Annotated in this window: 177 protein-coding genes and 12 pseudogenes (1 of these 189 cut by a window edge); 112 read left to right on the top strand and 77 right to left on the bottom strand. The window is 71.4% G+C overall.

Going from position 1 to position 230,686, the window contains the following annotated elements:
- The 8 genes from OG946_RS00940 to OG946_RS00905 all read left to right on the top strand — a co-directional run.
- On the top strand, nt 1–85 hold the end of the coding sequence (locus tag OG946_RS00940; RefSeq protein ID WP_326794239.1) for an ABC transporter substrate-binding protein. The gene continues 1,889 nt to the left of window position 1, outside the view; 85 of the gene's 1,974 nt are visible here — the last part of the coding sequence; the start codon falls outside the window, past its left edge; its stop codon occupies nt 83–85.
- Nucleotides 86–115: 30 nt separating this feature from the next.
- Nucleotides 116–1,108 (top strand): ABC transporter permease, encoded by a 993-nt coding sequence (locus OG946_RS00935; RefSeq protein WP_326794238.1) that lies wholly within the window; start codon nt 116–118, stop codon nt 1,106–1,108.
- A gap of 9 nt (nt 1,109–1,117) precedes the next feature.
- Entirely contained in the window at nt 1,118–2,221 is a 1,104-nt protein-coding gene (locus OG946_RS00930) for an ABC transporter permease (RefSeq protein ID WP_326794237.1), read from the top strand.
- Between the two features lie 12 nt (nt 2,222–2,233).
- Nucleotides 2,234–3,370 (top strand): ABC transporter ATP-binding protein, encoded by a 1,137-nt coding sequence (locus OG946_RS00925; RefSeq protein ID WP_326794236.1) that lies wholly within the window; start codon nt 2,234–2,236, stop codon nt 3,368–3,370.
- Nucleotides 3,367–4,464 carry an ABC transporter ATP-binding protein gene (locus OG946_RS00920; protein WP_326794235.1) on the top strand — a complete coding sequence of 366 codons (1,098 nt, stop codon included), beginning with the start codon at nt 3,367–3,369 and terminating at the stop codon, nt 4,462–4,464. Before OG946_RS00925 ends, OG946_RS00920 begins: the two co-directional genes overlap by 4 nt.
- Nucleotides 4,461–6,920: a beta-glucosidase family protein gene (locus OG946_RS00915; protein WP_326794234.1), complete on the top strand. Its 2,460-nt coding sequence runs from the start codon at nt 4,461–4,463 to the stop codon at nt 6,918–6,920. Before OG946_RS00920 ends, OG946_RS00915 begins: the two co-directional genes overlap by 4 nt.
- A 79-nt stretch (nt 6,921–6,999) precedes the next feature.
- Nucleotides 7,000–8,076 (top strand): glycoside hydrolase family 5 protein, encoded by a 1,077-nt coding sequence (locus OG946_RS00910; RefSeq protein ID WP_326794233.1) that lies wholly within the window; start codon nt 7,000–7,002, stop codon nt 8,074–8,076.
- Nucleotides 8,077–8,715: 639 nt separating this feature from the next.
- Nucleotides 8,716–10,308: a TROVE domain-containing protein gene (locus tag OG946_RS00905; protein ID WP_326794232.1), complete on the top strand. Its 1,593-nt coding sequence runs from the start codon at nt 8,716–8,718 to the stop codon at nt 10,306–10,308.
- A 165-nt stretch (nt 10,309–10,473) separates the two neighbouring features.
- Here OG946_RS00905 and OG946_RS00900 read toward each other — a convergent pair whose 3' ends face one another.
- On the bottom strand, nt 10,474–11,109 hold the full coding sequence (locus OG946_RS00900) for a TetR/AcrR family transcriptional regulator (RefSeq protein WP_326800105.1): 636 nt from the start codon (nt 11,107–11,109) through the stop codon (nt 10,474–10,476).
- A gap of 66 nt (nt 11,110–11,175) precedes the next feature.
- Here OG946_RS00900 and OG946_RS00895 point away from each other — a divergent pair, with 66 nt between their 5' ends.
- Nucleotides 11,176–11,922 carry an SDR family NAD(P)-dependent oxidoreductase gene (locus OG946_RS00895; RefSeq protein ID WP_326794231.1) on the top strand — a complete coding sequence of 249 codons (747 nt, stop codon included), beginning with the start codon at nt 11,176–11,178 and terminating at the stop codon, nt 11,920–11,922.
- A 204-nt stretch (nt 11,923–12,126) separates the two neighbouring features.
- Here the strand turns inward: OG946_RS00895 and OG946_RS00890 are convergent.
- The 8 genes and pseudogenes from OG946_RS00890 to OG946_RS00855 form a co-directional block, all read right to left on the bottom strand.
- Nucleotides 12,127–13,059: pseudogene (locus tag OG946_RS00890) on the bottom strand (family 78 glycoside hydrolase catalytic domain); the annotation flags it as partial.
- 89 nt (nt 13,060–13,148) lie between these two features.
- Nucleotides 13,149–14,723 (bottom strand): annotated as a pseudogene (locus OG946_RS35995) (glycoside hydrolase family 78 protein); the annotation flags it as partial.
- 120 nt (nt 14,724–14,843) lie between these two features.
- Complete coding sequence (locus OG946_RS00880) at nt 14,844–16,250, bottom strand: sulfatase family protein (RefSeq protein ID WP_326794230.1); 1,407 nt, start codon at nt 16,248–16,250, stop codon at nt 14,844–14,846.
- Nucleotides 16,247–17,458 carry a sulfatase-like hydrolase/transferase gene (locus OG946_RS00875; RefSeq protein WP_326794229.1) on the bottom strand — a complete coding sequence of 404 codons (1,212 nt, stop codon included), beginning with the start codon at nt 17,456–17,458 and terminating at the stop codon, nt 16,247–16,249. Before OG946_RS00875 ends, OG946_RS00880 begins: the two co-directional genes overlap by 4 nt.
- Before the next feature lie 542 nt (nt 17,459–18,000).
- Nucleotides 18,001–19,134: a glycoside hydrolase family 43 protein gene (locus OG946_RS00870; RefSeq protein WP_326794228.1), complete on the bottom strand. Its 1,134-nt coding sequence runs from the start codon at nt 19,132–19,134 to the stop codon at nt 18,001–18,003.
- A 199-nt stretch (nt 19,135–19,333) separates the two neighbouring features.
- Nucleotides 19,334–22,258, bottom strand: coding sequence for a polysaccharide lyase family 8 super-sandwich domain-containing protein (locus OG946_RS00865; protein WP_326794227.1), 2,925 nt, complete (start codon nt 22,256–22,258; stop codon nt 19,334–19,336).
- A gap of 39 nt (nt 22,259–22,297) precedes the next feature.
- Nucleotides 22,298–23,377, bottom strand: coding sequence for a glycoside hydrolase family 130 protein (locus tag OG946_RS00860; RefSeq protein WP_326794226.1), 1,080 nt, complete (start codon nt 23,375–23,377; stop codon nt 22,298–22,300).
- A 2-nt stretch (nt 23,378–23,379) separates the two neighbouring features.
- Nucleotides 23,380–24,213, bottom strand: a complete 834-nt coding sequence (locus tag OG946_RS00855; RefSeq protein ID WP_326794225.1) for a carbohydrate ABC transporter permease — start codon at nt 24,211–24,213, stop codon at nt 23,380–23,382.
- Between the two features lie 89 nt (nt 24,214–24,302).
- On the opposite strand from OG946_RS00855, the gene OG946_RS00850 reads away from it, so the two are divergent.
- Nucleotides 24,303–24,464 carry a toxin-antitoxin system HicB family antitoxin gene (locus OG946_RS00850; RefSeq protein ID WP_326794224.1) on the top strand — a complete coding sequence of 54 codons (162 nt, stop codon included), beginning with the start codon at nt 24,303–24,305 and terminating at the stop codon, nt 24,462–24,464.
- Nucleotides 24,461–25,672, top strand: a complete 1,212-nt coding sequence (locus OG946_RS00845; protein WP_326794223.1) for an RNA-guided endonuclease InsQ/TnpB family protein — start codon at nt 24,461–24,463, stop codon at nt 25,670–25,672. The genes OG946_RS00850 and OG946_RS00845 overlap by 4 nt, the downstream gene beginning before the upstream one ends.
- Before the next feature lie 46 nt (nt 25,673–25,718).
- On the opposite strand, the gene OG946_RS00840 is transcribed toward OG946_RS00845, so the two are convergent.
- Nucleotides 25,719–26,735: a carbohydrate ABC transporter permease gene (locus OG946_RS00840; protein ID WP_326794222.1), complete on the bottom strand. Its 1,017-nt coding sequence runs from the start codon at nt 26,733–26,735 to the stop codon at nt 25,719–25,721.
- A 14-nt stretch (nt 26,736–26,749) separates the two neighbouring features.
- Complete coding sequence (locus OG946_RS00835) at nt 26,750–28,042, bottom strand: sugar ABC transporter substrate-binding protein (protein WP_326794221.1); 1,293 nt, start codon at nt 28,040–28,042, stop codon at nt 26,750–26,752.
- 235 nt (nt 28,043–28,277) lie between these two features.
- Between OG946_RS00835 and OG946_RS00830 the strand changes: the two genes are divergently transcribed.
- The 5 genes from OG946_RS00830 to OG946_RS00810 all read left to right on the top strand — a co-directional run bounded on the left by OG946_RS00830 (nt 28,278) and on the right by OG946_RS00810 (nt 33,793).
- On the top strand, nt 28,278–29,369 hold the full coding sequence (locus tag OG946_RS00830) for a LacI family DNA-binding transcriptional regulator (protein ID WP_326794220.1): 1,092 nt from the start codon (nt 28,278–28,280) through the stop codon (nt 29,367–29,369).
- 507 nt (nt 29,370–29,876) lie between these two features.
- Nucleotides 29,877–32,066 carry a polysaccharide lyase family 8 super-sandwich domain-containing protein gene (locus OG946_RS00825; protein WP_326794219.1) on the top strand — a complete coding sequence of 730 codons (2,190 nt, stop codon included), beginning with the start codon at nt 29,877–29,879 and terminating at the stop codon, nt 32,064–32,066.
- Nucleotides 32,067–32,076: 10 nt separating this feature from the next.
- On the top strand, nt 32,077–32,745 hold the full coding sequence (locus OG946_RS00820; protein WP_326794218.1) for a hypothetical protein: 669 nt from the start codon (nt 32,077–32,079) through the stop codon (nt 32,743–32,745).
- Nucleotides 32,746–32,958: 213 nt separating this feature from the next.
- Nucleotides 32,959–33,147, top strand: coding sequence for a hypothetical protein (locus OG946_RS00815; protein WP_326800104.1), 189 nt, complete (start codon nt 32,959–32,961; stop codon nt 33,145–33,147).
- An 88-nt stretch (nt 33,148–33,235) separates the two neighbouring features.
- Entirely contained in the window at nt 33,236–33,793 is a 558-nt protein-coding gene (locus tag OG946_RS00810) for a DapH/DapD/GlmU-related protein (RefSeq protein ID WP_326794217.1), read from the top strand.
- Between the two features lie 76 nt (nt 33,794–33,869).
- Here OG946_RS00810 and OG946_RS00805 read toward each other — a convergent pair.
- A pseudogene (locus OG946_RS00805) lies at nt 33,870–34,966 on the bottom strand (M23 family peptidase).
- Nucleotides 34,967–35,217: 251 nt separating this feature from the next.
- On the opposite strand from OG946_RS00805, the gene OG946_RS00800 reads away from it, so the two are divergent.
- Complete coding sequence (locus OG946_RS00800) at nt 35,218–35,385, top strand: hypothetical protein (protein WP_326794216.1); 168 nt, start codon at nt 35,218–35,220, stop codon at nt 35,383–35,385.
- 286 nt (nt 35,386–35,671) lie between these two features.
- On the opposite strand, the gene OG946_RS00795 is transcribed toward OG946_RS00800, so the two are convergent.
- From OG946_RS00795 to kdgD, 4 genes are read right to left on the bottom strand one after another with little or no spacing between them, the layout of a single operon-like run.
- Nucleotides 35,672–36,646: a 2-hydroxyacid dehydrogenase gene (locus tag OG946_RS00795; protein ID WP_326794215.1), complete on the bottom strand. Its 975-nt coding sequence runs from the start codon at nt 36,644–36,646 to the stop codon at nt 35,672–35,674.
- Entirely contained in the window at nt 36,643–38,055 is a 1,413-nt protein-coding gene (locus OG946_RS00790; protein ID WP_326794214.1) for an enolase C-terminal domain-like protein, read from the bottom strand. The genes OG946_RS00795 and OG946_RS00790 overlap by 4 nt, the downstream gene beginning before the upstream one ends.
- Nucleotides 38,033–39,655, bottom strand: a complete 1,623-nt coding sequence (locus OG946_RS00785; RefSeq protein ID WP_326794213.1) for an aldehyde dehydrogenase (NADP(+)) — start codon at nt 39,653–39,655, stop codon at nt 38,033–38,035. Before OG946_RS00785 ends, OG946_RS00790 begins: the two co-directional genes overlap by 23 nt.
- A gap of 1 nt (nt 39,656) precedes the next feature.
- Nucleotides 39,657–40,571 carry a 5-dehydro-4-deoxyglucarate dehydratase gene (kdgD, locus tag OG946_RS00780; RefSeq protein WP_326794212.1) on the bottom strand — a complete coding sequence of 305 codons (915 nt, stop codon included), beginning with the start codon at nt 40,569–40,571 and terminating at the stop codon, nt 39,657–39,659.
- Between the two features lie 209 nt (nt 40,572–40,780).
- Between kdgD and OG946_RS00775 the strand changes: the two genes are divergently transcribed.
- The 6 genes from OG946_RS00775 (at nt 40,781) to OG946_RS00750 (ending at nt 47,118) form a co-directional block, all read left to right on the top strand.
- Nucleotides 40,781–42,352, top strand: a complete 1,572-nt coding sequence (locus OG946_RS00775) for an ABC transporter substrate-binding protein (RefSeq protein ID WP_326794211.1) — start codon at nt 40,781–40,783, stop codon at nt 42,350–42,352.
- A 91-nt stretch (nt 42,353–42,443) separates the two neighbouring features.
- A complete protein-coding gene (locus OG946_RS00770) occupies nt 42,444–43,349 on the top strand; it encodes an ABC transporter permease (RefSeq protein WP_326794210.1) in 906 nt (301 codons plus the stop codon).
- Nucleotides 43,350–43,359: 10 nt separating this feature from the next.
- Nucleotides 43,360–44,373: an ABC transporter permease gene (locus tag OG946_RS00765; RefSeq protein ID WP_326794209.1), complete on the top strand. Its 1,014-nt coding sequence runs from the start codon at nt 43,360–43,362 to the stop codon at nt 44,371–44,373.
- Nucleotides 44,370–45,344, top strand: a complete 975-nt coding sequence (locus OG946_RS00760) for an ABC transporter ATP-binding protein (RefSeq protein WP_326794208.1) — start codon at nt 44,370–44,372, stop codon at nt 45,342–45,344. Before OG946_RS00765 ends, OG946_RS00760 begins: the two co-directional genes overlap by 4 nt.
- The gene (locus OG946_RS00755; RefSeq protein ID WP_326794207.1) at nt 45,344–46,405 is read left to right on the top strand and encodes an ABC transporter ATP-binding protein; all 1,062 of its coding nucleotides are present in this window, start codon (nt 45,344–45,346) and stop codon (nt 46,403–46,405) included. The genes OG946_RS00760 and OG946_RS00755 overlap by 1 nt, the downstream gene beginning before the upstream one ends.
- The gene (locus OG946_RS00750; RefSeq protein ID WP_326794206.1) at nt 46,402–47,118 is read left to right on the top strand and encodes a sulfite exporter TauE/SafE family protein; all 717 of its coding nucleotides are present in this window, start codon (nt 46,402–46,404) and stop codon (nt 47,116–47,118) included. The genes OG946_RS00755 and OG946_RS00750 overlap by 4 nt, the downstream gene beginning before the upstream one ends.
- A 60-nt stretch (nt 47,119–47,178) precedes the next feature.
- Here the strand turns inward: OG946_RS00750 and OG946_RS00745 are convergent, their stop codons facing one another.
- Nucleotides 47,179–48,171 carry a 2-hydroxyacid dehydrogenase gene (locus OG946_RS00745; protein WP_326794205.1) on the bottom strand — a complete coding sequence of 331 codons (993 nt, stop codon included), beginning with the start codon at nt 48,169–48,171 and terminating at the stop codon, nt 47,179–47,181.
- Nucleotides 48,168–49,484 carry a glucarate dehydratase family protein gene (locus tag OG946_RS00740; protein ID WP_326794204.1) on the bottom strand — a complete coding sequence of 439 codons (1,317 nt, stop codon included), beginning with the start codon at nt 49,482–49,484 and terminating at the stop codon, nt 48,168–48,170. The genes OG946_RS00745 and OG946_RS00740 overlap by 4 nt, the downstream gene beginning before the upstream one ends.
- Before the next feature lie 161 nt (nt 49,485–49,645).
- On the opposite strand from OG946_RS00740, the gene OG946_RS00735 reads away from it, so the two are divergent.
- Nucleotides 49,646–50,455, top strand: a complete 810-nt coding sequence (locus OG946_RS00735; RefSeq protein ID WP_326794203.1) for an IclR family transcriptional regulator — start codon at nt 49,646–49,648, stop codon at nt 50,453–50,455.
- 299 nt (nt 50,456–50,754) lie between these two features.
- Here the strand turns inward: OG946_RS00735 and OG946_RS00730 are convergent, their stop codons facing one another.
- The 9 genes from OG946_RS00730 to OG946_RS00690 form a co-directional block, all read right to left on the bottom strand.
- Entirely contained in the window at nt 50,755–51,678 is a 924-nt protein-coding gene (locus tag OG946_RS00730) for an ABC transporter permease (protein WP_326794202.1), read from the bottom strand.
- Complete coding sequence (locus OG946_RS00725) at nt 51,678–52,577, bottom strand: ABC transporter permease (RefSeq protein ID WP_326794201.1); 900 nt, start codon at nt 52,575–52,577, stop codon at nt 51,678–51,680. The genes OG946_RS00730 and OG946_RS00725 overlap by 1 nt, the downstream gene beginning before the upstream one ends.
- Complete coding sequence (locus OG946_RS00720) at nt 52,574–53,752, bottom strand: ABC transporter ATP-binding protein (RefSeq protein WP_326794200.1); 1,179 nt, start codon at nt 53,750–53,752, stop codon at nt 52,574–52,576. Before OG946_RS00720 ends, OG946_RS00725 begins: the two co-directional genes overlap by 4 nt.
- A gap of 13 nt (nt 53,753–53,765) precedes the next feature.
- Complete coding sequence (locus OG946_RS00715; RefSeq protein WP_326794199.1) at nt 53,766–54,962, bottom strand: ABC transporter substrate-binding protein; 1,197 nt, start codon at nt 54,960–54,962, stop codon at nt 53,766–53,768.
- A gap of 346 nt (nt 54,963–55,308) precedes the next feature.
- On the bottom strand, nt 55,309–56,472 hold the full coding sequence (dgoD, locus tag OG946_RS00710) for a galactonate dehydratase (protein WP_326794198.1): 1,164 nt from the start codon (nt 56,470–56,472) through the stop codon (nt 55,309–55,311).
- A 28-nt stretch (nt 56,473–56,500) separates the two neighbouring features.
- The gene (locus OG946_RS00705; RefSeq protein WP_326794197.1) at nt 56,501–59,530 is read right to left on the bottom strand and encodes a glycosyl hydrolase; all 3,030 of its coding nucleotides are present in this window, start codon (nt 59,528–59,530) and stop codon (nt 56,501–56,503) included.
- Between the two features lie 20 nt (nt 59,531–59,550).
- Nucleotides 59,551–60,408, bottom strand: coding sequence for an amidohydrolase family protein (locus OG946_RS00700; RefSeq protein ID WP_326794196.1), 858 nt, complete (start codon nt 60,406–60,408; stop codon nt 59,551–59,553).
- On the bottom strand, nt 60,405–61,610 hold the full coding sequence (locus tag OG946_RS00695; RefSeq protein ID WP_326794195.1) for a Gfo/Idh/MocA family protein: 1,206 nt from the start codon (nt 61,608–61,610) through the stop codon (nt 60,405–60,407). The genes OG946_RS00700 and OG946_RS00695 overlap by 4 nt, the downstream gene beginning before the upstream one ends.
- Before the next feature lie 2 nt (nt 61,611–61,612).
- Nucleotides 61,613–62,551 (bottom strand): dihydrodipicolinate synthase family protein, encoded by a 939-nt coding sequence (locus tag OG946_RS00690; RefSeq protein WP_442814248.1) that lies wholly within the window; start codon nt 62,549–62,551, stop codon nt 61,613–61,615.
- A 121-nt stretch (nt 62,552–62,672) separates the two neighbouring features.
- On the opposite strand from OG946_RS00690, the gene OG946_RS00685 reads away from it, so the two are divergent.
- Nucleotides 62,673–64,139: a pectinesterase family protein gene (locus tag OG946_RS00685; protein WP_326794193.1), complete on the top strand. Its 1,467-nt coding sequence runs from the start codon at nt 62,673–62,675 to the stop codon at nt 64,137–64,139.
- A gap of 88 nt (nt 64,140–64,227) precedes the next feature.
- Nucleotides 64,228–65,463 carry a hypothetical protein gene (locus OG946_RS00680; protein WP_326794192.1) on the top strand — a complete coding sequence of 412 codons (1,236 nt, stop codon included), beginning with the start codon at nt 64,228–64,230 and terminating at the stop codon, nt 65,461–65,463.
- Between the two features lie 15 nt (nt 65,464–65,478).
- Here the strand turns inward: OG946_RS00680 and OG946_RS00675 are convergent, their stop codons facing one another.
- The 3 genes from OG946_RS00675 to OG946_RS00665 form a co-directional block, all read right to left on the bottom strand.
- Complete coding sequence (locus tag OG946_RS00675; RefSeq protein ID WP_326794191.1) at nt 65,479–66,840, bottom strand: Gfo/Idh/MocA family protein; 1,362 nt, start codon at nt 66,838–66,840, stop codon at nt 65,479–65,481.
- Entirely contained in the window at nt 66,837–68,252 is a 1,416-nt protein-coding gene (locus OG946_RS00670) for a glycoside hydrolase family 28 protein (protein ID WP_326794190.1), read from the bottom strand. Before OG946_RS00670 ends, OG946_RS00675 begins: the two co-directional genes overlap by 4 nt.
- Nucleotides 68,253–68,323: 71 nt before the next feature.
- Nucleotides 68,324–69,382, bottom strand: a complete 1,059-nt coding sequence (locus tag OG946_RS00665; protein ID WP_326794189.1) for a GntR family transcriptional regulator — start codon at nt 69,380–69,382, stop codon at nt 68,324–68,326.
- A gap of 277 nt (nt 69,383–69,659) precedes the next feature.
- Here OG946_RS00665 and OG946_RS00660 point away from each other — a divergent pair, with 277 nt between their 5' ends.
- The 13 genes from OG946_RS00660 to OG946_RS00600 all read left to right on the top strand — a co-directional run bounded on the left by OG946_RS00660 (nt 69,660) and on the right by OG946_RS00600 (nt 87,452).
- Complete coding sequence (locus tag OG946_RS00660) at nt 69,660–70,940, top strand: ABC transporter substrate-binding protein (RefSeq protein WP_326794188.1); 1,281 nt, start codon at nt 69,660–69,662, stop codon at nt 70,938–70,940.
- A 14-nt stretch (nt 70,941–70,954) separates the two neighbouring features.
- Nucleotides 70,955–71,851 (top strand): carbohydrate ABC transporter permease, encoded by an 897-nt coding sequence (locus OG946_RS00655; RefSeq protein ID WP_326794187.1) that lies wholly within the window; start codon nt 70,955–70,957, stop codon nt 71,849–71,851.
- Nucleotides 71,848–72,807 carry a carbohydrate ABC transporter permease gene (locus OG946_RS00650; protein ID WP_326794186.1) on the top strand — a complete coding sequence of 320 codons (960 nt, stop codon included), beginning with the start codon at nt 71,848–71,850 and terminating at the stop codon, nt 72,805–72,807. Before OG946_RS00655 ends, OG946_RS00650 begins: the two co-directional genes overlap by 4 nt.
- A gap of 3 nt (nt 72,808–72,810) precedes the next feature.
- Complete coding sequence (locus tag OG946_RS00645) at nt 72,811–74,754, top strand: hypothetical protein (protein ID WP_326794185.1); 1,944 nt, start codon at nt 72,811–72,813, stop codon at nt 74,752–74,754.
- Between the two features lie 20 nt (nt 74,755–74,774).
- Nucleotides 74,775–75,542: a ribonuclease activity regulator RraA gene (locus OG946_RS00640; protein WP_326794184.1), complete on the top strand. Its 768-nt coding sequence runs from the start codon at nt 74,775–74,777 to the stop codon at nt 75,540–75,542.
- Between the two features lie 74 nt (nt 75,543–75,616).
- Nucleotides 75,617–77,494, top strand: a complete 1,878-nt coding sequence (locus OG946_RS00635) for a right-handed parallel beta-helix repeat-containing protein (RefSeq protein WP_326794183.1) — start codon at nt 75,617–75,619, stop codon at nt 77,492–77,494.
- 7 nt (nt 77,495–77,501) lie between these two features.
- Entirely contained in the window at nt 77,502–78,281 is a 780-nt protein-coding gene (locus OG946_RS00630; protein ID WP_326794182.1) for an enoyl-CoA hydratase/isomerase family protein, read from the top strand.
- Nucleotides 78,282–78,351: 70 nt separating this feature from the next.
- Nucleotides 78,352–79,548 (top strand): CaiB/BaiF CoA transferase family protein, encoded by a 1,197-nt coding sequence (locus OG946_RS00625; RefSeq protein ID WP_326794181.1) that lies wholly within the window; start codon nt 78,352–78,354, stop codon nt 79,546–79,548.
- The gene (locus tag OG946_RS00620) at nt 79,545–80,756 is read left to right on the top strand and encodes a carbohydrate ABC transporter substrate-binding protein (protein ID WP_326794180.1); all 1,212 of its coding nucleotides are present in this window, start codon (nt 79,545–79,547) and stop codon (nt 80,754–80,756) included. Before OG946_RS00625 ends, OG946_RS00620 begins: the two co-directional genes overlap by 4 nt.
- Complete coding sequence (locus tag OG946_RS00615; protein WP_326794179.1) at nt 80,753–81,511, top strand: SDR family NAD(P)-dependent oxidoreductase; 759 nt, start codon at nt 80,753–80,755, stop codon at nt 81,509–81,511. Before OG946_RS00620 ends, OG946_RS00615 begins: the two co-directional genes overlap by 4 nt.
- 2 nt (nt 81,512–81,513) lie before the next feature.
- Nucleotides 81,514–82,629, top strand: coding sequence for an aldose 1-epimerase family protein (locus tag OG946_RS00610; protein ID WP_326800103.1), 1,116 nt, complete (start codon nt 81,514–81,516; stop codon nt 82,627–82,629).
- Entirely contained in the window at nt 82,622–85,123 is a 2,502-nt protein-coding gene (locus OG946_RS00605) for a glycoside hydrolase family 95 protein (RefSeq protein WP_326794178.1), read from the top strand. Before OG946_RS00610 ends, OG946_RS00605 begins: the two co-directional genes overlap by 8 nt.
- 34 nt (nt 85,124–85,157) lie before the next feature.
- Nucleotides 85,158–87,452 carry an Ig-like domain-containing protein gene (locus OG946_RS00600; protein WP_326794177.1) on the top strand — a complete coding sequence of 765 codons (2,295 nt, stop codon included), beginning with the start codon at nt 85,158–85,160 and terminating at the stop codon, nt 87,450–87,452.
- A gap of 112 nt (nt 87,453–87,564) precedes the next feature.
- Here the strand turns inward: OG946_RS00600 and OG946_RS00595 are convergent, their stop codons facing one another.
- Both OG946_RS00595 and OG946_RS00590 read right to left on the bottom strand, forming a co-directional pair.
- Nucleotides 87,565–89,499 (bottom strand): glycoside hydrolase family 127 protein, encoded by a 1,935-nt coding sequence (locus tag OG946_RS00595; RefSeq protein ID WP_326794176.1) that lies wholly within the window; start codon nt 89,497–89,499, stop codon nt 87,565–87,567.
- Nucleotides 89,500–89,534: 35 nt separating this feature from the next.
- Nucleotides 89,535–90,266, bottom strand: a complete 732-nt coding sequence (locus OG946_RS00590; RefSeq protein ID WP_326794175.1) for a GntR family transcriptional regulator — start codon at nt 90,264–90,266, stop codon at nt 89,535–89,537.
- A gap of 198 nt (nt 90,267–90,464) precedes the next feature.
- Between OG946_RS00590 and OG946_RS00585 the strand changes: the two genes are divergently transcribed.
- The 9 genes from OG946_RS00585 to OG946_RS00545 are packed head-to-tail and all read left to right on the top strand — an operon-like array spanning nt 90,465 to nt 101,594.
- The gene (locus OG946_RS00585) at nt 90,465–91,427 is read left to right on the top strand and encodes a dihydrodipicolinate synthase family protein (RefSeq protein WP_326794174.1); all 963 of its coding nucleotides are present in this window, start codon (nt 90,465–90,467) and stop codon (nt 91,425–91,427) included.
- Nucleotides 91,417–93,414: an ABC transporter substrate-binding protein gene (locus OG946_RS00580; protein ID WP_326794173.1), complete on the top strand. Its 1,998-nt coding sequence runs from the start codon at nt 91,417–91,419 to the stop codon at nt 93,412–93,414. Before OG946_RS00585 ends, OG946_RS00580 begins: the two co-directional genes overlap by 11 nt.
- A gap of 12 nt (nt 93,415–93,426) precedes the next feature.
- The gene (locus OG946_RS00575) at nt 93,427–94,428 is read left to right on the top strand and encodes an ABC transporter permease (RefSeq protein WP_326794172.1); all 1,002 of its coding nucleotides are present in this window, start codon (nt 93,427–93,429) and stop codon (nt 94,426–94,428) included.
- A 7-nt stretch (nt 94,429–94,435) separates the two neighbouring features.
- Nucleotides 94,436–95,611, top strand: a complete 1,176-nt coding sequence (locus OG946_RS00570) for an ABC transporter permease (RefSeq protein WP_326794171.1) — start codon at nt 94,436–94,438, stop codon at nt 95,609–95,611.
- Nucleotides 95,612–95,628: 17 nt separating this feature from the next.
- Nucleotides 95,629–96,774: an ABC transporter ATP-binding protein gene (locus tag OG946_RS00565; RefSeq protein WP_326794170.1), complete on the top strand. Its 1,146-nt coding sequence runs from the start codon at nt 95,629–95,631 to the stop codon at nt 96,772–96,774.
- A complete protein-coding gene (locus tag OG946_RS00560; protein WP_326794169.1) occupies nt 96,771–97,832 on the top strand; it encodes an ABC transporter ATP-binding protein in 1,062 nt (353 codons plus the stop codon). Before OG946_RS00565 ends, OG946_RS00560 begins: the two co-directional genes overlap by 4 nt.
- Nucleotides 97,829–98,920, top strand: a complete 1,092-nt coding sequence (locus OG946_RS00555; protein WP_326794168.1) for a sialidase family protein — start codon at nt 97,829–97,831, stop codon at nt 98,918–98,920. The genes OG946_RS00560 and OG946_RS00555 overlap by 4 nt, the downstream gene beginning before the upstream one ends.
- On the top strand, nt 98,917–100,338 hold the full coding sequence (locus tag OG946_RS00550) for a DUF5060 domain-containing protein (protein WP_326794167.1): 1,422 nt from the start codon (nt 98,917–98,919) through the stop codon (nt 100,336–100,338). Before OG946_RS00555 ends, OG946_RS00550 begins: the two co-directional genes overlap by 4 nt.
- On the top strand, nt 100,335–101,594 hold the full coding sequence (locus tag OG946_RS00545) for a DUF5605 domain-containing protein (RefSeq protein WP_326794166.1): 1,260 nt from the start codon (nt 100,335–100,337) through the stop codon (nt 101,592–101,594). The genes OG946_RS00550 and OG946_RS00545 overlap by 4 nt, the downstream gene beginning before the upstream one ends.
- A 28-nt stretch (nt 101,595–101,622) precedes the next feature.
- On the opposite strand, the gene OG946_RS00540 is transcribed toward OG946_RS00545, so the two are convergent.
- Entirely contained in the window at nt 101,623–103,110 is a 1,488-nt protein-coding gene (locus tag OG946_RS00540) for an ABC transporter substrate-binding protein (RefSeq protein ID WP_326794165.1), read from the bottom strand.
- 337 nt (nt 103,111–103,447) lie between these two features.
- Between OG946_RS00540 and OG946_RS00535 the strand changes: the two genes are divergently transcribed.
- A complete protein-coding gene (locus tag OG946_RS00535; protein WP_326794164.1) occupies nt 103,448–105,541 on the top strand; it encodes a hypothetical protein in 2,094 nt (697 codons plus the stop codon).
- Between the two features lie 97 nt (nt 105,542–105,638).
- Here OG946_RS00535 and OG946_RS00530 read toward each other — a convergent pair whose 3' ends face one another.
- From OG946_RS00530 to OG946_RS00515, 4 genes are read right to left on the bottom strand one after another with little or no spacing between them, the layout of a single operon-like run.
- Nucleotides 105,639–107,495, bottom strand: coding sequence for an acyltransferase (locus tag OG946_RS00530; RefSeq protein ID WP_326794163.1), 1,857 nt, complete (start codon nt 107,493–107,495; stop codon nt 105,639–105,641).
- A complete protein-coding gene (locus OG946_RS00525; protein ID WP_326794162.1) occupies nt 107,492–108,832 on the bottom strand; it encodes a glycoside hydrolase family 28 protein in 1,341 nt (446 codons plus the stop codon). Before OG946_RS00525 ends, OG946_RS00530 begins: the two co-directional genes overlap by 4 nt.
- Nucleotides 108,829–110,304 carry a glycoside hydrolase family 28 protein gene (locus OG946_RS00520; RefSeq protein WP_326794161.1) on the bottom strand — a complete coding sequence of 492 codons (1,476 nt, stop codon included), beginning with the start codon at nt 110,302–110,304 and terminating at the stop codon, nt 108,829–108,831. The genes OG946_RS00525 and OG946_RS00520 overlap by 4 nt, the downstream gene beginning before the upstream one ends.
- Nucleotides 110,301–112,022 (bottom strand): hypothetical protein, encoded by a 1,722-nt coding sequence (locus OG946_RS00515; RefSeq protein WP_326794160.1) that lies wholly within the window; start codon nt 112,020–112,022, stop codon nt 110,301–110,303. The genes OG946_RS00520 and OG946_RS00515 overlap by 4 nt, the downstream gene beginning before the upstream one ends.
- Before the next feature lie 260 nt (nt 112,023–112,282).
- On the opposite strand from OG946_RS00515, the gene OG946_RS00510 reads away from it, so the two are divergent.
- On the top strand, nt 112,283–114,967 hold the full coding sequence (locus tag OG946_RS00510) for a family 78 glycoside hydrolase catalytic domain (protein ID WP_326794159.1): 2,685 nt from the start codon (nt 112,283–112,285) through the stop codon (nt 114,965–114,967).
- On the opposite strand, the gene OG946_RS00505 is transcribed toward OG946_RS00510, so the two are convergent.
- On the bottom strand, nt 114,951–116,834 hold the full coding sequence (locus OG946_RS00505) for a beta-L-arabinofuranosidase domain-containing protein (protein ID WP_326794158.1): 1,884 nt from the start codon (nt 116,832–116,834) through the stop codon (nt 114,951–114,953). The two genes, OG946_RS00510 and OG946_RS00505, sit on opposite strands and share 17 nt — an antisense overlap.
- 38 nt (nt 116,835–116,872) lie before the next feature.
- Here OG946_RS00505 and OG946_RS00500 point away from each other — a divergent pair, with 38 nt between their 5' ends.
- On the top strand, nt 116,873–119,842 hold the full coding sequence (locus OG946_RS00500; protein ID WP_326794157.1) for a glycoside hydrolase family 2 TIM barrel-domain containing protein: 2,970 nt from the start codon (nt 116,873–116,875) through the stop codon (nt 119,840–119,842).
- Between the two features lie 65 nt (nt 119,843–119,907).
- On the opposite strand, the gene OG946_RS00495 is transcribed toward OG946_RS00500, so the two are convergent.
- Nucleotides 119,908–122,592: a glycoside hydrolase family 78 protein gene (locus tag OG946_RS00495; protein ID WP_326794156.1), complete on the bottom strand. Its 2,685-nt coding sequence runs from the start codon at nt 122,590–122,592 to the stop codon at nt 119,908–119,910.
- Nucleotides 122,593–122,637: 45 nt separating this feature from the next.
- Nucleotides 122,638–124,827 carry a beta-galactosidase gene (locus OG946_RS00490; protein WP_326794155.1) on the bottom strand — a complete coding sequence of 730 codons (2,190 nt, stop codon included), beginning with the start codon at nt 124,825–124,827 and terminating at the stop codon, nt 122,638–122,640.
- 80 nt (nt 124,828–124,907) lie between these two features.
- Between OG946_RS00490 and OG946_RS00485 the strand changes: the two genes are divergently transcribed.
- The gene (locus tag OG946_RS00485) at nt 124,908–126,422 is read left to right on the top strand and encodes an alpha-L-fucosidase (RefSeq protein WP_326794154.1); all 1,515 of its coding nucleotides are present in this window, start codon (nt 124,908–124,910) and stop codon (nt 126,420–126,422) included.
- A 32-nt stretch (nt 126,423–126,454) separates the two neighbouring features.
- Nucleotides 126,455–127,423, top strand: coding sequence for an aldo/keto reductase (locus tag OG946_RS00480; protein ID WP_326794153.1), 969 nt, complete (start codon nt 126,455–126,457; stop codon nt 127,421–127,423).
- A 102-nt stretch (nt 127,424–127,525) separates the two neighbouring features.
- Here OG946_RS00480 and OG946_RS00475 read toward each other — a convergent pair whose 3' ends face one another.
- Nucleotides 127,526–129,451: a right-handed parallel beta-helix repeat-containing protein gene (locus tag OG946_RS00475; protein WP_326794152.1), complete on the bottom strand. Its 1,926-nt coding sequence runs from the start codon at nt 129,449–129,451 to the stop codon at nt 127,526–127,528.
- A 287-nt stretch (nt 129,452–129,738) separates the two neighbouring features.
- The gene (locus OG946_RS00470) at nt 129,739–130,518 is read right to left on the bottom strand and encodes a FadR/GntR family transcriptional regulator (protein WP_326794151.1); all 780 of its coding nucleotides are present in this window, start codon (nt 130,516–130,518) and stop codon (nt 129,739–129,741) included.
- Nucleotides 130,519–130,757: 239 nt separating this feature from the next.
- Here OG946_RS00470 and OG946_RS00465 point away from each other — a divergent pair, with 239 nt between their 5' ends.
- From OG946_RS00465 to OG946_RS00440, 6 genes are all read left to right on the top strand, one after another.
- Complete coding sequence (locus OG946_RS00465; protein WP_326794150.1) at nt 130,758–131,978, top strand: IS110 family transposase; 1,221 nt, start codon at nt 130,758–130,760, stop codon at nt 131,976–131,978.
- A 159-nt stretch (nt 131,979–132,137) separates the two neighbouring features.
- Complete coding sequence (locus tag OG946_RS00460) at nt 132,138–133,439, top strand: ABC transporter substrate-binding protein (RefSeq protein ID WP_326794149.1); 1,302 nt, start codon at nt 132,138–132,140, stop codon at nt 133,437–133,439.
- Nucleotides 133,436–134,380: a carbohydrate ABC transporter permease gene (locus OG946_RS00455; protein WP_442814247.1), complete on the top strand. Its 945-nt coding sequence runs from the start codon at nt 133,436–133,438 to the stop codon at nt 134,378–134,380. Before OG946_RS00460 ends, OG946_RS00455 begins: the two co-directional genes overlap by 4 nt.
- A 1-nt stretch (nt 134,381) precedes the next feature.
- Nucleotides 134,382–135,209, top strand: coding sequence for a carbohydrate ABC transporter permease (locus OG946_RS00450; RefSeq protein ID WP_326794148.1), 828 nt, complete (start codon nt 134,382–134,384; stop codon nt 135,207–135,209).
- 2 nt (nt 135,210–135,211) lie between these two features.
- On the top strand, nt 135,212–136,384 hold the full coding sequence (locus OG946_RS00445) for a mandelate racemase/muconate lactonizing enzyme family protein (RefSeq protein WP_326794147.1): 1,173 nt from the start codon (nt 135,212–135,214) through the stop codon (nt 136,382–136,384).
- Nucleotides 136,385–136,628: 244 nt separating this feature from the next.
- A complete protein-coding gene (locus OG946_RS00440; RefSeq protein WP_326794146.1) occupies nt 136,629–137,108 on the top strand; it encodes an alpha/beta hydrolase in 480 nt (159 codons plus the stop codon).
- Between the two features lie 390 nt (nt 137,109–137,498).
- On the opposite strand, the gene OG946_RS00435 is transcribed toward OG946_RS00440, so the two are convergent.
- The 4 genes from OG946_RS00435 to OG946_RS00420 all read right to left on the bottom strand — a co-directional run bounded on the left by OG946_RS00435 (nt 137,499) and on the right by OG946_RS00420 (nt 142,026).
- Nucleotides 137,499–138,380 (bottom strand): carbohydrate ABC transporter permease, encoded by an 882-nt coding sequence (locus OG946_RS00435; RefSeq protein WP_326794145.1) that lies wholly within the window; start codon nt 138,378–138,380, stop codon nt 137,499–137,501.
- Entirely contained in the window at nt 138,377–139,342 is a 966-nt protein-coding gene (locus OG946_RS00430) for a carbohydrate ABC transporter permease (protein WP_326794144.1), read from the bottom strand. Before OG946_RS00430 ends, OG946_RS00435 begins: the two co-directional genes overlap by 4 nt.
- On the bottom strand, nt 139,332–140,657 hold the full coding sequence (locus OG946_RS00425) for an ABC transporter substrate-binding protein (protein ID WP_326794143.1): 1,326 nt from the start codon (nt 140,655–140,657) through the stop codon (nt 139,332–139,334). Before OG946_RS00425 ends, OG946_RS00430 begins: the two co-directional genes overlap by 11 nt.
- Before the next feature lie 103 nt (nt 140,658–140,760).
- The gene (locus tag OG946_RS00420; protein WP_326794142.1) at nt 140,761–142,026 is read right to left on the bottom strand and encodes an ROK family transcriptional regulator; all 1,266 of its coding nucleotides are present in this window, start codon (nt 142,024–142,026) and stop codon (nt 140,761–140,763) included.
- A gap of 102 nt (nt 142,027–142,128) precedes the next feature.
- Between OG946_RS00420 and OG946_RS00415 the strand changes: the two genes are divergently transcribed.
- From OG946_RS00415 to OG946_RS00405, 3 genes are read left to right on the top strand one after another with little or no spacing between them, the layout of a single operon-like run.
- A complete protein-coding gene (locus OG946_RS00415; protein ID WP_326794141.1) occupies nt 142,129–144,357 on the top strand; it encodes an alpha-N-acetylglucosaminidase in 2,229 nt (742 codons plus the stop codon).
- Nucleotides 144,354–145,256, top strand: coding sequence for an N-acetylmuramic acid 6-phosphate etherase (locus tag OG946_RS00410; RefSeq protein ID WP_326794140.1), 903 nt, complete (start codon nt 144,354–144,356; stop codon nt 145,254–145,256). Before OG946_RS00415 ends, OG946_RS00410 begins: the two co-directional genes overlap by 4 nt.
- Nucleotides 145,253–146,227 (top strand): N-acetylglucosamine kinase, encoded by a 975-nt coding sequence (locus tag OG946_RS00405; RefSeq protein WP_326794139.1) that lies wholly within the window; start codon nt 145,253–145,255, stop codon nt 146,225–146,227. The genes OG946_RS00410 and OG946_RS00405 overlap by 4 nt, the downstream gene beginning before the upstream one ends.
- A gap of 87 nt (nt 146,228–146,314) precedes the next feature.
- Here OG946_RS00405 and OG946_RS00400 read toward each other — a convergent pair whose 3' ends face one another.
- Together OG946_RS00400 and OG946_RS00395 are read right to left on the bottom strand one after the other, a co-directional pair.
- Nucleotides 146,315–148,684: an alkaline phosphatase D family protein gene (locus tag OG946_RS00400; protein WP_326794138.1), complete on the bottom strand. Its 2,370-nt coding sequence runs from the start codon at nt 148,682–148,684 to the stop codon at nt 146,315–146,317.
- Between the two features lie 28 nt (nt 148,685–148,712).
- Nucleotides 148,713–150,611, bottom strand: a complete 1,899-nt coding sequence (locus tag OG946_RS00395; protein ID WP_326794137.1) for a sulfatase-like hydrolase/transferase — start codon at nt 150,609–150,611, stop codon at nt 148,713–148,715.
- Between the two features lie 397 nt (nt 150,612–151,008).
- Here OG946_RS00395 and OG946_RS00390 point away from each other — a divergent pair, with 397 nt between their 5' ends.
- The 3 genes and pseudogenes from OG946_RS00390 (at nt 151,009) to OG946_RS00380 (ending at nt 153,047) form a co-directional block, all read left to right on the top strand.
- The gene (locus tag OG946_RS00390; RefSeq protein WP_326794136.1) at nt 151,009–152,415 is read left to right on the top strand and encodes an arylsulfatase; all 1,407 of its coding nucleotides are present in this window, start codon (nt 151,009–151,011) and stop codon (nt 152,413–152,415) included.
- A 1-nt stretch (nt 152,416) separates the two neighbouring features.
- Nucleotides 152,417–152,785, top strand: a pseudogene (locus tag OG946_RS35990) (SUMF1/EgtB/PvdO family nonheme iron enzyme); the annotation flags it as partial.
- 22 nt (nt 152,786–152,807) lie between these two features.
- On the top strand, nt 152,808–153,047 hold the full coding sequence (locus OG946_RS00380) for a hypothetical protein (RefSeq protein WP_326794135.1): 240 nt from the start codon (nt 152,808–152,810) through the stop codon (nt 153,045–153,047).
- On the opposite strand, the gene OG946_RS00375 is transcribed toward OG946_RS00380, so the two are convergent.
- Entirely contained in the window at nt 153,044–153,166 is a 123-nt protein-coding gene (locus tag OG946_RS00375) for a hypothetical protein (RefSeq protein ID WP_326794134.1), read from the bottom strand. The two genes, OG946_RS00380 and OG946_RS00375, sit on opposite strands and share 4 nt — an antisense overlap.
- A 582-nt stretch (nt 153,167–153,748) precedes the next feature.
- Between OG946_RS00375 and OG946_RS00370 the strand changes: the two genes are divergently transcribed.
- On the top strand, nt 153,749–154,885 hold the full coding sequence (locus tag OG946_RS00370) for an SMI1/KNR4 family protein (RefSeq protein ID WP_326800101.1): 1,137 nt from the start codon (nt 153,749–153,751) through the stop codon (nt 154,883–154,885).
- A gap of 183 nt (nt 154,886–155,068) precedes the next feature.
- On the opposite strand, the gene OG946_RS00365 is transcribed toward OG946_RS00370, so the two are convergent.
- Nucleotides 155,069–155,911 (bottom strand): alpha/beta fold hydrolase, encoded by an 843-nt coding sequence (locus OG946_RS00365; RefSeq protein WP_326794133.1) that lies wholly within the window; start codon nt 155,909–155,911, stop codon nt 155,069–155,071.
- 496 nt (nt 155,912–156,407) lie between these two features.
- On the opposite strand from OG946_RS00365, the gene OG946_RS00360 reads away from it, so the two are divergent.
- Nucleotides 156,408–157,043 carry a dienelactone hydrolase family protein gene (locus tag OG946_RS00360; RefSeq protein WP_326794132.1) on the top strand — a complete coding sequence of 212 codons (636 nt, stop codon included), beginning with the start codon at nt 156,408–156,410 and terminating at the stop codon, nt 157,041–157,043.
- A 140-nt stretch (nt 157,044–157,183) separates the two neighbouring features.
- Here the strand turns inward: OG946_RS00360 and OG946_RS00355 are convergent, their stop codons facing one another.
- Entirely contained in the window at nt 157,184–157,990 is an 807-nt protein-coding gene (locus tag OG946_RS00355; protein WP_326794131.1) for an alpha/beta hydrolase family protein, read from the bottom strand.
- Nucleotides 157,991–158,624: 634 nt separating this feature from the next.
- A complete protein-coding gene (locus OG946_RS00350) occupies nt 158,625–159,017 on the bottom strand; it encodes a hypothetical protein (RefSeq protein ID WP_326794130.1) in 393 nt (130 codons plus the stop codon).
- A gap of 460 nt (nt 159,018–159,477) precedes the next feature.
- Between OG946_RS00350 and OG946_RS00345 the strand changes: the two genes are divergently transcribed.
- From OG946_RS00345 to OG946_RS00330, 4 genes are all read left to right on the top strand, one after another.
- Nucleotides 159,478–160,233 (top strand): (5-formylfuran-3-yl)methyl phosphate synthase, encoded by a 756-nt coding sequence (locus OG946_RS00345; protein ID WP_326794129.1) that lies wholly within the window; start codon nt 159,478–159,480, stop codon nt 160,231–160,233.
- An 8-nt stretch (nt 160,234–160,241) separates the two neighbouring features.
- Complete coding sequence (locus OG946_RS00340) at nt 160,242–161,645, top strand: aldehyde dehydrogenase family protein (protein ID WP_326794128.1); 1,404 nt, start codon at nt 160,242–160,244, stop codon at nt 161,643–161,645.
- Between the two features lie 2 nt (nt 161,646–161,647).
- Nucleotides 161,648–162,751, top strand: coding sequence for an NAD(P)-dependent alcohol dehydrogenase (locus OG946_RS00335; protein WP_326794127.1), 1,104 nt, complete (start codon nt 161,648–161,650; stop codon nt 162,749–162,751).
- A gap of 83 nt (nt 162,752–162,834) precedes the next feature.
- Nucleotides 162,835–163,740, top strand: a complete 906-nt coding sequence (locus OG946_RS00330; RefSeq protein WP_326794126.1) for a class I SAM-dependent methyltransferase — start codon at nt 162,835–162,837, stop codon at nt 163,738–163,740.
- Between the two features lie 153 nt (nt 163,741–163,893).
- On the opposite strand, the gene OG946_RS00325 is transcribed toward OG946_RS00330, so the two are convergent.
- Nucleotides 163,894–164,427 (bottom strand): EF-hand domain-containing protein, encoded by a 534-nt coding sequence (locus tag OG946_RS00325; protein WP_326794125.1) that lies wholly within the window; start codon nt 164,425–164,427, stop codon nt 163,894–163,896.
- 422 nt (nt 164,428–164,849) lie between these two features.
- Here OG946_RS00325 and OG946_RS00320 point away from each other — a divergent pair, with 422 nt between their 5' ends.
- On the top strand, nt 164,850–165,095 hold the full coding sequence (locus tag OG946_RS00320; RefSeq protein ID WP_326794124.1) for a hypothetical protein: 246 nt from the start codon (nt 164,850–164,852) through the stop codon (nt 165,093–165,095).
- Between the two features lie 219 nt (nt 165,096–165,314).
- Here the strand turns inward: OG946_RS00320 and OG946_RS00315 are convergent, their stop codons facing one another.
- Complete coding sequence (locus tag OG946_RS00315) at nt 165,315–166,643, bottom strand: NAD(P)/FAD-dependent oxidoreductase (RefSeq protein ID WP_326794123.1); 1,329 nt, start codon at nt 166,641–166,643, stop codon at nt 165,315–165,317.
- 124 nt (nt 166,644–166,767) lie between these two features.
- On the opposite strand from OG946_RS00315, the gene OG946_RS00310 reads away from it, so the two are divergent.
- The 3 genes from OG946_RS00310 (at nt 166,768) to OG946_RS00300 (ending at nt 169,916) form a co-directional block, all read left to right on the top strand.
- Nucleotides 166,768–167,283 carry an HIT family protein gene (locus OG946_RS00310; protein WP_326794122.1) on the top strand — a complete coding sequence of 172 codons (516 nt, stop codon included), beginning with the start codon at nt 166,768–166,770 and terminating at the stop codon, nt 167,281–167,283.
- Nucleotides 167,284–167,907: 624 nt separating this feature from the next.
- A complete protein-coding gene (locus tag OG946_RS00305; RefSeq protein WP_326794121.1) occupies nt 167,908–168,708 on the top strand; it encodes a MerR family transcriptional regulator in 801 nt (266 codons plus the stop codon).
- Entirely contained in the window at nt 168,705–169,916 is a 1,212-nt protein-coding gene (locus tag OG946_RS00300) for a glycosyltransferase (protein WP_326794120.1), read from the top strand. The genes OG946_RS00305 and OG946_RS00300 overlap by 4 nt, the downstream gene beginning before the upstream one ends.
- A gap of 49 nt (nt 169,917–169,965) precedes the next feature.
- Here OG946_RS00300 and OG946_RS00295 read toward each other — a convergent pair whose 3' ends face one another.
- Together OG946_RS00295 and OG946_RS00290 are read right to left on the bottom strand one after the other, a co-directional pair.
- Nucleotides 169,966–170,250: a hypothetical protein gene (locus tag OG946_RS00295; protein ID WP_326794119.1), complete on the bottom strand. Its 285-nt coding sequence runs from the start codon at nt 170,248–170,250 to the stop codon at nt 169,966–169,968.
- A gap of 410 nt (nt 170,251–170,660) precedes the next feature.
- Nucleotides 170,661–171,905 carry a PP2C family protein-serine/threonine phosphatase gene (locus OG946_RS00290; protein WP_326794118.1) on the bottom strand — a complete coding sequence of 415 codons (1,245 nt, stop codon included), beginning with the start codon at nt 171,903–171,905 and terminating at the stop codon, nt 170,661–170,663.
- A gap of 496 nt (nt 171,906–172,401) precedes the next feature.
- Here OG946_RS00290 and OG946_RS00285 point away from each other — a divergent pair, with 496 nt between their 5' ends.
- From OG946_RS00285 to OG946_RS35985, 5 genes are all read left to right on the top strand, one after another.
- Nucleotides 172,402–172,866 (top strand): hypothetical protein, encoded by a 465-nt coding sequence (locus OG946_RS00285; RefSeq protein ID WP_326794117.1) that lies wholly within the window; start codon nt 172,402–172,404, stop codon nt 172,864–172,866.
- A 25-nt stretch (nt 172,867–172,891) separates the two neighbouring features.
- Nucleotides 172,892–174,394 carry a sulfatase family protein gene (locus OG946_RS00280; protein ID WP_326794116.1) on the top strand — a complete coding sequence of 501 codons (1,503 nt, stop codon included), beginning with the start codon at nt 172,892–172,894 and terminating at the stop codon, nt 174,392–174,394.
- Between the two features lie 108 nt (nt 174,395–174,502).
- Nucleotides 174,503–175,297 (top strand): sulfatase-like hydrolase/transferase, encoded by a 795-nt coding sequence (locus OG946_RS00275; protein ID WP_326800100.1) that lies wholly within the window; start codon nt 174,503–174,505, stop codon nt 175,295–175,297.
- Nucleotides 175,298–175,520: 223 nt separating this feature from the next.
- Complete coding sequence (locus OG946_RS00270) at nt 175,521–175,682, top strand: hypothetical protein (RefSeq protein ID WP_326794115.1); 162 nt, start codon at nt 175,521–175,523, stop codon at nt 175,680–175,682.
- Nucleotides 175,683–175,789: 107 nt separating this feature from the next.
- Nucleotides 175,790–175,918: a hypothetical protein gene (locus tag OG946_RS35985; protein ID WP_442814580.1), complete on the top strand. Its 129-nt coding sequence runs from the start codon at nt 175,790–175,792 to the stop codon at nt 175,916–175,918.
- On the opposite strand, the gene OG946_RS00265 is transcribed toward OG946_RS35985, so the two are convergent.
- On the bottom strand, nt 175,915–176,496 hold the full coding sequence (locus OG946_RS00265) for a hypothetical protein (protein WP_326794114.1): 582 nt from the start codon (nt 176,494–176,496) through the stop codon (nt 175,915–175,917). The genes OG946_RS35985 and OG946_RS00265 overlap by 4 nt on opposite strands.
- A 110-nt stretch (nt 176,497–176,606) precedes the next feature.
- Complete coding sequence (locus OG946_RS00260; RefSeq protein ID WP_326794113.1) at nt 176,607–176,966, bottom strand: hypothetical protein; 360 nt, start codon at nt 176,964–176,966, stop codon at nt 176,607–176,609.
- Between the two features lie 167 nt (nt 176,967–177,133).
- Between OG946_RS00260 and OG946_RS00255 the strand changes: the two genes are divergently transcribed.
- Nucleotides 177,134–177,445: a hypothetical protein gene (locus OG946_RS00255; protein WP_326794112.1), complete on the top strand. Its 312-nt coding sequence runs from the start codon at nt 177,134–177,136 to the stop codon at nt 177,443–177,445.
- Here the strand turns inward: OG946_RS00255 and OG946_RS00250 are convergent.
- The 4 genes and pseudogenes from OG946_RS00250 to OG946_RS00235 all read right to left on the bottom strand — a co-directional run bounded on the left by OG946_RS00250 (nt 177,409) and on the right by OG946_RS00235 (nt 179,670).
- A complete protein-coding gene (locus OG946_RS00250; RefSeq protein ID WP_326794111.1) occupies nt 177,409–178,095 on the bottom strand; it encodes a hypothetical protein in 687 nt (228 codons plus the stop codon). The two genes, OG946_RS00255 and OG946_RS00250, sit on opposite strands and share 37 nt — an antisense overlap.
- A 337-nt stretch (nt 178,096–178,432) precedes the next feature.
- Nucleotides 178,433–178,879, bottom strand: a complete 447-nt coding sequence (locus OG946_RS00245) for an SMI1/KNR4 family protein (RefSeq protein WP_326794110.1) — start codon at nt 178,877–178,879, stop codon at nt 178,433–178,435.
- 195 nt (nt 178,880–179,074) lie between these two features.
- Nucleotides 179,075–179,236: pseudogene (locus OG946_RS00240) on the bottom strand (DUF6233 domain-containing protein); the annotation flags it as partial.
- 59 nt (nt 179,237–179,295) lie between these two features.
- Entirely contained in the window at nt 179,296–179,670 is a 375-nt protein-coding gene (locus OG946_RS00235; protein ID WP_326794109.1) for a hypothetical protein, read from the bottom strand.
- 491 nt (nt 179,671–180,161) lie between these two features.
- On the opposite strand from OG946_RS00235, the gene OG946_RS00230 reads away from it, so the two are divergent.
- Nucleotides 180,162–180,305 (top strand): hypothetical protein, encoded by a 144-nt coding sequence (locus OG946_RS00230; protein ID WP_326794108.1) that lies wholly within the window; start codon nt 180,162–180,164, stop codon nt 180,303–180,305.
- Between the two features lie 308 nt (nt 180,306–180,613).
- Nucleotides 180,614–180,880 (top strand): hypothetical protein, encoded by a 267-nt coding sequence (locus tag OG946_RS00225; protein WP_326794107.1) that lies wholly within the window; start codon nt 180,614–180,616, stop codon nt 180,878–180,880.
- Between the two features lie 618 nt (nt 180,881–181,498).
- Here OG946_RS00225 and OG946_RS00220 read toward each other — a convergent pair.
- Nucleotides 181,499–181,654 (bottom strand): hypothetical protein, encoded by a 156-nt coding sequence (locus OG946_RS00220; protein WP_326794106.1) that lies wholly within the window; start codon nt 181,652–181,654, stop codon nt 181,499–181,501.
- Nucleotides 181,655–182,133: 479 nt separating this feature from the next.
- Between OG946_RS00220 and OG946_RS00215 the strand changes: the two genes are divergently transcribed.
- The 13 genes and pseudogenes from OG946_RS00215 (at nt 182,134) to OG946_RS00155 (ending at nt 198,278) form a co-directional block, all read left to right on the top strand.
- Nucleotides 182,134–182,565, top strand: a complete 432-nt coding sequence (locus tag OG946_RS00215; protein ID WP_326794105.1) for a hypothetical protein — start codon at nt 182,134–182,136, stop codon at nt 182,563–182,565.
- A 392-nt stretch (nt 182,566–182,957) separates the two neighbouring features.
- A pseudogene (locus tag OG946_RS00210) lies at nt 182,958–183,504 on the top strand (IS5 family transposase); the annotation flags it as partial.
- A 529-nt stretch (nt 183,505–184,033) separates the two neighbouring features.
- Entirely contained in the window at nt 184,034–185,158 is a 1,125-nt protein-coding gene (locus OG946_RS00205; RefSeq protein WP_326794104.1) for an ABC transporter ATP-binding protein, read from the top strand.
- A gap of 114 nt (nt 185,159–185,272) precedes the next feature.
- Complete coding sequence (locus OG946_RS00200) at nt 185,273–186,352, top strand: ABC transporter substrate-binding protein (RefSeq protein WP_326794103.1); 1,080 nt, start codon at nt 185,273–185,275, stop codon at nt 186,350–186,352.
- A gap of 47 nt (nt 186,353–186,399) precedes the next feature.
- Nucleotides 186,400–188,193 carry an ABC transporter permease gene (locus OG946_RS00195; RefSeq protein WP_326794102.1) on the top strand — a complete coding sequence of 598 codons (1,794 nt, stop codon included), beginning with the start codon at nt 186,400–186,402 and terminating at the stop codon, nt 188,191–188,193.
- Nucleotides 188,194–188,305: 112 nt separating this feature from the next.
- A complete protein-coding gene (locus tag OG946_RS00190) occupies nt 188,306–189,895 on the top strand; it encodes a DUF885 family protein (protein WP_326794101.1) in 1,590 nt (529 codons plus the stop codon).
- Nucleotides 189,892–191,541 carry a gamma-glutamyltransferase family protein gene (locus tag OG946_RS00185; RefSeq protein WP_326794100.1) on the top strand — a complete coding sequence of 550 codons (1,650 nt, stop codon included), beginning with the start codon at nt 189,892–189,894 and terminating at the stop codon, nt 191,539–191,541. The genes OG946_RS00190 and OG946_RS00185 overlap by 4 nt, the downstream gene beginning before the upstream one ends.
- 62 nt (nt 191,542–191,603) lie before the next feature.
- The gene (locus OG946_RS00180) at nt 191,604–192,383 is read left to right on the top strand and encodes an IclR family transcriptional regulator (protein ID WP_326794099.1); all 780 of its coding nucleotides are present in this window, start codon (nt 191,604–191,606) and stop codon (nt 192,381–192,383) included.
- 100 nt (nt 192,384–192,483) lie between these two features.
- On the top strand, nt 192,484–193,470 hold the full coding sequence (locus OG946_RS00175) for a succinylglutamate desuccinylase/aspartoacylase family protein (RefSeq protein WP_326794098.1): 987 nt from the start codon (nt 192,484–192,486) through the stop codon (nt 193,468–193,470).
- A gap of 70 nt (nt 193,471–193,540) precedes the next feature.
- Nucleotides 193,541–194,755, top strand: coding sequence for a metal-dependent hydrolase family protein (locus tag OG946_RS00170; protein WP_326794097.1), 1,215 nt, complete (start codon nt 193,541–193,543; stop codon nt 194,753–194,755).
- Nucleotides 194,756–194,876: 121 nt separating this feature from the next.
- A complete protein-coding gene (locus OG946_RS00165; RefSeq protein ID WP_326794096.1) occupies nt 194,877–195,782 on the top strand; it encodes an aldo/keto reductase in 906 nt (301 codons plus the stop codon).
- Between the two features lie 123 nt (nt 195,783–195,905).
- Nucleotides 195,906–196,532 carry an NmrA family NAD(P)-binding protein gene (locus OG946_RS00160; RefSeq protein WP_326794095.1) on the top strand — a complete coding sequence of 209 codons (627 nt, stop codon included), beginning with the start codon at nt 195,906–195,908 and terminating at the stop codon, nt 196,530–196,532.
- Between the two features lie 726 nt (nt 196,533–197,258).
- Nucleotides 197,259–198,278: a DUF4331 family protein gene (locus OG946_RS00155; RefSeq protein ID WP_326794094.1), complete on the top strand. Its 1,020-nt coding sequence runs from the start codon at nt 197,259–197,261 to the stop codon at nt 198,276–198,278.
- A 391-nt stretch (nt 198,279–198,669) separates the two neighbouring features.
- Here OG946_RS00155 and OG946_RS00150 read toward each other — a convergent pair whose 3' ends face one another.
- The gene (locus OG946_RS00150; protein WP_326794093.1) at nt 198,670–199,956 is read right to left on the bottom strand and encodes an alkaline phosphatase PhoX; all 1,287 of its coding nucleotides are present in this window, start codon (nt 199,954–199,956) and stop codon (nt 198,670–198,672) included.
- Nucleotides 199,957–200,117: 161 nt separating this feature from the next.
- Between OG946_RS00150 and OG946_RS00145 the strand changes: the two genes are divergently transcribed.
- Complete coding sequence (locus OG946_RS00145; protein WP_326794092.1) at nt 200,118–200,627, top strand: GNAT family N-acetyltransferase; 510 nt, start codon at nt 200,118–200,120, stop codon at nt 200,625–200,627.
- A 23-nt stretch (nt 200,628–200,650) separates the two neighbouring features.
- Here the strand turns inward: OG946_RS00145 and OG946_RS00140 are convergent, their stop codons facing one another.
- Both OG946_RS00140 and OG946_RS00135 read right to left on the bottom strand, forming a co-directional pair.
- Entirely contained in the window at nt 200,651–201,172 is a 522-nt protein-coding gene (locus OG946_RS00140) for an MmyB family transcriptional regulator (RefSeq protein WP_326800099.1), read from the bottom strand.
- A gap of 125 nt (nt 201,173–201,297) precedes the next feature.
- Nucleotides 201,298–201,396: pseudogene (locus tag OG946_RS00135) on the bottom strand (helix-turn-helix domain-containing protein); the annotation flags it as partial.
- Between the two features lie 44 nt (nt 201,397–201,440).
- On the opposite strand from OG946_RS00135, the pseudogene OG946_RS00130 reads away from it, so the two are divergent.
- The 3 genes and pseudogenes from OG946_RS00130 to OG946_RS00120 all read left to right on the top strand — a co-directional run.
- Nucleotides 201,441–201,788 (top strand): annotated as a pseudogene (locus OG946_RS00130) (SDR family oxidoreductase); the annotation flags it as partial.
- Nucleotides 201,789–201,976: 188 nt separating this feature from the next.
- Complete coding sequence (locus tag OG946_RS00125; protein WP_326794091.1) at nt 201,977–202,387, top strand: hypothetical protein; 411 nt, start codon at nt 201,977–201,979, stop codon at nt 202,385–202,387.
- A gap of 125 nt (nt 202,388–202,512) precedes the next feature.
- The gene (locus OG946_RS00120) at nt 202,513–202,761 is read left to right on the top strand and encodes a hypothetical protein (protein WP_326794090.1); all 249 of its coding nucleotides are present in this window, start codon (nt 202,513–202,515) and stop codon (nt 202,759–202,761) included.
- Nucleotides 202,762–203,156: 395 nt separating this feature from the next.
- Here OG946_RS00120 and OG946_RS00115 read toward each other — a convergent pair whose 3' ends face one another.
- Entirely contained in the window at nt 203,157–204,317 is a 1,161-nt protein-coding gene (locus OG946_RS00115) for a carboxylesterase family protein (protein ID WP_326794089.1), read from the bottom strand.
- A gap of 487 nt (nt 204,318–204,804) precedes the next feature.
- Here OG946_RS00115 and OG946_RS00110 point away from each other — a divergent pair, with 487 nt between their 5' ends.
- From OG946_RS00110 to OG946_RS00100, 3 genes are read left to right on the top strand one after another with little or no spacing between them, the layout of a single operon-like run.
- The gene (locus OG946_RS00110) at nt 204,805–205,365 is read left to right on the top strand and encodes a hypothetical protein (RefSeq protein ID WP_326794088.1); all 561 of its coding nucleotides are present in this window, start codon (nt 204,805–204,807) and stop codon (nt 205,363–205,365) included.
- A gap of 29 nt (nt 205,366–205,394) precedes the next feature.
- Nucleotides 205,395–205,688: an ArsR/SmtB family transcription factor gene (locus OG946_RS00105; RefSeq protein ID WP_326800098.1), complete on the top strand. Its 294-nt coding sequence runs from the start codon at nt 205,395–205,397 to the stop codon at nt 205,686–205,688.
- Nucleotides 205,685–206,068 carry a VOC family protein gene (locus OG946_RS00100; RefSeq protein ID WP_326794087.1) on the top strand — a complete coding sequence of 128 codons (384 nt, stop codon included), beginning with the start codon at nt 205,685–205,687 and terminating at the stop codon, nt 206,066–206,068. Before OG946_RS00105 ends, OG946_RS00100 begins: the two co-directional genes overlap by 4 nt.
- Before the next feature lie 53 nt (nt 206,069–206,121).
- Here the strand turns inward: OG946_RS00100 and OG946_RS00095 are convergent, their stop codons facing one another.
- A complete protein-coding gene (locus OG946_RS00095) occupies nt 206,122–206,928 on the bottom strand; it encodes a TrmH family RNA methyltransferase (RefSeq protein WP_326794086.1) in 807 nt (268 codons plus the stop codon).
- Between the two features lie 250 nt (nt 206,929–207,178).
- Here OG946_RS00095 and OG946_RS00090 point away from each other — a divergent pair, with 250 nt between their 5' ends.
- The 4 genes from OG946_RS00090 to OG946_RS00075 all read left to right on the top strand — a co-directional run bounded on the left by OG946_RS00090 (nt 207,179) and on the right by OG946_RS00075 (nt 210,088).
- Nucleotides 207,179–207,463, top strand: a complete 285-nt coding sequence (locus OG946_RS00090) for a hypothetical protein (RefSeq protein ID WP_326794085.1) — start codon at nt 207,179–207,181, stop codon at nt 207,461–207,463.
- 156 nt (nt 207,464–207,619) lie between these two features.
- The gene (locus tag OG946_RS00085; RefSeq protein ID WP_326794084.1) at nt 207,620–208,282 is read left to right on the top strand and encodes a hypothetical protein; all 663 of its coding nucleotides are present in this window, start codon (nt 207,620–207,622) and stop codon (nt 208,280–208,282) included.
- 129 nt (nt 208,283–208,411) lie between these two features.
- The gene (locus tag OG946_RS00080) at nt 208,412–208,759 is read left to right on the top strand and encodes a hypothetical protein (protein WP_326800473.1); all 348 of its coding nucleotides are present in this window, start codon (nt 208,412–208,414) and stop codon (nt 208,757–208,759) included.
- A 33-nt stretch (nt 208,760–208,792) separates the two neighbouring features.
- Entirely contained in the window at nt 208,793–210,088 is a 1,296-nt protein-coding gene (locus OG946_RS00075) for a BNR-4 repeat-containing protein (RefSeq protein ID WP_326794083.1), read from the top strand.
- Between the two features lie 674 nt (nt 210,089–210,762).
- Here OG946_RS00075 and OG946_RS00070 read toward each other — a convergent pair.
- The 3 genes and pseudogenes from OG946_RS00070 to OG946_RS00060 form a co-directional block, all read right to left on the bottom strand.
- Nucleotides 210,763–211,347 (bottom strand): VanZ family protein, encoded by a 585-nt coding sequence (locus OG946_RS00070; RefSeq protein WP_326794082.1) that lies wholly within the window; start codon nt 211,345–211,347, stop codon nt 210,763–210,765.
- A gap of 563 nt (nt 211,348–211,910) precedes the next feature.
- Nucleotides 211,911–212,982 (bottom strand): annotated as a pseudogene (locus OG946_RS00065) (transposase); the annotation flags it as partial.
- Between the two features lie 158 nt (nt 212,983–213,140).
- Nucleotides 213,141–214,331 carry an IS110 family transposase gene (locus tag OG946_RS00060; RefSeq protein ID WP_442814245.1) on the bottom strand — a complete coding sequence of 397 codons (1,191 nt, stop codon included), beginning with the start codon at nt 214,329–214,331 and terminating at the stop codon, nt 213,141–213,143.
- 768 nt (nt 214,332–215,099) lie between these two features.
- On the opposite strand from OG946_RS00060, the gene OG946_RS00055 reads away from it, so the two are divergent.
- Together OG946_RS00055 and OG946_RS00050 are read left to right on the top strand one after the other, a co-directional pair.
- On the top strand, nt 215,100–215,549 hold the full coding sequence (locus tag OG946_RS00055) for a hypothetical protein (RefSeq protein ID WP_326794080.1): 450 nt from the start codon (nt 215,100–215,102) through the stop codon (nt 215,547–215,549).
- Nucleotides 215,546–219,412, top strand: coding sequence for a WD40 repeat domain-containing protein (locus tag OG946_RS00050; RefSeq protein WP_326794079.1), 3,867 nt, complete (start codon nt 215,546–215,548; stop codon nt 219,410–219,412). Before OG946_RS00055 ends, OG946_RS00050 begins: the two co-directional genes overlap by 4 nt.
- Before the next feature lie 292 nt (nt 219,413–219,704).
- Here OG946_RS00050 and OG946_RS00045 read toward each other — a convergent pair whose 3' ends face one another.
- The 5 genes and pseudogenes from OG946_RS00045 to OG946_RS00025 form a co-directional block, all read right to left on the bottom strand.
- Nucleotides 219,705–220,553 (bottom strand): hypothetical protein, encoded by an 849-nt coding sequence (locus OG946_RS00045; protein WP_326794078.1) that lies wholly within the window; start codon nt 220,551–220,553, stop codon nt 219,705–219,707.
- Between the two features lie 105 nt (nt 220,554–220,658).
- Nucleotides 220,659–221,646, bottom strand: a pseudogene (locus OG946_RS00040) (TniB family NTP-binding protein).
- A gap of 116 nt (nt 221,647–221,762) precedes the next feature.
- Nucleotides 221,763–223,852, bottom strand: a pseudogene (locus tag OG946_RS00035) (transposase).
- 13 nt (nt 223,853–223,865) lie between these two features.
- Entirely contained in the window at nt 223,866–224,471 is a 606-nt protein-coding gene (locus tag OG946_RS00030) for a TnsA-like heteromeric transposase endonuclease subunit (protein WP_326794077.1), read from the bottom strand.
- A gap of 60 nt (nt 224,472–224,531) precedes the next feature.
- Nucleotides 224,532–224,918 carry a hypothetical protein gene (locus tag OG946_RS00025; protein WP_326794076.1) on the bottom strand — a complete coding sequence of 129 codons (387 nt, stop codon included), beginning with the start codon at nt 224,916–224,918 and terminating at the stop codon, nt 224,532–224,534.
- Nucleotides 224,919–225,146: 228 nt separating this feature from the next.
- Here OG946_RS00025 and OG946_RS00020 point away from each other — a divergent pair, with 228 nt between their 5' ends.
- Nucleotides 225,147–226,427 carry an IS701 family transposase gene (locus OG946_RS00020; RefSeq protein WP_442814244.1) on the top strand — a complete coding sequence of 427 codons (1,281 nt, stop codon included), beginning with the start codon at nt 225,147–225,149 and terminating at the stop codon, nt 226,425–226,427.
- A 133-nt stretch (nt 226,428–226,560) separates the two neighbouring features.
- Here the strand turns inward: OG946_RS00020 and OG946_RS00015 are convergent.
- A pseudogene (locus OG946_RS00015) lies at nt 226,561–227,564 on the bottom strand (IS5 family transposase).
- A gap of 559 nt (nt 227,565–228,123) precedes the next feature.
- Between OG946_RS00015 and OG946_RS00010 the strand changes: the two are divergent.
- Both OG946_RS00010 and OG946_RS00005 read left to right on the top strand, forming a co-directional pair.
- A complete protein-coding gene (locus tag OG946_RS00010; RefSeq protein ID WP_326794075.1) occupies nt 228,124–229,452 on the top strand; it encodes an acyltransferase in 1,329 nt (442 codons plus the stop codon).
- A complete protein-coding gene (locus OG946_RS00005; protein ID WP_326794074.1) occupies nt 229,453–230,070 on the top strand; it encodes a hypothetical protein in 618 nt (205 codons plus the stop codon).
- The last annotated feature ends 616 nt before the right edge of the window (nt 230,071–230,686 follow it).

The raw sequence follows: 230,686 nt of genomic DNA, 5'->3' as shown, positions 1-230,686 counted from the left end.
CAACGTGCCCGAGAAGAGCTTCTTCGCCGCCAAGTACCCCATGCCGGGCGCCATGAACCCCGAGCAGTTCGCCATCGGCGCGTAACGGGCACACGGCTGACGGGACGGTCGAGCAGTGTTGAGCTACCTGGCACGTCGGTGCCTCTACATGATCCCCACGCTCTTCGGGATCTCCGTGGTGGCCTTCGCCATCATCCAGTTGCCCCCGGGTGACTTCCTGACCACCCTCGCCGCCCGGCTGGAGAACCAGGGCGAGCGGATGGACGAGGCGCAGATGTCCGCGCTGCGCGAGCGCTACGGGCTGGGCGAGCCGGTGTACGAACAGTACTGGAAGTGGGTCTCCGCGATCGTGCTGCACGGCGACTTCGGGGAGTCCTTCGAGTACGGGAAGTCCGTGTCCAGCCTGGTCATGGACCGGCTGCCGCTCACCGTCGTCCTCGCGGTCTCGACCCTCCTGGCGACCTGGCTGCTGGCGTTCCCCGTCGGCCTGTACTCGGCGGTGCGGCAGTACTCGGTCGGCGACTACGTGGCCACCACGGTCGGGTTCCTGGGCCTCGCCATCCCCAACTTCATGATCGCGCTGGTCCTGATGTACCTGGGCCACAGCGTCTTCGGGATGAGCGTCGGGGGGCTCTACTCGCCCGAGTACGAGGACGCGGCCTGGAACCTGGGCAAGTTCCTCGACCTCCTCAGCCACCTGTGGGTGCCCGTGCTGGTGCTGGGAGCGGCGGGCACCGCCGGCCTGGTGCGGGTGCTGCGCGCCAACCTGCTGGACGAGCTGCGCAAGCCGTACGTCGTCGCCGCCCGGGCGCGCGGCATGCCGGAGCGCAGGCTGGTCCTGAAGTATCCGCTGCGGGTCGCGCTCAACCCGTTCGTCTCCAACGTCGGCTACGTGCTACCGGCGCTGGTGTCGGGCGAGGTCATCGTCTCCCAGGTGCTGTCGCTGCCCACCACCGGGCCGCTGCTGCTGGGCGCGCTGCGCAGCCAGGACATGTACCTGGCCAGCTCCATCATTCTCATCGTCAGCCTGCTGACCGTGATCGGCACCCTGCTCTCCGACGTACTGCTGGCCTGGCTGGACCCACGGGTCCGGCTGGCCCAGGGATGAGGGACGACCATGCGCATACGCACCCGGCCCGCGCCGTCCGCAGAACCGGCCAGGCACGGCGCCTCCCAGTGGCGGCTCATCTGGCGCCGGTTCCGCAGGCACAAGCTCGCCATGGCCGGCCTGATCGTCACCCTCGCCTTCTACTTCGTCGCGCTGTTCGCGGAGTTCCTGGCGCCCTACGGCACGGACTACCTCAACGACGACTACCCGTACGCCCCGCCGCAGACGGTCCAGTTCAGCGGCGGCCTGCACGTCGACGGCTACACGACGACCGTGGACGACGAGACGTACGAGCAGACCTTCACCACCGACCCGTCGGCGGAAGTCCCCATCGGCTTCTTCGTCAAGGGCGACGAATACCACCTCTTCGGCCTCATCCCCTGGGACCGCCACCTCATCGGCCCCAAGGAGCCCGGCGCCGCGATGTTCCTGCTGGGCGCCGACCGCAACGGGCACGACCTGCTCTCCGAACTCATCCACGGCACCCGGGTGTCGATGACCATCGGACTGGTGGGCGTCGTGGTGGCGTTCCTCCTCGGCGTGACGCTCGGCGGGATCTCCGGCTACCTGGGCGGCAGAGCCGACACCGCGATCCAGCGGCTCGTCGAGTTCTTCATGTCCCTGCCCCATCTGCCCCTGTGGCTGGGTCTGGCGGCGGCCCTGCCGCCCGACTGGGGGCCGCTGCGGCGGTACTTCGCCATCACGGTGGTGCTGGCCATGATCGGGTGGACCCATCTGGCCCGGGAGGTACGCGGCCGCTTCCTCGCCCTGCGCCAGGAGGAGTTCGTCACCGCGGCCCGCCTGGACGGCTGCACCCGCCGCCGGGTGATCTTCCGGCACCTGCTGCCGTCCACCAGCAGCCACCTCATCGCCCAGCTCTCGCTGTCCATCCCGGCGATGATCCTGGCCGAGACCGCGCTGAGCTTCCTCGGCCTGGGCCTCCAGGCGCCCGTCGTGAGCTGGGGCGTGCTGCTGCAGGACGCGCAGAACATCCGCGTGCTCTCCTCCGCCCCGTGGCTGATGCTCCCCGGCCTCGCCGTCGTCACCGCGGTACTGGCCCTCAACTTCGCCGGCGACGGGTTGCGCGACGCCGCGGACCCCTACAGGAAGTGACGGAACGAGACGATGGCCCCTGAACCGGACCCCCCGTTGCTCGACATCAGCGACCTGAAGACGCACTTCGACACCCAGGAGGGCACCGTCCGCGCCGTGGACGGGGTGAGCTTCACCGTTCCGCGCGGCAGGATCGTCTGCGTCGTGGGGGAGTCGGGCTGCGGCAAGAGCGTGACCGCGCGCTCCGTACTCGGCCTGGTCGAGGAGCCGGGCCGGATCGTCGGCGGCTCGATCCGCTTCTACGCCGATGGGGCCGCGGACTCCGAAGCCGCCGCAGACGGCGAAGGCCCCGCGGACGGCGCTGCGGCCGAGGGCGCCGCGGACACCGCGCAGGCCCGGTCCGTCGACCTGGCCGCGCTCGACCCGCGGGGCGAGGAGATCCGCGCCGTCCGCGGCGGCCGGATCGCGATGGTCTTCCAGGAACCGATGGCCGCCCTGTCGCCCATGTACACCGTCGGTGACCAGCTCGTCGAGGCCATCCGGCTGCACCTGCCGCTGAGCCGGGAGGCGGCCCGCGCGCGGGCCGTGCAACTGCTGGAGCGGGTGGGCATCCCCGGCGCCGAGCGGCGCATGGACGCGTACTCCTTCCAGCTCTCCGGCGGCATGTGCCAGCGCGTGATGATCGCCATCGCGCTCTCCTGCGACCCCGAGTTGCTCATCGCCGACGAGCCGACCACCGCGCTGGACGTCACCACCCAGGCCCGGATCCTGGACCTGCTGACCGAGATACAGTCGGACTCCGGCATGTCGGTCCTCTTCATCACCCACGACCTCGGTGTGGTCGCCGAGATCGCGGACGAGGTGGTGGTGATGTACCTCGGCACGGTGGTCGAGCAGGGCCCCGTGGACGCCATCTTCCACGACCCCGCACACCCCTACACCCGGGCCCTCCTCGGCTCCGTACCCCGCATGGGCGCCGGTGCCCGGCAGCGGCTGGCCTCCATCCGCGGCAACGTGCCGCACCCCTCGGAGCGCCCCGCCGGCTGCCCGTTCCACCCGCGCTGCGCGAGCGCGGTCGCCGGGGTCTGCGACACGGCGGAGCCGCCCGAGACGGCGCTGTCCGAGGACCGCAGGGTCCGCTGCGTGCTGCACGGCGACCCGCCGCCGGCCGTCCCCGCGGCGGCCACGGCCGAAGGAGCCCGGGCATGACCGACACCGTGCTCCCGGACACCGCCGCGGCCGCACGCACGGCCCCGGTCCTCGAAGTCCGCGGCCTGCGTACGCATTTCCCCGTCAAGCGCGGCTTCCTCGGCCGCACCGTCGGCCACGTCCGCGCCGTCGACGGCGTCGACCTCTCCGTCCGGCCCGGTGAAACCCTCGGCCTGGTGGGGGAGTCGGGCTGCGGGAAGACCACCCTGGGCCGCAGCGTCGCCCGTATCCTCCAGCCCACCTCGGGCCGGATCTCCTACCGGCCGGAGGCGGCGGCGGAGCCGGTGGACGTCGCCGCCCTGTCCGGCCGCGGGCTGCGTGCGTACCAGCGGCAGGTCCGGGTCGTCTTCCAGGACCCGTTCTCCTCGCTCAACCCCCGGATGACGCTGCTGCAGATCGTCGGTGAGCCGCTGCGCTCGTACGGCATCGCCACCGGGGCCGAGCTGGAGGACCGGGTGGCGGCCATGCTCACCCGCGTCGGGCTGTCGCCCAAGTACCTGCACCGCTACCCGCACGCCTTCTCCGGCGGCGAGCGGCAGCGCGTCAGCATCGCCCGCGCGCTGATCGTGGACCCGAAGCTGGTCGTCGCCGACGAGCCGGTCTCCGCGCTCGACGTGTCCGTCCGCGCCCAGATCCTGAACCTGCTGCGCGACCTCCAGGACGAGTTCGCGCTGACCTACCTGTTCATCTCCCACGACCTGTCGGTGGTGGAGAGCGTGTGCGACCGGGTCGCCGTGATGTACCTCGGCAGGATCGTCGAACTGGCCGAGACGGACGAGCTGTACGCCCGCCCCCGTCACCCCTACACCGAGGCGCTGCTGTCCGCGGTGCCCCGCCCGGACCCGCGGCTGCGCGGCAGCGCCCGCCGTATCCGGCTCTCCGACGACCTGCCCGACCCGGCGCACCCGCCGGCGGGCTGCTCGTTCCACACCCGCTGCCGCTTCGCCCGCCCCGGCCTCTGCGACGTCCCGGAAAAGCCGCCCGGGCCGGTCCCTGCCACCGGCGGCGCCGACACGGGACACCGGGTCGCCTGCCACCTCGCCGGCGAACTCACGCTGACCGGAGTCCACGAAACCCCTGGAGCGACCGCATGACCGACAGGACCGCCACGGAGCCCACCACCGCAGCACTGCGGGGCCTCGTCGGCAAGCTCACCCTGGAGCAGAAGGTACGGCTGCTCACCGGCGCCGACAACTGGGCCCTGCACGCCGAGCCCGCCGTCGGCCTGCGCCGGATCGTCCTGTCCGACGGACCCAGCGGGGTGCGCGGCGAGAGCTGGGACGGCCGTTTCACGGCGCTCAACCTGCCCTCCGCCACCGCCCTGGCCGCCTCCTGGGACCCCCGGATCGCCTACCGCTACGGCGCCATCATCGCCTGCGAGGCCCGCCGCATGGGCGTCGACGTCGTCCTCGGCCCCACCATCAACCTGCACCGCAGCCCCCTGGGCGGCCGGCACTTCGAGGCGTACTCCGAGGACCCGCTGCTCACCTCCCAGCTCGCCGCCGCGTTCGTCCGCGGGGTCCAGGACGGCGGCGTCGGCGCCACACCCAAGCACTACGTCGCCAACGACGCGGAGACCGACCGCCTCACCGTCGACAACCGCATCGGCGAACGCGCCCTGCGCGAGCTGTACCTCGCCGCCTTCGAGGACACCGTGGCCGGCGAGCGGCCCTGGATGGTGATGTCCGCCTACAACTCCGTCAACGGCACCAGGATGAGCGAGCACACGCTGCTCGCCGAGCCGCTGTGCGGCGAGTGGGGCTTCGACGGCGTCGTGGTCTCCGACTGGTGGGCCGTCCGCAGCACCGAGCCCGCGGCGCTGGCGCGCCAGGACCTGGTGATGCCAGGACCCGAAGGACCGTGGGGCGGCAAGCTGACCGCGGCCGTGCGGGACGGCCGGGTGCCGGAGGAGGCAGTCGACGAGAAGGTGCTGCGGATCCTACGTCTCGCGGTCCGGGTGGGTGCGCTGGAGGGCTTCGCGCCGGCCGTCGCCGTGCCGCCGGCCGGGGAGGACGGGCCCGCGCTCGCGCGGGAGGTGGCCGCCGCCGGCACCGTGCTCGTACGTAACAGCGGTGAGCTGCCCTGGTCGGCGAGCGGCCTGCGCTCCGTGGCCGTCATCGGGCACCTCGGCTTCCTGCCCCGCACCCAGGGCGGCGGCAGCGCCACCGTCGAGCCCGACCGGGCCGTCTCGCCGCTGGAGGACCTACGGGCCGCGCTGCCCGGCACCCGCGTCGACTGGCACCTCGGCGCCCTCGCCCAGCGCGGCATCGCCCCCTTCGCGGGCAGTGACCTCACCGATCCGGTCAGCGGCCGGCCGGGCGTGCGCCTGGTGTGCCGAGGCGCCGACGGCACCGTGGTCCTCGACGAGCACCGGCGCGACGCCAACCTGGCCCGCCTGGGCTCGGCCCGGCTCGCCCACACCGCGACCGTCGAGGTCACCACGCGCTATCTGCCGGTGCGCTCCGGCCCGGTACGGATCGGGGTCGCGGGCGCCGGAGCCCTCCGGCTACTGGTCGACGGCACCGAACTCCTGCGGGAAGAACTCGTCCACACCGGCGAGGAGTTCGGCGGCGGTCTCGTCTCACCGCCGCACGCGAGCGTGCCCGTCGAACTCGCCGCCGGCGAGCCGGTGGACATCGCCGTCCGCCTCGACCTGCCGCCGCGGCAGGGCCCGGACTCCGGCGTCACCCTCCTTGCCGGGCTCGACCTCGACACCGGCGCACCCGACGCCGAGATCGCCGCGGCGGCCACGGCGGCACGCGACGCCGACGCCGCCCTCGTCGTCGTCGGCACCGGACCCGAGGTGGAGAGCGAGGGCTTCGACCGCACCACCCTGGCCCTCCCCGGCCGGCAGGACGACCTGGTCCGCGCGGTCGCGGCGGCCAACCCCCGCACCGTGGTCGCCGTGAACGCGGGCGCGCCGGTGCTGCTGCCGTGGCGGGACGACGTCGCCGCCGTGCTGCTCACCTGGTTCGGCGGCCAGGAGTTCGGGCACGCGCTCGCCGACGTGCTGATCGGCGCGGTGGAGCCCGGCGGGCGGCTGCCCACGACCTGGCCGGCGGACGAGGCGGACGTGCCCGTGCTGTCCACCACGCCGGCGGCGGGGCGGCTCCCGTACGACGAGGGCATCCGGATCGGCTACCGCGCCTGGCTGGAGTCCGGCGCCGAGCCCGCGTACCCCTTCGGACACGGCCTCGGATACACCACCTGGGCCCCGCCGACGGCCGAGATCCCCGGCGAACTCGCCGCCGGGGAGGATCTGCTGCTCACCGTCGGCCTGCGCAACACCGGAGAGCGCCGCGGCAAGCAAGTGGTCCAGGCGTACCTGTCCCGCCCCGCCGGCGCCGTCGACCGGCCGGTGCGCTGGCTCGCCGGGTACGCGACCGTGACGGCCGGCCCGCGGCAGACCGCCACCGCCGACCTGCGGATCCCGGCCCGTGCGTTCCAGCACTGGGACGGCGCCTGGCACACCGAACCGGGCGGCTACCAGGTGCACCTCGGCTTCAGCTCGGCGGATCTCGCGGTCACCCAGACCGTACGGATCCACTGAGACCACCCCGCACCGGAGAGGAGGACCGCAACCGCATCGGCACCACCCCCCACCGAATCTTCGTTCCCAGGAGAGCCGCATGCACAGAAAAGCACGAAAGCTCCTGCTCGCCCTGCTCGCCGCGGTGGCGGTGCTCGTCACCGTCATCGCCCCGGGACAGGCCACCGCCGGGCCGGCACCCGAAGGCGCCGCACCCGAGGCGGCCGTGCCGTGGCTGAAGACCGAGGGCAACCGCATCAAGGACGCGGCGGGCAACCCCGTCACGCTGCGCGGCGTGTCGATGATCGGGCCGCGCCACAACAACGAGTGCAGCGCCTGCAACCCCAAGCCGATGGCGGAGCTCATCAACCGGGCCACCGACCCCGCCCTGGGCTGGCACTCCAAGGTGATCCGGCTGCCCGTCACCGAATGGGCACCCAACGACTCACTCAGCCTGGAGGAGAACTTCCGCCAGCACATCGACCCGTACGTCCAGCAGGCCGTCGCCCGCGGTGTCTACATCATCGTGGACCTGCACAAGGTGCAGGACTACGGCGGCACGAGCGGCATGCCGCAACAGCGCGTCCTGGACTTCTGGTCGTACGTCGCACCGAAGTACAAGGACATCCCGAACGTCATCTTCGAGGTCTACAACGAGCCCATCAACCCCGACTCCTGGGCGACCTGGAAGAGCTACATCCAGCCCGTCGTGAACAAGGTCCGCGCCGCCGCCCCGAAGAACCTCATCCTCATGGGCGGCCCGCAGTGGAGCACCCGCGTCAACCAGGCCGCCGCCGATCCCATCAGCGGCGGGAACATCGCGTACGTCTACCACCTCTACCCCAACCAGGGCGCGGCGACCGCCGCCAACCTCGACGCGAAGTTCGGCAACGCCGCGAAGAAGATCCCGGTGATCCTCACCGAGTTCGGCTGGAACCCGGAGGGCCCCTGGTCCGACCCGGTCACCAAGGGCACCACCTCGGGCTGGGGCACGCCGCTGCGCCAGTACCTGGACGCACGCCCGGAGATCAGTTGGGTCGCGTGGGCCTACAGCAACTACTGGAAGCCCATGATGTACGACCACGACTGGAACCTGCTCGGCGGTGAGCACCAGGGCCAGTTCATCAAGCAGTGGCTGGCCGACAAGAAGACCGCCGACCAGCCCGCGCACGGCTGACCCGGCACACAGGCTCCGCCGCCCTCGACGGCGGCGGAGCCCGCCCGCGGAAGGCCCCGCGGCCGGGCCGTCCGCCGGGAAGCGACCGCCGAAAAAACCCAGGGCCCTTTCCGCCGCCCGCTGTTACGGTTGAGTCCGCCGCGAAGCGAAGCCCGGGGCTACTTCCCTTTCACCGGAGAACGAATTCCCCGGGCGACTGGTACTCGCAGCACCCTTCGGGGATTTAGACAACTGGATACGGGTGACCGGCGAAGCGCAGTGCGGAGATACTTCGTTTCGAGAACGAGGAGGTTGCAGGTTCGAATCCTGTCGCCCGCCTGACCGCGGGTGTAGCTCAACGGCAGAGCACCTGTGCTTCGCACGTCCGGTACTCGCCGGTCTCCCGTGTCCAGTTGCCGCCCCCGACTGCCGGTCGCTTTGCGGCCGGGCCGACAACTGCAAAAAGGCACCGCGAAGCGCAGTGTGGGCCTACTTCCACTTTTAATGGAGAGGTCGCGGGTTCGAATCCCGTCGTCGGCTTCGGGCCGGCGTAGCTCAGCGGCCAGAGCGCCACGTAGCTCACGCGACTGGTACTCGCGGTGCCTTTTTGCAGTTCTGTCCGTCGGCCCGGAACCCTTTCTCCAGCCTTGGGGGACCGCTATGGGCAAGTTCACCTCCGCGCGCGCCGGCCCCGGCTCGCCGGTGACCACGACCGGCACGACCGACACCTTCGAAGGCGGCGCCGGCTTCACCCGGGACGCCAAGAGCGACCTCTTCCTTTTCGCCGCGGTCAACATAGTCGGTGAGGGCGCCTTCTACGAGGGCGCGGGGGAGCGCGACCGGCGGTTCCGCGACCTCGTGCATGCCGCGACGAAGCAGGACCCGGACTGGGTCGCCGCCTTCGTGCCGTACCTGCGAGGTCAGATGAACATGCGCTCGGCGGCGATCGTGATGGCCGCGGAGTCCGCGCTCGCCCGCCGCGGCGGCACCGACCGCGAACCGACCGTCCCGGTGCGGAAGATGGTCGCCTCCGCGATGCTCCGCGCCGACGAGCCGGCCGAGTTCACCGCCTACTGGAAGCAGCGCACCGGCAAGGCGACGCTGCCCGGCGGCGTGCAGCGCGGTATCGGCGACGCCGCCGCGCGGCTGTTCACCGAGCGGGCCGCCCTGAAGTACGACGGGGCGAACGCGCAGTGGCGCATGGCCGACGTCGTGACCCTGGCCAAGCCCACTCCGGCGGCGCCGTGGCAGGCCGACCTGTTCGACTACCTCGCCGACCGCCGCTGGAAGCGGGACACGGTGCGCGTCACCGAGCGCCTGCCCGTGCTCACTGCGCACCGGGCCGCGACGGCCAGGCCGCGGGCCGAGCGCCGGGCGTGGTTCCTCGCGGACCCCGACCGGCTGAGGGCGGCGGGCATGACCTGGGAGGAGCTGTCGTCTCTCGGGCCGATGGACGCTGCGGCGTGGACGGCGATCATCCCGCACATGGGTCTGATGGCGCTCTGCCGCAACCTGCGGAACTTCGACGAGGCCGGCGTGCCCGACGAGGTCGCCGCGCAGGTGACCGCGCGGCTGTCGGACCCGGAGCAGGTGCGCCGCTCGCGGCAGTTCCCGTACCGGTTCCTGTCCGCGTACCGGGCGGCGCCGTCGCTGCGCTGGGGCCACGCCCTGGAGCAGGCGCTGTCGGCGTCGACGGCGAACATCCCGGCCCTGCCGGGACGCACCCTCGTCCTCGTCGACACCTCCGCGTCCATGCTGTACCGGGTGTCGGCGAAGAGCCAGGTGCGGCACGTCGACATCGGCGCGCTGTTCGGCACCGCGCTCGCCGCCCGGGGCTGCGACGTCGACCTGGTGGGCTTCGCCGACGGCGTGTTCCGGCACCCGCTGACAAGGGGCGGCAGCGTGCTGCGGCAGGCGGAGGAGTTCTGCAAGCGCATCGGCGAGGTCGGGCACGGCACGGAGACCGTCGCCGCGCTGCGCAGGACGTACGACGGCCACGACCGCGTCGTGATCGTCTCGGACATGCAGGCGTTCGCGTACCCGGGCCGGGGCCTGGGCCGGGGGACGTCGGTGTCGGACGCGATCCCGGCCGGGGTGCCGATGTTCGGCGTCAACACCACCGGCTACGGCAAGGCGTCGATCGACACCGCCCGGCCGCACCGGTACGAGATCGGTGGCTTCAGCGACGCCCTGTTCCGCATGATCAGCCTCCTCAGCCGGAACCGCACCACCGACTGGCCCTGGGAGAACTGACCGCACCCGCCGAGTTCCCCGCCGCCTCCGGGCGGCGGGGGCTCGGTGCTATGCCGCGCAGGTGGGGGGCCATGGACAGCGTGAACTCGTCGGTGGCGCCCACGCCGCCGAGGTGCCCAGTTGGGACGTGTGGATCTGGTCAGTCGCCCGTCCACGACTGTCGGTTCAGTCGCCGGAGTGGTCCGGCAGGAGTTGAGCCGCGAGCGATCGTGCCGTGGCAGTGAGCGTGGCCGTGTCCATCCCGGTCCGGCTCATGAACACGATCCCTTGTTGCGCGGCCAGGAGGGCCCGCGCGAGTGCGATCGGATCCGCTCCGGCCGGCAGGTCGCCCTCGCGTTGGGCGCGGGCGACGCAGTCGCCGATCAGCGCGGTGGACGTCTCGTACGTGCGGTGGGCGTGGTCGAGGACTTCCGGATCGGCGTTGCCGAGTTCGCAGGTGCTGTTGGCCATCAGGCAGCCACGCCGTGTGCCGGCGCCGGTCGGGTCGTCGATCGGTGCCTCTAGGAGCATGCGCAGGGCGTCCAGGGCCCGTGGAGTCTCGGCGAGGGCCTTCCGCAGATGGCCATGGTTTTCGTCGGTGTAGCTGTGCAGCGCCCGGAGGAAGAGCTGACGCTTGTCGCCGAACGCGGCATACAGGCTGCCTTTGCCCAGGCCGCTGACCCGCATCAGGTCTTCCAGTGAGGTCGCGGCGTAACCGGCGTCCCAGAACTGATCACGGACGGCGTTCAGCACCTGCTTCTCGTCGAACGATCGCGGACGTGCCATGTGAACAGCATACGGGTTCTTGACCGTGCGGTCCATCATGCTTATGGTGGACCGCACGGTCAAGAACCCGTGGCACGTTGCACCTAGAGAAGTGGGAAGCGCATGGGAAAGCTGGACGACAAGGTGGCGATCGTGACCGGCGGGTCGCGGGGGATCGGGGCGGCGTCGGCGCTGGCGCTGGCTGACGAGGGTGCCGATGTCGCGATCAGCTACTCGTCCTCGGCGGATCAGGCCAAGGCCGTGGTCGCCGACCTGGAGGCAAAGGGGGTGCGCGCGGCAGCCTTCCAGGCCGACCAGGCGGACGCGGCGCAGGCGGCGGGCCTGATCCGGCGCGTGGTCGAGCAGTTCGGGAAGCTGGACATTCTGGTCAACAACGCGGGCGTCACCGTCGCCGGCCCGATCGACAGCGAGCTCGCCGACGAGTCTGCCTTCGACCGCCAGCTCGCCGTCAACTACACCAGCGTGGTGGCCGCGATCCGGGCGGCGTTCCCGCTGCTGCCCGATGGCGGGCGGATCGTCAGTATCAGCTCGGGTGTGGGAACACGGGTGGGCTTCCCCGGGATGACCGACTACGCCGGCACCAAGTCGGCCCTTGAGGGATACAGCCGGGGCGCAGCCCGCGATCTGGCCCACCGGGGCATCACGGTCAACGTCATCCAGTCCGGGTTCGTCGACACCGAGATGAACCCCGCCGACAGCCCGGCCGCGCCTGTGTTCCTTCCGACCACCGCGATGGGGCGGTACGGCAGGCCGGAGGAGATCGCCGCAGGCGTCGTCTTCCTCGCCAGCCCGCAGGCCTCCTACGTCACCGGCGCAGTACTGAGGATCGATGGCGGATACGGCGCATAGCCCCACCGCGCGAAGTCTTCGTCGAATTCGGAAACTCGCTGTGACCGGCTCGCAAGCGCCAGGGTCACCCGAGTCCGACGCCTCGGCGCCGGAGTACGCACCGAGCGCGGCCCGGAAGCGGTAGTTGCTTTCCGGCGTGAACAGCGTCTCGTAGTACGTCAGCAGCGCGTCCTGGTGCTCGTACAGCTCGCTGTACAGGGAGCGGTTGCCGTAGTACGTGTGCAGCTCGCGCGGCATGACGAAGTAGGCGGAGTCCCAGGCGGGGACGGCCTTCCAGGTGAGGTTCCAGCCGGGCGTGTGGTCGTAGCCGTAGCCGCCCTTGACCGCCGGCAGGATCATGGGGAGCTGGCCGGTGGAGATCTGGCCGTCGGGGAAGCCGCGCAGGTACTTGGTGAAGGCGGCGTTGACGTCCCAGGTGAGTGACTCCGACTCGGAGCTGGCCATGGTGTCGCCGGTCCAGCCGTTCTTCTCCCGCGAGGGCGTGTCGGTGGGTTTCTGGACGAGGTTGTTCTGCTCGGCCCACTCCAGGTTGCGCTGGATGCGGTTGAGCAGGGCGTTGTCCGTGGTGAAGGTGCCGGTGCGGGCGAAGCCGGAGCGGGCGACGTGCACGTGGAACAGCCGGGAGTCGCGGCGCGGGTCGACCGCGCGGCCCAGGGCCGCGTCGAGGTTGCGTACCTCCAGGTAGCGAAACCCCCGGTGGCTGAACTGCGGCTCCCAGGTCTGGTGTGCCGCCGGGCCGAGCGTGTAGTAGTTCGTCTGCAGGTTGGCGTCGTGGAAGTAGTTCTCCTCGACCGGCGTGAGCGGGCGTCCGGCGTGCCGTCGCCGGAGACCTGATTGGCGCCGGACATGCGCAGCGTGACGCCCGCGGACGCGCGCGGCACGCCGGTCAGCGACAGCACCGGGAAGCCGGTGACGATCTGCCCGAAGTCGAGGATCCAGGCGTCGGAACCGGGCGCGCTGCGCCGCATCGAGACCGGGCGGAGGGTCTGGCCGACGACGACCGGCTCGGCCTCGTGGACCCTTATCCGCGCCGGGGAGAAGCCGTCCGGGACGGTGGCGGCGGGCAGCGGTCCGTGGTGCTCCGGGGCGGGGTCCTGGCAACTGCCCGGCTCGACGAGCACCGTGGCCGGCGCCCACCGGCCGCCCGTGCGCAGGCCGGATCCACGCCGCCAGTCGCCGAGCCCGGCGGCGAGTCGGGCGTCGTACTTCTCGCCGGAGTAGACGGAGTCGAAGGTCGTCGGGCCGTCGGCGGTCTTCCACGACCCGTCGGTGACCACCGTCGTGGTGGCGCCGTTCGCGTATGTCACCACCAGCGCGGCCCGCATCCGCGGTGCTCCCGCGTACGGCGCCATGTGCCAGTACCACTCCTGCGGGGTGGTCACGCCGTACCAGCCGCGGCCCAGCTCGGCGGCCAGCACATTCTCAACACCCGGGCGGACGAGGCGGGTGACGTCGAAGGTGTCGTAGAGCACGGTCCTGTCGTAGGTGCTGTGGTCGGTCAGCAGGCGGGGCACGTTGGACAGGTCCGCGGCGGGCTGCCGGCCGTCGGTGGTGAGCGGCTCGCCGTTGACGGTGAAGACGACGTTCCCCGCGGCGCTGAGGTACAGCCGGGCCCGGGCGACCTCGCCGTGCGGCAGCGGCTGCGCCGTGCGGAGCAGGGGGGCCGGGTTGGCGATCGGCAGCATGGCGTTCTTGGCCACGAAGGTCAGCCCGGCGGACGTGCCGACGCCGCTCTCGAAGGGGTTCGCCCCCGTGGTGAGGTCCACGTCGAAGCGGGGCGCGCCGGTCCCCTCGACGCGTACGGTGCGTACGACGGCGGAGCTGCCGGAGCCGAAGCCGATCGAGCCGTGCCTGCGGATCTGGTCTCCGTGGAGGGTGCGGGAGTCGACGCGGACACCGTTCACCGACGTGGTCACGGTGGTGCCGTGCGCGGTGAGGACCACGGTGTGGTCCCGATCCGCCCAACTGCCGGGCGTCAGACCCGTGCTCTCCGGGACGTCGACGGTGGCGACGGGCACCGAGCGCACGCCGGTCGCGGTGGGGTTGGTCTCGCTCTGCGGATCGTAGTGGTCCACGCCCCAGTCCGGCTCCGACGTGCCGTCGTCGACCCAGGTGTTGCCCGCGTAGTGCAGGGTGGTCATCTGGAGCCGGATGCGGCCGTTCTGCTGCCGGAGCACCCAGCTCAGCGCCTCACCCCAGGTCTTGCCCACCGGCTCGGCGCGGAACAGCAGCGCCAGCCCCGCCGCGGGGTCGTCACCGCCGCGGAACACGATGGTCTCCGTCAGATCCCGCCAGTCGTGGTCCTGCGGCTCGCGACCGCCGATCCACCGCGCCCCCGCCCAGCCCCGCTCGCCGTCCAGGAGACCGGTCTCCCAACGCGCCGGTTCGCTCCAGCCGGTTGCCCTGCCCCGTTCGTCCCATGCGCGGACCCGCCAGAAGTACGGACGTCCAGAGGCCAGTTCACCGCCCTCGTAGGGCACAGCGGTGCTCTGCGGGCCCGAAACCCTGCCGCTGCGCCACATGTCGGCGCGGCCCGGCGCGGTGCCGGCCTCGATCTCGTACGCGGACTGCCTGCCCACCTGCGGAACCCAGCTGAACACCGGCGCGCTTTCGATGCCCAGCGGCTCTGTCACCGAGTTGACCTGCAGGCCGGCCACCGCCCGCGAGCCTCGCGCGGTGGAGTCCCGGCCCGCGGCACCGGCACCGGCGGCCTGCGCGGGGAGCGCGAGCCCCGCGGCACCGGCTCCGACCGCCCCGACGGCATGGCGGCGGCTGAGGAAGCTGCGCGGATCCGCCGGCATCAGAACCTCCGTTGATACGATTCAAGTATCGCGCCGGAGGCTAGCGGTGGAAGGAACTGGAGACAATCGTCGGCACAGGGGAATCCGAGAGACGCGTGTCCGACCGCAGAATTGAACGATTCAAAGAGGGCGAGGGGCGCCGTAGCGTTCGGCGTGGTCCGCCCGTAGGGCGGCGTCGAACTCCTCGATGCGGGCTGTGAGCGTCGTGACGAGTTCGGGGTAGTGCCGGGAGAGGTCGTAGCACTCCCCGGGATCGCGGGCGAGGTTGAAGAGCTGCGGCAGTTCCTCGGTGGGGGAGAAGGCGCGGCCTGTGAAGTACGGTCCGGGCACGCGGCCCACGTGCAGCTTCCAGTCGCCGCGCCGCACGGCGTTGCAGTTGCCGACGGACGGTGTCCGCTGGTCGTCGTAGTAGAAGAGGTCGCCGCGGTCCACCCCGCGGCCGGTGGTCAGGGCATGCAGGATGCTGCGGCCGTCGATGGTGCGCTCCGGGTCGGGCTCCACGCCCGCTGCCTCGAGGAGGGTCGGGAGAATGTCCACGAGGGAGGTGGGCCGGCGGTAGGTGACCCCGGCCGGCACCACGGCGGGCCACTCGACCACGAACGGCACGCGCTGGCCGCCCTCGTACGTCTCGGCCTTGCGGCCGTACAGGTCCCCGGCGCTGCCGACGTACCACGGCCCGTTGTCGCTGGTGAAGATCACGCAGGTGTTCTCGCGGACGCCGAGGGCGTCGAGCTCATCCAGCAGCACGCCCACGTAGTGGTCGATCTCCTCCACCGAGTCGCCGTGCGGGCCCGCCGCCGAGCGGCCCGCGAACTCCGAGGCGAGGGGCTCGTGCGGCTGCGTGATGGCGAGGTAGACGAAGAACGGCCGGTCGGCATGGGCGCGGATGAAGGAGACCGTCTCCTCCGTGTAACGCCGTGTCAGGCTCGCCTGGTCCGGCGGCTGTTCGACGATTTCGCGGTCGTCGTAGAGCGGCAGCGGCGCCATGTCGTTGGAGTACGGCAGACCGAAGTAGCGGTCGAAGCCGTGCTCCATGGGGTGCAGTGCGGGGTCGACGGCGGGGTTGCCGAGGTGCCACTTGCCGATGTGCGCTGTCGCGTAGCCCGCGCCCTTGAGATACGTGGCGAGTGTCGTCTCCCGCGACGACAGCCCGTTGGTGTGGTCGGGGAAGAGCACGTTCGCGAGGTTCACGCGCGGCGCGTAGCAGCCGGTCAGCAGCGAGGCGCGGGACGGGGTGCAGGTGGGAGCGCCGGCGTAGAAGTCGGTGAAACGCATACCGCGGCGCGCCATGCCGTCGATGACGGGCGTGTCCACGAGCGGCGAGCCGTAGCAACCGGGGTCGCCGTAGCCGAGGTCGTCGCAGTAGACGATCACGACGTTCGGCGCGGCGGCCCCCTCGCCGCGGGCGGGGACGGCGGTGGTGACGCCGGCGACGGCGGCCAGGCCCATGGCGCCGGAGCCTTTGAGGACCGTCCGTCGGGAGGCGGATGCCGTAGGAGAAGTGGCTTCGCCGGGTTGGACGCTCATACGGTCGTCGTCTCCTTCCGCGCCGCAGCCTCGGCGGCGACGTCGTCGCGCAGTTCCTCCAACGGCCCGCGCAGCCGCTCCACGACACCGGGGTGGAGCGCGGCCAGGTTGTACGCCTCGCGGACGTCGGCCGTGACATCGAACAACTGCGGCATGTACGCGGTCCTGTTGGCGCCGAACGCGACGTGCAGCTTCCAGCGGTCGCTGCGCACGGCGTTCAGCCACTCGTTGAAGAAGAGGTAGACCGGTCCCCGGCCGGGGGAGGGACGGCCGGACAGCAGCGCGGACATGTCCTCGCCGTCGAGGCCGTCCGGCGGGTCCACCTCGGCGAGCGCGCACAGCGACGGCGTCAGGTCCAGCAACGAGCGCGGCGTCCGGTCGCGGGTGCGGCTGGTGACGGATGGCCAGGAGGCGAGGAACGGGACGCGGACGCCGCCGTCGAAGACCTCGGGTTTGCGGCCGCGCCGCTGCTGGTTGTGCCCCTCGTAACGCGGGCCGTTGTCGCTGGTGACTATCACCAGCGTGCGGCGGGTCAGGCTCCTGCGGTCGAGGTGACGCAGGAGTACGCCGAGGTAGTGGTCGAGTTGCTCGACCAGGTCGCCGTAGGCACCGGCGGCCGACGCGCCGTGGAAGCGGGGCTCGACCCGGTAGGGGGCGTGCGGCCCGAGGTGGGAGAGGACGGCGAGGAACGGGCCGTCGCGGTGGTCGTCGATGAAGTCGAGGGCGGCGTCGGTGAGTCGGCGCGCGGCGAGCGCCGGGTCCGCGTCGTCGACGACGGCCTTCCGCCCCTCGTGCCAGGCCAGCGGCATGACATCGGTGCCGTACAGGGTGCCGTCGAAGCGGTCGAAGCCATGATCGAGCGGGTGCCGGCCGGGCTGTGCGCCGAGCCGCCACTGACCGAACAGCCCGGTGGCGTAGCCCGCGCTCCCGAGCAGCTTCGCGACGGTGACCGCGTCCGGCGGCAGGCCGGCGTCGGTGCCGGGGATGGTGGAGGCGGGCAGGCCGTAGCGTGCCCCGTAGCGCCCGGTGAGCAAGCCGGCGCGCGACGGCGTGTCGGTCGAGGCGGCGGCGTACATCGCCTCGCAGGCAACGCCGTTGGCCGCGAGCCGGGTCATCGCGGGCGTACGGATGAGGCCCGAGCCGTAAGGGCCGAGATCACCGATGCCCAGGTCGTCCGCCAGAACCACGACAACGTTCGGTGGCGCCATGACCCCGCCTCCCTCCTGTGACAGGAACATGCCGACCATAGAATAGTTTCATCAGGCAGCCAACACCTTTGGTGGCAGGAGAGCGAACTTTCTCCACTGTGAGGCGAAAGTAGCGAGACCTCGCTTTCCCCGTCCCCGGTGGCCGGTCCCTTCCGGTCACCGGGCGCCGTATCCGCCGCCGTCGCGCCGTGGCCACCGCCGGCGGCGCGCTGGCGGTGGTCGGCCTTGCCGTCAGCCTCGCGGCCGGCCTGCCCGGTCTGGGCGCCGAGGACCGTTCCAGGCCCGCCACCCCGCCGCCCAGTAGCCCACCGGCGTCGCCCACGCCGTCCGCACCTCCGTCGGAGGTCCCCAGCGGTGTTCCCACACCGACGCGGAACGACGACCGCGCCGAGACCCCGGGAGCGCCGTCCACCGGCGGCTCCCCGTCCACCGAATCCTGGTAGCAAGGCCGTGCACCGGGGCCACGGCACGAGGCTCTGCCCCGCATCCCCGCCACGCGCGCGGTCGCGCACCGGGGCAGCGAGGCAGAGCCGCCGTCCTGCCTACTCGAAGAACTTCAGGCTGTAGCCCACGTTGGTCGTACTTCCGGGGACGTTGGCGCGCCGGTACGTGGTGTTGCTCCACCAGACCGCCGTCCCGGAGTACCAGAAGCGGTTGGCCCACGTGTAAGGGGTGCCCTTGGCCACCGCATGGAACATCGTGGGGAAACGATTGCCGGATGGCGGGCCGGCGTTGACGTCGCCCTGCGGAAGGATGAACGTGTGGTGGCCGGGGCCGTTGACGTTCACCGTCGTTGTCCAGCCGGACATCATGGACGGCGCGTGCGAGCCGAACAGGCAGCCGTTGCTCTTGTACCAGTCCCAGACGTAGGTGGGATCGCCGCCGGCCCTCAGCCGCAGGTCGGCGATGCAGTACTTGTCGCTCCAACTGCCGTTCGCGGAGTAGACGACATGCAACTGGCCACTGGGGTCGACGATCGGCTGGGGCGCTTCGTTGATGTACGGGTTGCCGACGACGCGCTCCCACGGCTCACGCGGCTGCGAGATGATGTAGCGGCCGCCGGTGGAGGCGGTGGGGCTGCTCATCCGGGCGACGTAGAGGTTCTGTTCGACGTTGGTGTCGCCGGACCAGCCCGACCACACGAACCAGCGCTGCCCGCCGAAGGTGAAGGGCACTCCGTCAATGGCCCACTTGTCGCCGGGCAGGGCCACCTTCACGGCCGCGGAGTATCCGGATGTCGGGTTCGGGGAGCCGATGTGGTACATCCGGTGGGCCGCACCGCGGCCGGCGGCGAAGTAGATGCGGTACTGGCCGTCGTGATGGACGATCTCCGGCGCCCAGACCTCGCCCAGATTCGCGGTGTCCTGCCACACCTGATGCTTGGGGGCGGTGGCCACGGCCTCCGGCGTGGACGCCGTCCGCACCGCGATCCCGCCGTCCACCGATTTGGCGGAGACGTAGAGGCTGCCCACCTTGATGACGCTGGGGTCGGCGCCGCCGACCAGAGCACTGCCGAGCGTGGAAGGCGGATCCGCCGTCGCTGCCGTCGCTGCCTCCTGAGCTGATGGGCCGGTGGGTCCGTCGCCGGGCCTGGCGGCGGTGGCGGCTTGTCCGAGAGCGAGTACGCCGATCAGCCCTAACGGGACGGCACCGGCGAGCCAACGGGAAGGGCGCATCAGGTCCTCCTGGCGTGTACATGACTCACATGGAGAGCGCTCTCAACTGTCACAGCGGCGGGGGAAACCTGTCAAGGAACGGAGCCGTGGCACCGCGGGCAGGCTGCGGTGCGCAAGGGCTGAACGGCGCCACCCCGCCGCGGCGTGTCCGCGCAGGGTGGCGCTCGTTCCCCTTCGGAGCCGGCGCGGGGATGTCGGGTTAACGTCCGTGCACCTCGAACGAGAACAGCGAGTACCCGTACTGGGTGTTGCGCTGCGTCCCGTACATGCGGACGTATCGTGCGTCGGTGGAGACGGGGATCGTCTCCACCCCGCCCGGTCCGCTGGTCGTGGAGTGGACGTCGGTCCAGTCGCCGCCGTCGTCCGAGACCTGGAGCCGGTAGCTCTTGGCGCTGGCCGTCTCCCAGTGGAGTTTCACGGTGCCGATGGCCGTCGTGGCCCCCAGGTCGATGCTCAGCCACTGCGGGTCCGAGTAGTCGGATCCCCAGCGGGTGGTGTCCTGCCCGTCCGTGGCGTTGGCCGGGGCCAGTTCGGCGACCCGAGTGGAGGAGGCGGTGGCGGGCTTGCCGCGTGCCAGGTCCGGAGCCGCGTGCACCTCCAGGCCCCGTAGCGAGAAGCCACGCCCGGTGTACCGCTTGGTGAGGTTCAGGCGGACGAACCGCACCGGCTGGGGGGTGATGGCCAGGGTCCGGGTGCCGCCCGTTCCGGCGGTGGTCGAGTGGACGGTCCGCCAGGTCTCCCCGTCGGGGGAGACCTCGACGGCGTACGCCTGCGCATAGGCCGTGTCCCAGTGCAGCGTCACCGCGTCGGCGAACTGCGGCGTCAGCAGGTCGACCATCGCCCATTCGTCGTCCGAAGGCGCCGAACCCCAGCGGGTACGGGGATTGCCGTCGGTCAGGAAGTGGGCCCCGACGGAGGTGTCCTCTTCGGAGGAGGTGAGCACCGGGCGGCGCAGGGCCACGTTGTTCGCCGTTGCGCCGAGGGTGACTCCCGCTCCCTGGCGGTCGCCGTCGGGGAGGGTGGCGGTCCGGCGGGTGACCTTTCCGAACCGGGTGAGGGTGACGGCGACGGTGACGCCGGGTGCCTGCGGGGCGGAGACGGTGATGACGGGCGCGCCGGGCCCCGACTCGTCGAGGATGACCGTGCAGGGCTCGTCGACGGCGAGGGTCACCCCCTTGCGGACTTCGGCGGTGCCGGGGGAGTAGAAGAGGAGCTGGGAGATGCCCAGGCCGTCGTGGCGTACGCCTTGCAGGGACGGGGTGTTGGCGAGCACCCGCACGGGCAGGTGCTGCGCGTACGCCACGGCCTGGCCCTGATTGACCCCGGGCCGGACGACGTAGGCGTAGGTCGCGTCGCTCGGCTCCACGCCGTGGTCGAGCCAGAGGCCGAACACGTCCTCGGTGACGGGGGTGGGGTCCTGGCCGGTGGCGATGTCGGCCCAGGCCCCGGTGACGGTCTCGTTCTTGACGGTCATGGCGACCGGCTCGAAGAAGGCGTATCCGGTGCCGTCGTGGTAGGCCCACGTTCCGGTACGGGTACGGGTGGCGCCCGGCTCGACGGTGCTTCCGGCGGCGACGACGCTGCCCACCCGGCGTGTCTGGTTGAGCGTGGTCACGACGGGGTTCGGGTCGGTGGAGGTGATGCCTGCGCCGAGTGCGACGAACTCGTCGTCGAAGCAGAAGTAGCCCTTGCGGGCGGTGGTGCCGTACTTGTCCATGTCCAGGGCCGCGGCGCCGTAGAGCCCGTTGTCCACGCCGCCGACGAAGGTGGTCGACTGCCGGTAGGGGTTGCTCGCGTCCAGGGGGACCACGACCGCGGGGTTGGTGCATCCGGGCAGGCGGGACCAGTCCCACACGGGGAACAGGTTGCGGTACTCGTCTCCCCTGCGGGCGATGAACGTGGTGCCGAAGGGGACCCAGTACAGGTAGTTCAGCTTTCGCGGGTTGGAGGAGCGCCACTCGGAGCCGATGGTGCGCGCGGAGACCATCTTGACGGTCACGCCCCAGCCGGGGCGCTTGTGGGCAGCGAAGTCCGAGCGCCAGAAGTACTTGTGGCCCCTCAGCCCCGTGTCGCTGCTCTGGAGGGCGATGTTGCGCCGCAGCCGGTCGAAGTGGCCGGCCTGGCCGGGCAGTACGTCGTCCATCCGCCGGAGGGATTCGAGGGTGCGCTCGGCGTTGCTGCGGTACCGCGGGGCGGGGTTGAGGAAGACGTTGAACTCGGCGTGGTCCCCGTTGATCATCCAGCGGGTCCCGTCCAGGACCCAGCTCGTGTAGTCGTAGACCGACGCGGGCGAGAAGGCGTAGGAGGTGCGTCGCAGGACGTACAGCCACTGCGCGACGTCGGTGAGCATGCTGCGGCCGTACCCGGCCGAGTAGAGCTGGTCTCCGTGCTGGTGGTAGCTGAGGTCGCTCTGGATGCCGTCGCCCGTGTTGAGGAGGATCGCGCGGGCCATGGCGTCGCGTCCGGAGGCGACGAGGGCGGGGTCAGGCGTCAGCAGGCCGCGGAAGATGACGTTCTGCGCGTACCAGACGGCGTTCTGGCCCGTGCCCGACGAACTGCTCTGGAGGACGCCGACGATGTCCGCGGTGCGGGCGGCGTCGAGCTGTCCGTGCAGGAGCAGGCCGATACGCCCCAGACGGAGCTGGATGCCGATGCCTCGCTCCCACCAGTTGACGTTGGTCGGCTTGGCCTGGAACCAGTGCTCGACGCCCTTCTGCACGCCGGCCAGCAGTGCGGGGTCGCGGTGGTGCGGTCCGGCCGGATTGGCGTACGCGGCGGCCATGGCCTGCATGCGGTCCAGCGCCCGGTACGGCGACCACGCCGCCCCGTTGGCGGCGCTGTTGGTGGCGGAGTAGTCCACGTCGCTCCACGAGCCGTCGGCCCGCTGGGCGGACAGGTAGCTCGTGGCCTGGCTCTGGTACGTCCATTCCACCCGGGCGGTGGTGCCGTCGTCGAGCCAGTCGTGTTCGAGGTAGATCCCGAGCAGGGTCGAGCGGATGTCCGCGAGGTCGCCGGTGGTGTCGGCGAACGCCGACGGTACGCGGCCCAGCGGACCGCCGGTCGTGATCAGCGCGGCGAGTGCCGCGCTTGAGGAACCCAGAAAGACTCGGCGTGAAACGGTCACGACGAGACTCCTCTCTGCGAGGTGGGGGCGGGACGGGGATTACGGGACCGTGCGCTCGAGTGCTGCGACGCCGATGGAGCTGTCGGCCATCCCGTAGAAGACGTACGGGATGCCTTCGATCTCCTCGATGGCGGTGGGGAAGACGACGTTGCTGAGGGTGCCCTCGGTCTCCTCCCGGGTCTGCGGGGACAGCCACGGCTGCGGGCTGCGTGCCAGCACCCGGGACGGATCGAGGGCGTCGAGCAGGATGCCGCCGGCCCGGTAGACGGAGCCGTGGCTCAGTTCGAAGCCCTTGGCGACCGGCCCGGTGACGCCGTGGTGGATGAGCAGCCAGCCCTCGGGCACGCGCAGCGGCGGCGGCCCGGCTCCGATCTTGGCCTCCTCGAACGGCATCTGGGGGCCCACGACCGGCGCGGCATGGGTCAGCGAGGTCAGCGCGGACAGGTCGGCGCGGACCGCGTCGGCGTCCGCGTAGGCGATCCAGATGGACGGCCGGGGGTCGGTGACCCCGGCCGGGACTGGGGCGCCTTCGCCGGGCCGCAGCCAGTCCAGTTCCCACATCGGCCGGTGCAGCATGGCGAAGCAGGGCCGCCCGTTCGGTCCGGGCAGCACCTCGGGGAAGAACACCAGGTCCTTGTTGGGGAAGAAGTTCAGGTCGGTGGACAGGCCCGGCCGGTACGCGAAGTGCAGCGGACCCAGGCGCCGCCAGTGGACGGTGTCGTCGGAGACGGCCAGGGCCGGACGGGGGCCGAGGGGCCCGTAGGCGACGTAGGTCATCACGTGCACGCCGAGGTCCGGGAGGAAGGTGATGCGCGGGTCCTCCACGCCGGCGTTGTGCGCGCCGCGCTCGAAGCCCTCGTCCGGGGCCAGGACCACGCCCTGGCGTTCGACGCCGACCGGGACGCCGTCTTCGATCACCACCCGGGCCCGGGCGATGCGGGAGACGTTGCCGGCCGAGACGATCCGCGGAAACAGGTAGAGGTGGCCGTCGGGCCCCCAGGCGGTGGCGGGGTTGAGGACGCCTTCGGCCTCCAGCGGGTCGGCCGGGTCGGCGGTCATGAGTACGCCGACGCGCTTCAGGGCGTAGGGGAGTGCGGTTTCGGCGTTGAGCTGGGTCATACCTACCCTTTGATCGCGGAGCCGAGGTTGGCGGAGGTGAAGTGGCGCTGAAAGAGCAGGAACAGCACCACGGCCGGGACCGCCAGGACGCACGCGCCGGCCAGCACGGCGCCCATGGGGTTGGCCTGGAAGGTGGAGTTGGCCTGGGAGAAGTTCGCCAGACTCACCGCGAGGGGCTGCATGTCCGGGTTCTTGGTGATCAGGAAAGGCCACAGGAACTCGTTCCACGGGCCGATGAAGGTCACCAGCATCGCGGTGAGGATCGCCGGCCGTACGAGCGGCACCGCGACCGAGCGCAGGATGCGCAGTTCGCCGGCGCCGTCCATGCGGGCCGCGTCGAATATCTCCCGCGGTATCTGCAGGAAGTACTGGCGGAAGATGAGCACGGCGACGGAGTTGATGGCGAACGGAAGGATCATCCCGGCGTAGCTGTCGGCCAGGTGGAAGTAGCGCACCACCATCACGTAGAGCGGGATCATCAGCAACTGGAACGGGATCGCCTGCACCAGCAGCACCAGGGCGAAGACCAGGCCGCGACCGCGGAAGTGCAGGATCGCCAGCGCGTATCCGGCGAGGAGCCCGAAGACCAGGGTGCAGGCCACGACCCCGGCGGTCATGATGAGGGAGTTGAGCAGGGCGGTGGTGAGGCTGAAGGAGTCGTCGATTCCGGAGAGGTTGGCCAGGGTCAGGTTGGACGGGTCGGGCACCAGCCCGCCCAGGCTGGTGTCGCGCTTCTTCTGCAGCGCGCCGATGAGCATGTAGTAGAACGGCAGCAGCGCGGCGACGGCGCCCAGACCGAGCGCGCCGTAACGCAGCAGGCGCAGCGAACGGGCCATCAGATTTGCACGGAGGGGACCCTCGCCTTCAGGTGAGGGGGAATCCGCGCTTCCTCCCTTCAGGGTTGTGAAGTGGTAGCATTTTGGTTGTGGCGAGAGGTGATCGTCGGGAGTCGCTGAACCTGCGCGTGCCGCCCGATTTGAAGCGGCAGATCGAGGCCCACGCGCAGCGCATGGGCATCTCGATCAACGCAGCCGCGTGCGTTCTCCTCGCCGAAGGCTTGCGTGTGGAGAAGCGGCGTGAGCGGTGAAGCGGGCGTACAAGTTCCTGCTGCGCCCCACCACCGGGCAGGAAGCCTTGCTGCGGGCGATGCTTGCTGACCACTGCTCCCTCTACAACGGCGCGCTTCAGGAACGCCGGGATGCCTACCGGCACACCTCCAAGACCACAGTCCGCTACGGGCAGCAGTCGGCGCAGCTCAAGGAGATCCGCGCCTTTGACCCCCAGCGGCAGGGCCGCTGGTCGTTCTCCTCTCAGCAGGCCACCCTGCGGCGGCTGGACAAGGCGTTCGCCGCGTTCTTCCGCCGTATCAAGGCCGGGCAGAAGGCCGGCTACCCGCGTTTCAAGGGCATCGGTCACTTCGACACCGTCACCTTCCCGAAAGACGGTGACGGATGCCGCTGGAACAGCACGCCGCACGACCCGCAGACCCGTGTGCGTCTCCAGGGCATCGGACACATCCGCGTGCACCAGCACCGGCCCCTTGAAGGCCGGGTCAAGACGGTCTCGGTCAAGCGTGAAGGCAAGCGCTGGTTCGTCGTCCTGGCCTGCGATGACGTGCCCGCCAAGCCCATCCTGGCCACAGGCGCGGTGGTCGGGATCGACATGGGCATCGCCTCGTTCCTGACCACCAGCGACGGCGAGCACATCGCCAACCCCCGCCACGGCCGCAATGCCAACGCCAAGCTGGCCGACGCACAGCGCGCACTCGACGGCTTCCCCACGCGGCGCAAGGCGAAGGACCGCACGAAGAAGCACCGCGCTGCCACCGCGAAGGTCGCCAAGCTGTACGCGAAGGCGCGGCGCCAGCGCCTCGACCATGCCCACAAGGCCGCGCTGGCCCTCGTGCGTGACTACGACGTCATCGCACACGAACGGCTGGACATCGCGAACATGGTCACCAGCCCGGCCCCCCGGCCTGACCCCCGGCGGCCAGGTCGGTTCCTGCCCAACGGGTCGAGCGCGAAGGCCGGACTCAACCGATCGATAGCGGATGCGGGTTGGGGGGTGTTCCTCGCGATCCTGCACGCCAAGGCTGAAAGCGCCGGACGGAGCGTGATCCCGGTGGCCCCCCGCAACACCTCCCGCCGCTGCCCCGAGTGCGGGCACACGGCCAAGGAGAACCGCACCACACAGGAGAAGTTCGAGTGCGTCAGATGCGGGCATGCCGCGCACGCCGACGTCGTCGGCGCACTCAACGTCCTCAGGGCCGGGCTGGCCCTCTGTGTCGCTGCCTAGCCAGCGGCACAGGAAGCCCGCGGCTTCAGCCATGGGTGGAGTCACGTCAGTTCCTCTCCATGACGCGCCGGGAAATGGTGGCGAGGATGAGCACCGCGGTGACGAGGATCAGCCCGATCGCGGCGGCCGCGTCCGGTTCGCCCTGTTCCAGGCCGCGCTGGTAGATCAGCAGGGCGGGGGTCAGCGAGGCGCCGTTCGGGCCGCCGCCGGTGAGCAGGAACGGCTCGGTGAAGATCTGCCCGGAGGTGATCAGGGACAGGAGGACGACCAGGGACGTCACAGGACGGACGGCCGGCAGCGTGACCGCGCGGAAGGCCTGCCAGCGCCCCGCGCCGTCGGTGAGCGCCGCCTCGTGCAGTTCGCGCGGCACGTTCTGCAGCGCGGCCAGATACAGCAGGACGTAGAACCCGAGCTGTTTCCACGTCACGTACAGAGCGATGAGCGGCATCACCAGGTGCTTGTTCGCGAGCCACGACGGATCCGGGGCCCAGGCGCCGAGCGCGTGGTTGACCGCGCCGGAGCCGTTGAAGAGGAACAGCCACACGGCGAGGGTGGCCACCGACGCGGTGACGTACGGCACGTAGTAGGAGACGCGGAAGAACACCCGCCAGCGAGTGGCCGCGTTCAGCGCCGCCGCCAGCGACAGGGCCAGCACGACGGTCAGCGGAATGTTGATCGCCATGAAGATGCCCAGGTTGCGGAAGGCGCGCCGGGTGTCCCCGTCTCCCAGCACCGCGGTGAAGTTGTCGAACCCGACGAACGGGTGCGGGACCGACACTCCCGGGGCGGTGAAGAAGTAGTCGTGGAAGGCCATCCAGACGCCGAAGCCGAACGGGATCGCGAAGACGACCAGGACGAAGACCGTGTACGGAGCTGTGAGCGCGAGCCCGAACGGGTGCCGGCCCAGCCAGCGCTCAACGCGGTGTGCCCGCCTTGGCCGTGGCTGCCGGCCGGACCTGGCGCTCGCGCGCCGAACGGGGGGCGAGGAGCCCTGGAGCTTCGGTCCGGAGGGCGAGCCGCCGGCGGCTCGCGCCTCCTGCCGGTGGAGATGCGGTGCGGTCATGGTGGTGCGCCTCGTCAGCCTTTGGCCTGGTCGTCGATGGTCTGGGCGGCCTCGCCGAAGGCGTCCTTCACGTCGCCCTTGCCGGACAGCACGGTGTCGTCCCACGACTTGCGGAAGGTGGTCCACACCTCGCTGGAGCCGGGGATGTTCGGCACGTCGACGGCGCGCGGGACGGCGTCGGCGAAGGGCTCGTAGAACGGGTTCTTCTTCAGGAAGTCGGCGGCGACGGTCGTCACGTCGGTGCGGGTGGGGAACTGGCCGGTCTCCTCCAGCAGGGCCGCGTCGTTCTCCTTGCTCATGGAGAACTTGGCGAAGTCCCAGGCGGTCTGCTGGTTCGGGCAGGAGGTGAACATCCCGACGTTCTTCGAATCGGCGAACGTCGACGTCTCCTCCGCGCCGGCGGCGGTGGGCAGGGGCACCACGCCGTACTTCACCTTGCCGTCGAACTGCCCCTTTCCCCACGGCCCGGCGATGCCCATGGCGGCCACCCCGTCGGCGAACGGGCCCGCCCACATGTCGCCGCTGTACGCCTCCGGGGAGGAGTAGCCCTCGGCATACATCTGCTGCCAGAAGCCGAGGGTCTGCAGGCCGGCCTCGCCGGTGAAGGTGGCCTTGTCGTCCTCGACCAGCTGGGTGCCGCCGGAGTTCGCCAGATACAGCGGGTAGAAGTCGAAGAGCGAGTTGGTGTAGTCGCTGGTCGCCGGCGGATACAGCGCGAAGTCCGCCGCCTTGGCGCTCTTGATCGCCTCGGCCGCCGCCAGTACGTCGTCGTAGGTGCGCAGCTTGGGATGCTCGGCGTCCAGCCCGGCCTTGGCGAAGGCTTCCTTGTTGTAATAGAGCATGAACGGGTTGGTCTTCCAGGGCATTTGATACAGCGAGCCGTCCGGGGACCGGAAGCCGTCCACCGCCTCGCCCGAGCGCTGCTCGATGAACGACTCGGCGTCCTTGAAGGTCTTCGAGAGGTTCACCAGCCCGCCCTGTTTCTCGAACGCGGAGACCGCGGCGGGTGCGGTGTTGTAGACCAGGCAGGGCGTGTTGCCGGCGGTGATCGCCGCGCCTATGACGTCCTCGGTGGACTTGCCCGCGGGCACCGCCCGGGCGGTAACCTTCTCCTTGGGGTGCTCGGCGTTCCAGGCGTCGACGGCCGCCTCGGCCCACGCCTGCTCCTGCTCGTTGGTCGAGTACCAGATGTCGATCGGCCCCGCTGTCGGCTTGCCGCCGCCGGAGTCGTCCGATCCGCAGGCGGACAGTGGCAGGACCACCGCCGTGGCCGTCACCAGCACCGCAATGCGCGTATGACGCTTCATAGGGCCTGACCCCTTCATGGTGTGAGGGTGGAGAGATGCCGGACGTAACGGCGGCTGCCCGTCCCACGCCGTCGTCGACCGGTCCCGGCCAGATGATCGAGCCGGGGTGACGGGCGCCATTCAAACCGGTTTAAAATCTGAGCGTCAAGGGACCGCACGAAACGTTCCGGTAATCGGCCGGGCCTCCGCACCCCGGAGCTCACCGGCGCCGGACTGCGGCAAGGAGGGGAACAGCATGACCCACCAGCACCCTGAGCTGGGCACGGCGCAGACCGGCGCGGAGCCCGCGGCGCCGCCGCCCCCGCGCCGGCGCAGCCGACCCACCATCGGGGACGTCGCGGCGCTGGCCCGGGTGTCCAAGGCGACCGTGTCCTTCGTCGTCAACGGGCGGGCCGGCGTCAGCCCTCACGCGCGGCAACGGGTCCTGGAAGCGGCCGCCGAGCTGGGCTGGCAGCCCAGCGCCGGTGCCCGGGCACTGTCCACCCGGCGCGCCCAGGCCCTCGGCCTGGTGATCCGCCGGCCCCCCGAACTACTCAGCACCGACCCGTTCTTCCCGCAGTTCGTCGCGGGCGTCGAAAGCGGTCTGTCCCCCCTCGACTACGCCCTGGTCCTCCAGGTCGTCGAGACCGAGGAGGCCGAGCACAACGCGTACGAGCGCTTGAGTCACGACGGCCGGGCCGACGGCGTGTTCCTCACCGATCTGCAACTCGGCGACCGGCGCCCGGCGCTCACCGACCGGCTGGGCCTGGCCGCGTTGATCATCGGCCCGGATCGGCCGGACAGCCCGGTGCCGGCGATCGGGGTGGACGACGCCGAAGGGGTGCGCCGCGCCGTCGAGCACCTGCATGCGCTCGGCCACCGCCGTATCGGGCACGTCAGCGGCGCCGAGGGCTACGTGCACGCCGAGGCCCGCCGGCGCGCCTGGATGACCGCCCTGGCCGACGCCGGACTGCCCGAAGGGCCGCTCGAAGCCGGGGACTTCACCGGCGCCGGCGGCGCCCGCGCCACCCACGACCTGCTCGACCTGCCCGAGCCGCCGACCGCCATCCTCTACGCCAACGACTTGATGGCCATCGCCGGGATCGCCGCCGCGACCAGTCGCGGACTGAGTGTCCCGGAGGATCTGTCGGTGGTGGGATTCGATGACATCCCTCTGGCCGAATACATCGCCCCGCCGCTGAGCACCGTCCGCCAGGACGTGATCGCATGGGGCCGTGCCGCGGCGCAGCAACTGGTCTCGCTCACCCAGGGACATCCCTTCCAGGCGCCTGCCCTGCCGCCGGTGGAGTTCGTGGCCCGCGCCAGCACGGCGCCGCCGGCGCGCTGAATCGGCGGACTCACCGACCTCGCCTCGGGGGCGGGCCGCGGCGGCGCAGCGCTGCGACTGCGGTTGCAGGCCGGGACGTCACGAACGCCGACTCAGGTCTCCTGCGTGCTGGGGCGGTTCGTCCAGTGCGGCTGCTGGTCCGCGGAGCGCCGGCCGGTCGCGTAGGTGCGCTCGCCGGGCTCAGCGGGTGGGCTCAAGGCCCGCTTGCAGCGGGTGGGTTCCCGGGCGAGCAGGAGACCGGCCGCAGGAAGTCGGCGCGTCAACGCGGGCCTTGGCGACATCGCAGACCCCCGCAACATCGCCTCCACCCCAACTCTCATCGTGCCGCGACTGTTGACGTCCGCGGGGCGGAGCCGGTAACTGTTTACGGGTCGCTTCAAACCGGTTTAGAAACGTGGGCGAACATACCCCAGCCGTGACCGAATCAGCACCCGGAAGCGCTCGTCAGCGGACGGGCGCACACCTCCCGGCAGCGTTGTCACCACCGGGTGCGCGTAAGGAGTCCGCATGCCTGAAAATGGAGCCGCACCCCTTCTCGACCGACGCCGAGTCCTGCTCGGCGGACTCGGACTTGCCGCGGGCGTGGCCGGTCTGACGCTGTCAGCTCCGGCTCTCGCGCGCGCCGCCGAAGCCGGCGAAAACCGCGCAGCGGCGGACGACATTCAGCTCATCATCGAACGCATCCAACAGCGCTTCCTCGCCCAGGGCGACCAGATCAAGCTCGCCAACTTCATCTTCCTCGCCCGTACGTCGGAGGCCCTGACGTATGTCGAGTCGCTGCGCGCCGACGGCTCGTGGCCGAATGTGGACTACGCCGACACCACGAGTTCCGCGAACGGCCGGGTCTGGTCACCGTATCACGCGCTCTACCGCATGATGGCGATGGCGCACGCCTACCGCGACCCGGACGCCCCGGGCTACGGGAAGCCGGAGATTATCGAGGCCCTGAACCGTGCACTTCTGTACTGGGACGGCGTCAAACCCACCAGCACGAATTGGTGGGAGGTCGAGATCGGCAAGTCCATGGCCATGGGCCGCGTGTCGATCTTCGTCGGCGATGAACTCAGCGCCGAGGCACGCGAGGTGACGTACGCGCACAACACCGGCCGGCTCGACCCGGTCGGGGCGAACGGCTCCTGGAGGACGGAGAACTACCTCTACGAGGCTGTCGCCAAGCGCTCGACCGCCGACATCGAGCAGGGCTACGACACCATGGCGCAGACGATCGCGGTCGACGGCAGCGGCGGCATCAAGGAGGCCGTACAGGTCGACTCGAGCTTCTGGGCGCACGGAGCGCAGCTCTACAGCGAGGGCTACGGCATGGCGCTGTTCACCATCGTCGCGGCGTGGGCCGACGTCTCGCGCGGCACCAGCTTCGCCCTCTCCGACAAAGAAGTCGACGCCATCGCCTTCTACATCCTCGACGGGACGCGCTGGCTGATCCGCGGGGAGATCGGGATGATGTACCTCGGGTACCGCCCCGCCAACACCATCGACGGCGTCACGAGTTATGCGGCGGACTTCCTGGAGCCGCTCGACCGGATGGTGCGGGCCGACGAGGGCAACTCGGCGGCATACAAGAAGCTCGCTGACAACATCCGGGGGAAGACCCGCGAAAACGGCGTCACCGGGCACAAGTACTTCTGGCGCTCGGAGTTCTCCTCGCATCTGCGCGCGGGGTACGGAATCTTCACCAGGATCAACTCCCCGCGCATGGTCGGCAGCGAGTACCGCTCCACCTTCCGGCCGGAGGTCGGCAACGAGATCGACTGGAACGCGCAGGGCGCCACCTCGATCCAGGTCACGAACCGGGAATACGACGACCTCGTACCCGCCTTCGACTGGTTCCACTACCCGGGTGTCACCGCGCCGTACGCCAAGGTGATGTCGACGTCCGGAAAGCGCAACGCCGGCAGCTTCACCGGCGGTGTCTCCGACGGGCGCTACGGAGCCGACGTCTTCACGCTCGACCGGTCCTCGACCACCGGACGCAAGAGCTACTTCTACTTCGACGACGAGATGGTCGCTCTCGGCGCGGGAATCAGCTCCACTTCCGAACACGCCGTCCACACGACCGTCAACCAGGGCGCTGCCCGTGCCAATGCCACCGTCGGCGGCAAGGCCGTGCGCCCGGGGACCGATTCCGCGGCCACCGGCGCCTCATGGGCGTACAACGACGAGATCGGTTACGTATTCCCCGAGGGGGGACCACTCAAGGTCTCGAACAAGGAGCAGAGTGGGAGCTGGATCGACCGCGATCCGGTGACGCGGAATGCCTTCACGCTCTATTTCGATCACGGCCAAGCCCCGGAGGGAGCGGAGTACGCCTACATCGTCCTGCCCGGCGCATCACCGGCGAAGGTGCGGTCGTACGCGGCCGGGCCGGCGGTCAGAATCCTGCGCAACGACGAGCAGGTTCAGGCGGTCCGCCACCCGTGGCTGGGTCTGACGATCGCCACCTTCCATGCCGCGGGCTCCCTCGACCTGGGTTCGCGCCGTACGCTGCGGGTCGATCAGCCCGCCATCGTCCTGCTCAAGGAATCCGGCAGTTCGGCCGTGGTGAGCGTCGCCAACCCCGACCAGCCCGGCCTGACCGTCTCGGTCACCCTCGCCGCCCCCGGCCGCACCCGCGGGGCCGGCTTCGAGCTGGGCTCCGGCGCGAACCTCGGCAAGACGGTGACACAGCCTCTCCGTTGACCCTGCCGGAGTGCTGCCGCTCGGCCTGCCGCACCGTCAGGCCGAGCTGCGGTCGTTGCCGTACCGACCTCAATTACGCCGTGGCCGTGGAAGGTTTGGCGTCGCCGGAACTGCCGCACCGTTGCTCAGTGGCCTCAACGCCGCGGCGGACCTTGCCCGGGCTCTCGGCCACGACGATCGCGCGGCGACATGGGCAGAGGCCGCGGGCAGGCTGTCGGACGCCATCGCCAAGCGCTTCGCCCCCCTCGGCTACCAGCGCACCGTGGACGGCTTGCACGGCCGCGACAGCGCGGCCGCCTTCATGGCACCGCCCTTCAACACCGCGCCCTCCGACCTGCCGGATGCGCTCGACTCCACCTATGACGCTCTGCTGCGCCCGAACGGTGGTGTCGTCCCCGGCGACGACCCGGGCCACAACTGGGGGACGTCGACCTGGACACCCAGTACGTCGTTCTTCGGACTGGCATGGGCGGGTCTCGGCGAGCAGGAAAAGGCCGGCCGCGTGCTCGACTGGGTGCTCTCCAAGCGCAACGTCCTCGGCGAGTTGCCCGAGAAGGTCGACAACGACGGCAACCCGGCCTCGGTCGTTCCGCTCGGCTGGACGGATTCCCTGTTCGTCCTGACCCTGCTCCAGCTCGACCGCGACGAGGCCCTCCCCGTGCCACCCCAGGCACGCTAGCGCCCGCCCTACGCCGGACCTGCCCCTGCCCCTGCCTCGGCTCGGGCAGGGGCAGGCTCGGTGATGCGGCTGGAAGGTACGCCAGCACCCGCCTGACGCGCACCCCGGCAGAGCAATTGCTTCCGAGGCAGAGCGGTCAGCCGTCTCGGTGACCGCCTCCACCTGAGATGATCGGCAGGACCGAAGGACTGAACGCAGAGGTAGAGGGCCTTGATCATCGCAATACTGCTTGTCGTCCTGGCGCTCGTGCTCGGGGGGTGCGTATGTGTGGTGTGGGCGGCACGTGGGGGAGGGCCCCGATGGGTCCGTGCCGTGGCAACCTTGACCCTCGCCGCGGGGAACGTGGTGCGCAGCTCCGCGGGCGGCCGGCGTCGCGGTGGCAACGGCAGCGGCGACGACTAATTGATGGATTCCAGGTCAGTGGCCCTGGGCGGTCCGTTGTCGCCTGATGAGGTTTGTCCAGCCACTGGTACGCAGAAAGGATCGTGGCGTGTCGAGCGACCGTCTTATGCGCATCCACAGTGCCGAGTTCCAGGCCATGGCTGAGAGGGTCCTGCGGGTCACCGAGCTCACTTCCCGCCTGAACGTCCTGCCTTTCGAAGACGAAGCGGGCAAGGCGGAACTGTTTGAACGGATCCTCGGAAAGCCTCTGCCGCCGAGAGTCACCATATATCCGCCCTTCTACACGGACCACGGCCTGAACCTCGACCTCGCCGAACGCGTCTTCATCAACCAGAACTGCACGTTCCTGGACTATGCCGGCATCCGCCTCGGCGGGCGCGTGATGATCGGACCGAAGGTCACGTTCATCACCAGCGGCCACCCGGTCGATCCTGAGGAGCGGCGGTTGTACCTCACCGGCGCACCCATCAACGTGGCAGAGAATGTGTGGATCGGTGCCGGTGCCACCATCCTCCCCGGTGTCACCATCGGCCGTGACGCCGTGGTCGCAGCCGGCGCGGTCGTGGCCGATGACGTTCCGCCGGCAAGCCTGGTGACCGGGAGCAAGGCAACTGTGCGCCGAAAGTGGATCGCGAACGATGAATGACGCTACGCCAGGGTCCGCGCCCCTTGGAGCCCCACCGCATGGTGGGGGGCTCCAGGGGTGAGTTGCTGACCGGCCGTCAGCTGGTGCGGTTGTAGATCGCCGTGCCGGGGCAGCCGGAGTAGCCGAGGCGGGTGCCGCACCCGGTGTACTGGCTGGAGCCGTTCCACCAGGTCCAGCCGCCGATGGTGCGGCCGTTCAACAGGTGTACTGGCCGACGAGGTTCGCGTCGTACGTGCGCAGGCTCCAGTGCACGTGGGCGCCGGTCGCCGAACCGCCGGCGCAGACGTCGGTGCCAATGGTGCCGAGCAGAGCGCTGCTGCCGATCGATGTCCCGTTGTAGTAGGTCGTGTTCCACATGTGGTAGTAGTCCGTCGAGAAGCCGCCAGGGTGGATCACCCTGGTCCAGCCACCGCCTGCACCGCACATCGAGGTCGCGGTGCCTTCCCGGGACGATCGGACCCGCCCGCTGGCGTTGCCGCCGGCGAAGTCGAGGCTGCTCCAGTAGCCGGTCCCGCCGGTGTGGGAGTGGGGACCGCCGGTCACGGTCATGTAGTAGTCGGGCATCCACGGCAGGAGCAGCCCGCCGGTGTTGGCCGCGGCTCTCGTCGGTGACGCCTTCTTGTCCGGGGTCGCCTTGCGCTGGGCGTAGTCCGTCATGGCTTTCCGCTCCGTCTTGCCGACCAGCGGTGACGTTGCCACGTGGTCGGCGAATTCGCGGTCGCCTTCGAGGCCGGAGACCCAGCGGCCGTTCTCGCGGTGGGCGAGGTAGAGCCAGCCCTCGGGCTGGCCGTGGGCCTTGCGCGAGGCTTCGACGTACGCCACACCGCGGGCCCATCCGGGCGAGACGGTGCGGACGTCGACGACCACCTTGCGGCCCTCGGCGGCGAGTTTGCTGACAGCCTTCGCCGGGGCGAGGCCCTTGGCGTCGTGGGACCGGGAGAGGACGTCGGCGGAGACGGCGTCGATCAGTGCTTTGCGACCGCCGCCAAGGCGGTCGGCAACCTTGTCCGGCATCTTCACGGTGACACCGGCGGACGGCGACGTGGCGGACGCCGGTGCCGCGGCGGGCTTTACCGTGTCCGGGGAGGTGGCCACCGCCGAGGGCGCGGTGGCGACCAGCCCGGTGATGGCGAGAGCGGCGAGGGTGGTTCTCACGGACAGCCTGGAGAGCATGGGTGGTACCCCATTTCCGTACGCGAGGCCCTGTCGGGTGAACAGGTCAGCGGATTTTGACACAGTGCGGTCACGCTCTGCGAGGCGTTGAAGTCGGGGAATTTGCAGATTGGGCGACCAATGTCTCTCTTGCGTCTCAACTGCGGTTATCTTGCGTGAGTTTTTACCTCCGGCTGCTGTGAAGCGCAGAAGTCTTCGACAGCCGGGCCGGGGGAGTCAGTGCTGCCCCATGGTCTTCCGCCATGGAGAGTATGGGGAAGAAGAAGCCTCGGCCTCGCCGTTCATTCACGCCCGAGTTCAAGGCCGAGATCGTCAAGCTCTGCCGCCGCATCGCCCGGCTGATGCGCAACGCCGGGCTGCAAGGTCGGCATCGCAGGCGACGGCAATGGACGACGATCCCCGATCCGGGGGCCGCCTGATGGCCCGATCTCATCGTCCGGGACTTCGCTCCCGACCCGGACGGCCAGCAAGTCGCCGCCCTGGCAACGGAGGTCGGTGCCCGCCTCTCGGTCTGACCACCACACCGCTGGCGTCCGTCAAAGCGGAACAACCCCAAGTTTCGGCTGCGGCGTCACGGAGGACATGGTGCTAAACGCCGCGCACTTCACGCCCCCCGTCCCGCACGCGATGTAGCCCGCCCTCGTCGACCAGGGCCTCTTGCCCTCCTGCCCGCCGCTCGGTCGGCCTCCTCCCAGGGCCCGCCGCTCAGGCCGTCTCAGGGACGGGCGTCACGAGTGTGCCGTGGTTGAGGAAGCCGGCGAGGTTGTCCAGGGTCAGGCGTTCCATCTCCGTGCGGGTCTGGACGGTGGCGCTGCCGACGTGGGGCAGCAGCACCACGTTGTCCAGGGCGAAGAGGGTCTCGGGGACGTGCGGTTCGGCGGCGTAGACGTCGAGGCCGGCGCCGCCGAGGGCGCCCGTGGTGAGCATCTCGACCAGGGCGTGCTCGTCGACGACGCTGCCGCGGGAGACGTTGATCAGGTAGCCGTCGGGGCCGAGTGCGCGCAGCACGGCGCGGCTGACGAGCCCTCGGGTGCCGGCGCCGCCGGACGTGGCGACGATCAGTACGTCCGACGCGGCGGCCAGCGCGTCGGGGGAGTCGGCGTACGCGTAGGCGGTGCCGGGTGCTCTCTTCCGGCTGTGGTAGCTGACGGTGCAGCCGAGCGCGGCGAACCGGGTGGCGATGGCGCGGCCGATGCGGCCGAGGCCCAGGATGCCCACCCGGGCGCCGCTGACCTTGCGCATCAGCGGGAAGCCGCCGTCGTGCGGCCACCGCCCCGCGCGTACGAAGCGGTCGGCCGCGGAGAGCCCGCGGAGCAGGTCGAGGGTGAGCCCGAGGGCTGTGTCGGCCACGCAGTCGGTGAGCACGTCGGGGGTGTTGCTCACCAGTACGCCGCGCCGGCGGGCGAGTGCGGTGTCCGTGGTGTCGTAGCCGACCCCGAAGTTGATGACGGCGCCGAGGCGGGGCAGCGCGGTCATCAGGTCGGTGCCGACGCCGAAGCGGCCCGAGGTCACGGCGGCGACGATGTCCCCGCCGTGCGCGGCGAGGAATGCCGCGCGCTCGGGGTCCTCGTTCGGCAGTTGCAGGGCGCCGTACGAGGTGCGCAGGGTCGCGGCGAGCGAGGGTGCCAGCGGGCCGGCCTGCAGGACGCGGCCGGCCGCGGCCGTTGTGGGACGGGTCATGCGTCGGTTCCTTTCCCTGCCGCGCCGGGGACCGTGGCTGCGGCCGGCTCCCGGTCGAGCGCCGGGCGCTTGGGGTCGAAGCGCCAGCCGGGCACGAGGTATTGCATGGCGGCGGTGTCGTCGCGAGCGCCGAGGCCCTCGCGGAGATACAGCTCGTGCGCGGCCTCCAGCCGGTCGTGGTCGACGGTGACGCCGAGGCCCGGGGCGGTCGGGACGTCGATCCCCCCGCTCTCGATGACCGGCGGGTCGACGGTCAGCCGCTGGCCGTCCTGCCAGATCCAGTGCGTGTCGATTGCCGTGATGTCTCCGGGGGCGGCAGCGGCGGCATGGGTGAACATCGCCAGGGAGACGTCGAAGTGGCTGTTGGAGTGCGAGCCCCAGGTGAGCCCCCACGCCTCGCACACCTGGGCGACGCGGACCGACCCCGCCAGGGTCCAGAAGTGTGGGTCGGCCAGAGGTATGTCGACGGCACCGGCGCGTACCGCGTGCCCGAGCTGCCGCCAGTCGGTGGCGACCATGTTGGTGGCGGTGGTCAGACCGGTCGCCCGCTTGAACTCCGCCATCACCTCCCGGCCGGAGTAGCCGTCCTCGGCGCCGCAAGGGTCCTCGGCGTAGGCGATGACGTCGCGCAGGGCGCGGCCGTGGCGGACGGCGTCGGCGAGCGGCCAGCAGCCGTTGGGGTCGAGGGTGATCCGGGAGTCCGGGAACCGCGCGGCGATCGCGTGGACGGTCTCGACCTCCTGTGCGCCGGGCAGCACGCCGCCTTTGAGCTTGAAGTCGGTGAAGCCGTAGCGCTCCTGGGCCGCTTCGGCGAGGGCGACGAGGGCCTCGGGCGTCAGAGCCTCCTCGTGCCGCCGCCGGCCCCAGGAGTCCAGGGCGTCCGGCTCGGCGCGGTAGGGCAGGTCGGTGCGGTGGCGATCGCCGATGAAGAAGAGGTAGCCGAGGACCGGTACGCGGGTGCGCTGAGGCCCGTCGCCGAGGAGCTCAGCGACGGGTACGCCGAGGAACTGGCCGTGCAGGTCCAGCAGGGCCGCTTCCAGGGCGGCCTGCACGTGCACGGTGGTGCGCAGATCGTAGGTCTGCGCGCCGCGGCCCCCGCGGTCGCGGTCCCGGAACTCCGCGCCGACCGCGCGCACGACGGACCGGTGCCGCGCGGGAGACCGGCCGGTGACCAACGGGGCAGCGTCCTGAAGGGTGCGGCGGATCGCCTCGCCGCCCGGCACCTCACCGACACCGACCCGGCCGTCCGAGTCGGTCAGCAAGACGACATTGCGCGTGAAGTAGGGGCCGTGCGCGCCGCTGAGATTCAGCAGCATGCTGTCGTGGCCCGCCACCGGAACCACCCGCAGCGCCGTGACGACGGGGGTGCCGGGTGCGGCGGCGCCGTCAGTCCCGGGTGAGCTCGCCATTGATCTGCCTCCACAATCCGAGGGAGTTCGGCTCGTCCACCGGCGCGGGCAGCAGCTCGGCGGGGACGTTCTGGTACGCGACCGGCCGCAGGAACCGGTCGATCGCGAGGGTGCCGACCGAAGTGCTGCGGCCGTCGGAGGTGGCGGGGTACGGGCCGCCGTGCACCATCGCGTGGCCGACATCGACGCCGGTGGGCCAGCCGTTGAAAACGATCCGCCCCACCTTGTCCTCGAGCAGCTCCAGCAGCGGCGCGGCGAGTGCGCCGTCGTCGTCGGCGGCGTGCACGGTCGCGGTGAGCTGGCCTTCGAGGGCGCCGAGTACGGCGTCGAGCTGCCCGGCGTGCTCCAGGCGCACCAGCAGGGAGGCGGCGCCGAAGACCTCCTGCTGCATGGCCGGCTCGGCCGCAAAGGCGTCGCCGGTCGTGGTGAAGAGGCAGGCCCGCCCCGGCGTCGCGAGGGTGTCGAGGACGGGACCCGCCGCCAACTGCGTCACGTGGTCGAGGCCGCCGAGGCGGGCGACGCCCTCGGTGTACGAGGTATGGATGCCGGCTCCGAGCATCGGCAGGGTCTGGCCGGCGGCGATCGCGGTGGCGGCCGAATCGGCGAAGGCGTCGAGGTCGGCGCCGGCGACGCCGAAGACGAGGCCGGGGCAGGTGCACAGTTGGCCGGCCCCGGCGGTGAGGGACTCGGCGAACTGGCGGCCGAGTTCCACGGCACGGTCGCGCAGCGCGCCGGGGAGCAGCACGACGGGGTTGATGCTCGACATCTCCGCGTAGACGGGGATGGGCACGGGGCGGGCCGCGGCGGCGCGCATCAGCGCGGTGCCGCCGGTGCGGGAGCCGGTGAAGCCGACGGCACGGATGTGCGGGTCGGTGACCAGGGCGACGCCGACGTCGCTGCCGGAGCCGAAGACCATCGAGAACACGCCCTCGGGCAGGCCGTGCCGGGCCACCGTTCGCTGGATCGCGGTACCGACGAGTTCCGAGGTGCCGGGGTGGGCGCTGTGCGCCTTCACGACAACGGGGCAGCCGGCTGCGAGGGCGGAGGCGGTGTCGCCGCCGGCGACGGAGAAGGCGAGCGGGAAGTTGGATGCCCCGAAGACCGCCACCGGGCCGAGCGGGACCCGGCGCTGGCGGATGTCGGGGCGGGGCACCGGCGTGCGGTCGGGGAGCGCCGGGTCGATGCGGGCGCCGGCCCAGTGCCCCGCCCGGACCAGGTCGGCGAAGAGCCGGAGCTGGCCGGTGGTGCGGGCGAGTTCGCCCTGCACCCGGGCGCGCACGATGCCGGTCTCGCGGACGACCCGCTCGACCAGTTCGGCGGAGATCGCCTCGATCCCGGCGGCGACGTCTTCGAGGAAGGCGGCCCGGGCGTTCGGCGCGGTGGCCCGGAACGCGGGGAACGCGTCGGCGGCGAGGGCCGCGGCCCGGGCGGCCTCCGCCGCGCCGCCGAGGCCGAACGCGGGGGAGAGGCGCTCCCCGGTGCGGGGGTCGACGCCGTGCACGGCGCCGTGGGTGCCGTGCACGCGCTGGGCGCCGATCACCATGGCGCCGGTCAGCGCGCCGCTGCCGCCGGTGTCGCCTCCGGTGTCGTCGTGGGTCATGTCAGACCACCTTCTTCACGAGCTCGGCGAGTTCGGCGTGCTCGGCCTCGGTGAGATCGGTCAGCGGGGGACGCACCGGGCCCGCCGGGTGGCCGGAGGCGGTGAGCCCTGCCTTGACGATCGAGACGGCGTAGCCGGGGGCGCGGTCGCGGATCGCCAGGTACGGCAGGACGAACTCGCGCAGCCGGGCGTAGACCTGGTCCTTGTCGTGGGCGCGAACCGCGGCGTAGAAATCGACGGCCCACCGGGGAGCGAAGTTGAAGATCGCCGAGGAGTACGTGGTGGCGCCGAGTTCGAGGTAGGGCAGAGCGTAGGTCTCGGCAGTGGGGAGGCCGCCGATGAGGACGAGGCGGTCGCCGTGCCGGGCGTGCAGCGTGGCCATCAGGTCGATGTCGCAGACGCCGTCCTTGAACCCGACGAAGTTCGGGAACTCCGCCACCAGACGGGCGACGGTCCCGGCGGTGAAGCGGGCGTTGGCACGGTGGTAGACGACCACGCCGAGGGAGGTGGCCGCGCACACCCGCGCGACGTGGGCGTGGAGGCCCTCCTGTCCGACCTCGGTCAGGTACGGGGGCAGCAGCAGGATCCCGTCGGCACCGCTCTCCTCGGCCTGCCGGGCCATCGCGGTGGCCGTCGCCGTGCCGTAGCCGGCGGCGCCGACCACGGGCAGGCCCTCCGGGGCCTCGGCGACCGTGGCCCGCAGCACTGTCTCCACCTCGGTGTGGGTGAGCGAGAAGAACTCGCCGGTACCGCCGGGGGCGAAGAGGCCCGCCACGTCGTAGCCGGTGAGCCGCTGCAGATGGGTGCGGTAGGCCGGCTCGTCGAAGGCGTAGTCCGCGGTGGTGTGGGTGACCGGGAAGGACAGCAGACCGGAGCCCAGGACGCGGCGTAGGTCGTCAGGCGAGAAACGGGCCATGGGGGTTCTCCAGGATCGGATGGTGAGTGCAGCGGATCGTCAAGCTAACAGATGGGGCACATACATGAAAACGTTGTCTGCATATGCGTACGACAGGCAAGGTGTGCGCACTCCCTTGACGCCCCTCCGGGCGCCCCTCTACCGTGCGTTCACCAATCGAGACGGCATCTACATCTGTGGACGCGGATGTGGATGCGGCGGAGGAATCCATGTCCCCTGTTACCGACCCCCGCCCGGCCCGTGCCGGTGGGCGCCGGCGGCGTGCGGCCGTATCCCTGGTGCTGTCCACGGCGCTGGCGGCCGGCGCCTGCACCGTGGCCAACAGCGACTCGGTGACGGCGGAAGGCGGCGCGCTGCGCGTCGTGCTGCCGGAGGAGCCGCCCACGCTGGAGCCGTGCGAGGCTTCCCTGACCTCGACCGGGGTGGTGGTGCGGTCCAACATCACCGAGCCGCTGACCGAGCGCAACCCCAGCACCGGCGAGTTGGAGCCGAAACTGGCGACGTCCTGGAAACGCACCTCCAGCACGGAGTGGACGTACCGGATCCGCAAGGGGGTGAAGTTCAGCGACGGCTCGCGCTTCGACGCCGAGGACGCCGCCTACTCCATCGACCGGGCCGTCAACTCCGAACTCGGCTGCAACGTGGAGGGGTACGTCTTCGGAGACGCGGACCTGAAGGTGGCGGCGCCGGACGCGCAGACGCTCACGGTGGCCACCCAGGAGACTGATCCCATCCTCCCGCTGCGGCTCTCCTTCATCGAGATGGTGCCCACGTCCACCGACTCCGAGAAGAAGGTCCGCGAGCCGATCGGCACCGGCCCCTACCGGATCGCCAACTGGGAGCCGGGGCTGCGGCTCGCCCTGACCACCAACAAGCAGTACTGGGGCCGGGCTCCCGCCTACGGCAACGTGGACTACCAGTGGCGCACCGAGGGCAGCGTCCGTGCCGCCATGATCGCCAACGACGAGGTCGACGTGGCCACCGCGCTCAGCCCCGAGGACGGCGCCGGCGACGCCGCTGAGCAGTACCCCAACAACGAGACCACCGCCCTGCGCATGCAGGTCACCGAGCCACCGCTGGACGACAAGCGCGTGCGTCAGGCGATCAACTACGCGATCGACCGCAAGGGCATCGTCGGCTCGCTGTTCCAGGGGAAGGCGAAGCCCGCCGCCCAACTCGTGCCCCGGGGAGTCGTCGGATACAACGAGAGCCTGCGGCCCTGGCCGACCGACCTCGCGGAAGCCAGGAAGCTGCTGGCCGAGGCGAAGGCCGACGGGGTCGACGTGGACGAGCCGATCCGGTTGATCAGCCGGACCGCGCTGTTCCCGAAGGTCGACGAGACCGTGCAGGTCATCCAGAACCAGTTGGACGACCTCGGCCTCGACGTCGAGATCGAGATGAAGGACACCGCGGGCAGCACCCAGTTCCAGGAACGCCCCTTCCCCGAGGACGCGGGCCCCTACCTGATTCTGATCCAGCACGGCAACCAGGCGGGCGACGCCGCCTTCAGCATGGACCAGTACCTGCTCAGCAAGGGCTACCAGAGCTCCGGAGGCACCGCCGCGTTCGACCGGAAGATCGGGGCCGCCGAGGCGAAGACCGGGGCCGAGCGCCAGGACGCGCTCGCCGAGGTCTTCAGCGACGAGCCGGACGAGATCTCCCAGTACGCCTACGTCGCCCACATGTACGGCGTCATCGCTCTCGCTCCGGATGTGCGCTACCGACCGAACTCCGCAACCGGTGACGAGATGCGGCTCGCCGAGTTCACACCCGCCGACTGACCACGCCCTGCGGCCGGTGCCCGCCCGGCGCCGGCCGCAGGCGACCGACTCCCACCTGGGGACAGCGATGTTCCATTTCCTCGGCCGTCGCATGCTGACCAGCATCCTGCCGCTGGTCGCCGTGCTTCTCGGTGTCTTCGTGCTAGCGAGGCTCACCGGCGATCCCGCGTCCTTGTACTTGCCCGAATCCGCAACCCCCGCCCAGCGCGCGGCCTTCACCGAGCGCAACGGCTTCGACGACTCGATCTGGCAGCAGATCGCCGACTACTTCGGCGGCGTGTTCCACCTCGACTTCGGCGAGTCGCTGCGCACCGGTGAGTCGGCGGCGACGATGGCGCTGCGGGCTTTCCCCGCAACCCTCCAACTCGCCGGCGCCACCATGCTGATCGCCGTGGCCGGCGCCGTGGTCATCGGCAGCTGGGCGGCCTTCCGTCCCAACTCCCTGGCCGACCGCATCGCCTCGTTCCTGTCCATGACCGCCGCCAGCGTGCCGGACTTCTGGTTCGCGATCACCGGCGTGTGGATCTTCGCCGTCGGCCTCGGGGCGCTGCCCACCTCGGGCGTCAGCGACGGCATGCTGTCCTGGGTGCTGCCGGTCGCCACCCTGGCGATCCGCCCGCTGGGCGTCCTCACCCAGGTCGTGCGCGGCGCCATGGTCTCCGCGCTGTCCGCCCCGTACGTGCGGCTGGCCCGCAGCAAGGGCGCGGGCAGCGTTCGGGTGGTCAGCCACCACGCCCTGCGCAACGCCGCGGCGCCCGCGCTGACCGTCGCCGGCGACCTCACCGTCTCGCTCGTCAACGGGGCGGTGGTGGTGGAGACGATCTTCGGCTGGCCGGGCATCGGGAAGCTGATGATCGACTCGATCACCGGCCGGGACTTCGCGGTGCTGCAAGCCGCGGTGCTGCTCACCGCGGTGACCATCTTCGTGCTCAACATCATCATCGACGTCTGCTACGCGCTGCTCGACGCGCGCGTCCGCGAGACGGCAACGGTCTGAGGAGGACGCCGTGAGTACCCTGTTCGACAAGGCCGCGGACGGCCGTCCCGCACCCGGCTCCGACGCTCCCGCCCCCAGTACCGAGCCCTCCGCCTCGGCCCGCGACAGCCGGGTCAGCCTGTGGCGGATGCTCCTGCGCGACCGGGTCGCGACCGTCGCGGCCGCGGTGCTGTCGCTGGTCGTGCTCACCGCGGTGTTCGGCCCGCTGCTAGTCGGATCCGCCGCCACCGAGCAGCATCTCGACAACACCAACCAGCCCCCGTTCACCTTCGACGACGGGTGGCTGGGAGTCCTCGGCACCGACCCGCTCGGCCAGAGCGTGCTGGCGCGGCTCGTCGTCGCCGCCCGCACCACCTTCAGCGTGGCGGTCCCCGCGGTGGCACTCGCGCTGGCGATCGGCGCGCTGATCGGCATGTGGGCCGGCTACCACCGCGGCCTGCGGGAGACGCTCGCGATGCGCGTCGCCGACATCATCATGAGCTTCCCATCGCTGCTGATGGCGGTCGTCGTGCTGTACGTCTTCTCGCCCAGCGTGGCCAACCTCGTCGTGGTGCTGGCCATCACCCGTATCCCGGTCTACCTGCGCACCGCCCGGGCGGAGTCCACCGAACTGCAGAGCCGCCTCTTCGTCGACGCGGCCAGGACCTTCGGCACCTCCAGCAGCACCATCATCCGGCGGCACGTGTTCCCCATCGTGCTGCCGACCCTGCTGACCCTGGCCACCCTGGAGTTCTGTTACGTCATGCTCGCGGAGTCCTCGCTGAGCTTCCTCGGCATCGGCATCCAGCCGCCCGACGTCAGCTGGGGCCTGATGGTCTCCCAGGGACGCAGCTACCTGCAGACCGCATGGTGGCTGACGTTCTTCCCCGGCCTGGCCATCATCGTCACGACGGTGTCGGCGACCGTGCTGGCCGCCTGGGCGCGACTGGCCACGGACCCCGCCCAGCGCTGGCGGCTGACGTTGCCGCGCCGGACCCGCCAACGCGCCCGTACCGCACCGGCACACCAGGAGGCACAGTCGTGACCGGCACCGTCCTCGAGGTCGACGGCCTGAGCGTCGACATCCGCACCCCGCACGGCACCGTACGCGCCGTCGACAAGGTGAGCTTCAGCGCCCGGCGCGGCCGGACGCTTGCGCTGCTCGGCGAGTCCGGCTGCGGGAAGTCGATGACCGCCCAGGCCATCGTCTCGCTCCTGGACCCCACCGCCGAGGTCGCCGAGGGCCGGGTCCTCCTGGACGGCACCGACCTGGTCGCGGCCGACGAGCAGACCCGCCGCGCCATGGCGGGGCCCGAACTGGCGATCGTCTTCCAGGACGCGCTGACCGCGCTCAATCCCGTCTACACGGTGGGCACCCAGCTCGCCGAGCCGTTCCGGATCCACCGCGGGCTCTCCCGCAGGCGGGCCCGCCGGGAGGCCGTCGACCTGATGGCCAGGGTCGGCATCCCCGAGCCGGAAACGCGTATCGACACCTACCCGCACCAGTTCTCCGGCGGCATGCGCCAGCGGCTCCTCATCGCCATCGCCGTCGCGCTCTCGCCGTCCGTGCTGCTGGCCGACGAGCCGACCACCGCGCTCGACGTGACCGTGCAGGCGCAGATCATGCAGCTCCTGCGGGAGTTGCGCACCGAGCGGGAGATGAGCGTCGTGCTCATCACCCACGACCTCGCGCTCGTCGCGGAGCAGGCGGACGAGGTCGTGGTGATGTATGCGGGCAACGTGGTCGAGTCCGGGCCCGTGCGGGAGGTCTTCGAGCGACCCCGGCACCCGTACACCAGAGGCATGCTGGACTCGGTGCCGGCGCACGCCGCCCGGGGTGAGGACCTGAAGTCCATCGGCGGCGCTCCCCCGGACCTGCACTCCATCCCGTCCGGCTGCGTCTACCAGGACCGCTGTCCGCTGGTGCGGGACCTGTGCCGGACCCGCCGACCGGAGCCCGCCGAGGTCGCGCCCGGGCGCACAGCCGCCTGCCATTTCTCTGCCGAGGTGAAGTGATGACTCACATAGCCGACACCACCGGCACAGTCGGTCCGGCCGACCCGGCCGGCGAGCCCCTGCTCCAAGTCCGCGACCTGACCAAGACGTTCCCCGTCCGCAGCGGTGGCCGGACGCGGCGGCTGCGCGCGCTGGGCGGCATCTCCTTCGACCTGCGGCGCGGTGAGACCCTCGGCCTCGTCGGAGAGTCGGGCTGCGGCAAGTCCACCCTGGCCCGCACGCTGCTCATGCTGGAACGGCCCGACAGCGGCACGGTCCGCTTCGACGGGGTGGACCCGTTCACGCTCAGGGGAGCCCGACTGCTCCAGTGGCGGCGCAGGGTGCAGATGGTCTTCCAGGACCCGTTCGCCTCCCTCAACGCCCGGATGACGGCGGGCGACATCGTGAGCGAGCCGTGGCGCACCCACAAGGACCTGTTCCCCTCCGCCAAGGAGCGCGGCGCGCGGGTGCGGCAGTTGCTCGGCCTGGTCGGGCTGCGTGCCGGCGACGAGAACCGCTACCCGCAGGAGTTCTCCGGCGGCCAGCGGCAGCGGATCGGGATCGCCCGCGCGCTCGCGCTCGACCCGGACGTGATCGTCTGCGACGAACCCGTATCCGCGCTCGATCTGTCCGTACAGGCCCAGGTGCTCAACCTCCTGAACGACCTGCAGCGACAGCTCGGCGTCTCCTACGTCTTCATCTCCCACGACCTGTCCGTGGTGCGGCACGTCGCGGACCGGGTGATGGTGATGTACCTCGGCGGGATCGTGGAACAAGGCGGCACCGAGGCCGTCTTCGGCCGCGCTCTGCACCCGTACAGCGCCGCACTCATGTCCGCCGCCCCCTCGCTCGACGGCGAGGGGCGCGGCAAGCAGATCATCCTGGAGGGCGAGCTTCCGTCCCCGCTCTCCCCGCCGTCCGGCTGCCGCTTCCGCACCCGGTGCTGGAAGGCGACCGACGAGTGCGCTGCGACATCGCCGGAGCTGACCCCCGCCCCGGATGACGGTGGGCATACCGCCGCGTGCTTCCACCCGATGGGGGAGGGGGCGGAGCCGGTGCCGGCGGGCAGGGGAGCGCGGTGACGCTCACCGGCTACCTCGTGATCGCGGTCGCGGTGGTGATCGCGTCCTGCTTGCAGGCGTCCATCGGCTTCGGTATGGGGATGTTCGCCGCGCCGGTGGTGGCGCTGGTCGATCCCGCCCTCATCCCGGGCACGCTCATCATGCTGGCGGCCATGGTGACGGTGCTGGTGACCATGGCCGAGCGGGAGCACATCGACCTGCGCGGCACCGGCTGGGCTCTCGTGGGCCGGGTGCCGGGCACCGTGGCGGGGGCGCTGCTGGTGGCGGCGCTGCCGGCGCGCGGCCTCGCGCTGCTGCTCGCCGGCGTGGTGCTGTTCGGCGTGGTACTCGCCTCGTTCGGCTGGGCGCCGAGTCCGCGCCGGCAGAACCTCGTGCTGGCCGGCTCGGCGTCCGGGCTGCTGGGCACGGCGACGTCGATCGGCGGACCACCGATGGCCCTGGTGTGGCAGGGCAAGGACGGCCCGATGCTGCGCGGCACGATGAGCGGCTTCTTCCTCATCGGCTCAGTGCTGTCGGTGGGGATGCTCGCGCTCACCGGTTCCCTAGGCACGGACACGGTGGTGATGGCCGCCCTGCTGACGCCCGGGCCCTTGCTGGGGTACGCGCTGTCACGCCACGTCAACCGGCTCCTCGACAAGCGGCGGCTGCGCTGGTCCGCCCTCGTGATGTCGGCGCTGGGGGCCGTGCTGCTGATCGGCAGCCAGGTGATCTGAGGGTCCCGGGTGCCCCGGTGCCCCCCGGTGACCCCGGGCAGGCCGGTACCACCGGGCAGTTCAGAGGGGGACGACGTTGCGCAGCGACCGCCCCTCGGCGAGCGCGTCGACGTTGCCCCGGATGTCGCGGGCCCGGCCGCGGAACGTCTCCTCGGTGTGGCCGGACTGGTGCGGGGTGAGCACGACGTTGTCGAACCCGGTGAAGTCCAGGTGGGACGGCGGCGGCGCCCCGGGCTCGCGCGGGTTGCGCCACCACACGTCGACGGCGGCGCCGGCGATGGTCCGTTCCGACAGGGCGGCGTGCAGCGCCTTCTCGTCCACCACCGGCCCGCGGGCGACGTTGACGAGGACGGCGGACGGCTTCATCGCGGCCAGCGCCGCCGCGTCCACCAGGCCGCGGGTCTCCTCGGTCAGGGGCACCGTCACCACGACCACGTCGCAGCCGCCGAGCAGCTCGTGCAGCCGGTCCGGGCCGCCCACCCAGTCGACGTCCACCCCGGCGGGCAGCGACGCGGCCGGGTCGCGCCGCACCGTACGCACCCGCATCCCGAGCGCGGCGGCGGTACGGGCCACCGCGGTGCCGATCTCGCCGAGGCCGAGGACGCCGAGGACCCGGCCGGCGAGGATGCCGCCGAACGGATAGGAATCGTCGACGATCGCGTTGCGCCAGACGCCGGCCCGCATGTTCCGCTCGGCGCGCGCGACATCGCGAAGGAGCATCATCGACACCATCATCACGTGCTCGGCGATCGAGCGGCCGTGGTGGAAGGTGTTGGCGACCTGGACGCCGGGGGCGAGCGCAGCCAGGGGGATCTTGTCGTAGCCGGCGCCGGTGACGTGCAGCAGCCTGAGCCGCGGCATGCCCGCCAGCAGCTCGACGGGTGCCGCCGAGCACACCAGGACGTCCGCCGTCGCCGCCGCTGCGCACACCGCCGGATCGTCGCCGTACGCGAAGGTCCAGCGGTGCGCGGGCCCGGCGTCCTCCGCGGTGAGCACGTCCCGGAACCGGCCCATCACGGGCTCGGTGACCAGGACGTGCAGCGGCGCGCTCACCACCGCGGGCTCGACGGGTCGAAGCCGGGCTCGAACCGGCGCATGTATCCGGTGTCGTCACGCTCCCGGATGCCGCAGTCGACGTACTGGCGGTGCAGACGGGCGAGCGCGTCCCGGTCGAGCTCGACGCCCAGGCCGGGGCCGGAGGGCACGGCGACGGCGCCCTCCCGGAACGTGAGCGCGCCCGGCACGATCACGTCGTCCGCCGGGTCCTTCCACGGCCAGTGGGTGTCGCAGGCATAGTCGAGGTTCGGGGTGGCGGCGGCCAGGTGGGTCATGGCCGCGAGGCTGATGCCGAGGTGCGAGTTGGAGTGCATGGACAGGCCCATGCCGAAGGTCCGGCAGATGCCGCCGAGCAGTTGGGAGCGGCGCAGGCCGCCCCAGAAGTGGTGGTCGGAGAGCACGACCTGGACGGCCTCCTCGCGCACGGCCGGCGGGAGGTGGTCGAAGGCGACGACGCACATGTTGGTGGCCAGCGGCATGGGCACCTCGCGCGCTACCCGGGCCATGCCGTCGATGCCGGGGGTGGGATCCTCCAGGTACTCCAGCACGCCGTCGAGCGCTCGGCCGACCTCGATGGAGGTGGCCACCGTCCAGGCGGTGTTCGGGTCCAGGCGCAGCGGGTGGTGAGGGAAGGCGGCGCGCAGGGCACGTATCGCCTCGATCTCCTCCTCGGGGGCGAACACGCCGCCCTTGAGCTTGATCGCGGTGAATCCGTACGCGTCGACGATGCGGCGGGCCTGGCGGACGAGGCCGTCGGGGTCGAGCGCGGCGCCCCACTCGTCCTCGGCCTGACCGGGGTGGCCGGCCCACTTGTAGAAGAGGTACGCGCTGTACGCCACGCGGTCGCGGACGGCGCCCCCGAGCAGGTCGCTCACCGGCCGTCCGACGATCTTGCCCTGGAGGTCGAGCGCGGCCACCTCGAAAGGGGAGACCACGCGATCTGCGACGGCGGAGGTCATCACCATTCCGCCCATGCCGTGGCCGCCCTCGCCGCTGTCGTCGGCAAGCGACGCGGTGACCGCGCGCAGCAGCCCGTTCGCGTCGAAGACATCGAGGCCGACGAGCCGGCGGCCGGCCCGTTCCAGCCGGCGCAGGTGGGGAATGTCGCCGTAGGACTCGCCGAGGCCGTGCGCCCCTCCGTCGGTCACCACCTCGACGACCGTGCGCAGGGCGAAGGGTTCGTGCACCCCGACGGTGTTGAGCAGGGGGAGGTCGCGGAAGGCCACCGGGGTCACCCGTACGTCGGCGATCCGGTGCTTCTCGGCGGGCGCCGGCGGGGCACCCGGGGCACCTGAAGCAGAAGGGGGCATGGCGGCATCCTGTCATGAGTCTACGAATGAAGACAATGCCTGCGTATGGGGATCCCTCTGTCATCGGTTTCGTATGCGGATGCAAGCTGTATCCGTGGAGGGCAGCCACCATTAGATGTCCGTCCCGTATGATGGAGCGCACTTTCTCAAGGGGTGACAGAGTGGTGGAAAGCGACACCGCGACAGGGGTGCCCGAGTCGAAGTCCGGCCGCGGCCCTGTCAAGTCGGCCGAGCGCACGGCCCGGATCATGGAGGTGCTGGCCGAGTCCCCGGATGCGTTGAGCCTGAGTCAGCTCCAGGAGCGCACCGGCTACCCGCGCTCCAGCCTCTACGCGCTGCTGCGCACGCTGACGTCCCTGAAGTGGATCGAGACCGCGGACGGCGAGCAGACCTACGGCGTCGGGCCGCGCGCGCTGCTCGCCGGCACCGCCTATCTCGACCACGACCCCGCGCTTCCCTTCGCCGTCCAGCAACTCGAGAGCCTGCGCGCCGCCACCGGCTACACCGCGCACTACGCGCGCCTGGACGCACCTCACATCATCTACCTGGCCACCAGGGACGTCACCGAGCCCAAGCGCCTGGTCTCCCGGGTCGGGCGGCAACTGCCCGCACATGCCACTGCGCTGGGCAAGGCGCTGCTGGCCGAACGCACCCCGGAGGAGGTGGACGCGATCCTCCCCGACGAGCCGCTCATCCAGCTCACGGAGCACACGGTCACCACCCGCTCCGCGCTCCACGCCGAACTGGAGGCGAGCCAGGCCCGCGGTTGGGCGCTGGAGCGGGAGCAGAACACCCCGGGGCTCTGCTGCGTCGCGACCTCGGTCGGCTACCGCATCCCGGCCACGGACGCGATCAGCTGCTCGATGCCGGCGAACCGTGCGTCCGATCGCGAGGTCGCCCACGTCGCCGAGACGATGCTGCAGCACGCCAATGAGCTGGCCCAGACGCTGCGCCGCAAGGGAATCAGATAGCGGAGAGCCGCCCGGGAAGGCGCCGTGCGGCTCCCGGGCCGGCCGGGAAGGGGCTCGGTGTCACAAGCGGAGGTGCGCGGACGCCTTGTCGGCGTGACAGACGTGGAATGGGCTTCGGTGTTGAATGACCGGAGGCAACAAGGGACTCGTGATTGAGGCCTCCTGGCGGCCATTCCTGCCCGACGACGCGGCGGGCGACACGTCGTTGAGCGGCAGGGTCCTGCGCGTACGACCCGACGGGACGATCCCCGACCACGACCCCTCCGGCACGGCGGTCCCGGCAGTGTGCGCCGGGCGGCTCACTGCTCCGTGCGTTCCTCCTTCACCCTGGTCACCAGCTGCGTCGGGTTGACGAAGCGCAACGCAATGACGAGCAGCACCAGCATCGAGAACATGTACATCACGGCCATCGCGTCGATCGACTGCTGGGTGCGGATGCCGGCGGAGAACATCGCGTAGTACAGCGCTACGACGAGCGTCTGGCTCTCCGGTCCCGCGGTGAGGAAGGTCAGCTCGAACATGCCGACCGTACGCACAAGCACGAGCACGGACGCGGCGAGGACACCGGGCACGAGCAGCGGTGCCAGGATCCGCAGGAAGATCGCCGTGGTCTTCGCACCGCACATCCTGGCCGCCGCCTCGATCCGCGGGTCGATCTGCTCGATGAACGGGGTCATGGTGAGTACCACGAACGGCACCGACGGCACCAGGTTCGCGAGCACGACGCCGGTGAAGCTGCCCGCGAGATGGAACTTGTACAGCACCGTGGCCAGCGGGATTCCGTACGTCATCGGCGGCGCCAGGATGGGCAGCAGGAAGAGCAGCAGCACGAGCTTCTTGCCGGGGAAGCTCCGCCGGGCCAGGGCGTAGGCCGCGGGCACGCCGATGGCCACGGACAGCAGCACCACCAGCAGCGACAGCAGCGCCGTGACCCAGAAGACCTGGCCGAGGTCGAACTCGTCCCAGGCTTCGCTGTACCACTTGGTCGTCCAGCCCTCCGGCAGCCAGGTGGTGAACCAGCGGCTGCCGAACGAGTTGACGAGCGGCACGCCGATGACGCCGGCGAGGTTGATGAAGAACAGCCCGAAGACGGCGACCGTCACCCACGTCGCGGGCCGCCCGAACCGCCGCCTGCGCGGCGGCTCCTCGCCGCCGTGCGGCCCGGCGGGGCCGTCCGCTTCCAGCCGGTCACGGGTCTCGGTGTTCCCGGTGATTCCGGCCATCAGCCTTTGCCTCCGGTCGCTCCGCGGTACAGCAGTGAGCGCCACGCCAGCACCAGGGCGACGACCACCAGCATCACCGCGGCCATGATCACGGCGATTGCCGAGCCCATCGGGTAGTCGAACTGCTGGAAGGCGGCCTCGTACGCCTCGATGGAGATGACGTGCGTGCTGCCGCGCGGATCGCCGACCAACTGGGCGGAGGGGAACACCGCGAACGCCAGCACGAAGGAGAGGCAGAAGGTGATCGCCAGACCGGGTGCGAGCAGCGGCAGCAGCACGTGCCGGAACCGCTGGCGGCGGCCCGCGCCGAGGGTGGCGGCGGCCTGCTCCAGGCTGGGATCGATGCCCGTCAGATAGGAGAGCGTCAGCAGGTACGAGAACGGGAAGCCGCTGATCACCAGGGAGGCGAGCACGCCCCAGTAGTTGTGCACCAGGCCGAGCGGCTGGTCGGCGATCCCGATACCGGTCAGTATCTTGTTGAACCAGCCGCTGGGGCCGAGGTAGCCGAGCAACCCTTGGGCGGTGAGCACGGTGCCCAGCGTGATCGGCATCACCAGCAGCGTCATGACGAGCCGCCGGCCGCGGAAGACGCCGCGGGTGCGGAACGCGACGGGGACCGCCGCCAGACAGTTGATCAGGGCGGCGGGGACGGCGAGCCGCAGGGTGAGCCAGATCGTCTCGCGGAGATACGGTTCCGCGAAGAACTTCCGGTAGTTGGCGAACGGGCCGCCGCCCTCCGCCGACTGGAAGGACAGCTGCAGTCCGTAGAGGAACGGGTAGCAGAAGAGCACCAGCAGGAAGGCCACACCGGGCAGCACGAGCATCGTCGTACGGTCGACGCCGCGCTCCGCCAGGCGGTGGCGCAGCGCCGGGCGGCCCTCCGGGGTGTCGGCGCTCACGGCGCCACCGCCTCGGGCGCCTTCGGATCCGCGGTCTCTCCGGCTTCTGACCGCCGCGGCTGCGGGTCCGGCGATCCGGCCTCCTCCCGGGCGAAGACGAGCACCCGCTCCGGCAGCGCGGTCAGCTCGACCACGTCGTCGGGTGCGAGTCGCGTACGGGTTCTGAAGTGCACCTGCTGACCGTCGGACAGTCGGCCCTGCACGGCGAGTTCGCGGCCGTGGTACTCGACCACCTCGACGGTGGCCGGCAGCCTCGGACCGGTCGTCCCGGACTCCGCGGTGCCCGCCGCGGCGGCGGCCACGTCCAGGTCCTCCGGGCGCACCGCGGCGACGGCGTCACCGGCGCGCGGGGCGCCGTCGCGGCCGGTGCCGGCGAGGCGGCCGTCCGCGACGTCCACCCGTACCCGCCCACCGTCGCCGCCTGTGCCTTCCCCCACTGTCACGTCGAGCATGTTGCGGTAGCCCATGAAGCCGGCGACGTAGCGGTTGGCGGGGGAGCCGTACACCTCCTCCGGTGTGCCGACCTGCTGGGTCATGCCGTCGCGCAGCACCACCAGACGGTCGGCGAGCGACAGCGCCTCCTCCTGGTCGTGCGTGACGTACACCGTGGTCAGGCCGAGGCGCTGGTGCAGCCGCCGGATCTCGGTGCGCATCTCCAGCCGGAGCGCGGCGTCGAGGTTGGACAGCGGCTCGTCCATGAGCACCAGCCGGGGTTCGAGCACGACCGCCCGTGCAATGGCGACGCGCTGCTGCTGGCCACCGGAGAGCTGGCCGGGGCGCTTGCGCGCGTGATCGGCGAGCTGGACGAGGTCCAGCGCCTGCGTCACCCGGAGGTCGCGCTCCGCCTTGGCAACCCGGGCCATCTTCAGGCCGAAGGCGACGTTGTCGCGCACGGACAGATGCGGGAAGAGGGCGTAGTTCTGGAAGACCATGCCGAAGCCGCGGCGCTCCGGCGGCACGTTGTCGATGCGCTCGCCGTCGACCGTGATGGCGCCGCCGGTCAGCGGCAGCAGCCCGGCGAGGCAGTTGAGTGCGGTGGACTTGCCGCATCCCGACGGCCCGAGAAGGGCGATGAACTCGCCCCCCTCGATCTGCAGGTCGAGCTCCCTGAGCGCCCGGAAGCGGCCGAAGCTGCGGGACACCTTCTCCATGCGGAGCGAGCCGAAGTGGGTCATCGACAGCCCTCGCTCACTGGCCCGCAACTTCGCGGTTCCACAGGTCGAACGCGGTGACCTGCTGTTCGGCGGGGAGCGAGGGCTCCTTGGGGAACTCCTCGATCCACCGGTCGAACTCCGGCTCGCCATACTCCTCGATCACCTGCTGCGATTCCTCCGGGGCCATGGACAGCGGCACGTCCTGCACGGCGGGGCCCGGGTAGAAGTAGCCCTCGTCGTACGCCTTGGCCTGCTGCTCGGGGGTGAGCATCCACTTGATCAGCTGCAGGACGGCGGACATGGTGTCGGCGCTGACGCCCTTGGGTACGACTGCGTACTGGGCGTCCGTCACCCAGGTCATGTCGTCGAAGCGGCCCGCCTCGATCTCCTTCGGGACGGTGCCGAGCGCGCGCGGGTTGATGTACCAGCCGGTCGTCGTCATGATCATGTCAATCTGGCCTTTGGCCAGATTCTGCATGGTCTCGGTGGTGCCCGAGGCGTAGTTGCCGACGTACTTGTCGAGTTCCTTGAGATACGCCCAGGTCTTGTCCCAGCCGTTCTCCGGGTCGGTGGGGTCCTCGTCGCCGAGCAGGTACGGCAGGCCCATCAGCCAGGTGCGGCCGGGCCCGGAGTTGGGCGGCTGGGCGTACTGGAACCGCTTCGGGTTGGCTTTCGCCCAGTCCAGCAGCTCCTGGGGGGTGGTCGGCGGGTCGTCGACCGCGTCGGGGTTGTACTGGATCAGCGGCCCGGACGGGTAGTAGACGAGCGCGACGCCCTTGCCCTGCGCCAACTCGGCCATGTCGGCGGCCGGTTCCAGGTAGTCGGGATTGCCGATCGTGTCCTCGTGCTCCGACATGTCGGCCCACAGACCCTGGTCGAGCCCGGCCGCGAGACCGTCGGTGCCGGTCAGCACCAGTTCGATCTGGACCCGGCCGGCGTCCTGCTGGGCCTTGACCTTCCCGGCGAGGTCGGGGGCCGGGGCCTGGTCGTACGTCACCTTGCTGACGATGTCCGGGTGTTCGTCCACGAACTCGTCGATCATGCCCTGTGTCAGCTGGAGGTTTCCGGCGACGTCCAGGATGTCGAGCGCCACGGGTTTCGCGGGCTTGTCGGGTATCTGCTCCGGTGTGCCGCTCTCGGACGAGGAGTCGCCGTCGTCCGGTGCCCCGCAGCCGAAGGCCGCAGCCGCCAGGACGAGACCGGCGAAGGTGTACGTGAGCGAAGAACGCAAGCGGAGGCATCGGGGCATGGAAGTGCTCCCTCAAAGTCGGTGCGGTGGCACGCGATTCGCCGAATAACGTCCCCCAGACGCCGCCTGGCGTCAAGAGAGTGAACTTCCTTCAAGGGGCTGAACGGCAGTCTCGCGACCACACACGTGCGCCGTTTCGCCGGCCCGGTCTCGTCGTGCGGGCGCGGGTGGCGTCGTAGATCGCGGACGAGGCGCCGACGCATCCGCGCCGCGAATCCCTGCTGGGCGTCGCCGAACCAGCGCTGGGCGGCACGCAACCTGCTGAGCGACTGACCGTCGTCACCGGTTACGGAGAGGCCACCGGGGGCGGCGGATCCGCCGTCCGGCGTCACCACTCGGCGATCCGGCCGTCGGGGTGGCGCCAGTCGGCTTCGGGATGGTGCCAGTCGGTGTCCGCGGCACGTATGGCGGCCTCGTCGACCGTGATGCCGATGCCCGGTTCCGCCGGGACCGCCAGCGTGCCCGCGGTGGGGGTGAGCGGGGCCGGGTCGGGGACGTAGTCGGCCATCTCGCCACGGGGCAGACCCGCGTAGCCGGTGTTGTAGTGGATGCCCAGGCTCTGCTCGTGCAGCGGCACGTTCAGACAGGCGCTCGCCACCTGGAGCGACGCCGCCAGCGACACCGGCCCGTTCGGCGAGTGCGGGACCACGGCCACGTCGAACGCCTCGGCCATCCGGCAGATCTTCGCCAGCTCGCCGAGGCCGGTGAGCGATACGTCCGGCTGCAGGATGTCCACGCCGCCCCGCTGCAGCAGCCCGCGGAACTCCCAGCGGGACGCCAGCCGTTCGCCCGTGGCGATCCGGGTCGCGCCCGCCGCGGCCGCCACCTCCGGCAGCATGTCCTCCAGCCCCGGCGCGAGCGGCTCCTCCACCCACAGCAGCCGGAACTGCTCCAGCTCGCGCAGCAGCGGACGCACCATCGCCCGGTGCACCCGGCCGTGGAAGTCCAGCGCGATGCCGAGCGACGTGCCGAACTCCTCGCGCAGCGCCGCGACCCGGGCGACGACCGCGTCCACCTCGTCCGCGCCCGCGATGTGGTCCAACTCGGCCGTGGCGTTCATCTTCAGCGCGGTGAAACCCTGTGCGCGCCGGACCCGGGCGTCGGCCACCACGTCGTCCGGGCGGTCGCCCGCGATCCAGGCGTACACCGGGATCCGTTCCCGCACCGGGCCGCCCAGCAGCTCGTACACCGGCACGCCCAGGCCGCGCGCCTTGATGTCCCACAGCGCCTGGTCGATCGCCGCCGCCGCGGTGGCGAGCACCGGACCGCCGCGGAAGAACGCGCCGCGGCGCATGCGGTGCCACAACTCCTCGCCCCGGCCCGCGGGCGCCCCCCGCAGGCCGGCCGTCAGGTCCCGCAGGGCGCCCAGCACGGCGTGCCGTCGCTTGGAGACGATGGCCTCGCCCCATCCGGCCGCCCCCTCGTCCGTCGTCACCCGGACCAGGATCCAGCGCGGCGGCACGCTGTACGCGGTGATGTCGCTGATCTGCACGGCAGTTGCTCCCTCGGTTGACAGTTCGCTACGGCCGGAACACCGCCCTGCCGTAGGGGACGAGACGGACCGGACCCACCAGCCCGCAGGACTGGGGCCGCGCCGCCCCGAACACCTCGGGCCGGGCCACCCGCAGCCGGTTCAGCAGCGTCGTGGCCACCTCGACCTCGATGCTGTTGACGCCGCGGCGCAGCCGGTCGCCGACGTCGACCGTGCCCGTCACCTGGTCGGCGGGCGGCAGCTCCCAGCCGTTGACGGTGACGCGGAAGGTGTCGGAGACCTGTCCCAGTTCGAGCAGCGCGCCGTGCCCGCCGGTCCACGGCGAACCCAGCCGCACCGTGGCGCGGTAGCGCCCGACGCCGGAGGAGTCGGCCAGCTCCGGTAGCTCCGGCCAGGGTGCGAGGCCGTCGAGCCGCAGCGTGCGCCGTTCCCTGACCGTGTCGGTGGACGTGGCGCCCGGACGCCAGTCCTCCGCCCGCAGCTCCCAGCGGGTGAGCGGCACGGGCTCCGGCATCGGCCCGATGACCGCGGCGACCGTGCGCCCGTCCGCCAACTCCGTCGCGTACGAACCGGGCCGGCGCTCCCGCACCTCCAGCCTGCCGTCGCCGGTCCACCGCACGTCGGCGGCCTCCGTGCGCACCACGTGCCGCCCCGCCGCGGCGCGCGTGCCCCAGCTGCCGGGGCGGGCGAGCGCGACGATCGTGGTGGCGCCCGGGGCCAGGGCGATGCGCAGCCGGATCCGGTCGCCCTCGCGCCGGTGGACGGCGACGGGCTCGATCGTGCCGGTCCACGCGTCCAGCCGGTACGGGACCGCGTCCGGCCGCCGGGCGGCGAGCACCACGTCGTGGTCGACCGGCGTGCCGTCGGAGTCCTTCCGGCTCACCGCGTCGTTGGCGAAGAAGAAGTAGTCGGCGTCTTCGTCCGCGCGGTGCGCGTGCAGCAGCATGGACGCCTCGGCGTACTCCACGTCGCGCCGCACCCCGAGCGCGGCGAGGGCCTGCGGCACGTCCGGCCGGTCGGGAACGCCGGCCACGGACGGCTGGGCCAGCAGCTCCGCGAGCAGCCGGCGCAGGCGCTCGTTCGCGCCCGGCCGCGGCAGCCCCGGCACATGTCCGTCCGACCAGTCGCCTATGACGACGACCGGCAGTCCGGCCTTGGCGTAGCCGAGGAGCTTCTCGGCGACGTGCAGCTCCATCGTGCGCTCGCGCCCGTTCATCACGTCGCCCTCGACGACCAGGGCCTTGAACGCGGGCCCTTCGGGTGCCAGCCGGCCGCCCAGGACGTCGGCGCCCGGCAGGGTGAGCAACCGCGGGCTGAGGAACAGGTGGGTCCAGCCGACGGGCACGCCCTCGGCGCTGAACCAGGGCGCGCCGAGTCCGGTGCCGGCGTAGCCCTTCTGCCGCAGCACGCCCACGTCGGCCCGGTTGACCCCGGTCTGGAGCACGTGCTGCATACGGGCGAGAGCGCGCGCGACCTCGGGGACGTGGGGCCAGCCTGGCTGGCGCGGCCCCCACGCCTCCCCGTAGCCGGGGGCGCCGTGGTAGGGGGAGAAGGCGGCGAAGCCCGGCCAGCCCGCGCCGGGGGCCCGGGCGTAGGCGAAGCCGTGGAAGACGGCCTGGTTGACGCCCGCCGCGTACTGGGTGACGAGCCTCTTCAGCGCGTCGTCCCAGGTGGTGGCGTAGGCACCGCCGGCCCTGGCGCCCGCCTCGTTCGAGAGCACCCGCCGGCCGCCCATGTCCCGGCCGCCGGCCAGACAGCGGAAGTCGTCGAGGTTCTTGAAGCCGAGCGATTCGCCCTCCGGCACGTCCAGGAGCGCGGCGGCGTACATGGCGTCGGTCTCCAGTCCGTACGGCTGCACGCGCAGCGCCAGGCCGAGCGCGTGCGCCCAGGCGCGCAGCGGCTTCAGGTGATGTTCGACGTACAACTCGGTGACGACGTCCATGTAGTCGCGCCGCACCGCCGTGTCGACGTCCTTGCCGAAGCTGAAGACCGGGTCCTCGTCGTACTCGACGACCGCGGCCAGATACGGCGGCAGGGCGTAGCCGGTGTGCCGCTCGAACGCGGCGGGAATGCCCGGCGTCCACAGCGTCGCGTCGGTCTCCAGCTCCAGCGAGTCCTCGAACAGCGCGCCCCCCGTCGCGCGCAGCAGCACGCGCACCGACGGTGTGAGGATGTACTCCTCCCAGAACCCGACGACCGCCCGCGTGCCCGCCGCGCCGAGGTGGTCCACGACGTACGACAACGGGGCGGTGTGCGGGGGCCCTTCCGGGCGCTGCCCGGAGCCGCGCTCCCAGAAGGCGATGACGAGCCAGACGCCGCCGACGGGCGCGGTCCAGGTGAGCCGGCCGTCCTCGACGCGGTCGGCGAGGTCGGCGACCGTGTCCGGGTCGAGCACCACGGGGGAGTCGGCGGGGGAGCCGCCCGCGGCGACGCGCGCGGCCTGTACGTACCGTGCCTGCTGCGCCGTCACCCCCTCGGCCGGCGGGGCGAGCGCGGCGGGCAGTGGGCCCGCGAAGGTCTGCCCGCCCTCGACGACCGCCACGCCGTGGGCGAGTTCCCTGGCCGCGGCGGGGTCGTCCGGTGCGACCGTGGGCACGGCGGCGGGCCACGCGGGGCCGACGGTGAGGTCCACGACCAGCCGGCGGCGCGCCGCGTGGCGCAGCGCCGCTTCGAGGGCGGCGACCCAGGCGGGCGTTCCCCAGCCGTGCCGCTCGACGTCGATCTGTTCGGTCATGCTGTGGGTGACGGCGGCGATCTCCACCCCGCCGAACCCGGCGTCGGCGATCTGGTCGACCTCACGCTCGACCTCGCGGCGGTCGACCAGCCCGTCGGGCCACCACCAGCGGAACCTGGGGCGTACGGCATGCGGCGGCTCGGCGAAGGCGCGTGCGAAGCCGGCGCCCCCCGCGTCCGGCGCCGCCGCGCGCGCCGTGCCCGCCCCGCTGAAGGGCACGGCGAGGGTCGCGCCTGCGGCCGCACCCATCGCCAGCAGCGCCCGCCGCCGCAGGCCGTCCGTGTCGTGAGCCGCCGCCGTGGGCGGCTCGGTGTCGTCGCGCATGGAACCACTCCGGTCCGGGATCAGAAGCTGAGCCGGTAGGCCCGGCGGGCCGTACCGCGGAACACCTCGGTTCGCTCCCCGTACGACAGGCCCTCGCACAGCCGGTCCGCCACCTCGGCGACCTCCGCGTACGAGGCGGCGAGCAGGCACACGGGCCAGTCGGAGCCGAACATCACCCGCGCCGCGCCGAACGCCTCCCACGCCGTCTCTGCGTACGGCCGCAGTCCCGCGACGGTGCCCGCGCCCCGGCCGGCCCCGGTGACCAGGCCCGACAGCTTGCAGAACACCCGCTCCCCGGCGGCGAGCCGCCCGAGATGGCGCGCCCACGCGGTGAACTCGCCGTCCGCCGCCGGCGGCTGGCCCAGGTGGTCGAGCACGAAGGTGACCTCCGGGCAGGCACGTACGGCTTCGAGGGCCGCGGGCAACTGCCGGGGCCGGACGAGGAGGTCGTACGCCAGGCCCGCGGCGCCCACCGCCCGCAGGCCGCGCAGCACGTCGGGCCGGGTCAGCCAGCCCGGGTCCGCTTCCGACTGCACCGGGTGGCGGATGCCCACCAGCCGGTCGCCGCCGGGCAGCCGGCGCAGCTCCGCCAGCCGGGCGGGCACGTCGGGCGCGGTCAGGTCGACCCAGCCGACGACGCCCGTCACCGGACCCGGTGCGGCGGCGAGCGCGAGCAGTTCCGCCGTCTCGTCCGGCTCCGGCAGGCTCTGCACGACCACCGTGCGGTCCACGCCCGCCGCGAGGGTGGCCGGCGCGAGGTCGGCGAGCCCGAAGTCGCGCCGGATCGGGGCCAGCGCGGGGGAGTCGAGCCAGTCGTGCCGGCGTGCCGAGAGATCCCATACATGGTGGTGGGCGTCGACACGCCACGGCTCGCTCACCGCGCCGCCCAGGGGGCGCCCAGCTCGGAGAAGAGGGCGAGCCGGGCGGCGCTGGCGTCGAGCAGCGTCCGGATACCGGGGATGACGCGCCGCGCCGCCGCGCCGTGGTGGTCCGAGTGCCAGGCGTCCGGCGGCAGTCGCACCGGATCCGGCGCCGTGCGCACCGCCTCGACGACGCGCGTGAACGCGCCCGCGCGCGCCAGCGGGCTCAGCAGCGGGGTGCCGTCGCGCAGGTGCGCGAGGAGGTTCTCCAGCAGGTCGGTCCGCGGATGCAGCTGCTCCTGCTGCGGACGGCCCGAGCGGACCAGGAGCAGCCGGTCGGTCGTGTACTGCAGGGTGATCCGGCCCTGTTCGCCGTGCACCACCACGTACGGCGGGGCGTTCCGCTCGGCGCACAGCGTGGCGGCGAGGGTGAGCGTCGTGCCGCGCGCGGTCCCGAGCCGTACGCAGGAGGTGTCGTCCGCCTCGATGTCGTGGGCCCGGAACAGCTCCAGCTCCACCGACGCGACGTCCTCGGCGCGGTCGCTGCCGTCGATCCGCAGGGCGGTGGCCAGCGCGTGCGCGAGGGGGTTGGTGAGCACACCGTCGACCACGTCCACGCCGCCCGGGCCGTCCGGCCCGCCGGTCTCGTCTGCGCCGCCCGGCGGGAGCGGGAGACGGCGGCGTCCGGCCCACGGGGTCCGGGCGTAGTAGCGGGCGTCGCGCACCCACGCGCCCACGGCGCCGATTCCCCGCAACGGGCCCACCGCACCGTCCGCCACCAGCTCCCGTACCGTCTCCACCGCCCGGGAGCCGAACGACTGGAAGCCCACCTGGCAGACGACGCCCGACTCGCGCAGCGCGTCGGTCAGCCGGGTGAAGCCGGCGAGGGAGGGGGCCGGCGGCTTCTCCAGCAGCACGTGCGACCCGGCCCGTACGGCGGTCAGCGCGAGGTCCACGTGCGTGTGGATGGGCGTGCTGACGATCGTCACGGCCGGGCCGGTGCGGGCGAGCAGCGCCGCGAGGTCGCCGGACTGCTCGGGCCCGCCGAGGGCGTCGAGGTCCGCGGCGGCGAGCGGCGCCGGGTCGCATACGCCGACGACGCGCACCAGGCCGGCGGCGGTCAGGCGCTTCAGGTTCCGCCGGTGCGCGGTGCCGTAGCCGTGGGCGCCGGCGAGGACGACGGGCACCGGCTCCGCCGGCCGCGGCTGTACGGGACCCACGGCTACGCCAGGTCCCAGCCGGCGAGCGCCGCGTGCACCCGCGCCTTCATGTCCGGCGGCAGCGGGTGGCTCGGCGGCCGTACGTCGGGCCGGCAGAGCCCGAGCGAGGCGAGGGCCTCCTTGACGACGGCGACGTTGTCGGCGGACCGCCGCTCCGCGCGCAGGGCCTCGAAGTCCCGGATCTGCTCCCAGACCTTCATCGCGGCGGCGAAGTCCCCGTCCCTGAGGGCCCGGAGCATGCCGAGAGAGACCCGCGGGGCGACGTTGGCGAGCCCGGAGGTGAACCCGGTCGCGCCCACGGCCCAGTAGGCGGGCGTGTACAGCTCGGCGAGGCCGGTGACCCAGACGAACCGTTCGAGCCCGGCGTCCCGGGCCACGGCGGCGAACCGGGCGGCGTCCGGCACCGCGTACTTCACGCCGGCGACGTTGGGGCACAGCTCGCCGAGACGGCCGACGAGGCCGCCGTCGAGCAGCGGGTCGCGGATGTAGAGCACCACGCCCAGCTCGGGGACGGCGTCGGCGACGGCCCGATGGTAGGCGAGCCAGCCCTCCGCCGAGACATACGGGTTGACCGGCTGGTGGACCATGACGAGCCCGGCCCCGGCTTCGCGCGCGTGCCGGGCGCCGCGGATCGCGGTGGCCGTGTCGAGGCCGACGCCGGCCACGACGCTTACCGCATCGCCGGCTGCCGGGCCCGCCGCGCGAGCGGCTTCCCCGACCGCCAGCTCGACGACGAGCCGGCGCTCGTCCTCGCCGAGGGCGTAGAACTCGCCGGTGTTGCCGCCCGGGGTGATGGTCCGTACTCCGTTGTCCAGCAGCCGGCGCAACAGCAGCTGGTATGCCGCCTGGTCCACCTCACCGTCGGCGTCGAAGGGAGTCACCGGAATGGCGACGAGATCAGAGAGTGCGTGCTTGTAGTCCTGCTGCACTGGCTGCATCATCGGCTCCGCCCGAGGGGTGGTCAGGGTCGAGTCACTGTGCTTGCATGCTGCTTGGTTGCTGGCATACCACCTGAATGCCATGACGAATCCTAGCAGTGCGCCGACGTAAGGAGCCCGTCCCATGCGGCTGTTCCGTTCGTTCCTGGCCCTCACCGCCCTGCTCGCGGCCCTGGCGACCGCTGTTCCGGGCGAGTCCACCGCCCGCGCCGCCGGCACCCGTCCCGCGCCGCAGCTCCAGCCGCAGGGAGTGGAGGAGGCCGTCTGCACCGACACCCCGCTGCGGCTCACCTTCGACTCGCCCGTGCGGCTGGGCGACAGCGGCCAGGTGCAGGTGCACCACGCCGACGGCACCCTCGTCGACGTGATCGACCTCGCCGACTCCGGGACGTACCAGAAGAGCATCGGCGGTGCGCTCACCGACTACGGCGAGGTCCACCGCTGGTTCTACGAACCCGTGGTGACCGAGGGCCGCACCGCCTCCCTCCACCTGCACTACGTCCTCGACCCGGGGCAGGAGTACTACGTCACCGTGGACGAGGGGTTCTTCCGCGGGCACGAGGGCATCACCGGCCCCGACGCCTGGCGGTTCCGGACGCAGGACGCCCCCGCGCCCGGCGCCGGGCGGCTGTCCGTCGACCGGGCCGGCGGCGGGGACTTCTGCACCGTCCAGGGCGCCGTCGACTTCGTGCCCGAGAACCGCGAGGACAGTGCCCACGAGGTGCGCATCGACGTGGCCCCCGGGACGTACCGCGAGATCGTCTACGTCCCGCAGACCAAGCCGCACCTGACCGTCACCGGCAGCGGAGCCGGCGAGACCGTGATCGGCTACCCCAACAACAGCGTCCTCAACGGCGACGCGGCCATGTCCGACGTGCCGGCGCGGCAGAGCTACTGCCCCCGCCGCGTGCTGCCGCAGCCCGACCGCTTCAACTGCTGGCGGGCCGCCTTCGGGGTCGACGCCGACGACTTCACGCTGCGCGACGCAACCATCCACAACACCACCCCCGACGGCGGCTCCCAGGCCGAGGCGTTCCGCGGCAACGGCGACCGCATCGTCCTGGACCGCGTCCGCGTCCTCAGCTACCAGGACAGCCTGCGGCTCCAGGGCCGCGCCTTCGTGACCGACAGCTACGTGGAGGGCGACGTCGACTTCGTCTGGGGGACGGGCGGCGTGTTCGTCCAGGACTCCGAGCTGAAGTCCCTCGACGCCGGGTACGTCAGCCAGGTGCGCAACGCCGACGAGGGGCCGGGCAACGTGTTCGTGAACACCCGGCTGACCCGGGCCGCTCAGGTGCCGGACGGCAGCGTCCTGCTCGGCCGCATCGACGACCGGTTCACCGGCAGCCAGGTCGTGTTCATCGACTCGCCCATGGACGGGCACATCGCCCCGGTGGGCTGGGGGCTCACCGGATTCGACTGCACGGCCGCCGAGAAGCTGCGTTTCTGGGAGTACGGCAGCACGGACCTCGCGGGCGACGCCCTCGACGTCTCCGGCCGGCTGCCCTGCTCCGAGCAACTCGACGAGGCACAGGCCGGGACCTGGCGTGACCCCGCGACCCTGCTCGACGGCTGGGACCCGCGCTCCTAGAAGCAGACACACCGCGGGCCGGTGCACCTTCGCCGGCCCCGGCGCGGACACACCACCACTCCGACGAACCCACGGCAGGTGATCACCCATGTCCACGGTGTCCCGCAGGACCCTCCTCGGCGCGCTCGGCACCACGGCCGCCGGCACAGTCGCCACCACCGCGGCCACCACCGCAACCGCCGCCGCAGCACCGGCCGGCGCCGCGCCCGCAGCAGCAGCCGGGGCCGCCCCGCCCCGCCCGCCGCGGCCGGTGGCGCCGGTCAACGCCGAGGTGGCCGCGGCCCACAGCATCGACTACCGCGCGCTCCCGCAGCAGGTCGTCGGCGTCGACACGGAGGAGCTGATGGCCGTGCACACCGAGGCCGACGCCGACGCGCTGCGCGCCGCCCTCGTGCGGGAGGTGTGGAAGTCGGCCGACAGCCGCCTGCCCACCGCCCTGCCCGAGGTCGAAGAAGGCGTCGACGGCGGCGAGCTGCCCGCCTTCGAGGGCGTTCGCCGCATCGACCGGCTCACCGTGCGGCTGCCGTACGGGCTCAGCTCCGTCGTCTTCCTGCTGCTGCCGAGGCACAGCACGCACGGGCGGTTCGCGCTCTACCACAACGGCCACGGCGAGGAGCCGAGCACGATGCAGCGCACCACGCAGGGGCTGCTCGACGCCGGTTACGCCGTACTGCTCCTCGCCATGCCGCTGTACCACTGGAACCCCAAGGAGCTTCAGGACCCCGCGGACCCGTCCCGTACGCTCACCGTGGAGTCGCACAACGACCTCGGACCGTGGGAGACGGCGGACTTCTCCACGCTGCGGTTCTTCCTGGAGCCGCCGGCGGTGGCGCTCAACCACGTGCAGCGCACGTACCGCCCGCCCTCGGTGCAGATGACCGGCCTGTCCGGCGGCGGTTGGTGTGCCACCGTGTACCCGGCGCTCGACATCCGGGTGACGCGCAGCTATCCCACCGCCGGCTCACTGCCGTTCTTCCTGCGCTCCGCGCCGCCCAAGCCCAGTCCCACGACCGGCGACTGGGAGCAGCGCAAGGACTCCCACCCCGCGTTCTACGGGCTGACCGACTTCATGGACCTCTACGCGCTGGCCGCGGTCGGCGAGAACCGCCGCCAGATACAGATTCTGAACCGCTTCGACGACTGCTGCTTCAACGCGGTGGGCCACCGCGCCTACGAGCCGGTGGTGCGCCACCGCGTTCAGGTCATCGGCAACGGACACTGGGAGCTGCTGGAGGACGCCACCCACGGCGACCACACCATCAGCCCCTACGCGCTGTCCGTGATCCTCTGGGACCTCGACGTCGCGTGCGCCCACCAGCCGTAGCCCGCGTCTTCCGCCTCAGCCGGCCGGCAGCGGCACGAGCGCGTCCGTGGCCACCGGGGCACCGGTGGCGAAGGACTCGTTCGCGGCGAGCCCGGTGACCAGGGCCAGCGCGCCGTCGACAGCGTTGGCGCGCTGGCCGTCGGCGCCACCGCTGCCGTGCGCTGCTCCGGCCGCTGCTCCGCCCGCCGGGCCGAACAGCGCGCTGAGCATGCGCTCGTCGCCGCCGCCGTGCCCCGCGTGGTCGTAGCCCGGCACCGGCACCTCCTGCGGCTCCCGCCACAGCGGGCGCAGCAGGATGCGCGGGCCGCCGGCGTTGGCCATCGCCTTGTCGCCGTGGATGGCGCCCTTGCCCGAGGCGGTGCGCAGCCGCGGCGGCTGCCAGCGGCTCTCCTCGACCTCCAGCTCCAGCCGCCCGGCGGTGCCGTTGAAGGCGACCCGGTAGCCCTCCCAGGGGGAGTATGCGGTGAGGTGGTACGTCATGGCGGCGCCGGTGTCGTAGCGCACCAGCACCGACATGTCGTCCTCGATGGTGATGCCGTCGCCGAAGACGTTGCGGTCGCGCAGGTAGCCGTCGTGGGTCTCGGCCTCCAGATAGAGCGAGCGCAGCGCGTCGTTCTCGGCGAGCGGCAGCGCGAACGGGTCGTCCTGGGCCGCGGCGGCGCCGTGGGCGCGCTCGTAGTCGCGCCGGTAGCCGGACTTCTCGCCCGCCTCGCGGCCGTAGAAGCCCAGCCGGCCGTGGCCGAAGACCTGCTGCGGGCGGGCTCCCAGCCACCAGTTGACGAGGTCGAAGTGGTGGCTCGACTTGTGCACCATCAGCCCGCCGCTCTGGTCCTTCTCCCGGTGCCAGCGGCGGAAGTAGTCCGCGCCGTGGCGCACGTCCAGCAGCCATTCGAAGTGCACCGACAGCACCTCGCCGACCGCCCCGCCGGCGAGCAGCGCGCGGATCTGCGCGTGCACCGGGTTGTAGCGGTAGTTGAACGCGACGGCCACCTCCCCGCCGGTGTCTGCCGCGGCCTGCAGGATGCGGCGGCAGCGCGGCGCGTCCGTGGTCATCGGCTTCTCCGTCACCACGCGGCAACCGGCGTGCAGCGCCGGCACGATGTACGCGTCGTGCAGGGCGTCCACCGTGGTGACGACGACCTCCTCGATGCCGTCGGAGCGCAGCCGGCGCTCGAAGTCGTCCGGGGCCCACGCCGCGGCCTCCGGCGCCCCCGCCGCCGCGAGGAGCCTTTGGTGGTGGGCGATCCGGGCCGGGTTGGGGTCGCACAGCGCGGCCACCCGCAGGTGCGGGCGACGGGCGAGCGCGGCGGTGAACATCTGGGCGCGGGAGCCGGTGCCGACCACGACGGCGCGGGCGGCGGGGTTCGTCGACGTCATGACTGTCCTCCGAGGGGTTCGCCGTTGACGGTGACGTCGTGCACGGAGAGTCCGTTGACGGATTGCAGAAGCGCGGGCTGCGCGGCGTCGGCGAAGTCGAGGCCGGACAGCCGCACGTCGCGTACGGGCTCCTCCGGGCGGGCCCGGATGCGTACGGGGTACTCGCACGGTCCGCCGACCCGCCAGCGCGCCGCCGACAGCCGGCTGACCTCGGCGAAGTGCTCGCCGCCGGTGCCGCCCGCGTACTGGAACGTCACCTCGAACGGGACGTACGTCCAGCCCGGCGCCTCGACGTCCGTCACGCGCACGTCCCGTACGTAACCGCCACGGGTGGGCGTGGACTTGACGTTGAGGATCCAGCCGACGGCGGCCTCGTCGAGGTCCGGATGGAGGGGCAGGTGCAGCCGCCGGGCGAGCACGTCGGACACCCCGCCGCTCATCTCGCTGCCGATCGCCACCGCGGCGCCCCCGCTGAGGTAGAGGCAGTCCTCGATCCGGATGTGGCGGGACGGCACGCCGACCCGCCGGCCGTCCCGGTCGCGGCCCGACTTGATGGCGATGCAGTCGTCGTCGGTGGCGAAGGTGACGCGGCTGATGGCAACCTTCTCGCACGAGTCGGGGTTGCAGCCGTCGCTGTTCGGGCCGTGGCACTCGACGGTGACGTCGCGCACGGTGACGTTCCGGCTGAGCACCGGATGGATGTTCCAGAAGGGGGAGTTGCGCAGCGTGACACCCTCGACGAGGACGTTGCGGCAGGAGTGCGGCTGGACGAAGCTGGGGCGCAGATAGTGCCCCTCGCCGAGGACGCGCTCCGCGACGGGCACGCCGTCGGCGCCCCAGCGCTCCAGCTGCCCCCAGTCGTCGCGCTCGTGCGGCATGCCGGGCTCCCAGCCGAACTGACCGGAGCCCTTCCACGGCCACCAGTGGGAGTTGTCGCCCTGCGCGTCGAGGACGCCGCGGCCGGTGACGGCGATGTCGTGGGCGCGGTGGGCGTAGATCAGCGGCGAGTAGTTGTAGACCTCGATGCCCTGCCAGCGGGTGAGGACGACGGGCAGGTAGGCGGCCGGGTCGGTGCTGAAGAGCACGGTGGCGCCCGCGGCGACATGCAGGTCGACGCCGCTGAGCAGGTGGATCGCCCCCGTGGCCCAGCGGCCCGGGGGCACCAGCACATGGCCGCCGCCGGCGTCGTGGCAGGCGCGTACGGCGGCGCGGACGGCGGCGGTGCAGTCGGTGGCGCCGTCGCCGGCGGCGCCGTAGTCGGTGACGGGGAACCAGGCGTCGGGGAAGCGGGGGACGCGGGGCCGGGCCGGGCCCGGCCCCGCGGCCGCGCTCGCGGCGCTGGCGGACAGCGCGGCCGCGACGGCGGCGAGAGCGCCGAGCCGTAGGACTTCTCTGCGTGCGTGCCTGCTCATGACGACTCCCTCGGTGGCGCGGGTCGGCGGCGCGGGTCGGTTGAACGAGCGGCTGCGGGTCGGTCGTGCGGTCAGTTGAGGGGGTGCTCGCGGTGGTAGCGGGACGCCTCGCCGGCGGCGTGGGCGGCGAACATCGGCCCCGTGGTGTCGGGGTCGCCGGTCTGCAGGGCGTTCAGCAGCTCGGCGTGGTACTCCGCCATCGCGCGCCAGTCGCCGCGGTAGAGCGGATTGCCCAGCACGTGCAGCCCCCACATGCTGGACTCGATCATGCGCCACAACCGGATGAGCGCCGCGTTGCCCGCCGCCTCGCAGACGTGCCGGTGGAAGGACATGTCGGCGTCGCGGAACGCGCCGATGTCGCCGCTCTCCGCGGCCCGGCGCAGCAGCGTCACGTCGCCGTCGAGCAGCCGCAGCCGCTCGTCGTCCAGCCGGCCGGTGGCCTTGCGGGCCGCGTACTCCTCGAACATCACCCGGATGTCGCGGACTTCCTGCGCCTGTCGCTCGGAGACCTGCGAGACGTACGTGCCGCGGCGCGGCTGCGAGATGACCAGCCCTTCGTTCGCCAGCCGCTTGATCGCCTCGCGGGCCGGGGCCTGGCTGGTGCCGACCTGACGGGCGATCTCCGATTCCACGAGCCGCTGGCCCGGCACGAGTTCGCCGCTGACGATCCAGGTGCGCAGCAGCCCGTAGACGTGGTCGGAGAGCAGTTGGCGGGGCAGTTGCACGGCCGCGGGGAAGACGGTGCCTCCGGTCTGGCCGGTGTGGGCCGCCGCGGGCGGGACGGGGCGCAGTCGGCCGTCGGCCTGCTGTCTGCGCTCCTCGTCCTGCCAGATGCGGGCGACGGTGGACTGCGACAGCCCGAGCGTCCGGGCCAGTGAGCGGGTGGACGGGACCGGGCCGCCCTCGCGCGCCTGCGTCAGCAACTCGGCGATGTGCCGCTCGGCGTCGTGCCGTCCGGTGGTTCGAGGCCGTCCCGACCGCGGGGCGTCGCTCAGCCCGGCGACCCCGCCGTTGAGGTATCGCTCACGCCACTTGGCCACGGTGGCGGGGCTGACCTGCAGGCGCTTGGCGATGTCCGCGTTGGTCAGCCCCTCCGCGCAGGCGAGCACGATGCGGCTGCGTAGCCGCATCGCTTCGGGCGGCCGAGCCGACCAATCCCGCAGCGTCGCGCGGTCTTCGTCGCTCAGCTGCGGAAACTTCCGCAGATCCGGCGCGGTCACGGGCCCGCTTCACCTCTCGATGTCTATGAATTTCTGACTCACGTCGCCGGTCTCCGTGACCGCTGTCATCAACTTTTCTTTCATGACAGGCACCTTGACGGCGCTTTACTACGAACATATTAACGTATCGTTGCTCGATTATTGACCCACTAAACCGTGATCGGTTGTGCTCGCCAAGGAGGAACCGATGCGCCTGCGGCAGACGGAACGAGTGTGGGTGGGCGCGGTGGCCGTGCTCTCGGCGGCTGCGCTGGCCGGGTGCGGCTCGGGTGGCTTCTCCGACGACGACGGCGACTCCGGTGGCTCGTCGGAGGGCGGCACGGTCCGCATGCTCGTCAACATCACCCCCAACCTCACCCAGGACTTCTGGAACGACCTGGTGAAGCCCTTCGAGGAGGCCAACGAGGGCGTCGACGTGAAGATCGAGGCCCCGTCCGGAAAGGGCGTCGCGGACACGCTGCAGCAGCAGCTCGCCGCGGGCGACCCGCCGGACGTGGTCGAGACGCTGATGGTGGACGAGACGCTCGCGCCCAAGATGCTGGAGCTGACGGACGAGCCATGGGCGGCCGACACCCCGCTGGTGAAGGAAGCCGCCCTGGACGGAAAGATCTACAACGTCGGAGTCGGTGAACAGGCCCAGTCCCTCGTCTTCTACAACAAGAAGGCCTTCGCCGAGGCCGGCATCGAACAACCGCCCACCACCCTCGACCAGTTCACGAACGCGATGGGCAAGCTCAAGGACGCCGGCTACCTGCCGCTGCAGACCTCCGCCGAGTTCGTCACCGGACTGCAGCTCCTGCAGTTCGCCGACCCGTCCCTCGCCCAGAGCCACCCCGACTGGTACGCGGACGTCGCGCGCGGCGAGCCGACCGTCGGCGAGTCGATGCTGCCGTATCTGGAGCTGTACGACGGCTGGCTGGAGCGCGGCTACCTCGACAAGAACGCGATGGGCCTGAAGAACGTGGACGGGGAGACGAACTTCCTGTCCGGCAAGTCGGCGATGTACGTCATGGGCAGCTGGTTCACCGCCTCCGTCGCCGCCGCCGACAAGGGCGACGAGATCGGCGTCTTCGCCGCTCCCGTCGCCGAGGGCCAGGACCACCCCGGCCCGCAGGGCGCGACGATGGCCGCGCCGTACATGGTGCTCAAGGACAGCGGGGAACGGGACCTGGCGCTCGATCTCGTCGAATGGCTGGTCACCGACGAGCAGGCGATCGTCAGCCAGCTGGAGCAGGACGGCAACTTCCGCAGCGGCTTCGAACGGGATGTAAGCCCGCTGGAGGACCAGGTGCAGCAGATCCTCGACGAGGCGCCCTCCCGGGTCGCCCAGGGCGAGGGCTACGGCGACGACACGCTGCCCCGCGGGTTCAACACCGCCTGGAACACCGAGGTCCAGGGGCTCTACACCGGGCGCTCGCCCGAGGAGGTCGCCGAGGCGGTGGACCGGTGGCTCAAGGACCACTCCTGATCAGGAAGGCGCCCATGCAGAGCAGCACTGCCCGCGGCAGACGCCGGGACGGCCTCGCCTCCCTCGTCATGGTCGGCCCGGCCACCGTCCTGTATACGGTGATGCTCGCCGTCCCGGTCGGCCTCGCGGTCTACCTCAGCCTGACGGACTGGGACGGCTACAGCTCCAACCCGGCCGTGGTCGGCGGGGACAACTACGCCGACCTGGTGGACGACCCGGCGCTGCGCCGCGCGGCCGTCGTCACGCTGCTGCTGGCGGGTGCCGGAACCGTCGGGCTCAACGTGCTCGGGCTCGGCTTCGCACTGCTGCTCAACGGCACGTCGCGGGCTAACGCCTTCTTCCGCATGGTCATGTTCTACCCGCACGTGCTCAGCGCGCTGGTCGTCGGCTTCCTGTGGAGCGCGATCCTCGGCACCACCGGAGCCGTCAACAACTTCGTCACCTCCCGGGGCGGCGACGTGCTGCCCTTCCTCTCCGATCCCGACTGGGCGCTGGCCACGATGGTGGCCGTCGTCGTCTGGTCGGCCTTCGGCGTGAACGTCGTGCTGTATCTGGCCGGGCTGCAGGCGGTGCCGCACTCGCTGATCGAGGCCGCGCGCATCGACGGCGCCAGCCGGCGGCAGGTGTTCCGCCATGTCACGCTGCCCGCGCTCGGCCCGTCGGTGACCATCAACCTGGTGCTGTCCCTGGTCACTCTGCTCAAGACCTACGACCTCGTGGTCTCCCTCACCGCGGGCGGCCCCGCGGGACAGACACAGACGGTCGCCTACCTCATTCTGTGGAACTCCTTCCACGACGGGCGCCTCGGCTTCGGCTCGGCCCAGTCGGTGGTTCTCATGCTCGTCACCGCGGTCCTGGCGCTCGCCGTCACCCGGCTGCGCCGGCGCGGGGAGACGGCGGTGTACTCATGACCCTGCACAGCGAGACCAAGCCGGCACCGGCTGCCGCCGGGCCCGGAGGGGGCGAGGGGGCAGCCGCCCCGGCGCCGCCCGCCGCCGGCGGGCCGCACCGCAAGGGGCTCCGGCGCGGGCCGCCGGGCCGCCGTCGCGGCCTGCCCCGGCTGGCGTTCCTGTCCGTCGTGACGATCGGCATGCTCGTCCCGCTCTACGTGCTGGTCGTCAACGCCTTCAAGGACCAGCAGGACATCCTGGAGAACCCGTTCGGGCTGCCGTCGGGCGGACCCACGTTCTCCCACCTGAACGAGGTGCTGCACGACTCGCAGTTCAACATCGTCCGCGGCTACGCCGTCACCCTGCTCTTCGTCGTCTGCGTCAACGTCCTGTCCGTCGTGCTCGCCGGGCCCGCCGCGTATGTCATCGCCCGCAGCAGCCGCCGCCGGTACCGGGCACTGATGGTGTTCTTCCTGGCCGGCACCTTCATCCCCGGCCAGGTGCTGGTGATCCCGGTCGTCTACGTGCTCAAGACACTGGGGCTGATGGGAACCGTGCGCGGGTTCGTGCTCTTCGAGACGGTCCTCACGCTGCCGTTCTCGATCTTCCTCTACGCGGGCTACATCGCGACGATCCCGCGGGAGCTGGACCAGGCCGCGGCCGTGGACGGTGCCGGTCCCGTGCGCACGTTCTGGCGCATCATCTTCCCGCTGATGCGCCCCGTGGTCGCCACCATGGTCATCCTCAACACCTTCTCGGTGTGGAACGACTTCGTGAACCCGCAGATCATCCTCGGCCCCGGCAGCGGCCTCCACACCGTCACCACCGGCGTCTACGCGGCGGTCAGCCAGTACCAGACCGACTACACCGTGGTCTTCCCCACCCTGCTGCTGGCCATCGCGCCGCTGCTCGTCTTCTTCGTCTTCATGCAACGCCACATCATCAGCGGCCTGACGGCCGGGGCGACGAGAGGCTGAGCGATGACCGAGGCCCCACCGCAGGCGGCACCCGTGCCGCGCCTCACCGCCACCGTCCCCGTCGGCACACCCCCCGTCTGGGCGCTGCTCCAGCGCCGGCTCTTCGACGCGCTCGACGAGGCGTGGCGCGCCTTCGCCGACCGCTACTGCGAGCCCCGCGGCAGCCTGCGCTACGCCGGACCCGTGGCCAGCCGCGACGGCGCCGACGACTTCTACGAGGCGTTCTTCAACTGGCCCGTCCTCTACCAGCTCGGCGGCGCCGACGACCTCCTGGACGCCGCCAAGCACCACTGGCGCGGCGTGACCGCGCAGCTGACCGAACTGGGCTACGTGGTCGACGAGTTCGAGCGCGGCTACGACTGGTTCCACATGGGGGAGTCGCTGCTGCTGTTCTACGGCATCTGCGCCGCCGACCCCGCCGACGCCGAGTTCGAGGCCCGCGCCCACCGGTTCGCCGAGCTGTATCTGCCAGGCGCGCCCGCGGGCAACTACGACCCGAACGCGGAGATCATCCGCGCCCCGCACAACGGCGCGGCGGGACCCCGCTGGGGCGTCAACGAAGAGTGGTCCGCCGGCTACGGCGCCGACCTGGCGACCATGCGCCCGTACGGCCTGCCGCTGCGCGACCTGCCCGGCATCTCCAACTGGCAGGACCTCGCGGACCCCGGCAACGCCGTCCGCATGGGCGCGGCCATGGACGAGCGGCTCGGCCGCGGCGACGCCGTCGTCAACCTCGCCGCCACCAGCCTGGCCACCAACGCCTGGCTCTACGGCCACGACGACCGCTACCGCGACTGGGCGCTGGGCTACATGGCCGCCTGGCAGCGGCGGGCCGAGGCGTGCGGCGGCATCCTGCCCGACAACGTCGGCCCCTCCGGCCGGGTCGGGGAGCTGCACTCCGGCCGCTGGTACGGCGGCAACTACGGCTGGTCCTGGCCGCACGGCCTCTACAGCGTCGGCAACGCCGCGGTGATCGCCGCCGTCAACAGCGTGCTGCTGACCGGCGGCACCGAGGGTCTCGCCCTCGGCCGCGGACCCCTGGACGCCGTCGCGCGGCACGCCGTCACCGGGACCGTCACCGGCACGCCGATGAGCATCTCCGACCGCTGGCACGCCGAGCTGGGCGAGGACGCCGACCGGCCCACCCTGCTCGTCCCCAACCGGCACGCCGACGGCGGCTGGTTCGACCACCAGCCGCCGCAGCTCGGCCTGCCCGTGTGGCTGTGGCAGGCCGGGGCGGAGCGACAGGACGCCGACCGGATCGACCGGCTGCGCGCGGCCAGCGGCTACGACTGGCGCACGGTGCGCAGCTTCCGCAACAAGGAGGAGGCCGGGCACGAGGCGCCGTGGCTGGAGTACCTGCGCGGCGAGAACCCCGGCTACCCCGTCGCCGTGCTGCGCGTCGCCCTCGCCCAGGTGGAGCGGCGCATGGCGCTGATGGCCGCCGACCGCGCTCGACCCGCCGACCTGAACATCCACCACTGGCAGCGGCTCAACCCGGTGGTCACCGAGGCCCTGCTGCAGCTCACCACGGGCACCCCGCAGGTCCTCTACAACGGCGGGCTGCTGCCGCTGCGCCTGGCCTACCACGACGCCCTGCGCGGCCGGCCCGGGCTGCCCCCGGACATCGCCGCGCTGGTCGAGGAAGCCGGCCCGGAGCGGGTCAGGCTGCGGCTGGTGCACACCGGCCTCGGCGGGACCCGCCGGGTCGAGGTGCGCGCCGGTTCGTTCGGCGAGCACCGCATCGACGGCGTACGAGCCGACGCGGCGGAGCCCGGCTATCCCGGCGACCCGCGGGCGTACGCCGCCCCCGTACCCGCCGCCACCGCCCGCGAGATCGCCGTCGGCGGCCCGCGGCTGGAGGTGGAGCTGCCGCCCGGCAGGTGCATCGGGCTCGAACTGCGGCTGACCCCGCGGGCCCACCGGGCCGCACACCGCACTACGTGAGATGAACGTGAGGAGATTTCGTGGAGGACCACGTGTGGGATCTGCCGGTGCGCGGCAAGCCGCCCGGCAGCGCCGACCCCGGGCTCGTCGAGCAGCTGTCCGGGATCTCGTCGGCCACCGCCTGCGCCAAGCTGCACGCCCAGGGCATCCGCCGCACGTTCGTCTCCGGGCCACGGCCGCTGGCGGCCGGGCAGAAGATCGCCGGCCGGGCGCGCACGCTGCAGTTCATGCCGCAGCGCGAGGACGTCGCCTCCGGCCTCGGCCAGGAGTACGTCGAGCGGCACACCGCCCTGTGGGCGGTGCTGGAGGCGATCGAGCCCGGTGACGTGCTCGTGGTGCAGGCGTACGGCAGCACCCACACCGGCTGCTTCGGCGACATGCTCGTGCGCTACTTCCAGCGCAAGGGCGGCGCCGGGATCGTCGTCGACGGCTGCATCCGCGACCTGCCCCGGGTGCGCGAGACCGGCGTGCCGGTCTGGTCGACCGGCGTCACCCCGCACTACGCCTCCCAGTCCGAGCTGTTCCCGTGGGCGTACGACGTGCCCGTGGCCTGCGGCGGCGTCCTGGTCCTCCCCGGCGACCTGGTGGTCGCCGACGACGACGGCCCGGTCGTGGTGCCCCGGCGGCGCGCCGGGGACGTCGTCTCCGCGGCCCGCGAACACGAGCAGTGGGAGCGCTTCAGCCGCACCCGGATCGAGGAGGGCGGCGCCCTTTCCGACTACTACCCGTTGACCCCCGACACCCGTGCCGAATACGAGCGCTGGCGCAGCGCCCGGGGCACGGGCTGACACCCGGCCGGCCCGCCTTGCCGCGAGAGGCGGGCACCATCGCGCACCTGCACGTCCGAGAGGCAAGGAGACCCGTGTTGCGTACCATCCGCAGATCCCGAACGAGCGTCGCGGTGCTGGCAGCCAGCGGCCTGCTGCTCCTGGGCGGCACCACGCTGCCCGAGGGCGGCACCGCCACCGCGGCCGGCGACTGCCGCCCCGAGGAGTTCTTCGTCTCGCCCGGCGGCAGCGACCGGGCGGAGGGCACCGAGGACGACCCCTGGCGCACCCCCGGGCACGCCCGCGACCACATCCGCAGCGAGGGCCTGAACAAGGGGATGAGCTGCGACATCGTGGTGAACCTGCGCGCGGGCGACTATCCGGTGGACAAGGCTGTCGAGTTCGACGAGCGCGACTCCGGCTCCGGCGGCCACGACGTGATCTACCGCAGCTACGACGGCCCGGGAAAGGCCCGCGTCGTCGGCGCCGAGGAGGTCACCGGCTGGGAGGCGTACAAGGACGGCATCTACCGCGCCGACGTCGGCAAGGACGCCTTCTACACGCTCTTCGAGGACGGCAAGCGCGCCACCAACGCCCGCTACCCCAACCGCCGCACCGACACCGAGTGGGCCCCGTACCTGATCTCCACCATCCCCGAGCCGGAGAAGGAAGCGGTGCGCCGCTGGCTGTGGGCCAACCCCGGTGAGCTGGACCCGACGTGGGATCCGGAGAGCCTGGCCAAGGCCACGGTGACGATCTGGTCCGGCGGCAGCTGGAGCTGGTTCACGGACACCGTGCCGATCAAGGACGTGAACCTGGCGGAGGGCCAGATCTCCCTCGAGTACCAGACCCGCTACGCCATGATGAACAGCCGCAGCGGCTCGCGGTACTTCCTGCAGGACTCGCTGGGCTTCCTCGACCAGGCGGGCGAGTACTACCTGGACAAGGAGAAGGGCCAGCTCTACTACAAGCCGCGCGGCGACATCAAGGACGCCAAGGTGCTGGCGCCCACGACCACGCAGCTGCTCGACATCGCCGGCAGCAGCGAGCGGCACCGGGTCAAGGACATCACCTTCGACGGGCTCGCCCTGCAGTACAGCGACTACGTGGAGTGGTACCGCTTCGGCTGGGTCGACGACGGCGACTCCGGCTACGAGCACAAGTACCCGATGTACGACCGGCAGATCGAGATGCCCCGCAACCGCTTCGGCGCGGTGACGGTCACCAACAGCAAGGACATCACCCTCACCGGCATGCACATCTCCGACACCGGCTATCACGCCGTCTACGCCCTCTTCGCCAACGAAGGCCTGACGGTGAAGAACAGCCTGCTGGAGAACATCGGCGCCGACGGCATCAAGGTCGAAGGCCCGTATCCGGGGGAGGGCAACACCTCCAACGGCCACGTCTTCACCAACAACTACATCACCCACTACGGCGAGCTGGTGCCGGGCGACGCCGCCGGCGTCGAGCTGATGGACACCGGCGACAACGTCGTCAGCCACAGCCTCATCGAGCACAGCGCCCGCTACGGCGTGAGCCTGGAGGTCCGCCCGGAGGTCCCCGCCGAGGACAACTACGCCCGTAACAACACCTTCGAGTACCTGCGCATCGAGGAAGCCGGTCTGGACAGCGGCGACATGGGCGCCTTCTACACCTACGGCGTCGACAACGCCGAGCCGCACCCGATCGACAACCACGTGCGCCAGGTCGTCATCGGCGACGTCATCCCCGACGGCTCCATGCCCGACAGCGGCACCCGCGGCGTGCACATGGACGCCGGCGGCTGCGGCTTCAGCTTCGCCGACATCGAGGTCGGCGAGGTCACCGACGACAAGTACCAGAGCTACCAGTGCAACGAGGTCGAGAACGCCAACTGGCAGGAGGACTTCGACGCCTCCCGGATGGAGTACGACAAGATCGGCCTGAAGGACTCCTTCCCCTACCCGGTACCCGACCGGGACGCGAAGTGAGCACCCGATGAGCGGTCGCATCCGCTGCGAGACGCAGGGCCCGGTCGCCGTGGTCACCCTGGACCGGCCGGCCAAGCTCAACGCCCTCACTCCCGAGATGGCGGCGGAGCTGCGCAGCCGGCTCGCCGGTCTGGACGACGACGCCACCGTGCGCGCCATCGTTCTGACCGGCGCCGGCGGCCGGGCCGGGCCGGTGTTCTGCGCCGGCAGCGACATCGCCGGGCTGGACACATACGACACCCCGTGGGCCTTCCGCAACCGGCTCGACTACGGGGACGCCGTACGGGCGGTGCGCACGCCCGTGGTCGCGGCGGTCGGCGGCCACGCCCTCGGCGGCGGCCTGGAACTGGCGCTGTCCTGCGATATCCGGATCGCGGGCGAGTCGGCCCGGTTCGCCGCGCCCGAGATCAAGCTCGGCTGGATCGGCGGCAGCGGCCAGAGCGCACTGCTGACCCACAGCATCGGCGCGTCCAACGCCGCGCTGATGCTGCTGACCGGCGATCCCGTCGACGCCTCCCAGGCCCTGGCCTGGGGGCTGGTCAGCCGGGTCGTACCCGATGAGGACCTGCTGCCGGCCGCGACGGAACTGGCCGGACGCATCGCCGCCCGGGCGCCCATCGCGGCCCAGACGGCGAAGGCCAACCTGCGCGCGGCGCACAGCATGCCGCTCGCCCAGGCCATTCAGTACGAGCGCGACCTGCAGACGGTGTGCTTCGCCACCGAGGACGCGGCCGAGGGGCGGGCGGCCTTCGCCGAGCGCCGCGAGCCGCGGTTCACCGGCCGCTGACCGCCGCAGGACCCCGCCCGGCAGCCGACCGCCGCCGGCGCATGACGAACGGACGACGGAGGGAAGGACCATGGGAATCCTGGACGGTTACCGGGTGGTCGATCTGTCGATCGCCATGGCGGGGCCGCTGGCGGCGATGCGGCTGGGCGACCTGGGGGCCGACGTGGTCAAGGTCGAGCCGCCGGCCGGGGAGTGGCAGCGCCACGCCCCGGCCGGCGGCGCCACGGGCAGCCGCCTCAACGCCTCCTTCCTCGCCCTCAACCGCAACAAGCGCAGCCTCGCCGTGGATCTGAAGTCGGCCGGCGGCCGGGCCGTGGTGCACGACCTGGTCCGCCGCGCCGACGTCTTCCTGCAGAACTACCGGCCCGGCGTGGCCGAGCGGCTCGGCGTGGACTACGCGGCGATCCGCGAGCTGAACCCGGGCATCGTGTACGTGTCCGTCTCCGGCTATGGCGACAGCGGGCCGTACGCCGCCCGCCCCGGCCAGGACCTGCTGCTGCAGGCGATGACCGGGGCGATGTACAGCGTCGGCCGCGCGGCCGACCCGCCCGCCCCGTCCGGCACGTACGCCGTCGACGCCCTCACCGCGTACTCCGCCTTCGAGGGCGCGCTGGCCGCGCTGCTGCACAGGGAGCGCACCGGCGAGGGGCAGCTCGTCACCGTGAACATGCTGGACGCGGCCATCGCGGCGCAGATGCAGGAGCTGTCGGTTTTCACCGTCGGCGGCGTCCCGCAGCGCCGCGGCGAGGAGCCGCACGGCCATACGTACATCCGCGCCCCCTACGGGGTGTTCGCCACCAAGGACGGCCACGTGGCGCTCGCCATGCCGGACCTCACCGCCCTGGCCGCCGCCCTCGAACTGCCCGCACTGGCCCGGTACGACGCCGACACCGACGGCCACACCCGCCGCGACGAGATCACCGAACTGGTGCGCGGGCGGCTGCCGCGCCGCACCTCCGACGAGTGGCTGGAGATCTTCACCGAGCACGGCGTCTGGGCGGGCCCCGTCCACACCTACGCCGACGTCGTCGCCGACCCCCAGGTCCGGCACAACGGCTCCTTCGTGACCTACCGGCACCCGGCCGAGGGTGAGGTGACCACACCGGGCTTCCCCTACGGCTTCAGCGCGACCCCGCCCGAGGTGCGCCGCGGCGCGCCGCTCGTCGGCGAGCACACCCGCGAGATCCTCGCCGAACTCGGCTACCCGGACGCGCAGGTGGCCGGGCTGCTCGACGGCGGCGCCGTGCGCGCCGAGGAGGGGGCATGACGGCCATGGCGACCACACCGCCCCGCACCGCCGAGCTGCGCGGGCTGACCTGGGATCATCCACGCGGCTACGCGCCCCTGGAGGAGCTGGCCCGCCTCGACGACGCGCTGCCGCCCGGCTGCGAGACCGTCGGCCGGCCGCTGCGCTGGGACCGCCAGCCGCTCGCCGGCTTCGAGTCGACGCCGATCGCCTCACTCGCGCCCGTGTACGACGTCCTCGTCGTCGATCACCCCGGGCTGGGCACCGCGGTGGACTCCGGCTGCCTCGTGGCGATGGAGGAGCTGTTCGAGCCGGCCGAGCTGAAGGGCTGGCGGGAGCGGAGCGTCGGGGCCAGCTACGACAGCTATGTGCTGGACGGCCTCACCTGGGCACTGCCCCTGGACGCCGCCGCCCAGGTAGCCGCCGTCCGCCCGGACCTGATGGCCGGTCAGGCGCGGCCTCGCACCTGGGCGGAGGTGTGCGCGCTGGCCGCCCGGGTGCCCGTCACGCTCTGCCTGGGCGGACCGCACGCCTTCCTCACCTTCTGCGCGCTGTGCGTGGGCCGCGGCGAGGAGCCGGCCCAGGAGGCCGACGCGCCGGGCGGCCCGTCCGGGGACGTCCTCGTCGGCCGGGAGACCGGGCTCGCCGCCCTCGACGTGCTCGCGGAGCTGGCCGAACGGACCCCGTACCGGCTGCGGTCGGCCGACCCCATCGCCGTGCTGCGGGCGATGGCAGCCGCCGGCGGACCCGCGTACTGCCCGCTGGTCTACGGCTACGTCACTTACACCCGGGCCGGCCCGTACCCGCTGGCGTTCGCGGACGCCCCCGCCTGGCTGCCCGACGGCCCGCCGGCGAGCGTCCTCGGCGGCGCCGGACTCGCCGTCTCCCGCCACCGCGCCGCCGACGTGCTCGCCCGCACCGCGATCCGCGACCATCTCCGCCGCCTCCTCGCCGACCCGGTGCAGCGCGAGCTGTTCCCCCTCACCGGGGGACAGCCCGCGGCCCGCGCCGCGTGGACCGACCGGTGGACAAACGACCGCTGGGGCGGCTTCTACCGCGCCACCCTCGCCACCGTCGAGGCGGCCTGGGTGCGGCCCCGCGGGCCCGGCTATCCCGCCTTCCAGGAGGCCGCCTCGCGGCTGCTGCGCGAAGGACTGGCCGACCGCCGGCCGCACGGGGCGCTGCTCGACGACCTCGACGCCTGCTACCGCGAAGGGAGTCAGCGATGACCGCCGATGCGACACCCGGGGCCACGGCGGTGGTCACGGGCGCGGGCGGCGCCCTCGGCCGTGCCGTCGCCCTGCGGCTGGCCGCCGACGGGCACCCGGTCGCCCTGCTCGACGCCGACGGCGCCGCGCTGGAACGGGCCGCGAAGGACGTGGCGGACGCGGGCGGCGAGGCGCTGGCGCGCGTCGTCGACCTGCGCGACGCGGACGCCGCCGAGGCCGCGCTCGCCGAGGCCGGCCGCACGCTCGGCCCGGTCGGCGTCCTGGTCAACAACGCCGCGGTCTATCCCGCCCGCCCCTTCCTCGACGTGCCGCTGGCCGAGTACGAGGACGTGCACGCCGTCAACCAGCGCGCCTACTGGGTGTGCGCGCAGACCGCCGCCCGCTCCATGGCGGAGGCCGGCGGCGGGGCCATCGTCAACGTCGCGTCCATCACCATGCACGGCGGCTGGTCCGACCTCGCCGCCTACGTGGCGACGAAGGGCGCCGCGGTGTCGCTCACCCGGGCGCTGGCCCGCGAGCTGGGCGCTTACGGGATCCGCGTCAACTGCGTCTCGCCGGGCGCGTTCCCCACCGCAGCCGAGGAGATCCACCCGGATCCCGCGAGCTACCGGGCCTTCGTGCTGGAGCGGCAGGCCCTCAAGCGCCGCGGCCGGCCTGAGGAGCTGGCCGCCGTCGTGGCGTTCCTCGCCGGTCCCGACGCGTCCTTCGTCACCGGACAGACGATCGAGGTCAACGGAGGGTGGGTGATGACGTGAGGATGCACGGACGGGAACTGGGCGCCCGCGACCTGGCGGCGCGCGCCGGGGACATCGCGGCGGCCGGCGGCGTACGCCTGGTGACGCTGGCGGACGGCGCCGAACGGGGCATACGCGCTCTGGAGTTCCGCACCGGCAGCGGGCTGGCCTTCGACGTGCTGGTCGACCGCTGCATGGACATCGGCGCGGCAGAGCACTCCGGCCGGGCGTTCGGCTGGCGGTCGCGCACCGGCTTCCGCCACCCCGGTCTGCACGAGCACGGCGACGAGGACGGGCTGTCCTGGCTGCGCTCCTTCTCGGGCCTCACGGTCACCGGCGGGCTCGACCACACCCTCTTCGGCGGCGAGGTGGACGCCACGGGGTACCGCTACCCGCCGCGCGCCACCGTGCGGCACGGCCTGCACGGTCGCGTCGCCAACCTGCCCGCCCGGCTCACCGGTTACGGCGAGCGCTGGGAGGACGGCGCGACGGGGGAGCGGTGCGTGCTGTGGGCCGAGGGGCAGGTGCGCCAGGCCGCGGTGTTCGCCGAGAACCTCAGCCTCACCCGGCGCATCGAGGCCGACCTCGGCGGCGACGAGATCCGGCTGATCGACACCGTCGTGAATCCGGGCTTCGAGCCGATGCCGCACATGTTCCTCTACCACGTCAACCTCGGCTGGCCGCTGCTCGACGAGGGCAGCCGCTTCGTCGCGCCGGTGGCGGAGACGGTCTGGGAGTCCGGCAGCGTGGCCGAGCAGGGCGTCGGCCACCGGACCCTGCCCGCGCCGCTGCCGGGCTTCACCGAGCAGGTCTACGAGCACCGGCTGCACGCGCTGCCGGGCGGCCGGACCGGTGCCGCCGTGGTCAATGACCGGCTGGGGTTCGCGGTGAGCCTCGAATGGTCCCCGTCCGCCTTCCCCTGCTTCTTCCAGTGGCTCAACCTCCGCGCCGGCGACTACGCCGTCGGCCTGGAGCCCTCCACGCACCACGTGGCGGGGGACGCCGCCGCCCGTGCCGACGACAGCATGATCTGGCTGGCGCCCGGCGAATCCCGCAGCTACCGCTCGGCGTTCCGTGTGCACCGCGGCGCCGAGTCCATCGCCGCCCTCGACGCCCGACTGGAGCCGCCCCGTGTCTGACGACCGGACCGAACGGACCCACCGGACCGACCGGACCGAAGGGAACGAGCGCAACGACGGCCACCGAGCGAACGACGTGCCCGGACGAAGCGAGCGGCCGAGCCCGTCCCGGCGCCGCGTCCTGGCCGCCGCGGGCGCCGGCGCGGCGGCGACGGCCCTGCCCGCCGCCCTGCCCGCGACCGCCGCCCGTGCCGCCGACGGCGGCCACGGGCCCAACCCGATGCGGCTGTGGTACGCGGCGCCCGCCGCCGAGTGGCTCGAAGCCCTGCCCGTCGGCAACGGCCGGCTGGGCGCCATGGTGTTCGGCCGCACGGACACCGAGCGGCTCCAGCTCAACGAGGACAGCCTGTGGGCCGGCAGCCCACACGACTACGCCCGCCCCGACGCCGTGAACCACCTCGCGGAGATCCGCCGGCTGGTCGTGGCGGAGAAGTGGCACCAGGCGCAGCAGCTCGCCGACGCGCATTTCCTGGGCACCCCCTCCGAGCAGGCGCCCTACCAGGTGCTCGGCGACCTCGAACTCGCCTTCACCGGCGGCGGCGAGATCTCCGGCTACGAGCGCGAACTCGACCTGGAGAGCGCGGTCACGCGCACCCGCTACACCCGCGACGGCGTGCGCTTCACCCGCGAGGTCATCGCCAGCACCCCGGACCAGGTCATCGTCGTCCGGCTGACCGCGGACACCCCGGGCGCCATCGGCTTCACCGCCCGCTTCACCACCCCGCAGCAGGCGAGCGCGGCCACCGTGGACGAGCGCACCGTCGCGCTCGACGGCGTCAGCGGGGAATGGGAGGGCCGCGCCGGCGCCGTCCGCTTCCGCGCGCTGGCCCAGGCGGTCCCCGAGGGCGGCACGGTGCACAGCGCCGACGGCGCGCTGACCGTGACCGGCGCGGACGCGGTCACCCTGCTGGTCTCCATGGCCACGAGCTACCGCTCCTACAAGGACGCCGGCGCCGACCCCGCCGCCCGCGCCCGCCGCCATCTGGAGCCGGCCGCCCGGACCCCGTACAAGGAGTTGCGCCGCCGCCATGTGGCCGGCTACCGGCGGCTGTTCACCCGCGTCGGCATCGACCTCGGCACCTCGGACCGCGTTCGGCTCCCCACCGACCAGCGCGTCCCGCTCTTCGCCGACGGCGGCGACCCGCAACTCGCGGCGCTGTACTTCCAGTACGCCCGCTACCTGCTGGTGTCCTGCTCCCGTTCGCCGGGTCAGCCCGCCAACCTGCAGGGCCTGTGGAACGAGAGCATGACCCCCAACTGGGAGTCGAAGTACACCCTCAACATCAACTTCGAGATGAACTACTGGCCGGCCGGCCCGGGCAACCTCGCCGAGTGCTGGGACCCCGCCGTCGACATGGTCCACGAGCTGGCCGAGTCCGGCGCCCGCACCGCCGGGGCGCTCTACGGCTCGCCCGGCTGGGTCGTGCACCACAACACCGACGGCTGGCGCGGCACCGCGCCGGTCGACTACGCCTTCTACGGCCTGTGGCCGACCGGCGGCGCCTGGCTGTGCCTCGTGCTCTGGGACCACTACCTGTTCACCGGCGACACCGCCGCCCTCGGCCGCAACTACCCGGTCATGAAGGGCGCGGTCGAGTTCTTCCTCGACTTCCTGACCGAGGACGCCCGCACCGGCTGGCTGGTCACCAACCCCTCGCACTCACCGGAGGTCGGCCACCACGAGGACGAGGGCGAGAACGTCAGCATCTGCGCCGGCCCCACCATGGACATGCAGCTGCTGCGCGATCTGTTCGACGCGTTCCGCGACGCCGCCCGCGTCCTGGGCCGCGACCGCCGTCTTGCGGAGCGCGTCGCCGAGGCTCGCGACCGGCTCGCCCCCAACCAGGTCGGCTACCTCGGCCAGATTCAGGAGTGGCTGGAGGACTGGGAGGAAGCCGCGCTGGTCAGGCACCGGCACATCTCCCACCTCTACGGGCTCTTCCCCAGCTCCCAGATCGACCCCCGGCGCACCCCCGAACTGGCCGCCGCAGCGCGCACGTCGCTGGAGCTGCGCGGCACCTCGGGCACCGGCTGGTCGCTCGCCTGGAAGATCAACATGTACGCGCGGCTCCTCGACCGCGACCTCGCCTACCGGCGGCTGTCGGAGCTGCTGACCCCGGCCCGTACCGCCCCCAACCTCTTCGATCTGCACCCGCCGTTCCAGATCGACGGCAACTTCGGCGGTATGTCCGGCATCACGGAGATGCTGCTGCAGAGCCACGCCGACGAGATCGCGCTGCTGCCCGCGCTCCCCGAAGCCTGGCCCGCGGGTTCCTTCCGCGGGCTGCGGGCGCGCGGCGGCTTCGAGGTCGACCTCGTGTGGACGCCGGCGGGGGTGGCGCACGCCGCGGTGCGCTCCCTGCTCGGCAACCCCGTCCGGATCCGCACGCCCCATCCCGTGCGGGTGGACGGCGTGTCCGTGGAGCGTCCGGAGGCGCACGTCGTGGCCTTCGGCACCCGCCCGGGCGGTGAGTACGTACTGCGAGCCGCATGACCCACCGCTCACTCGATGTGGAGGAGTAGCGAACGTGAAGGACGCAAACGGATCAGGCACGCGGACCGGACCCCTGGGGCGCCGTACCTTCGTCACCGCATCCGGTGCACTGCTGGGCTCGGTCACCCTCGGCGGCGGTCTCGCCCACGCGGCGGGCGGCCCGGGGACGGCCGGCGGTGCCGGGGACGCCGCCCCGGCCGCCGCCGGCCCACCGGCGTTCCCCGGTGCCGAGGGCGGCGGCAGGCACGCCACCGGTGGCCGCGGGGGAGAGGTGTACGAGGTCACCACCCTCGCCGACGCGGGCCCCGGCTCGCTGCGCGACGCCGTCTCCGCGGGGAACCGCACGGTGGTCTTCCGGGTCTCCGGCACCATCGAGCTGGAGGGCGGCCTCGACATCACCGGCTCCAACATCACCGTCGCCGGCCAGAGCGCCCCCGGCGGCGGCATCTGCGTGGCCGGGAACGAGACCGAGATCAAGGCCGACAACGTGATCCTCCGCCATCTGCGCTTCCGCGGCACCGACCGGATGGGCACGCCCATCGACACCTTCAAGATGGAGGGCCGCCGGAACGTGATGATCGACCACTGCTCGTTCAGCTGGGGTGTGGACGAGACCTGCTCCCCGTACGGGAACCGCAACGTCACCGTGCAGTGGTGCATCATCGCCGAGGGACTGACGATGTCCGCGCACGAGAAGGGCCGCCACGGCTACGGCGGCCTGTGGGGCGGCGACGACGTCACCTACCACCACAACCTGCTGATCCACAACGGCGGTCGCAACCCCCGTTTCAGCTTCGTCGAGGACGTGCCGCTGCGCGCCGACAGCCGCAACAACGTCATCTACAACTACGGCTACACCTCCTGCTACGGCGGCGAATGGGCCAACGGCATCAACCTCGTCGCCAACTACTACAAGCCCGGTCCCGACACGCTCGCGGAGATCGCCCCCGTCATCGTCTCCCCCGACCGCGGCGGCAGCTGGCACGTCAGCGGCAACGTCATCGAGGGCCACCCCGACGTCACCGAGGACAACATCCTCGGCGTCGACATCCCCACCGGCGGGATCACCCTGCTGACCGAGCCTGTCGAGCTGTCCGAGCCGATCGAGCAGCAGTCGCCCGAGGACGCGTACGAGGCAGTGCTCGCCGGCGCCGGCGCCACCGTGCCGCGCCGCGACGCCATCGACGCCCGGCTGGTGGCCGACGTGCGCGCGGGCACCGGACGTATGATCAACTCCCAGTCCGAGGTGGGCGGTCTCGTCCCGCTCGCCGCGACGCAGGTCCCGGCGGACAGGGACCACGACGGCATCCCCGACACCTGGGAGCGGGAGCACGGCCTGAAGCCGTCCGACCCGGCCGACGCCGCGGCGATCGACCCCGAGACCGGCTACAGCCATCTGGAGCTGTATCTGAACTCCCTCGGCCGCACCGGCGCGCCCAACCCCGCCGCCGGCATCCTCGCCCCCGCCAGCCACACCGTCCTGACCAGTGAGGCCGGCGTCCACGACATCGTCGTGGAAGCGGAGGCGACGGCCCACCAGAGCGCGGAGATCGCCGTGCTGGAGTACTACGCCGGCGCGACCAAGATCGGCGAGACGACCGCCGCGCCCCACCGGATCACCTGGGCCGACGCGCCGGAGGGCACCCACTACCTGACCGTGCGGGCCACCGACTCCACCGGCACCGCCACCACCTCCACCGGCGTGCCCGTGCACGTCAACCGCGTCACCGACGTCGGCCCCTGGACGTCCGCCGACATCGGGGACGTGCCCATCCCGGGCGCCGCGGCGGTGGATGAGGACGGCGTCTTCACCGTGCGCGGCTCCGGCCGGATCAGGGGCCGTACCGACTCCTTCCACTTCGTTCACCAGCAGATCGAGGCACCGGACGACGAGGTCGTGGAGATCATCGCCCGGGTCGACTCGGTCAGCGCGGTCTACTCCGACGTCCTCGGCGGCATCATGATCCGGGAGAACCTGACCGAGGACTCGCCCTTCTGCCTGATGGCCGTCGCCGTCTCCTCCGACGGCCTGGTCGGCGTCTGCAAGCGCATCGCCGCCACCGGCGAGGAGATGAGCGTCGGCACCTACCCCTTCGAGGAGGGCGAGGTCCTCGACGACCGGCCGTACTGGCTGCGGCTGACTCTCCGCGGCGACGAGTTCACCGCGGAGATCTCACCCGACTCGCTGCAGTGGACGCGCGTGGGCTACGAGCGGATCGCGATCGGGCCCGCGCCGTACGCCGGGCTCGTGGTCGACGCCAACAAGGAGGCCAACGACACCGCCAACTACACCACCGTGCAGTTCAGCCAGGTGCGCGTCAACCACTGAGCGCCCTGCGGGCGGCCGTCCCACCGCGTGTCACGCAGTATGGCTTCGTGCGCGGTGGGGCGGCCGGGGCCGCGGTGTGGCGGGGGTGTTCTCTCGTTCAGCCAGGTGCGCATCAACCACTGACGAACGGCACCCACACCCGCATCGCGCCGTCACCGCGGTTGTCCCACTGGAAGTAGGGCACCGCGGTGACGGACGTCCGGCAGCGTGAGTCCTCGGCGTACGGCCCGCCGTGCGTGCGGTACGGCAGCCCGGCCTCGTGGGCGCCGCCGAGGGCCAGCCCTGCGGCCCGCAGCAGCACCGTGCGCCCGACGCCCGCCAGATCGGCGTGCTCGACCTCCTCGAACGCCACGCCCAGCGGCAGCGCCAGGTCGTCGACCTCGGCGCCCTCCTCCTGGTCGGCCTGCTCGAAGCAGTAGACCAGCGGCCCGCGTTCGACGGCCGCGCTGCCGCGGAGGGCGTCGATGCGCGGGTGCGGCACGGTCAGCCGGGGGGTGAGGTCCAGATGCAGCACGAGCTGCTCGCCCGCCCGCCAGTCCCGGCTCACCACCGCGTACCCGTGCTCGTCCGGCGCGGCGTCGAGCCGCGCGCCGTCGGGCGTCTCCAGCGTCGTCCGCGCGCTCCACGGCGGTATGCGCAACGCCAGCGCGAACGGGCCGGCGGGGGCCTCGGTGATGGTGATCGCGACCCGGCCGTGCCAGGGGTAGTCCGTCTCGACCCGCAGCCCCAGCCGCCCGCCGGCGAAGGGACAGGCCAGCTCCATCGGCGCGTACTGGTGCAGATGGAACGTCGGCACGCCGGCGTGCTCGGAGACGGTCGCCGCGTAGTGCTCCAGCGAGGCGACGAGACGGGTGACGGCGGGCGGGCAGCAGGCCGAGAAGAACCACTCGTCGCGGCAGCGCGGATCGCCCACCGCCTCGGCGTGGTCGGGGCGCCGGGTGAGCGGGTTGCCCTTGTAGTACGTCCTGCCGTCGGTGGAACGGGCCGCGCTGAAGGCGTTGTAGAGCGTGCGCTCGATCAGGTCGGCGTACCGGGCCTCGCCGGTGGCCAGCAGCAGCCGCCAGCTCCACTGGATGCTCGCCGCCGAGGCGCAGGTCTCGTTGTACGACAGGTCCGGCGGCAGCTCGTAGCGCTCCCCGAAGACCTCACCCACCTGGCGCGAGCCGAGCCCGCCGGTCAGCGACGTCTTGGCGGCCGTCATGTCCTCCCAGCGGGCGACGGACGCGGCGAGCAGCTCCTCGTCGCCCGTCTCCACGGCGACGTCGACGACGCCGGCCTCCAGATAGAGCCCGCGCACGGCATGGCCGGTGAGCGTCGGCGCGGTCCGTACCGGCAGATGGTCCTGGCGGTGCATCGTGCCGTGCTTGTGCCGGCCGACCAGCCCGTGGCCGCGGCGCTCGACGAAGGCGGCGGACAGCTCCAGATAGCGTTCCTCGCCCGTGACCCGGTACAGCTCCACCAGCGCGGTCTCCACCTCGGGGTGACCGTCGAGGCCGGGGCCCGGGCCGGGGAGGAAGACGTCGGCGAGATGGTCGGCGAACCGCCGGGCGACGGCGAGCAGTTTCGTGTCGCCGGAGCTGCGCCGGGCGGCGACCGCGGCCTGGATGAGATGTCCCGCGCAGTACAGCTCGTGGCTGTCCACGAGCTGCGCGTAGCGCCGCCCGGGCGCCGCCACCTGGTAGTGGGAGTCGAGATAGCCGTCGTCCTGCTGGGCCCGCTCCAGCAGCAGTGCGGTGCGCCCGGCGAAGTCCGCGAGGGCTTCGTCGGGAACCTCCCGCAGGTGCCAGGCGGCCGATTCGAGGACCTTGTGCACGTCGGAGTCCATGTACACCGGGCCGCGGAACTCGCCGTCCGCCTCGCCGGCGGCGATCCGGAGGTTGCGGAGGTTGCCGGCCTTCTCCAGCCACCCCACCGCGAGCGGCAGGCTGACGCGGCGGTTGACGTCCTGCCACTGCCGCAGCGGGCCGCCGGTCAGCTCGGCGTGCTCCAGGCGCAGGGGCCGGTGCGCCGTACGCGCGCCGGGGGAGGGGACCGCGGGTCCTTCCATGGCTGCTTCTCCTGTCACGTACGGGAGCGGGCGAGTCACATCCGGGGGCGGGCGAGAAAGGCGATGGTCTGGTCGCGCACCCGCATGATGTGGGCCTCCAGCAGGTCCCGGGCGGCGAGCCGGTCGCCGCTCTCCAGGGCGTCGACGACCGCGCGGTGCTCGGCGACGGCGGTGCCCAGCCGGGACGCGGTGATGGGCGCCTCCATGCCGGTGCGGGTGACGTGGATGCTCAGGTGCAGATCGTCGTGGAGCTCCAGCAGCCGGGGCAGGCCGCCGAGCTCGACCAGGGCGCGGTGGAAGCGGCTGTCGTTCTCCCGGAACTCGATGTAGCGGCTGTGGTCCTCAAGGGACGCCTGGGCCAGCACCTCGGCCTCGTCCACCAGCTCGCGCAGGCGCGCCGGGGACTCGCGGTCGGTGCGCTCGGCGAAGAGCCGCAGGCTGTGCGACTCCAGCATGAGCCGCAGCTCGAACAGCTCGTAGAGGCTGGAGAGCGACGGGATGGCGACGGTGAAGCCGGCGGTCGGCTCGTACGCAAGCAGCCCGCGCTCGTAGAGCCGGCCCACCGCGCTGCGGACGGGGGTGCGGCTCATGCCCAGCCGGCGGGCGAACTCCCGCACCGGCACCGGCTGCCCGGGGGCGGGGTTCTCCTTCGTCAGCCAGTCGACCAGGGCCTGGCGTGCGCGGGCCTCCAGGCTTTCCTCGGAGTCGGGCGGTCCGGATGCCGACGCCGGCCCCTTCTGGGCCGCCGCCGTTCTCGGTGGGGTCATAGCCGCCTCCCTGCGCTCCACGACTGCCGGCCGGGCCCTGCCCCCGGTCGGCTCTGGCCAGCCTATGGTATGCCGCTGGTCGACCGGCAGTGGGTGGGTTCTGTCGACCGCAGCAAATTCCTCACGCACGGGGGTTGACGGTCATTTTACGCCCGGTCAACATTCATGGCATACCACTGACATGCCTATGGGGTGCCTATGCCCGTCCCGAAGCTGCACGGCATCATCGCACCGGTCGTGCTGCCCATGACGAAGTCCGGAGGGGTGGACGCGCCATCGCTGGAATGCCACCTGCAGCACCTCTTCGCCGCCGGCATCCATGGGCTGTGGATGAACGGCACCACGGGGGAGTTCCACGCCCTCGACGCCGAGGAGCGGGCCGCCGCCGTGCGGGTGGCGGCGGAGACCGCCGCCGGCCGGGCGCCGGTCGTCGCCCACGTCGGTGACGCCGCCACCGGGCTGGCCGTACGGCACGCCCGCGCGGCCGTCGCGGCCGGCGCCGACCAGGTCTCCGTCATCGCGCCGTACTTCACCGAGTTCACCCGTGAGGAACTGCGCGACCACTACCGCCGGATCGCCGACGCCGTCGGCTTCCCGATCTACGCCTACCACATGCCGCGGCTGACCAAGATCGGTCTGACCGCGGACTGCGTGCTGCAGCTCGCCCAGGAGGGCGTGCTCGCCGGCATCAAGGACAGCGACGGCGACCTCACCTGGTTCCGTCAGCTCGTCCGCCGCGCCGCCCGGACGGGCGTGGAGTTCCGGTGCTTCACCGGGGACAGCAGCATCAGCGACGTGTCGCTGCTGGTCGGTGCCGCCGGAGCGACCTCTTCCGTGGCCAACGTGACACCGCGGCACCTCGTCGCGATGTACGACGCCGCCCGCGCCCAGGACTGGGTGCGGGTGCGCCGCATGCAGGACCGGCTGGAGGACCTGCTGGAGGCGATGCGGCTGGCCCGCCGGGCTCCGACGCTCTCCTCGGTCGTCAGCACCTACAAGTTCGTCCTCGCCACCCTCGGCCGCATCGAGGCAGACCACGCCGCGGCGCCCCTGGCGCCGCTCGACGAGGACGAGAAGGCACGCCTCGTCTCGACCGTGGTGCCCCTGGTCCGCGAGCTGGAGTCGGCGGCACACGCAAAGGAGCGTGGAGATGACACGTGAGGGCAAGTACCGCCCGTTCGTCGCCAGACGGCGGGTTCTGCAGACCGGCGCCGGGCTGATCGTGGCGTCGGCGGTGCCCGGCTGCGGCTTCTTCGACACCGACCCCGCGGACGAGAGCGGTGCGGGCGGCGGCGCCAAGGGCAAGGAGGCGCCGATGCTCAGGGAACGGGTCGAACAGGGGAAGCTGCCCAAGGTCGCGGAACGCCTCCCCGACAGGCCGCTCGTCGTCGAGCCGCTGGACAAGGCGGGCGTCTACGGCGGCACCTGGCATTCGGCGATGCTGACCGAGGAGGACATCCCCTGGCTCAAGATGACCATGGGGTACGAGCCGCTGCTGCGCTGGTCGCCGAAGTGGGAGGGGTCGGCCGCCACCGAGATCCTCGCCAACGTCTGCGAGGAGTACGAGGTCCTGGGGGGTGGCCGGGAGTACGTCTTCACGCTCCGCCGCGGCATGAAGTGGTCCGACGGCGAGCCGCTGACCGCCGAGGACTTCGACTTCTGCTTCAACGACTACCAGGTCTACCCCGACCTGCACCCGGACGCCATCTACGAGCTGTGGCTGAACCGGAACGGCGAGCCCGCCCGGTTCGTCAAGGAGGACGACCACACCGTCCGCTACGTCTTCGCCGAGCCGAAGGCGAACTTCCTGGAGCAGATCGCCGGCCTGCACGGCCTGTACATGTTCCTGCCCAAGCACTTCCTGGAGCAGTTCCACCTCAAGTACAACAAGAGCGCCGACAGCGTGGCCAAGAAGAACGACATGGCCAACTGGGTCGAGTTCCTCCCCCTGCGGCTGGAGCACTGGGTCTACCCCGACGTGCCGACCGTCAACGGCTGGGTGGCGCAGAACGCGGTCGGCGTGGGCAGCAACGTCGTCGCCGAGCGCAATCCGTACTACTGGAAGACCGACCCCGACGGCAGCCAGCTGCCGTACATCGACAAGGTGGTCTGCGAGGTCGTGCAGGACGTCGAGGTCGAGGTGCTCAAGGTCTCCAACGGCGACCTGGGCCTGCAGCTGTACAACTTCGGCACGGTGCGCAACAGGCCCGTGATCTCCCGCAACCGGGAGTCCGGCGACTACCGGATGATCGAGATGCTGCCCGACGACGTCAACACGCTGATCATCGGGTTCAACCAGACCCACCCCGACCCGGCCAAGGCGCGGATGTACGGCAACAAGGACTTCCGCATCGGCCTGTCGCACGCGATCGACCGCAAGAAGATCATCAACACCCTGCACGGCGGCCAGGGCATCCCCTGGCAGTGCGCGCCCGTCCCCGGCACCGACCTCCACGACGAGGAACTCGGCAAGCAGTACACCGAGTACGACGTCGACCTCGCCAACGAGTATCTGGACCGGGCCGGCTTTCGCGAGCGCAACGGCGACGGCATCCGGCTGCGCGAGGACGGCAGCCCCGTCAAGTTCCACGTCCTCGTCGCCTCCGAGTACCCCGACCAGGTCGACGCCCTCGACCTGGTCAAGGCCGACTGGCGCGAGGTCGGCGTCGACATCACCGTGCAGCGGATGGCCGAGGAGCTGTACTGGGTACGGGTCGAGGCCGGCGAGAGCGACGCCTCCGTCTGGACCGGCGGCTCCTTCGACATCCGCACCGGCGCCGGCGGCAACCACTACTACCTGCCGTCCAACCCGCGCGGCTCCTCCCGCTTCGGCGGCGAGTGGGCCGCCTGGTACACCCGCCCCGGCAAGGACGGCACCGAGCCGCCGGCCCGGATCAAGCGGCAGCTGGAGCTGTTCGACCAGATGCGCATGACGTTCGACCGCGCCAAGGCGACCTCGCTCGCCCGGCAGATTCTCGAGATCACCAAGGAGGAGTTCTACTACCTCGGCATCAGCACCATGCCGCCCGAGTACGGCATCGTGAAGAACGACTTCCGCAACGTGCCGGAGAAGCTCCCCGGGGCGGGCGCGTGGCAGGCGCCGGGCCCCGCGCGGCCGGAGCAGTTCTACATCGCCGACGAGGCCTGACGGGCGGGCGCGATGCTCTCCTTCCTCGTCCGGCGCGTCGGCCTCATGGTCGTCACGCTGTGGGCGGTCTCCCTCGCCACCTTCGTCATCATCAACCTGCCTCCGGGCGACTACGTCGACACCCTCCAGGCGCAGGCGGACGCCCGGGGCGAGTTGATGAACGACGACCAGATCGAAGGGCTCCGGTCGCGATACGGGCTCGACGAGCCGTTCTTCGCCCAGTACTGGAAGTGGATCTCCGGAATCATCTTCCACCTGGACTTCGGCCAGTCCTTCGGCTACGAGATGCGGCCGGTCGGCGACCTGATCTGGGACCGGGTGGGGCTGTCCTTCTTCCTGTCCATCTCCACCATGCTCTTCGCCTGGGCCGTCGCCTTCCCGATCGGCATCTACTCAGCCGTACGGCAGTACTCGGCCGGCGACTACACCGCCACGTTCTTCGGTTTCGTCGGCATGGCAGTCCCCGAGTTCATGCTGGCGCTGATCCTCATGTACATCGGGATGCGCTACTTCGGGCAGAGTCCCGGAGGGCTCTTCTCCCCCGAGTACCAGGATGCGGCGTGGAACCTGGGCAAGGTGCTGGACCTGGCCTCCCATATGTGGCTGCCGATTCTGATCATCGGCATTTCCGGCACCGCGGCCACCATCAGGATCACCCGGGCGAACCTGCTGGACGAGCTCTTCAAGCCGTACGTGGTCGCCGCCCGGGCCAAGGGGCTCCCCGAGTGGAAGCTGCTGCTGAAGTACCCCGTCCGGATGTCGCTCAGCCCGTTCTTCAGCACCGTCGGCTGGCTCCTGCCGGCGCTGATCAGCGGCGAGACGATCATCTCGATCGTGATGAGCCTGCCCACCACGGGGCCGCTGCTGCTCACCGGGGTGGAGAGCCAGGACATGTATCTCGTGGGCAGCTTCGTGCTGATCCTCAGCGCGCTCACCGTCGTCGGCACGCTGCTGAGCGACCTGGCGCTGGCCTGGTGGGATCCGCGCATCCGGCACCGGTACGAGGGAGGTTAGGCCCCGCATGCTGCTGAAATCCCGGAGGCACAGGCCGTCCGGCGGATCCGGGGAGCCGCCGGCGGAGGAGGACGCACTGCCGCAGGCGGCGGACGGCGATCCCGAACTCGGCCGCGCCTCGCAGTGGCGGCTGGTCTGGCGCAAGTTCCGCCGCCACAAGCTCGCCGTCGCCGGCGCGGTCGTCGTGCTGATCGTCTACTTCGTGGTCGCCTTCGCCGAGTTCCTCGCGCCGTCCTCGCCCCGCGCCACCGACGAGCGGATGACGTACGCGCCGCCGCAGACGGTCAAGGTCGACGTCAGCCTCGGCGGCGGGATCGACTTCTACGTCAACGGCTACGAGACCCACCGCGATCCGGAGACCTTCGAGCTGATCCACACCGAGGACCCCGGCAAGCGGATCCCGGTGAAGTTCTTCGCCCGCGGCGACGGCTACGACATGTGGGGGGTCCTGCCCTGGGACCGGCACCTGTTCGGTGCCGTCCACGCCGACCAGGAGGTCTACTTCCTGGGTGCCGACAGAGCCGGGCGGGACCTGCTCTCCCGCATCATCCACGGAGCCCGGGTCTCGCTGTCCATCGGACTGGTCGGCGTCGCGGTCAGCTTCCTGCTGGGGGTCTTCTTCGGCGGTATCTCCGGCTACTTCGGCGGCACCCCCGACAGTCTCATCCAACGGATCACCGAGTTCCTCATCGCCGTGCCCACACTGCCGCTGTGGCTGGCGCTGTCGGCGGCCGTGCCACCGGACTGGGGCCCGCTGATGCGCTACTTCGCGATCACCACGATCCTGTCGGTCGTCGGCTGGACGGGGCTCGCGCGGGTCGTACGCGGCCGGTTCCTCTCGCTCCGCGAGGACGACTTCGTCGTCGCGGCCAGACTCGACGGCTGCTCCAGACCCCGGATCATCTTCCGGCACATGGTGCCGTCCATGTCGAGCCACATCATCGCCTCGCTCACCATGGCCGTGCCGGCGATGATCCTCGGTGAGACCGCCATGAGCTTCCTGGGCCTCGGCCTGCAGTCGCCCGCCGTCAGCTGGGGCGTGCTCCTGCAGGAGGCGCAGAACGTGCGCACCGTCGAGACCGCGCCCTGGCTGATGCTTCCCGGCGTCGCGGTCTTCGTCACCGTCCTGGCCATGAACTTCGTCGGGGACGGCCTGCGCGACTCCGCCGACCCGTACAAGTAGCCGCAGAGGGAGAAGCCGTGACCCAGCCCCTGACGAAGGCCGCGACCCGGCCGGGGACCGAGACAGTCCTGCGGGTGCGCGGGCTGCGCACGCACTTCGCGCTCGACGACGGCGTGGTGAAGGCCGTGGACGGCGTCGATCTCGACATCGTCCGCGGGCAGACGCTGGCCGTGGTCGGGGAGTCGGGGTGCGGGAAGAGCGTGATGGCGCGCTCCATCCTGCGGCTCGTGGACCGGCCCGGCCGCATCACCGGCGGCGAGATCTGGGTGAGCCGGCCGCCGGACGGCGAGACGGATCTCGTCTCCGCGGACGAGCGCACCCTGCGCAAGGTCCGTGGCAAGCGCATCGGCATGGTCTTCCAGGAGCCGATGACCTCCATGAGCCCCATGCACACGCTCGGCAACCAGATCGGCGAGGCGATCGTGCTGCACGAGCGGGTGACGAAGAAGGAGGCGCGCAAGCGCACCATCGACCTGCTCGGCCGCGTCGGCATCCCCGCCCCCGAGCGCCGCGTCGACGAGTATCCGTTCCAGATGAGCGGCGGCATGCTGCAGCGGGCGATGATCGCGATGGCGCTCTCCTGCAACCCCGAGCTGCTCATCGCCGACGAGCCCACCACCGCCCTGGACGTGACCACCCAGGCCCAGATCCTGGACCTGCTGCGTTCGCTGCAGCAGGACTTCGGCATGGCGGTCATGCTCATCACGCACGACCTGGGCGTCGCCGCGCAGATGGCCGACCAGGTCGCCGTGATGTATCTGGGTGCCGTGGTCGAGCGCGGCGACGTCGTCTCCGTCTTCCGCACGCCCCGCCACCCGTACACCAAGGCGCTGCTGCGCTCCATCCCCAAGCTCGGGGCCCGTTCGCGCGAGCGGCTGACGCCGGTGCGCGGCATGGTGCCGCACGCCTACCGGCGTCCCGCCGGCTGCTCGTTCCACCCGCGCTGCGACGAGTTCATGCCGGGCCGGTGCGACGTGACGGAGCCGGGCGCCACCCCGGGGCCGGAGCCCGGCCGCGAGGTGCGCTGTCTGCGGTACGAGAGCCAAAACGCAGCGAACGCAGCGAACGCAGCGAACGCAGCGAACGCAGCGAACGCAGCGAACGACGCGAACGGCGCGGAGCCGCCCGCGGACGACAGCCGCGACGAGAGAGGACGGGCATGACCACCGGCACCGCCGCCGCGGCGGACACCGCCGAATACGCCGAAGACACAGCGCTGCTGACCGCGGAGGGCCTCACCAAGCACTTCCCCATCCGCCGCGGCCTGTTCGGCCGCACCGTCGGCGCCGTGCGCGCGGTCGACGGCGTCGACCTGCGCATCCCCGCCCGCCGCACGGTCGCCCTCGTCGGCGAGTCCGGCTGCGGCAAGAGCACGCTCGGCCGCTGTCTGCTGCGCGTGCACGAGCCGACCGCCGGCCGCATCCTGTACGCCCCGGACGGCGGTACGCCCGTCGACCTCGCCGGGATGAGCGAGCGGGCGCTCGCCCCGTACCGCACCCATATCCGGATGGTCTTCCAGGACCCCTACGCCTCCCTCAACCCCCGCATGACGCTGCTGCAGATCGTCGGCGAGCCGCTGCGGGTGGGCCTCGGCCTGACCGGCAAGGACCTGGAGGAACGGGTCGCGGAGTTGCTGCGCCGGGTGGGGCTGCGGCCGGAGTACCTGCGGCGCTACCCCAACGCGTTCAGCGGCGGGCAGCGGCAGCGCGTCGGCATCGCCCGGGCGCTGGCGACCCGCCCGCGGCTCGTGGTGGCCGACGAGGCGGTCAGCGCCCTGGACGTGTCGGTGCGCGCGCAGATCCTCAACCTGCTCAAGGACCTCCAGGACGAGGAGGACCTGACCTACCTGTTCATCTCGCACGACCTGGGAGTCGTCGAGTACATGGCCGACGAGGTCGTCGTCATGTACGCCGGCCGGGTCGTCGAGACCGGCGCGACCGACGAGCTGTACGGCGCGCCCCTGCACCCGTACACCGAGGCGCTGCTGTCCGCCGTGCCCGACCCCGACCCGACGGCCCGCCGCCGGGAGCGCATCGTGCTGCGCGGCGAGGTCGCCGACACCTCCCGGGTGCCGTCCGGCTGTGCGTTCCACCCCCGCTGCTTCTACGCCCGCGACCGGTGCGCCACCGAGGTGCCCGCGCTGCGCGAGATCGGCGGGGGCCGCACATCCGCCTGCCACTACGCCGAGGAACTGACCCTGAGGGGAGTGAACGCGCTGTGACCGACCCGCGATTCGACGGGGTGGTACGGCGCTCGCCCACGGACCCGGCGCTCGGCGAGGCGCTGCTGCCGGTGCTGCACCCGGGCGACAGCCACGCCGCCAACCTGCTGGAGCTGGACGACGGCGACCTGCTGTGCACCTGGTTCAACGGCCCGCAGGAGGGCGATCCGGGCACCGGCGTCGTCGTCTCCCGGCTCGCCGCCGGCGACACGCGGTGGTCGGAGCCGGAGGTGCTGGCCGCCGACCCCGAGCGGTCGGAGCAGAACCCCGTACTCGCCCGGGACGCCGCCGGCACCGTGTGGCTGTTCCACCCCTCCAACACCCCGCACGACCAGAAGACCGCGCGGCTGGTCATACGCACGTCGGCCGACCGCGGGCGCACCTGGAGCCCGCCGCGCACCCTCATGGAGGGGCCCGGCATCTTCGTGCGCAACCCCCCGCTCGTCCTCACCGACGGCTCCTGGCTGCTACCCGCCTACTGGTGCCGGCCGGAGGGGGAGCACAGCGTGGCGATGATCAGCGAGGACGGCGGCACGACGTGGCGCGGGCACGACCTGCCGGACAGCGACCACCTCGTCCAGATGACCGCCGTGCAGCGCGACGACGGCAGCCTGTTCGCGATGTTCCGCAGCCGCGCGGCCGACCGCATCCACAGCTCCGAGTCCTTCGACCTCGGCCGCACGTGGCGGCCGCTGACGAAGACGGAACTGCCCAACAACAACTCCGCCGTCCAGCTCGTCCGGCTGGCGAGCGGCGCGCTCGCGCTCGTCTACAACGACGCCTCGCTGGAGCGCGACCAGTTCCGGTGGGTCGGCGAGGGCGCGGGCCGGCGCAAGAAGGCGGTGCGCACGCCGCTGACGGTGGCGCTCTCCGACGACGGCGGACTGACCTGGCCGTACCGACGCGACGTGCAGACGGCCGACGAGGAGTACCGCGACAACGAGCTGGGCTACTCCTACCCGAGCATCCTGCAGACCCGCGACGGCCGGCTGCACCTGGCGTACTCGTTCCTGCGAAAGACGATCAAGTACGTACGGCTCGACGAGGCATGGATCCGTGCCGCGGGCGTACGGGACGACCGCCCGTGACCGTCGAGCGGTGGGGCGTCCACGAGCTGGCGCTGACCGGCCCCGCCGACGGCAACCCGGACGCCGAGGTGCGGCTCGGCGCCGAGTTCCAGCACCGCAACCGCATCGTCCCGGTCGACGGCTTCTACGACGGCGACGGCCGCTACCGCATCCGCTTCATGCCGGACGCGGAGGGCGAGTGGCACTACGTCACCCGCTCCTCCGCCGCGGAACTGGACGGCGCGCGCGGCTCCTTCACGTGCGTGCCGCCCGCCCCCGGCAACCGCGGCCCGGTGCGGGTGGCCGGCACCCACCGGCTGTCGTACGCCGACGGCACCCCCTACCTGCCCCTCGGCACCACCTGTTACCACTGGACCCACCTGGACGATCACGAGCGCGAGGAGCAGACCCTGCGGTCGCTGGCGGCCTCGCCGTTCACCAAGGTGCGCATGTGCCTGCTGCCGACGAAGGGCATGGTGCCGCCGCACCTCGTCTTCGCCGGCGACAGCCCGGACACCCTCGACCGCACGCGCTTCAACCCCGTCTTCTGGGCCCACTTCGAGCGCCGACTGCGCGACCTCCTCGCGCTCGGCATCCAGGCCGACGTCATCCTCTTCCACCCGTACGACGACGGGTTCTGGGGGCTGGACCGGATGTCGCGCGAGGAGGACTTCTTCCTGCTGAAGCACACGCTCGCGCGGCTGTCGGCCTTCCGGCACGTGTGGTGGTCGGTCTCCAACGAGTACGACTTCAACACCTGCAAGACCGTCGAGGACTGGGACGCGCTCGGCCGGTTCATCCAGCGGCACGACCCGTACCAGCGGCTCCGCTCGATCCACAACGGCACCCGCATGTACCAGTACGAGCGAATCTACGACTTCGGCAAACCCTGGATCACGCACCAGAGCATCCAGCACTGGGACGCCCGGCTCACCGCCGGCTGGCGGGACTCCTGCCCCAAGCCGGTCGTCGTCGACGAGATCGGCTACGAGGGCACGGCCGACCGGCGCTGGGGCAACCTCAGCGGGCGGGCGCTCGTCCGGCAGTTCTGGCACGCCGCGGTCGCCGGCGGCCACGTCACCCACGGTGAGGCGTATCCGGACGCCGGCCGCGACGGCACCACCTGGATCTCCGGCGGCGGCCGGCTGCGCGGCGAGAGCGTGCCGCGGATCGCCTTCCTGCGCCGGCTGCTGGAAGAGGCGCCGGCCGACCTGCCGCGGGCGCGGCGGGAGGGCACGAGCTGGCTGGAGTACTTCGGCGGTCCCACGCAGTCCGCGTACCGCGACGTCGAGCTGCCGGCCGGCGGCGAGTACCGCATCGAACTGATCGACACCTGGCAGATGACCGTCACCGAGCTGGCCGGCGTGCACCACGGGCGGGCCCCGGTGGAGCTGAAGGGACGCCCCGACATGGCCGTGCGGATCCGGAGGACGCGGTGAGCGGGACGGACCCGGGACGGACCGCAGGTGCGGCCCGGACGGCGGAGCGCTGGGGCGTCTTCGAACTGCCCGTCGCCGGGCCCGGCGACGAGGTGGTCTTCACCGACGGCGGCGGACGCCGCTTCACCGCCGCCGCGTTCACCGGCGACGAGGGCGCCCACCTGGTGCGCTTCATGCCGGACGCGGAGGGGGAGTGGCACTACCGGTCGGCGGAGACCTCTGGCACGTTCACCTGTGTGCCGCCGGCGCCGGGCAATCACGGCCCGGTCCACGTCGCCGGCGAGCGGAGCTTCCGGTACGCCGACGGCCACCTCTTCCACCCGGTCGGCACCTCTGTCGGCGACGCCGGGCGGGCGACGCTGCGGACGCTGGCGGACGCCCCGTTCAACCGAGTACGGCTGCTCGGATCGGCGGACCTGCCGCTCGGCGTGCTGGACGAACAGGTCGCCGCCCTGCTGGCGCTGGGCATCGAGGCCGAGGTGGATCTGGCCGGGCGGTTCGGCGCGGACCCCGGCGGCGGGGACGGCGCGCGCACCGCGGGCATCGCCGAGACCGTCGCCCGGCTGGCCGCGTACCGCAACGTGTGGTGGCGGGCGCCCCGGGACCCGGACGCCCAGACCACGATCCGCGAGCACGACCACGGCCACCGGCTGCTGACGGTCCACGGCGGCCCCGCCACCGACTTCGGCGCCCCCTGGATCACGCACGCGAGCCTGCGGCTGGAGGACCCGCACGCGGTCGCCGGTCTCGGCGCCGCGCTCGGCAAGCCGGTCGTGGTCGACGACTGCGGAGCGGAGGGCGACGGGCCCGTACCCGGGCGGAGCCTGACCGCGGCGGAGCTGGTCACCCGCATCTGGGAGGGCGTCTGCCAGGGCGGGCATGTCACCCATGGCGAGGCGTACGGGACGCGGCCCTGGCTCGTACACGGTGGCGGGCTCGCGGGCGAGAGCGCGCCGCGGCTCGCGTTCCTGCGCGGCATCCTCGACGACGCACCCCCCGGTCTGGTGCACGACCCGGTCTACTACGACGCCTCGACGCTGGTCGCGCCGGGGGAGTACTGGCTGCAGTACCTGGGCGCGCACCGCTACCCCTACCGCCGCTTCGAGCTGCCGCCCGGCGGCTGGCACGTCGAGGTGCTGGACACCTGGCGGATGACGGTCGACCCGCCGCGTCGAGCGGCCGGCGGTCGCGTCGAGGTGCAGCTCCCGGCGGACCCGTACTGCGCTATACGGATCCGCCGGGCACCCGGGGCCTGAGCCGCGAGCGGCCCCGGGTGGTCTGGGGTCACCAGTCGAAGCCGGCCTCGGACTGGGTCCTGATGTAGTTCGGGATGTCGACGGTCTCGGTGATCGTCAGCGCGGAGGACACCTGGAGCCCGTCCTTGAGGACGTGCTGACGGAAGACCATGTACAGCGGGAGGTCCCAGTACTCGGTCTGCTCGTAGCCGTGCACCACGGCATTGCTGCCCCAGAACACGCCGGAGGTGTCGATGCCGTCGAGCGCGGGGGACTCGCTGCCGAAGGCGTCGACCACGGCGTCGGACTGCAGCGTGGGCTTGATGCCGTGGGCGGCCAGCGCGCTCTGCGCCTCCTCGGAGACCAGCCACTTCACCACGGCGAGCGCCTGGTCCTTCTTGGCCGACTGTGGTGGCAGGAACGCGGCGAGGGAGTTCGGCTGGTACGTCGAGTCGTCACCGCCGCCGAGCACGGGCACCGAGACGAGGCCGAGTTCGACGTTCTCGGCGTTGCGGCGGTACTCCTCGCGGTCGTCGGCGTGGATGTAGATCTCGTTCAGCGCGTAGGAGTTGAACTTCCACAGCGTGTCCACCGCCATCGCCACGTGCCCCGTGGTGAAGAAGTCGTCCACGGTGGTGAAGATGTTCCGCGGGATGAACAGGAAGCGCTCCAGGTTGGCGCCGAGCCGCTGCCAGCCCTCGGAGGTGATGTCGACTTTCACGTCGCCCGGTGCCGGGTTCTCGCTGCCGGTGGGCAGGAAGGGGTAGAGCCCGAGCTGGTTGAAGTCCAGGTAGTTGTCCGGGTGCTGCAGATAGCCCTTGTAGGCGACCAGGTCCTCTTCCCGGGTGAGCTGGCGGGCCAGCCGGTACGCCCGGTCGTAGGTCGTCCCGTTCTCCGGGTAGTCCGTCCCGAAGCGGTCGAAGACCTTCTTGTTGTAGAGCAGCACGAAGTCGTCGACGAAGAGCGGCACGCCGTAGACGCCGCCGTCCGAGCGGGACTTGACGATCTCGACCGCGGCCGGGTCGAGCGTGCCGAGGTCGATGCCGGCCGGGCCCAGCTCGTCGCTGAGGTCGCGCAGCCAGCCGCGCGGCTCCAGGTCGCGGTCGATCCGGCGGCGCGGGTCGTCGATGACGATGTCGGGGACGACGCCCGCCGCCTCCAGGTCCTCGTAGCGGACCGGCTGGTCCCAGGTGGTGACCTTGAACTTCACGTCCGGGAACGCGGCCCGGAGCCGGCCGCCGATGACCGTTTCGAAGAACCCCTCGACCTCGAACGGCTTGTAGTTGACGAGGAAGACGAACAGCTCGTCGTCGCAGACCTCGAAGGGTTCGTCATAGCGGTTGGGGACCGGCGTGCAGACGGCGCCGGAGCTGGTGGCATACCGGCTGTTCGTGCCCTGAGAGGTCTGTGCGCCCGCCGTGCCCGCGGACACGACCGGCCCGCCGGCGAGCGCGGCGGCGCCCGCGAGGGCGCCTGCGGTGAAGTTCCTGCGGGTCAGCCTGCGGGCGCCCCGCTCGGCCTTCGGGCCCTGGCTCATGGTCACACAGCTCCTTGGAGAAGAAGAGTCGGTCGGGTGTGACGTTCATTTGTGGGATAGTGGCATACCAACTGAATGCCACTATCCTGATGGGCGGCGCGGGCGTCAACACCCGTGCACGGGCCGCCTCATGGAGCGGCGGGACCAAGGCCCTGTCTGACAAATCCCACCTGCGTCGCGACGCCTGGCACGCTCGCTGCGTTGTCGGGATCGACCGAATAGGCCCACTATGCGGTCGACCCTCCGCCTTGCGATCGCACGCACCAGACGCCGCGACGCCCGCCCTGAGGGCGGACGGCGCTATTTGCCAGACAGGACCTAGGCCGGAGGGAGAACCGTGGACGGGACGGCGGCAGGGCAGGAGCTGCGGCTACGGGCGGAGGACATGGTCCTCGGCCTGACGCGGCAGGACGGGAAGGTCCTGCTGGAGCTGCGCCGTACGGGGGAGCGGGAACCGTACTTCCGCGCACCGCTGGACGCGATGCTGGCCGTCTCCACGGGGCGGCCCTGGGCTCCTGCGTTCCCCGGCGTGCGCGAGCCGGAGGTACGGCGCACCGCGGTCGGGCTCGCCGTGCACTGCGTGGTCGGGCCACTGGCCGTCGAGGTGGACCTCGCCGCCGGGGACGGAGCCCTGCACGCGGACGTGACCTGGCGGAACCCGTCCGCGGATACGATCGGGGACCTGGCCGTCGGCCTCGCGCTCCCGCTGCCCGCGGCGCCGCCCGAGTCCGTGACGCTGCCGCAGGTCCTCTACCGCGGCAACCCGTCGGCCGACCCGGACCGCACCGTGCCCAGGCTCCGCCCCGCCGCGGGCGGCGCGCCCGGTGCCCCCGGCGGCGCCGCGTGCGGCGGCCTCGTGGTGGAGGAGCACCGGCTGCCGGTGCCCTGCGTGCACGCGGAGTGGCCCGGACCCGCCGGCACCCGCTTCCTGACGATGTACGCCCGCACCCCCGGCGACGGCTCCCTCGGCGCCCTGGCCGGCGCGCACACGACCCTGCTGGCGACGAGCGGGACGCTGATGTTCGACGGCGTCCCGGACGTGGCGTACACCCACAAGTCCACCACCTCCGCCCGCCCGCGCGGATACCGCGAACTGGCCCCCGGCGCCGCCCTGACCACCCGCCACGCGCTCCGCTGGGGCCGGCCCGCCCGGCCCGGCCACGGCTTCCGCGACATGGTGCACCACGGCCTGCGCCGGTACGCGCCCGGCGGTGCCCGCCCGCTGTCCCTCGACTCGATCATCGAGCTGAAGACGGCGGCCCTGGACCGCCGGTGGCACGAGGACGGCCGCGGCACGGCGGGATACGTGAAGTTCACCGGCTCCGGGCACGTGCCCGGCTTCCTGTACGGCTGGACCGGCCAGTGCCTCAGGCTGGCGTGGTGCGACGCGCGCCTCGGCCTGGAGCACGGCGACGAGCGCCGCCTGGAGCGCAGTCGGCGGGCCGTGGACTTCTACCTCGCCGGCAGCGCCGCCGGCGCGCCGCCGGGGCTGCGGATGAGCTTCCACCGCCTCGACGACGGCGGGTGGACCGCGTTCGAGCGCAACGGCCGCCCGTTCATCTCCGCCCGCGCGTTCGGCGACACCCTCGGCGACCTCGCCGACATCGTCGCGCTGCTGCGCGGCCACGGCCGCGCCGTCCCCGGGCACTGGACCGAGGCCCTCGACGAGGGCCTCGACGCCGTCTGCCGCGGCGTGCCGCCCGGCGGCGTGGTCCCGCTCGGCTGGCGGACCGACGGCTCCGCGTACCCCGGGCCGCCCGGCGCCGGGGGACTGCCGTGCGTGCTCGCCCTGCTGAAGGCGGAGCGCGCAACGGGCTCGCGGCGCCACCGGGAGACCGCCGTGCGGCTGCTGGAGCGCTACCACGAGCGGCATGCGGACGACTTCGCCACGCCCTTCGGCCACGCCACCCTCGACGCGGCGTGCGAGGACAAGGAGGGCGGCATGGCGTTCTTCCAGTGCGCGTACGAACTGCTGCTGCTCACCGGTGAGGACCGCTACCGCGACTGGGCGGAGGCTACGGCCGACTGGCTGCTCACCTGGGTCTACCAGTGGAACCCGCCGCAGCCGCCCGGCTCTCCGTTCGACCGGTGCGGCTTCGACGTCACCGGCTGGCCCGGCGTCAGCGTGCAGAACCACCACGTGGACGTCTTCTTCCCGGTCCCCGAGCTGGCCCGCTTCGGCGCGCTGGCCGGCCGTCCCGAGTACACCGAGCTGGCCGGCATGGTGATCCACGCCTTCGGCCAGGGCATCTGCACCCGGCCCGGCGAGTGGGGCTTCGACGACCCCGGCGAGCAGGCCGAGGGCTTCTTCCCCACCGACTGGCAGGAGCACGGCAGCAGCAACACCTGGAACCCGTCGTGGGTGACGGCGCACGTGCTCTCCGGCGCCCTGCGGCTGCGTGATGCGCCTGCGGCGGCCGGCGGGCGCTGAGCGGCTCCGCCGGGGCCGGGTGTCGAAGGGATTCCGGGGGGCTCTGCCCCCAGACCCCCGAGGACCAGCACGTTCCCGGCGTACGACGGCGCCTGGATCAGTACCGGGCTTCGCCGAGGCCCAGGCGGGCGGGCTCGGGGCGGTGGACGCCGCCGGGGCGGTAGCCCAGGGCGCCGGCGATGCCCAGGTGGTCGGCGAGCAGCCAGACCACGGCCAGCCACATCTCGGTGCCCTGCAGCCCGGGTTCGTGCCCCGGCCCCGCGCCGGGCTCCAGGGCGAAGCTGAAGCCGGCCCCGTCGTGCCAGTTGGCCAGCACCCGGGCCAGCCGCTCCCGCGCCCAGCGCCGCCCCTCGTCCAGCCGGTGCCGCGTCTGCCGGGAGGACAGCCACAGCGGGTGGATCACGTCGAGGACGTTGCACGCGTCGCCCCGGCCTGGGCCGAAGAAGGCGGTGTCGCCGCTGTGCGCGAGCACCGTGTCCACCACCCGCTCCGGGTACGGCAGCGGGAGGCCGAACTGCGCGAAGGTGCCGCGCGAGGTCCGGTAGAAGCCGTTGACCGGCTGCAGCCAGCGGTCCTTCGGGGTCGGCCGGCCCCACAGCCCGTGCCACGGGTCGGCATGGGTGAGCAGCCAGCCGAAGAGGGCGTCGGCGGCCGGCGCGCGCATTCCGAAGTCCACCAGGTTGTGCAGCACCGCCGTGCCCACACCGTCCACCCAGTGGCCGGCCCGCCAGGCGGCCCGCTCCCACGGCAGCGCGTCGAGCCGCGCCGTGAGCTGCTGCGGCGTCAGCTCGTGGACGGCGCGTACGGGGTGGGAGAAGCGGGTGCCGAGCAGTTCCAGGGCATAGCCGACGCTGAGGATGTGGTAGAGCGCCGCGTCGTCGGCCAGGATAGGTTCCCCCACACCGCGCGGGCGCGCGTGGGAGTGCCCCCAGGCGGGCGCGCCGCCGTCGGGCGCGTACTCGGGCACCAGGCCGGTGTCCGGGTCCTGCAGCCCCCGCAGGTGCGCGGCCAGATCGTCCGCAGTGGTCCGCGGCGGTGCCTCGCGGAGCAGGAGGTGGGCGATCTCGACCGCGTCGCACTGCGCCCGCACGGTCGGCGGCGCGCCGGGACGGTCGGCGTAACCCGGCCCGCCCCCGCCCCCGGCGCCGTCGCCCAGACAGCGGGCGAGGACGTCCGGCGCCTGCTCCCGGGCCCGTGCCGCGAACCGTGCCAGCCGCTCGGCCAGCTCCGCGGTCTCCGCGGTCTCCGCGGCCACGTCTGCGGCGGGCACGGCGGACCCGGCGCGCGTGACGGGCGTGACGTGTGCTGTCGACGGTCCGTTCGGACGGTCGACGCCGGCCGCGGTGACGCCCGGATCGCCCGCCGCAGGCGGGTCGCGGCGGTCGCGCAGCCGGCGGGCCGGGTTGCCCGCCGCGACCGACCAGTCCGGCAGGTCCTTCGTCACCACCGCGCCCGCGCCGACGATGCAGTGCGACCCGATGGAGACCCCGTCCACGACGACCACGTGCGAGCCGATCCACACGTCGTCGCCGATCTCGATGCCCCGGGAGGTCAGCGGCTGCTTGTGCACCGGCCGGTCGACGGCGGTGGAGTGGTTGAAGCCGAGCACGGAGCTGTGCGCCCCGACGCGTACGCCGTCGCCCATGCGCACCCTGCCCCGTACGGTGGTGAAGGGGTTGACGGTGCAGTCGCGGCCCGTGGTCAGCTCGCCCGTGACATAGGCGTGCGCGGCGATGTAGGAGCGCCGGCCCATGCGCAGCCGGTCGGTGAAGATCCCGGCCCACGTCGAGACGAACGTCTCCTGCGCCAGCTCCGTTTCCCCGCCGTGCAGCGCGAGCCGCTCCGCCAGCCGGCCGTGCCACGCGGACTGGGCGGCGCGCTCCTCGTCCGTGGCGGAGCCGAAGAAGAGCCAGGGGCAGTAGTCGTACCGGCCGGGCCGGTCGCCGCCGCTCATCGCCCCCCGTCCCGCGCCACGCCGTCCGGCGCCACGCCGTCCACGAGAAAGTCCTCCACGTGCTCCAGCCGGTCGGGCTCGGCCATCTCGCCGAACGTGCAGTCCGTCAGCCGCAGCCCGCGGATCGGGGCGTGCGGGTAGCCCTGCGCGAGCAGGGCCCGGCGGGCGCGGCCGACCGTGACGTTGCGGATGCCGATGTCCCGCACCCGCGGCGGATAGCCGCCCGTGTCGCCCTCGCCGCGGTGGAAGTCGCAGGTGACGAACTCCTTGGTGAGATGGCTGACCGTGATGTCGTCCAACTGGATGTTCTCGGCGAAGCCGCCGCGGACGGAGTTGGTCTTGATGTAGAGCCCGAAGTACAGGCCGGGCCCGCCGATGTGGCATCTGCGGGCGAAGACGTTGCGGATGCCGCCGGTCATGTCGCTGCCCAGGGTGATGGCGCCGTAGCGGTGCCGCATCACGCAGTCCTCGATGAGGATGTCCTCGCTGGGCACGTTCACCCGGCGGCCGTCGGCCTCCCGGCCGGACTTGACGGCGATGCAGTCGTCGCCCGCGTTGAAGGTGCAGCCGCGGATGACGACGTCCCGGCAGGACTCCGGGTCGCAGCCGTCGTTGTTGGGCCCGGTGCTGTCGACCGTGACGTCCTGGACGAGGACGCCCTGGCACAGCACCGGGTGCATGACCCACATCGGGGAGCGGACGAAGGTGACGCCCTCGACCAGGACGTTGCGGCAGCGGTACGTCTCCAGGAAGTTGGGGCGGAAGTGCCGGCCCTCGGCGTAGACGCGCTGCTCGACCGGGTCGCCCCGCTCGGCCTGTGCCCACAGCAGCGGCCAGTCGTCCTCCTGCTGCGGCAGGCCCGGCCGCCAGCCGAACTCCTCCTGCCCCGACCACGGCCACCAGTGCGTCTCGTCCGCCCGGCCGTCCAGCACGCCCGCGCCGGTGACGGCGATGTCGCGCTCGCCGTGGGCGTAGACCAGCGGCGAGTAGCCGTACGTCTCCACGCCCTGGAACCGGGTGAGCACGGGCGGCAGATAGGCCGCCGGGTCGCGGCTGAAGGCGAGCGTGGCGCCGGCCCGCAGATGCAGGTCGACGCCCGAGCGCAGCCGCACCGGGCCGGTGGCGTAGGTGCCCTCCGGCACGGTGACGTGGCCGCCGCCGTGCGCCGCGCAGTCCTCGATCGCGGCGCGGATCGCGGCGGTGCAGTCGGCGCTGCCGTCGCCCACCGCGCCGTAGTCCGTGACGGGGAACTCGCGGTCGGGAAAGCGCGGTGGCCGTACCCGCGCGGCGATGGCGTCCGCCTGCTCCTTCGCGGCGGCGGCCGTGGTGGTGGTCATGCGCGTGCAGCTCCTCCGTTCCCGTCGCCGGCACCTGCCCCGTCGTGGACACCTGCCCCGTCGTGGACACCTGCCCCGTCGTTGACGTCCTGGCCGTTGACGGTGACCCGGCGCAGCGTCAGGCCCTCGACGTTCTCCGTCGTCCAGCCCTCCTCGATGCCCGTGAAGGTGCAGTCGCGCAGCAGCACGTCCCGGATCGGGTTGGCGTCGTTGCCCACGAAGTTCCAGGCGCGCGGGCCGGAGGCGGCGGTGAGCCGGTGCACCTCGATGTCGCGCACGTCCGGGTAGTAGTCGCCGACGTCGACGTTCTCGTAGTCGAGCGCGATCTCGATCACGGCGTCGCCGACCTCGCCGACCGTGATGTCCTGGAAGACCACGTCCTTCACGTAACCGCCGCGCAGGGGGTTGGACTTGATCCGCAGCGCGCGGTCGAGCAGCGGGCTGTCCATGTGGCAGTCGCGGGCGAGGATGTTGCGTACGCCGCCCGTCATCTCGCTGCCGATGGTGACGCCGCCGTGGCCGTCCCGCATCCGGCATCCCTCGACCAGGGCGCTGTGGCAGGGCACGTCCACGCGCCTGCCGTCGGCGTCCCGGCCGCCCTTGAAGGCGATGCAGTCGTCGCCGGTGTTGAACGTGCAGTCCCTGATCAGCACGTATGCGCAGGACTCGGGGTTGCAGCCGTCGTTGTTGGGGCCGTTCGGGCTCTCCACCGTCACGCCGCTGACGATGACGTTGCGGCACAGGACGGGGTGGATGTTCCACATCGGCGAGTCCTTGACGGTCACGCCTTCGATGAGCACGTCGCGGCACTCGTAGAACTGGATCATGTTGGACCGCAGATGGTGGCCGGCGCCGAAGACCCGCTTCTCGACCGGCACGCCCTCCTCCGCCCAGGCGTACAGCGCGTCCTTCTCGATCCGCTCGGGGGAGACGCCGCCGTCCTTGCCCTTCGTCCAGTCCCACCAGTGGGTGTCGTCCGCCTGTCCGTCGATCACCCCGCTGCCGGTCAGTGCGATGGTGCGGCAGCCGCGGGCGTAGACGAAGGGCGAGTAGTTGTAGCACTCCATGCCCTCGAAGCGGGTGAGGACGACCGGCAGGTACGCGGCCGGGTCCTGCCGGAAGCGCAACGTGGCGCCGGACTCGACGTGCAGGTCGATGCGGTCGCGCAGATGGATGGCCCCGGTGAGGTACGTGCCGGCGGGGACGACGACGTGGCCGCCGCCGCGCTTCGCGCAGTCCTCGACGGCGGCGCGGATCGCGGCGGTGCAGTCGGTGGTGCCGTCGCCCACCGCGCCGTAGTCCGTCACGTCGACGGTGCGGTCGGGGAAGCGCGGTCGGCGGATCCCGGCCAGGATGGCGGCGGCCTGGTCGTCGGCGGCGCGGCGCTGTGCCGCCGCGCCGCCCGCGCCGAGGGCGAACGCCGCGGTGCTCCCGGCCCCGAGCAGGAAGGCGCGTCGGCGCGGTCGGCTCACCAGGACCACTCCGACCCGGGCACGGCGAGGCCCCGGTTGCGTTCCGGTGCCTTCCGCTCCAGTGTGCGTGGGCTGTACATGGGGCGTGACCTGCCTTCCGGTTCGATGCCGACCACGTCGTCGCCGCGCCACCGGGTGCGGAACTCGCGGTCGGCGGCGGTCTCCACGGTGGTGGACTCGACGAGTGGGAAAGTGACGGTGATGCGCTCGCCTGCGCGCAGCCCGGTGAGACGGAGATAGCCGTCGGGCGCCCACAGGCCGGGGTCGCGGCCCGCGAAGGTCTCCGCGGGACCGCCGGCGGGGTGCCGGGCGACCGCCAGCCGGGCGTGACCCGCCCAGGGCGGTACGCGCAGACGCAGCTCGCGGCAGCCGGCGCGGACGTCGAGGTCGACGCGGCCCTCGTAGGGCAGATGGCTGAGGACGTCGACGAGCCGGCTGCCGCGGTTGAGCAGCAGGTTGACGCGGGTCAGCCGCTCGTCGCCGGTGACCGCGGCGTTCCAGCCGGTGAACAGCCCGCGCACGCCGGAGCCGACGCAGCACGCCTGGACGTCGCTGGTGTGGCCGCGGCCGAGCACCGCGTCGGAGACGTAGTCGTTGGGCGCGCCGTAGCCGGCGAAGGCGCCCTTGACGCGCTCGCCGACGCGGTAGTGCGTCTGCCAGCCGGGGACGTCCAGCGAGCGGTCGGGGGCCGAGCGGACCCAGTCGGTGTCGTCGAGCTGCGAGGCGGTCAGGTGGTTGCGCAGGAAGCGCTCGACCACCGTCCAGTACGCGGTGTGCCCGGCGCGGGCGAGGGTGGTGCCGATGCCGATGAGGTCGACGAGCGAGCACGTCTCGTGCTCGTACCGCTGGTCCGCCAGGTCGCCCGGGGTCCAGCCGAAGGCGGTGCCCTGCGTCAGCGCCCAGTCGAACGAGGTCTTCACGAACTGGGTCAGCGCGTGGTCCCCGGTGAACAGCGCGTACCTGGCGATGCCGTCGAGGGTGCCGAGCCGGGTGTGGAAGTGCCCGCTGCGGTACGCGAGCGCGGAGTTGAAGCTGCCGTCGGGCAGGAAGACGCCGCTGCGGTCGGTGATGAGCCGGGTGAACCAGCCGCACAGCTCCAGGGCGTCGGCGCTGCCGGTCGCCCGGTGATGCCGCAGCAGCGGCATGATGAGCCGGCCGCAGAACGACGCGGGGTCGGGCGCCAGCCGCAGGTCGACGGCGTTGGTGGAGGGCCAGCCGTCCGGGGTGTACTCGGACGCGGGGAAGTACCAGGCGTCGCGCTCCTTGACGGCGATCCGCCGCAGCGCGGCGACGAGCCGGTCCGCGGCCTGCCGGGCGCGGTCGTCGCCGTCGTCGAGGTACCAGGTGGTGAGCGCGAGGAGGGTGGCGCGCTGGTCGACGAGGTTGGCGTGCGCCGCCCAGTGGCCGCGCGGGTGGGTGCGGCGGTAGGTCAGCCCGTCGTCGGCCAGCAGCCCGAGCAGCGTGGACTTGTAGCGCTCCTCGGTCTCCCGCCACCAGGACGCGCCGGTCATGTGCCGGGCGAGCACGCAGGCGTCGGTGAGCCGGCCGTGGCTGGAGCCGTAGTCCCAGTCGCCGTGGCGCAGCACGGCGGGCTCGGCAAGCAGGTCGGCGCTGAAGAAGGGGATGTGGCCGAGGTCGGGGTCGGCCAGTCCGGTGACCGCGTTCATCGCCTGCTCGGCGCGCTCCTCCAGCAGCAGCGTCGCGGGAATGCCGGTCATGCGCGTCACACCGTCCCGGGATTGTGCGAGCCAACGTGAATGCCAGGCACGCTAAAACGGGTGCACCACACCGTCAAGAGGGCCGCAGCAACTGCGTCGATATTCGTATGCCGGTGGTATGCCAGATGTTGACGAGATGCGCTGGCGGCTTTAGCTTCTGACCGATCGCACGTTCCGGGAGCCCAGGCTCCGCCGGCCCGGCGCGGGCACCGGACCGGCGACGATGCGGCAACCGGCAACCGGCAGACGGGAGACGGGACATGGCAGACGGCGGCCCCGCGGCGCCGACGCACCTGCGCACCGGATATCTCGACGACCCCCTCGGCATCGACGCCGACCCGCCTGACCTGTCCTGGCGGCCCGCGTCCGGGGCGCAGCAGGCGTACCGGATCCAGGTCGCCACGTCCCCGGAAGGGCTCGCGGCCGGCGCGCCCGACCTGTGGGACAGCGGCCGGGTGCAGAGCACGGGTTGCACGGCCGTGCCCTACGGCGGCGACCCCCTCGGCTCCGCACAGCGGGCCCACTGGCGGGTCCGGGTATGGGACGAGCGCGGCGAGCCCTCGGCCTGGAGCGCCGCGGCCCGCTGGGAGACCGGGCTGCTGGAGCGGTCCGCGTGGACCGGCGCGCAGTGGGTGTCCGCCCCCGAGTGGGCTCCGCCCGCCCCGGCGGAGCACGACCCGGACCGCCCGTTCCCGTTGCTGGCCAGGAACTTCCGGCTGCGGCGGCCGGTGGTGCAGGCACGGCTGTACGCCACCGCCCTCGGCGTCTACGTCCCCTCCGTCAACGGCCGGCCCATCGCCGCCGCCGTCCTCGAACCGGGCTACACCGCCTACGACAAGCGCCTGCTGTACGCCACGTACGACGTCACCGGCGCGCTGCGGCACGGCCGCAACACCGTCGGCGTACGGCTCGCGGGAGGCATCGCCCACATCCCCGACGTGCCGGGCCGCTACCAGAAGCTCCACGTCAGCTACGGACTCCCGCGACTGCTCGCCCTGCTGCGCATCGAGCACGACGACGGCTCCGTGATCACCGTCGGCACCGACGGCCGGTGGCGTACCGCGCCCGGCCCGGTCACCCTCTCCGACTGGTTCGGCGGCGAGGAGTTCGACGCCCGGCGCGATCATCCCGGCTGGGACACCCCGCACGCGGACCTCACCGGCTGGCGCCGCGCGGTGACCGTGCCGGCGCCCGACGGCGTGCTCTCCGCGCGCAGCCATCCGCCGGTCGAGGTCACCGAGGAACTGGCCGCCGTCTCCGTCACCGAGCCCGAACCCGGCGTGCACGTCGTCGACTTCGGGGTGAACGTCGCCGGCTGGCCCGAGTTGCACGTCTCCGGCCCGGCCGGCACCACGGTCGTGATGCGCCCGGCGGAGCTGCTCACCGAACAGGGCACCGTCCAGCAGCGGTTCACCGGCCGGCCCTGCTACGACGCCTACACCCTGCGCGGTGCGGGCGGCGCGAACGGCAGGAACGGCGACGGCGCGAACGACTCGGCCGAGGAGGTCTGGCACCCGGAGACCGTCTACCACGGCTTCCGCTACGTCCAGGTCGAGGGCCTGCCGCAGCCCGCCACCCGGGCCACCGTGCGCGCGCTCGTGCTGCGCGCCGCCAACCGGCCCGCGGGCGGCTTCAGCTGCTCCGCCCCCCTGCTCGACGCCGTCCACCGGATCACCGACCGGGCCGTCCGGTCCAACATGTACAGCGTCCTGACGGACTGCCCCCACCGGGAGAAGCTCGGCTGGCTGGAGCAGACCCACCTCGTCTTCCCCGCCCTCGCGAACAACTACGACGTCGCCGCCTACTACCGCAAGCTGGTGCGCGACATGGCGGACGCGCAGACCGACAGCGGTCTCGTGCCGGGCATCGCGCCCGAGTACACCGTCTTCGAGGACAAGTTCCGCGACGACCCGAACTGGGGCGGCGCGATCGTCCTCGCGCCCTGGCTGCTGTACCGGACCTACGGTGACACCACCACGCTGCGCACGCACTACCCGCACATGCGGCGCTACCTGGACCATCTCGCGTCCCGCGCCGACGGCCTCCTGCTCGACCACGGGCTGGGCGACTGGATGGCGTTCGACGACTCCACCCCCAAGGCCGTCACCGCCACCTTCGCGTACGCCCGGATCGCCGCCGCGGCCGGCCGGATCGCCGCGGTGCTCGGCGAGGACGGCGACGCCGCCGCGTACCGTGACCTGGCCGGCGGGGTCGGCCGCGCCTTCCACGGGACGTTCTTCGACCCCGCCCGGCACACCTACGCCACCGGCAGCCAGGCCGCCGACGCCCTCGCCCTGGACCTGGGCATCGTGCCCGCGGACGAAGCGGACGCGGTGCTCGGCCACTTGATCGACACCGTACGGGCCGCGGGTGACCACGTGACCGTGGGCGAGGTCGCGCTCCCGTCGCTGCTGCGCACGCTCTCCGCCCACGGGCGCGACGACGTCGTGTACGACCTCGTCCGCAGAACCGACAGTCCCAGCTACGGCTACCAGGTCGAGCACGGCGCGACCGCGCTCACCGAGCGCTGGGACGGACCGACCCGCGGCTCGTCGCAGAACCACTTCATGCTCGGCGCGATCGAGGAGTGGTTCACCGCCTCGCTGGCCGGCATCCGGCAGGCGGATGACTCGGTCGCCTTCGAAAGGATCGTTGTCCGCCCAGCCCCGGTTGGAGACCTCACCCATGCCGACGCCTGGTACGACACGCCTCGCGGCCGGGTCCGCAGCGCCTGGCGGCGCCCGGCGGGCGGCGGTCTCACCCTCGACGTCACCGTGCCCCCGGGACCGCCCGCCCGCGTCGAGGTGCCGCTGCCGGCCGGGGCTCCCTCCGCGGACGGTTCCGCCCCGCCGGCCCCGCCCGGCGCCCGGTCGCTCGGCCTGTCCGGCGGCCGTGCCGTCTACGAAGCCGGCCCCGGCAGCCTGCGGTTCACCGCTCCGGCGTGACGGGGAAGTAGACGGCGTAGCTCTCGTCCTCGACCTCGTGCAGCGGTACGAAGCGCAGCCCGCGGTCCTGGCCACGCGCCCGCCAGGAGCCGCGCCAGGCGAACGGGTCGCGCTCCTCGTCGGGGACGAGGATGGTCTCCGGCCGCGCCGGGTTGCCGCACAGCCGCCGCTCCTCGTCGCAGAGCCCCGCCAGGACCACCGGCCCGTCGCGGAAGGCGACCGACTCCGGCCGGTCGGGCAGCGGCACCGCGCGCAGCGCCCGCGGCAGTTCCAGGCGCACGGTGTCGTCGTCCCACACCCGGCGCACGGTGGCCTCCCGGGCGCCGCCCGGCACCGGGTGCGACTCGCCGTTCACCGTCAGCGCCACCGGCCCCGCGACCCACTCCGGCACCCGCAGCGCCAGCTCGAACCCGGCCGGCCGCTCCGCCCGCACGGTCACCTCCACGACCCAGCGCCGGGGCCGGCTGCGCGCGCCGCGGTCGCCGGAGGCGGCGATGTGCGTGCCCACCTCCGGGTCGGGCCTTTGCGTGATCTCCACGCCGGGCCTGCTCCCGTCCCCCGCCGGCGGCATCCGCAGCGTGGAGGGGACGTACTGGCCGAGCGCCACCCCGCCGTCGTACGCGTACCAGGCGTAGGCGTTGTGCAGCGTGTGGGCCTGCACCATGGTCCCGTAGCAGCACCAGAAGCTGTCCTTCGCGGTGCCCCACTTCTTCTGCGCGCCCGGGCGGAGCGGCAGGTAGTAGGCGGCCATGCCGGTACGCGGGTGCTGCTGCGCCAGGACGCCGTTGTAGAGGTTCAGCTCCAGGTAGTCGGCGTACCGCGGATCGCCCGTCCAGCGCAGCAGGACGTCGGCCAGCCGCATCATGTTGTACACGGTGCAGTGCTCCTGGGTCTTCAGCCCCAGCCGGGCGGCGAACCCGTGCGGCGGGGTCCACACCTCCTCGCTGGTCTGGCCGCCGGTGGCAAAGGTGCCCCGGGCGGTCACCGCGCACCGCCAGTACGCCTCGGCGACGCGCCGCCACCGCTCCTCGCCGGTCACCTCGTACGCGCGGGCCGCGCCGAGCGCTTCCGGCACCGTGGTGTTGGCATGCCGGTTGGTCAGCGGGTCCTCGCCCGCCAGCAGCCGGTCGAACAGCCGCGGCCGGTCGTAGCGGTGCACCAGCTCCAGATGGGCCGCCTCGCCGGTGATCCCGTACAGCTCCGCCCACACTTCGAGCATGCCGCCGGTCTCGTGGTCGAGCAGGTCGTCGAGCCGGCGCCGGGTGAACCCGCCGGTCCACCGGTGGAACCAGCGGGCCGCGCCGACCACGATATCGAGGGCGGTCGCGCTGCCCAGGTGGCGGTACGCGTCCAGCAGGCCCATGAGCGTCTTGTGCACGGTGTAGTGCGGCGCCCACGCGGGCTTGCCGGCCGCGATGCGGTGCAGGTACTTCTCCGGGATCGAGAACACCCACTCGCCGCCGTTCTCGCGCTGCAGCCAGGCGAGCCGGTCCACGATCCCCTCCGCCCTGGCCCGCAGCTCCGCGTCCCCGGTCGTGGCCACGATCCTGGCTGCGGCCGACAGCCAGTGCCCCAGGAAGTGCCCGCGCAGCTGCGACCCCAGCGCCTCCCAGCCACCGAGCCCGCCACCGGTCCCCGTCGGGGCACCGGGCGCGAAGATCCCGGCCTCATGGACGTAGCTGCGCAGCAGCTGCCCGGAGCCCAGGCTCATCAGATACGCGCGTACCAGGTCCTGGCGGCGCCCGAACGGATTGGGCAGCTCGGTGTAGTCGACCCGGCCCAGGTCCGGCAGCAGCGACACCCGGTCCGCGGGAAACCCGCGCAACGGCCGTACCGCCCCGGCTCCTTCGTCGTTCTCCGCCGTCATCGGCACGATCCCTCCCGTCTGTGCGTCCAGGAGCCCTGATGCCGCCCTACTACGACGACTTCGCCCCCGGCACCGGCAGGCGCGCCCCGCGCGCCGCCTTCACTTCCGACGCCGGCCGGCTCGATCTCTCCGGCCGCTGGCTGTTCCGGCTCTCCGAGCGGGCGGACTCCGCGCCGCTGGACTTCCTCGGCCCCGGGAACCCCGGCCCGGACTTCACCGAGCTGCCGGTGCCGTCCCACTGGGTGCTCCACGGCCACGGCACCCCGCGCTACACCAACACCGCCTACCCCTTCCCCATCGACCCGCCGCGGGTGCCCGACGCCAACCCCACCGGCGACCACCGGCTGACGTTCGAACCGCCCCCCGGCTGGCGGCTGCCCGGCAGCGTCCTGCGCTTCGAGGGCGTCGACTCCTGCTTCCGCGTATGGCTGAACGGGCGCGAGCTTGGCACCTCCAAGGGCAGCCGGCTGCCCGCCGAATTCGATACCGGCGCCGCGCTCGTCCGCGGCGCCAACGTCCTCGCCGTGCGGGTGCACCGGTGGTCCTCCGGCAGCTATCTGGAGGACCAGGACATGTGGTGGCTGCCGGGCATCTTCCGCGAGGTGACGCTGCTGGAGCGCCCGGAGGGCGCCGTCGACGACCTGTTCGTGCACGCCGGATGGGACGGCGACGCCGCCACCGGCCGCGGCACCCTGCGCGTGGACACCGACGTGCCCGCCCGGCTGACCGTCCCCGGACTGGGTGTCGCGGACCTGGAGAACGGCCGGCAGATCACCGTGGCCGGCGCCGAGCCGTGGACGGCGGAGACGCCGCGGCTGTACGACGCCCGTCTCGACACCGCAGGCGAGCGCATCGCGCTGCGCATCGGCTTCCGCACCGTCGCCGTCACCGACGGGCTGCTCACCGTCAACGGCACCCCGCTCATGCTGCGCGGCGTGAACCGGCACGAGCACGACCCCGACCACGGGCGGGTCCTCACGGCCGCCGACATGCGCGCCGACCTGCTGCTGATGAAGCAGCACAACGTCAACGCCGTCCGCACCTCCCACTACCCGCCGCACCCCGCCTTCCTCGACCTCTGCGACGAGCTGGGCATGTGGGTGGTCGACGAATGCGACATCGAGACCCACGGGTTCATCCACGCCGACTGGCGCGGCAACCCCGTCGACGACCCCCGCTGGGAGCCGATGCTGCTGGACCGGATGCGGCGGATGGTCGAACGGGACAAGAACCACCCCAGCGTCGTCGTCTGGTCGCTGGGCAACGAGAGCCACCACGGCCGGTGCCTCGCCACGCTCGCCGACTGGACCCGCGCCCGCGACCCCGGCCGGCCGCTGCACTACGAACGCGACCGCACCTACCGGCACTCCGACTTCTACAGCCTCATGTACGCCCCGGTGGAGGAGGTCGAGCGCATCGGCCGGCGCGAGGAGGACGCACCGCCGGAGACCGCCGGGGAACCGGAGCTGGAAGCGCGCCGCCGCGCGCTGCCGTTCCTGCTCGTCGAGTACGCGCACGCCATGGGCAACGGCCCCGGCTCGCTCGCCGCGTACCAGCGCGTCTTCGAAACGTATCCGCGCTGCCAGGGAGGGTTCGTCTGGGAGTGGATCGACCACGGTTTCCGCCGCCGCACGGCGGACGGCCGCACCTACTTCGCGTACGGCGGGGACTTCGGCGACCACCCCAACGGCGGCAACTTCTGCATCGACGGCCTGGTCTTCCCCGACCGGACGCCCTCGCCGGGGCTCGTCGAGCTGAAGAAGGCGTACGAGCCGGTGGCGCTGACCGCGGACGTGGCGGCCGGGCGGCTGCGGATCGTCAACCGCCATGACTTCCGCGACCTTTCGCACCTGCGGTTCGACTGGGTGCTGGAGGACGAGGGGGTGCGGGTCGACGGCGGCGGACTGACCGTGCCCGGCGTGGCCGCAGGCGCGGAGGCGGATGCCGCCCTGCCGTGGCTGCGGGTGCCGGAGCGGCCGGCCGGCGAACTGTGGCTGACCGTACGGGCCGTGCTCGCCGTTGACGGGGACTGGGCGGTGGCCGGGCACGAGGTGGCCTGGACGCAGGCCAGCGTGCGAGGGGCGCTGCCCGCACCCGGGACCGGAGCCCGGGCGGGCGAGGTCTCGGCACCCTCCGGGTCCGCTCCCGTATCCCGTGTTCCCTGCTCCGCGGCGGGCGAACTCCGGCTCGGCGACGCCGCGTTCGACGCCCGCACCGGCCTGCTGCGCCGGATCGGCGCGCTGAGCCTCGACGGGCCGCGTCTCGACGTCTGGCGCGCCCCCACCGACAACGACGTGGGCATGGGCCCGAACTCGGTGGCCAGGCTCTGGCGCCGCGCCGGCCTCGACCGGATGGAGGAGCGCGTCGACGCCGTGCGCGCCGAGGACGGCGGGCTGCTGGTGGAGACCCGGGCGGCAGCGGCCGGCACGGACCGGGCGCTGCGCGCCCGCTGGACCTGGACCGCGGCGGGAGACGGTCTCCGGCTCGCGCTCCGCGTGGTGCCGGAGGGGCCGTGGGACGGGCTGTGGCTGCCGCGGCTCGGCATACGGCTCGCGCTGCCCGCGGCGTACGACGCCGTCCGCTGGTTCGGGCTGGGGCCGGGGGAGGCGTACCCCGACAGCCGGGAGGCGGCACGCGTCGGGCTGTTCGCGTCCACCGTCGCCGGGCTGCAGACCCCGTACGTCGTGCCGCAGGAGAACGGGCACCGCGCCGAGGTGCGCTGGGCCGAGCTGACCGGCGCCGGCGCATCCCCCGGGCTGCGCGTCGAGGGTGAGCCGCACTTCGGCCTCACCGCCCGCCGGTGGACGGGCGAGGACCTGGCGGCGGCGCGGCATCCCACCGACCTGGTGCCGCGGGACGCGGTGTACGTCAACCTCGACCACGCCCAGCACGGGCTGGGCAGCGCCTCCTGCGGTCCGGGGCCGCTGCCGGAGCACCGGCTCGTGCCGGCCGATACGGAGTTCGCCGTCGTGTTCCGTTCGCTGCCGCCGGGCTACGGGGCGCCGTGACCGCGGCGCTCCGGCACGCGGCCGGAGGTGCACCCGGCGGTGCACCCGGCGGTTCCCCCTGCGGTTCACCCGCCCGTCCGCGCCGCGGCGGTGAACCGGTGCCTGCCACTGCCCACTTCGGCCGGCGCCCGGCCCGGCACCTCGACGACCGCCGTGGCGCCCGGCGGCACCTCGGCCTCCACGACGAGCCGCCCGTCCTCGACCCGCCAGCCGGCCTCCGCCGGGCCGTACGGCGTCAGATGGCGCGCGTGCGCGTGGGTGAGGCCGCCGCCGGGACGCGGGGCGACGCGGATCCGCCGATAGCCGGGCGCCGCCGGGGCGAGTCCGGCGACGGTCCGGTGCAGGAAGTCGGCGACCGCGCCCAGCGCGTAGTGGTTGAAGGACGTCATCTCGCCAGGGTTGACCGTGCCGTCGGGCAGCAGGCTGTCCCAGCGCTCCCAGACCGTGGTCGCACCCTGCGCCACGGGATGGAGCCACGACGGGCTCTCGCGCTGGAGCAGCAGCCGGTACGCGGTCTCCACCTCGCCGCCGTCCGCGAGCGCGTCGCACACCACCGGAGTGCCGGCGAAGCCGGTGGCGATGCGGTGGTCCGCCGCCGCCACCAGCTCCGCCAGCCGGGCGGCGGCGGCCCGCCGCGGGGCGCCCCCGGGCAGCAGCCCGAAGCGCAGCGCCAGGGCGTACGCGGTCTGGGTGTCGGAGGTGAGCCGGCCGCCGGGGGCGGTGTAGCCGGCGGTGAACGCCCGGCGGGCCGCCGCGGCCGTCGCCGCGTGGCGCCGCGCGTCGTCGTCCTCGCCGAGCACCCCGGCGATGTCCGCGAGCCGGCGAGCGGAGTGCGCGAAGTAGGCGGAGGCGACCAGGTGCGGGTCGGTCAGGGCGCGCCCGGGGTCGTCGGGTGGCGCGGCCGGATCCAGCCAGTCGCCGAGCTGCTTCCCGGAGCGCCACAGCCCGTCCGCGTCCAGCCGGGAGCGCACCAGCTCCACCCACGCCCGGGCGCTCGGGTACTGTGCGCGGAGCACGCCCGCGTCGCCGTAGCGCTCGTAGAGCGTCCAGGGGGTGAGGACGGCGACGTCGCCCCAGACCGCGCACGGCCAGGAAGGGGTCCAGTCGGGGCGCCACGCGTCGGCTTCGAGGGTCGGCACGAAGAGCGGCACGGTCCCGTCCTCGTACTGCTCGGCGGCCACGTCGGTGAGCCAGGAGGTGAGCATGCCGGCGCAGTCGTAGAGGAAGGCGGCGGTGGGCGCGAACACCTGGAGGTCGCCGGTCCAGCCGAGGCGTTCGTCGCGCTGCGGGCAGTCGGTGGGCACGTCGACGAAGTTGCCGCGCATGCTCCACACGACGTTCTCGTGCAGGCGGTTGAGCAGCGGGTCCGAGCAGTCGAACCAGCCGGTGCGGCGCATGTCGGTGTGCAGCACCCGCGCGGTGACGTCGCCGGAGGAGAGACCGGCGGGGCCGCCGGGCCAGCCGGTCACCTCGGCGTAGCGGAAGCCGTGGTACGTGAAGCGCGGCTCCCACTCCTCGGGGCCGCCGCCGCGCAGCGTGTAGCGGTCGGTGGCCTCGGCGTCGCGCAGAGGGCGGGTGCACAGCTCGCCGTCCTCCAGCACCTCGGCGTGGCGCAGCGTGACGGTGGTGCCCGCCGGGCCGCTCGGCCGTATCCGCAGCCGGCCGACGAGGTTCTGGCCGAAGTCCAGGACGGTGCGGCCGGCGGGCGAGGTGAGGACGCGGGCGGGGGCGACCTCCTCGGTGCAGCGCACCGGCGGTCCCGTGGGCGCCACCAGGGTGTGCGCGGCGCGGGCCACGGTGCGGACCGGGTGCCAGGCGGAGTCGTCGAAGCCGGGGCGGGAGAAGCCGATCGGCTCCAGGCGCGCGTCGTGGCGCTCACCGTCGTACAGCCCGGCGGCGAGCACCGGCCCGTGGGCGCAGCGCCAGCCGGTGCCGGTGTGGGTGCCGTCTCCGGTGCCGAAGCGCACCTCGCTGCCATCCGCGCAGCCGACCTCCAGCTGGGCGAGCAGCGCGATCTCGGCGCCGTAGTAGGCGCGGACACCGCCCTGGAAGCCGATACGGCCGCGGTACCAGCCCTCGGCGAGCCAGGCGCCGAGCGCGTTTGTGCCAGGGCGCAGCAGGCCGGTCACCTCGTATGTGGTGATGCGCAGCCGGTGACCGTAGCTGGTCCAGCCCGGGGCCAGCGCCTGGTCGCCGACGCGGGCGCCGTTCAGCTCGACCTCGCAGAGGCCCTGTGCGGTCACGTACAGACGGGCCCAGACCGGCGCGGCCGGCAGCCGGAACTCGCCGCGCAGCAGCACCGGCCGCTCCGGGTTCCGGTCGCCGCCGGGGACGCGGGGCGCGACCATGGCGGCGGTGATGTCCCGCGCGGGGTCCAGCAGTCCGGCCTCGACGGTGAGCGGTGGGCTCCAGCCGGACGCAGACCCGTCCTCGCCCCGGACCCGCACCCGCACCTCGCGCCGCTCGCGCGAGCCGAGCGGCGGCGCGGCGGCGGGCCAGGGCACCAGCACGGAGTCGGAGCCCGGCACGCGGCCGGAGTGCAGGACCGCGGCGTCCGCACCGGAGCCGGGGCCGGCGTCCGGGTCGCGCAGCTCCACCTCGTACGCCGACTGCCGCCAGCCCGGCCGCTCCGGCGCCACCGTCCACGACAGCCGGGGCCGCGGCTCGCCGATGCCCAGGGCCTCGCGGTGGTGTTCTGCGACGGGCCGGTGCACGCTGACGTCGTTCGGGTCCTGCGGGGCGTGCGGCACGGCGGCTCCTCGGCTCTCGACGGATCGTTCTGCTCGGGCAGACCTTCAGACGGCGGTGTCGAAGGCGGTGCCGGGCCTGCCGGGGGACGCAGCCGGAGGGCCGCCCGCCGACCGCAGGACGCGTACGTCCCAGGCGCCGAGCCTGATCTCCTCGACGCCCTGCGCCGTATCGCCGGCCAGCACGTCCGTCACCGCCTCCGGTGCGACCGCCCGGACCGGCTCCCAGCTCCAGTTGTGCACGAACCACAGCCGCTCGCCCGCCCCGTTGCGGGCCGACGTCACCGTGACCGACTCCGGCAGATCCCGCCACCGCTGCCGCACGCCGGGGCCGGTGAACTCCGCCAGGGCGGCGGCGAACGCCGAGTCGGGCAGGGTGCCGACGTACGTCACCCGGCCCGCGCCGTACCGGTGCGTCGTCGCCGCCGGCCAGCGGCCGAAGTGCGGGTGCTCATACCAGGCCAGCGGCTCCGCGCCGGCGGGCACCAGGCCGTCCGCCCACGCGGTCGCCCGGGCGCCCGGCGGCAGCCGGAACCCGGTCCGCCGGGTCGTGCCGCCCGGCCCGGCCGCCCGCACCGGCACCGGCTCGCGGAGGCTGGAGTACTCCGCATAGTGGACGCCCGCCGCGGCCCGCAGCGGGCCTGGCGCGACCTCGGCCCGCGCGCGGGCCTCCTCGTCGGCGTACCCGCTGCGGAAGGTGAGCATCAGGTGCCCGCCCGCCCGCGCATAGCCGTCCAGCAGGGCGAGCGTCGTGTCCCCGGTCGCGTAGAGGGCCGGCGCGACCAGCACCGGCCGCTCGCGGGCCAGTTCCTCCGCGGTGCCCGGCAACTGCGGCACGCTCAGCACGTCCACCTGCCGGCCGGCGTCGAAGAAGCCCTTGTAGAACGCGCCGGTGATGCGCGTGTACGACCGGGGGTCTGGCTCGTACGTCCCCGTGAAGGCCAGCGGCGGCTGGTGCTGGAATGCCCAGTCGCTCTCCACCGAGCGCAGCAGGGTGACGTCCGCGTCCGGCACCAGACCGTCGAGCGCGCCGTCCGCGGCGGCCAGTTCGCGGGCTATGCGCGCGGCCTCCGCCAGGATCCGGCCCGGTCGCAGCGAGTGGCCCAGCAGCCCGCCCCAGTATGTCTCGTGGCCGAAGTGCAGCGTGTGCCAGTGCCAGTACGCCACCTCCCGCGCCCCGCGCGCGACCAGCGCCCAGGCGGCCTGCCGCAACTGGCCCGCGTAAGGCGGGTGGTTCTGGTGCGCGCCGCCGATCGTCGTGGCGCCCGTCTCGGTGACGTGGAACGGCGCCTGCCGCGAGCCGCGCGCGCGGTCCGCGGCCTGGTAGAGCTGCCATACCCCCTGGCCGAACCAGCCGCCGTCGTGACGCCGGCCGGCGTCGGGCAGGGCCAGTTCGTCCTGGGTCGCGTAGTAGACGTTCGCGGACGCGACGTCGAGCGCGCCGTTCAGCGACACGTCGTCGACGGCCGGGCGGGTGTAGGCGACGCAGGTGGTGACGTACTGGCCGGGCCGGGCCAGCTCACGCACCAGCCCGGCCTGCCAGGCGATGAACTCGGTCGTCAGGTCCGCCTGGTAACGGCGCCAGGCCAGGTCGTACGACGGCGTGGTGTTGCCCTCCGGCGGCCACAGCTCCTCCCACGAGCCGATGCGGTGCGACCAGTAGGTCAGCCCCCAGCGCTCGTTGAGCACGTCCACGCTGCCGTAGCACTCCTTCAGCCGCGCGACGAAGCCCGCGAACACCTCCGGGTTGTGCATCAGATGCAGCCCCGGTTCGTTGTCCACCTGGTACCCGGCCACCGCGGGATGCCCGGCGTACCGGCCAACGACGCGGCGCACGACCCGCTCGGCGTGGCGGCGGAAGACGGGGCTGGTGAAGTCCGCCTCCTGCCGGGCGCCCCACGGCACCCGCCGGCCGCTGCGCAGCCGCACCGCCAGCTCCGGGTGCTTGCGCTGCAGCCAGGGCGGCACGGCGTACGTCGGGGTGCCCAGCAGCACGGCGATGCCGCGCTCGTGTGCGCCGTCCAGCACCGGCCGGAGCCAGTCGAGGTCGAAGACGCCGTCCTCCGGCTCCCAGGTGGACCAGACCGACTCGCCCACCCGGATCAGCGTGAGCCCGGTGCGGGCCATGAGATCGAGGTCGGCCTCCAGTCGCTCGTACGGCTGGTACTCGCGGTAGTACGCCGCGCCCAGCCGGACCGCCGGGCGGGTGTTCGCTGATGCGTCGGATCGCGTCGGCATTGCCCGACCGTCGCAGAACATGCCATGAACGTCAATATCTCTATAAATCCCCACGCACTTGACGACATCGGAGGAGACCCATGACCAGCGGCACCCGTCCGGCCGGCACGTACGAGCCGAACTGGCCCTCCCTGCGCCGGCACTGCATCCCGGAGTGGTTCCGGGACGCCAAGCTCGGCATCTGGTCCCACTGGGGCCCGCAGTCGGTGGCGATGGCCGGCGACTGGTACGCCCGCCACCTCTACGGTCCGTTCGAGGGCACCGAGGGTTTCGAGCAGAAGCGCTCCCGCCGCCAGGCCGCGCTGCACCGCGAGCGCTACGGCCACCCCTCCGAGTTCGGGCACAAGGACCTGTGCCGGCTGTGGCGCGCCGAGAACTTCGATCCCGGGGAGCTGATGGAGCGCTTCCGGCGCACCGGCGCGCGCTATTTCGTCTCCATGGCCGCGCACTGCGACAACTTCGACCTCTGGGACTCCGCCCACCAGCCGTGGAACGCCGTGAACGTCGGCCCGCGCCGCGACATCGTCGCGGCCTGGGCCGCCGCCGCCCGCGCCGCCGGGATGCGCTTCGGGGTGAGCATGCACGCGGGCTCGTGGACGTGGCGCTGGCTGGACGCCGCCCACGCCGCCGACGCCGAGGGGCCGTACGCCGGCGTGCCGTACGACGGCCGGCTCACCGCGGCGGACGGCAGCGGCACCTGGTGGGACGGGCTCGACCCGCGCCGGCTGTACGGACCGCCGCGCCGTCCCGGCGACCCGCCGCGGGAGGACTTCGTGACCGACTTCTACGCGCGGCTGCGCGACGTCACCGAGCGGTACGCCCCCGAACTGGTCTACCTCGACGACGCCCGGCTGCCCTTCGACGAGGGCAGCGTCTGCCCGGCGCAGCCGCCCAGCCCGCACGGACTGGAGTTCCTCGCCCGCTACTACACCGCCATGCCCGAGGGGGTGGTCAGCATCAAGACGATCCCGGAGGAGGACCGGCAGGCCGTACTGCTCGACGTCGAGCGCCACCAACTCGGCGGGACCGACCCGGAGCCCTGGCAGTACGACACCAGCATCGGCGACTGGTACTACCGCACCGGCGAGCGCTACAAGACGGCCGGCGAGATCGTCCATCTGCTCGTCGACACCGTGAGCAAGAACGGCTGCCTGCTGCTCAACGTCCCCCAACTGCCCGACGGGCGCGTGGACGACGAGACCGCCGCGGTCCTCGACGGCCTCGCAGCCTGGACGGCCGTCTGCGGCGAGGCCGTCTTCGACACCCGCCCCTGGCACGTGCACGGGGAGGGCCCGACGCGGGTCGAGGGCGCGAAGGCACGGGAGAAGACGCTGACGTACACGCCGCGGGACGTGCGCTACACCTGCCACGGCGAGACCCTCTACGCCCACCTCATGGCCTGGCCCGCGGACGGAACGGCCGTGCTGCGCAGCCTGGGCGACGCCGCAGGGCACCTCCGGCGCCGCCCGGCGCGCGTCGAACTCCTCGGCGACGACCGGCCCGTACGCTTTGAGCCGGGCGCCGACGCGCTGCGGGTGACGGGCCTGCCGCAGGCCCCGCCGACTCCCTACGCCCAGACCCTGCGCATCTCCTGACCCCACCGCGACTGCCGAAGGAGGCGATGCCCATGCCGCACACGCCGGGTGAGACACGGGAGCTGGGACGCACGGGCGTGTGCGTTCCGCCGCTCGGGCTCGGCGGTGCCCCTCTCGGGGACGACGCCGGACCGGGCGCCGAGGAGCGGGCCGCCGCCGTCGTCGAGGCCGCGTTCGCGACCGGCTGCGGCTATCTGGACACCGCCCCCCACTACGGCGCCGGGGTCTCCGAGGAGCGACTCGGCCGCGCGCTCGCCGGGCGCGACCGCCGCTCGTACGTCCTGTCCACCAAGGTGGGCCGCAGACTGGGAGGCACCGGCGCGCACCGCACCCGGGTCTGGGACCTCAGCGGCGACGGGATCCGGGCCACCCTGGAGGACTCGCTGCTGCGGCTCGGCACCGACCGGGTCGACGTCCTGCTGCTGCACGACGTCGACCACCATGTCCGCGAGGTGTACGAGACCGGATTCCCCGCGCTCGCCAAGCTGCGCGAGGAGAAGGTCGTCAGGGCCATCGGCTTCGGCATGAACGACGCCGCGGGTCTGGCCCGCTTCGTCGCCGACCTGGACGTCGACGTGGTGCTGTGCGCCGGGAAATACACGCTGCTGGACACCTCCGCACACGACGAACTGCTGCCGCTGTGCGAGCGGCGCGGCACGGCGGTGGTGCTCGGCGGCGTGTACAACAGCGGGCTGCTGGCCGACCCGCGGCCGGGCGCCAGCTACGACTACCGCGAGGCGCCGCCCGCCCTGGTGGACCGGGCTCGCCGGCTCGCCGCGGTGTGCACGGAGTTCGGCGTGCCGCTGCAGGCGGCGGCGCTGCGCTTCGGCTTCGGCCATCCGGCGGTGGCGGCGGCCGTGGTCGGCGCGCGCACCCCCGAGGAGGTGCGGCAGAACGCCGCGCACTTCGCCCGCCCCGTTCCGTACGAGATGTGGTCCGCGTTGGTCGAGCGGGGGCTGTTGCCCCCCGGCCTGCCGCTGCCGGCGGGGACGGGGGGCTGAATCCGCCTTCTTCGAGGGCTTCAGGGGGCGAGACGGCGCAGTGCGCCGGCCCGGTGGCGAGGAGGGCGGTGCTCAGCGTGAGGGCCAGGGGGCGCTCCCGCCTCAGCGGCGCGCCCCTGCCTCGTCCATCACCCGCTTCGCCTCGTCCGGCCACTCCTCCTGCGCGACGTCGTTGAGGTCGACGTTGCCGGTCCAGGTGAGGTTGTAGCCGGGGCCCTCGGGGGAGCGCTCGTTGCCGCCGGTCCACCAGTTCCCGGTGAAGGTGCAGTCCAGCGTGTTGAAGATCTCCGGGCCCTCCTCGTCGGCGTTCACGTAGATGTACCGGCTGCTGTCCAGGATCACGTTCTCCCGCACCGTCATGTAGCGCGAGCCCTGGTCGATGAGCATGCCGAACGTCTCCCGGCTGTCATAGATGTAGTTGCGCTCGATGACCGTGCCGGGGCTGGCCGACAGCGAGTAGATGCTGCCGCCGTCGTGCATGTCGTTCTTCGTGTCGTAGATCAGGTTGTGGCTCACGCGGTTGTCGCGGAACGTGGTGGGCGTCTCGTAGACCGGCTGGTACTCGTACAGCCCGGCCTCCTTGTAGTAGCGATTGCCGCCCGGGTCGTTGCTGCCCCAGCCCCAGCCGATGTCGATCCCGTCGTAGGGGAGGTCCGTGAGCGTGTTGTGCGAGATGGTCGCGCGGGTCACGTACGTCGCCAGGACGCCCGCGCTGTCGCGGTAGTTCTGGCCGGTCCCGGTGATCGTGTTGTCGGTGATGCGGACGTCGTGGTTGACCATCCGCCGGTCGGCCGGGTGGTGGGCGTTCGGCTGCACCCCGCCGACGACGATGCCGGAGCCCGCGGTGTCGGAGATCGTGTTGCCGGCGACGTCGATGTCCGACGTGCCGTAACCGACGCCGGTGGCGTGCGCGTTGGGGTCCATCCCGATGCCGAGGGCGACCGAGCCGAGCTGGTCGAAGTCGTTGTCCCGGAAGGCGACGTCGCTCGCCGCGGAGACCTGGACGGCGCCGGGCACCTGCCACCACTCGTTGCGGGTCTCCTCGAACTCCGGGCAGCCGTCCTGGCACGTCGTCAGGTAGTCGGCGGGCGGGTCGTAGCGGCCGACGACGTGGGCGCCGCTCTGCTGGTCGGCGTAGCCCCATGCGGAGCTGGGCCGCATCCAGGTGGTGTGCGAGAACTGCAGGTCGCGGAAGGTCAGGCCGCGCACCGGCCGGTCGCGGGTGCCGCCGATCTCGGCCAGCGTCTCCAGCCTCGGCAGCCGTACGTCGATGCCCGCCATGGTCGCGCCGGGCTCGGCGCTGTAGTAGACCTTGCCGGCGGGCGAGTCGAGGTACCACTGGTCCGGGGCGTCGAAGAACTCGTAGGCGTTGACCAGGTAGAGCGCCCCGCGGTTGTACGGCGACTTGAGGGTGTCGTAGCCGAAGTTGTTGTTCTCCCAGGCCGGTTGCACCATCCGGATCTCGTCGCCGGCGATCTCCTCGACCGGGGATATCCGGTCGGTGAAGGACCCCAGGCTCACGATCTCCATGTCGGACTGGTTGCGCAGCTCGCCGAGGTCGCCGAACCTGTCGTCCGCCAGCACGAGTCCGCGCTCGGTCCAGGTCAGGTGCCCCCGGTCGTCCTCGTCCTCGGCCAGCCTCAGCCGGGTCTTCTCCGCGAGCTGTCCGTCGACGTAGAGCTGGCGGGATTCGGTGCCCTCCGCCACGTCGGCGACCCAGATGTTCTTCTCCCGGTCGTGCAGCTTCCAGCCGGTGACCTGCTCGCCGCCGGAGAGCACCGCGCGCTCGCCCGGGGCGCCGGCCCAGGTAACGGTGTGGCCGTGCGCCCCGCCGTCGCGGGCGTCGAACCGAAGCGGCTCGTCCAGTTCGTACGTGCCGCCGTCGAGGAGCACGAGGGTGTCCCGGAAGCGGACGCTCGTGCGGGCGACCGCCTTCGCCGCGGTGATCGATCGGACGACGACGTCACCCTCGGGCGCCTGCCCGGGGCCGTCGGGTGCCACGACGACGGTGAAGGGTCCGGCGGCCACGGAGGGCGTCACCCCACCCGTGGCGGTCACCGCCAATGCGGCGAACGTGCACGTGAGAGCACTGGCGACGGTGCGTTTCCCGCGTCTGGTCAGGTGCCCGCGTGACATAACAGCTCCTCACACGTCTGTTGACTGACAGATCGGATCTGAGGTGGACCGTAAAGGCGGGCTCGGTGCCGCGTCAATCGCCGGTGTGCGCCGGGAAGTTCCGGCTCGGGGCCGGTGAACGCGCACGGCGGGGCCGCGGCCTGCTCGGCCGCGGCCCCGCCGTCTCGTCGTACCGGGGGTTACTCCGCGCTCTCCGTGGGGGAGGGGGCGGCCGGCGCGGGCCTGCGGCGCGACCAGGCCGAGCGGATGTGGTCGGCCATGGCGGCCGACGCGCCGTCCGGGTCGCGCGCCAGGAGCCGTTCCAGCACGCGTGCGTGCTCGCCGTTGGTCACCGTGACGTCGGCGACGCCGGGGTGTCCCCGGTAGCGCTCGCTCGTGCGCGCCTTGCTGTGCACCGTGCTGACGATCGAGCGCGCCAGCCGGTTGCGGCTCGCGGCCATGATCCGGTCGTGGAACTCCACGTCGGACCTGATGAAGTCCTCCGGGGCGCGCACCTGGGACTCCAGCCGGTGGAACAGGCCCTCGATCTCGGCCAGGTCGTCGTCGGTGGCGTTGACGGCGGCCAGCGCGGCGAGGTCCGACTCCAGCGAGATGCGCACGCCGATCAGCTCGTCGAGGATCGTGAGGTTCTCGTCGTGCCGCATCGCGGCGGCCAGCACGTCGGTGTCCAGCAGGTTCCACTCCGTGTCGCTGCTGACCACGGCGCCCACGCCGTGCCGCACCGCCACGAGCCCTTTCGCCTCCAGCAGCTTCACGGCTTCGCGCACGGTGATGCGGCTGACCGCGAAGGTCTGCGCGAGCGCGGTCTCGGACGGCAGCACGGCCCGCGGCGTGATCGCGCCGGAGACGATGCCGTCGACGAGGGACTCGACGACCAGTTGCGCGAGCCGTGCCGGGCGGCGGGGGATCGAGGGGACCTCGAGTTTGATCTCGACGCCGGACCTCGGGGAGACGCTCATTAGAGGACCATCCCTTCTGCAGCCCTCACAGGTAGGGTTGTGACCTCTCGGTCCCGGCGGGTGCATGGCTTGTGGCGCGAGCCATTCGATGGCCACTGTGAGTTGTGCCAGCCCCGTCGGGCCGAGGCCGTCTGATCGGCATCAGGGACACGCCCCGCAGAGGGCCGATTAATGAGCTCCCGGCAGACGGTCTCACCACCGGGCAGGTGCTCCGCGCATGACACAGGAGTACGTCTTTCGTGTACATCGGATGGGACTGGGCGACCGAGACCCACGACGTGACCGTCATGGACAACACCGGTGCCCGGGTGGCCCGTTGGGAGTTCACGCACACCGAGGAAGGCATCGCCAGGACGCTGGCCAAGCTCGCGAAGTACGGCAGCCCGGCGGACCTGCCGGTGGCCATCGAGACCACCCGCGGCCTGGTCGTGGACCGGCTGCTCCAGGCCGGCCACCCGGTCGTTCCGGTGCACCCGAACGCCTTCCACGCGATGCGCCCGCGCTGGGGCGCCTCCAAGGCCAAGACCGACGCGGGCGACAGCCTCAAGCTCGCCGACTACCTGCGCACCGACGGGCACTTCCTGCCCCGTCTGGAGCCGACCGGGCAGGCAACGATGGAGTTGCAGGCCCTGACCCGGCAGCGGGCCGACCATGTCGCGGCCCGCATCGCGGCCGTCAACCAGCTCGCCGCCCTGCTGGACGCGCACTGGCCCGGCGGCAGGGCAGTCTTCTCCAGCCTCGACAGCGACATCGCCCTGGCGTTCCTGGACCGCTACCCGACCCCGGCCTCGGCCGCCAGGCTCACCGCCGGGCGGCTGGAAGCCTGGTGCAAGCGCCACAGCTACAGCGGCAAGCGGCCCGGCAGTGTCCTGATCGAACGCCTTCGCTCGGCTCCCCAGCCCGCATCCCGGCTCGGCGAGAGCGTGATCGAGCAGCTCGTCCGGGTCCAGGTCCAGCTGGTCAGGAGCATCCGGGCGACGATCCGGGTGCTGGATACGGCCATCGCCGACGCCGTCTCCTCGCACCCCTACGCGCCGCTCCTCGCGACCATGCCCCGCATCGGCACGATCAATCTCGGGCAGATCATCGGCGAGATCGGCCCGATCCTGGAACGCTCCCGCACCAGCGAACAGTTCATCGCCGAGACCGGCGTCGTTCCCGTGACCCGGGCGTCGGGCAAGTCCCGCGTGGTGAGCTTCCGCCACGCGGCCAACCGCCGTGCCCGACTGGCCATCGTCGGCTACGCCGACAACAGCCGGCACGCCAGCGACTGGGCAGCGAAGATCTACAACGACGCGCGAGCGGACCGCAAGCGCCATCCCCACGCCGCCCGCATCCTCGCCCGCGCCTGGCTGCGTGTGATCTGGGCCTGCTGGCGCGACGGAACCTGCTACGACCCCGACACCCACCGAGCCAACAACAAGATCAAACCCGATCCCGAGGCGAATCTGGCGGCATAGAGGTTGACTCAGGGAACTCACAGGGGGTCCTCCTCGTGCTGATGGTCAGAGCAGGTCAGTTTAGCGACGTTCCGCAATCTCTTGACAACAGACAACTGCTGACTGTGAGATCTGACATGTGCGCGCCGGAACGGTCAGCCGAGCTTTCTGGAGAACGCCATGCCGAAGGACCACCGGGACGGACCCCTTCGTCTCCTGCAGCCGCGCCGGCTGGTCGCGGCCGTCACACCACTCCTTCTGGTCGCGACCGCATGCGGGGCTTCGGCGCCGGAGGGCGGGGGAGACGGGAACGGGGCACCGGACGAACTCGTCGTCTGGGACTGGAAGTCCGGGGACGAAGCTGCCAGGGAGTACTTCGAGCAGGCGAAGGCCGACTTCCGCGAGAAACATCCCGATGTCGAGGTCGAGTTCGTCGCCCAGCCGTACGACCAGTACTACACGCTGCTCGGCACCGCCATCGAGTCCGGCAAGGGCCCGGACGTCGTGCTGTTCAACGGCGGCGCGCAACTGCGCGAACGCACCGGCTCGCTCGTCCCGCTCGACGAGCGGACCGGCGATCTACGGGACCGGCTGACGGGCTGGGAGGCGTTCCAGAACGGGGGCAGGTCCTACGCGGTGCCGATCACCCTGCAGGGATTCCCGTTCTACTACAACAAGGCGGTCTATGAGCAGGCCGGTCTGGACCCCGAGAAGCCGCCCGCCACGCTCGACGCGCTGGCCGCGGTGTGCGAGGCCATCAGGTCGAGCGGGAAGGACTGCTTCAGCCTCGGCAACAAGGAGGGCCTCGGCATCGAGTTCTTCCTGTCCGGCTTCGCGCCGGGGGTCTTCACGCCGGAGCAGTACGACGGCTGGCTGGCCGGCGAGCGGGACTGGTCCTCGCCGCAGGTCCGGCAGATCTTCGACCTGTGGACCAGGGGCAACGAGGAAGGCTGGTACAACAACGGCGTCAACTCGACCGCCACCTTCATGGACCAGTTCACGAAGTTCTCCGGCGGCGAGGGCGGCAACGTCATCGGCCTGCTCTCCGACACCGCCCACTGGAAGGAATTCGACGAGTACCTCGGCGAGGACCTCGGCTTCTACGCACCGCCCGTGCTGTCCGACGGCGTCTCCGAGACGTTCGTGCCCGTGGAGGGCGGCATCGGCTACGGCGTGATGAAGTGGACGCCCGACGCCGACGTCGCCTTCGATCTGGTGCGCAGCCTGGCCGGCACCGAGGCGCTGGAGTCTTTCGCCCGCCACTCCGGTGCCATCGCGGCCGACACCACGATCGACGCGCCCGACGGCGGCACTCCCGTCGTGGACGCCATCGTCACCTCGCTGCCGGAGAGCAAACCGCTGCTGCACACAGCACTCTCCGCCGAGACGCTCGAACTGCTGCACCGGCTGTCGCAGCAGCTGATCAACGGTGACGTCGCCGTCGACCAGGCGCTCGTGCAACTCGCCGAGTCGGACCGGTGACCGCCCCGGCGCCGGTGGCGGCAGGTGAACGGGCCGGGCGCACGCCGGCGGTCCGCCGTCCGGCGGCGGCGCGACGCCGGCGGCGCGCGCACACCCTCGCCCCGTACGTCCTCGTCGCCCCCACGCTGTTCGTCATCGTCTCCCTGCGCCTGGTGCCTCTCGTGCTGGGCGTGCAGTACTCGCTCACCGGCGACGGCGAGCTGAACCGCGCGTTCGTCGGCCTCGACAACTACCGGGAACTTGCCGGCGACCCGGTCTTCCGCAGCGCTGTCAAGAACGTCGGCCTGCTCTTCCTCGCCCTCCCGGTCGCGGTCGCGTTGCCCGGCCTGCTCGCGACGTTCCTCTTCCTCAAGGTCCCGGGACACCGCTTCTACCGCGGCGTCTACTTCTTCCCGGTCGTGCTCTCCCCGGTCATCATCGGCGCGATCTTCAACATGCTGCTTTCCGTGGACGGCCCACTGAACCGGCTCCTCGGACAGGCCCGCATCGGACCGGTCGACTGGCTCGGCGACTCGAAGATCGCCATGTTCACGGTCATCGGCGTGCACATCTGGGCGACCTTCGGCATGGCGCTGGTGATCTTCATGGCCGGGTTCTCGACACTGGACCAGTCGCTCCTGGACGCCGCCCGGGTCGACGGCGCCGGCCTCGCGCAGACCATCCGGCACGTCATCGTCCCCGAGCTGGGCCGGACGATCCAGTTCGTCTTCGTCACCACGATGATCGGCATGCTCACCGGGATGTTCGGCCTGCTCTACGTCATGACCGCCGGCGGCCCGGGCGCGGCGACGTACCTGCCGGAGCTGTACGTCTGGGTACAGCAGGGGCAGATGAACCGCCCGGCCCTCGCCTCGGCCGCCTCCGTGGTCCTGTGCGTGGTGATGCTCGTCGTCGGCCTGCTCCAGATCCGCCTCATCAGGCGCGCGACCGGGGAGGTGTGAGGTGCCCAGGCGGGACTTCACCGGCTGGGCGCTCGCCGTCCCGATGTGCGCACTCGCCGTCGCGACGGTCTTCCCGATGCTCTTCACCGTGAACGTGGCGATGAAGTCGCAGCGGGAGTACACCCTCGACCGGCTCGGGCTCGCCGACCGGGTCACCGCGGCCAACCTGGTGGACGCATGGAACACCTCGGGCCTCGGGCGCTACGCGTTCAACTCGTTCGCGGTGACCCTCGGCAGCGTCCTGCTCCTGCTGCTGCTCGGCTCCATGGCCGGGTTCGCCTTCAGCCAGCTCACCTTCCGCGGGCGTCGCCGGCTGTTCCTGCTCTGCCTCGGCGCGCTCATGATCCCGTTCCAGGTCATCATGGTGCCGCTCTTCCGGGTGCTCGGCCAGACGGGTCTGCTCGACAGCCATCCCGGCCTGATCCTGGCCTACACCGGGCAGTTCCTGCCGTTCACCGTCTTTCTGATGACGAGCTACTACGCCCGCATCCCCAGGGAGATCGTCGAGGCGGCCCGGGTCGACGGCTGCAGCACGTTCGCCGTCTACGGGCGCATCATGCTGCCGCTGGGCCGGCCGGCGCTGCTCTCGGTCGGCATCCTCAACGCGCTGTTCTGCTGGAACGACGTGCTGATGTCGCTGCTCGTCATGCAGTCGGAGCAGAACCGCACGCTGATGGTCGGCGTCACCGCGCTGCGCGGCCAGTACTCCGATGACATCCCGCTGTTCGCGGGCGGCGTGCTGATCGCCGCCCTCCCCGTGATGCTCGTCTACCTGTTCTTCCAGAAGCAGATCACCGATGGCGTGACCGCCGGAGCGACCAAGGGGTAGTCATGCGAATCACGGGTTACCGCACGCTCACGACGCTCCACCGGTGGGGCCGGCCCATCGGGGACGCGAACGGCTCGGTCGATTCCGGCACCACGCAGGTGCCGATCGTGCTGCTCACCACCGACACCGGCCTCGTCGGCGTCGGGCTCGGGTCGCACACCCACGTCGAGGACCTCTTCCCCGTCCTCGACGGAAAGGACCCGCGGGCCGTCCACGCGCTCTACGACCGCATGCTCGCGCGGGTGTTCAAGGCCGGGCACGCCGGCGCCGTCTTCGGCACCATCGGCGCACTCGACATGGCCCTGTGGGACCTCAAGGCGAAGGCCGTGGAGCAACCCCTGTGGCGGCTGCTCGGCGCCGCCGACCACGTGGTCCCGGCATACGCCTCCGGGCTCGACGGCCCGCTGAGCGACGACGCCCTCGTCGAGCTGCAACAGCAGTTCGTCGAGCGGGGCTTCACCGCCGTCAAGCTGAAGGGCGGCCTCGACGCGGCCGCCGACGTCCGGCGGCTGCGGCTCGTCGGCGACGTCTACGCGGCGGCGTCGGGCCGTGAGCCGGCGCTGATGCTCGACGCCAACGAGTCGCTGTCGCGCAAGGAGGCGGTGCGGCACACCGCACACATCGAGGACGCACTCGACCTGTTCTGGATCGAGGAGCCGGTACGGCGCTGGGACGCCGACGGCCTCGCGCTGGTCTCGCGGTCGGTGCGGGCCGCGGTCGCCACCGGCGAGAACCTCACCGGCCTGGAGCAGTTCCGGCCGCTCATCCGCGCCAACGCGGCCGACATCGTGCAGACGGGCAGCATCTGGGGGATCACCCACTTCCTGCGGGTCGCCGGCCTCGCGCACGCCTTCGACCTCCCGGTCAGCCCGGTCGCCTACTGCGCCAACCCGGTGGCGCACGCCGCGGCCGTCATGCCCAACCACCTCGCGACCGAGGTCCAGGACATCGGATTCCCCGTCGGGCTCACCGTGGACCAGTCGTTCGAGGACGGCAGCATCGTACTCGGGGAGGTACCCGGCCTCGGCGTCGAGGTCGACGAGGCGGCCGTGGACGCGGTCGCCGCCATGGCGGGCTGGGCGGCCCCGTCGAGCCCGCACGTGCGACCGCCGAGTGCGGGACGGCGCCTGGTCGGCCAGTTCCGGCGCGCCCCTGCTCCCGGCCACCTCAGTTGATCCCCGCTCCCCACCGGGCCTCGGCCGCGGTCGCGCCACCCAGGAGGGCACGATCCGGGCCGGCAGGGCCGGGGCGGTCAGCCGTGGACCACGGTGAGGAGCCGTCCGCGACCGGGAAGGCCCCTCACCGCGACCAGCCAGCCGCCCGCCGGGTGCTGTCGGAGAACGCCACCGCAGGTGCCACGTCGTCCTCAATCGACAACCCCTTGGCGGTATTTGCCGCCGTGACCTGCGACGATATCGAGTGGCCCGAGGACGTCGACACCTACCGGCACGGCGTCGCCAAGGACCGCGAGCGCTTCCGCTGTTCGGGGCCGCCACCGCCAGCATCACGCCCTGCGCCTTCTGGCCGTACGCCCCGGCCGAGCCGCCGGTCGCGGTCGACGACGACGGACCACGGAACGTCCTCCTCGTCCAGAACCTGCGCGACGCACCGACACCGCACGACGGCGGGAAGATGCTGCGCCAGAAGTTCGCGCACCGGTCCCGGCTGCTCAGCGTCGACGACACCGGGCACGGTGTCTACGTCCTCGGCGACAATCCCTGCGCGTTGAACACCACCACGCGCTACCTCGTCGAGGGAAAGATGCCCGCAAGGGACCTGCTCTGCCGCGCTCCGCGATCCCCGTGGGCCGGCTTCCCGGCCCGCAGGAGCGGCCGGCCTTCGCCGAACGGATCCGCCGGGCGCTGCCATCGGGCCCCTACCGTGAGGACGTCCGGATAACCACGCTGATCGGGCGGAGGACGTGATCAGCCGGCGTGTCGGCGGTAGCAGACGAGGCTGCCGGCGACGTGGCCGGTACCGACCAGGTCGGTGGCGCTCTTTGGCTGTGTGCGCCGCCGCACCGCGGCTCGCCTTCCGTGCCTGCGAGACCGGCCGCCGCCAGCGTCTGCCGCGAGGCCGACCGGCAGCGGATCTCGCGGATCTCCACGTCCACGTTGGGCGGAACCGGGGTCAAACCCGCCGTCGTTCCCTGCGAGTTGGAGGTGCACCGCCGATGGGCGACCAGCCGGGGAATCGAGTCAGTACCACTGTTACGGGTCTGCACTCGCGCGAGCAAGCGGGTGACCTCCTGGGGGCTGCCGTCAGGGAGCAGCGCCGGGCCGGCAGCCCTCAGCTCTTGATCGCGCCCTGGGTGATGCCGTTGACGAAGCTGCGCTGGAACGTGAGGTAGACCAGCACGATCGGGGCGATGACGATCAGGCTGGCGGCGGCCAGAAGGGGGATGTTCGTCGAGTACTGGCCGACGAAGAGCCCGAGACCGGTCGGCGCGGTGCGGCGGTCCGGATCCTGCATCATCACCAGCACGAGCAGGAACTGGTTCCAGGACCACATGAAGTACAGGACCGACAGCGTGGTGATCGCCGGCCACGAGATCGGCAGCAGTACCCGCACCAGGACCGAGAGATCCCGGGCGCCGTCGATGCGCGCCGCCTCGACCAGCTCCCCGGGGATACCGGAGAAGTGCGCCTGCATCCAGTACACGCCGAACGGCATGAAGAGCGCCACCTCGGCGAGGATGATGCCGATATACGAGTCGGTGAGGCCGACCTCGCGCAGGTTGTAGTAGAGGGCCACCACCACGAGCTCCACCGGCAGCGTCAGCCCCAGCACGAACCCGGCGGAGAGCGTCCGGTTCCCCCATGCCTTGAGCACGGTCAGTCCGTACGCGGCAAGCGTCGCAAGCGTCACCGCCAGCGGCACCACGCAGACCGCGATCAGCAGGCTGGACCGCATGAGGTTGCCGAAGTTGCCCCGCTCCCAGGCCTGCTGGAAGTTCCCCCAGGACCATTCGCCGGGGATGCTCAGCCCGCCGACCTGCTCGCCCTGCGGGTGCAGGGCCGCCAGCACGATGCCGGCGAAGGGCAGCAGCACCATGGCCGCGAGTGCGACGAGGACTCCGTAGCGCAGGCTCGTGCCCCTGGCCGTCACGCCGCTCCGGGCGCGCGCACCGCGGGCCTTGGGCCCGGGCCGGGCGCTCACACCGCCGCTCATGCTCGACTCCTGTCCCTGGCGAGATATCGGATGGCGCTGACGACGGCGACGACGAGCACGGTCAGCACGACGGCGAGCGCGCTGGCACCGCCGATGTCCCCCTCGTTGAACGCCAGCCGGTACACGAGCAGGGCGGGCACGTTCGTCTGCCCCACCGGGCCGCCGTTCGTCGTGACGAAGACGAGGTCGAAGCTGGCCAGGGCCGCGATCGTGGTGATGACCCCGGCGATCGTGATCTCCTGCCGCAGCCCGGGGAGAGTGACGTGGCGGAACTGCTGGAAGGGGCCCGCGCCGTCGAGGACGGCCGCCTCGTAGAGCGCCGTGTCGATCTTCTGCGCGCCGGAGAGGAAGAGCATCATGCACAGCCCGCTCATCGTCCAGGTCCCGATCAGCCCGAGCGCGATGAGCGCCAGGTCGTAGTCGCCGAGCCAGGGCCGGGTCAGCGAGCCGAGGCCGACCAGGTCGAGGAGCTGGTTGACGACGCCGGACTCGCTGTAGAGCCACCGCCAGGTGACGCCGACCGCGACCAGCGGCAGCACCTGGGGGAGGAAGAAGACGATCCGGAAGAAGGTCATCCCCTTACGCACCTTGCCCAGCAGCAGGGCCGTCATGAGCAGCCCGACGACCACGGGCACGAACGAGAAGAAGACGATCAGCACCAGGCTGTGCAGGATCGCCTCGTAGAGGGCCTCGTCCTGGAAGATCCGCGTGTAGTTGTCGAACCCGGCCCAGGTCGGCGCCAGCACGCCGTCCCACTCGAAGAAGGACAGGCGCAGCGTGTTGAGCGCCGGCCAGATGGCGAACCCGAGATATATGCCGAGCGCCGGGAGCACGTACAGCCAGCCGCGCCACCGCCGCCCGCGCCCGGGGGCGCGGCGTGCGCGCCCGGGCGCGGCGCGGCGCCCGCCGCGGGCCTCTGCGGCCCGCGGCAGGGTGGCCGGCGTGCTCAGGTCATGAGCCATGGTGCTCGTTCCACGACTCCTGCAGCGAGCGCAGGAAGTCGTCGGCTGTCGTCTTGCCGCTGATGAGGCCCTGGATGCCGGGCGTCAGCTTGTCGATCATGCCGGGAGAGGCGTAGTCGGGGAACGGAACGATGCCGTCGGCCTGCGCCACCGGCGCGAAGCTGGTCGCGATCTCGTTCCGTACCCCCTCGGCGCCCAGCTCCGCCTCGGTGTCGACCGGCATGAACCCGGTGTCGAACTGGATCTTCGCCGCTTCCGGCGAGCTGAGGTAGTCGAGGAAGGCGGCGGCCTCGTTGGGGTGCTCCGACTTCGCCGATATGGCGTACGCGACGCTGGCGCCGGAGGCGACCTTCGGCGTGCCGCCCTCGGGGGAGGGCATGGGGAAGAAGCCGACGTCGTCGCCCATCTCGGCCTCCAGCGCCGCGGCGGCCCAGTTGCCGGTGACGAGGAACGCGCTCTTGCCGGCGGCGAAGTCCGCCTGCGCGTCGGTGTCGGCCGTGGCGTTCGCCGACTCGCGCGCGTAGCCCTCGTCCACCCAGCCGGCGAGCTTCTCGGCGGCCTTGCGCGCGTCCTCGTTCTCGATCGTGGCGCCCGGCTTGCCGTACACCCAGTCCCGGTACGAGGCGACGTCGCCGGTGACGTTGAGCAGCGCGTTCCACAGCTGGAAGCCGCCGACCTGGAGTGCGCCGAGGCTCAGCGGGGTCTGCCCGGCGTCCTTCACCTTCCCCATCGCGTCCTCGAAGTCCGCCAGTGTCGCCGGCACCTCCTGCACGCCCGCGTCGGCCAAGGCCGACTTGCTGTAGAACACGCCGAGCACCGAGAGGGCGCCGGGCGCGGCGTAGAGGTTGCCGGTGCCGAACTGCTTGGCCGAATTGTCGGAGCTCAGCACCTCCAGGCTCGCCGGCGGGAACTCGTCCTGCCAGCCGTACTCCTTCGACCAGGGGCCGAGGTCCTGGATGAGCCCGGCGGGGACCAGGGAGTTCATCGCGCCGGGGTTGTACTGCGCGAGGTCCGGCGGGTTGTCCGACGACATCGCCAGCTTGATGGACTTCACGTAGTCGTTGAACGGCGTCTGCTGGGTCTTGATCGTGACGTTGGGGTGCTTCTTCTCGAAGCCGTCGATGAGCGCTTCGGTGGGCGGGTCGTCGGTGAAGGCGAGGGTGAGCGTCACAGGGTCGTCGGAGATGGTCGTCGACGCGTCGACGTCGTCGTTGGTGTCTCCCTCCGCTCCGCCGCTTCCCGCGCAGGCCGTCAGGGCGAGTGCCGCCGCGGTGCCGAGCGCTGCGAGCGCCTGCTTCCGGGCTGGTGCCGTCATCCGCATGACCGTCCTCCTCTGTGTTCCTCTGTCTGGTGCTGCCGGACACCGGCGCCGGGCGGCGTCGGGGGCGGGGGCGTGTGGGTGTGGGGGCGGCGCGTGTTCACCGGGCCTCCTGGCGGGCGCCGGGCACGAGGCCGAACCTGGTCCGCTCGATCTCGTCCAGCGAGTGGTGCACCGCGCCGTGGACGACCGCGTCCTCCCGCAGCGTCGAGACCGCCAAGGCCGGCTGGTCGAGCTCGTGGTCGGACAGATGCCTGCGAACGGCGGCGAGCAGTGTCTCGCCGCACCGGGCCATCGGCCCGCCGATGACCACGAGCCGCGGGTCGAGGATCACCCGTATCGCGGCGACACCCTTGGCGAACCGGCGGGCGACCTCGTCGACCGTCTCCAGGGCCGCCAGCGTGCCGTCGACGACGGCGTCCAGAACGGCGTCGAACGCCCGGTCGCCCGCCGCGTCGAGGCGGTCCCGGAAGGCGTCGTCGCCGGCCTGCGCCGCGGCCTGCGTGGCCAGCCGCACGATCTCCGCGCCGCCGACCCAGCCCTCGAACGGGCCGAGCCCCTGCGGACGGCGGGCCGCGCCGGCGGGTCCGGTGCCCGGCCCGTCCGCGAACAGATCGAGGAAGCCGAGGTCCCCGGCGTCGTTGGAGGCGCCGCGGTGGAGCTCGCCGTTCAGCACGATGCCGGCCCCGACGCGCTCGCCCCAGTGGACCATCACCAGCGAGTCCTCGCGCCGCTCCGCACCCCGCCAACGCTCGCCCTGGGTGGCGAGCTTGACGTCGTTGTCCACGTAGACCGGGCAGCCGAGGGCGTCCTTCAGGCGGCGTACGAGGATGTCGCCGGTCAGCCCCGGCATGCTCGGGATGAGCCTGATGACCCCCGTCGCCGGGTCGACGATCCCGGACGCGCCCACCGAGGCGAACCAGACGTCGCCGGCCGCGACTTCCGTCGAGGCCAGCGTCCGTTCCACCGTGTCCAGCAGCGCCTTTACCGCCACCTCGCCGCTCACCCCGGCGCCGAGCTGCACCACCTCACTCGCGGCGATGCTCCCCGCCAGGTCGGAGACCGCGACCCGCAGGTCCTGCGGGCTGACCGACAGACCGAGCACGTACCCCGCCTCCGCCCGGAAGCGGACGAGCTGCGCGGGCCGCCCCGCGCGGGCGGAGTTGCGGTCGGGGGAGCCGAACTCGACGAGCCCCTCGTCGATCAGCGCGTTGAGCGAACGGCTCACCGCCTGCCGGGACAGGCCCACCGCCTTGGCCAGCGCGGACACGCTCATGCTGGGCTCGGTGCGCAACTGCCGCAGGATCGCGGCGGCGTTGACCTCCCGCATGAACCGCGTTCCGGCGGCGACCATCTGGTCCTCCACGACACCCCTCTCTCGGCACCCCTGACTTCGGGGATGTGGCGGGTACGCTAGCATATTAATTACGATCCGTACGTAACTAATTCATCAAGGGGTTGACGTGCGATGCCGACCGGAGACGGGGAGCGGGAGACGCCGGAGTGGGCGGTGGCCGTCCGCGGCCTCGCCGAGCGGGTCCTCGGCTCGCGGGCGGCCGATGCCGTCCATTTTGCGCCACTAGACTGGCAATTGCGGAGCTATGCGTACGAAGCGGTCGGCGGCGTGCTCACTGTCTCCGCGACGGACGGGGTGAGCGCGTCCGTCGGGCTTCACCATTACCTGCGGGATCGTTGCCGCCTGACCGTCGGCTGGGACACCGAGCTGCCGCTGCCCGTGACGTCCCTCCCGGACAGCCCGCGACGGCACGGCGAGGCGCGCGTGCAGGACGGCTACTACCTCAACTTCTGCACGTTCAGCTACACGATGCCCTACTGGGACTGGCCCGACTGGGAGCGCGAGATCGACTGGATGGCGCTCCACGGCATCACCATGCCGCTGGCCGTCACCGGCCACGAGGCCGCGCTGCACGCCGCCTACTCCCGCGCCGGCCTCGACGACCGTGCGATCCGCGACTTCCTCGGCGGGCCCGGCTACCTGCCGTTCCAGTACATGGGCTGCCTCGACGGCTTCGCGGGACCGCTGCCCGCCACCTGGATCACCCGTCACCGCGACCTCGGCGCCCGCATCCTCGACCGCGAGCGAGCCTTCGGCATGACGCCGGTGCTGCCCGCCTTCACCGGGCACGTCCCGCGGGCGATCGCCGCCTCGGCCCGCGCCCACCGCCGCGGCTGGCAGGGGTTCGACACCTGGGTGCTCGACCCGGCCGACCCGCTGTACACCAGGCTGTGCACCGAAGTCGCCCGCGCACAGGTCGAGTTGTACGGCACGAACCACCGGTACGCGGCCGATCCCTTCATCGAGATGCCACCCGTCGACGCCGACCCTGCCTTCCCCGGCGCGCTGGCGGACGCGACGCTCGCCGGGCTGCGCGCCGCCGACCCGGACGCGGTCTGGATCATGCAGGCCTGGCCGTTCTCGTACCAGCGGGACTTCTGGACCGGCGACCGCGTCGCCGCCTTCCTCGACGCCATCCCCGACGACCGGATGGTCGTAGCCGACCTGTGGGCCGAGCATGACCCGCAGTGGGAATGCCTCGACGGGTTCTCCGGCAAGCCCTGGCTGTGGTGCGCGCTGCTCAACTTCGGCGGCCGGACCGACCCGGTCGCCGACCTGCGCGGGGTGCCCGCCGCGGTGGACGCCGCACTGGCGGCGCCGCATCCGCCCGCGGGACTCGGCCTGGCCATGGAGGCCACCCGCAACAACCCCGTCTTCTTCGAGCTGACGGCCGACCAGCTCTGGCGCCGGACGGCCGATGTCGGCGCCTGGCTCGACGACTTCGTGGACCGGCGCTACGGCGGGCGCGGCGACACCGGCACCCTGCGGGCCGCCTGGCGGGGCCTGCTGGACACCGTCTACGACGCCCGGCGCCTGCGGATCTTCCCCGAGCAGTACAACGGCATCCTCACCGCCAGGCCGTCGTACGCGCCCGTGCACGGCGGGCTGCCGGAACTGCGCGCCGACGTCGCCCGCACCCTCTGGTACCGGCCGGCCGCGCTGGCGGCGGCCTGGGAGCGACTCGTCGAGGCTGCCGAGCGCGACCCCGGGCTGACCGCAGGACCACTGGGGCACGACCTCGTCGAGACGGGCATCGCGTTCATGGCCCGCGTCGCCGACCGGTACCACCTCGACGCCGTGGCGGAGTCCGTCCGCCGCGGCGCCGGCAGCGGACCGCACCTCGACCGGTTCCTGCGCGTCTTCGACGACCTGGACCGGATGCTCGCCTGCCGGCCCGAATACACCTTCCGGCACTGGGAGTCCAAAGCGCTGGCCTGGGCCGCGGGGCCCGCCGACGCCGACGTGCTGCGGGACAACGCCCGCCGCATCATCACGGTGTGGGGCGCCGCGGCCGGCGGGACCCTCGACGACTACGCAGGCAGGCACTGGAGCGGGCTCGTCGGCGGCTACTACCGCGACCGCTGGGCGCTGTGGACGCGCTTCCTCGACCGGGCCCTCGCCGAGCCCGGCGGCGTAGCCGCCGAGCACGAGCTGCAGGACGAACTGCGGCACCGCGCCGAGCAGTTCCTCCGCGAAGGACCGGCACCCCCGCCCGCGGACCTCGGCGACCTCGCCGCCGAGTCACGCCGGCTGTTCGCCGCCTACGCGAACCAGGCCGACGTGCTCGCCCAGCCGCCGACCGACGACAACCACGCCCACGACCGACGAGGAGCACGATGACCCCGGCCGTACCGCCCACAGAGCGCCGCAACCCGCGCACCACCGACATCGACAGCCTGCCCACCCCCGACGTGCTGCGGCGGCTGCACGACGAGGACGCCCGGGCCGTCACCTCCGTCGGCCCGGCCACCGCCGAACTCGCCCGGGCCGTCGACGAGACGCACCTGCGGCTCGGACGCGGCGGGACCGTGCACTACTTCGGCGCCGGCGCCTCGGGACGCCTCGCCGTGCTCGACGCCACCGAGATCACCCCCACGTTCGGCGCCCCGCGCGAGCTGTTCACCGCCCACTTCCCCGGCGGCCCCGCCGCCCTCGCCGACTCCTCCGTCGACCGCGAGGACGCCGAGGCGCTGGGCGCCGCCGACGCCGCCGCGCTCCGCGAGGCCGACGTGGCGATCGGCATCACGGCCTCCGGTTCCACCCCCTACGTCGCCGGCGCACTGCGCGCCGCCCGCGCCGCGGGCGCGCTTACGGTGCTGGTCACCTGCAACCCGCAGGCCCCGCTGCTCGATCCGGCCGACATCGGCGTCGTCGCCGACACCGGACCCGAGGCGCTGACCGGCTCCACCCGGCTCAAGGCGGGCACGGCCACCAAGGTGATCCTCAACTCGTTCTCGACCGCGCTGATGATCAAGTCGGGGCGTACGTACGGCAACCTCATGGTCGGCCTCGTCGCCACCAACGCCAAGCTCCGCGATCGCGCCGTCGCCCTGCTCGTCGCCGCCACCGGCGAGGACGAGGCGACCTGCCGCGCCGCGCTGGCCGAGGCCGACGGCCGGCTGCCGGAGGCACTCGTACGGCTGCTCACCGGCTGCCCGCCGGAGCAGGCGCACGCCGCGCTCGCCGGCCACCCCGGCGTTCGGGCGGCCGTCGCCGCGCTGAACGGGGACACCCGATGAGCGCAGACGGCTTCGCGGGCGTCGACGTCGGCGGCGGCGGGATCAGGGCACGGATCGAGTCCGGCGGCGGGCGCTCGTACGGGGAGGACGTGGCGCCCGTACCCCGGACGAACGGCCGGGTCGACCTCGACCAGCTCGCCGTGCGGATCGCCGGACTCGTCGGGAGCGCGGCGCACCCCGGGCCGCCCGTGGAGCGGCTCGCGGGCATGGCCGTCGGTATCACCGGGCTGCCGGGCCTGGTCGGCGACCCGGGCGAGCTGTGGCACACGCTGCGCGGGCGGTTCGGCCTCGGCGCGCTCGTCGTCGCGGGCGACGCGGTGACCACGCACGTCGGCGCCCTCGGGTTCGAGCCGGGCGTCGTCATCGCCGCCGGCACCGGCGTCATCACACTCGGCACCGACCTCGACGGCGTCTGGAACCAGACCGACGGCTGGGGCCACCTGCTCGGCGACCACGGCGGCGGCGCCTGGATCGGCCGGCAGGGCCTGCACGCGGCGCTGCGCGCGCACGACGGCCGGCCCGGCGGGTCGGCCGCCCTGCTGGAGCGCATGACGGCCCGCTTCGGCCACCCCCTGGACCTCGTCGCCCTCATCTACGAGGGGAACGCGGCGGCCCACCACCTCGCCTCGTTCGCCCCGTCGGTCGGCGACGCGGCACGCGCCGGGGACCTTGTCGCCGCCCGGATCTGGACCGAGGCCGGCCGCCACCTCGGCCAGTCCGCGGTAGCCGCCGCCACCGGGCTCGACCCGGTCTTCTCCTGGGGCGGCCGCCTCTTCGACGCCGCCGACCTGCTCATGGAGCCCTTCCGCGGCACCGTGCGCGCCCTGTTCCCCGACGCCCGCTTCACCCCGCCGCGCGGCACCTCCGCCGACGGTGCCCTGGCCCTGGCCCGGGCGGCGTCGGCGGGGACGCTGCGGCCGCACTTCCCGTACCTGTACGTCTTCTCCGCCGACCGGACGCCGGCGCGATGAAGCGCGGCCCGGATCGACGAGCACTGCGGAGCGGCGGCGTATGCCTGGGTGAAGCGGGTGCCTGGCTCCTTCGGTCTGTCGTGGCGTTCAGGCCTCGTCGAACGGCACGCGTACCGGCCAGCCGTCGAACTGCCGCGTCCGCGGGTCGCCCGGGTGGCCGTCCCAGGGCCAGGATTCGAGCGTGAACGCGCGCTGTGCGGGGTCCACCCGGACGATGCCGTAGCCCTCCCGCTTGAGGGCGCGGTCGCCGAGCCCCTGCCCGGTCGCGTAGCCCGCGCGGTAGTCCGCGAAGGACACCCTCGGGTTCGCGACGGCGAGGATGCGCAGTCTGTTGCCGAAGCCGTCGGTGAAGTCCCCGGTGTACGCCGTCTCCCCGCCGTTGCGCAGCGGGCCGGCCGGTTCGAACCAGCGCTGGAACGACGAGCTGCCCGCCGGGGAGGTGAACTGGACCGGGCCGTCGGTGAAGGTGTCGATGCCGTGCCGTACCAGGGAGCCCAGGTGCTGATCGCCGGAGAGCACCACCGCATGTGCGTCCGCCAGCAGCCGTACTGCTCGGTCGCGCCCGGTCTTCGGCCAGCCGTTGGAGTCCTCGTCCTGTCTCGGGGTGCCGGCCGGATCGGTCTGCAGGCAGGCCAGGGCGGTCTGGGTGAGAGCCACCTTCGGCAGGCCCGGGTGCATCGACTTCCAGGCGGCCAGGAAGTCCTCCTGGCGTCGTCCCAGCAGTTCGAGCCGGTCGGGCACGGGATCGCCGTCGTCCCGGTCGGCGTCGGTGTTCTTGAACTTGCGGTCCTCCAGCAGGGCGAACGAGACGCCCCCGTAGGCGAAGGCGCCGTAGTACACGCCGATTCCCTGCTCGACCGGGGTGGGGTCGTACGGGTCCGGGTCGTGGCCGCACTGCACCTTTTGCACCATGTTCACCCAGGCGGCGTCGTTGGCGTAGCCGCCCTTGTCCTGGTCGCGGCCGGGTGCCGGCGCACCTGCGTGTCCCCAGAGGTTGCCCTGGAAGACGTCGTGGTCGTCGACCAGCACGACGGTCGGGGTCCGCCGGGTCAGCTCCCGGAACGACCAGAGCCAGAGCAGGTACTTGTAGAGGAAGTCGAGTTCGGGGGCCGGCTGCTGGTCCTCGGCGGTGGGGCTGTTCTCGTAGAGCTGGTCGCCGAGGACGACGAGCAGGTCGGGGGCGTGCGCGGCCACGTGGGCAGCGAGGGGTGCGTAGGGGAAGTAGACGTTGCGGTCGGTGTGCAGGCCGAGCGGGTGTTCCCCGGCCAGCCGCGGGCTGCCGCTGCTCGCGGCGGTGAGCGAACGGTGCGCCGCCTTGACGCAGTTGAGCGTGCCGATGACCAGCTCCCGCCCGCGCGGTTCTGCGGGGATGATCCCGCGGTACTCGGCCCGCGGCGCGGAGCCGTACACCACGCGGTACTCCCACTCCCGCGTCGCGTCCCAGTCGTCGACCCGCAGCAACGCGGCGTACCCGGCCCCGGCCTCGGTCCGTGCCACCTCCCGCCAGGGCTTGCCGCCCCCGCGGCGGATCTCCAGTTTCACCTCGCGCGGCTCGCCGGCGCTCAGCGGGACGAGTTGAGCGGTGAGCTTCAGCACGGAGGCGGAGACGGAGAAGAGGGTGCCGACGATCGGCCCCAGCGCGCGGCCGGGGTGGGCGGAGACACCCGGGCCGGTCGCGCGCAGGTCGCCGAACCAGAATCGCGCCCCCTGGGCCGGCCGGTCGTCCGACTCGACCAGCGAGAAGCCACCGCGCACGTGCTCGGGTGCCACCCCGTCCAGCGTGGCGGAGGAGAGCACGGCGCCGGTACGCGCGTCCTGTGCGGTGAGCAGCAGCCGCAGGCCGCCGCCGGCCGACGGCTTCGCGTCCAGGACCAGCTCGACGTCCTCGTCCGGGGTCCGCGGCCCCGCGGTGTGCGTCTCGGCCGCGGCGGGCAGCACCGCGAAGGCGAAGGGCGCGGACTCGTCGGTGTGCTCGCGGAAGGCCACCCGCCCGTCCGAGCCGTAGACGGCCAGCAGTCCGCCGCCCTCGCCGGAGGGGCCCTGGACCAGGGACGCGGCGCGCGGGTCCGGCGTGCCTGCGGAGGTGCCGACGAGGAAGCCGGAGAAGCCGGGGCCCGGGGCGAGTGTTCCGGTACGTACCCGCAGCCGCACCGGCCGGTCGCCGGTCAGTTCCCTGGTGAGCACCGCGACCGTACGCAGCCGGTGCGGTCCCGGCGGCGCGACGCTCTCGATGCGCCCGTCGGCCAGTTGCCAGTCCTGCAGGCGGTTGGCCCAGAAGTCCGGCCCCAGCCACGGCCGGCGCACGCCGACCGGCAGCAGGCCGACCGCCCCGGTCGTCCCGCGTGGTGCGGCGTCCGCGGCGGAGCCCAGGGCCGGTGTGAGGGTCAGCGCACCCGTCGCGCCGGTGGCGGCCAGGAGGGTACGCCGGGTCGGATGCCGATCCTGCTGCTGGGTCATGTCTGTACTCCTGCCTCGTGCCGGGCGGCTAGTGGATGTCGGGCTGCTCGCCGCGGAGGACGGCGGCGGTGTGGGCGGCCTTGGTCCTGACCTGTCCATCGGTGTCCTGGATGGCTGCCTGCTCGATGCGGGGCAGTACGGGCCGGGCCCGGCCGCCGATGTTCCGCAGGGCGCCGACCGCCTGGAGCCGTACCCGGTGGTGGCCGTGATGCGCCAGGATGTCGGCGAGCCACGGCACGCTGTGCTCGGTGTGTCCGGCCCTGGCGAGGGCTTCGGCAGCGGCGATGCGCACGTGCACGGACGGGTCGTGGGCGAGGAGGTGGTCGAGTGTGTCCGCCGCCGGTTCCGCTCCCTCGTCGAGCATCACGGCGCCGAGGGCGCCCCAGTAGCGCACGACCTCGTTGCCGTGCCGCATCGCCGTGACGAGCCGGGGGAGGTTCTCCGGTGCCCGCCGGATGGCGGTGCCGGCGACGGCGAGCACCTCGGGCAGGGGGTAGGCGCCGGGGGCGCGGCTGGCGTCGTAGCCTTCGAGCGGCGATCCCTCGGGGATGAAGCCGTTGTCGTGGGTTTCCAGCAGGTGGGCGTCCAGGGCCCGGCGCAGCCGGCCGCGGACCGCGCGCAGGGCGGGGTCGTCGATGAGGTTGTGTACCTCGTCGGGGTCTTTCGCGAGGTCGTAGAGTTCCTCGGCGGGTTTCTGCCGCCAGAAGCGGGACTGCGTCTCGTCCAGTTCGCCTCCGACGTAGAGGTCCTGCCATTCCCGGTAGCCGGCCTGGCGCCAGCCGTACACGACGTGCTGGCCGTAGACGAGGTGGGGCAGGTAGTTGCGTATGTAGCGGTAACGGCGATCGCGAACGGTGCGCTGCATGTCGTACGTCTCGTCCATCCGCCCGCGCTGGGAGAAGGCGTACTGACGGGGACGCCCCCGGCGGCCGGCGAAGGGAGCGCCGCGCATGTGGGCCGGGGGTTCGAGGCCCGCGAGGCGCAGGGTCGTGGGCGGCAGGTCGATGGCGCTGACCGGATGGCGCACCACCGAACCGGGCTCGTCCGGGGCGAGATGGGCCCAGTTCCTGCCGAACCGGACGATCAGCGGGGTGTGCAGGCCGCTGTCGTAGCAGTAGCGCTTGCTACGCGGCAGCACCCCGCCGTTGTCGGAGTAGTAGAAGACGATCGTGTCGTCGGCGAGCCCGGCCGCTTCCAGTTCGTCCAGCCGGGCGGCGATCTGCGCGTCCATCGTGCTCATCCGGTCGTAGTAGTGAGCGCGGTCCTTGCGCAGCGTGGGCGTGTCCGGGTGGTAGGCGGGAAGCCGGACCGACTCCGGCGGCGTAACCGGTGTCCAGTCGCCGAACATGCTGGACTCGTGGGTCGACTCGTGGTTGAACACCGCGAAGAACGGCGCTCCCGCGGGCCGCCGGTTCCAGTGCGCCCTGTTGCCCGAGGCGTCCCAGACCGCGGCCGGGTCGAACGGGCCGTTGTAGTCGGTCTTGGCGTTGTTGGTGCAGTAGTAGCCGGCCTCGCGCAGATAGGCGGGGAAGCCGCGGAGCCAGTGCGGTGTCCGCGCCTCGGCCCGGTGGTGCTGGCCCGGCCCGCACTCCTGCGGGTAGACGCCGGTGAGCAGGGCGAACCTCGACGGTGCGCACACCGGGGCGACGGAGAACACGTTCTCGTAGCGCACGCCGTCCGACGCGAGCGCGTCGAGGGTGGGTGTGCGGGCCACCGGGTCGCCGTAGGCGCCGATGAACGGGTTGTTGTCCTCGCTGACGAGCCACAGGATGTTCGGTCTGCGCGGAGCGGTCCCGGCGGCGGCGCCGGACGGGGACAGAGCCAGGCCCCCGGCCCCGGCGACCGCCGCACCGGCCGACAGGAACCGCCGCCGGGCCATCCCCTCGTCCTCTCCTGCCCGGGCGGCTGGAGGCGTGGTCGTCGACATGCGGGCACATCCCATCTGGGGGTCGGGGCGGGTGTGGTGTCGGTCGGTGTACGCGCCGCGGACACCGGGTGCGAGGCGTTCCGGGTCGGTAGGGCTCCCGGGCAGCAACGGCCGGCCGCGGCGGGTTACGCCTGTCCCAGCGGTCGCCGGGCGGCGGACGTCATGGCGGTCATCTGATCACGCGTTCGAGCGATTGCCGAGGCCGGCGGTCAGGCTGAAACATGATCGCCATGTTCGGGAACAGGGGCGGCGAACAGGCCGTGCCGGTGCGGGACATGCCTCCTGGCGCCGCCCAGTGGCGCGGAAACAGGCCGCTGGGCGGCCCTACCGTGGACATCGCATTGCAGGGTCATGTCATCCATGGCCCTGGCGGCCGACCGCGTGATCCCATCCGTGCATGACACACGGATCACCTTTCCCGTACCGGCCGGGCGTCTCCCGCCGGGGCTTCCTCGGAGGCGTCGCCGCCGCGTCACTGGCGGCAGCCGCCGCCGTGCCCGGCGCTGCCGCGGCGGGCGCCGGGCACCGAGACGGGGGCCGCCGGCCGAACATCGTGCTCATCGTCCTCGACGACCTCGGCCAGGGGGAACTCGGCTGCTACGGCCAGCGCCGGATCCGTACCCCGGTGCTGGACGGGCTGGCCGCGGAAGGCATCCGGTTCACCGACGCGTACGCGAATCCCTCCTGCGCGCCGACCCGGGCATCGCTGCTGACCGGCCTGCACACCGGCCACGCCTCGGTGAAGTCCAACGCCGACGCCGGGACGGGGCTGTCGGCACAGGACGTCACGGTGGCCGAGGTGCTGCGCTCCGCCGGCTACACCACCGGCCTCGTCGGCAAGTGGGGCCTCGGCCCGGAGGCCGGCGGCAACCCCAGCCATCCGAACAGCCAGGGCTTCGACCACTTCTTCGGCTACATCAACCAGCGGCACGCGCACGACTACTGGCCGACGTATCTGTGGCGCGACGGCGAGCGCGTGTCCTACCCGGAGAACGACGGCGCGGACGTCACGTACGCCATCGACCTGTTCACCCAGGAGGCGCTGGAGTTCCTCGACCGCAGCAGGGACGAGCCGTTCTTCCTGCACCTGAACTACACCACCCCGCACGCCCCCAACGAGATCCCCGACGACGCGCCGTACACGGACGAGGACTGGCCGGAGGGCGAGCGCAATCACGCCGCCCAGATCACCTACACCGACGGCGAGATCGGCAAGGTGCTGGCCCGGCTCGCGCAACTCGGCCTGGCGGACGACACCCTGGTCCTGGTCACCAGCGACAACGGCCCGCACGCCGCCGGACACAACATGGGTCACGTGGGCAGCACGCTGCCGCACGACCCGGAGTTCTTCGACAGCAACGGCCCTCTGCGCGGTATCAAGTTCACCGTCTACGAAGGCGGCATCAGGGTGCCGCTCATCGTCCGGCTGCCGGCGGCGCTGCGGGCCGCGGGCGGCCCGGCGCCCGGCTCGGTGCTGCACGACCCGGTCGCCGTCTGGGACCACCTGCCCACGCTGGCGGAGGTCGGCGGTGCCGCCGCGCCGGAGGGGCTGGACGGCGTGTCGTTCGTGCCTGCGCTGACCGGCCGCAGGCAGCCCCGGCACCCCTACCTGTACTGGGAGGCCGACGGGGCCGACGAGGCGGTGCGCTTCGGCAGATGGAAGGGCGTACGCCCCGAGGACGGACCGGTCGAACTGTACGACCTGCGCGCCGATCCGGGCGAGCAGAACGACGTCGCCGCCGCCCGCCCGTGGCTGGTCCGCAAGGCTGAGCGGCTGCTGGCCGACGCCGTCGCGGAGCGCTGACGTGCACTGCTGCGCCCCGGCGACCTCGGTGACCTCGGCATCGGGGGAGGTGCTGCTGCCGGTCCCGGTCGTCGCGCCGCCGCCGGCGGCCGGCCCGTTCCGGCCGGCCGCCGCCGACCGCCACACCCGCGGGCAGCTCTCGCTGCCAGGCGACACATTCGCCATGGGCGACGCCTTCGGTGAGGGCTACCCGGAGGACGGCGAGGGCCCCGTGCACGACGTGCACCTGGATCCGTTCCGGATCGACGCCACCGCCGTCACCAATGCCGCCTTCGCCGGTTTCGTCAAGGCCACCGGCTACGTCACCGACGCCGAGCGCCTCGGCATGTCTGCCGTCTTCCACCTCACCGTGCAGGCCGACCCCCGCGACCCAGGACCTCAACTACGGCGAGTTGGACGGTAAGGGGCCCGGGCGTGAGGAGGCCGCCGAGCAGGCGCTGGAGGACAACAGCGGCTGGCTGCGGCTGCGTACGACGGAGTTCCGCAGCACGGTTATGTCCGGGCCCGAGGCCGGTGCGGGAGTCTTCGAGGTCACCAACGTGCTCGGGCAGCACCCGGTGTGCATGCGGGTGGCCAGCGAAGTGCCGGGCCCCAGCTTTGCCGCCCGCTACAGCCTCGGCCGCTGCAGCTAGTCCACGTCGATGCTGAGGCGCATGTTCGGATCCTGTACGGCGCGGGTTTCGGCTGCGTCACCGTCCCCGTTCAGCGGCACGGCCTCGGCGGTGGTCAGCGGTGTGGCCTCGACCAGCATGCGTTCGATGGTTTCGATGCGCCGGGCGTATTCGTCGAAGGCGGCCTGCTGCTGCTCGGCGGTGCCCCGGAGATGTCCACGGTGCCGAACCGCGCGCGAACGCGCATCGGCGCAGCGTGCACGACTGCGTTGAGCACCTGGTCGTACCTGAGGGCATATCTGAGGCCGCGGCCACGGCCCAGCACTGCTCGCGAACTCCTGCGCCCCTCCTCCCACGACGACTGATCGCCAGTCGCATCTCTCACTCCCGGGCAACACCGGACGGCTGAGGGCGTTGTCGGTGGCGGACGACATAATCTGCACCAACCTGATCACCGAACCGGCCGGAGGTCCCTGTTGTCCTCGCTGCATGATTTCGCCACCTGGGGGCCCTTGCTACGGCTCCTGCGGACAGCCCACGCGGAGACTCTCGCGGCGCCTGGCGGCTACGTGGCGGGGAGTATCGGCCGGGGCTCGTGGAGCGTGCCCCTGCCGCAGCGGCGCCCGCAGGCGGGACGTGCCCTGCTGGTGTCGGACATGCAGGAGGAGTTCGATGCAATCGAGCGGGTGTAGAACGCGCTCACCGCGGCAGGAGTTGACCACATCGCGTTCACCGTGGAGATCCTGCCGAGTGGGAAGGCTGTGCTTCATCTGTTCGATCCCAGCCCCGCTGCGGAGCCCGGTCTCGGGAACGCTCACCCGGGGGCGCTGCTCCTGGCCGAGGGGGCGTTGCCCGAGCCGTGGCGCCGTCTGCCCGAAGCCGTGCCCGGGGCGCGGCCGGCACCGTCCGTGGATGTGGCGCTGCTGGAACGGACGCTGCGTGAGCGGATACCCGAGGCGATCGGCGCCACCGAGGCTGAGATCGCCGCTGCGGAGGCCCGATTGGGAGTGGCACTGCCCGACGAGATCAAGGTGCTGTACCGGGTGACTCGTGCGCGGTGGGCGGACTGGGGCGGGGACCTTGAGACGGCGCAGCGCGTCTTCGACGCGGTCGGCTTCGAGCTGGACTCCCTGGACGATATCTCCATCGCCGATAGATCGTGCCGTCCGTTCCGTTGGGAGCATGCGTCGATGGAGGCGGCTGTCACGCGGCCGGACGCTGCCGTGCAGGACTTGGTCGGCTCGCCCGGATGGATCGTCATCGGCGACACCGGCGGCGGGGATCAGGTGGCCGTCGATCTGACGCCGGGCCCGTGCGGCCACACCGGGCAGATCATCGTGCTCGACCACGAGCAGAGCGTCGGTGCCGGGCTGTTCGCCGAGTCCCTCACCGACCTGGTCCAGGATCCGGAACGGGACTGGTATTCCGGGCGTCAACGCGACGACCTTCCCCACGTGGCGTGGGTCAACCACGCGCGCGTCAGGAGCATCGGGGCCGCGGCCCGTCCCGAACTGGAGGCGCTGAGCCTCGGCGTCTGGGACGGCGAGCCGTTCAGTCTGGCACCCGTTGTCGGGCTGCCACGCCTGCGTACCCTCTCCTGCTACCCCGGGACCCTCGCCGACCCACTGGAGATCGCCGGGCTGACAGGGCTGGAGTTCCTGGAACTCGCGCCGGAGGACTGGCGCGTCCTGCTCGACGCCCATGCTGTCCCGCGCAGCCTGTCGGCCGCCGCCATCAGGGCGTACGGCGACCGGGATCCGCGCGCGATCGTCGCTCTGGCGAACGAGATCCTCGCTCTCTGGGATCGCCCCCCGATCTCCGAGACCATTGTCGACGGCGACCTCGGCCCCCTGCCGTAGCGACGGACAGGTCCCCGCTCCGTGTCCGGGGCGGCGGGCCAGCCGTGACGGCCCGCCATCGGCGCACCCTCAACAGGAACGGCAACTGGAGCAGCCGATCCAAGGAGGGCGCTGGAAGCCGAGTTCTGCGACGGAGACCTGCGACCGTGAAGGACGATCGCCGTTCCGGGCGCGTACCGGCAGTCAGGGCAGGGACGTGAGGAAGGTGAGGAGGGTGGTGGCGAGTTCGGCAGGGGCGTCGAGCGGGGCCAGGTGGCCGGCGTCCGCGAGGGTGTGCAGCCGGGCGCCGGGGATGAGCGCGGCGAGTTCGTGGCCGCGGGGGAGCGGCACCCAGCTCGTGTCGTCTTCGCCCCAGCAGATCAGCACCGGTATGTCGATCGCTGGATAGCGGTGCTGCATGGCGTCCGTGTAGCGCCGGTCGTCCAGGCGCTGGGTGAGCTGGCGGTAGAAGGCCGCGCGGCCTGCTTCACCGAGCCAAGGGCCGACCAGCCTGTCGAGGTCGGCCGGGTGGAGGCCGGGGCTGCTGGCGGACTGCACGTACTCGCGCACCACCGCTTCGTGCACCGGGAGCGGGAGCCGGGCGAAGACCTCGGCGTGCTCGCCGACCAGGGCGGAGAACGGGCTGCCCCAGGGCGGCAGTGAGACGGCGTCGACCAGGGCGAGGGCCCGGTAGCGGGCGCCGCGCAGCAGATGAGCCCCGAGGGCGACAGCCCCGCCGGAGTCGTGCGCGGCCACCAGGGGACGGGTCAGCCGCCAGTGGTCGACGAGGTCGGTGAAGACCCCGCTCATCGCGTCCAGGGAGAGGTCCTGGCCCACGGTCGCCTCCGAGGTGCCGTAGCCGGGCATGTCCCAGACGTAGACCTGGTAGCGGTTGGCCAGCGCCCGGGCGACGGGCCGCCAGACGTACGACGAGAACGGTGTGCCGTGCAGCAGTACCAGCGGCTCCGCATCCGGGGCGCCGAGCCGGTCCCACCGGACGACGCCGGAGGTGCTCTCGAAGGTGTGGGCCAGGTGCCAATCCGTCATGCGGTCCACTGCAGATACGAGAAGGCCGGGGCCGGCCGAGGGCGGCCGGGCCGTACGCGGGCCGATCCAGGCCCGGCGCCGAGGTGATGGCCCCCGTCTGCAACGGCTCGTACGCCCGTGCCGCCGCCCTGGCCACACCCTGGGCCGGTGCCGCTGGCTGGAGCGCTCCAGCCTGACCGTCGCGACCGCGGTCGTTGGCGCGAGATACCTCGCCGCCGGGGGCGTCAACACTTCCCGGCGTGGCAGACCCGCGTCGGCCGTCTCTTCACCGGCCCCTGCCCGTACCTGGCCGATGAACTCCTCGTGCCGCATTCATCGCCATCGCTCGGGAGCGTGCGCAACGGCCGAGGGTTTCCCAGCAGAGCCGCGAGGCTGAACCTCTCCCACGTCCCAGCGACGCGCCGTACGGCGTTTTCGGGCGTGCTCCTGGTTTTGCCCCATCCTTGTCTTGGACCGACCCTCAGCTACACCGTCCCAGAGAAGCCGGGAGGCGACCATGCCCGTCGAGAGCGTGACCCTCCGGATCGCCGGCACGCAGCTCAACGGCGACCTCGCGATGCCCGATGACGCCGCGGGCCTGGTGCTGTTCGCCCACGGCAGCGGCAGTTCGCGGCACAGCCCGCGCAACCAGGCCGTCGCCGCCCAGTTGAACGACCGCGGTTTCGGCACCCTGCTCCTGGATCTGCTCACGCCGGCCGAGGACCAGACCGATGCGGTCACCCGCGAGCACCGCTTCGACATCACCCTGCTGGCTCGCCGGCTCAGCGGCGCTGCCGACTGGCTCGCGGCCCGCGCCACCGATCTTCCCATCGGGCTCTTCGGCGCCAGCACCGGCGCCGCGGCGGCCCTGATCACCGCGGCCGAGCGCCCCGAGCTTGTACGTGCCGTGGTCTCCCGCGGCGGCCGCCCCGATCTCGCGGGCGGCGCGCTCGCCGACGTACGCGCACCAGTGCTGCTGCTCGTCGGCGGCCGGGACGACGCCGTGATCAAGCTCAACGAGGATGCCGCGCAGCAGCTCACCGCACCGCACGAACTGCGGGTGATCCCGGGCGCGACGCACCTGTTCCCGGAGCCGGGAGCGCTGGAGGAGGTCGGCGACGCGGCGGCGGACTGGTTCACGCGGATGGCCTAGGCCGACTGAGCACACCCCGCGGCCCGCGGTGGCGTGCGGCGAAGGCAGGCGCTGCGGCCACACCCATCGGCCCAACCGCGGTCAGGCAGGCGGTGAGCCTCGGGGCCGCCGCTCACCGCGGCGTGACGTGAACCCCGTGATCAGTCTTCCGGGCCAGCATCCGTGAGGTGACCTCGGAACCATGTGGTCAGGCCGGCATCCACCTCGCGAGCCAGGGGGAGCTGTGGCGCCGGTTCGATGCCGGGCTCGTCGGCGAGGGGATGCGCCAGGCCAGGAATCGGCAGCAGTTCGGACCGCTTCCCTACCGCCTCGACGAGGTCCAACGCGTCGGCACGCAGCGCCGGGTGATCCAGCTCGCCGCTGACGACCAGCAGCGGTGCACGACCGGCGATGGCACCCGCCTTGGCGACGAAGTCCAGGCTGTCGGCGGCCTTCTCGGATGCGTCGTCATACAGGTAGTCGCCCGGGAACAGGGCCACGACGGACCGCATCCGGATGGCGGCGTTCACGACGGCACCGGCGAAGACTGGAATCTCGGTGTCGGCGAGGATCCGCAGCGCGACGGCCCCGCCCAGCGAGCCACCGAGCACGCCGATCGGGCCGTCATCGACGGGCAGTTGGGCACGGATGGACGCCAGCGCGGCCGGGAACTCCTCGGTCGCCTGCCTGACGAACGGGAACAGAGCGGCCATCAGGATGTCTTCGCGGAGAAGCTCAAGACCGGCGTCCATGCTGCCGTCGACCATGCGTGCCCCGCACATCGGCATACCGAGGTGCACCCGCCAGGCAGGCAGGTCGTTCATCGGCAACGCGGCGGCGAACGCTGCGTTCGACCTCGGCGCGTCCAGCATGTGCCAGGTGACGATCAATGGCGCCGGGCCGCCGCTGATCGGTGGCAGGGCGGTGAACGGCACGCCTGCGGCGGTGCCCGTGATCGGTGGATGCATGCGGCTACGGTAGGTCGACCGCCGGGTACCAGGAATCGCTTACGCCACCAGCAGAGCGCCCATCACCCGCGTTCATCGCCCGAGCCCGGGCGCCCGCGCGAACCCGTTCGCTATCGGGGACGACGGTGACTCCACCCTCATCGGATCCACACCGACGAGAGCGTCCCCGCCACCCTCACCACTTTCGACGATGACGCCACCGGCCCCGTCAACCCCGGCACCGGCCAACCGCTTCCCTCAACCAGGTCAGCAGGATGACCAGACCAGGCAGAGTCATGAAGACGAGGAACGACATGCCCTCAGTATCCAGCCCGCGCCGCTTTCCGCCCCATCCAGCGGCTGGGCCCCGCTGGTTCCGGACCAGCGGGCATACGGATGACGGCGGAGATGCGACGGGCGGCCGGGGCGGACAAACTGGCCTTCGGTGGCGCGGCCGCAGCTTCAGCGGCGACTGGGGTACTGGCGGGACCCTGGAACTCGAGCCTGTGAAGCCGGACCTGGTCCTGAGGTCGCGGCGGGCACCGCGGTCGATCCACTACCGGCCACCAGGTTCGCGTCCTGCGGCTGCGTGACGACGTGCGGCCCGGGCAGGTGTCGCGCGTCGCCGGCGGATAGTGAGCGCCCCGGACGAACCTCATCCGGGGCCTGAGGTTCCCGGGCTCAGAGTGCCGTCCCACCGAATCACCGGACTGATGGCGGCAAGGCTTCCCATGACGCGGGTCATCTCACGTCCTCTGAGTTTCGGCAGCCCAAGCGCTCTCCAGGGGCTGACATCCAGGCTCATCCAAACGGCCCGGTTCCTATTGTCGAGCAGCACCACGAGACAGCGCACGTCCGCAGACATCAGGCGTACGTCGGGCACCGGGACCAGGTAGCAGCGCTCATACTCGCTCCGTTCCGCGAGCCAGGTGCGCTTGCCCTCGTGGGCGAGCCCGGTCTCGGCGGCAACGGCCATGAGCTGATCGGCCGATCGGCGGGAGAGCCGGCGCACGTGACGGTTCGCCAGGCTCGACGCGATTCCCCGCATGTGCCAACACCTGCCTGACTCCACACGTGGAAGCTGGAAGGAAGTATTGCAGCACCGTACCCAACGCCGGACGGCCGTAGCCCCCAACTCGATTCAACAAAGCTGCAGTTGGTCGGCGCCGTCGTCGACATCGACCACCTCCGACGTCGCCCTCGACTGAACCCCGCGAGCGAAGCGTCAACCGGCTGCGTGATTGAGCTGAAGCGCAATAGTTGTGGCAAAGGCAGGCTAATTATCATGAATACCACTAATTATTAAATTAATTGGACGAATCATTTGCTGTGGGTCGGTTAGCTATGATATGTACGGCGCGCGATGCATGGGTATGAGCGCCCTGGGTACTCTGTGCGCCCTCCCGGTTCCTCAGGGTGACGGCAATGATGAGCGCACCGCACATCAGCCAGGTGATCCGCGGTCCCCTGTCCCTCGGCCTGGCGGACTGGCGGCGAAGGAGGTCAGGGTGTTGCTTCTCATCTCCCCGGACGGTGTCGAGGAGGCTCTCGATTGTGCGAAGGCGGCGGAGCATCTCGACATCGTCGACGTGAAGAAGCCTGATGAGGGCTCTCTCGGCGCAAACTTCCCCTGGGTCATCAGGGAGATCCGCGACGCGGTCCCGGCGGACAAGCCGGTGTCCGCGACCGTGGGGGATGTCCCGTACAAGCCCGGCACGGTAGCCCAGGCTGCGCTCGGCGCGGTCGTCTCGGGGGCCACGTACATCAAGGTCGGCCTCTATGGATGCACGACGCCTGATCAGGGCGTCGAGGTCATGCGCGCGGTCGTCCGGGCGGTGAAGGACCACCGCCCGGACGCGCTCGTCGTCGCCTCGGGCTATGCCGACGCCCACCGGATCGGCTGCGTCAATCCGCTCGCCATGCCCGACATCGCCGCCCGCTCCGGCGCCGACGCGGCCATGCTCGACACCGCCGTCAAGGACGGGACGCGGTTGTTCGACCACGTACCGCCGGACCTCTGTGCGGAGTTCGTCCGGCTGACCCACGCGTCCGGTCGGCTTGCGGCCCTCGCGGGCAGTGTCACGCAGGCCGACCTCGGTCCGCTGACTCGCATCGGTACGGACATCGTGGGCGTGCGGGGAGCGGTCTGTGAGGGCGGTGACCGCAATACCGGAAGGATCCAGCCGCATCTGGTGGCCGCCTTCCGGGCGGAGATGGACCGGCACGCCCGAGAGCACACCGTCGGCGTCTCCTCCGTGCACTGACCGCCGTCATGCTGCCCTCTGAGGCCGACCGTGTCCCCGGATACCTGGCCGCACGTTTCGCCGTCGTCGACCCGGCCACCGGGGAAGCTTTCGACGAGGCTCCCGATCAGCAGCCGGACGAGTTGGACGCCGTGGTCGACCGGGCCCACCGGGCCTGGCACCGTTGGCGGGCCGACCCTGTCGCACGCACCGCTGCGTTGCGCGTGGCGGCCGACGCAGTGGAGGCGGCCGGCGATGACCTCGCCCGGTTGCTCACCCGGGAACAGGGCAAGCCCCTGGCCGAGTCGTACGCGGAGGTCGCCCGTACGGCGGCCCGCCTGCGCTACTTCGCAGACCTCGCCCCCAGAACCCGGCGGATCGTCGACGGCCGGCCGGTGCGCAGCGAGATCCGCTGGCGACCGCTCGGGCCCGTCGCCGCGATCGTGCCGTGGAACTTTCCCCTCCAGCTCGCGGCGGCGAAGTTCGCGCCCGCGCTCGCGGCGGGCAACACCATGGTCCTCAAACCGTCCCCGTTCACTCCTTTGGCCACCCGGCTGCTCGGTTCCGTCCTTGCCACCGTCCTGCCCGAGGACGTCCTGACGGTCGTCACCGGCCGCGAACCCCTCGGTGCCCGTCTCGCGTCCCATCCGGGCATCCGCCACGTGACCTTCACCGGTTCGGTGCCCACCGGGCGGGCCGTCGCCGAAGCGGCGGCGGCCTCGCTCGCGCGGGTGACTTTGGAACTGGGCGGCAATGACGCTGCCGTCCTGCTGGACGACGTCGACGTGGACCGGATCGCCGACCGGCTGTTCTGGGCGGCGTTTCGCAACTGCGGGCAGGTCTGCATGGCGGTCAAACGCGTCTACGCCCCGGCCCGGTTGCACGCCGAGGTCGTCGAAACCCTCGCCCAGCGCGCCAAGACCGTCGCCGTCGGGGCCGGCCTCGACCCGGACACCCTGCTGGGCCCTGTCAACAACGCCCCGCAGCTGGCCCGAATCGAGCAGGTCACACAGCAGGCTCTGGCGGGCGGCGCCCGGGCGGCGGCGGGCGGCCACCGGCTGGACGGGCCGGGTTACTTCTTCGCTCCCACGATCCTCACCGACGTGCCGCCCGGCAGTCCGGTGGTGACCGGGGAACAGTTCGGACCGGTTCTGCCGGTGCTGCCGTACCGGAGCCTCGACGAAGCCGTCGCCGCGGCCAACGGCACCGGCTTCGGACTGGGTGGCTCCGTGTGGGGTACCGATCTCGACCGGGCCGAGGCGGTGGCGGATCGGCTTGAATGCGGCACAGCCTGGGTCAACCATCATGCCGAACTGTCCCTCGCCCAGCCCTTCGCAGGTGTCAAGGACAGCGGGGTCGGCGTCGCGGGCGGGCCGTGGGGGCTGTACGGCAACCTCCGGCCGTTTGTCGTCCACCGCCCGCAGGAGGCGTGACGATGAGGTTCCAGGCAGCCGTATTGCGCTCCTACGAGAACCCGTTCACGGTCGAGGAGGTGGTTCTGCGGACGGAGCCCGCCGTCGGCGAGATCCTGGTCGAGATCGCGGGCACCGGGATGTGCCGGACCGATCTCGCGGTCCGGCGATCGGCCGGCCGGAGCCCTGTGCCGACCATCCTCGGCCATGAGGGCGCCGGAGTCGTGGTGCGGACGGGGGGTGGCCCGGACGCCGCGATCGGTGTCGGCGACCACGTCGTGCTGAGCTTCGACTCCTGCGGACACTGCCGGACCTGCCGCGGCGCGGCCCCCGCCTACTGCGACTCCTTCGCTTCCCTCAACCTCTTCGGGGGGCGCAAGGAGGAACCGCCGCGGCTCACCGACGCGACCGGTAGACCACTGGCGCCCCGGTGGTTCGGGCAGTCCTCGTTCGCCCAGTACGCCCTCGTTACGGCTCGCAACGCTGTACGGGTCGACCCCGCATTACCGCTCGAACTGCTCGGGCCCCTCGGCTGCGGCTCCCTCACCGGCGCCGGAGCCGTGCTGAACACCTTCGGCGCAGGTCCCGGCGACAGCCTCGTGGTCTTCGGCGCGGGAGCGGTGGGCCTGACCGCGGTGATGGCGGCCACCGCCGCAGGCGTACTGACGCTGGCCGTCGACCGGCATCCTGACAGGCTCGCTTCGGCCGAGCGGTTCGGTGCGACCCCCCTGCCTGCCGCCTCACCCGACCTGCCCGAACGGATCCGGCGACTGACCGACGGCGGCGCCCAGTACGCGCTGGACACCACGGCCTCACCCCCGCTCATCAACAAGGCGCTCCAAGCCCTGCGACCCACCGGCAGCCTCGGCCTGGTGGCACGCCTCCACACCCCACTGGCGCTCGAACCGGGCACGCTCGACCGTGGCCGCAGCATTCGCCACATCTGCGAAGGGGACGCTGTACCCGGAGTGCTGATACCCCGGCTGATCGGTCTGTGGCAGGCCGGACGCTTCCCTTTCGACCATCTGATCCGCACCTACCCGTTGGCCGCCATCAACGAGGCCGAACGCGACTGCGACGCGGGCCGTGTGGTCAAACCCGTCCTGCTCCCGGAGAGAACAAGCTGATGAACGAGGCACGCGGCGCCGAGGATTCACCCCATCTGACAAGTGAGCATCTCGCATCCCCCACCTCTGCCAACGGAGGAAGCATGGCAGGCACGACGCCCCAGCACACAGACGTGGAAGGCCTGGACCGAGGTGTGGGCCTGACCGCCCTCCTGGTGGCCGCGGCACGGGCCATCGAAACCCGCCGCCACGACAGTCTGGCCCAGGACGCCTACGCGGAACACTTCGTGCGCGCGGCCCCTGCCTGCGCGGACTGGCCGGTGCGCATCGAGCAGGTTCCGGACGGGGACAACAACCCGCTTTGGGGACGGTTCGCCCGCTACTTCGGCCTGCGGACGAGGGCGCTTGACGACTTCCTCCTGCGGTCGGTCGGTGCGAGCGCCCGCCAAGTGGTCCTGCTGGGAGCGGGGCTGGACACCCGCGCCTTCCGGCTGGATCTGCCGTCCGACTGCGTCATCTTCGAGATCGACAGGGCAGGCGTGCTGGCCTTCAAGCAACGGGTGCTCACGGACCTGTCGGCTGACCCGAAGGTGAAGCGCGTCCCCGTACCGGTCGACTTGCGCGAGGGCTGGGTCAGCGCGCTGACCACCGTCGGCTTCGACCCGGCCGCACCGAGCGTCTGGCTGGCCGAGGGACTCCTCTTCTACCTGCCGGGCCCCGCTGAGACGTACCTCATCGACACGGTGGACAGGCTGACCACCGGAGGCAGCGCTCTGGCCTTCGAAGCCAAGCTGGAAAAGGACCTACAGGCGTACCGCGACAGCCCCATCTACACGGCGACGCGCGAACAGATCGGCATCGACCTGCTCCACCTCTTCGACAAGGGGCCACGACCCGACTCCGCAGGCGCCCTGACGGCCAGGGGCTGGTCCACCTCAGTGCACACGCCCTTCGACTTCACCCGCCGGCACCGACGCGGCCCCCTACCCGAGCCCAACGATGCGCTGGAGGGAAACTGGTGGGTGTTCGCGCACAAGCCCTCGCCATGACGCCCGCAACGCTCACGACGACTCCCGCACGGGGCCTGAGGCCGGGCCCGGGCCTCAGGCCCCGTGCGGGGGGACGCGTCCCGATGGAAGCCGGCAGTTCGGTTACGTCGTAGCGGTGCCGCCCACGGCTGGGAAAGCCGCTGACGGACCGTGTCAGACGGCCCGGGCAGCCACCAGTTGGTCGCCCGGGATCCCGGCCATGTCCGGCGCGTAGTAGTCCTTGATGCCGTCGGCCCACGTAGCCACGGTGATGCGGTCCTTGGCGTCCGGACCGAAGGCATCGAAGAGGGCGTGGATGTTCGCTTCTTCGAATCCGATCGCCATCATCAGCGATACGAAGAGGGGGCGCTCGATCAGGCCGTCCCCGTCGGGGTCGCCGAGTGCGGAGAGGGCTTCGGCGAACTCGGCGATCGTGGAACCGAAACGCTCGGGGTCGAGCACGAACGGACGGAACTCGTCCACGGTGATCACACCGTCGCCATTGGCGTCCAGCTCAGTGGCCAGCGTCGTCCAGTAGCGGCGGAACGCGGCCCGGATGGCGGCCTTGGCGCCGTCGTCCGAAGCAGCCGCCGCCTCCAGAACACGGCCCGTCATCAGGTCGAAGTCGTCGGAGTCGATGACTCCGTTGCCGTTGGCGTCGAAGAGGGAGAAAACCAGCTCGACCCGCTTGGCGGCCTCATCTCGCATTTCCATCACCTGTCTTTTGCGACCCGACGATTCCGGGCCTGGGCCAATAAGGGCCTCCACTCAACCGTGTTGGGACACACGAGAATCTCCTGCCAGCTGCACTGATGCGACCAAACGACCACGATGTCGGCGGCCTCGACTGCCCTTCCCAACCCAGCGCGTGTAACGGCCATGAGCCATAGAACCGCCTTGACGAGCCGCAGGCTCTCGATCTTCGCTTCTGGTGGCAGAAGGACTGCTGAATGAGCGTATGTGACAAGTCGGATGCCTCGCCTGTGACAACCAGACTGCTTCGATCGATCCCATTCGCCAGCTCATCGGACCCCGCTGGTGACGTCGCTCGACCAGGACAGCAAACTCGGAGACGTCTCTGCCGTCGATCCCTATGCGATCTACGCGTCGGGCGGCAAGGGGCTGGTCGAGTGGGCTCCACCGAGTGGGCCGACGAGTACTTCTGGCTGATCGATGCCGAGCGGCCGGGCGATTACCCCATCCTTGCGCGGTCCAATGACGACGGCGCATGGAAACGGCACGACATGTCCACCTCTGAGTTCCTCTACCGCCTCCTTGCCGATGCCGATTTTCAACCTTTCGGAATCGCGCAGTACGACCTCGGCACAACGTTCGAGCACGGATCCGGCGGCCCATTCGACGGCCAGCCGCTCTGACGAGAGGCTGGCCGTCCCACGTTCGCGGCCACGACAGTGCCGTCGTCTCGTCGAGATCCGTGAGCCAGGTGATCACCAACTGCCTACGGAACTGGTCGCCAAACGCTGTTCCTGGAGATCGACGAAGCCACGAGCAGAAGATTCATGGAGAGGGGCAGCGGCGCCCGCGGTCCGGCCGCTACGTGGAGGCAGGCAGCACGAGGTCCAGCCCAGCGCGGTTCACTCCCGGCCGCCGGGGATTCGTGGGGTCTCCGGCGAGGCGGTGTCCAGGGGCACCGACCAGGGGCCGACGAGCCCGAGCTGCACCGCCTGCCGCGGCAGCAGCGCGTCCATGGCCCAGTCGACCGCGACCCGGGCGCGCCCGGAGGGCATGGCCAGCAGGTGGTAGCCGCGGGTGAGGGCGGCGGCGAGTGGGCCCGCGATCTGGAGGCCGAGGGGGTCGGCGGCCGCCTTGAGGCCACCGAGGTCGACGGCGAAGCCGCGCGGATGGTGCCGGTAGGGCTGCTGCTGGCCGCCGGTGAGGGAGGCGGCGATGTTGCGGCCGGCGAGCCGGCCCTGGGGCACCGCGTGCTGCGCGGTCATCGTCGCGTACTCACCGGGCCTGTTCGGGTCCGGCACGGCGGCGGCGTCGCCGCAGGCGTACACCTCGGGGTGCCCGGGCACGTTCAGGAACTCGTCGACGATCAGCCGGCCCTTCTCCAGCGGCAGGCCCACCGACTCCACCAGCGGGTCCGGCCGCACGCCCACGCACCAGATCAGCGAGCGGGTGCCGACGAACTCGCCGTCGTCCAGCAGCACACCGTCGCTCGTCGCCTCCTTCACCGACCTCCTGGTGCGCACGTCGACGCCACGCCGGCGCAGCACGCCGGTGGCGGAGCGGGACATCCGCTCGTCCATCTCCGGCATGATGCGCGGGGCGATGTCGAGCAGCTTCCAGCGCGGGCGCGGGCCGCCGCGCCTGTCGTCGTAGCGGCGGGCAAGCGCCTTGGTGAACAGCGCGCCGTGCGCCGCCACCTCGGTGCCCGTGTAGCCGGCGCCGACGACGACGAAGGTGCAGCGCGCCGCGCTTTCTTCCTCGTCCTTGGTGCTTGCGGCCAGCTCGATCTGCCGGGTGACGTGATCGCGCAGGTAGAGAGCCTCGGGGATGCCGCGGAAGCCGTGCGCGTGCTCGGCGACGCCCGGGACGGGCAGCAGCTTGCTGACGCTGCCGACGGTGACCACCAGCCGATCGAACGAGGTCTCGCCGCGGTCACCCTCGGGACCGGTCCACCGCAGCCGTCCGGCGTCGAGGTCGACGGTGTCCACCTCGCCGAGCACCAGCCGCACGCGCGGTCGGAGCCCGGCCAGCGGGACGCAGATGTGGCGTGCTTCGAGCACGCCGGTGGCGACGTACGGCAGCATGGGAACGTACAGGAAATAGTCGTTCGGGTTGATGAGCACGATCTCGGCGTCGTCCGGCGCTCGCCGGGCAAGCGTGCGAGCAGCCTGGTAGCCGGCGAAACCGGCGCCCACGACCACGATCCGTTCGCGCGGCACGCGATCCGTCACCTCCGCAGAAGACGACGAGTCCTACACCCCGGGTCTCCCTGCAGCATGCGATCAAACATCCGGGGGCGCCACCCGGGGCCCCTGCGCAGATCCCGATCTGCTCGCGGCTCGGGCACTGTGGCATGTGTTGTTCCTGGTAGGGGAGCCGGGACCGGCTTGGACGGTGTCCATTGGAGAAGAGGCGCGGGTGCGGCGGGGGCCGTGTTTCGTCTGTGCCTTCGTCGTGGGTGACCCGGCCTACCGCCGGGAGCACGAGCTGATTCACGAGGATGCTGATCACATTGCGTTCCTTGTCCGGTGGGCGACGTTACCGGGCAAGGTCCTGGTGGCGCCGAAGGCGCACGTTGAGCATGCTGTGCGTGATCTGGACGAGCCCGCGTACGTGCGGCTGATGCTGCCGGTGCGCAGGGTGGCTCCGACGGTCGAGGCCGTTGTCGAGCCCGAGCGGACGTATCTGCTGTCGCCGGGCAGCAAGCAGGGCAACGCGCACCTGCACTGGCACGTCGCCGGCCTGCCCCCGGGGGTTCCGTACGAGCAGCAGCACCACGCCCTCATGAGCGAGAACGGAGTGCCAGCCGTGGCGCTGGACGAGGAGGTTGCCCTGGCGGCGCGCCTGCGCCGTGCGGTCAGCAGTCTGTGAACCAGCCGCGATCTCAGCCAGCGATCCCAGGCCATCACCGACGAAACGGCAGTCCACGCCCTGGACCGCACACTGACCGCCCTGTCCGTCGACCCCGCCCTCGGCACCCCGATCCCCGGCTCCCACCCCGAGCTGCGCGAGCACGCCGACAACGTCGATGACGTCCGCGTCATCTACTACGTCACCGTGCTGCACACCGTTATCGTCATCGCCTACATCGAGTACTGACCAGCATCAACCGGCGGTGCCCGGCCTGCTTCACACTTCAGGCGCTCCCACCCGGCCCGGGTCTCCGGGCCCCCGGCAGCTGTAGTGCCCAGGAGCCGGCTCCGTACGGCCACGCGGCCGGCACCCGGGGCGTCTCGGGTGCCGGCTCGCGCAGGGGCACGCGCCTTCGGGCGGTGGAGCAGAAGATCGTCGGAGGACTTCAGCGGGCGAGGGCCACCATCATGGTCTCGTCCGGCCAGCCCGCCACGGGCGTCACGCCCTTCTCGCCAGAACCTCAACGAATGATCTGTGCGTCCTTCGTCGCCTACGCGGCACGTGCCGCGCCCCGCTTCGAGCGCGAGTTGACCCTCCCCTTACGTCAGGCTTGAGGCTGTATGCCGACGAAAGGGCAGGTGGATGAGCTACTCCGTGGGGCAGGTCTCGGCCTTCGCCGGCGTGACAGTGCGGACACTGCATCACTACGACAAGGCGGGACTACTGTCGCCAAGTGACCGCAGCCACGCCGGATACCGGCTCTACAGTGAGGCTGACCTGGTCCGTCTCCAACAGATCCTCTTCTACCGCGAGCTCGGCTTCCCCCTCGATGAGATCGCCGCGATCTTCAAGGATCCGCAGGCGAACCCCCTGGAGCGGCTCCGGGCCCGGCAACGGGAGCTGAGTGAGGAGATCGCCAGGCTGCAGCGGCTGGCCGAGGTAGCGGAACGGGCGATAGAGGTCCAGAAGACCGGAGTGTCCCTGACCCCTCAAGAACGCTTCGAGGTCTTTGGTGAGATCACCTTCGACCTGAGTTATGCCACCGAGGCAGAGCTGAAATGGGCGCGATCGCAGGGGAAGCGCGAGGCGATGACGCGCGCGGCTGCCCACACCAAGGAGGATTGGCGTCAGCTCATGGAGGAAGCCGCCGCCTGGCGCGCCGAACTGCTCGCGGTCTTCGACGAGGGGGAGCCGAGCGACGGCGATCGGGCCATGGACCTCGCCGAGGAGCACCGCTTGCACATCGCACGCTGGTTTGCCGCCTGCCCGCCTGACATGCACCGACGCATCGCGGACGACTTCGTCGCCGACCCGCGCGCCTTCGCTCTGGTCGTACCGCCCTCGCAGCAACGCCCGGGCCTGGCCGCGTATACACACCACGCGGTTTACGCCAACGCGGCCCGCCACGCAGGTGGCGGTAGCGATTGTGAGGAGGGCCGATGAGGATCCTGATCGCCACGGCCGGATCGCGCGGCGACGTCGCGCCCTATACGGGTCTGGGTGCTGAACTGAGCAGGGCCGGGTATGACGTTGCCGTCGCCGCCACAGACCCCTTCGCCCCCCTCGTACGCGACGCAGGGCTGGAATTCCGCCGTCTGCCCGCCGACACGCGAGTGCGCGGCGGCACAGGCAAACGTGAACTGATGCGGACCGCTGCCGCGTTCATCACCGAACTGGGCCAGGGCTTCGCCGATGCGGTGGACGAGGGCACGGACTTGCTCCTGCTGTCTACCACTACGGCCCCCCTCGGCTGGCACCTCACCGAGGCCATGGGCATACCGAGCCTCGGCGTGTACCTCCAGCCCACCGCACCGACCGGCGACTTCCCGCCCGTCGTGACCGGCTCCCGCTCGCTGGGACGTCTCGTCAACCGAGCAACCGGACGCTTCGCCCTGCGGATGGCCGACCGCGTCTACGAACAGGCGGCCGCAAAGCTGCGCCACCGCCTTGAGCTCCCCCCGGCCTCCCCCTCCGAGATGCGTCGACGACAGGAACAGGCGAATTGGGCCATTTTGCACGGCTTCAGCGCGACCCTGGTGCCCCGTCCCTCCGACTGGCGCTCTGGCCTGGAGGTCGTAGGCAATTGGTGGCCCCATCACGATGAATCCGAACGGCTGCCTACCGAGCTTGAGGACTTCCTGTGTTCCGGGCCCCGGCCCGTCCTCATCGGCTTCGGGAGCATGGCGTCGGGTGACGGGGAACGGCTGAGCGAGATCGCTGTACGAGCCTTGCGCCACGCCGGGCTGCGGGGGATCCTCCAAGCCGGCAGCGCCGGACTCGCCGCCGACGGGGACGACGTGCTCACCGTCGGGGACGTGCCGCACGCCCTGCTGTTCCCACAGCTGGCTGCGGTGGTCCACCATGCTGGGGCTGGCACCTCGGCCGCCGCGCTGCGCGCCGGAGTGCCTGCGGTCACCGTGCCGGTGACCGCAGACCAGCCGTTCTGGGCGCGGCGGCTAGCCGCCCTCGGCGCCGCCACTGACCCGATCCCCTTCCGGTCCCTCACCGCCGAAAGGCTTGCCGACTCACTTGAACAAGTGGTGAAGCAGCAGGCACACAGCCGAGCCGCCGCAAGAGCGGCGAAACGTTTGGTGACCGAGAACGGAGCAGGTCAGACACTTAAGATCATCCAGCAACTGGCCGATGGATGAAACCAATCCCTTCTGGTGGCCCCAAGTACGGCCAGGCCGTGAGGGTGAATCAGACCGCGAGCCCGGCTACCAGCCCCACAGTGAGTCCGGCGATGAGCCCGGAGAGCAGCCCGGCCGCGAGCCCGATATCCATGCGGTAGATGTAGGGAAGCGTTGCCAGGAAGAGGTCCCACCGGGCCAGATCCGACCTACCGCCGCGATGGGTGTGCGGGAAGCGGGCGAGGAAGGCCAGGGTGCGCTGTGCCGCAGCCGCCTCCCCACTGACGTACCAGACCAGCGCCGGCGCCCTTGCCGCAGCGCGTAGGGCAGAGCCGCCCGGATGCCGTCTTGCCATCGCCCCGCGTCCGGCGGAATCGAGTTCCTCGCCGGGCGCCGACCCCGAGCTGCGCGGTGCCGGGCCGGACGGGATCGTGCCAAGCAGGTTCGCACTGGTCAGTCCGCGCCGTGCAGAGTCTGGCGATGGCGTCTCCGGTCCGGGGCAGAGGCGGTGGCCGACCGCCAGCCGACTTGCTCCTCCGTGCACCCGGGCGGAGGTCGGGGGGATCTCACCTGCTCATGCTCGGAGTGCAGACAGCATCTCGGAGGACGATCCTTGCCAGCCGTCTCCTGTTGGGCGCGCCTCCTGTACCGCGGGTTTCTCGTGAGTGGAAGGAAGGAGGTGCCGCCGAAGGCACCACATCCTGTCCGTCCACACGTACTGCCCGTCGGCGGATGGGCCGGTCGCACGAGTTCCGCTGTGCGGGTTCACAGACGCACGATGATGAGGGCGATGTCGTCGCGGGCGCCGCCGGCTACGCCGAGGCGGGCGAGCAGGGTGTCGGCGAGGCGTTCGGTGCTGAACCTGCTGTAGCGGGCGAGTGTGTCTGTCAGCCGGTGCAGGCCGGCGTCGATGTCTTCGCCGCGGCGCTCGATGAGTCCGTCGGTGTACAGGACGAGGGTGGCGCCGGTGCGGTAGGGCAGGCTGGCCTGGGGCCGCGCGATGTGTCGGGGGCGCGCGCCCAGCGGTGGGTCGGTGGCCTTGTCCAGCAGATCGCAGGTGCCGTCGGGGTGCAGCAGGATCGGTGGGGGGTGGCCGGCGCTGCTGTAGGTGATCCGGTGGCTGCTGGAGTCGATGACGGCCTTGACGGCGGTGGTGGCCAGCGCACCGCTCACGGCGTGGGAGTACAGGTCCAGGACATCCAGCGCCTTGGCCGGTTCGCGTAGCGCCCGGACCGCGGCGGACAGTGCGCTGCGCAGCATGCCCATAGCGGCTGCGGCTTCCAGGCCGTGCCCGACGACGTCGCCGACGGCGACGGCGAAGCCGTTATCCGGAAGGTCGACCACGTCGTACCAGTCGCCGCAGACGTTCAGGGACCCGGCGGCGGGGAGGTAGCGCACCGTGATGTGCTGGTGGTGGGCCAGATCCGGTGAGTGGAGCATGGCCTCCTGCAAGGTCAAGGCGACCTGCCGTTCCCTGGCGTGGGCCCGGCGCAGTTCCTCGTTCAGCCGCTGCAGCTCTCGCGCCCGCACGTACAGCTCGGCGTCCATCGCTTCGCGTTTGCTGAGCGGCCCGCCGCCGCTTTCGGCCGGCTGGCCCGCGCGGGCCAGGATGAACGCGGTCACGTCCTCCACCCGGTGGATGATCCATGCGACCTGGCCGTCCGGCCCGAGGACGGGCGTGTTGATCGGGGACCACCACCGCTCCTCGAAGGCCCCTGGCCGGCCGGGGCGAGGGATGTCGTACTTCAGCAGCGGCATCGTGTCCGGTTCCTTCGTGCGCAGGGCCCGGTGCAGCGAGGCGTCCAGGTCCTGCATCCCGCTTGAGTGCGGGTCCGCCGGATTTCGCGGGAAGGCGTCGAACAGGTATTGGCCGATCAGGTCTTCCCGGCTCCGGCCGGTCGTCTGCAAGTACGCTTCGTTGACGTCGACGATCACCAGGTCCGGGCCCAGCACCAGGTTCGGACTGGGCGTGGCCATGAACAGCGCCTTGTAATCGATCTGCGAGGTCACAGGTCCGTGCCAGCCCTTTCCGATCACCGGAGATTGCCGCCCTGCCGCAAATCTAGACCAGGCACAGTGTCCGCCCCCGTCGTGACCCGCCAACCGGCGGTCAACGTGTGCGTCCGCGAGCTCAACGACCAACTCGGCGGCCCGCACGACACGGCCACCGACCTCTCTTTCACCCTCTCCGGGTCTGGCCGTCTCCAACGCATCGCTGCGGCCTGCACGGGCTCGCTTCTCCATCGGAAAGGCTCTGACCAGGTAAATTGCGCTGCTTCACCAGCGCTTAGATAACGGTGAACTACGCCGATTCTCCTCCCGTCTGTATGACACAGCCGGGTTGCCGTCATCGGCATGATGGCCGCTCGCCGGAGACGATGTTGCGGATTCTTGAAGGCCTCGTTTCGGTTGTTCCGGCATTTGCCGTGAAGGGGACAGCCCGACGTGGCCTGCCTCCTAGCCTATGTGTGTACATCTACTTGACCGGCTCGGATATGGAGTCAGCGTGGAGCACACCGCGCCCCGGCGCGTCAGCCGTCCGGGTCTGCTGCGGGCCACCGGCGCGGCCGCGGGGACGGCGGAGGCGGCTGCTGGCGACGGCGGCGTGGGGCGGCCCGGGCGGTGGTCTGACGGCTGGGCCGGCGGCGGCTGCCCGGTGGAGCGTGCTCCTCGTCGTGACGATCACCGCTCATTGGCGCGGGCCACCCTGTCGTCCGTACGCCCAATGTACTGGCAGCGCTCGGTCAGCGACGGCTGGCACAAGCTGATCCGCTATCGCCCCGCCCACGGCATCGGCACCGAGCGGGCGCAGCTCTTCGACCTCGCCGACGACCCGCACGACCTCGCTGACGCCGCTGCCCACCAAGTCGGTGTGGCCCGGCTGTCGGAGGAGCTGGTGCGATGGCAGGTCGCCGTAGGCGACCGTGCGGAGCCGTTCGGGTCTCCCTCATATCCGGCTCCACCTGGCTGATAACCGCGACGGGAGCATTCTGAACATGAGTGATCACGCAGTTAGCCGGCGGACGGTGGTATCGGGGGTGGCCGGCGCGGCCGCGCTGAGCCTGTTGCCGCGACGTGCCAGCGCCGACTCACCGCCGAACGTCGTGTTCATCATGACCGACGACCACGCCACGCACGCGGTGTCGGCGTACGGCAGCGCGATCAACGACACCCCGAACATCGATCGGATCGCACGCGAGGGCATCCGGTTCGACAACGCCTTCTGCACCAACAGCATCTGCACCCCGAGCCGCGCCGCGATCCTCACCGGCACGTACAGCCACGTCAACGGCGTCACCACCCTGGACACGCCGTTCGACGCCACCCAGAGCGCCTTCCCCGCGCTGCTGCAGGCGGCCGGCTACCAGACCGCGCTGTTCGGCAAGTGGCACCTCGGCCACGGTGGCCTCCACGACCCACGCGGCTTCGACCACTGGGCCGTGCTGCAAGGGCAGGGCCCGTACGTCAACCCGCAGCTCATCACCCCCGAGGGCCGGGTCTCCCACACCGGCTACACCACCGACATCATCACCGACGTCGCCCTGGACTGGCTGGACCGGCGCGATCCGAGCCGCCCGTTCTGCCTCCTGGTCCACCAGAAGGCACCGCACCGCCCGTGGCGGCCGGACGAGGCGCACGGCGACATGTACGAGGACGCCATCCCGCAGCCTGCCACCCTGCGCGACGACTACGCCGGCCGCTCCGCGGCGGCGGCCGCGGCGAGAATGGGGGTGGCCCGCGACCTCACCGCCACCGACCTCAAGGAGCCGGTGCCCGACGGCCTCAGCTCCGACGAGGAACTGGACTGGAAGTACCAGCGGTACATGGAGGACTACCTGCGCTGCGTGGCCTCGGTCGACGACAACGTCGGCCGATTGCTGGACCACCTCGACGCCCAGGGCCTGACCGACGACACCCTCGTCATCTACACCTCCGACCAGGGCTTCTTCCTCGGCGATCACGGCTGGTTCGACAAACGGTTCATGTACGAGCCGTCCCTGCGGATGCCACTTCTCGTCCGCTACCCCCGCCGCATCGCCCCCGGCTCTGCCAGCGACGCGATCGTCCTCAACATCGACTACGCGCAGACGCTCCTCGACCTCGCCGGCATCCCCGATACCGCCGTGCCCCAGCGGATGCAGGGACGCAGTCTGACCCCGCTGTTCGGCGGCCACACCCCGAAAGGCTGGCGGCGCTCGATGTACTACCGCTACTGGATGCACGACGACTCCGCACACCACGTCCGCGCCCACTACGGCGTGCGCACCGAGCGCCACAAGCTGATCTTCTACTACGGCGAGGGCCTGGGCGTCCCCGGCGCCTCCGACCGCGTCTTCCCACCCGAATGGGAGCTGTTCGACCTGCACAACGACCCCGACGAACTGCACAACGTGCACGACCACCCGGCATACGCGCCGGTGCAGGCCGGCCTTGAGCGAGAATTGGCCCGGCTGCAGCGCCTGTACGGTGACGAACCCGCACCTGCACAGGCCGCTTAGAACCCGTATCCGGACAGGTTGAGTCTCGACCCGACGCCGCCAGGGGAACCGCTCCTCTTCGCCGCTACGGAAGTCCCACCCGCGCCTTGAGATGGCGCATCCGCGGAGCTGTCCCGCGACCAGGAAGGACCGTTGTTCCTCGCATCCGGCATATCCAAACCACACCTGCCCTGGTATGTGCCGCAGAAGTACTTCGACCTATATCCGCTCGAATCCGTCACCTTGCCAACGATCAACGAGAACGACCTCGACGACGTCCCGCCAGCCGCTGTGCACATGGCCAAGCCAGACGGCGACCACCGCAAAGTGATCGAGCACGACCAGTGGCGTCGGGCCGTCCAGGGCTATCTCGCGTCGATCTCCTTCGCCGACGCGGTGCTCGGCCGCATCCTGAACGCCTACGACGCCAGTCCCTGGAAAGACAACACCATCATCGTGCTCTGGAGCGACCACGGCTGGCACCTCGGCGAGAAGCTCCACTGGCGCAAGTTCTCCCTCTGGGAGGAGGCCACCCGCAATGCCCTGATGATCGTCGCGCCTGGGGTGACCACGCCGGGCAGCCGCTCCCACCAGGCCGTCGACCTGATGGGCGTCTACCCAACGCTGACCGAACTCTGCGGGCTTCCCGAACGGGCCGAGATCGAAGGCGCCAGCCTCGTCCCCTTGCTCAGGAATCCCGACGCCGAACGCAAACGACCTGCCCTGACCACCTTCGGCCAGGGAAACCATTCCATCCGCGCCGAGCGTTGGCGCTACACCCGCTACAACGACGGCGGCGAGGAACTCTACGACCACTCAGACGACCCGCTCGAGTGGACCAACCTCGCCACACGACCTGAGTACACCGCAATCAAGAAGGAACTCGCCCAATGGTTGCCGAAGCATAACGCCGCTCCCGTCTGATGTGCTTGTCGGCCAACGCGTTCGTTTCACCGGATCGAGGCCGGCCCGCCCCGGACTGCACGAGCAAACTCTGCGGTATCCGCACCGCATGGGCAAGGTCAGCCGATGCGGATCCTTTTGCTCGGGGTGGCGGCAATTAGGGAGCTGTCCGCCGAGTCATAGGTGAGGGTCCCCTTGGCGCCCAGCCAGTGCGCCGCTGCCTCCGCGAAGGGTCCGCTGGGGAGTGCTCGTCCCGGAGGACGGCTACGTCACCACCGCGCCGGTGAAGTCCTTCCAGCCCCATGGGCACTGGCTGTGGAACACCGCGGGCAACGTCTGGGAGGTGCGCCGACAGCTTCGACCCGGCACCCACGCGGCCCGCGCCGCCGTCCGCCAATGCACGTAGGAATTCGCGAAGAAGGGCTCCGCATGGCGACTGTATCCCCCGGGCAGATCTACACCGGCGCCATGGTTATGCACGAAGGAGAACCGTGGGAGGTGGCCGACTGACTTATCGTCAAAACCGGGACTGCTGCTGCCGTGGTGAAGGCCAAGCTGAGGGACCCCCGGACCGGAAAGGTGCTTCAGACGACTTACGAATCGGGCCAGGAGGTGAAGCTGGCTGACTTCGCCGACCATTAGCGGCTCAGCCCGAATGCTATCAGCTCAGCCCGAGCGGCGATAAACGGGGGGGCCGAGAGTTCGACGTCTTCAGGAACCATGGCAGGTGCCAAGGTCATAAACCGGTGCCCTTCCTGCTCATGCCAGTAGGCAAGGTCCGAGCATACGTGGAGAACCTTGATAATCATGAGGTGCGAACGGCCGCCGGCGGTGGCAAGACTCAAGCCGCAGGCTCTTTCTCTGGCGGATCCATAGATCGACACCGATTCATCCTTGCTCAAAGCCCCTGCCCTCGCCAGGCTCTCTTCATCCCCCCACGCAGCAGGCAGCGCCGGCACCTCGGCGATACCCTGGAGTTTCTCTACTCTGATTGCTCCCGACGGATCCCAGGCTCCCGAAACTCTCACCAGCAGTCCGTCATGTTCATCCAGGTTGTCCGGCCCACCCATGAGTTCAACGGCCCCGCCGGCCACGCGGACCGCGTCGCGAGAGGGCCAGAGCGCCACATGAAGCAGCGAATTCGAGTTGGCCCGCCATTCGACCCTGCCGTAAGTAGTTACACCCTGATCGACCTTGAGGACGAAGTCGCTAGCACTCACTTCTTGTCAGCCCCTGGCCTGCCGTCGACAGCTTGGCGCAAAAATGCGGCAGGGTCCGCGAATGGCAAGTCATGCGATTCTCGGACCCTGCACCCGAGGGAAATACTGCATCAAGTCCGGCGGATGCCCGTCGGCTGCCTCGTGTCGCCCGAGGCCATCTGGCACTCACACCAGAGGATACTCATGGACCACTTCGTGTCGCCCGCGCCCAGCCAGCAGTCGAAGTCAAGAGCACCGGGAATATGCCCGGAACTCGCAGGATTGACGATGGCGTGGCCACGTGCCTCGCAACTGGCCACCGAGTAGAACCAGTCCTCGTAGTAGACCTCCCAGGCCTGAGCCTTCTGGACCGCCGCTTGCGGCGCTGCCACCGGGGACTCGGCGGCGGTGGCCTGCGCCGCCGTCGCAGCACCGAATCCGAGGAGCGCGGCACACATCGCCCCACTTACAGCGAACCTCGACAACTTCATAACAGACTCCTCTCCTGGTTGTCTCGGCATGGCTGTCATCGAGCGCGCTGAACGTACCGCCGGGCGCCGGGGACCGGTCCCGTGACACGACCGCCGGAAACACGACCGATCAGACCGCGGCACGCCCCGCACCCCAGCAGGGCCCCTAGTAGGTGCGCTAGCCGACCATGATCGTTCTCAGCGCCAACGGCTGTACCGATGGTCCCCGAGGCCGGGGTCATCGCGGGCGCGGCGGCATCGACGTCGCACCCGACAAGAACCATCTCCGCGATCGCGCCGCCGAACTGCAGGATCACCGCTGCACGGCCGCCCGCGTCGCCCGCGCTGCTGCGTGCCTGGCCGGTGGAACCGTCGTCCGACGGCTAGTGAGCCATGGCCGCTTGGGCGTCGTCGCGCCGCTCGGTGTCGTCGGCCAGCGCGGCCGCCTTCATGGTGAGTTCGGCTACGGCGGACGCGAAGTCCCGCAGGGGCAGCGGTAGGTGGTCGAGGGCCTGGGGGGCATCGAGGTCGGCGTAGACCCCTGCGAGCGTGGCCTCGAGCAGTTCCTCGCGGTGGGGAGCGGACCAGGCTGTGCCGGTGGCAATGCCGGCTCCAACTTCGTGCCAGATGCCGGAGCTGCTGGTGGCCGGGTCGCGTGGTTGACCGGTGAAGCCGGCCATGTGCTCGCGGGCCTTGGGGTGATGAAGTTCTCGACGGCGCGCGCGTCGGGTACTTGGAGGAAGCGCTGGAACTCGGTTGTGGTGGCGCCGTCGGCACGGAGGTAGGCAGCGATAGTGCCGATGAGCAGGTGCAGGTACTCCAGGCTGTCGGTGAGCCGGTAAAGGGTGCTGCGCTGCCACTCGGCGAAGCAGTCGATGTTGTAGTGCCCCTCGCAGAGGGCGTCGTTGAGGTGGTAGGTGACCTTGGCGGCGTGGTAACGCACCAGACTGGCCAGCTCCGGGGGTACGGGGGTGTCGTACCTGAGCTTGGGCAGCGGTTCGTGGTCGTCGGCATGCTGGTCTTGCTGCTTGAGGGCAGCTCGGTGAGCGAGACGGTCGGTGCGGACTTCGTGCAGTGCGGCCTGGTGGGTTTGCCCGGTGCGGCTGCGCTGTTCGCGGACGGCGTTCTTGCGCGCGTGGTGCTGGGTCATCGCTCGGTCTCCCGTTCGGCGACGCAGCGGTCCCGTGCCCCGCGCGTCTGGGACGAGCTGACAGCGGCGGGGACCGTTGATGATGCGGGCACCTTCGGGCCGTCGTGCTCCGCCGGTAACGGGCCGGGGGAGTCTGGCCGGGGCCGACCCGGTAAGCGCGGCCCAGCGGGACGCTAGCTCGCTCAGTAGGACGCATGGGCAGGGCTGTGCCCGGCCTTGACCATGAGGTTGGCGAAGGTGTCGGAGATCGTTGGTCGATGGGGTACCTGCGTATTGCTCAGATGCGGATACTCCAGTCGATGCAGTGGTCTCCGGAGGGGTGTTCGAGCGTCTCGGGCTAGAAGCGCTTGAAGGGTATGCCGTCGGTCAGGCACGTGGTCAGGTTCTCGATGAACTGGGTGAGACTGGGTGCCCATTCGATGGGGTCGACGGCTCCTGAGCCCAGACCGAATTCGTAGACGTGCCCGTAGGTGGGGCCGGGGCGGTGGTCGATGAAGGCGAGACCGCCGTCGTTGGGGTGCGCGAAGGAGACCCACTGGTGCCGGTGGCCGTTCACGTCGTCCTCGGCCCAGAACTCCGTCTGCGGATATTCCTTCTCGAGCTCGATGAGCTGCTGGTGCACGGCAGCTATGGCCCGGGTGGTATCGAGGCGGTGACCCAGCGGAAGGAAGGAGCCAGCCGGAAAAGGGGGCGATTGCCAACCGGTCTGTTCGGCCACGCCATTGTGGCGTTGCAGCAGGGCAGCGAGTTCGGGATGGAGGGCGAATCCGAGCGCCTCCTCCAATGCCCTGAAGCTCTGCCGAGGTCGCCGGGGGCTGCAGCATCGCGTGGTCGGCAGGTGAGTGAGTTGCCAGCCACTCTTCGAAGCGGTCCCAGGCTTGGTGGAAGGCTGCTGCGGCGTCTACGTGGGCCATGCGGTGACGATAAGTCCTCGGCCGCCCCGGCCGCGTTTCCCTGCCTGACCGGAGGCGCCCGACGGCTACTTCATCGCCAGCAGCCGGTCGGCGCCGCACACCGTGCACGCGGTGGCGCCCGGTCGGGCGAGGGCCCGGAGCGCCTGGGCGGTGGTCAGTGCGCGGGACTCAGAGCCGACGAAGCATCTGTTGTGGTGCACCTCGGTGGGCGCCGGCGGGGGAGTGGCGGGCGGGGTGTGGACGTACCAGCGGTCCGTGTCGTCGCCACGGACCGGCGGCCAGCTTCCTACCGCAGGCTCAGCCGCAGTCGCAGGGGGCGGGGTGCGGGTGGGGGAGCGGCCGGTGCGGGCGCGTACGGGGTGGCGCGGCTGCGGCGTACGGGGACGTGCGTGTGGTAGGCGCCGTCGACCGGCTGGACGTGGGAGGCCGGCGCGGCGAAGGACACGTCGTACGGCTCGGCGCGGACCTCGCCACCCTGCGGGGTGTGGACGGTCGACCGCAGGCTCACGGACACCTGGTAGAACCAGGCTCCGGTGTCGGCCTGGACGCGGCCGTGTAGCCGGCCGAGGATCTGCTGTCCGTCAGGTAGACGGATCCGGATCGGTGCGGTCGGCGCTTCCTCCGGTATCCCGCTGTCGCCGAAGGCGTCGACGTCGCTCATCACGCCGTCGCGCCGGGGGCTCCCTGGCGGTCGTCGTCCAGGGCGTGCTTGAGCTCCGTACGGGCGGCGACCCGGGTGGGGACCTCGAGGGTGTGCCAGTGGGGATGCGTGGTGACGGCGATCGACAGCTTGCGCAGCCGGACGAACAGGTCGCGTTACTGCTCACGTTGGGCGGCGCTGTAGCCGGGGGAGGGAGGCCGGTCGATCGGGCCGGCAGCGGCGGTGGCGGCCTTGGCCGTCCAGCCGTCCAGCCGTCCAGCGGCTCCGCGCTCCACGGGAGCGTCGCACAGAGTGCGTCGTACGCGATGCGGGTCTGCTGCAGCTCTCGCTGCAGGGCCAGCAGGTCGGTAGGGAAGCGCGTGGCCACAGTCATCTATCGCACGTCTGTGCGTATCTATGACGGGAGAGGCGCGCGAGCGGCTTTGGGTCTGACCTGAGCGCTTCCGGGCACGCTGTCGGTATGACGAAAGGGGCGTCCTACCCTCTGCTCCATGCCTTGGGTGACGCTGGCCAGCGCCGTAGTCGGCGCCTTGATCGCGACCGTATCCGCTGCGCTCCTCGACCAGGGCATTGCTGTTCAGGTGATCATGTTCGGGACGCACTGCGAGCCCTGCGGGTACAACGCCGGGCACTGATCAGGATCCGGTGGCTGTCGTGGGACCTTCTTGGAGAGACTCCTGGGCATGCCTGACAACTCGCCGTTCGTCGCTGGCCTTACAGGTGTGACGGCGATCGCGGCCAGTTCGCTAGCGAGCTGGCTGACCAGCAAAGTCAACGCCCGCGCTGCTCGGGTCCAGGTCGATGCGACTACTGAGGCGCAGCGCCGCGAGAGCACCCGTCAGACTCGGCGGGCCGCGTACCTGGACCTCATTGAGCAGGCCCAGGTTGTTGCTGACGGGCTCCGGGGAGTCGACGGTCTCTCGTCCACCGAGTCTGAAGTGCCTTGGCCGCCCACCGCGACCGGCATCAGCAGTTGCGCCGGGCGGTGACACTGATTGACCTGGAAGGCCCTTCCACTGTCCAGGTCACAGCGTCGAACTTGTTGATCATGTCGGGCACCCTTGCCACCGCTCTAGCGGCCATGGCCGAGAACGCCAGCCGGGAGAACCGCCGTGAGTTCCAAGAGACGTTGCGCGCCTACATTCGACTGATCACGCCATTCGTTGACGCAGCTGCCGCAGCATTGAATGAGATGCAGGCGCACTGGTGAGCACGATTCGGAGCGGCTGGTCCTTCAAGAACAAGCTGAGTGTTCCCGGGCATGCTGTCCGCATGACGAGGGGCGTCCTACCCTCTGCTCCATGCGAACGGCAGTGGTCCCGGCGTTACTTGCGGGACCACCGCGGTCGTACGGGCCGGGCTGGGGCAGGGCTGGGCACGACGTCCCCAGACGCCCTTTACTCAACGACGGGCCGCATGCCGACGCCGAGCTGGTGCTGACGCGGTCGAGGAGAGGGGGGCATGTGATGGTGATGCGCGTGCCGCGCGTCAGGCGGGCTCGATGTTCGTGGAGTCGCACAGTGGTGTCGGCCCGTCGTAGCCAACCCTCCAGCACCAAGGCCCGGAGTCACACCGGGATCCGGCCGTCGTTGAGGACGACGGCCGGATCCCGACATCTCTCAGCCGTCCTGGGGGCGGAACCCGTCGATGCCCCTGCGGCCGGGTCGGCCGCAGGGGCGATGTACTCGGCGACCGCGCGGTGGGCCCGCGCCGACCGCGCGGGTCGATGGGACGTCCCCTCGCGTCTCGCCGAAGGTGGCACACGGACTCGGGGCGAGGGCTGGCGGCGCCCTTGGAGCCGATGCTGTGAACGCATTCCCCAGCATCGTCACGGGGCAGCCGAGGGGTGGGCGACGCCTTCAGGCGACGGCCCCCGGCACGGTCTTCTCTCCGACATCACCGAGCTGCCGTCCCGCTGCCGCGCGATGCCGGTGATGGCGGTGTCGGTGTTGTACAGCTCCCGTTCGGCGGGGGAGTGGTGCATCTCGACGGGGATGCCCAGCCTGCCCGCGTTCTTGATGAGGTAGCGGCCGCGGCCGGGGTGGGGCCGGTCGGTCTCCCACGCTTTGGGGCGGACCAGCCGGCGACCATCTCCCGCTCGCGGGTGGTCAGCGCGCGCCGGGACGGGCGGCCCGCGCTCCGATCCGCGTTGGCCACGGCCGAGAGCCCGACGGTCGGATCACGAACGGCAAACACCCCGCTGCCGTCGAGGAAGCGAACCCGGTCACGGGCCGTCGCCCTCAGGCCCACTGACGGCCGCTGTGCTCCGCTGCACTCTGGGAGGCGGGGAGGGGTCCCGGGGCACCGGCCGCACGATGCATGGCAGGTTCCGCACCTCACACGCCTGGCATCGAGGAGAAGCTCATGACTGGCCCACCCCCCTACCCGCCCCACAACCCCTACGCGCCTTCCCCGCCGGCTGGCCCCTCGCGGCCATGGCAGGTGCAGTGGGCATGGGGCCTGATGGTCGGTGTGACGGTGCTGTGCAGCATCGTGGTCGTCAGCGACGAGTCGCTGAAGCGATCTGAGTTTGAGTCCCCGGGGGCATCTGAACCGTCCGCACCGTATGCGACGTACCTCTATCTGGCGGTGCTCGGGTTGTACCTCCTCTTCGCTTTCCGAGCCCGGAGCGGCAGGTCGTCGTCCCGGATCGGGGCGCCGATCATGACGGCGCTCGTCTTCTTTACGATGACGCCCTATTGCTGGCTGGGCTTCACCGACGCCTACGACGTCTTCGGCCCCGAGGGCGAGAAGTTCGGCCCCGTCTACGCGGTGCAGACCATAGTCGCGCTTGCGGTCTCCGTCCCTGCGCTGGTATTGGTCTACTTCCCGGCGAGCAACGCCTACTTCCGATACATCCGTACGGGCCGCATTCCTCCTCCCCCTCCGGCCTGATGATCGTTGGCTACGATGCTTCGGCCTCATTCGAGTGCATCAGCAAGATCCGCAGAGGGGCCGACCCCTGACAGGCGATCAGACAGTGGTCTTCACCTCCTCGGCAGGGCGGCTCCGCTGCGGGGGACTGCTGCGTGATCGGGTGACACCTGACCTGGGCGGAGCTGCGCGAGGCCCGCAAGCGGATCCGGCTGCTGGAGCAGGAGAACGAGGTGCTGCGGAGGGCCGCGGCGTATTTGTCGCAGGCGGGTCTGCCGGCAGAATGATGTACCCGCTCGTCCGCGAGCTGGCCGCCGCTGATGCCCGGATGCGGATGCCGGTGGCGGCGGATGTGCCGGGTGCTGAAGCTCGCCCGCCAGCCCTCCTACCGGTGGCTGGCCCGGCCGGTCACCGATGCGGAACTGACCGAGGCGTACCGGGCCGACGCCCTGTTTGACGTCCTCGACACCGCCCATGTCAGGGCGAAAAAGGGGGCGAACACACAGGTCCGAGCCTCGTGGACCGGGGCAAGCCGGGATCCAAGATGCACATTCTGTCGGACGCGAACGGACTGCCCCTCCTCGTCGGCGTCTCGCCGGCAACACCCACGACAGCGAACGGCTGAAGCCCATGGTCGAGGGTCACCAAACGAGACACGACCCTCACAACGGCCGGTACTTCAAGCCCCAGCGCCTGCACCCTGACAAAGCCTACGACCGCTCGGACCTGCGCAGATGGCTCCACTGGAAGCGGATCGGAGTACGCATCGCCCGCAAAGGGATCGAGTCCAGCGAACGATGAGGGCGCCGCCGCTGGGTCATCGAGCGGACCATGTCCTGGCTGTCCGGCTACCGCCGACTCAGCCCCCGCTACGAGCGCCATCCCCGCAACTACCTGGCCTTTCTCGGCCTCGCAGCCGCCCTGTGCTGCTACAAGCGCCTCGTCCGCCTCACCACGTAGGACACCGTCTAAGAGCTCGGGCCAGCACGGCGCTTCACCGGCGTGCACCTGTTGGGGCCGGCGCCGCTGCTCGCCGGCGGCAGCCTCGTCGAGTCGGTCATGGCATGGAACACCACCAGCTCACGGACTTCGTGGAGTACGGAGACACGGTGGGCACCGAACTGATTATGCACCGGCACATCGGACATGTGCGGGGCCCCTGGGCGGCGCCCTGACATCCTCTCCGCGCGCGTAACGCAGATTTTACCGGACGGATCGTGCGGGCATTCGGGCCCGGTGCGACGGCGCTCCGCACGGGCTGGCCCGGACGCCGCGCACGGAGTGAACCTCCCGGTGACAGGCGGGTGTTGAGCGCTCCTGCGAGCGGGCCCTGTGCCCGATTCCGAGTCCGGCCGGATGGCTAGAACAGTGCCCTGCGAATCGTCGCCGCTTCAAGAACTTCGCAATCGACCGTTGACCGCACCCTTGTCACTCACTTAGCGTCCTGCCCACGCCAGTGGAAGCCAAGTTCCAATGAATGGAAGTTCAGGTGAACGCTGTGAACCCGGACGATCCGTCGGCTCTCGACGCCCGACTGACCAATGTCAGCAAGACCTATCCCGGTGGCGAGACCGCGGTGACCAGCATGAACCTCGGCGTCAGGCGCGGTGAATTCTTCTCGCTCCTAGGGCCGTCGGGATGCGGGAAGTCCACGACACTGCGCATACTCGCCGGTCTCGAACAGCCCACAGAAGGCACCGTCGCCATCGCGGGCAAGGACATGACCGGAGTGCCGCCCAACAAGCGGCCGACCAACCTGATCTTCCAGAGACTGGCGCTCTTCCCGCACCTCACCGTGGCCGAAAACATCGCCTTCGGCCCGAAGATCCGCCGCCAGTCACGCGCGGAGATCCGGACGACCGTCACCGACATGCTCGACCTGGTCGGCCTCGCGGGTTACGCCACCCGCAAGCCCGCGCAGTTGTCCGGCGGCCAGCAGCAGCGGGTGGCGATCGCCCGCGCCCTGGCCAACAAGCCCGCCGTACTGCTGCTCGACGAACCCCTGGGCGCGCTGGACCTGCGGCTGCGGGTACAGATGCAGCGCGCTCTGAAGCAGATCCAGCAGGAGTCCGGAACCACCTTCGTCTTCGTCACCCACGACCAGACCGAGGCGTTCACCATCTCCGACCGGATCGCCCTGATGAACGGGGGCCGCGTCGAACAGGTCGGCCGGCCCGACGAACTCTACGACCGCCCCGCCACCGAGTTCGTCGCCACGTTCCTCGGCGACACCAACATCATCCGCGGCGCCGTCGATGACCGGGTGCTGCGCGCGGACGGCTTCACCTGCCGCACCCCGGGCCCCGGCACGGCGCTGTCGGTCAGGCCGGAGGCCATCGCCATGCGGCCCAGGCTGACCGCCAGCTTCGACAATCTCTTCACCGCCCGCGTCACCGACCTCACCTTCCAGGGAGCGAGCATCCGCTTCCAGGTGGCCGTGGCGGACTCCGGGCCCGAACTGGTCGTACAACTCCCCGCCAAGGAAGCACGGGGGATCGCCGCGGGGGACGAGGTCGAGATCGGCTGGCCGTCCGACGCCGCCGTCATGCTCGGCGCCGGCAACCAGGGCCTGTCCGCCGGACAGGCCCTGGCCGAGCGCGGGCCCACCATCTGAAGTGCGTTGACCACCCAGGGAGAGACCATGCACAGCAACACGGACAGCTCGAATGGGGACAAGGGGGCGGCCGGAGCCACGTCGCCCGCAAGAGAAGGAACAAACCGTACCTCGGTGTCGCGGCGCTCGCTGCTGGTCGGCAGCGGTGCGGTGACGGCCGGGCTCTTCCTGGCTGCCTGCGCCTCGAACAAGCAGCCCGGCGCGTCCGCGAATTCGGGCTCGGGCAAGAAGCTCACCATCACCATGACCCCCTTCGCGGGCGCCGATCTGGGCGTCATGCCGAGAGAGTTCGCCAAGGAGTACCAGGACAAGCACCCCAACGTACAGATCAAGATCGACGACACGCTCAATCTCGCCAAGCAGACCGCCGCCTATCAAGCCGACCCGCACAAGCCGCTGAACAACCTGGTCTTCTCCAACGGCGGCGCGACGGCCACCGGCAAGGCCACCGGTATGTACCTCAAGCTGGATTACAGCAAGATCCCCAACACCGCCCAACTGCACGCTCAGTTCGTCGAACGCGACCACTGCGGTGTGGTGTTCGGAGCCGACCAGATGGGGCTGGTCTACAACACCAAGACGTACCCCAAGGGCTTCGAGTCCTGGGCCGACCTGTGGTCACCCGACCAGCGCGAAAAGCTCTGTTTCTTCACCATCCCCTGGTGGGCCATCGGCATGGCCGCCAACCTCAACGGGGGCGGCTGGGACAACATGGATCCGGGCTTCGAGCTGTGGATCGAGCACGCCAAGAACATCCGCACGATCGTGACGGCCAACCCCCAGTTCCTCAACGTCCTGTCCACCAGCGAGGCCCCGCTGACCTCGCACTACCTGGGCACCTCGACCGCCTGGCGCAGCGAGGGCGCGCCGCTGGGCTACAGCCGTCCCACCGAGGGCGCCTTCTTCGACCCGGTCGGCGTGAACATCAACTCCGGCAGCTCCGACGACCAGCTCGAGGTCTGCTACGACATGGTCAACGAGATGCTCCAGCCCAAGTGGAACCAGCGCTGGGTTGACACCTCGATCCAGATTCCTGCCTCCAGCACATCGAAGCTGACCTCGAAGCTCAAGGCCATCCCGGCCATCGCCGCGGGCCCCGACCAGAAGTTCGTGGACGTCGACTGGGACACCGTCGGCAAGAACATGGCCGCCTGGACCGCGCGGTGGAACGAGGAAGTCGTCTCCAAGATCTGACAAGCCAGTTCTGACGACGTCCACCCACGACCGGAAGGACCTGCACGATGGCGGACAACCCTCCAGGCGGCATACGAGAAGCCGCCCCGGTGAGCGGGGCGGCAACTGCCACGGCGGAGCGCCTCGCCCCCGACGAGCCGGGACCCCGCCGAGGACACTCCAAAACCTTCACCGGCAAGGGCCGCGACCGGCGCACCGCACTGCTGCTGCTCGCCCCCAGCGTCGTGCTGCTGCTCGCGGTGTTCGTCTTCGCCATGGAGTCGCTCGTCGAGTACTCCCTGCAGGAGTACCAGCCCGGTGGCGTCAACACCACAAACACCTTGGCCACATGGGCGAAAGTCCTCACCGGCTCCTACTACTGGTCGGTGATCTGGCAGACCGTACTCGTCGGTCTGCTGGTCACCGCGATCACCGCGGTCGTCGGCTACCTCACCGCCCTGGCCCTGCACCACACCAAGCGGACGGGCTGGCGCAACGCCGGATACGCGGTGGTCTTCTCCTCGCTGGTCTTCTCCGGCATCGCCAGCGTCTACGCCTGGCAGCTGCTGCTCGGCCAGGAGGGTTTCCTCAACTCCGCGCTCGGCCTGTTCGGCATCGGTCCTGTCCATCTGCTGTACGAGCGCAGCGCCGTCGTCATCGCGCTCGTACACACGCTGCTGCCGCTGATGGTCCTGCCGATCAGCAGCACCTTCCGCCAGATCGACGGCACACTCGCCGACGCGGCCGACGACTTCGGAGCCTCCCGCTGGCGCACCTTCCGGTCCATCACCCTGCCGCTGAGCGCACCGGGGCTCATCGCCGGCTGCCAGCTCACCTTCGCCCTGGCCATCTCCAGCTTCACCGCCCCCAGCCTCCTCGGCGGCGGGCGGATCGCGACCCTGTCCACCAGCATCTACTCCCTGGTCGGCACCACGGACTATCCGGGCGCCTCCGTTTGCGCCCTGGTGCTACTGGTCCTAGCGCTGGTCTCCACCGGAGCGTTCGTACTCCTCCAGCGCCGGTTCGCCGAGGCCGACCAGGGCGGGGTCACGATCAGTCCGTCGCCGCCGAGGGGCATCCGCGGACTCGGGGTGTGGATGGCCGTGCTGTACGTCTTCCAGCTCGTGCCCGCCGCGATCGTCGTGATCAGCTCACTGTCGTCGGTCTCCTACGGGGTATGGCCGCCGCCCAGCTTCTCCACCCGCTGGTACACCAGCCTCTACCACCAAGACGGCGTCATGGACGCCTTCGTCGGCAGCGTATGGATCGGTGCCCTGGTCGCCGTGCTCGCCGTACTGCTCGGTTCTGCCGGTGCGGTCGCCCTGGTGCGCTACCGCTTCCGGGGCAGCGGAATGGTCCAGTCGGCGCTGTTCTCACCCGTCGTGGTGCCCAAGATCGCCTTCGGCTTCGCCGTGTTCATGCTGCTCGCCCGGGCGGGCCTGCCCTCCGGCCGCTGGGCTGTGGTCCTCGCCCACACCGTGGCGACCGTGCCGTTCGTGATCGTGCTGCTGTCCGCGGCCCTGACGCGGGCCGACCGCACCCTCGACTACGCGGCGATCGACCTCGGCGCCTCGCCGCTGCGCGCCTTCCTGGGCACGACGCTGCCGCAGATCGCGCCCGCCCTGCTGATCAGCGGAGTCTTCGCCTTCCTCGTCAGCTTCAACGAGATCGACCTGTCGATCTTCCTGCTCAACTCCGACCAGCAGACCCTGCCGGTGTGGATGTACGGCTACCTCAACAACTACCAGGACCCGACGCCCGCCGCCCTGTCCACGATCATGACCGCGCTCTCGGTGCTCGTCGTCGGACTCGGTGCGCTGCTCCTGCGCGTCGTCCAGCGCGGACGCCGACTGGAACTGTGACCGACCGCGGCCCGCGACGACCTACAGGCGGCCCCGTACACGCGACCGCCTCCACGTACACCGCCCGACCTCGTAACGCCCCGGCCTCGTACCACCACCAGGGAGACCACCGATGGCTGAGCTGTTCCCACGGCTGCGCCACGTCTGCGATTTGGACGCCGCCTACCTGCGCGAATACTCAGGACTGCACGACGAATACGACGGCACGATCGTCGATCTGTCGCCGTCCGGGGTGGCCTCGGCGCTCGCCGCGCTCGGCGGTCCCGCGCTGGACGACGCGCACGACGAAGCACAGCTCGCGGCCACCGAGAACGCCATGCGGACCCGGTTCGGCCGCATCCGCCAGCACCGCTGGGACCCCTGGGTCCATATCGAGGCACTGGACCTGTCGTCGTACGACCGGCCCTACGCCGACGGCGCGGTGCGCGAGGAGGCCAGGCGCCGCCACCTGCGGCTCTGGCCGGACGCCGTGGACAATGCGATCGAGGCGCTGGACGAACTGTCGTCCTCCGTCGCCGGGATGTTCCTTCCCGCGGCGCGCGGGATGGCCGCCGAGGTCCGTGAGGACGACGGCGAGGACGGTGTCCGCGCCCTGGCCGCGCTGGCGCGGCTGACCGCGCACCTCGAATACGCCGCACGCGAGGCCGCTCCAGCCGCCGGCCTCGGCAGGGCCGACCTCACGGCGCTCCTCGGCTGCGAGGACCGCGTTGTGGTGGACCTCGAAGAGCTGGCCGCCATGGCCGACAGCGAGTACGCGCGGATGAGCGACATCCTGGACGATGCCGCAGCCCGCCTCGACCCCGCGGGCGCCGACGATCCGGCCGCTCGGACCCGGCGGCTCAGCGCTCGGGTGCGGGCCGACCACGGCGACTTCCCGCGGATCCTCGCCGACACGCAGGCCCAGGTCGCGCTGGCCGCTCGCTTCGTCCGCGAGCGCGATCTGGTGCCGATCGTGGACGAGGCGTGCGTCATCGAACCCAGCCCGCCCGCGCGGAGTTGGGCGGCGGGAAGGGTGAGCTGGACCGCGCCCTGGGAGACGCGAGGCCACTCGCTCTTCCATGTGACCGGGCCGTCCCCGCACTGGTCGCTCGACGATCACCGCGCCTGGCTGTCCCGCTTCAACCGGCCCGCGATGGCCGTGATGGCCGTGCACGAGATCGGCCCCGGCCACTGCAGCCACGCTCTGATGATGGGTCAGGTCGACCGGCCGGTCCGTAAGACGCTGTGGTCCGAGCTGTTCTTCGAGGGCTGGGCCCACTACGCCGAGGAGATGATGTGGGAGGAGGGCTACCAGGACGACAGCCCCCTCTACCAGTTCGGCATGGCGCAGGAAGCCATGATGCGGGCCGTCCGCGTACAGGCCGCGCTCGGAATCCATACTGGTGCACTCACCCTCGATGAGGCTATCGCCCTCTTCGAACGCAAGGCGTTCCTGGCGGGTCCCGCCGCGCGGGCCGAGGCGCTGCGTGGCGTCTGGGAGCCGACGTACATCCGTTACACCTGGGGCAAGGTCCTCGTGCGGCGGCTGCGCGACCAGGCGAAGACCGCGTGGGGCGCCGACTTCACCCTGCCGCGCTTCCACCGCGAGCTGATGGCCTTGGGTTCCCCGCCGGTCGGCCTGGTGGCGTCGGCCATAGGCGCCGGCCCGGCGCCGATCCCCCAGTCGGGCTCGCGCCCGGGCCAGGAGAGGGGGTCGGTATGACGGAGGGCCAGTGGCCGGTCGTGGACCCGGCACTCGAACAAGGGCGGAAGACCGCAGCTCACGGCGGCACCGCCATGGTCTCGGCCATGCATCCCATCGTCGCCGACGCGATGCTGGACGTCCTGCGGCGCGACGGCAACGCCATGGACGCGGTGCTGACGGCCGTCCCCCTGCAAGGTGTGGTCGAGCCGCAGATGACCACGCTGGCCGGTGGTATGTCGGTGCTCCACTACGACGCGGCGCGGCAGACCTACGACTACATCGACGGCGAACTCGACCACACTCGCGACGACCCGCCGGTGGCCGCCACCTGGGACCACTATGTGACCGTGGACGGCGCCCTGGGCGCCTCCTCCGGCCGACGGGTCGCGGTCCCCGGCGCCGTGGCGGGCATGCACCTGGCCATGGAACGCCACGGCAGCATCCCCTGGGCCGATTACTTCGCACCGGCCGTCGAGGTAGCGGCGGCCGGTTTCCCCATGTACTCCTTCCTGTACGGCGAAGCCTTCGAAGCCGCCGCGGGCCGGTTGTCCGCCCACCCCTCGGGCCGCGCCGAATTCCTGCCGGACGGCCACGTACCGCCGGTCGGGGAGCGGCTGGTCCGCCCGGCGCTGGCCGAGACGATGCGGCGGATCGCCGTTGACGGCCCCGACCACGTCTACCGCGGCGCGTGGGCGTCCAGCTTCGTGACCGCCGTGCGGGAAACCGGCGGTACCGTGACCGTCCGCGACCTCGACGACTACGCGGCGCGCGCGACCCAGCCCGTGCGCCGCGCCTACCGGGGCCACGAGATCATCGGCGCCCCGCCCCCGTCGTCCGCAGGGGTCCTCATCGCTCTCGTGCTCGGCATCCTGGAGAACTTCGACCTGCCTGCCATGGGCCACTACACGCGCGACGCCGAAGCCCTCGAAGTGCTGCGGCGCGCCATGGCCTTCGCTGAATTCTTCACCGAACGCTTCGTGAAGGACCCGCTGTCCTACGACGTACCGGTGGACGAACTTCTGTCACCTGACTTCGCGGCGTCGCTGGCCGCGCTGATCCGCGGCAACGCCAGGCGCGACCCGGTGCCCGCGAACAGCGGTACCGTCCGGCCGCCCGGCACGCCGCACACCAACAACACCGACCACGTCGTGGCGGTGGACGGCTCGGGCAACATGGCGTCGCTGACCCACAGCGTCTACGGCACTACCTTTGGCACCGGTCTGGTTGTGGACGGCATCCACGTCAACAGCGGCAACAGCTTCCCGGGCACCGGCAACGGCGAAGGGCGGCGCGTCCTGTCGCCGTTCCCACCCACCATGGTCGCCCGCGACGGGGCACCGCACCTCGCCCTCGGATCACCCGGCCTGTCCGCGCGCGCCACCGCGATCGTGCTGGCCAACCACCTCGGCTACGGCCTCGGCCTGCCCGAGGCGATCGACGCGCCGCGCTTCCAAGGCGCCCAGACCGACCAGCCGTTCACCGTCGAGGCGCGTGTCGATCCGCGGGTACTGGACACGCTCGCCACCCGCTACGGCGCCGACGTACGGCTGACGACCCCGTACTTCTGGCACTTCGGTTCCGTCCACGCGGTGGAAGTCGACGCGGACGGCCACCGCCACGGATACTGCGACCCGCGGCGCCCGGGACGGGCCGCGGGATGGTGACCGCCCCGCCCGAACAGCCGCCCTACGCAACCGACTTGGGACGACAGGAGAGGCACGTACCTATGGCAGAGGACACCGAAGTCCCCGGGCGGGCCCCCACCGAGAACACCAAATCACCGAGCTACATGGGGCGCATCCTCAACCTGTTGGAGCAGTCCGTGGTCGCCGAAGGCGCGCCGCTGACACTCACCGAACTGGCAGCGGCGGCCGATGCGCCGTTGTCCACTGTGTCCCGGCTGACGGCCCAACTCGTCGCCTGGGGCTTCCTCAACGAGACCACCACGCACCGCTTCGTGCCCGGCCGACGGCTCGCCGCCATGGCCGCCGCCGTCAACGAACACCTCTACAGCAACGACCGCCTCCAGCAGGCCACCCGGCTGCTCACCGGCATCACCGGCGAGAGCACGACGGCCGGACGCATCGTCGGGAACAGCATGTTCATCATCGCCCGCACCGAGTCCGAGCAGCCGCTGCGCGCGGTGAACCGGATCGGCGAGTTCATCCCGCCCGACAACTCCGCGCTCGGCAAGGCCATCATGTCCCGCCTGCCGCGCGCCCGGCAGCTCGCGCTGCTGCGCGGCGCCGACGTGGCCGACCCTGAGGCCACGCTGGAGAAGATACAGCCGGAGCTGGAGGAGGCACGGCGGCGCGGCTACGCCGTGGACGAGGAAACCTACAGCGTGGGCCTGCGCTGCCGGGCCGCCGCCGTCATCGGCCCGGACGGTCTGGCGGTCGCTGGTCTTTCCATCAGCGGGCCGGCCGCCCGTTTCACCCTCGACCTCGCCGAAGGAGCCGTTCCCGCGCTGCGCCAGGAGGCGTCCGCGATCGGCGAGATGCGGTGACCTCGGCCGGCCGGGGACACCGTCCCCGGCCCCCGGTGCCGAAATGAGCCCGAGAACTGATCCCCGTACCCATTGCTGTATCACCAAGGAGACACTGCGGATGAGCGACACCACAGCCACCGGGACCCCGGCCGCGCAGCCCGGCCACACCATCGAGACCGTCCCCGTCACCCGCTTGGACAGCGGGCACGACCTCGCGCTGACCGTCCACCGCCTGACCGGCGCCCGGCCGGGACCCACCCTGGTCGCCTTCGGCGGAGTCCACGGCGACGAGGCCATGGGCCCCGAGGAGATACGCAGGTTCGTCTCGTCGGTCGACCCCGCAGAGCTGGCGGGCACGATCGTCGCCGTACCGGTGGCGAACCCGTACGCGTACGCGGCGATGTCCCGCTTCACCCCGCAGGACGGTCTCAACCTCAACCGCATCTTCCCAGGCGACCGCAACGGCTCGGTCACCGAGCAACTGGCCTCCGTGCTCGCCGAGATCATGCTCCAGGCCGACTACTTCGTGGACTTCCACTCCAGCGGCCTGTACTCCACGGTCGAGTATTCGTACATCATGGACGACGGCCGGGAGATGGCCACGTCCTTCGGCGCCGCGCTGCTCTACCACCACGAGCCCTACGAGGGCACCTCCAGCGCGTGGGCCATCAAGAACGGCATCGCCTCGACCGTCTGCGAACTCGGCGGCGGCGGCCAACTGACCGACGCCTTCCTGGGCAAGGCCGTGCGCCAAGGCCGCAACATGCTCAAGGGCATTGGCATGCTGGAAGGCGCCCCGGAGGCCATCGTCGAGCGGCAGACGGTGATGACCGAACTCGTCACGCTCCGCCCGGCCAAGGGCGGCGCGATGATCTCCCGCTTCACCCCCGACCGGCTCGGTGAGGTGATCAAGGGCGGCACGGTGCTGGGCGAGGTCGTGGACCCGTACACGTTCGAGACGCTGGAACAGCTCGTCGCGCCCTACGACTCCAACATTCTGGTGCTCACTCGCGAGAGCTACACCCGCACCGCACCGGGCGACTACGGCTTCATGGTGGGCAACGCCAAGACCACGACCACCGTCGACGAGCTGTTCGGCGCCTGAGCGCCGGGGGCGCGAGCCAGTAGGCGACAGGCGGATCGGCGTAGCGGAAAACGAGGAGCGGCCTACCGGAATGGACATCAGACACGTCCACGTGGTGGACCCCGAGAACGAACAGGTGCTCAGGGACCGGCGGATCACCCTGGAGGGCGACCGGATCACCGCCGTCGCGGCCGACACTCCCGACCCACTCGCGCCCGGTGACCTGGACGGCACCGACCTGTACGCGGTCCCCGGATTCATCGACTGCCACGTGCACGTCACCTCGGTGACGGCCGACGAGTGGGCGGACACCGGGATGCCGCCGAGTTACGTCACCGCCCACGCGCTACGGGAACTGCGCGCGATGCTCGAACGCGGCTTCACCACGGTCCGGGACGCGGGCGGCGCGGATGCCGGACTGGCCGACGCCCTGGACGAGGGGCTGGCGCCCGGCCCCCGGCTGTACGTGTGTGGAAAAGCGCTGTCGCAGACCGGGGGACACGGCGACCTGCGGCCCCGAGGCCGGCTCCACACGGACGACCACCCGGCCGTGCCCGGCATCGGCCGGATCGTCGACGGACCCGACGCGCTGCGCACCGCCGTACGGGAAGCCGTACGGTCGGGGGCGTCGTTCGTGAAACTGATGCTCTCCGGTGGGATCTCCAGCCCCACCGACCGGATCGACACCCCGCAGTACAGCGAGGAAGAGATCCGCGCGGCGGTCGACGAGGCGAGGCGGGCGGGCGTCTACTGCGCTGGGCACGCCTACACACCGGAGCCGGTGGCCCGCGCGCTGCGACTGGGCGTACGCACCATCGAGCACGGCAATCTGATCGGCCCTGACGAGGCGCGGCTGTTCGCCGAGCACGACACGTACTACGTGCCGACGCTGGTGACGTACACGGTGCTGGCGGAGGAGGGCCCGCTCCACGGGCTCCCTCCCGCGAGCACCGCCAAGGTCGCGGCTGTGCGTGACAGTGGCCTCACTGCCCTGGCTTACGCCCACGCCGCCGACGCTCCGATCGCCTTCGGCACCGACCTGCTCGGTGCCATGCACGTCCATCAGTCGCAGGAGTTCGCGCTGCGGGCCAGGGTGCAGCCGGGCTGGGCGGTGCTGCGCAGCGCTACTACCACCGGCGCCCGGCTGCTCGGCGCGGCCGGTGAACTCGGTGTGCTCGCCACCGGCGCCCGCGCCGACATCGTCCTGACCCGCCACAACCCTGCTGTCCACGTCGAGCGGTTGGCGGACCCGACGCACGAGGTCGCCGCCGTCTTCTCGCGGGGCCGCCTCGCGGTACGCCGCTAGCGCGGCGCGCGCGGCAACCACCGGGTCGCCGGGCCGATCGCCAAATCGACTGTTCGCCGACCGGAGTTGTGCCGCCCGGCGGCTGCCGGCGTGGCAGCACCATCAACAGACAGGGAGCCGTATGAACCACTCACCGCACCTCACCAACCCGACCCGCGCGTGCGGGCGTTCGAAGGTCTTCCCTGTCGGCCTGGGCGGCATGCTGCTGTCCATCGAAGGTCGTCCGGACCGCGCGCAGGCCATGGCGACGATCCACGCCGCGCTCGACGCCGGAGTGACCCTCATCGACTCCGCCTCCGCCTACCACATCCGCGCCGACGAGGTGGGGCACAACGAGACGCTGATCGCCGACTCATTGGACAGTTGGGACGGCGATGCGGCCGGAGTCACGGTGGTGACGAAGGCGGGCCGGGTCCGGCCGGGCGACGGGCGATGGCTCACCGACAGCAGCCCCGACCACCTCGTCCGCTCGGCCACCGCGTCCCGCGACCGGCTCCGCCTCGACCGCATCGAGCTATTCTTCCTGCACGCCCCTGACCCGGTCGTGCCGATCGCCGACTCGCTGACCGCGCTGCTCCGGCTGCTCGCGGAGGGCACGGTCAAGTCGGTAGGCGTATCCAACGTCACCGTCGCCGAACTCGACCTGGCTCACGAGCTGTTGGGCGAAGCCCTCGTCGCCGTGCAAAACGAGTTCTCGCCCAGCGCCACCCAGCACCGTGCGGTACTGCGCCGCGCGGAAGAACTCGGCCTGGCATTCCTGGCCTGGCGGCCGTTGGGCACGGTCGGCACGAGGGACGACGAACTGACCGCCGCATTCACCGAGGTGGGCCGCTCCCACGACGTCAGCCCTCAACGCACCGCGCTGTCCTGGCTGTTGTCCACCAGCCCGGCGATCATCCCCATACCGGGCGCCCGCCGCCCCGATACGATCCTCGACTCCGCCCGCGCTGCGGAACTGCATCTGGGCGACACCGAAGTGAGCCGACTGGGCGCGGCGGTCGCGAGCCGGGCGGTGCTTCAGGAGTAAGGCCGCGGCATCGTACACATGGTTCCGCCGACGCACCTTGTCCGCGCATGCGGACGAGCCAGGTCCACGGGTGGTGGCGGCCCCGTAGTCCTAGCTCGGACGCTGCGGGCAGCAGCAGGGAGAGTGCACTGGATCTACGGCATCGGAGGCGGTGACTCCGGCGATTTTGGTGTGCAGGCGCTGGCGTACGAGCCGGAAACCCTGGCTGCCGAGGTCCGCCAGGGCAAGGCGGTGGCAGATGCCGCCAGGGCGGCTGGGGTCGGACATTTCGTGTACAGCTCCGTGGGCGGTGCCGAACGGCACACCGGGATCGACCACTTCGAGAGCAAGGCCGAGGTCGAGCGGCATGTCCTGACCCTCGGGCTGCCCGCCACCGTCCTGCGGCCGGTGTTCTTCATGAACAACCTGCTGCACTACGCCGACGCCGTGGGCGAGCGAGTGCTCTCGCTGCCCGTAAAGCCGGACAGGCCCATGCAGATGATCGCCGCCGATGACATCGGGTTCTTCGCCGCCCACGCCTTCGACGAGCCGCAGACGTACATCGGCCGCCAGATCGAGCTGGCCGGCGATGAGATCACCTTCCCCGAAGTGGCCGAGATCTACCAGCGCGTCACCGCATCGCCGAAGTGCTGGGCGGCAGGCCCGGGGCCAGGCTCGCCAGAAGGCTCGGAATGGCGGTGGCCAAGGACACCCTCCTACGATTTCTTCGGACCACACCCCTGCAAGAAGCGGGAGCACGGCGCGGACTGACCAGTGCGAACCTGCTTGGCACGATCCTCCGGCCCGGCACCGCGCAGTTCGGAGTCGGCGCCCGGCGAGGTACTCGATTCCGGCCGGACGCGGCGCGATGGGCAAGAGGGTATCCGGACGGCTCTGCGCTACGCGCTGTGGTAACGGCGCCCGCTGGTCAGGTACGTCGGTGGGGAGGCGGCTGCGACGGCTGCGGCTGTCTTGTGCGCTGTGCCGCCGGCCGACGGTGGGGAGGGCTGCCGATGGGTTGGCGGTGGCGGTACGGAGGCAGTGGGAGGCGGAGGCGCGTCGGGGTGGGGTGTGGAGATCGGGGCGGTGTTCGCCGAGCGGGTACCGACCCCGGCGTCTGGTAATCGTCACTGACGTGCCAGACCAGCGCCGGTGCCCTTGCCGCGGCGCGTAGGGCAGAGCAGTCCGGATGCCCTCTTGCCATCGGCCGCGTCCGGCGGAATCGAGTTCCTCGCCGGGCGGCGACCCCGAGCTGCGCGGTGCCGGGCCGGACGGGATCGTGCCAAGCAGGTTCGCACTGGTCAGTCCGCGCCGTGCAGGTTCTCGCCGGTGAGCCGTTCGAGGGTTGTTTGACGGCCGCGCCTTCGCTTTCGATGGCCGGACTGCTCTGGCGGCTAGCGTGGATTCACCCCAGGTGTGGGTGTACCTCACACGCCCCAGAACGGCCGTTCGAGGGCTCCAGCGGTTTCCGACGGGCAGACAATGTAAGGGCCTGACATGTCCAACCACTTCACCGGCCTCAGTCTCGGGCCACCACTCGGCGACCAGCGCCTCGATCTGTGTGACCTATACGCCTTCGGGGCACCCGGCGATCCGAGCAGGACCGTTCTCATCCTCAACGCCAATCCCAACGCAGATGCCATGCACCCCGACGCCGTGTACCGCCTGAACATTGACAACGACGGCGATTACCTGACCGACCACGCCTTCAGTTGGGTCTTCAGCCCGCCGGCATCCGATGGCTCGCAGACATACAGCGTCTTCATGGCAACCGGTGCGGAGTCCCGCAGGCCCGAGGCGGTCGGCACCAAAATCGTGTCGGACGCCGCCGTCTCCTTCGGCCCCCGGGCCAACGTGGTCAGCGGCGGCGATTACCAGGTGGCTGCCGGTAGCCGCAGTGACGCCTTTTTCTTCGACTTCGACGGAATCAAGAACCTGTTCGACACCAGCGGCAAGCGGAACTTCACCGCGCCGCATCTGGGCGGAAAGTCCCCGTGGACCGGCATCGACTCCAACACCAAGGCCAACGTCTTCTCCATGGCCATCGAGCTGCCGACCGCGCAACTGGCCCCCAATCCCGAGTTGCATATCTGGGGCCGGTGCAGCGTCATGCGCGACGGCGAACTCGTTCACGCGGACCGCGCTGGGCACCCGTCAATGAGCAGCTTCTTCAACACCGACGACACGAAGGAGGAGTACAACGCCAGCGAGCCGGTCAACGACCGGGCCAGGTGGACGGATCAGTTCGTCCACCTGCTGGGCCACACCGGCGGCTACTCGCGTGAGGAGGCGATCGTCGCGCTCGACGAGCACGGCCTCCTGCCGGACGTGCTGCACTTCAACCCGTCCATGCCTGCTGCGTACCCGAATGGCCGCACATTCAGGGAAGACGTCATCGATATCCGCGTCGCGTTCCTCACCAAGAACGAGGCGCCTCCGACCGGACTGACGCCGCACACCGACACCCTGGACCGGTTCCCGTACCTCGGCGACCCGCATCCGGCAACCACCTCCTGACGGTCTTCGTGAGGGTGTGCCGTGCCGCTTCGGGCCGGTTATGGGGCGGTTATGGGCGTCGGGTGCCGCCACCGGCTGTGTCGGCCGGGGCGGCACACGGTGCGCATCCGTGCCCGGAACGGGGCGTACGCGGTGGCGCTGGCCATGATGGCGTTCACGGTCCGCGAGGGTGTCTGATCGGGGCGCGCACCCCGGTGGGGATCGCCGGGGGGTATCTCTATGTCCCGCAGTTCCCTTCCGCGCCCCGGTCACCGGTGCGGGAGCCATCACCGGAGTCGGCGATGGCTCCCGGTGTTGCGGGAACGCGGCAAGGCCACCGACACTCCCTGTCCGGTGACGCTCGGCTGGGGTACAGCGGCCTCGTCGCATCGGCAGTGTCAGGGCCGACCGCTCAGAGGGCGCCCTGGGACCAGGGCCCGGTGATCGCGAACGTGATGCCCGGAGTCTGGATGTTCACGAACAGCCAGTTGCCGTTCTTCGGTTCGAACACCGAGCCTGCCCACTCCGAGCCCCGGTGGTCGGCAGCGGTGACGTTCTTGCCCGCCGTGCCGCCCCGCAGGTCCACGTTGTTGGCGGCGAAGCGGAAGATCTCGCCGTCGGTGGTCAGACCGTGGACATACTCGGTGCCGCCGCCGTCCTCGCAGAGCACCAGGCCGCCGCGCGGGCTGACGCACATGTTGTCCGGTGCGTTGAGGACCTCCGCGCCGGGCGAGGCGAAGAGAACCCGGAACTCGTCGGTGGCCGGGTTGAGTTCGAAGACCTGGCCCTGGCGGGAGGGACCGCCGTCGGTCGTGATCACGTAGATGCGGTCGTTGCCGTACCAGGCACCCTCCAGGCGGCTGAACACGGCTGCGCCGTTCGCTTGCGCCTGGAGTCGCACCGTGTCCATCGCCGGGTCGACGTCCTCAACGGGCACCCAGGAGACGGTCCCGTACTCCTTCTCCCCGTTGAGGCGGGTGTCGTACGACGTGCTGCCGATACGCAGAGCCTCCAGCCGGCCGCCCTTGGACAGATCGCCACGCACGGCCGGGACGAAGCGGTACAGGGATGCGTCGCCGCGGTCCTCCGTCTCGTACACGTAGCCGGTCGCCGGGTCGATGGCGATCGCCTCGTGGTTGAACCGGCCCATGGCCTTGTAAGGCTCGGGATTGCCCTTGCCCTCCGAGGCCACCTCGAAGATGTAGCCGTGGCGCTTGCCGGCCGTCGTGGAGAAGGTCTCCTCGCAGGTCAGCCAGGTCTTCCAGGGGGTGGGCCCGCCGGCGCAGTTGCGGATGGTGCCGCCCAGGCTGCCGTAGGACTCCAGCCACTGGCCGGCGTCCGGATCGAAGACCAGGGTGGTGGTCCCGCCACCGGCCTCGGGGTTGTAGGCCGGGGCGGTGAAGGCGGGCCCGGCACCGCGCTCGTGGTTGCGGACGAGATGCACCTTGTCGCCGTAGCGGAAGGCCGCCATGCCGTCGTGCGAGCTCGGGGTGCGCACGCCGTCGTCCATGAGGTCGTTGGTCCAGCCGAAGGAGATGTACTCAAACCCGCGCGGCAGCTCCAGCAGTTCCAGGCCGGTCGCCTGGTCCTTCACCGGCCTCAACGGGCCGTATCCGGCGTCGAATTCGAACTTGACCGGCACTGCTGCCGCAGTGCGCGCGGCGAGGGCCTGGAAGGGGACGGAAGCGGCGGCGGCCACCGCCGCTCCGCGCAGGAGAGTGCGTCGTTCGAAACCGGGACCCGTGGGTCTTTCAGCAGACGTGTCTGTCATGGGGAAGTCCTCTCGATGCAACGGACCGGGGGAGACGCCGGTCAGCCTAGGAACGAACCGTTGCTCCGATTCCCAACAGGAAGTGATCGTTGGAAGAACCTCTGCCAGCCACCGGGCGGCAACCGTCGGGGTGCCACGTCGCCGCGGTCTCGGACGCTGACCTGCTCATCCCGGCCCGTACTGGATTCGCGCTGGCCGGTCCGGAGGAGTCTGGTGGGTTTGCGGTGGTGGTTCCGGGTTTGGTGTTTGGTTCTGCTGCCACCGTGGTGGGGTCTGGTTGGGGGTGGTTGTTGAGGGTGGGGGCTCTGGATGCCGGTACGGGTGCGGTGGTGGGCTATACGGAAGTGTTCATTCCGCCTGCTCCGGCGGTGCGTGCCCAGCACTGCCGTGTGGTGGTCGTGCCGGTTCATCGTCGGCGTGGTCTGGGGCGCTGGGTGACGGCGGAGTTGCTGCGCCGGTTGCGTGCCGAGTATCCGCGGATCAGCGAGGTGGAGACCGTCGCGGCTGACGGCGATGCCGCGGTTCTTGCGTTGGGTGAGGAGTTCGGTTTCCGTGCGTACCGCCGTACGCACGACTATCGTCTGCGTCTGCCTGGCTGAGTGCGCGGCCGGTGCCGGGGTGGTCAGTTGGGGCTGGGGCTGGGGCTGGGGGTGGGGGTGGGTGGGCCGAGGAGGGCGGGTGTTTCGGCGCTGGGTGAGTCTGGTTCCGCGTGGTAGGCGGCTGGTTCCTGTCCTGGGGTGGCGTGTGCGCCGAATGTCTGCGTCGTCAGCGTCAGCGGGTCCACGGCGGGGTGTGCGATGCGTTTGTGTTCCAGTGCTTTGCTGCGGGCGTCGTGCCGCACCCGCAGCTCCGTGAGCTTTGGGCTGGTTTCGAGTGGTCCGGTGAGGACCTGCCGTATCCGTGGGTCCTTGGGGGGCGGTGCCGTGGTTGAGGCGGAAGCGGCGATGGAGTTGCGTGTCACGTCGTGCCAGTCGCGGTAGAAGGAGCGGGCGGCGGGGTCGGTGAACACGGTCTCCATGGGGTTGCGCGAGTATGTCCGGCCGAGGAGGAGCGCGTCGGCGATGGTGTTGGAGGCGAGTACGTCGTAGGCGTGGTTGTGGACGAGTGCCGGGTTGTGGGGCCAGGTGTCCGTGAGCGTGAGCAGGCTCGGCTCTGCCCGGTCCGGCGCTGTGGCGGCGCGGGTGGGGGGGCGAGTCCGGCCAGCCGGAACAGGTGCAGTCTGGCGTCTTCGTCCAGCCGCGGTGCGGCGGCCAGTGCGTCGAGGACCTGCGCGGAGGGGGATCGTTCCCGGCCCTGTTCCAGCCGTATGTAGTAGTCGGCGCTGACTCCTGCGAGCAGGGCGACCTCTTCGCGCCGCAGTCCCGGCACCCGGCGCTGTCCGGTGGCCGGGAGGTTCACTGCGGCGGGGGTGAGGTGTGCAGGGCGGCGGGCATTTCGTGACGGTTGCCAGTGTCGGTGCGCATGAGGTGGTGCTGAGCAGTGCGGTGTATTCCGCTACCAAGCATGCGGCGTGGGTGGTTACCGAGGGTCTGCGGCAGGAGGCCGACCTTTCGGTGCGGGTGACGGCCGTTTCGCCCGGCGTGGTGACCTCCGAGTTCGCCGGCACCATCGCCGACGCCGGTGCCGCGGAGGTCATGTGTACCTCCCGTGCGCATGCGATCGCCCCTGGTGCTATCGCCGCCGCTGTCTCCTGTGCCCTGTCGCAGCCGGTGGAGGTGGACGTCAACGAGATCGTCGTGCGCCCGGCCCGCCAGCGCTGAACTCAGCGCTGGCCCGGGGGCTGCCCCAGCGCTGGCCCGGGGCTGGCTCGGGGCGGGCCCCGGGGTGGGCCCCGGGGTGGGCCCCGGGGTGGGCCCTGGGGTGGGCCCGGGGCCGTCCGGGGGCTGGTCTGTCGGGGCAGCCGCTGTGCGGGGGCTGCTGTGTGGGGCGGGACGGGTAGGTTGGGTGTATGACTGCGGCGGCGGCGGGTGGGCCCGCGGAACCGGGGACGGCCGGGGACGCGCAGGCACTGCGGTTTCTCATGCGTGCGGACCTCCGCGCCGCGATGAAGGCACGCAGGCGTGAAGTCGTCTCCGCGCTGCGCACCGCTCTGGCTGCGATCGACAACGCTGAAGCGGTCGAGGCCCCCGCCGCCGAGGCGGAGCAGGGGAGCGGGTACGTCGCCGGGGCCCGTGCCGGTGTCGGTTCGGCGGAGGCGGCCCGCCGGGTGCTTTCCGCCGGGGAGGTACGTGCCCTGCTGCGGGTGCAGATCACCGAGCGCCGCGCCGAGGCCGGGGTCTACGAGAGGGCCGGCCGGGCCGGGGCCGCGGAGCGTCTGCGTCGTGAAGCCGATGTGCTCGCCGCGTACCTCACCTCGTAGGCAGTCTGCTTCCTTCTTGCCCCGGGGGTCAATCGGCGCCGGTGGTGGGGGAGTTCGCGGTGGCCGGTGTCAGTGGCTTTCGGCAGAATGTGGGCGTGCGGCATGTCCGGTGAACGGAGGCGATGATGGCGGACGACACCGCCGAGGTGACCGCGGCTCAGGCATACCGGCGGCTGGTGCGCAGCGTGCAGGCGGCGCTGGCCGAGCCCGGCGGGTCCGGGCCGGCTGCGGCGGTGGTGCTGGCCGGGCCGCTGGCTGATGCGGACCGGGCGCTGGCGGCTGCGGGTCTGGCCGGGAACGAGCCGCGGTTCTTCGCTGTCGTGCGCAGTGTGGCGGTGATCCCCGCTCCGGCGCCCGGTCCCGCACCGGCGTAACACGCGGGCCGCGCACCGACATAGGACGCGGGCCCGCGCACTGATGTATCTACGCGGCCGCGTTCCGGCGTAACACGCGGGCCCCGCACCGGCGTAGCGTACGGACGCGGGGTGCGGGCCGTGTACGGAGGTATCTGGGCGGGCCGTGTACGGATGTAGCGTGCGGGCCGCGCTCCGGCGCGCCGGGGCGGGCCGTGGAGGTTAGCGGCTGTTTCCAGAAGCTGCAGTGGTGGTCGGCCGTGAACGGGGTGGGTGCGATGGTGCCGTCGGCGAGCCCGAGTACCGTGGTCCTGCCTTGTGCCTGTAGCGGGCGGCATCGGGGCAGGCCGGTGTGGTGGGGGTCGCCGTGGTGGGCGAAGGCGGTCCAGTAGCCGGTCATCGTGGCGGTCGGGTCTTCAGGGGCCGGGGTCGGTCCACGGCAGGCCGAACAGGTAGGGCAGGTCGGAGCGGTGGTGGGCGCCGTAGGGGAAGCCGTCGGTGGCGGTGCCGCTGTCCTGGGCCAGTTCGTGCGCGTATACGGGTGCGTGCCGGGCGGCGAAGGCGGTGGCGGCCGGTGTCGGGCAGGTGCTGATCCTTGCGCCCCGGTCGGTCAGCGGCCGCGAGAGTGCGAGTACCGGGCTCGGGTCGCCGGTGGCGGGGTAGTGCCGCAGGACGGCCGGGGCGTCGTCGCCGATGGTGTCGGTGACGACGTCGGCGTAGCCCCGGGCGGTCAGCGGGCGGCCGGCGAGGTCGTATGCGTCGGGGACGAGGGAAGGTATCTCGTCCCGGGTGCTGCCGGTGAGCGGCGGGATCCCGGCTGCCGAGCCGTGCCGCAGTGCTGTTTCGGGCTGCTGCGGCAGGAACGGTGTGCCGGCGACCGGGCCCCGGGCGTCGTCGGTGGTCGTCCCGGTGACCGGCGCCGTGATGTCTGCCAGCGCGTTGAGCAGGTCGGTGGCCGGCGTGTGGCGCGGGCAGGCCGCGATGTCCGCGGCCCCGGCGCAGCCGGCGTCACGGGCCGCCCGCGCGCCTGTGGCGTCGGCGGCGGTCTTCGCCAGGACCGGGTTGGTGCAGGCGCCGCTTTGCGCGACGGCCCGCTGGAAGAGGCCGCGGGAGGCGGGTGAGGCCAGGTGCGCGCAGACGCTGCGGGCGCCGGCCGGCTGCCCGGCCGGCGTGACGCGCCCGGGATCGCCGCCCAACGCCGCGGCGTTGGCCCGGACCCAGCCGAGCGCCCGGGTCTGGTTCATCAGCCCGTGGTTGCCCGAGACGCCGCCTTGGCCGTCCAGCGCCGGGTGGGAGCCGAACCCCCTCACACCGAGGCGGTAGTTGACGCTCACCACGATCACGTCGCCGGCGGCGGCCGGCCGGGCGGCGTCGTAGTCGGATCCGGCGCCGGTGGTCAGGCCGCCGCCGTGCAGCCAGACGATCACCGGCAGCGGCCCGGGCCGTGCCGGCCGCAGCGGCGCGGTGACCTCGGTGTACAGGCAGTCCTCGCCGCCGCCGGCCGGCTGCGCGCACCTGGGCCCCGCCGCGCCCGTGGTCGCGCACGCCGGACCACGGGCGCGGCGGCCGGGGCGCACGCCGGCGCAGTGCGCCGGCCGGCGGCCGCGCGTACGGCACGCCCCTTGAACCGCAGGGCGCCGCCCGTCGCGCACGCCGCGCAGCAGCCCTGCGTCCACCCGTACCAGGGCGGGATCGGGTGCTTCGGCGGCGGCCGGCGCGGCCGCCGGGGGACAGCGCGCAGACGGCGGCCAGGCACAGCGCGGTGATACGGGCGCGTAAGGACATGCCCCACAGCATCGGCCGCGCTGCGCCGGGCCCGCGTCCCCCGCCGGACGTCTTCGCCGCTGCTCCCGGTGCGTAGCCGGCGCGCACGCGGGACCCCTCCCGGGCTCGGGGCCGCACAGTGGGAGCCGGCGGGCCGCCCGGCGGCGCCCGTACGCGGCCGGAGAGCCGGCATCGCGCAGCGCTCTGCGCCGGCGCGGCCTTCCGCCGGCCCGGACGCCGCCGGCACCGCGGCCTGCGGGCCGGCGGCGTTGACGCCGGTATCCAGGAAGGGGACGGCCCATGAAGACGATCGCCCGTACCGCGATGGCGTCCGTGCTGGCGCTCATCGCGGTCCTCGGCCTCGCCGCCTGCGAGGACGACTCCAGCCAGGGCAGGGAGAACGCCGCCAAGCAGAGCAACTACGACGCCCTGGTGGCGAACCAGCCGGCGGGGAAGATGACCTACTCGCCGACCCGCGAGGCCATCAACGAGTGGGTGAAGACCTGGGGCAAGCGCGGCAAGCTGTCCTACGTTTACATCCAGAACGGCAAGGGCGAGTACGGGTACTTCGTCATGAAGGGCCTGCCCGTGCCCCGCTGCAAGAAGCTCACGCCGACCGAGGCGGTGGACTCCTCGTCGAACGGCAAGGTCGTGGTGGCGCAGCCGGGTATGGACGGCACCTACGACTCGGGCTCGGCGTGCAACGCCTACTTCGGCTTCGATGCGACGACGGGCGCGTACGTGGAGTTCACGGTCGGGACGAACCAGTCGTTCTTCCTGTTCGACCGGCCTATGAAGATGCCGGAGTACGCGGACGCCACGCAGCTCGGCCCGACGTCGGCAAAGGACGTCGAGGACTGAGACGGGGCGGGCGCACCCCGCAACGCTTGATAGGCAAGCCGCTGCTCAAGGCGCTGGCGGGCCCCACCCGGCGGCGTATCCTCGACGAACTGGCGGAACGCAACGGCCAGTCGCTGTTCGAGATCTGCGGCCGGCTGACGACCAGACACGGCCTGGGCCTGTCCCGCCAGGCGATCAGCCGGCACCTGGCGGTGCTTCAGGCGGCGGGTCTGGCCAGGACCCGCCGCGAGGGCCGCTGCAAGTTCCACGACCTGGACACCGAACCGCTGGGGCACACCGTGAACCGATGGCTGACCCCCGACGGCCAGGAGAAGACCCCATGAGGATCAACCTCACCAGCGTGTGCGTGGACGACCAGAGCAGGGCTCTGGGCTTCTACACCGACGTCCTGGGCTTCGTCCCCAAGCACGATGTGCCGCTCGGCGAGCACCGCTGGGTCACCGTGGTCTCCCCCCAGGACCCGGACGGCACCGAACTCGCCCTGGAACCGGGCCACCCCGCAACGGCGGCGTACAAGGCGGCCCTGGCCGAGGACGGCATCCCGGCGACGTCCTTCGCGGTGGACGACGTACGCGCGCACTACGCCCGCCTGCGCGGACTCGGCGTACGGTGCACGCAGGAGCCGGTGGACATGGGCCCGGTCACCACGGCGGTCCTGGACGACACCTGCGGCAACCTCATCCAGATCGCCGAGTACACGTAGGCGGGCACCGCACCGGCCCGGGTACCGCACCGGCCCGCCGGTGTCCGGGCCGCTCACCGGTTCTCGCCGTACCTGCGCGCCTCGTACAGCATGATCGACGCGGCCACCCCGATGTTCAGCGAGTCGACCGTACCCACCATGGGAATGCGCACCCGCCGCGACGCCCGGGCCAGCAGGTCCTCCGCCAGCCCCTCCCGCTCGCTGCCGAGCAGGAACGCCAGCGGCGGATCGTACGCGGCACCCCAGTGGTCCTCCTCCGCGGAACCCGACGTGGCCACCACCGCGACACCCCGCTCCGCGGCCCAGGAGAAGAACTCCGCGGCGTCGGGGGTGCGCACCACGTCGACGGCGAACAGCGACCCCATGCTGGCCTTGACCGCCGCCGGAGCATACGGGTCCACCGTGTCCCCGATCAGGATCACCCCCGCCCCGCCCACCGCGTCCACGGTGCGGATGATCGTGCCGAGATTGCCCGGGTTGGCGATGCGGTCCAGGGCGACGAAGACCGCCCCGCCCCGCGCGCTCAGACCGCCCAGCCCGCCGTCCCGGCTGCGCACGATAGCGGCGAGGCCGCCGGGCCCGTCACGGTCGACCAGACGCTGGAACAACTCCGCCCCCAGCCGCGCCACGGCCACACCCGCCCGCTCCTGCTCCTCGACCATGCGCCAGGCCGCCTGATGCGTCAGCAGCCCGGGCGCGACGAGAAGCGTCTCGACCTGCCACCCCGCCTCGACGGCGGCCCACACCGGCTGCAGCCCCTCGACGACGAACGCCCCCTCCCGCCGCCGGTGCTTACGGCCGGCGAGCAGCTTCACCCGCTTCGCGAGCGGGTTGGCGGCACTGGTGATGATGTCGGTCATGACGCTCTCTCGTGGTCGCGGGTCCGGGTGAGGGTACCCAAGCAGGCGACAGGCACCAAAACCGCCCCACGAAGGGAAGTCCCGCACCGGAATTCCCCCCTCTCAACCACCGCTTCACGGGCGGGATTGCAGAGAAATAAACAGGCACCCGAATTCCCCGCCGGAACGCTTATCCGGCCGAACGCGGACCCTTGCTCTTCTTGAATCAGCCAGGGCGGCACAGGGCCGCTCTCCGGATCCAGGAGGATTCATGCCCAGGACAGGTGCTCTCGCCGTCGCGCTGTCGTCGGCAGCGCTGCTCGGCTTCACCGCGCTGGCCGCCGCCCCCGCAGCCTCGGCCGCCGGCCCCGGCGACGGGAAGCCCACCGGGGCCCCCGCGCACAAGGCGACCGCGACCGCCGACGAGGGCAGGGGCGGCGACGAGATGCCCTACGGCGTGGCCCTGCGGATGCTCGACGACGGCTCGATGCCGATCGTCGCACTGACCCAGGACGACATCGACGACGACAGCGGCGACTGGCACCCCGCCGGATAACCCCTCCCGCCGAGCAGCCCCCGGGCACCCACCCGGCGCCCGGGGGCCGCGCTGCGCCAGAACATCGAGTCGCCGATCACACGGTGCGCCCGCATCATGGAAAGGAGCATCCGCCCTGGCACCCGGACCCGCGGCTACCGGCAGCGAGGAGACGCCGTGCACGACAAGCTGCTCCACAGGGCAGGCGGCCGGCTCACCCACCGCCACGACACCCACCCCTCCTCCTCCGCCGCCGCCGCGACCCGCCCCGAAGAACTCGTACTCGACCCCGCGAAGGTACGCGGACTCGGCGCAGGCACACTCGGCCCGCACGACGAGGCCGCACTCGCCCTGGAAGTCGCGGAGCTCCTGCCCCACGGCTGGGACCTGCCCTACAAACTGAAAGCGGCACTCCAGGACGTCATCGCACACCTCGGCAGCGAAGCCGACCTGATGAAATGGCTCGACGCCTTCCCCGGCCGCCCCCGCCTCACGGCACGGGTCTACGCCTTCCTCGGCCTCCTGGACCACTACGGCGACGCTCCCGAAGTCGTCGATGCCCTGCGCGATGCCCGCACCCGGGAGCCCTACCCGGCGGGCCTGCGCGACGTCCTCGTGCCCCAGACCGACACGGAAACCCTGTCCGACATGGGCTACCGCGTCGAGGCACTCCTCGCGGACGGCAACGTCGAGCAGGCCACCACGCTCGCCCTCGCCATCGCCGACTGGCTACGCCGCTCGCTCACCGGCCCCGCAGCCGACCTGATGGGTCACGCCCGGGCGGACATCGCTCAGGCGGCCGGCGAGGCGGCCGTTCCCCGGAGTCCGGCGGGCCCGTGACGGCCCGGTCACGTCGGCCGCCGGCAGATGCCCCAGGATGCGCACCCGCCCGTCGAATTGAGCAATTCCTTTACGGCGCGCCCCTCACCGATACGCGTTCCCCGCCTGCTGGAGCACTCCGCCACGGCGATGGTGCTGATTGCCGCGGTACTCGTCGCGGACTGGTTCCAGGGCCCGAACGTCGCCTTCGGCTCCGTGCTCGTGGCCGTGCCCGCGGCGGCCGCCGTCAACGGCAGCCGGCGCGCCACCGTGTTCTACGAGGTGATCGACTCCCCGTGGGGCGTACGCGCCATCATGGGCGACGTCCGGGGAAAGGGCCTGCGCGCGGTCCGGAAGCGCCACCGTCCTCGGCGTCTTCCGCGAAGCGGCCTACGACGAACCGGATCTGGCGCTCGTGGGCACCCGCATGCCGGACATTATGTCGACAAGCAGCGCTCACTCGGCGTTTTCGGGTTGCTTCCCCGCCCCAACTCTTGACGGCACCCACTTTGTGCGTGACTCTCCCGCAATATGGATCTCTCATTCACTGCGGGTCGGCGCCGTCTGCTGACTGCCGCCGCGCTCGCTCCGGCCGCCGCGCTCCTCGGCCCCGCCGCCCGCGTGCAGGCCGCCCCCGCATCCCCCACCGCCCCGGTCCTGGTGCCGTATCCGATGGACTCCTCCAACCAGGCCGCCTGGTGGACACCGGTCGCCACCTACCGCGGCGCCGGCGAGTACACGTACTTCGCCTTCGACGAGCCGGGCTCCTCCGCGGGCACGCACAGGGTCGCGATCGCCCGCCGCGACCCGGCGGGGCAGTGGACCCGCATCCCGGTCATGCAGGGAGGCGCGCAGGCCGAGTTCACGGACGACCCCGGCCACAACCAGCCGTCGATCGCCCGGGACGGCAGCGGCAGGTTCCACGTCTTCGCCTCGATGCACAACAACCCCTGGCGGTACTTCCGCTCGGACACCACCGGCTCCGCCCCCGTCGACCACTCCGCCGACCTGCCCGACCAGGGCGCCGGAGTCACGTATCCGGTGGTGGCCACGGCCCCCGACGGCGACGTGTGGCTGATCGCCCGGATCGACGAGGCGGACCGCCGCACCGGCAGGCTCTACCGGTGGCACGACGCCCAGTCGCGGTGGAGCAGGGCCGCGGTCTTCGCCGGCGCGGCGGACCGCGCCGTCTACCCGGACGACCTGCAGTTCGACACGGCCGGGAACGTACACCTGCTCTTCCAGTGGAGCCGCTTCCCGTCCTCGGCGTTCCGGCACGAGCTGTCGTACCTGAAGTACGCCCCGGCCACCGGCGCGTTCACCGACTCCCGGGGCGCCGCCGTCACCGCGCCCGTCTCCCCGGCCACCGCCGACGTGCTCCAGCCCCTCGGCCCCGGCGAGGTCTACAGCAGCGACAACACCTACACCGGGCCGGCCGTGCAGAGCGCGAAGCTCACCCTCAACGGCGCGGCGCCCAGGGTCGCGTACCGCTACCGGCCGACGGACGGGGGCAGCTTCCAGGTCCGCTACGCCTACCCCCAGGGCACCGCATGGGCCCGCCAGATGGTGCACCGCGGATCCGGGACCCGCGCGGCGCTCGGCATCACCTGGGACGCGGACGAGGGCAAGCGCGTCTACTACGTCACCGAGTCCGGCGCCGACCGCGCGTTCGTCGCCACCGAGTCGGGCGGCGCATGGACCGCCGCGACCGTCGCCCCCGGCCTGCCGGTCGACCGCCTCGCGGTCCGCCGCAACGCGAGCGGGCAGGACGTGCTGTACCTGGTGGACACCGCGGGCGGGCGGCTCTTCTACGGCCGCAACGACTAGACCCGCTCCGCCTCCGTGCCTTTCCGGGCAGGGCAGGATGGAAGAAGTACGCGGGCTGCGGTGGGCCGCTGAGATCATGGAGCAGGGCTTCGACCCGGCCCGGCACATCTAGGACGACCCCACCCGCGACGCGACGGGGAGGAGTGAGCGGTGGCGACGATCGGCGAATCCCTCGAAGCGGCGCTGCAGGCCACGGCCACCCGACCCATCCCGGTGAGCCCGCAGGCGCGGATGCGGTTCCTCGTCAGGACGGAGCAGCGCTCCCACCGCCGCGCCGCGGCCCGGCCCGGCTGCTCCCAGCGCCAGGTCGAGCGCTACCTGACCGGGAAGGCCCGGCGCCCCACCCCGCGCTCGCTGCCGCCCTGGAGCGCGAGGTCCGCAAGAGCTGGCAGCCCCGCGTACGGGCCCGCGCCATCCGCCAGGCCGCCCAGCGCGGCGCCATCGCGGAAACCCGCGCCCGCTTCGGGTTCACCGCCGCCCCACCGGTCTGATGGAACTTGACCTGGCTCATCGAAAATTGACCGTTCTCATCGAACCTTGAGCAGCCCGCCACAGGGACCGGGCTGAAGAGTTCAGGCTGTCTTCTCCGTCGGTGTGAGGCCCTTGTTGGAGATCTCTACTCGCCGAGGGGCTCCTTCCCGGAGACCGTCTTGTCGACGGTCTCCGGCACGCCATCATGCGGATCTCCCGCTCACCTCTCCGCGTTTCGGGCCCTGTCCTCCCGCGGGGAGCGGGCTTCTGCCGGCGCGCCACCAGCGGGGTGACGCCAGTGCGGCCAGACCGGCGCCGGCGGTGTTGAGCAGTATGTCGTCCACGGACGACACCCGGTCCAGCTGAAGGACGTACTGCGCTGTCTCGACCAGGACCGAGCAGCCGGCCCCGAGCGCGAGAACCCGCCGTACCGATGCCAGCGCCGCGAACTGCAGCGGGGCGAGGAACCCCAGCGCCGCGAACACCAGCAGGTTGCCGACGATCTGGCCCGTGTCCATCGTGAGCAGGTCCCGCAGCGGCACCAGGTTCACGACCGCTCCGTCCTCGTCGCCCGGCAGCAGGATCAACCAGACCGGCGGCACCGTCCCGTAGACGATGCCGACCTCGGCGAGCGACATGCGCCACGCCCTCGCCGCCCTGGCACCGGCGAGCCTCCGCCGGCGGGCCAGAGCCCACGCCGCCAGAGCCGCCAACGGCAGTGCGGCCACCGTGAGGAGCACCACCCCGGTGAACGTGCCGACCCAGCCGTGCCACCCTTCGAGTCGCACCCTGCCACCTCTGCTTCCATCCGGCTGTCATCGGCATTCTCACCGGCGGCACATATCGGCGGCGTATGGACCGGCGTTCGATGTCGTAACGAACAAGATCATCGCGACGGCAAACCCTGAGCTCAGCGCCGCTCAAGGTTCGGTGAGAACGGTCAGCCTTCGATGAGACAGGACACCGCGGCCAGCGGCCGCGGACGGCCGGCACCACTGTCGACCACACCAGCTCGCTCATCGCCGGATCCAGCAACGCCTCAGCGACCGCCACCACTTCGGGGAAGACAGCCGCATCCCGGCCGACCGTCCGCCACCGCATGAACTCGCCCCCCGCATCACCGCCCGCCAGCACATGCAGCCGCTGCGGCCAGAACTCCCCCCGCTCCCCATACAGCGCCTCCTCCCACCATCGGCACACCACCGCCCGGGCCAGCGCGAACACCCGCCCCGGCTCCGTACCCGCCCGCACTGCCCGCCGCGCCACCCGCGGCCACCGCCGCTGCGCCACCACCTCCGCAAGGCCGCGCACGTCGAGGTACTCGAGCTCCTGAGCGGCGTCGGCATCCAGAGGTGTGCTCGACGTCGAAGCGTCGCAGGAAGGACTGCCAGCAGCGGTCGACGTCCGCCTTGGTGGCGCCGGTGCCGGACCACCACAGCCAGACCGGCCGGTTCACTCCGTGGCCGGGCAGTTTCTCGACGGTCAGCCGGATGACGGTGCTCTTGATGAGCGGCAGCGGTCCCTCGTGGTCGATCCAGGCCGCCCGTCGGGTCAGCCTCGGGTGGAGCTGGTCCCACGCTCGCGCGGTCGCCGTGCCGTAGAGGCGTGTGTCGGTGGTGCTGGCGGCCTGCTCGGCGCCCCAGGCGGCGGGGTCGCCGAAGATGAACTCGCCGCCGTGCCTGGGCGGTCGGCCGCCCGTGGGGTGGGCCAGGTGGAACTCCTTGCGGGAGGGTGCCGGGCGGCGCATGACCCCCTCCGAGCGCATCCGGCCCAGGATCTGTACCGGCAGGCGGCCGAGCAGGTGGGCGATGCGGGGTGCGTCGTAGCCGGAGTCGAGCACGACCAGGATCTCCGGGTCACCTTCACGCCACTGGCCGGCGGCGATGAGCCGCTGGACGACCTCGCGGAGCTGGCGCGTGGTGACGGCCGCGAGGTCGGCGCCGGGCTGAAGGCGGACGGCGTCCAGCAGCGCGGTCCAGGAGGTGCGGCCGGCCTCCAGTGCGGCCACGATCGAGTACGGCCAGCCGGGGATCATCTGGTGCTTGGCCTCCCCCGCGGCCGTAGGTGTGGCAGAACGAGCGGTCCGGGCAGGTCGCCGCGTCCGGCCGCAGCCACGGCGAGACATCGACCGCCAGGACCAGACGGCCGTCCGCGGCCCTCGGCAGCGGTGTTGCGGTGATCGTCTGCCGGAGCTGGTCGACGTCCAAGCGGCCCTTGTTCAAGCCGCCGTACAAGGCGCCGTGGCCCCGGCGGTGTTCCGGGGCGAGCGCCAGGTCGACCAGCGTCTTGACCGGCCCGTCCGTACACGGCCGGGCGTCAGCCAGCTCGAACAGCGCGTCCTCACGTCCGCGCAGGCAGTCGTAGAAGGCGCCACGGAAGCGTGACAGCGTCCCCAACGCGTCCTGCGGGGCGTCTTGTTGCAGCACACTCGTCTCCACGGGCCTCGGTCTGATCGGTGCGTCCTTGGCCGGAGCACATGATCAAGCCGAGGCCCGGCCCGAGTCCGGCGAATGCCCAGGTGAGCGACCCAGTTCGAGGCCCGTTTCGACCTCTTCAGATAAACGACTTCCCAATGAGGATGTCAAGCAGCCATCGTGACTGGTGGTGCAGTTTGATAGCACGCTCCGTCGCGGATCATGGCCCAGAGAACGTTGGCCCTTCGACGGGCGAGGGACAGCACGGCCTGCTTGTGACCTTTCCCCTCAGCACGCTTCCGTTCGTAGTACGCCCGTGACGCGGGACACGACCTCAAGCTGGCCATGGAGGAGAGGTAGAAGGCCCGCAGGAGGCCACGGTGGTAGCGGCGGGGTCGGCGCATGTTTCCGCTGACGCGGCCGGAGTCGCGTGGAACCGGTGACAGGCCGGCGAAAGCAGCCAGCCGGTCTGATGTGCCGAAGGCTTCCATGTCGCCGCCGGTCGCGGCGATGAAGGTGGCCCCGAGCATGGCGCCCATGCCGGGCAGGCTGCGGATCACTTCGGCATGCGGGTGTTCGTGAAACCGGGCCTCGATTAGTGCGTCGAGCTCGGCGATCTCCTCTTCGAGGGCCATCACCCCCTTCGCGAGGCGGCCCACCATCGAGGCGGCCAGCTTCTCGCCGGGCAGTGCGGTGTGCTGGGCCTGGGCGGCCTCGACGGCGGCCTGGGCGAGTGCGGCGGCGCCTTTGACCTTGCGGTTCTTCAGCCACGTCTCGATTCGCTTGGCGCCGCTGCGGCGGATTGCGGCTGGCGTCTGGTAGCCGGTCAGCAGCAGGATCGGCCCCTTGTTCGTCAGACTGAGCGCACGCTCCAAGGCCGGGCAGACTTCGAGGAGTTGTTCCCTGAGCCGGTTGATCTGGCGGGTGCGGTCGTTGACGAGGTCGGTGCGGCGCCTGACCAGGATCTTGAGGTCTACGGCTATCTCGTCACCGGGACGGAGCACGCCGAGGTCCTTGCGCATGCGGGCCTGGTCGGCGATGACGAAGGCGTCCTTGGCGTCCGTCTTGCCCTGGCCTCGGTAGGCGGCTGATGCCTGGTGAACGGCGAGGCCGGTGAGGTAGACCATCGGCTGGTCGTGGCCGAGCAGCAGGCCGATGAGCAAGGCGGCGCCGCCGTGGTTGATATCCACCGCCCACAGCGCGTCCTCAGAGAGTGCGAGTACGTCGCCGATCAGCTCCAGCAGCGCGGACTCGTCGTTCAGGACTCGCCGTGACAGGAGGCGTTCGCCGTGCGCGTCGATCACCACGCAGTGGTGGTGTTCCTTGCCGATGTCCACCCCGGCCCAGATCTCGGGCACGGTCACCTCCGCCAGCTCGTCGTCACAGTAGTCCCGCAGACGACCTCGCCGACGTTGTCCTACACAGCGATCGAGTCGCGTATCCCAATTAGCGGTCGAGTCGTCGCGGGGCTCCGGGCGGCCAAGTCATTTGAGCCATCGAGCGGCGACAAGCTGACAGCCATACCCGGAACCCCTGGGCCAGACGATCCTACGAATGACCGCCTCAGGCCCACGCTTGGAAGGTAGGACAAGCTGAGCCAGTCGTAGGTCAAGGTTGAGCCAGACAAGATGGCTCGCCGCCATCGTGCAAAGGGGAGGCGACGCTGTTCAATTGGTCGAGGTCTTCCATCTTGACCATGTGGTCGCTTGTGGAGACACCACCTGCGTCACGGAGGCTACGCACTGCCTTGTGGATAACGGGCTCCGTCGACCCGGTGAGCAGCCAACTCCGGCATCTTGATGGGAATCTCCCTTGGCACGCTGACCCGTTCGCCGTGGGTGATTGCCAGATGCTGGGGCAGATGCGCCGCTCGCTGGGGTCCAGGGCGCTCGGCAAAGTCGACCCGACGTCTGGCGGCCACGTCACGGCGACGGCGATACGGGGGCGCAGGGTTAGGCACTGGCGGAACTCGTCGCACGTGATGATCCGGCTACCGCAGGCCTGCAGGTCGTTACCGTTGTCGGTCGCGGTTGTCATTCGACCGAGTTCTCTCTGGCGCCCGAGGCGATTCAGGCACTACACACGATGCAGTGAGCCAGTGATGGCACGGGCGAACGGGGAACCATATGGATCCGGAGCTTGCGGGCCTTGCTTCCGTGGCCGCTGCGACAGTGGTGCAACTGCTGACGACGGCCGGTTGGGAGCGGGCACAGAACTCGATGGGTGCGCTATGGCGTCGCGTGTACCCAGACCGGGCGGACACAGTGGAGTCCGAACTCGAAGAATCCCGTGCGGTGTTGCTCGCCGCACGAGAGGATGCCAACGAACCGGCCGAGGCCGAACTGGCCGAAGCGGAGTTGGTCAGCGAGTGGCAGGGCCGACTGCGCAGGCTGCTCGCGGCCGAGCCCGCACTCGCCGCGGAACTGCGCAGAATCCTCGCCGTCGATCTGAGCCCGGAGCCGCCCGGCAGCGGCCGGGAGGAGCCGTCGGTGACGGTGTCCGTGCGGGCCTTGGACAGCAGCCGGGTCTACGTCGCCGGGCGGGATCAGCACATCACCGGCGGGGGTGATCGATGAGCCCCGAAGAGCCGCAGATGGATCGCGGCACTGAACGCCCGGACTCCGCAGACCCCCCGGCGGACAGCGGGCACGGCACGTCACGTGCTGCGGGCGACGGCATCCACATCGAGGCATACGCCCGCGATAGCGCAGGCGTCAACGTCGCTGGCCGTGACCAGCACTTCCACTACGTCGATGGAGTGCGTGAACGCCGCCGCGCTGAGGCGGGCGGACCGGTGCCGGACTGCCCCTATCCAGGGCTGGCCGCCTTCGGACAAGAACACGAGCGGTGGTTCTTCGGACGAGAGGCGCTCATCGCCGAGTTGACCGACCGCCTCGACCGACGCCTGGACTCGGGCCGGCTCCAGGCGGTCGTGGCCCCGTCGGGCGCGGGCAAGTCCTCGCTGCTTCGGGCCGGGCTGCTGCCGCACCTGGACCGGGCCGCGCTGCCCGGCTCCGACCGGTGGCCGAAACTCTTGCTTACCCCCAGCGCCCACCCGCTCCGTGCCCTGGCTGACCAGATCGTGGCGCTCCGCGGCGCAGGCCTGGACTTGACGGCCGCTGATCTCGTCGCCGACCCACCGCGGTGTCTCTCGGTCCTAGACGAGGCCCTGCGCAACGACCTGCCGACGCAGCCGACGCGGGCAGTCATCGTGGTCGACCAGTTCGAGGAACTCTTCACGCTCTGTACCGACGAGCAGGAACGGCGCTCTTTCGTCACACTGCTCGCCCGCCTTGCGGGCGGCCAAGCCTACCCCGACACGGAGGACCCCCCGCGTGCCCTTGTAGTCCTGGGCATCCGGTCCGACTTCTACGCCGCGTGCGTCGATCACCCTCCCCTGCGCGCCGCGCTGCAAGACGCCCCGCTGGTAGTCGGCCCCATGACAGACGAGGAGTTGCGCGAGGCAGTCCTGCTGCCCGCCAGAGACGTGGGGCTCGACGTAGAGGACGGACTGGTCGAGCTGCTCCTGCACGACCTGGGGGCCACCAAGGCGATGGGTCCCGCCGGGGAAGCGCGCTACGAGGCCGGGCGCCTGCCGCTGCTCGCACACGCCCTGCGAGTCTGCTGGCAGCAACGGCACGGCGCCACCCTCACCGTGCGCGGGTACCGCGACACCGGAGGCATCCAAGGCGCCATCGCCTCGACCGCCGAACACGTCTATAGCGGCCTCGACGATGACGAGCGGCGCGTGGCGCAGTCGCTCTTCCTGCGGATGGTACGGGTCGCAGACAGCACGGAGGACGTCCGGCGGCGCCTGGGCCGCGCAGAGTTGGCGGATGCCGGCGGCGGCCTCGCCGAGCCGGTGGTGGATGCGTTCACCCGGGCCCGGCTACTCACCCGCGAGCAGGAAACCGTCGAGATCACGCACGAGGCTCTGCTGCACACGTGGCCCCGGCTGCGCGGCTGGATTGACGCCGACCGGGCCGGGCGCCTCATCCACCAGAACCTGGAGGAGGCGGCGGCCACGTGGGACGAGAGTGGCCGTGACTCAGCGCTTCTCTACCGCGGCAGCCGCCTTGAGATTGCGCGCACGTGGGCGCTCAGCGCCCCGCCACACAGCCTGAGTGCGACCGCGCAGGCGTTCCTCGCTGCTGGGGAGCGGGCGCGGCGCCGCACTGCCCGGGTGCGGAACACCGTTATCGCCGTCCTCACCGTTCTTACCCTGCTCGCCTCGGGCGCTGCAGGCGTCGCGTTCAAGCAGCAGGGCGAGGCGGTACACCAGCGGGACCTCGCCGTCTACAACCGGGTCGTCGCCGAAGCCGACCGGCTGCGCGGCACGGACCAGTCACTGGCCGCCCAACTCGACCTGGTGGCGTACCGGATGCGGCCCGGCGACGAGACGTACACCCGGCTGCTGAACTCCGGGAACATCCCGCTGTCCAAGCAGATGAGGGGCCACACCGAACGGGTCTCCTCGGTGGCGTTCAGCCCGGACGGGCGCATCCTGGCCACCGGCAGCGGCGATGCCACGATCCGACTGTGGGACACCTCCGAACCACGCAGCCCTCGCGCCCTGGGACGCCCCCTGACCGGCCACACCAAGGCTGTGATGTCCGTGGCGTTCAGCCCGGACGGGCGCACCCTGGCCACCGCCGGTGACGACCGCGACCGGTGGGTCCGCCTGTGGGATGTGTCAGACCCGTCGGATCCCGAGCCTGTCGGCCAGCCCCTGACCGGCCATGACGCCGTCATCAGCGGGGTGGCGTTCAGCCCGGACGGCGACCTGCTTGCCAGCAGCTCCGGCGATGCCACGGTCCGGCTGTGGGACGTGTCGGACCCGGCCGATGCCAAGCCGGTAGGCAAGCCACTCAAGGACGGTCCGGGCAGGCTCTGGGCTGTGGCTTTCGCCCCGAACGGCAAGACGCTAGCCACCGGGGCCGACGACTTCAGGGCCCGGTTGTGGGATGTTTCGGACCCGAAGAAGCCAAAGCGGCGCGGGGCCCCGCTCAAGGGCCACTCCAACACCGTCGCGTCCCTCGCGTTCAGCCCCGACAGCCGGACCCTCGCCACGGGCAGCGGTGACTCTACCGTTCGGTTGTGGAACGTCGGGGATCCTGACAAGCCCACGTACGCCAACCAACTTCTCATGGGGCGCAGCACCGTGGTCGCCTCGGTGGCGTTCAGCCCGGACGGGCGGACTTTGGCCACCGGCAGCGGAGACTCGACTATGCAGATCTGGAGCGTCTCCGACCCGACACGTCCCAAGGCACTGGGGCAGCCTTGGACGGGCCACAGCAACACCGTCGCGGCGGTGGCGTTCAGCCCCGACGGACGCACCCTCGCCTCCGGCAGCTACGACCAGACGGCACGGCTGTGGGACATACCGCGCACGCTGCTGACCGGCCACTTCAACGGTGTGATCGGGGTGGCGTTCAGCCCGGACGGGCGGCTCTTTGCCACCGGCGGCCACGACGGGGCGGTGCGGTTGTGGGACACGTCGGAGCATGGGCGTCCCAAGCTGCTCGGCCGGGGGTTTCAGGCTCATACCGAGGGCGTCAGGTCCCTGGCGTTCAGCCCAGACGGGGAGTTCCTCGCGAGTGCCGGGTATGACGGCGTGATCCAGCTGTGGGACATCTCCGATCCGTCCACACCCAAGTACCTGGGTGATCCTCTGACCGGACACGAGGGCGGTATCTGGACCATGGCGTTCAGCCCGGACGGAAAGACCCTGGCCACCGGCGGCCAGGACGCCACGATCCGCCTGTGGGATGTCACGGAGCCGGACCGTGCCGGGCCGATCGGCCGTCCGGTGCGGCACCACGAGGGCATGGTGCTCACCGTGGCGTTCAGTCCGGACGGCGACATGCTGGCCAGCGGCAGCTACGACACCACGGCTCAGCTGTGGGACGTCCGCGACCGGGCCAGACCCGAGCGCGTCGGCCGGCCGCTGAAGGGCCACATCAATGGCGTCGCCTCCCTTGCGTTCAGCCCGGACGGAAAGACCCTCGCCACCGGCAGCAATGACTTCTCGGTGCGCTTGTGGAACATCTCCCGGCCCAAGCACCCCACCGCCCTCGGCGAGCCGCTGACCGGGCACACCGATTCCGTGTTCGCCCTCGCCTTCAGCCCAGACGGCAGCACCCTCGCCACGGGCAGCTACGGCCAGTCGTCGGTGCAGCTGTGGGATGTCCGCGCGCCTGCCCGGCCGAGCCGTCGCGGCCTGCCGCTGAAAGCCCACGCCGACTCTGTGTACGCCGTTGCCTTCAGCCGGGACGGGAAGACGCTGGCCACCGGTAGCCTCGATCAGTCGGCCCGGTTGTGGCAGCTCGACGTGGGGACGAGTATCGAGAGAATCTGCGTCGACACCCAGCCCCTCAGCCCCCGGCAATGGCGCCGCTTCGTCGGAGACGGCCCCGCGTACGCCCTACCGTGCCCCTGACCTGCATAGGCCAAGGCTGATCGAAAGGCGTTGTTGTGGCGGAGCAATGATCTTCAGGGGGCTGGACTGCTTTGGTCTGGTGTTTCGTCTTTAGGGGTGGGACTCGGGATCGCTGGAGCGGTTGCGTTCGGGCGTGGTGGGCGTGGCTTGGGGGTGTGTGCGGTTTGGTTGTTCGGGGGTCTGGTCTGCGGTCCGGTAGTTGTGTGGGATTGATCTTGGGTTTCTCGTAGGTGTGGTGGTGCGTCTATAAACGGCTGCGTTTTCTGGGGGCTTTGGGGTGCGGTGTGGCTGGTCAGTGGCGTGTATGGGTGAGGAAGACCCGGAGGGGATCGTTCGCGTTGCTGGCCAGGCGGGGCAGCCCGAGTCGCTGGGCGATGAGGCTGAGGGCGTCGTCGGCGGTGCGATGTGGCCGGTTCGGCAGGGTGGCGAGTGCGCGGGCGAGAGCAACGGTTTCGGGGTAGGTGATCAGGTCGCGCGCCAGGAGTGTGGGGGAGGCGCTGCCCGTGGTGGTCAGGTGGGGGTTGGTCGCGCAGAGCTGGTTGAGGCGGGTGTGCCAGCGGTGGGTGAGGTGTTGCTGGTGGTCGTACCAACGGGTGGTGATGGCGCGCGCTGTGGTCCAGGCGGTGGCGGCGCGTGGGTGCCGTAGGAGTCGCTGGTGTGCGTGGTGCGCCATGGCGAGTCCGGGCGCGGCCCAGGTGCGGACGGTGGTGGTGAGTCGTGGGTCGGAGGCGGCTTGGTGGTGGCGCGGGCACACCAGTCGGTGCGGCGGCCGATGAGCCCAGGCGGTGCCGGTTGTGCCGTGGCTGCGATGGCGGGTGCACAGGGTGCAGGCGCGGACGGGCTGCTGCTCGGCCTCGAGTCGTTTCCAGCGTGCAGCGGCTGCGGTGCGGTGGGCGTCGTCGTTGGGGGCGAGGCGGGGCAGGGCGCGCGCCAGGTGGGGGAGTGGGATGCGGGTCAGGGCGGCGAGGTGGTGGCAGGCGGCATGGCTGAGGTGGAGTTCAGCTGTCGGCAGCGTGCCGTGGCCGGTCAGGGTGACGCCGGCGCCGTCAAGGAGTTGGGGGAGCGTCAGCCGGAAAGTTTCGGCGAGGCGCTGGCCGTATGAGGCGGTCGCCTCGCCGAGCAGCGGCCGTACGCGGAGCACGCCCGGTGCTGCTGATGGGGCCCGTAGCCATGCCGCTGCGGGTGAGGACGCCGCGCTGCGCGGGGGCGGCTGCGGCCGCGGTACGGGCCGTGGCGTCTGTCCGGGTCACGGGGTGTTGGTATTCCGGCTCCGGGACCGGGTGCGGGGTTGGTAGTGCTGTTCGGCAAGGTGGTCGAGGCGGATGGCGTCGAGGGTGGTTTTGGTGATGCGTTCGGTGCCTTGTCGATGAGGGCGGTGATGGCGGCCTGGCGGATGAGTCGGGCGAGGCTGCCGATGCGGCCGGCGGTGCGTTCGTGCAGGTACGGGGCCAGCCGGGGGAGGGCTCCGGGCCAATGGTGGCGCAGGTCGAGCGCGCCTTCCATGGCGGTGATGAGGTCGCGGAAGGGCTCTTCGTTGCCGAGGCGGGCGGGGAAGGCGGCGCAGTCGATGAGGGAGGCGCGTCCGGCGAGCTGCGCACCGCGTACCCCGGTGAACAGGGGTGTGGTGGTGACGTCGATGCCGGCGTAGACGAAGGTGGCGCCGATGCGTTCGGTGAGGTCTTTGATCAGGTCGGCGCTCTGGGCGCCGGTGGTGGTGCGGGGGTTGAGCCGGTGGATCTCGTCGATCATCACCAGCTGGACACCTGCAGAGGTGTAGGTGTGGCAGACGGCGTTGGTGATCTGGGCCTGGGACATGCCGGCTGTGACGGGGATGCCGAGGTAGCGGGCGAACTCGATGGCGAGGGTCTTGGCGCTGGCGGCGGGTGGGACCAGGACGTAGGCGACCGGGGCCTGACCGGCTGTTGCTGTGGGGCCGTGGCGGCGGGTGTGGCGAGGTGGCAAGCGCGGCCGACCTGGAGCAGGGCGGTGGTCTTTCCGGCGCCTGCGGGGCCGGTGACGATCAGGGATGGCCGTGCGGTGACGGCCTGGTGGCGACCGAGGATCATCAAGGTGCGCACGTTCTTGGCGAGCGCGTCGATGGCAGGGGTGCGCACGGTGACGAACCGCGAGTGGTAGGCCAGGCGTTCCTCGAGGCTGCGGGGCGGTGCGCCGGGCAGGGGAGGGGCTGCCACGGGGGTGGTGGCGAAGGCATGGAAGCCGTCCCAGGCGGTCACCGACTGAAGCTGCGGATCAGGGGCGTCGTCGGCGGTGCTTGCCGCGGCCCCGGGAGACCGGTCCGCCGTCGACGGGGACCTGCGGGCCGATGCATCGCTCGTGCGCGGCGAGGCGTTCACCACTGCTCGGCTTCCGCTTCGGCGTCCCACAGCCCGTAGCCGCCTGCCTCGGCCGGCGCCGCGCTTGTGCCTTCCGGATCGCCAGTGCCCGGCTCCGTGGCCGGGTCGGTGCCGATGAGGTCGTCCAGGCTTTCGTTCCAGTCTGGTTCCGGGGCTGGTGCGGTCTCTGCTGCGAGCGGGCGCCGCTGCCCGGGCAGGTCGGGCAGATGCACGGTCGTACGGCGGGCATGACGTTGCTCTCGGCGGCCGGTTTCGTGTTCTGTCCCAGCAGAGCTGCGAGTACGGCGCAAGAGCTGGTCCAGGGCGTCGGCGAGATCGGCTTCGTGCTGCTCGCGGTCCCCGCGCTGTTCGACCTCGGCCTGGATGTGGCGCCAGACGCTGTCGTTGAAAGGCTGGTGGACGTGGTCGCGATGGATCCACGGGATTTCGTGGAGCTGTCCGTCGGTGAGGCGGACGAAGATCTGGCGGGCGTCGTGGGGGTTGTGGTGGACCTCCCACTTTCCGTCCTTGGCGGGCGACGGGGGAGCGCTGGCTGCGGTGGGGGTCAAGGATGTCGTGGTTGTAGGTGCGGTAGTCGAGGCGGATGCCGCGTTCGGTGATGGGCTGCCAGCGAACGGGCAGCAGTTCGAGGTAGTCGGCCCTACTCAGTGGTACCGGCACGTAGCCGCTGATGGTGAGCAGCGCGGCCCACATCCGGTTCGGTGTGAGGGCGGTTTTGGGCAGGACGGGGTGGCGCAGTCCGTCGTGGGGCCGGTTCTGCCAGCCACAGGTGATCCATTCGTCGAGGAAGTCCTGCAACTGAGGGATCGTCCACCGCGTCTCGGCCGCAGTCTTGGAGCCGCGGCGCTGGGGGTTGGAGCCGGTGTGGCCAGCGACGTGCTGGCAGAACAGGTCGTTGATCGAGCCGAAGGTCCGCTCCACCACGGCCTTGGCCTGCGGCCGCCTCGGTGGAGCGGGCTGCACACTCACTCCGAGTGCTTCGCAGGCGGTGACGAAGCCCTGTGAGAGGTAGATCTTCCCGCGGTCGACGACGATCGTCTCGGGCACGATCACCGGGCGGGCGGCTGCTCCCTCCAGGCGTTCGTCCAGTGACAGCATCCGCTCGAAGGGCACCTCGGCCCGCGACAGGTGAAGTGACTGGGGCCAGGCTGGCCTGGCTGGATGCGGGACGGCCATTTCCGCCAGGAGGAGGGCGGCGTCGACAGCTTTGGTGCTGTGCGGGCGCAGGACGGCGGCCAGGATGGAGCGGGTGGCGACGTCGACGGCGATCGTCAGCTCCGGCCGACCAAGGCTGCCGTCCTCAAGGAGAGCCATGATGTCCAGGCGATCTGCACCTGCTCCCCGGGCCGCTGCACCACCGGCGACGCCGACGAGGCGCGGGCGGGTGCGGTGGCGGTACGCGCCGGGCGATCGGCCGGGTCGGCCAGCACGCTCACCAGCCGGTAGAACGTCGAGCGTGACGGCATCTCCACCACCCCACGCCCGTGCGTGTCCTCCAGGATCTGCCCGACCAGTACCTGCAATCCCTTCACCGTCCCCTTCGACCGGCCCCGCTGGCGCCGCAGCGCTTCGCACCGCGGCCACGACCCGCTCGTCGGCATACCCTGTCGGATGACGACCACGGGCCGGCACCGCGCGCTTGTCGACCAGCCCCCACAAACCCTGCTTGCGGTAGGCGTGCCGCATCCGCTCCACCGTCGTACGCGTCACCCGGGCGAAGCCGAGCGCCGCCAGCTCCTTCGCTTTGGCCGCGTCCCGCTGCGCCAGGGTCCACCGCTCGGGGTCGTACTCCGGCCGCATCGTCTGGCCGTCACGACCACTCTCAGGGCGCGGCCATCCGGTCTCCACCTCCCGGATGCGCCCGCTGCTGGGCCGCCACCGGAACGGTCTCGAACAGTCCCCACTGCGGCACCGCGTCCGGTGCCCGCGCGCCCACTACTTCGAAGTCTGGGTCGGCGAACAACCGCCCCAGCAGCAGTCTCGTTTCGGTGCCGTCCTCCTGCAGCAGGTAGACCTGCTGGCCCTGCAGGGCGGCGACCTGCCAGGTCTGTCCCCGGTAGGCGACGTGCGCGCCGACCTCCACCACCGGCCGCTGGCTTTTACCGTGCGTGCCGCACACTGCGCTCGTCCCTTCCTTCGCCGCCCCTGGAGCCCAGCCGCTCTTCGACACCCCTACCACCACGTTCTGCGTCAGCGCAGACCAGTGCCTCCTCGTGCAGCGGCTCATCAAGAGGCGTCGTCAGATGCCCGCACCACAGCGCGTGATAGACGGCCGGCAGCACTCGCAGAGGATCACCTACTGCGGCTGCACCGTCGGCCAGCGGCCCGGGCCCGGCGAACGCCTCAGCCAACGCGGCCCGCAGCTCGGGCGGCCCCTGATTGCCTGGGTGGCGGTAGCCGGCCAGCCACCGCAGGTTCGCCGCCGCCACCGCTGGAGGTGGCTCGAGGCGACGGTACACCCAGCCCACGCGGGCACACACCGCCTCCATAACCATCCGCGCCCGCTGCGCCCTGTCTCCACCGGTGGCCGGGCTGGAGGGACAGTCGGCGAGCAGGCCGGTGCCGGCCGCGTATCGGGCGAACAGCTGAGGCACCCACGAGCGCACCCGCCCGTCGGCCGTGTCCCGCCACAGCAGCCGTACCGGACGTGCGGCCTGGCCGGTCACGTCGGGACTCCGGTCCAGGACCATCAGCTGGGTGCGCATCGCTGCCGAACCGTGTACGACGTGCCGTCCGGTGGTCACCGACCACCACCAGCCCGGCCCTCACCGGCGGCCCGGAACGACCGGAAACGCCGATACCGGCGCCAGATCCTCGAACCGCACCGACGCCGCCGCCTGATCCCACGGCAACTGCGTCAACCGTCCGGCGGCCGTGACGAACGCGGCCTCGATTCCCTCACCGCCGCCCCCTGCGGTAGCCTGCTGCACCCGCCTGCCGTGCTCGTGCCCTTCCACACCCAACAGCCAAGTCCATGGCGGGCTGCTGAACGCCGTGATCCGGATCCCCCACCCGAACGGGTGAACGGAGATCGCGTCGATGACTACCTGGACCTGCTCGGAACATGCCGCCGCGACCTTGCCGCCTTGCGCGCCGCGTTCTCCGAGCTGCTCACCGGCTGCGATGCCGACCGCGTCCCATACGGCAGGCACACGGCAGGCACGAAGAAGGCCGCGTCAACCGGTTGCTGCGGCGCTTGGCGCCCGTCGTCCCGGCCGGCCACTGTCCCGTGTGCGCGCAGCCGCTCCCGCCCACCGGACCCCGGCCCGGGCACTGTGCTCCCGCTGGTGCTCCGTACGGGCCAAGACCTTCCGGAAGAAGGGATGGCTCTAGTACTACAGGGCTAGATCTTGATCATGGGGTTGGGAGAGACTTCGTCCATGGCAGCGACGCAAGCCCGTGATCAAGATCTCCCGCAAGGCGCGGTAACCCGTGCTGAATTAGCCGTGTGGAAGCGCGAGTTCACTGCGCTGCGCGAGCGGATCAGTCCGCTGTTCTACCGCCCTGAATCCCGCGAGCACGCCCACCAGTACCTGCGTGGGCTCCTTTCGCCGCTCCAGCGGAAGAACGGCTGGACCATTGCCGAGTTCGCTGGCGCCAAGGAACCCAAGGCGCTCCAGCGGTTCTTGAATCTCACCCCCTGGAGCGCGGACCTGCTGCGGGACCTGACCCGCGACTACGCCATGGAACATTTCGCGGACCCCCGGGGCGTGCTCATCGCCGATCCCACCGGATTCGCCAAGAAAGGGAGGAAGTCGGCCGGGGTCCAGCGCCAGTACTCCGGCTCCCTCGGGCGTATCGATAACTGCCAGATCGGGACATTCCTGGCCTACGCAAACCGCAGCGGCGACCGCGTCCTGATCGATCGGGAGCTGTATTTGCCGCAGGAGTCCTGGTGCGCTGACTTCGAGCGCCGCCGCGAGGCGGGAATCGATGACGAGGTGGTCTTCCGTACCCGTCCGCAGCAGGTCCAGGCCATGATCGAGCGCGCGGTGGCGGCTGGGGTGCCGTTCTCGTGGTTCACGGCGGACGAGGAGTTCGGTCAGAACCGCGGGCTGCGCAGATTCCTGGAAGAAGGCGGCACCGCGTACTGCATGGCCGTTCCGAAGTCCACCGACATCAACACCGGGGGCGTCACCACCAACCCTGATTGCCCGACCCGCTTGGACGTCCTGGCGGCCGGCTTGCGGCCGGGGGACTTCACGCGCCGCGCCTGCGGTATCGGCGCGAAGGGGTTTCGGACCTACGACTGGGCCGTGATCGCCGGGCGCGAGAGACACCTGTATGTGATCCGGCGCAACATCGACAACGGAGAGATCTCCTACTTCCACTGCCACAACCCGCGCCAGGAATCGCTGTCGGAATTGGTCGCGGTCATCGGACTGCGCTGGCCGGTCGAGGAGTGCTTTGAGGCCGCGAAACAGCAGGCCGGGCTGGACAACTACCAGGTGCGCAAGTACGACGCCTGGTATCGCCACATCACCATGTCCATGCTGGCGTTGGCATTCTTGGCGGCGATGGCGCGGGTCGCGAAAAAAGGGCTCCGCAAGACCGGACGAGCCCAGGAGGCCACGAGTGCACGCACGCCGACTCGCAGCCTTGACCATCGCCGAGGTTCGACGGTTGTTCAACTTGATCGGTTCCGCTCGCACCCTGGTTGACCTCGGGCTTCGCTGGTCGATCTGGCGTCGTGAGCATCAGGCCGAAGCTCGTCGCCATCATTTTCGGAGGCGATTGCCACTCCAGATGATCAAAATCTAGCCCTGTAGTACTAGGACGCGTATTTGGTTGTGATCAACGGGTGGTCCGGGTGAGGTCCTTGAGCCAGATCACCGAGGCGCGCAGGTGGAGTCCGGCGAGGTAGCTTGCGGGTGACTTGTCGTATCGAGTGGCGATGCCTCGCCATGCCTTGAGCTTGTTGATCAGGCGTTCGACGGTGTTCCGCTCCTTGTAGAGGTCGGCGTCGTGGCTGAGGGGCCGGCCTCCTGCGGAGCCCTTCTTCTTCCGGTTGGCGGCCTGGTCCTTCTTCTCCGGGATGACCGCCTTGATGCGGCGTTTGCGCAGGTGGGCGCGGTTTCCACGGGACGAGTACGCCTTGTCCGCGGCGACTGCGCCGGGCCGGGTACGGGGACGGCCGACGGGCCCGCGGACCCGTACCTTCTTGAGCACGGGGATGAACTGCGGGCTGTCGGCGGCCTGTCCCGCGGTCAGGATGAACGCCAGTGGGCGGCACTTCCGGTCGCCGGCAACATGGATCTTGCTGGTCTGTCCGCCCCTGGAGCGTCCGAGCAGAGCGGCCTTCAGCCGGAGTCTGCGTCGGCGCCGGATGCGCCGTCGTTCTTCCCGCTCGGGACCGCCTCCGGCCTCCTGCCCGGTTTGTTCGCCGCAGCCGCCCCCCTTGACCTGGCCTTCTCCGCCTCGGTGGCAGCCTTCTCCAAAGCGGTGAGGACGCCCTCGTCCAGGTGCATCCCGGCAGCGTCGTGGTGGGCCCGCGCCGTGGTGGAGTCGATGCTGACCAGGGACAGGTCTACCTCACCCCGCTTCGCGGCTTCCGCGATCAGGCCCTCCAGCAGGGCATCGAAGACCCCGGCGTCACGCCACTGCCGGAAGCGGTTGTGGACGGTCGACCAGGCGCCGAACTCCACCGGCATCTCCCGCCACTGCCCGCCCGTCTTGAACCGCCAGATCACGCCCTCGAACTGCTGCCGCAGCCGCTCGGGGTACGGGCCGTACTCGCCGATCGGCAGATACGGCGCGATGAACTCCCACTCCGCATCCGTCAGTTGCACTCGCGTCACCCAGGAAGGTCTACCGGTCCAGGCCCTGCCGCGAAGGCAAACCCCGCAGATTGATCACGACGCAATACGCGCCCTAGGCCCGCTCCGCCCCGTGGAGCACAACAGTCCGCGGACAGACAGGGGCCTTCGGGCGCCGCGGCCCGGGGTGTGTGGACTGCCGGGCGGTGGCCCGGCCCTCGCGGCAGGGCGGCTAGAGGCCGCCGCGCCTGGATGGGAAGTGGGTCGGCCTCGCCACCACGGTGTCGGGGTGTGCGGGGTCGACGAATTCCACCGGCCTGACCAGCCCGTACGGCCCGCTTCGGTGCCCTCGGAGCTTGGGGGGCTCGGAACGGCGCCGCGAGGCGCGCACGCGGCCGTACAACGCCGCCCCCGCCGCGCTGCGTTCGCTCCTCACGCCGCGGAGAGCGGCCTCAGCCTCCCAGGACGAAGCGGTCGGCCGGATCTCGAACACACGCTGGCCGCGCCGAAGGGGTGGTGATGGTTCCGAGGGCGGTGGCGTAGCAACTCGAATTATGAGTAGAACGACAAAATATTGAGTCAACTGTGCTAGGTTGGCGCCATGGCACTCAGTACCGAGGAAGCGCTGCGGCTGACGGTGGCCGCGCTCATGAGTCGTACCCGTGAGACCCAGACCGCTCTGGCTGCGGCGATCGGTATGGACCAGCGGGCCCTGTCGCGTCGTCAGACCGGGGCGAGTCACTGGCTGTTGGACGACGTCGACCGCCTGGCCGCTCACTGGGGTATGACCTCGCTGGACCTGCTGGCCGGCCCCACGCATGCCGCCACGAAGCTCCCGGCCCCACCGTCCACCGGCAGTCGAACTTCTGCCCCTGCCCCTGCCGAACCGCCGGTGCGGCCGTCGGCCGGCTCCGAACCGGCCCCGGCGGCAACCCCCCGGCGCGCCACCAGTTCGTCGGCGAGTTCGTTCGCGCAGCCGGCCGGTTCGTTGGGCGACATGATCCGTGACCGGGTCGCGGCGGAGTTGTCTCAGCACCAGGGCGACATGCAGGCCGCCCAGGCCGCTCTGATCCACAAGGCGATCCCGGACGTGATGAAGCTGTTCAAGGCATCTCGGATCGGCGGCCGGTACGAGCACTCCGAGTTCCCTCCGACCGAGACCGACGTCCTGGCCAAGCGCTCTCAGAAGGACCCCGACCTGATCTGGGAAGGCCGGCCCAAGTGGCGCGCCGTCGAGCTGCACCGCGAGGCGCGTGCCGGCCACATCACCCTCGATGTGACCGCTCTGGACGCCAACGCCGCGTATCTGGCGGCGTTCACGTGCTGGTTGCCGATCGGCCGGCTGGTGGCCTCCGAGCCCTCCTACCAGTCCAAGCGCGCAGGCATCTACCGCATCACCCCGCCGGAGTGGGACAACCCCGACCTCCCGAATCCGCTGGGGGACCGCAAGACTCAAGGGGACCTCTGGATCACCACCCCCACCCTCAAGCTGCTGCTGGACTGCGCGAAGAACGGCCTGTGCGCCGCCCCGGAAATCCACGAGGCGTACACGTCCGGTGCCACGGAAAGCCTGCTGCGAAGCCTCAAGGAAGCCCTCAGGGACGCCCGGCAAGAGGCAATCGACAATGACGACATTGTCACCCTGGAGTACGTGAAATCCATGTATTCTAAGTTCGTGTCCACTATCGGGGAATCGACCAACAACCGTGAACTCCGCCGCCCGGACTGGATGCACACCATCCGCTCTCAAGCATTCGCGAACCTGTGGCGCAAAGCCTACAAGGCACACCAGGCCGGGTTGACCGTCGTGCAAATGGCAGGAACCGACGAACTCCACGTGAGCGGCGGCGACTGGCGACAGGTCTTCACCGAGGGACGGAAACTCACCGACATGAAGGAAAAGGAAACCTACACCCTCGGAGGCGACTAAATGAGAAGCGTCTACGAGGAGTGGGGGGAATTCGGAAGGTACAACGCCCGGGGAATCAAAGGCGGTGAAGCCCTCGCCCGCGAAATCGAGAGAGTCGCGCAGGAACTCGCCGACCACGGCGGCATCGCCACCCCGCCCGACCGCCCCCGGGGCCGCAACGCCCGCCTGCGCTACCTGGATTCACCGGCCGGCCGTGATGCCCTGGCCCGCCACGGCATCAGCCGCCGCCTCATCAAGTCCTGGGAGACCAGCGGCCGGCAACCCTCCGCCCGCAAGCTCCAGGCACTCGATGACGCCTACCGCGAGGTACGCCGCACGAACGTCAGAAAATACGGTCGCAAGAACATCGTTGAGCGTCTCAATAACGGTGGGCACGGCACCCGAATGGAAATCTATACCGTCGACCAAAGCCAGGTACCCGAAAGCCGCCGCCGCGACCTGGAAAACCTCGCACAGGACCGGTCCCTCCAAGTCCGCTACGTCTGGGAAGACGCCGTCACCGGATGGGCAGAAGGAGATGACACCCTCCTCGGCGATGTCTGGGAAGACATCATTGCCGACCTCGATTCCGACTGGGCCGCCTACTCCTACGTCGGCGCAGTCACCCTCGGCGCATGAGCGATTCAATCGGGTACGTACGGGATGCAGTATTCGACGAAGACACCCAACGGCTTGTCCCTCTCGATTACTTGTGCAGGAGCGGGAATCACCTCCAGGATTGGGGCGATATCTGCGACGGGTGCGGAGTTTCCGAGTGGTGATTTTAGAAGAATGCCGGGACCTGGCGGCGCACGTCGGCCGCCAGATCCCGGAGTGTGTGAAGCTTTTCCCGCGGCAGGTAGTGGTATAGACCTATTGGGCGGGGTGTTTCTGAGGTGCCGTCAGTTTTGTCCGGCCCAACTCGGCTCCGCCCTTCGTCTTCCGGGGTCGCGGGTGCCGTCACTCTTTGTGTATACTCGACGGGTCAGCCGCCAAGGGGCCGCGCAGCAGGGAGGGGCAGGGACATGGAGATCCACACCAGTCGCCACACCCCAACTCCCCGAACCACCAGCACACTTGAGCCCCACGGCCGTCGCCCTGTAGCCAGCCAAAGGGCCAGGGCCGAAGGCCCGGCCCTCCAGGGGCCGCAGGCCCCGCAGTCACCGAAGGTGACTGCGGGTCGGCCGGAGGCCGACCGCCGGGCCGAAGGCCCGGAGTCCCCTGACGCCCCGCAGGGCGTCGCGTCGTGTCTCCG

It is taken from the genome of Streptomyces sp. NBC_01808, from assembly GCF_035917395.1.
Taxonomy (GTDB): Bacteria; Actinomycetota; Actinomycetes; order Streptomycetales; family Streptomycetaceae; genus Streptomyces.
This window is presented reverse-complemented; position numbering and strand designations above follow the sequence as displayed.

What these genes read in the sequence shown, in the direction of transcription:
- OG946_RS00375 (WP_326794134.1), bottom strand. Translation starts at nt 153,166, where the DNA reads ATGCTGGTCGAGGCCACACCGCTGACCACCGCCGAGGCCGTGCCGCTG.
- OG946_RS00755 (WP_326794207.1), top strand. Translation starts at nt 45,344, where the DNA reads ATGACTCACATAGCCGACACCACCGGCACAGTCGGTCCGGCCGACCCG.
- OG946_RS00905 (WP_326794232.1), top strand. Translation starts at nt 8,716, where the DNA reads ATGGGCAAGTTCACCTCCGCGCGCGCCGGCCCCGGCTCGCCGGTGACC.
- OG946_RS00685 (WP_326794193.1), top strand. Translation starts at nt 62,673, where the DNA reads ATGCGGCTGTTCCGTTCGTTCCTGGCCCTCACCGCCCTGCTCGCGGCC.
- OG946_RS00790 (WP_326794214.1), bottom strand. Translation starts at nt 38,055, where the DNA reads ATGGCGAGCTCACCCGGGACTGACGGCGCCGCCGCACCCGGCACCCCC.
- OG946_RS00690 (WP_442814248.1), bottom strand. Translation starts at nt 62,551, where the DNA reads ATGATGCAGCCAGTGCAGCAGGACTACAAGCACGCACTCTCTGATCTC.
- OG946_RS00100 (WP_326794087.1), top strand. Translation starts at nt 205,685, where the DNA reads ATGAGGATCAACCTCACCAGCGTGTGCGTGGACGACCAGAGCAGGGCT.
- OG946_RS00925 (WP_326794236.1), top strand. Translation starts at nt 2,234, where the DNA reads ATGGCCCCTGAACCGGACCCCCCGTTGCTCGACATCAGCGACCTGAAG.
- OG946_RS00250 (WP_326794111.1), bottom strand. Translation starts at nt 178,095, where the DNA reads ATGACCCAGCACCACGCGCGCAAGAACGCCGTCCGCGAACAGCGCAGC.
- OG946_RS00280 (WP_326794116.1), top strand. Translation starts at nt 172,892, where the DNA reads ATGAGTGATCACGCAGTTAGCCGGCGGACGGTGGTATCGGGGGTGGCC.
- OG946_RS00785 (WP_326794213.1), bottom strand. Translation starts at nt 39,655, where the DNA reads ATGACCCACGACGACACCGGAGGCGACACCGGCGGCAGCGGCGCGCTG.
- OG946_RS00800 (WP_326794216.1), top strand. Translation starts at nt 35,218, where the DNA reads ATGGGGAAGAAGAAGCCTCGGCCTCGCCGTTCATTCACGCCCGAGTTC.
- OG946_RS00830 (WP_326794220.1), top strand. Translation starts at nt 28,278, where the DNA reads ATGACCCACCAGCACCCTGAGCTGGGCACGGCGCAGACCGGCGCGGAG.
- OG946_RS00195 (WP_326794102.1), top strand. Translation starts at nt 186,400, where the DNA reads ATGGCGGACAACCCTCCAGGCGGCATACGAGAAGCCGCCCCGGTGAGC.
- OG946_RS00175 (WP_326794098.1), top strand. Translation starts at nt 192,484, where the DNA reads ATGAGCGACACCACAGCCACCGGGACCCCGGCCGCGCAGCCCGGCCAC.
- OG946_RS00625 (WP_326794181.1), top strand. Translation starts at nt 78,352, where the DNA reads ATGGGAATCCTGGACGGTTACCGGGTGGTCGATCTGTCGATCGCCATG.
- OG946_RS00305 (WP_326794121.1), top strand. Translation starts at nt 167,908, where the DNA reads ATGAGCTACTCCGTGGGGCAGGTCTCGGCCTTCGCCGGCGTGACAGTG.
- OG946_RS00415 (WP_326794141.1), top strand. Translation starts at nt 142,129, where the DNA reads ATGCCGACCGGAGACGGGGAGCGGGAGACGCCGGAGTGGGCGGTGGCC.
- OG946_RS00490 (WP_326794155.1), bottom strand. Translation starts at nt 124,827, where the DNA reads ATGCCGACGCGATCCGACGCATCAGCGAACACCCGCCCGGCGGTCCGG.
- OG946_RS00390 (WP_326794136.1), top strand. Translation starts at nt 151,009, where the DNA reads ATGACACACGGATCACCTTTCCCGTACCGGCCGGGCGTCTCCCGCCGG.
- OG946_RS00620 (WP_326794180.1), top strand. Translation starts at nt 79,545, where the DNA reads ATGACGGCCATGGCGACCACACCGCCCCGCACCGCCGAGCTGCGCGGG.
- OG946_RS00230 (WP_326794108.1), top strand. Translation starts at nt 180,162, where the DNA reads ATGCCTTGGGTGACGCTGGCCAGCGCCGTAGTCGGCGCCTTGATCGCG.
- OG946_RS00675 (WP_326794191.1), bottom strand. Translation starts at nt 66,840, where the DNA reads ATGACGTCGACGAACCCCGCCGCCCGCGCCGTCGTGGTCGGCACCGGC.
- OG946_RS00705 (WP_326794197.1), bottom strand. Translation starts at nt 59,530, where the DNA reads ATGCGCGACGACACCGAGCCGCCCACGGCGGCGGCTCACGACACGGAC.
- OG946_RS00325 (WP_326794125.1), bottom strand. Translation starts at nt 164,427, where the DNA reads ATGCGAGATGAGGCCGCCAAGCGGGTCGAGCTGGTTTTCTCCCTCTTC.
- OG946_RS00400 (WP_326794138.1), bottom strand. Translation starts at nt 148,684, where the DNA reads ATGACCCAGCAGCAGGATCGGCATCCGACCCGGCGTACCCTCCTGGCC.
- OG946_RS00395 (WP_326794137.1), bottom strand. Translation starts at nt 150,611, where the DNA reads ATGTCGACGACCACGCCTCCAGCCGCCCGGGCAGGAGAGGACGAGGGG.
- OG946_RS00435 (WP_326794145.1), bottom strand. Translation starts at nt 138,380, where the DNA reads ATGAGCGGCGGTGTGAGCGCCCGGCCCGGGCCCAAGGCCCGCGGTGCG.
- OG946_RS00120 (WP_326794090.1), top strand. Translation starts at nt 202,513, where the DNA reads ATGGCGGACGACACCGCCGAGGTGACCGCGGCTCAGGCATACCGGCGG.
- OG946_RS00825 (WP_326794219.1), top strand. Translation starts at nt 29,877, where the DNA reads ATGCCTGAAAATGGAGCCGCACCCCTTCTCGACCGACGCCGAGTCCTG.
- OG946_RS00405 (WP_326794139.1), top strand. Translation starts at nt 145,253, where the DNA reads ATGAGCGCAGACGGCTTCGCGGGCGTCGACGTCGGCGGCGGCGGGATC.
- OG946_RS00630 (WP_326794182.1), top strand. Translation starts at nt 77,502, where the DNA reads ATGAGCGGTCGCATCCGCTGCGAGACGCAGGGCCCGGTCGCCGTGGTC.
- OG946_RS00770 (WP_326794210.1), top strand. Translation starts at nt 42,444, where the DNA reads ATGCTGACCAGCATCCTGCCGCTGGTCGCCGTGCTTCTCGGTGTCTTC.
- OG946_RS00680 (WP_326794192.1), top strand. Translation starts at nt 64,228, where the DNA reads ATGTCCACGGTGTCCCGCAGGACCCTCCTCGGCGCGCTCGGCACCACG.
- OG946_RS00500 (WP_326794157.1), top strand. Translation starts at nt 116,873, where the DNA reads ATGCCGCCCTACTACGACGACTTCGCCCCCGGCACCGGCAGGCGCGCC.
- OG946_RS00485 (WP_326794154.1), top strand. Translation starts at nt 124,908, where the DNA reads ATGACCAGCGGCACCCGTCCGGCCGGCACGTACGAGCCGAACTGGCCC.
- OG946_RS00185 (WP_326794100.1), top strand. Translation starts at nt 189,892, where the DNA reads ATGACGGAGGGCCAGTGGCCGGTCGTGGACCCGGCACTCGAACAAGGG.
- OG946_RS00930 (WP_326794237.1), top strand. Translation starts at nt 1,118, where the DNA reads ATGCGCATACGCACCCGGCCCGCGCCGTCCGCAGAACCGGCCAGGCAC.
- OG946_RS00020 (WP_442814244.1), top strand. Translation starts at nt 225,147, where the DNA reads ATGGCAGCGACGCAAGCCCGTGATCAAGATCTCCCGCAAGGCGCGGTA.
- OG946_RS00080 (WP_326800473.1), top strand. Translation starts at nt 208,412, where the DNA reads ATGGTGCTGATTGCCGCGGTACTCGTCGCGGACTGGTTCCAGGGCCCG.
- OG946_RS00650 (WP_326794186.1), top strand. Translation starts at nt 71,848, where the DNA reads ATGACCCTGCACAGCGAGACCAAGCCGGCACCGGCTGCCGCCGGGCCC.
- OG946_RS00835 (WP_326794221.1), bottom strand. Translation starts at nt 28,042, where the DNA reads ATGAAGCGTCATACGCGCATTGCGGTGCTGGTGACGGCCACGGCGGTG.
- OG946_RS00585 (WP_326794174.1), top strand. Translation starts at nt 90,465, where the DNA reads ATGCCCGTCCCGAAGCTGCACGGCATCATCGCACCGGTCGTGCTGCCC.
- OG946_RS00665 (WP_326794189.1), bottom strand. Translation starts at nt 69,382, where the DNA reads ATGCGGCTACGCAGCCGCATCGTGCTCGCCTGCGCGGAGGGGCTGACC.
- OG946_RS00580 (WP_326794173.1), top strand. Translation starts at nt 91,417, where the DNA reads ATGACACGTGAGGGCAAGTACCGCCCGTTCGTCGCCAGACGGCGGGTT.
- OG946_RS00595 (WP_326794176.1), bottom strand. Translation starts at nt 89,499, where the DNA reads ATGGAAGGACCCGCGGTCCCCTCCCCCGGCGCGCGTACGGCGCACCGG.
- OG946_RS00460 (WP_326794149.1), top strand. Translation starts at nt 132,138, where the DNA reads ATGCCGAAGGACCACCGGGACGGACCCCTTCGTCTCCTGCAGCCGCGC.
- OG946_RS00855 (WP_326794225.1), bottom strand. Translation starts at nt 24,213, where the DNA reads ATGGCCCGTTCGCTGCGCCTGCTGCGTTACGGCGCGCTCGGTCTGGGC.
- OG946_RS00125 (WP_326794091.1), top strand. Translation starts at nt 201,977, where the DNA reads ATGACTGCGGCGGCGGCGGGTGGGCCCGCGGAACCGGGGACGGCCGGG.
- OG946_RS00530 (WP_326794163.1), bottom strand. Translation starts at nt 107,495, where the DNA reads ATGAGCGGCGGCGACCGGCCCGGCCGGTACGACTACTGCCCCTGGCTC.
- OG946_RS00740 (WP_326794204.1), bottom strand. Translation starts at nt 49,484, where the DNA reads ATGCCCCCTTCTGCTTCAGGTGCCCCGGGTGCCCCGCCGGCGCCCGCC.
- OG946_RS00915 (WP_326794234.1), top strand. Translation starts at nt 4,461, where the DNA reads ATGACCGACAGGACCGCCACGGAGCCCACCACCGCAGCACTGCGGGGC.
- OG946_RS00330 (WP_326794126.1), top strand. Translation starts at nt 162,835, where the DNA reads ATGGCAGGCACGACGCCCCAGCACACAGACGTGGAAGGCCTGGACCGA.
- OG946_RS00575 (WP_326794172.1), top strand. Translation starts at nt 93,427, where the DNA reads ATGCTCTCCTTCCTCGTCCGGCGCGTCGGCCTCATGGTCGTCACGCTG.
- OG946_RS00910 (WP_326794233.1), top strand. Translation starts at nt 7,000, where the DNA reads ATGCACAGAAAAGCACGAAAGCTCCTGCTCGCCCTGCTCGCCGCGGTG.
- OG946_RS00215 (WP_326794105.1), top strand. Translation starts at nt 182,134, where the DNA reads ATGGTCGGTGTGACGGTGCTGTGCAGCATCGTGGTCGTCAGCGACGAG.
- OG946_RS00900 (WP_326800105.1), bottom strand. Translation starts at nt 11,109, where the DNA reads ATGGACCGCACGGTCAAGAACCCGTATGCTGTTCACATGGCACGTCCG.
- OG946_RS00010 (WP_326794075.1), top strand. Translation starts at nt 228,124, where the DNA reads ATGGCACTCAGTACCGAGGAAGCGCTGCGGCTGACGGTGGCCGCGCTC.
- OG946_RS00510 (WP_326794159.1), top strand. Translation starts at nt 112,283, where the DNA reads ATGGCAGACGGCGGCCCCGCGGCGCCGACGCACCTGCGCACCGGATAT.
- OG946_RS00795 (WP_326794215.1), bottom strand. Translation starts at nt 36,646, where the DNA reads ATGACCCGTCCCACAACGGCCGCGGCCGGCCGCGTCCTGCAGGCCGGC.
- OG946_RS00260 (WP_326794113.1), bottom strand. Translation starts at nt 176,966, where the DNA reads ATGAAGTTGTCGAGGTTCGCTGTAAGTGGGGCGATGTGTGCCGCGCTC.
- OG946_RS00840 (WP_326794222.1), bottom strand. Translation starts at nt 26,735, where the DNA reads ATGACCGCACCGCATCTCCACCGGCAGGAGGCGCGAGCCGCCGGCGGC.
- OG946_RS00090 (WP_326794085.1), top strand. Translation starts at nt 207,179, where the DNA reads ATGCCCAGGACAGGTGCTCTCGCCGTCGCGCTGTCGTCGGCAGCGCTG.
- OG946_RS00430 (WP_326794144.1), bottom strand. Translation starts at nt 139,342, where the DNA reads ATGGCTCATGACCTGAGCACGCCGGCCACCCTGCCGCGGGCCGCAGAG.
- OG946_RS00030 (WP_326794077.1), bottom strand. Translation starts at nt 224,471, where the DNA reads ATGCGCACCCAGCTGATGGTCCTGGACCGGAGTCCCGACGTGACCGGC.
- OG946_RS00235 (WP_326794109.1), bottom strand. Translation starts at nt 179,670, where the DNA reads ATGAGCGACGTCGACGCCTTCGGCGACAGCGGGATACCGGAGGAAGCG.
- OG946_RS00190 (WP_326794101.1), top strand. Translation starts at nt 188,306, where the DNA reads ATGGCTGAGCTGTTCCCACGGCTGCGCCACGTCTGCGATTTGGACGCC.
- OG946_RS00540 (WP_326794165.1), bottom strand. Translation starts at nt 103,110, where the DNA reads ATGAGCCAGGGCCCGAAGGCCGAGCGGGGCGCCCGCAGGCTGACCCGC.
- OG946_RS00610 (WP_326800103.1), top strand. Translation starts at nt 81,514, where the DNA reads ATGCACGGACGGGAACTGGGCGCCCGCGACCTGGCGGCGCGCGCCGGG.
- OG946_RS00615 (WP_326794179.1), top strand. Translation starts at nt 80,753, where the DNA reads ATGACCGCCGATGCGACACCCGGGGCCACGGCGGTGGTCACGGGCGCG.
- OG946_RS00730 (WP_326794202.1), bottom strand. Translation starts at nt 51,678, where the DNA reads ATGGCCGGAATCACCGGGAACACCGAGACCCGTGACCGGCTGGAAGCG.
- OG946_RS00470 (WP_326794151.1), bottom strand. Translation starts at nt 130,518, where the DNA reads ATGAGCGTCTCCCCGAGGTCCGGCGTCGAGATCAAACTCGAGGTCCCC.
- OG946_RS00920 (WP_326794235.1), top strand. Translation starts at nt 3,367, where the DNA reads ATGACCGACACCGTGCTCCCGGACACCGCCGCGGCCGCACGCACGGCC.
- OG946_RS00570 (WP_326794171.1), top strand. Translation starts at nt 94,436, where the DNA reads ATGCTGCTGAAATCCCGGAGGCACAGGCCGTCCGGCGGATCCGGGGAG.
- OG946_RS00480 (WP_326794153.1), top strand. Translation starts at nt 126,455, where the DNA reads ATGCCGCACACGCCGGGTGAGACACGGGAGCTGGGACGCACGGGCGTG.
- OG946_RS00895 (WP_326794231.1), top strand. Translation starts at nt 11,176, where the DNA reads ATGGGAAAGCTGGACGACAAGGTGGCGATCGTGACCGGCGGGTCGCGG.
- OG946_RS00860 (WP_326794226.1), bottom strand. Translation starts at nt 23,377, where the DNA reads ATGACCCAGCTCAACGCCGAAACCGCACTCCCCTACGCCCTGAAGCGC.
- OG946_RS00660 (WP_326794188.1), top strand. Translation starts at nt 69,660, where the DNA reads ATGCGCCTGCGGCAGACGGAACGAGTGTGGGTGGGCGCGGTGGCCGTG.
- OG946_RS00365 (WP_326794133.1), bottom strand. Translation starts at nt 155,911, where the DNA reads ATGACGGATTGGCACCTGGCCCACACCTTCGAGAGCACCTCCGGCGTC.
- OG946_RS00255 (WP_326794112.1), top strand. Translation starts at nt 177,134, where the DNA reads ATGATCGTTCTCAGCGCCAACGGCTGTACCGATGGTCCCCGAGGCCGG.
- OG946_RS00880 (WP_326794230.1), bottom strand. Translation starts at nt 16,250, where the DNA reads ATGAGCGTCCAACCCGGCGAAGCCACTTCTCCTACGGCATCCGCCTCC.
- OG946_RS00300 (WP_326794120.1), top strand. Translation starts at nt 168,705, where the DNA reads ATGAGGATCCTGATCGCCACGGCCGGATCGCGCGGCGACGTCGCGCCC.
- OG946_RS00180 (WP_326794099.1), top strand. Translation starts at nt 191,604, where the DNA reads ATGGCAGAGGACACCGAAGTCCCCGGGCGGGCCCCCACCGAGAACACC.
- OG946_RS00875 (WP_326794229.1), bottom strand. Translation starts at nt 17,458, where the DNA reads ATGGCGCCACCGAACGTTGTCGTGGTTCTGGCGGACGACCTGGGCATC.
- OG946_RS00655 (WP_326794187.1), top strand. Translation starts at nt 70,955, where the DNA reads ATGCAGAGCAGCACTGCCCGCGGCAGACGCCGGGACGGCCTCGCCTCC.
- OG946_RS00445 (WP_326794147.1), top strand. Translation starts at nt 135,212, where the DNA reads ATGCGAATCACGGGTTACCGCACGCTCACGACGCTCCACCGGTGGGGC.
- OG946_RS00720 (WP_326794200.1), bottom strand. Translation starts at nt 53,752, where the DNA reads ATGACCCACTTCGGCTCGCTCCGCATGGAGAAGGTGTCCCGCAGCTTC.
- OG946_RS00055 (WP_326794080.1), top strand. Translation starts at nt 215,100, where the DNA reads ATGGATCCGGAGCTTGCGGGCCTTGCTTCCGTGGCCGCTGCGACAGTG.
- OG946_RS00515 (WP_326794160.1), bottom strand. Translation starts at nt 112,022, where the DNA reads ATGACCGGCATTCCCGCGACGCTGCTGCTGGAGGAGCGCGCCGAGCAG.
- OG946_RS00590 (WP_326794175.1), bottom strand. Translation starts at nt 90,266, where the DNA reads ATGACCCCACCGAGAACGGCGGCGGCCCAGAAGGGGCCGGCGTCGGCA.
- OG946_RS00360 (WP_326794132.1), top strand. Translation starts at nt 156,408, where the DNA reads ATGCCCGTCGAGAGCGTGACCCTCCGGATCGCCGGCACGCAGCTCAAC.
- OG946_RS00355 (WP_326794131.1), bottom strand. Translation starts at nt 157,990, where the DNA reads ATGCATCCACCGATCACGGGCACCGCCGCAGGCGTGCCGTTCACCGCC.
- OG946_RS00170 (WP_326794097.1), top strand. Translation starts at nt 193,541, where the DNA reads ATGGACATCAGACACGTCCACGTGGTGGACCCCGAGAACGAACAGGTG.
- OG946_RS00560 (WP_326794169.1), top strand. Translation starts at nt 96,771, where the DNA reads ATGACCACCGGCACCGCCGCCGCGGCGGACACCGCCGAATACGCCGAA.
- OG946_RS00165 (WP_326794096.1), top strand. Translation starts at nt 194,877, where the DNA reads ATGAACCACTCACCGCACCTCACCAACCCGACCCGCGCGTGCGGGCGT.
- OG946_RS00645 (WP_326794185.1), top strand. Translation starts at nt 72,811, where the DNA reads ATGACCGAGGCCCCACCGCAGGCGGCACCCGTGCCGCGCCTCACCGCC.
- OG946_RS00670 (WP_326794190.1), bottom strand. Translation starts at nt 68,252, where the DNA reads ATGAGCAGGCACGCACGCAGAGAAGTCCTACGGCTCGGCGCTCTCGCC.
- OG946_RS00220 (WP_326794106.1), bottom strand. Translation starts at nt 181,654, where the DNA reads ATGCACCACTCCCCCGCCGAACGGGAGCTGTACAACACCGACACCGCC.
- OG946_RS00350 (WP_326794130.1), bottom strand. Translation starts at nt 159,017, where the DNA reads ATGCGGGGAATCGCGTCGAGCCTGGCGAACCGTCACGTGCGCCGGCTC.
- OG946_RS00155 (WP_326794094.1), top strand. Translation starts at nt 197,259, where the DNA reads ATGTCCAACCACTTCACCGGCCTCAGTCTCGGGCCACCACTCGGCGAC.
- OG946_RS00095 (WP_326794086.1), bottom strand. Translation starts at nt 206,928, where the DNA reads ATGACCGACATCATCACCAGTGCCGCCAACCCGCTCGCGAAGCGGGTG.
- OG946_RS00870 (WP_326794228.1), bottom strand. Translation starts at nt 19,134, where the DNA reads ATGCGCCCTTCCCGTTGGCTCGCCGGTGCCGTCCCGTTAGGGCTGATC.
- OG946_RS00410 (WP_326794140.1), top strand. Translation starts at nt 144,354, where the DNA reads ATGACCCCGGCCGTACCGCCCACAGAGCGCCGCAACCCGCGCACCACC.
- OG946_RS00295 (WP_326794119.1), bottom strand. Translation starts at nt 170,250, where the DNA reads ATGGCAAGACGGCATCCGGGCGGCTCTGCCCTACGCGCTGCGGCAAGG.
- OG946_RS00775 (WP_326794211.1), top strand. Translation starts at nt 40,781, where the DNA reads ATGTCCCCTGTTACCGACCCCCGCCCGGCCCGTGCCGGTGGGCGCCGG.
- OG946_RS00525 (WP_326794162.1), bottom strand. Translation starts at nt 108,832, where the DNA reads ATGACCACCACCACGGCCGCCGCCGCGAAGGAGCAGGCGGACGCCATC.
- OG946_RS00335 (WP_326794127.1), top strand. Translation starts at nt 161,648, where the DNA reads ATGAGGTTCCAGGCAGCCGTATTGCGCTCCTACGAGAACCCGTTCACG.
- kdgD (WP_326794212.1), bottom strand. Translation starts at nt 40,571, where the DNA reads ATGGCCCGTTTCTCGCCTGACGACCTACGCCGCGTCCTGGGCTCCGGT.
- OG946_RS00075 (WP_326794083.1), top strand. Translation starts at nt 208,793, where the DNA reads ATGGATCTCTCATTCACTGCGGGTCGGCGCCGTCTGCTGACTGCCGCC.
- OG946_RS00505 (WP_326794158.1), bottom strand. Translation starts at nt 116,834, where the DNA reads ATGACGGCGGAGAACGACGAAGGAGCCGGGGCGGTACGGCCGTTGCGC.
- OG946_RS00340 (WP_326794128.1), top strand. Translation starts at nt 160,242, where the DNA reads ATGCTGCCCTCTGAGGCCGACCGTGTCCCCGGATACCTGGCCGCACGT.
- OG946_RS00425 (WP_326794143.1), bottom strand. Translation starts at nt 140,657, where the DNA reads ATGACGGCACCAGCCCGGAAGCAGGCGCTCGCAGCGCTCGGCACCGCG.
- OG946_RS00110 (WP_326794088.1), top strand. Translation starts at nt 204,805, where the DNA reads ATGAAGACGATCGCCCGTACCGCGATGGCGTCCGTGCTGGCGCTCATC.
- OG946_RS00050 (WP_326794079.1), top strand. Translation starts at nt 215,546, where the DNA reads ATGAGCCCCGAAGAGCCGCAGATGGATCGCGGCACTGAACGCCCGGAC.
- OG946_RS00005 (WP_326794074.1), top strand. Translation starts at nt 229,453, where the DNA reads ATGAGAAGCGTCTACGAGGAGTGGGGGGAATTCGGAAGGTACAACGCC.